The sequence below is a fragment of the Salinibacterium sp. dk2585 genome, from assembly GCF_008001035.1.
GTDB lineage: Bacteria > Actinomycetota > Actinomycetes > Actinomycetales > Microbacteriaceae > Homoserinimonas.
Genome location: NZ_CP042856.1, coordinates 394,314 through 620,743, shown reverse-complemented (window position 1 = coordinate 620,743; position 226,430 = coordinate 394,314). Strand labels below are relative to the sequence as shown.

The window sequence follows — 226,430 nt, the reverse complement described above, 5'->3', positions numbered from 1 at the left end:
CACCGGCGGCGAAGCCCTCAGCGTGGATGTACGCGATCTCCTTGAGCTTGAGCGCGCCCTCGAGCGCGACCGGGAAGCCCACGTGCCGGCCAAGGAACAGCACGGAACGCGTGTCGGCCATCCAGCCAGCCATCTGCTTGATGGTCTCGTGCTCCTCGAGCACGGTCGCCATCTTGTCGGGAAGCGCCTGGAGCTCCTCGACTGCGGAGGCGACCTCCTGCGCCGATAGGGTGCCGCGGGCCGTCGCGATGTGCAGCCCGAGCAGGTAGAGCGCGATCACCTGGGCGACGAAGGCCTTGGTCGATGCGACGGCCACCTCCGGGCCGGCGTGCGTGTAGATGACGGCGTCGGACTCACGCGGGATCGTCGCGCCCTGCGTGTTGCAGATCGACACCGTGCGCGCGCCGTTCTCGCTCGCGTACTTGACCGCCATGAGCGTGTCCATCGTCTCGCCCGACTGGCTGATCGAGACGACGAGCGTGTCAGGGGTGAGGATGGGGTCGCGGTAGCGGAACTCGTGCGCAAGCTCGACGTCCACGGGCACGCGGGCCCACTTCTCGATCGCGTACTTCGCGACCATGCCCGAGTAGTTCGCCGTGCCTGCGCCGACGATCACGATGCGGTCGATGGCGCGGAGCGCGTCGTCGCCGATGCCAGCGAGCTCGGCGATGTGCACCCCGTCCTCCGTCGCGCGGCCAAGGAGGGTCTTCGCGACAGCCTCGGGCTCCTCGCTGATCTCCTTCGCCATGAAGCTCGACCAGCCGCCCTTCTCCGAGGCGGAGGCATCCCAGGCGACCTCGAAGGTCTTGGCTTCGACTGCGTTGCCGTCGAAGTCGGTGACGGTGACACTGTCGGGAGTGATGATCGCGAGCTGGTCCTGACCGATCTCCATCGCGCGGTGCGTGTGCTCAACGAATGCCGCGACATCCGAGCCGAGGAAGTTCTCGCCATCGCCGAGCCCGATCACCAGGGGCGAGTTGCGGCGTGCGCCCACGACGACGCCCGGCTCGTCGACGTGCATGACGAGCAGCGTGAAGGCACCGTGGAGGCGCGCGACGACCTCGCGAAGCGCCTCGGCGAGGTTGCCCGTGCGGCGGTAGGCCCGTCCCACGAGGAGCGCCGCGACCTCACTGTCGGTCTCACTCAGGAACTCCGTCTCCGGGTCCTCGTCGAGCAGCTCCTGCTTGAGCTCGGCGAAGTTCTCGATGATGCCGTTGTGGATCAGGGCCAGGCGGCCGTCGTCGCCGAGGTGCGGATGCGCGTTCGAGTCAGTGGGACCGCCGTGCGTCGCCCAGCGGGTGTGGCCGATGCCCGTGGCACCATTCGCGACCGGCTGCGCGAGCAGCTCGTCGGCGAGCATCTGCAGCTTGCCCGCCTTCTTGCGGGTGTCAAGGGTGCCGTCTGCACCCAGCACCGCGATGCCGGCCGAGTCGTAGCCACGGTACTCAAGTCGACGGAGACCGCCCATCAGCACCTCGATGCTCTTGTCGGTTCCGACGTATCCCACGATTCCACACATGCGCCCGATTCTATGCCAGCGGTGCTGAACGAGAGTTCGCGCGCTCCGCGCGCGCTAGGCTTCTCAGCGATGTCCGACCCCACTACAGGCGCGCCAGGCAGCACGCCATTCGTCGAGATCGAGCGGGCCGCCTGGGCAGAACTCGCGCCAGCGACGAAGCTGCCGCTCTCCCAGGAGGAGATCGTTGGGCTCCGTGGCCTCGGCGACGCACTCGGCGTCGACGAGGTATCCGACGTCTACCTGCCGCTCAGCAGGCTCATCAACCTCTACGTCGTGGGCGCTCGCGAGCTGCACGCCGCGACGAGCGGCTTTCTCGGAGAACGCTCCCCTACAACACCCTTCGTGATCGGTGTCGCCGGTTCGGTCGCGGTGGGCAAGTCGACAATCGCCCGCCTCCTGCGAGTGCTTCTGGCCCGCTGGGAGTCGACGCCTCGCGTGGCACTCCTCACCACCGACGGGTTCCTGCATCCCAACGCCGAACTCGAGCGGCGGGGTCTCATGCAGCGCAAGGGATTCCCCGAGTCCTACGATCGCCGCAGCCTCCTGCGCTTCGTCACGCAGGTCAAGAGCGGCGTCGCCGAAGTGCGTGCCCCCGTCTACTCCCACCTCACCTACGACATCATCCCCGGGGCCGAGGTCGTCGTGCGGCGGCCCGACATCCTCATCGTCGAGGGGCTCAACGTGCTGCAGCCCCCGCAGCCCGGCCACACCCTCGCGCTCAGCGACCTCTTCGACTTCAGCATCTACGTGGATGCCCGCACGAACGACATCGCCCGCTGGTATGAAGAGCGCTTCCTCAAACTGCAGCGCGGGGCATTCGCCGATCCGGAGTCGTACTTCCACCGCTATGCGTCGCTCGACGAGCAGCAGGCGCGGGAGACAGCCTCAGGGATCTGGAACAGAATCAACCTGCCCAACCTGAGCGAGAACATCCTGCCGACACGCTCGCGCGCGACACTCGTGCTGCGCAAGGACGCCGATCACGCGGTGCAGAAGATACTGCTCCGCAAGATCTGAAGGCGGGTTCGGTAGCGCGGTTCGCTCGACGGCAATCGCGAAGACTCGCGCTAGTTCGCGAGTTGCTCGCGAACGACGGCAGCGAGTTCCTCAGCCGCCTGCTGCGCGGTCTCGTGATCGGCCGCCTCAACCATGACGCGCACCATCGGCTCCGTGCCGGAGGGGCGCAGGAGCACCCGGCCCGTTGAACCGAGGCGCTCCTCCCAGCCCGAGACAGCGGATGCGATGACGTCGTTGCCCTCGAGGGCAGTGCGGTCGACACCCTTCACATTGATCATGACCTGCGGGTACACGGTCATGACTGACGCGAGCTCCGCCAAGGACTTTCCGGTGCGAGTGACTTCGGCCGCCAGCTGGAGGCCCGTCAGGATGCCGTCGCCCGTCGTCGCGTGATCGCTCATGATGACGTGGCCGGACTGCTCGCCGCCCAGGTTGTACCCGTGCTCCTCCATTGCCTCAAGCACGTAGCGGTCGCCGACCGAGGTCAGCACCATCGAGATGCCGTTCTCCTCCATCGCCAGGCGCAGCCCAAGGTTGCTCATAACCGTGGCCACGAGCGTGTCGTGCTTGAGCAGGCCCCGCTCCTTGAGGGAGAGGGCGAGGATGGCCATGATCTGGTCGCCATCGACGATGGCGCCCGTGTGATCGACCGCGAGGCAGCGGTCCGCGTCGCCGTCGTGGGCGATGCCGAGGTCTGCCTCGTGGGCGACGACAGCCTCCGCGAGACGATCGATGTGGGTCGAACCGACACCGTCATTGATATTGAGGCCGTCGGGGTCGGCACCGATCACCGTGACGCGGGCACCGGCATCCGTGAACACCTGCGGCGAGACGCCGGATGCGGCGCCGTGAGCACAGTCGAGCACGATGTGCAGCCCGTCGAGCCGCGCGGGAAGCGTGGACAGGAGGTGCAGCACGTAGCGGTCCTCGGCGTCGGCGAAGCGACGGATGCGCCCCACCTCGACACCGGTCGGCGCAAGCTTGCGGCCCTTCTCATAGGCATCCGCAATGCGGTCCTCGACGATGTCTGGCAGCTTGACGCCACCCACCGCGAAGAGCTTGATGCCGTTGTCTTCGGCGGGATTGTGCGACGCCGAGATCATGACGCCGAAATCGGCTCGAATGTCCTCGATGAGGAATGCGGCAGCGGGCGTCGGGATGACCCCCGCGTCAAGCACGTCGACCCCCGAACTCGCGAACCCAGCGGCCACAGCGGCCGAGATGAATTCACCCGAGATTCGGGGGTCACGTGCCACCACCGCGACGGGACGACGGCCGGAAGCCCTGCGGCCGTCAGCGACTCGGCCCTTGCCGAGCACGACGGCCGCAGACTGTGCGATACCGAGAGCGAGTTCGACAGTCAGGTCGCGGTTAGCGAGACCCCGAACCCCGTCGGTACCGAACAGTCGAGCCATGCCTTTGTCCGTCGCCGGAACGGATTAGCGCTTGGAGAACTGCGACGCCTTGCGGGCCTTCTTGAGACCAGCCTTCTTGCGCTCGATGACGCGGGCGTCACGAGTGAGGAAGCCGGCCTTCTTGAGGGCGGGACGGTTGTTCTCACGGTCGATCTCGTTGAGCGAGCGGGCGATGGCGAGGCGGAGCGCACCGGCCTGGCCCGAGGGGCCACCGCCCGTGATCTTGGCCGTCACGTCGTAGCTGCCGAGGAGGTCAAGCACCTTGAACGGGTCGTTGATGAGCTGCTGGTGCAGCTTGTTGGGGAAGTAGTCCGCGAGCTCACGGCCGTTGACCGTGAAGCTGCCGCTGCCGGGGACGATGCGCACGCGGGCGATGGCCTGCTTGCGGCGGCCGACGGCTGCGCCAGCGACGTTGAGGATTGCACGGGGAGCCTTGGGAGCCTCCGACGCGGGGGTCTCGGTCGTGAAGCTCTCGGGAGCCTGCTCGATGGAGTCTGCGATCTTCGCCATAGTCTTCGAAATCCTTATTTCTTACGGCCGGCGCTACTGCGCGACCTGGCCGAGGGTGTAGGTCTTGGGCTGCTGGGCAGCGTGGGGGTGCTCCGGGCCCGAGTAGACCTTGAGCTTCGCGAGCTGGGCGCGACCGATCGAGTTCTTGGGGAGCATGCCGCGGATGGCCTTCTCAACCGCGCGCTCGGGGCGCGTCTCGAGGAGCTCCGCGTAGCTCGTGGCCTTGAGGCCGCCCGGGTAACCCGAGTGGCGGTAGGCCTTCTTCTGCGCGAGCTTGGAACCCGTCAGGGCGACCTTGTCTGCGTTGATGATGATGACGAAGTCACCCATGTCCATGTGGGGCGCGAAGGTCGGCTTGTGCTTGCCACGCAGGAGCGTCGCAGCGTGGCTGGCGAGGCGGCCCAGCACGACGTCGGTCGCGTCGATGACGAGCCATTCGCGCTTGACGTCAGCGGGCGTGGGAGAAAATGTGCGAGTCACAATAGTGCTGCTTTCTGATCGAGTGAGGTGTTCGTGAATCCCACTCCGGTGGCGGTTTTCACATCGATGACGTGAGAACAGGCCGGTGGAGGGCTCATGATCGGGCGTGGCGCACGAGACGCACACACCAAGGGGAAACTCTATCCCACGGGCATCCGTCGGTCAATTTCAGTTTCATCGCTCAGGGGTCGTTCATTGGCCCGATCGTCACGAGCCGAGACTCCTGAGTTGGCAAAGCGGGTGTCAGTCGAGCGGGTCGCGGCGGGCGCGCGTCTGCACGGCACGTGTGCCCAGCTCGTCATCGCTCGGGTAGCCGACCTCCACCAGCGTGAGTCCCTTCGCTGGCATGATCTTGAACTCGCTCCCGCGCACACGCTCCTCGAGGATCTCGCCGACCCTGGTCGCCGTGAGCGCCCCGCGCCCCGCCGAGACACAGGCGCCGACCAGCGAGCGCACCATGCTGTGGCAGAAGGCATCCGCCCGCACCTCCCCCACCAGCACGCCGTCGACATCGCGCCGCCACGAGAACTCCTGCAGGGTGCGCACGGTGGTCGCCCCCTCTTGCGGCGGGCGACAGTACGCGGCGAAGTCATGCAGGCCAAGAAGCTCGGCCGCCGCCTCATTCATGCGCGCCTCGTCGAGGGGCGCCGGGTACCAGACCGTGTTGTGGCGCAGGAGCGGGTTCCTCGGCACCGAGGAGTCTCCGACCCGATAGACGTAACGGCGCCACACGGGCGAGAACCGCGCGTCGAAGTCGGCGGGCGCGACGGTGCTGCGGAGCACGACGAAGTCACTGTCGAGGCCCGCGATGCCGTTGATGCGACGCGCCAGGGACTCCGGGCCGTCGGCCTCCGTGGCCCTGTTCGCCGCCGCCCCCTTCGAACCGGGCCTTCTCCTGAGCGAGAGGGCAGCCAGCTGTTCGGCCGTGAGGTCGACGTGGGCGACCTGGCCCGTTGCGTGCACGCCCGCATCCGTTCGGCCCGCAACGACCAGTCGGGGAACCGGAGGATGCCGCTTCAGGAGCACCTCGAGCGCCGCCTCGATCTCACCCTGCACCGTGCGCTGGCCGCGCTGCCTCGCCCAACCGCTGAAGCCCGAACCGTCGTAGGCAATGTCGAGACGGATGCGCGTGGTCGGCTCGCCGGCCTCCGTCGTCTGCGAATCCACAGGCCGAGTCTACGAGGCCCGGCTACCATCGATAGGCCATGACAGCGACACCCAGCACGACCGAGCCTGCCCTTCGCGGCACTCCGGCCGCCGGTCGCTTCACGGGCCTCGACGGGCTGCGCGCCGTCGCGGTGCTCGCCGTCATCGTCTACCACTTCATGCCCGTGGCACTCCCGGGTGGCTTTCTCGGCGTCGACATCTTCTTCGTCATCAGCGGCTTCCTGATCACCGCGCTGCTCCTGCGCGAACGAGAGCGGGACGGTCGCATCCACCTCGGGCGTTTCTGGCTTCGCCGCGCGCGACGGCTGCTCCCCGCGATCGGGCTGCTCGTCATCACCTGCGGCGGCATCGCGTGGCTGATCGGCGGAGACGTGCTCATCGGCCTCGGACTGCAGGTGCTCGGCGCGGCCACATTCAGCAGCAACTGGATCGCCGTCGCGGCAGGCCAGAGCTACTTCGACGACTCCACGCCCGAGCTCTTCAGGAACCTCTGGTCCCTCGCCGTCGAGGAGCAGTTCTACGTCGTCTGGCCGGCGTTACTGCTGGTGCTGCTGCTCGTGCCCGCGCGACGTCTTCGGATCGCCATCCTGCTTGCGCTCGCCGCTGCCTCCGCCCTCGGCATGGCGCTCACGGCTGACCCGGCGGGCGACGCGACCCGCGCCTACTTCGGCACCGACACGCACAGCTTCGGGCTCGCGCTGGGAGCCGCGCTCGCCTTCATCGCGCAGTCCAGGCCCGCCGGTCGCGCCGCGAAGGTCATCCAGGCGGCCGGTGTCACCTCACTCGGCCTCATCGTCGCCGCAGCCTTCGTGCTGCGTGACGACTCCGCGCTCACCTACCGCGGCGGTCTCGCCGTCGTCGCGGCACTCACTGCGCTCGTCATCCTTGCGGGAATCCAGCCCGCGTCACGCCTCGGTCGTGCGCTCGACATCCGGCCCCTCGCATGGATCGGTGAACGCTCCTACGGCCTCTACCTCTGGCACTGGCCCGCGCACGTGCTCACAGCCTCCGTCGTCACCGAGCTCGCCCCCGGCCCGGGCGCACCGTGGATCACGGCGGGAATCGCCCTCCTCGCGACGGTCATCGCCGCGCAGCTCTCCTACGCGCACCTTGAGCAACCGGTACGGAGGCTCGGCTTCCGCGGTGCGGCCCGAGCGGGGTGGCGTGCGCTGAGCGGATGGCGCGGCGCCGCCGTCGTCCCTGCAGGCACGGCAACCCGGCGCAGGGGCCGTGCCGTGGCGTTCGGTCTCGCAATCGCTTGCAGCATCGCCCTGACTGCTGGCACGATCGCGGGCATCGCGGCCGACCCCGGAACGGGTAGCGTGCAGCAGCAGATCCAGGCGGGCCAGGATGCGATCCGCGATGCCGCGACGCCGGCACCCCTTGCCCCCGGAGACGGCGGAGAGGGCGAAGCGGAGCCGCAGTCCGCGCCCGCGGAGATCCCGGGTGGCGACCAGATCACGGCGATCGGCGACTCCGTCATGCTCGCCTCAGCCGCTTCGATGCAGCAGGTGCTCCCCGGCATCGACATCGACGCCGCCGTCTCCCGGCAGTTCTCCAGCGCACCAGCACTCATCCGTGCGCATCTCGACGCGGGCACGCTGCGGCCCGTCGTGCTGCTCGGCCTCGGCACCAACGGCCCCGTCGACACTGAGACGCTCGCTGAAGTGCGCGAGCTGCTGGGCACCTCGCACCAGCTCGTGCTCGTCAACGTGCACGCGCCACGCTGGTGGACCGACGGGGTGAACTCGACACTCACCTCCTTCGCGCAGCAGTACCGCGATGTGGAACTCGCGAACTGGCGGGACTCCATCGCGCCCCAGCTGCGGCTCCTCGCGCGCGACCAGATCCACCCCGGTGATGCGGGCGGGCTCGTCTACGCTGCAGCCGTGCAGGATGCGCTGCAGCGCCTCGCCGAACTGCCGCCCGTCGTGGGACCACGCGACTACGGGCTCGCGCCGCAGCCGACCTAGGGCCGCCGGTCGGAGCCTGGCGCTGCAGGCGCGGAGCTCTCCAGCCGGGGGCCGCGGGCCCGCGGGCCCGGAATGACGAAGGCCCCGCTCGATGAGCGGGGCCTTCGTGAAGTACCTTGCGGAACTAGTTCTTCTGCTGGTTGCCCGAGCCCTCGGGGGCAGCGCCCTCGGGGGTACCGGCGGTCGCTTCGACGGCGGCCTCGTTGGTCGCCTCGACGGACGCCTCGTCGGCGGGAGCAGCGGTCTCCTCGACGGGGGTCTCGGTCGCGGGGGTCTCCTCCGTGACATCCGTCGTCTCGTCGGCCTGCTCGGCAGCGGGCTCCTCGACGGGCTTCTCAGCCTTGGCGGGCTTGTCGGCCTTGGGCTTCGGCTTGGCGTTGACGGGCTCAAGCACGAGCTCGATCTGCACCATCGACGCGTTGTCGCCCTTGCGGAAGCCGAGCTTCGTGATGCGGGTGTAGCCGCCCTCACGCTCAGCAACGAGCGGCGCGATCTCGGTGAAGAGTTCGTGCACGACGCTCTTGTCGCTGATCATTCCGAGAACACGACGGCGCGACGCGAGGTCTCCGCGCTTGGCGAACGTGATCATCCGCTCGGCGACGGGACGCAGGCGCTTGGCACGCATCTCGGTCGTCTTGATGCTCTTGTGCGTGAACAGCGACGCCGCGAGGTTGGCGAGCATGAGGCGCTCGTGCGCGGGTCCGCCGCCGAGGCGGGCACCCTTGGTGGGCTTAGGCATTTTCTAGATCTCCAGTATTCAAAAAAGGGCTGTCAAGCGAACGATCGGCGAGGTGCCGAGGCGACTAGTTGGCCTCGGGCTCGTCGTAGCCGCTGTAGAAGTGGGCACCGTCGAACCCGGGAACCGCGTCCTTCAGTGACAGGCCCATCTCGACGAGCTTGTCCTTGACCTCGTCCACCGACTTCTGGCCGAAGTTGCGGATGTTCATGAGCTGGGTCTCCGAAAGGGCGACCAGTTCACTCACGTTGTTGATGCCCTCGCGCTTGAGGCAGTTGTAGCTGCGCACAGACAGGTCGAGGTCTTCGATCGGCATGCTGAGCTCGGTCGACAGCACGGCGTCGACCGGCGCGGGGCCGATCTCGATGCCCTCAGCGGCCGAGTTGAGCTCGCGGGCGAGCCCGAAGAGCTCGGTCAGCGTGCGCCCGGCCGACGCGATGGCGTCGCGGGGGCTGATGGCGGGCTTCGTCTCCACGTCAACCACGAGGCGGTCGAAGTCGGTGCGCTCACCGGCACGCGTCGCCTCGACGCGGTAGGTGACCTTGAGCACGGGCGAGTAGATCGAGTCGATCGGAATCTGGCCGGCCTCGCTGAACTCGTTGCGGTTCTGCGTCGCCGAGACGTAGCCGCGGCCACGCTCGATCGTCAGCTCGAGCTCGAACTTCGCCTTGTCGTTGAGCGTGGCGATCAGCAGCTCAGGGTTGTGGATCTCCACGCCGGCGGGAGCCGAGATGTCGGCAGCCGTGACCTGGCCTGCACCCTGCTTGCGCAGGTAGGCGGTGATCGGCTCGTCGTGCTCGCTCGAGACCACGAGCTGCTTGATGTTGAGGATGATCTCGGTGACATCCTCCTTCACGCCCGCGACGGTGCTGAACTCGTGCAGCACGCCGTCGATGCGGATGCTCGTGACAGCAGCACCGGGGATCGACGAGAGGAGGGTGCGACGGAGGGAGTTTCCGAGGGTGTAGCCGAAGCCGGGCTCGAGCGGCTCGATCACGAAGCGTGAACGGAACTCGGAAATGTTCTCTTCGGAAAGAGTGGGGCGCTGTGCAATGAGCACGTGTATTCCTTTCGGCAAAGTGTCCGCTATTTGACACTGAGGCGTTAATAGGCGCTGCGGCGTTTCAACGGGTGGCTGGCCCGCCGGTGAAGCTTGTTGAGTTGTGGAAAGGCAGTGGGGCTGGGCAAGCGTTCAGGCCGGCCCAGCCCACAGACACGTTCTTAGACGCGACGACGCTTGGGCGGGCGGCATCCGTTGTGCGCCTGCGGCGTCACGTCGTTGATGCTGCCGACCTCGAGGCCAGCGGCCTGAAGCGAACGGATCGCCGTCTCACGACCCGATCCCGGTCCCTTCACGAACACGTCGACCTTCTTGACGCCGTGCTCCTGCGCCTGGCGGGCGGCCGACTCGGCCGACATCTGCGCGGCGTAGGGCGTCGACTTGCGCGAGCCCTTGAATCCGACGACGCCGGACGAGGACCAGCTGAGCACCGCACCCGTGGGGTCGGTGATCGTGACGATCGTGTTGTTGAAGGTCGACTTGATGTGGGCCTGACCCACGGCGACGTTCTTCTTCTCCTTGCGGCGCGGCTTGCGCGCTGCCGACTTCGGTGTAGCCAATGTCTTCTCCTAGAACCTTGTGTTGGGCGAAGCCGGAAGGCTTAGCGCGCCTTCTTCTTGCCGGCGACGGTGCGCTTCGGGCCCTTGCGGGTGCGAGCGTTCGTCTTCGTGCGCTGACCGTGAACGGGCAGGCCACGGCGGTGACGGATGCCCTGGTAGCTGCCGATCTCGACCTTGCGGCGGATGTCGGCGGCGACCTCGCGGCGGAGGTCACCCTCTACCTTGTAGTTGCCCTCGATGTAGTCACGAAGTGCGACGAGCTGGTCGTCGGTGAGGTCCTTGACGCGGATGTTGACATCGATACCGGTGGCCTCAAGCGCCTGAAGCGACTTGGTGCGGCCGACGCCGTAGATGTAGGTGAGTGCGACTTCAACGCGCTTGTCGCGCGGAATGTCTACGCCTGCTAGACGAGCCATGGTGGCTTCTCCTAATGAGTGGTGGAGGTCTGGAGCAGGACCTGTGCACCGGCCTCCAACCGGTGGTCTCCCCCGCGAGCGGGTTCTGGTGCTGCTCTTAGTGAATATTCAGTTGTGGGATCCGCTGGTTTCGACAGGCTCAACCGGCGGGCGCTGCTATTAGCCCTGGCGCTGCTTGTGACGCGGGTTCGACTTGCAGATGACCATCACGTTGCCGTGGCGACGGATGACCTTGCAGTGGTCACAGATGGGCTTGACGCTGGGGTTGACCTTCATGGTGATTCCTTGATCTCGCTGTCTTCGTACCCGCGGGATGCCGCGGGCCGTTACTTTCCAGCCGGATGCTGCACGAGCATCCGTTGTGCGTCACTACTTGTAGCGGTAGACGATCCGACCGCGGGTCAGGTCGTAGGGGCTCAGCTCCACGATCACGCGGTCCTCGGGGAGGATGCGGATGTAGTGCTGGCGCATCTTGCCCGAGATGTGGGCAAGCACCTTGTGACCGTTCGTCAGCTCAACGCGAAACATCGCGTTGGGCAGAGCCTCGATCACAGAGCCCTCGATTTCGATGACACCGTCTTTTTTGGCCATAGCCTCTTCGTCGCTAAAAGTATTGATTGCTGGTCATGCGGATTGTGGCGTAAGCCCCGCGTCAAACGCGGAAGTCGGGCACGCAGAAACGGCCCACAGACACCAAAGGTCAATCCTAGGTGATTACCGGGCGTTTCGCCAAGTCGGCGCTATACTCACGACCCGAGCTGCAGGCGACGGATGCCGCGGCTCACGGAATCGGCACGGGCATCACGCCGAGCGGCGCCAACGCTGCGGCACCGCCGTCATGCGCCGTCGTCACCCAGATGCCATTCGCATGCACGGCGACCGAGTGCTCCCAGTGGGCGGCGGCCGTGCCGTCCTCCGTCGCGATCGTCCAGTCGTCCTCGCGCACGAAGGTGTCGATGCCGCCGAGCGTGACCATGGGCTCGATTGCGACGCACAGCCCCGGCTTGACCGCCGGTCCCTTGTCGCGAACGCGGTAGTTGAACACCGTCGGCGCCTCGTGCATGGATCGGCCGATGCCGTGGCCCACATAGTCCTCGAGAATGCCGAAATCGCCCTGTGAGTCGATGTAGTCCTCGATTGCCGAGCCGACCTCGTTGAGGTGCTTCGCCCTGGCAAGCGCGGCGATGCCGTGCCAGAGGGAGGCCTCCGTGACATCCGAAAGCCGCTGTCGCTCGGCCACGAGCTCGGGACGGTTGGGGTCGGGGATCACGACCGTGATGGCCGAGTCGCCGTTCCATCCGTTGACCTGCGCGCCGCAGTCGATCGAGACGATGTCTCCCGGCTCCAGCACTCGGTCACCGGGGATCCCATGCACGACATCCTCGTTGACGGAGGAGCAGATCGTGTGGCGATAGCCCGGGACGAGGGCGAAGTTCGGCTCTCCGCCCCCGGCACGGATGACAGACTCGGCGATCGCGTCGAGTTCGATCGTCGTCACGCCGGGCACGATGCGTTCGCGAACGGCATCGAGCGCCCTCGCCGTCAGGACCCCGGGCACAACCATGCCCCGAAGGTCGGCTGCGCTCTTGTAGATGCCTTTGCGCACGTTACTGCACGGCGAGGGGACGGATGCCGCGGGAGGCAAGCCCGTCGAAGATGCGCTCCGTCACGACGTCGACCTCGCCGAGGCCATCGACCTCGACAAGCAGGTTGCGGGATCTGTACACGTCGATCAGCGGCCGCGTTTCGCGGGCGTAGACCTCCTGGCGGTGACGGATCGACTCCTCAGAGTCATCCGCGCGTCCCTGCTCGACGGCACGCTTGCGCAGGCGGGCAACGACCTCGTCCTGGTCGGCGACGAGCTGGATGACGGCGTCGAGCGAGTGGCCCTTGCCCTCGAGGAGTTCGTCGAGGTAGGCGACCTGGTCGAGCGTGCGGGGGTACCCGTCGAGCAGGAAGCCCTCACGGGCGTCGTCCTCCTCGATGCGGCTCGCGACGAGCGCATTGGTCAGTGAGTCGGGTACGTAGTCTCCCGCGTCAACGATCGCCTTGACCTCGACACCGAGCGGCGTCTGGCGAGCGATGTTGTCGCGGAAGATGTCGCCGGTCGAGATCGCCGGGATGCCGAAGCGAGCCGTGAGGCGCGCTGCCTGGGTTCCCTTGCCGGCACCGGGAGGGCCGACGATCAGGAGGCGGGCGTTGGAGTGCGCTGGGGTAAGCGTCATCGAAGCAGTCCTTCGTAGTGTCGCTGCTGCAGCTGGGAGTCGATCTGCTTGACCGTCTCGAGGCCGACCCCGACGATGATCAGGATGCTCGCGCCACCGAACGGGAAGTTCTGGTTGGCGCCCACAGTTGCGAGAGCGATGAGCGGGATGAGGGCGACGAGTCCGAGGTACAGCGAGCCCGGGAGGGTCACTCGGGTGAGCACGTAGTCGAGGTACTCGGCGGTGGGACGGCCGGCCCGGATCCCGGGAATGAAGCCGCCGTACTTCTTCATGTTGTCGGCAACTTCTTCGGGGTTGAAGGTGATTGCGACGTAAAAGTAGGTGAAACCGATGATGAGCAAGAAGTAGATCGCCATGTACAGCGGGTTGTCGCCCGAGGTCAGGTTGTCCTGGACCCAAGTGACCCACGGTGCGGGCAGTTCGCCGTTCGCCGGCTGGTTGAACTGCGCGACGAGCGCCGGCAGGTAGAGCAGCGACGAAGCGAAGATGACGGGGATGACGCCCGCCATGTTGACCTTGATGGGGATGTAGGTGTTGTTGCCGCCATAGGTGCGACGACCCACCATGCGCTTCGCGTACTGCACGGGGATGCGGCGCTGCGACTGCTCGACGAAGACGACGGCGCCCATGATCAGGATGCCCACGGCGATGACCATGAGGAAGGTCTCGAAGTTGCGGGCCACCGCGATGCTCCAGAGCGCCGCGGGGAAGGTCGCCGCGATCGAGACGAAGATCAGGAGCGACATGCCGTTGCCGATGCCGCGCTCGGTGATGAGCTCGCCCATCCACATGATGAGGCCGGTGCCAGCGGTCATCGTGATGACCATGAGGAGGATCGCGTACCACGCCTCATTGGTGATGAGCGACTGGCACTCGGGGGCACCGGTGGCGCCGAAGAGCGTGCCACTGCGCGCGACCGTGATGAGGGTGGTCGACTGCAGTACGCCGAGCGCGATCGTGAGGTAGCGCGTGTACTGCGTCAGGGTCGACTGGCCCGACTGGCCCTCCTTGTGGAGGGTCTCGAAGTGTGGGATGACGACGCGCAGCAGCTGCACGATGATCGACGCGGTGATGTAGGGCATGATGCCCAGCGCGAAGACCGAGAGTTGGAGGAGGGCGCCACCGCTGAAGAGGTTGACGAGCTCGTAGAGACCGGCAGGGCCGGTGTTGGCTGCGAGGCAGCTCTGCACGTTCGCGTAGTCCACGAACGGCGAGGGGATGAAGGATCCCAGCCGGAAGAGTGCAACGATGCCGAGCGTGAAGCCGATCTTGCGCCGCAGGTCAGGCGTGCGAAAAATGCGCGCGATAGCTCTGAACACGAAGCCTCCAGTTGTGCTTATGGGTGAGCCGGTCGGGTGGCCCCTTGAGCAGGGGCCACCCGAGTCGACTACTTGACGGAGCCGCCCGCTGCGACGATCTTCGACTCTGCCGAGCTGGAGACCTTGTCCACTGCAACGTTCAGCTTAACCGTAATGTCACCCTGCCCGAGAACCTTGACCTTCTCGTTCTTGCGCACGGCACCCTTCGCGACGAGGTCGCTGACGGTGACGTCTCCACCCTGGGGGTAGAGCTGCGCGAGCTTCTCAAGGTTCACGACCTGGTACTCGACGCGGAACGGGTTCTTGAACCCGCGCAGCTTCGGAGCACGCATGATGCTGTTGAGGTTGCCACCCTCGAGGCCGACGCGCACCTGGTAGCGGGCCTTGGTGCCCTTGGTGCCACGTCCGGCCGTCTTGCCCTTGGAGCCCTCACCGCGGCCGACGCGAGTCTTGGCAGTCTTGGACCCGGGGGCGGGACGGAGGTGGTGCATCTTCAGCACCTGCGGACGCGCCTCCTCGGCGGGGGCGGCAGCCTTCTTCGCAGGAGCCTTCTTGGCGGGCGCCTTCTCAGCGGCAGCGTCAGACGCTGCAGCCTTCGCCGGAGCCTTCTTGGCGGGAGCCTTGTCGGCAGCGGCCTTGGCAGGTGCCTTCTCAGCAGCCTTGGCGGGAGCCTTCTCAGCAGCAGCCTTCTTGGCCGGAGCCTTCTTGGCCGGAGCCTTGTCAGCGGCCTTCGCTGCGTCCTTCTTGGGGGCAGCCTTCTCGGCGGCCGGAGCCTTGGTCGAATCCGCCTTCGCGGTCGACTTCTTCTCTTCAGCCATTAGTCAATCTCCTCGACCTTCACCAGGTGAGCGACCTTGCGGACGTATCCGCGGTTCTGCGCATTGTCCTCACGGACGACAGTGTCGTTGATCCGCTTGAGGCCAAGGCTGCGAAGCGTGTCGCGCTGGTCCTGCTTCTCGCTAATTTTGGACTTGATCTGGGTTACCTTGAGGCGAGCCATCAGGCACCTGCCTTTGCTGACGTAGCTGCGGCCTTCGCCGAGGCTGCCTGGATACGGAGGATCTGCTCGGGCACGACATCCTCGATCGAGAGTCCACGGCGAGCTGCGACAGCGCTGGGCTCCTCGAGCTGCTTCAGCGCCGTGACGGTCGCGTGCACGATGTTGATCGTGTTCGACGAACCGAGCGACTTGCTGAGGACGTCGTGGATGCCGGCGCACTCGAGTACGGCGCGGACGGGACCGCCAGCGATAACACCGGTACCTGCCGCAGCGGGACGGAGGAGCACGACGCCTGCGGCGGCCTCACCCTGCACGGGGTGCGGGATCGATTTGCCGACGCGGGGGACGCGGAAGAAGTTCTTCTTCGCCTCCTCGACGCCCTTCGAGATCGCGGTCGGGACCTCGCGGGCCTTGCCGTAGCCGACACCGACGAGTCCGTTGCCGTCACCCACGACCACGAGGGCCGTGAAGCTGAAGCGACGGCCACCCTTGACGACCTTCGACACGCGGTTGATCGTGACGACGCGCTCCAGGAACTGGCTCTTGTCGGAGTCACGCGCACCGCGCTGCTGGTTGGGGTTGCGCTCGCGACCGCCACGGCGGGCCTCGCGAGGCTCATTGCGGTTGGACTCCGTGCCTGCGGCAGTCTCCACCGGCGCCTCGGCTACTTCAGCCACAGCCTGCTCCTTGTTCGTTGTGTTCTCAGTGCTCACAGGTTCAGCCCAGCCTCTCGAGCGCCGTCAGCGATCGCCGCGACACGTCCGGCGTAGCGGTTGCCGCCACGGTCGAAGACGACGTCAGCGACGCCAGCCTGCTTCGCACGCTCTGCGACGAGCTCGCCGACCTTGCGGGCCTTGGCGGTCTTGTCGCCGTCGAAGCTGCGGAGGTCTGCCTCCATGGTCGACGCAGAAGCGACCGTGTGGCCCTTGCTGTCGTCGACGACCTGGACGAAGACGTGACGCGCAGAGCGCGTGACGACGAGACGGGGACGTGCCTCCGTACCGACGATCTTCTTGCGAAGACGTGCGTGTCGACGGCTCTTTGCGGCCGACTTGCTCTTGCCTCGTGTTCCGAGAGCCATGGTTACTTACCAGCCTTTCCGGCCTTGCGGCGGACGACCTCGCCCGCATAGCGCACACCCTTGCCCTTGTAGGGCTCAGGCTTGCGAATCTTGCGAATGTTGGCGGCGACCTCACCGACCTGCTGCTTGTCGATACCGGCAACCGTGACCTTGTTGTTGCCCTCGACCGAGAAGGTGATGCCAGCAGGCGGGTCGACCGTGACGGGGTGCGAGAAGCCGAGGGCGAACTCGAGCGAGGAGCCCTTCTGCGCCACGCGGTAACCCGTACCCACGATCTCGAGGCCCTTGGTGTAGCCCTGCGTCACGCCGATGATGTTGTTGGCGATCAGCGTGCGGGTCAGGCCGTGGAGCGAACGCGACTCGCGCTCGTCGTCGGGACGGGTCACTACGACCTGGTTTTCCTCGACCTTGACCTCGATGGGGCTCGCAACGGAGAGCGAGAGCTCACCCTTGGGGCCCTTGACGATGACGGCCGAGTTCTCGACCTTGATGTCGACACCCGAGGGGATGTCGATCGGCAGACGTCCGATTCGTGACATGACGGATCACCACACGTAGGCGAGGACTTCCCCACCCACGCCCTTACTTGTTGCCTGGCGGTCCGTGAGGAGGCCAGAGGAGGTCGACAGGATGGCCACACCGAGTCCACCGAGAACACGGGGGATCTCAGTCGACTTCGCGTAGACCCGGAGACCGGGCTTGGAGACGCGCTTAATGCCAGCGATGGAGCGCTCGCGGTTGGGGCCGTACTTCAGCTCCAGGGTGAGGGTCTGCCCGACGCGGGCATCCTCGACCTTCCACCCGCTGATGTAGCCCTCCTTCTGGAGGATCTCTGCGATGTGGGTCTTGAGCTTGCTGCTCGGCATCGACACGGTGTCGTGGTGCGCCGAGTTGGCGTTACGCAGTCTGGTCAGCATGTCTGCGACCGGATCTGTCATTGTCATGTGTTTTTATTCCTTGTCTCGGCCGGTTTCGACATCCGTTACACGAATGCCGACCCTGCCGATCGTGCCGGAGGACGGATGCCCCCAGCGGTGTGGGGTGTTACTAGGCCTTTGCCTCGTCGGACTTGAACGGGAACCCGAGGGCCTTGAGGAGGGCGCGGCCCTCATCGTCGTTCTTCGCCGTCGTGACGATGGTGATGTCGAAGCCGCGAACGCGGTCGATCTTGTCCTGGTCGATCTCGTGGAACATCGACTGCTCGTTGAGACCGAAGGTGTAGTTGCCGTTGCCGTCGAACTGCTTGGGGCTCAGGCCGCGGAAGTCACGGATACGCGGAAGCGCAAGCGTGATGAGGCGGTCGAGGAACTCCCAGGCACGATCGCCGCGAAGCGTCACGTGGGCGCCGATGGGCTGGCCCTCGCGAAGCTTGAACTGCGCGATCGACTTGCGGGCGGCCGTGATCTGCGGCTTCTGGCCGGTGATCGCGATGAGGTCCTTGACCGCACCGTCGATGATCTTGCCGTCACGCGCAGCCTCACCGACGCCGGTGTTGACAACGATCTTCACGAGGCCGGGGACCTGGTGCGGGTTAGTGAACCCGAACTGCTCGGTCAGCTGCTTCGAGATCTCGCTGCGGTACTTGAGCTTGAGGCGGGGCTGGATTTTGCCAGCCACTGCGGTGTCAGTCATTACAGGTCCTTACCTGACTTCTTGGCGTAGCGCACGCGGACGGACTTGCCGTCTGCGTTCGTCTCCACACGGTGGCCGACGCGGGTCGGCTTCTTGGTTTCGGGGTCGACCAGCGCGACGTTCGAGATGTGAAGCGGAGCCTCGTGCGTCTCGATGCCGCCGGTCTTGGTGCCGCGCTGGGTCTGGCCGACGCGAACGTGCTTCGTGACGAGGTTCACACCCTCGACGACGACGCGGTTCTTCTCGACGATGACCTCGAGCACACGGCCCTGCTTGCCACGGTCTCCGCCGCGCGCCTGGGTGCGGCCCGTGATCACCTGGACGAGGTCGCCCTTCTTGATCTTCGCCATGACTAAATAACCTCCGGTGCCAGCGAGACGATCTTCATGAACTTCTTGTCACGAAGCTCACGACCGACCGGCCCGAAGATGCGGGTACCGCGGGGGTCCCCGTCAGCCTTCAGGATGACCGCTGCGTTCTCGTCGAACTTGATGTACGAGCCGTCGGGACGGCGCGTCTCCTTCTTGGTGCGAACGATGACCGCCTTGACGACGTCACCCTTCTTCACGTTGCCGCCGGGGATTGCATCCTTGACCGTCGCGACGATGACGTCGCCGAGGCCGGCATAGCGACGGCCGGAGCCGCCGAGGACGCGAATCGTGAGCAGCGTCTTGGCGCCCGTGTTGTCGGCGACCTTGACCCTTGATTCCTGCTGAAGCATGTGTCTGTGTCCTTAATTCCTAAGTAGACCGCGAAAGGGCTACTTGGCCTTCTCGAGGATCTCGACCAGGCGCCAGCGCTTGGTGGCGCTCAGCGGACGGGTCTCGCTGATAACGACGAGGTCGCCGATGCCGGCCGAGTTGGTCTCGTCGTGAACCTTGCGCTTCTCGGTGCGGCGGATGACCTTGCCGTAGAGCGGGTGCTTCACGCGGTCCTCGACCTCGACGACGATGGTCTTGTCCATCTTGTCGGAGACGACGTAGCCACGCTGCGTCTTGCGGTAGCCGCGGACGACGGCCGGGGCGGTCGCCTTCTCTTCTGCCTTAGCCATTACTTGGACTCCTCGGTCTTCTCGGCCTCGGGAGCCGCGTCAGCAGCATCCTTCTTCGCCTTGGTCTTCTTCTCTGCCTTGGCAGGAGCCTCAACCGGGGCGGGGGTGGCACGGATGCCCAGCTCGCGCTCACGGATGACCGTGTAGATGCGAGCGATGTCGCGCTTGACGGCGCGCAGGCGTCCGTGGCTCTCGAGCTGGCCCGTGGCCGACTGGAACCGCAGGTTGAAGAGCTCTTCCTTGGCCTTCTTGAGCTCGTCGACGAGTCGCTCGTCTTCGAATGTGTCGAGCTCGCTGCTTGCGAGCTCCTTGGAACCGATCGCCATTATGCGTCGCCCTCCTCGCGCTTGATGATGCGCGCCTTCAGTGGAAGCTTGTGGATTGCACGGGTGAGTGCCTCGCGGGCGAGCGTCTCGTTGACGCCAGCGACCTCGAAGAGCACGCGGCCCGGCTTGACGTTGGCGACCCACCACTCGGGCGAACCCTTACCGGAACCCATTCGAGTTTCGGCCGGCTTCTTGGTCAGCGGGCGGTCGGGGTAGATGTTGATCCACACCTTTCCACCACGCTTGATGTGACGGGTCATGGCGATACGAGCAGCCTCGATCTGGCGGTTCGTGACATACGCCGGCGTGATCGCCTGGATGCCGAACTCGCCGAAGGTCACCTTCGTGCCACCGGTGGCGTGACCGCTGCGGCTCGGGTGGTGCTGCTTGCGGAACTTGACCTTACGTGGGATCAACATTGTTATGCCTCAACTCCTGCTGCGACGGGCGCCTCAGCCTTGGGAGCAGCGCCGCGACGCGGACGGTCACGGTCACCGCGCTCGGGGCGCGACGACTTCTGGTTCGCCTGCTCGCGGGCGAGTTCCTTGTTGGTGATGTCACCCTTGTAGATCCACACCTTGACGCCGATGCGACCAAAGGTGGTGCGGGCCTCGTAGAAGCCGTAGTCGATGTTCGCGCGAAGCGTGTGCAGCGGCACACGACCCTCGCGGTAGAACTCCGAACGGCTCATCTCGGCGCCGCCAAGACGACCGGACACCTGGATGCGGACACCCTTGGCGCCGGCGCGCTGGGCACCCTGGAGGCCCTTGCGCATGGCGCGACGGAACGCGACACGGGCGCTGAGCTGCTCAGCGATGCCCTGGGCGACGAGCTGTGCCTCGGCCTCGGGGTTCTTGACCTCGAGGATGTTGAGCTGGATCTGCTTCTTCGTGAGCTTCTCGAGGTCGCCACGGATGCGCTCGGCCTCCGCGCCACGACGACCGATGACGATGCCCGGGCGTGCCGTGTGGATGTCCACGCGGACGCGGTCACGGGTGCGCTCGATCTCGATGCGGGCGACGCCGGCACGGTCGAGGCTCGTCTTCAGCATGTTGCGGATGCGAACGTCCTCAGCAACGTAGTCGCTGTAACGCTGGCCCGGCTTGGTGCTGTCGGCGAACCACCGCGACACGTGGTCAGTGGTGATTCCCAGACGGAAACCGTAGGGATTTACTTTCTGGCCCATTACTTCTTCCCTGCCTTCGCAGTCGTCTTCTTCGCGTCGGCCTCGTCAGGCGTGGCCAGCACAACGGTGATGTGGCTGGTGCGCTTGAGGACCTGGAACGCACGTCCCTGCGCACGCGGCTGGAACCGCTTGAGCGTGGTGCCCTCGTCGACGTAGGCCTGGCTGATGTACAGGTCCTGCTCGTCGAGGAAGCTGTTGCTGGCATCCGCCTTGACCCGTGCGTTAGCGATCGCCGAGGCGACCAGCTTGTACACGGGCTCGCTCGCACCCTGGGGGGCGAACTTGAGGATGGCCAGGGCCTCGTGGGCCTGCTTGCCGCGGATCATGTTGACGACACGACGAGCCTTCATAGGGGTCACGCGGATGTGTCGCACGCGGGCGATCGACTCCACCATTTCTCTACCTCCTTCACCACCGCGATTAGCGGCGGCGACCCTTCTTGTCGTCCTTCACGTGTCCACGGAAGGTGCGGGTGGGAGCAAACTCTCCGAGCTTGTGCCCAACCATGGTCTCGGTGACGAACACCGGGATGTGCTTGCGACCGTCGTGCACCGCGATCGTGTGGCCGAGCATGGCCGGCACGATCATTGAGCGGCGCGACCAGGTCTTGATCACGTTCTTGCTGTTGGCCTCGTTCTGCGCGGCGACCTTGCGGAAAAGGTGCTCGTCGACGAAGGGGCCCTTTTTAAGACTGCGTGGCATTTTCTACCCTTTGTTCCTTTTCCTGGGCTACTTGCGCTTCTTGCCGACGTTGCGGCGACGAACGATGAGCTTGTCGCTCTCGCGGTTGGGCTTGCGGGTGCGGCCCTCGGACTGGCCCCAGGGGCTGACCGGGTGACGACCACCGGAGGTCTTGCCCTCACCACCACCGTGCGGGTGATCGACGGGGTTCATCGCGACACCACGGACAGTCGGGCGGACGCCCTTCCAGCGCATACGGCCGGCCTTGCCCCAGTTGATATTCGACTGCTCGGCATTGCCGACCTCGCCGATCGTCGCGCGGCAGCGGGCATCCACGTTGCGAATCTCACCGGAGGGCATACGCAGCTGGGCGTAGGGGCCGTCCTTGGCGACGAGACGCACGGAGGAACCAGCCGAGCGGGCGATCTTCGCGCCGCCACCGGGCTTGAGCTCGATGGCGTGGATGACGGTACCCACGGGGATGTTCTTGAGCGGGAGGTTGTTGCCCGGCTTGATGTCAGCGCCGGCACCCGACTCGACGATGTCGCCCTGCTTCAGCTTCTCGGGCGCGATGATGTAGCGCTTCGTGCCGTCGAAGTAGTGCAGGAGCGCGATGCGCGCCGTGCGGTTGGGGTCGTACTCGATGTGCGCGACCTTGGCGTTGATGCCGTCCTTGTCATTGCGACGGAAGTCGATAACGCGGTACTGACGCTTGTGGCCACCACCGATGTGACGCGTGGTGATGCGTCCGGCATTGTTGCGGCCACCGGTCTTCGGCAGCGGACGGAGCAGCGACTTCTCGGGCGTCGAGCGGGTGATCTCAGCGAAGTCTGCGACCGAAGAACCGCGACGACCGGGGGTCGTGGGCTTGTACTTGCGAATTGCCATTGGTTATTCCTCTGCTCCCTAGCCGACAGCCGTGAAGATGTCGATGGAACCGGACTTGAGCGTCACGATCGCGCGCTTGGTGTTCTTGCGCTTGCCCATACCGAACTTGGTACGACGCGTCTTGCCCTGGCGGTTGAGCGTGTTGATGGACTCGACCTGCACGCCGAAGATCTTCTCGATCGCGAGCTTGATCTCGGTCTTGTTCGAGCGGGGGTCCACCTCGAAGGTGTACTTGCCCTGGTCGATCAGGCCGTAGCTCTTCTCAGAGACGACGGGCGCGATGATGACGTCGCGCGGGTCCTTGTATGTGGCGCTCATGCGCTCACCTCTTCCTTCTCGGCCTTGGGCGCGGTGAATGCGTCGAAGGCGCCCTTGGTGAAGACGATGTCATCGCTCACGAGCACGTCGTAGGCGTTGAGCTGGTCGTAGGGAAGCACGTGAACGGTCGGGATGTTCCGAACGCTCTTGTAGCTGATCTCGTCGCCGCGCTCGAGCACGATGAGCACGTGCTTGCTGGTGGCGATGTCGGCGAGAAGTGCCACGACCGACTTGGTCGAGGGCACGTCACCGAGGGCGAGGGACTCCACGACGTGAAGGCGACCACCGCGGGCGCGGTCGGAGAGCGCTCCGCGAAGCGCTGCAGCGATCATCTTCTTGGGGGTGCGCTGCGCGTAGTCGCGCGGCACCGGTCCGTGCACGATGCCACCACCGCGGTGCTGCGGCATGCGGATCGAGCCCTGACGGGCGCGGCCCGTGCCCTTCTGCTTGAAGGGCTTCGAGCCGGAACCCGAGACCTCGCCGCGACCCTTGGTCTTGTGCGTGCCCTGGCGGGCGGCGGCGCGCTGGGCGACGACGACCTGGTGGATGAGCGGAACGTTGGTCTGCACGTCGAACGTGTCAGCGGGAAGGTCGACCGTGCCGACCTTCTTGCCCTTCACGTCGATGACGTCGATTGCGGTAGCCATGAAGCTCAGGCTCCCTTCACTGCGTTGCGAACGAAAACGATGCGGCCACGAGCGCCGGGAACGGCACCCTTGACGAGCAGCAGGCCCTTCTCAGCGTCGACTGCCTGGACCGTGAGGCCCTGGACGGTCACGCGGTCGCCACCCATGCGGCCCGCCATGCGCATGCCCTTGAAGACACGGCTGGGGGTCGAGGAGGCGCCGATGGAGCCCGGCTTGCGGTGGTTGCGGTGCGCACCGTGCGACGCCGAGACACCGGCGAAGTTGTGGCGCTTCATGACACCGGCGAAGCCCTTGCCCTTGCTGGTGCCGACGACGTCGACCTTCTGGCCGGCCTCGAACATGTCGACCGTGAGCTCCTGGCCGAGCGAGTACTCGGAAGCGTCGGAGGTGCGGATCTCGGTGAGGTGGCGGCGCGGCGTGACGCCGGCCTTGTCGAAGTGACCGGTCGCGGGCTTGTTGGCCTTGCGCGGGTCGATCTGGCCGTAGGCGATCTGGACAGCCTCGTAGCCGTCAACCTCGGGGGTGCGGACCTGCGTCACGACGTTGGGCGTGATCTCGATGACGGTCACGGGAATGAGCTTGTTGTTCGCATCCCAGACCTGGGTCATGCCGAGCTTCTTGCCCAGCAGGCCCTTTCGGGTCGTAGTAGTAGCCATGGTGATCCTTACAGCTTGATCTCGATGTTGACGTCGGCCGGCAGGTCGAGACGCATGAGCGAGTCGACAGCCTTCGGAGTCGGGTCAATGATGTCGATCAGGCGCTTGTGAGTGCGCTTCTCGAAGTGCTCGCGCGCGTCCTTGTACTTGTGAGGAGAGCGGATCACGACGACCACGTTCTTCTCCGTAGGAAGGGGCACCGGCCCGACAACCGTCGCGCCCGCACGGGTCACCGTGTCGACGATCTTGCGCGCCGAGCTGTCGATGACCTCGTGGTCATACGACTTAAGTCGGATGCGGATCTTCTGTCCCGCCATGTCTGACTCTCTCTCTTTAGTACCAAGTGCGCTTGTTCCACGCACACGCTGCGGAGCACTTCTGCTGTCGCACCACTGTTTTCATGTCAAACGCCGTGGCTCTTGACCACGGCACCGTGTCGACTCCCGAGCTCAGGCGCAAGCCTTTGCGGGCACACGGGTATCCGCGTGTTCATCGAGTGTCGATTAAGCTTTGTCCTGCTACCCGCGGCCTAGATGCCCCCGGGGGGCGAATCTATGCACTGCCTGGCAGTGATCCCAGCCCCGGTCGATCGTGCACCGGGCGGAAATGTTGAACTAGAAGAGTTTGCCACATTCCCCACCCACCTGCAACCCGGGCGTGTCGCGCTGGCGCGATGCCCAAGGCATGCTCAGGAAAGCAACTCCAGCAGCTGTGATTCGGCGGAGTTCACACGTTCCGGGTCGATCGTCGCACCGCGTTCGAAACGGTCAATCACGCGCGGGTCGATGTAGCTCTTGCGGGCGATCGTGGGCGTATTCCCGAGCACTTCGGCCGCGGCATCCGCTGCTCGCTTGATTGCCCTGGCGCGCGCCCTGGCCGAGGCCTGCGGGCCAGACTGCGCGAGGCTGACCGCGGCAGCGATCGTGCCGTGGAGTGTGCGGAAGTCCTTCGCGGTGAAGTCGCCGCCCGTGCGGCGCCGCACGTCCGCGTTGATCTCCTCGGGCGAGAGCGGATGCCACGCCTCACCGTCGAACCAGGCGAGCAGTCGCTCGTCTCCCCCGCGGCGCTTGAGCACGCGGAGGAGCCGCGCGAGGTCTGGGTCCTGGATGGACGACGACCATTCGATGCCACCCTTGGCGGGAAACTCCAGCGTCACGACACCATCGGAAGCGACCCGGGCGTGCCTTCCCAGCAGCGTCGACAAGCCGTGGCTGCCATTGGCCTCGACGTACTGCTCGGAGCCGACTCGCAAGCTCCCCCGGTCGAGCATCCGGAAGGCGCCCGCCAGTACGCGCTCTCGCGAGGCGCCGTCCCCGCGGAGGTCCATCGTGACCTGTCGCCGCGCAGGACTGAGCGCGCCCGCGAGTTCCAGTGCGCGGTCGAACTTGACGCGGTCCTTCTGTTCGCGCCACTGCGGGTGGTACAGGTACTGGCGACGGCCTGCGGCATCCACCCCCGTCGCCTGGATGTGGCCGTTGGGATAGCGACAGATCCACACCTCGGTCCAGGCGGGAGGGATCGCGAGCTGCTCGATGCGCAGCCGGGTGGCGCCGTCGATCGGCAGGCCGGCGCTGTCGCGGTAAGAGAAGCCCTTGCCCCTGCGCCGACGCGTGATGCCGGAAGACGCGGTGTTCGAGCGGCGGAGGCGGGGCATGCCCCGAACGTACGCCAGTGACGCGAATGCGAACAGACGCCGAACATGCAGAAAGGCCCGCGACCGAAGTCGCGGGCCCTTCCGAGAGGTAACCGGAGTTACTTGACGATCTTCGTCACCTTGCCGGCGCCGACGGTGCGGCCACCCTCACGGATGGCGAAGCCGAGGCCCTCCTCCATGGCGATCGGCTGGATCAGCTCGACCGTCATGTCGGTGGTGTCGCCGGGCATGACCATCTCAGTGCCCTCGGGCAGCTGGATGACGCCGGTGACGTCGGTGGTGCGGAAGTAGAACTGCGGACGGTAGTTCGCGTAGAACGGGTTGTGACGGCCACCCTCATCCTTGGAGAGGATGTAGGCGGTGCCCTCGAACACGGTGTGCGGCGTAACCGAACCGGGCTTGACGACAACCTGACCGCGCTCAACGTCTTCGCGCTTGGTGCCGCGGAGAAGCAGACCACAGTTCTCGCCGGCCCAGGCCTCGTCGAGCTGCTTGTGGAACATCTCGATACCCGTGACCGTGGTCTTCTGCGTCGGGCGGATGCCGACGATCTCGACCTCGGAGTTGATCGCAAGCGTGCCACGCTCGGCGCGACCCGTCACGACGGTGCCACGACCGGTGATCGTGAAGACGTCCTCAATAGGCATGAGGAACGGCTTGTCACGGTCACGCTCGGGGTCGGGGATGTTGTCGTCAGCAGCCTGCATGAGGTCAACGATGGCCTGAGCCCACTTCTCGTCGCCCTCAAGCGCCTTCAGCGCCGAGACGCGGATGACGGGAGCGTTGTCTCCGTCGAAGCCCTGGCTGGAGAGAAGCTCGCGAACCTCGAGCTCAACGAGCTCCAGGATCTCCTCGTCCTCAACCATGTCGGACTTGTTGAGCGCGACCATGAGGTAGGGAACACCAACCTGACGGGCGAGCAGCACGTGCTCACGCGTCTGGGCCATGGGGCCGTCGGTGGCGGCGACCACGAGGATCGCGCCGTCCATCTGGGCCGCACCCGTGATCATGTTCTTGACGTAGTCGGCGTGGCCGGGGGCGTCAACGTGCGCGTAGTGGCGCTTGGGGGTCTCGTACTCGATGTGCGAGATGTTGATCGTGATGCCGCGCTGGCGCTCTTCCGGCGCCGAGTCAATCGACGCAAAGTCACGCTGCACGTTGGTCGCCGACGGGTACTTGTCAGCGAGAACCTTCGAGATCGCAGCCGACAGCGTGGTCTTGCCGTGGTCGACGTGACCGATCGTTCCGATGTTGACGTGCGGCTTGGTCCGCTCGAACTTGGCCTTAGCCACTATGGTCCTCCTCAGGACAATGGTGCAGGCATCCGAAAGCATCGGATGAGCTGCTGGGTGGAGTGTGTATTTATGTTACTCGGGGCGGGAGGCCCCTGCGAACTGGGGCTATTCGCCCTTGTTCTTCTGGACGATCTCGTCGGCAACAGCCTTCGGGACCTCCGCGTAGCTGTCGAAGGACATCGAGTACACCGCACGGCCGGAGGTCTTGGACCTCAGGTCGCCAACATACCCGAACATCTCTGACAGCGGTACCTTGGCCGAGACGACCTTGACACCAGTCGCGTCTTCCATGGACTGGATCTGGCCACGACGGGAGTTCAGGTCGCCGATGACGTCGCCCATGTACTCCTCGGGCGTACGCACCTCGACCGCCATGAGCGGCTCGAGCAGCACGGGGTTCGCCTTGCGAGCGGCCTCCTTGTAGGCCATCGAACCGGCGATCTTGAACGCCATCTCCGAGGAGTCGACGTCGTGGTAGGCACCGTCGAGGAGCGTCGCCTTGACGCCCACCGTCGGGAAGCCGGCAAGGATACCGGTCTGCATCGCATCCTGGATACCCGCGTCGATCGAAGGAATGTACTCGCGCGGAACGCGACCACCGGTGACCTTGTCGACGAACTCGTACGACGTCTCCGGGGTGACCTCGAGGGGCTCGAGCGCGATCTGCACCTTTGCGAACTGGCCGGAACCACCGGTCTGCTTCTTGTGGGTGTAGTCGTGCTTCTCAACCGTGCGGCGGATCGTCTCACGGTAGGCCACCTGGGGCTTGCCCACGTTGGCCTCGACCTTGAACTCGCGCTTCATGCGGTCGACGAGGATGTCGAGGTGGAGCTCGCCCATGCCCTTGATGACGGTCTGGCCGGTCTCGTAGTTGAGCTCGACGCGGAACGTCGGGTCTTCTTCAGCGAGCTTCTGGATGGCCGTGCCGAGCTTCTCCTGGTCAGCCTTCGTCTTGGGCTCGATGGCGACCTCGATGACGGGCTCGGGGAAGGTCATCGACTCGAGGACGACCTGGGCGTTCGGGTCACACAGCGTGTCACCCGTCGTCGTGTCCTTGAGGCCGATGACGGCGTAGATGTGGCCAGCGGTGACGCTGTCGACCGGCATCTCCTTGTTGGCGTGCATCTGGAAGATCTTTCCGATGCGCTCCTTCTTGCCCTTGGTGGAGTTGGCCACCGCGGAGCCGCTCACGATCGTGCCCGAGTAGACACGGATGTAGGTGAGGCGACCGAAGAAGGGGTGCACCGCAACCTTGAACGCGAGGGCAGCGAAGGGCTCGTCAGCGGACGGCTTGCGCTCGATGATCTTCTCTTCGTCGCGCGGGTCGTGGGCCTCGATGGCCGGCACGTCGAGCGGCGACGGAAGGTAGTCGACCACGGCGTCAAGCATGGGCTGCACGCCACGGTTCTTGAAGGCGGAGCCACAGAGCACGGGGTAGATCTCGCTCGCGACGGTGAGCTTGCGGATGGCGGCCTTGATCTCGGCGACCGTCAGCTCCTCGCCACCGAAGTACTTCTCCATGAGCTCGTCGCTGGTCTCTGCGACCGTCTCGAGCAGCTTGGTGCGGTACTCCTCAGCCTTCTCCTTGAGGTTCTCCGGGATCTCCTGCGTCTCGTAGGACGCACCCATGGTGACGTCACCCTTCGAGTCGCCGGCCCAGACGAGGGCCTTCATCTCGACGAGGTCGACAACGCCGACGAACTCGCTCTCCGAACCGATGGGGAGCTGCATGACGAGCGGCTTCGCGCCGAGGCGCTTGATGATCGTCTCGACCGTGAAGTAGAAGTCGGCGCCCAGCTTGTCCATCTTGTTGACGAAGCAGATGCGGGGAACGTCGTACTTGTCGGCCTGGCGCCACACCGTCTCGGACTGGGGCTCGACGCCCTCCTTGCCGTCGAACACGGCAACAGCACCGTCGAGCACGCGGAGCGAACGCTCGACCTCGACCGTGAAGTCGACGTGGCCGGGGGTGTCGATGATGTTGATCTGGTTCTTGTTCCAGAAGCACGTCACAGCAGCGGACGTGATGGTGATGCCACGCTCCTGCTCCTGCTCCATCCAGTCAGTCGTCGCGCCACCGTCGTGGGTCTCGCCGATCTTGTGGTTGACGCCCGTGTAGAACAGGATGCGCTCAGTCGTGGTGGTCTTGCCGGCATCGATGTGCGCCATGATGCCGATGTTGCGGACCTTGTTCAGGTCGGTGAGCACTTCCTGTGCCACGGTGGTCCTCCGAAGATTGGGGATTGAAAGAGAGGGTGTTGCGCGGGCCGAGCAGGGCGCCCGCGACCGCAACGAATCCAAGAGGATTGCGATACGGCGCCGGCGCGCCTACTCGATCCGCAGCGCTGGTTACCAGCGGTAGTGCGAGAACGCCTTGTTGGCCTCAGCCATCTTGTGCGTGTCCTCACGACGCTTCACAGCGGCACCGAGGCCGTTGGAGGCGTCGAGGATCTCGTTGGTGAGACGCTCGGTCATCGTCTTCTCACGACGGCCCTTGGCGTAGGTCGTGAGCCAGCGAAGCGCCAGGGTGTTGGCGCGGTGCGGCTTGACCTCGACGGGCACCTGGTAGGTGGAGCCACCGACGCGGCGGCTCTTGACCTCAAGCGTGGGGCGCACGTTGTCGAGCGCCTTCTTGAGCACCGTCACGGCATCCTGGCCGCTCTTGGTCTCAACCGCCGCGAGTGCGTCGTAGACGATGCGCTCAGCGAGCGACTTCTTGCCGTCGAGAAGGATCTTGTTGACGAGCTGGCTGACGATGGGGGCGCCGTAGACCGGGTCGATCGCTACGGGGCGCTTAGGAGCTGGTCCCTTGCGAGGCATTACTTCTTCTCCATCTTCGCGCCGTAGCGGCTGCGAGCCTGCTTGCGGTTCTTGACGGCCTGCGTGTCGAGGGCGCCGCGAACGATCTTGTAGCGAACACCGGGGAGGTCCTTCACACGACCACCGCGAACGAGCACCATCGAGTGCTCCTGCAGGTTGTGGCCCTCACCGGGAATGTACGCGGTGACCTCGGTGCCGTTGGAGAGCTTGACACGGGCGACCTTGCGAAGCGCCGAGTTCGGCTTCTTCGGGGTCGTCGTGTAGACACGCGTGCACACGCCGCGCTGCTGGGGGTTGGCCTTCAGGGCGGGAGCCTTGGTCTTGGTGACCTTCGGCGAGCGACCCTTCCGGACCAACTGCTGAATAGTTGGCACTTCTTACTCCTTGGATATCCTGCACGGTGACAGTTGTTGCTTGCATGCATCCGCTTCGTCCCGAAGCCCGGGAATCTTGCGGATGCTGGACCCATCGTTGATCGCAGGCTCTCGCCTGGTTTCGGTGGTGGGTATGCCGTGGGAGCCCGGCGCGACCGTGAGGCCACGCCCGTAACTCGATTCCGGTTGGTGCCAGTTCATGCGTTCCCCGACGCCCGTCATGCTTTTGGGCACAGGGGAGCGCACAGCAATGCGCACACCTAGACAAGGATAGTCGGCGCCGGATGCGCGGTCAAATGGTGCCGCGGGTCAGACGGGCGCTGGTGTCGATACGCTGGCGCTCGCTACTCAACCAGCGGCGACAGTGCCGTAACGAGTGCGGGACTCGGCGAGTTCGCGGTCGTAGGCGGCACGGGCCTCGGCATTGCGCGCTTTGAGCTTGCGGCCGCGAGCGGCGATCGCGAGACCGAACCAGATGGCGACCTCGCGGGCAACGACAACAGCGACGATGAGCGGGGCGCTCACGGCGAGCCGGAGGAACATCTCCTGGCCCTCGGCCGGCGTCAGCGCGACCGCGTTGCTGAGCAGCATGATGATGCCGATCGACGCGAAGTAGGTGACGGCCGCAATGACGAGGCTACCGAGCACCCAGGCCCACCAGCCGGCGCGGTTGATGAGGAGCACCGCGAGCACGAAGACCACCAAGAAGGTGATCGTCGGCACGAGGAAACCGCTCGACAGGAGGAAGCGGGGGATGTCGAAGGCACGATCGGCCGCGGCATAGGCGATCGCGGTGATGAGACTGTGCAGGAGGCCGAACGCGATGGTGCCCAGGACGGCGAAGAGGGTGCCGATCCCGCGGTTGCTGCGCTTCTTGGGCGGCGTCGGGGCCGTCACGTAGACCGTCTGAGGGGATGCCGGGGCAGAGCTCACGACCGGGTCGGACACGGGGTAGGCGGATGCTGCGGGCGCTTCGGACGCCGGCACGTACGCTCCTGAGGCCGGGCTGGGGGTCTCCGATGCGGCCGGCGGCGTCACTCCCTGCGGGAGCGGCGCAGCCTCCGCGGCAGCTGTCGGCTCGGAGTCATGCTTCGCCTCCGGCTCGTTCGCGTATGCGACCTGGGTCACGGTGGGGTCTGCGACGGGTTCGGCGCTCGACGGCTCCGTGCGTGCGTCGAAGAGCCCGGCAGAGGGCTCGGGCTCAACGAGGGGTTCGGGCTCAACGGCAGGAGCGCGGTCGCGGCTCTCCTCGGAGTACCCTGCAGTCGGCGTGCCGTAGGAGTCCCCAGTCTCGACAATCGGCTCCGCGAGCGGAGCTGGCTCCGCTGAACCGTCGGCATCGTCGCCGTCTGCGTCGTCCGCCGCTGCGATGCCGGGAGCCGCCGCATCCGCCTGCGTCGTCTCGACGTCCGTGGCGGGGGTGCCAGCGAGCTGGTCGGCGATGTCGGACTTGGGGTGCTTGTCGTCAGACGCGTTGCTCATGGGGGCTCCTCTTAGTCGGCACGCCGCAGCGGCGCGTCGCCCATGCTAGCAACGCCCCCGAACGCGGGACAGGAGGCGTGCCGCCAAACCCAGCAGCGATCACCTACTGCGTGATCGCTCCAGACTCGTCAGCCTGTTGCTCACCTTCGACGGCGACTTCTGCAGCCCCTCCTCCTACAGCCACGGGCTGCGAGAGCAGCGTGAACAGCTGAAGTTGAAGCGTGGCGTCCACCGCCGCGGCGGGGTCGGCCGGGTTGGCGGGGAATGCGAAGTTGTGCACCAGTCCGAAGCGCTGCGTCTCCTGGATTCGAGTGATCGCGTCGAAGACCCGAGCCGTCTCGCCCAATATGTTGATGTTCAGATCGACCACCACGAAGTTGTCAGTGCTCACGCTGCCCACTGCAGCAGCTACGTCCGGATGTAGCGCGTCGGACTCGACCGGCGCGACATACCGCTCGAGCGAAGGCTCCCCCACGAGGGTGATCGCCGTCCCTGTCGCGTCGCCGATCGCCTGCAACTCCCGCAGGTAGCTGGAGTAGGCGAGATCGTCGGGAACCGCGATGCTGAGCACAGCAAGGTCACGCTCGAGGTCCTCCATCCCCTCTGCGAGCGCCTGCAAGCGCCGGAGGGTTGCCTCGTGGCCGACATTGAGCGCCTCAGCCCGCTCGCGGTCATCATTCGCCGTCGATATCTCCGCAAGACGCGGGGAGATGGCAATGAACCAGGTGCCAGCAAGCAGCGCTGCGATGACCAGTACGGCGATGATCGTGCCGAAGTTTGACTTGTTCACTGCCCTGCTCCTTCAGTAGCTTCGCCCGCTGGCTCGGATCCGGGCGATTCGAAGTAGCGACGCTCGAAGCGCTCTTCACTGGCGGAGACCCCGACCTGAATGGTGTACCCGTCTTCCGACAAGGTGGCGCTGCCAGGAGTGTAGGCAACGACCCCCGGCACCTGCTCGAGGGCGTCGACCCAGTCGGCGATTGCGGCAAGGGATGGCAGCGTGGCATCGATTAGGACCCCGACGGTCGGCACGGCATAGAGAGGATCCGTCTCGACGGCAATCGCTTCAGTCGCGGAGTAGGAATCGGCGGTGACCCCCGTGACAACACCTCCCTCGGGCATCGTGGCCTGCAGCTCCGCAATAAAGTCGGCCCAACGGACGGCGTTTGCCGAGGCGACGAGGCGAGCATCCCGTATTGCCGCGACCCTGCTCTCCACCATTCGAGCCTCTGAGTACTGGTTTTGCGCCTGAATGAGCTCCCGCGTGCGGTCCTGCTCGGCGGTCAGCGCAACCTGAGCCGATAGAGCGAGAGCTGATACCCCGGCGTATGCGACGACGCATCCGGCCGCTACGACCACGATCAGCATGATCAGCGCACGAATCCTGCGGCGGAACTGTTTCTTCTCACGGATCTCCGGCGGGAGGAAGTCGATCCTGGGTTCGCCGCCGACGATGACGGCGTTGTCCTTCGCGCTCATGCCTTGCTCCCCAGGGCAAGTCCGAGCGCGACCGAGTAGCTGTCGGAGCGGCCGATGCCCGCCTCGGCAGACTTCGCGACCTTGACGCCGCTGAAGGAGTCGTTCGCGACAACCGCGACGCGCGTCAGTTCAAAGAGTGCGGCGGAGAAGCCCGGCAGCTGTGCCCCGCCACCCGTCAACACGATCCGCACGATCGGGTCGTTGGGGTGCGAGTTGACGAAGTAGTTGAGCGTGTTGCGGAGACCGTTGAGCAGCTGGCCGGTCGACTCGTAGATGACCTCGATCGCGGGACGGTGCTCGGGTGCGGCTCCCGCCGTAATGATGCCAAGGCGCCGCTTGACCTGCTCGGCGATGTCGTGCGCCATGTCGAGGCGCTGCACGAGCGCGGTCGTGATGTCGTCGCCGCCCGCGGGGATGATGCGCACGAACTGCGGGATGCCATTGGTCGCGATCACGACGTTGGTGGTCGTCGCGCCGATGTCGATGAGGGCCGTCGTGCCCTGCGAGTGCTCACCGCGAACATGCACGCGCGTGAGCGCGAAGGGAATGAGGTCGACCTCGACGGGGGCGAGTCCTGCGAGCTCCACCGCGTTGACATTGGCCATGACCGCGTCCTTGATCGCGGCGACGAGGAGGCCGTTGATGACGGGGCCATTCTCTCCGTCCGCCTCGGAGACGGGGTAGAAGTCGAGGAGGGCATCCGCAACCGGCACCGGCAGCATCTCCTGCACCTGGAACGGGAGGGACTCGCGGATGCGGGCCAGCGGCATCCGGGGCACCGTGAGGTCACGGGCGAGCACTCGCTGGTTGCCCATGCCGAGAGCGACCGACTTGCTCTTGAAGCCGCCCTCACTCCACAGGCGCTTGAGGCTCGCCGAGACGGTGTGCACTTCGAGCACGTCACCGCTGCGGGCGGCGCCCTCAGGCAGCGGCACCTCGTGAAATCGCTCGATCGTCGGGCGCGCGCCCGCAGGATCAAGCACCTCGACGGCGCGGATCGCATCGTTGCCGATGTCGACCCCCACTATGCGTTTGGCCATGGTTCAGCCCTTCCCCCCAATAACGCGTTCGGCCCTCAGGCGAGGCCGAACAGTGACAGATATGACCGCCACAGGATCTCCCCCATGAAGACCCCCACCCAGGCGCCCCCCAACATCCAGGGCCCGAATGGAATCCCACTCTTGCGGTTCACCCGCCTGAGCGCAAGCAAAACGATCGAAAAGAGACCCCCCAGAACGAAGGCCGCGAATGCGCCGACGAGGAGTGCTCCCCAGCCGATCCAGCCGAGGTAGAGCCCGAGCACGCCCGCGAGCTTGACGTCGCCGAGCCCCATGCCGCCGGGGTACGCGAGCGCCATCACGAGGTAGGCGACGAACATGGCTGTCATTGCGATGAGGGCGCGGATGATGGCATCCGGAGTGCCGGCGAGGACGGATGCGACGACCAGCAGCACTCCCCCGACGAGGTATGCCGGCAGCACGATGCGGTTGGGCAGCGTGTGGGTGTCGAGGTCGATGAAGGTCAGCGCGATCGAGATAGAGGCCAGGTAGAGAAACGCGACGAGCGCGACGAGCTGCGCCGGCATGGCCGTCGGCGAGACGGGGCCGAGCGGGCTGAGCACCCAGGCCGCGACAGCAGCGAAGACGACTCCTGTGAGCAACTCAACAGCGGGATAGCGCGGCGAGATCCTCTCACCGCAGTCGCGACAGCGCCCGCGCAAGAGCACCCACCCGAGCAGCGGCACGTTGTCTCGCCACCTGATCGGGTGACCGCACTTGGGGCAGGCACTGCCCTTCTCGCTCAGCGACTCGCGCCGCGGGACCCGCCAGATGACGACGTTGAGGAAGGAGCCGATGATGAGGCCCAGGATGCCGGCCAAGACGATCACGGTGGCCGCCACCGCGGGGTCAGCGGCCAACGTCAGCGCGATCATCGATAGGTACCATCCGGGTTGAACGCCGGCTGGACTTCGATCCACACATTGACACCGTATGTGGTCGTCACGGGAGAGAGAAACTTCGGCGGAGCCATATAGCGGAACCGGCCGTCGTAACGGTAGTCCTTGTCATAGCCGTTAGGGCCCGTATTACCGACCGGGCCTCGGAACTTTTGGGCGATGGCACCCCGCACTGTCAATACGCCTCGGTCGCCACCAACGTTGTAGTTCTGTACGGCAAAGGTGTGGCTCACTGAAAGGATGGCGGCGTCGATGCGCCTGTGGCTCCCAAGGAGGGGGGTGCCCGAGGAATATCGCATCGGGTTGTACACCCAGACGGCGTTGTTGCCGACGAGTCCGAGCATGTCGCGTTCGTCATTCTGATAGGTGAGGTCACCCGTTATGTAGATGTAGTTCTCTGCCGCGACTGTGACACCGCCGCCGCTCAACTGGCCCGAGATGAACACGTCGCCGTTACGACAACCGTAGGACGTGTCTGCGTCGGTTCCGCTCACGGGCGGCAGCTCATTGGTTCGGGGGTAACCCACCACATTCTGGGAATGGCCGAGGTTATTGGTCAGACGGTTGCCGCTGGTCGCGTGTTTGCACGCCGCGGGCTGCGACGGAGTGAACCAGCCACCCGCAACCGCAGGTGCGGTCGTATCCGTGGAGGAGGCGCCATTGGGGCCAGACAGCGGGGTGTTCTGCACATAGATGACGTTGTTCTCCGGCACGTCGAGAGTGACACCGTTGCGAAGTTGCGCCGGCGTACCGCATTGCGCCGACTGGCTATTGTCCCCCGTCGCGCCCGTGGCACCGCGGATGTTGGTGTACTTGGTCCAAGGCGACTTCACGTGCATCTTGCCACCGTTGAGGAACTCGATGCTCGTCGGGCCGGTGTAAAGGCAGCCGGGACGTGGCACGTCGTCCGGAACGTCGGTGCGAGTCTCTTGCTTGAGCTCGGAATTCGTCGGAGGCATGGGAATGCTGGGGCTGTAGACCGGCGCACCCTCCGTGAAGGTCGGAAGCGAACATCCGCTCGGCCGGTCGAAGCCACCTGATGGATTGCCCGTTGTGACGACACCTTCGAAGCGAGCGGCACAGATCAGCATCGTGTCGTTGGAGTGGAGCGGCCCCTTGATCTCATCGGAGTTGCCGAACTGGATGGTAGTGCAGCCCCGGGTCGAGCCTCCCGGCTTCCACTTGTGGATCACCGTGCACGATGGCGAAGCGGGTGAGTTGACCGACATGCCCCGAACGTCGGGATCTGACATTTCGTAGTCGGTGAAGTACAGGAAGTCGATGAACCCGGTCTGCCGCAGGTTCGCGACGATCGTCCTGGTCTGCTTGCCGACGGCGCCCGTGGCGCGCAGCTTCACGGTTCCGGTCGCGGCGTATTCGGCGTTGTCGACCTCGTAGCGGAAGCGGGCGTCGTCACTGCCCGGCACCGTCGCCCAGGCACCGGACTCGCCCAGGTCGAACGCCGGATTATGGGTCGCGGGGAGTTGGACGGTCGCCGTCGCCGAACCCGTCGGGTTACTGAACTCCGAACCCGGATTGCCGTACTTGACGTAGGACGGCTCATCGCTGATGCGGTTCTGGTACTCGTCGATCGCGGCATAGGCGGCCGCAAGCGCTGCGTTCCAGTCGGCGTCGTCGACGGACTTGCGCTGGCTTCCCAGCACCGTAGCGGTCGCGGCCACGACGAGCAACACCAGCACCGAGGTGACCCCGATGACGGTGACCATGGCAATACCTGCCTGCTCGCGGCGCAGGAGGCGAAGGCGGAACCTCAGAAGGCGGATCATAAGATTCCCAATCGCGAGACGCCCAGATTGGGCAGACCGACTCGATTGACGATCGTGACGGGCGCAGCGCGCTCCGTCTCGTCGGCCTGCACTTTCATGGTGACCTCGACGGCGACCACGCGCAGCTTCTCCGCTTCGGTCAGCGCTCCGGTGGCAGACAGGGGGACCTGCTCCTCCACCTTTGTGGTGTCGTTGATGCGGTAGTAGCTGAAGAGGGGCCGCTCGGCGGCCGTCGGGGCGATGATCTTGCGGGCGACCACCCGCTCGAACGACGGGGTGGCACTGAACGACCAGTAGGAGGGGTTGCCGGGCGTCGGATAGGCATCCCATCGAGTTTCGACGAGATCGCGAGTCGAAGGCTCGACAGCGAACCGCACCTTGACCGGCTTAGGCGTCGCCGCCGAGGTGTCGATGAACGCATGCAACGTCACGCTCTCGCGCTTCGCTTCCACGAAGACGGGAAGGGGCGTCGTCGAACTGGGCAGCGGCACGGTGGTGCCTGAACGGATGACTCGGGTCAGCTCGTTCATGCCGATCGCACCGATGTTCGCACTGTCGTTCGCAGCGGTGTCCTGTGTCATCGCGCGACTGAACGAGACAACCGTCGTGAGCACGAGGGTCATGAGGATCGCAAACAACGACATGGCGACAATGAGCTCGGGCATGCCCATCCCCCGCTCGCCTTGCGCGACGCGGAAACGCAGTGTCCGGAACGTCATGAGACCGGAACCCTCGGGTCGATCGTGACCACGTTGCCCTGCACCACACCATTTCCTACGAGCGCCATGCGCGCACCTGGGATCGCAGCACCACTGCTCGCGGTCGACGATGTGGTCGCCTCAAGGCTCCAACTCCCGTATGGAAGGATGAGCGTCGGACGCGCGTTGCTGGCCCGATCAAAACGGAGCACCTGTTGCACGCCACAGCCAGGGTGACCTTCCACCGACGACACGGTCGATCGCGCGATGATGTACCGGTTGACATCCTGAGTCATCCGAACGGCTCCTGCCGGCACCGTCACGTCACTGACCTCGCCGCCCAGCGCGGCGACAGGAGCGACGCGGCTACCGCTCGAAAGGCCTGCCGTCTCTGACCACTGGGCAGGGTCGGATGCTGCGCACTCGACCGCGTCTCCCGCGACCGGAGTGTAGCCATCCGCGAAGGCAGCGACTGTGATCGTGCGAGGGTTCGACGCCGATGTCGCAGTCGAACGGAACGGTTCACGCGTACTGAAAAGAGTCGTCGTGAGGTTGCGGGCCACAATCGCACCAGGCACGTCGTAGCGCACCCTGAGGTCGCCCGATTCGTCAAAGTTAAACGGTACGGTCGCGGCCTCACCCTTCTGGACGCCCGCCGTCTGCATCGGTGTGGACGAACTCAGCGGGTCGACGAAGTTGCGACCGGGCGGGCTTGACAGGCTCACGTTGTAGGTGGCCGGCGCAGCCTTCAGGAAGTAGGCGCACCCCTCAGCATCCGTCGTTGTGTTGAGAGTCGCCCCGCCCCCGCTGGGCACCGCTTTGACGGGAATGCCCGGCACACCCTCGCCACTCACAGCCGATGTGACCACGACGAGGACGGTGCTGAGGTCCGGGTCATTGATCCGTGCGCTCGGGTTGAGGAGGGTGTCGCTCTCGATGCTGCGGACCTCACCCGCGGTCTGCCATTCGACCTCGACCTTGATTTGCTTGTACCGGAGGGTGCCCCCGCCCGCGCCGCACGCTGAGAGTTCTTCGGCGGCATTCACCCAACTGGTGGTGCGGTGCACCGTGAAAGTGTCGTTGTTCAGCTCGACGACGCGGGTGGCGTTGTTGAGGGCAAAGATGTCGGTCGCGCTGCGTGCGAGGTCGATCTCCTGCGCCGCGAGGTTGCCGGCCACCTGCCGCACTCGAGAATCTCGGGTGATCGACAGCAGGGTCAGCATCGTGTGAAGGATCCCGGCGGAGATGATCATGAAGATCGACATCGCAACGACAACTTCCACAAGCGTGAAGCCGCCCTCGTGCCGCAGTTTCAGCCTGCCGCGAATTGCCTGGATCATCCTCACCCCCCGGTTGGATTGATACTGCTTGGTCACGTCCCCCTAGACGCGGATGCGGGCCGCCGCCGGAGCGACGGCCCGCAAACTCAACAAGCGGCCCCTGTTACGGGATGGTGGTCGGCGCGGTGTCCGTTTCGGTGATTGCGCCGGAATCGCTGTCGTAGACGTAGAACTCATCAAGCTGGTCGTGGGCACCAACCAGGACGAACCGAGTCGTGTTCGCGATTACCGTCACCTCGACGTCCTGAGTTGCGTTGAAGCCGTAGTCGTCCAACGTCGTTTCTGCCGTTCCAACCATGCTCGGGGCCCCCGTGCCAGTCGGCGCATAGCTTCCATTGTTGTCGACTGCGAACTGCTCAGCCGCGATGGCGGCGTTCTTGAGGTCTGACTCGACCTGCGACTTCCACGCCCCCTGGCGCTGGTTGAGGAACGCCGGGATGGCGATCGCGGCGAGGACGCCGATGATGAGGATGACGACGAGGAGCTCGATCAGGGTGAAGCCCTTCTCGCCGTCCTCGCGCTTCTTGGCGATTGCGTTGTTGATCGTGCTGATCATGATGATCTCTTCCTGTCTGTGATGACTTCGGACAGGTGGCCCCCCAAAACTTCAGACCCCCTGTCGATGATTGTTGCTGATTCCGTTCAACGAACGGAAGACCCCCAAACAGGCGAATGCTCAACAACTCGCCCCCAGTTATGGGGTCAGCTACTGGATCTGCTCAAAAATGCTGAAGATCGGCAGGTACAGCGCCACGATCATTCCGCCCACGACGACGCCGATGATGGCGATCATGAGCGGCTCGATGAGCGCCGTGAGCTGCTCCGCGGTTGCCTCGACCTCCTGGTCGTAGAAGTCCGCGATCTTGTTGAGCATGGTCTCGAGGGCGCCGGCATCCTCTCCGACGGCGATCATCTGCGTCACCATCGCCGGAAACACCGGCTCGAGCGCGAGCGGCCCTGACACCGACTTGCCGGAGCGCACCGAGTCGGAGACCTTCTTGAGCGCGTTCTCGATGACCGCGTTGCCGGATGCCTCCCCCACGATGTTGAGCGACTGGAGGATGGGCACACCCGCCCCCATCATGGTCGCGAAGTTTCGCGTGAAGCGGGCGATGGCCACCTTGGCGAAGAGCGGCCCGAAGACCGGGATCTTGAGCTTCAAGGGGTCGAGGAAGTTGCGCACCTTGTCGGTGTTCTTGTTCGCCCGCCACCAGAAGACGAAGATCACCGTGAGCACGAGCATGAGCGGCCCCGCCCACACCATGTTCTTCGACAGGATCACGAGGAACTGGGTCGGCAGGGGCAGGTCGCCGCCCAGGTCGGAGAACATCGTCTCGAAGACCGGCACGATGAAGATCAGCATGCCGATGACCGCCACGACCGCGATGCAGAGCACCGCGACCGGGTAGGTCAGCGCCGACTTGATCGTCGCGCGGAGCTTGACCTCGTTCTCGTAGTTCTCGGCGATCGACACGAGCGTGTCCTCGAGAAAGCCACCCGCCTCACCCGCGCGCACGAGGTTGATGAACAGCGGCGGAAAGTGCTTCGGATGCTTCGCCATCGCCGCCGACAGGGCGAAGCCGGCCTCGACATCCGCCTGCACGGTCGCAAGGGTTGACGCGAGCGTCTTGTTCTCCGTCTGCTCCGACAGGATCGTGAGCGTGCGGATGAGCGAGAGACCCGACGAGGTCATGGTCGCCATTTGGCGGGCCATGACCGCGAGGTCCTTGAGCCCGACGCCCTTCTGCATGCCGGGGATCGAGATCTCCTTCTGGAGCCCCGTTCCTGTCGCCGCCTCGCTGATGTCGATGGGCGTCACGTTCATGGCGCGCAGCTTGGCCATGACGGCGCCCTCGGATGCGCCCTCGAGGCGGCCCTTCACGACCTTGCCCGAGACATCCCGGCCCTTGTAAGCGAACTCCTTCGTCGCGGTGGCCATCAGCGCTGCACCGAGTAGGCGTCGCTGTAGTTGACGCCATCCGTCATGTTGGCGCCCAGTGCGCCCGTCGTCTCGACACGGGTCACGAGCCGTTTGAGCACCTCGAAGTCGTGCGCCTTCTCGACGGCGGCATCGAAGGTGATCTGGCCGCTGTTGACGAGGTCGGCAAGGTGCTGGTCCATCGTGTGCATGCCCGCCTCGCGGCCCGCCTGCATCGCCGAGTGCACCTGGTAGGTCTTGCCCTCACGAATGAGGTTCGCGACAGCGTGGGTCGCCATGAGCACCTCCGTCGCGACGACACGGCCCTTGCCGTTCGCCCGCTTGAGCAGCGTCTGGCAGACGACGCCCTGCAGGGTCGCCGCGAGCTGCGCGCGCACCTGGTTCTGCTGGTGCGGCGGGTAGACGTCGATGATGCGGTCGATCGTCTGCGGGGCATCCTGCGTGTGCAGCGTGGCGAAGACGAGGTGGCCCGTCTCGGCCGCCGTCAGCGCCACCGAAATAGTCTCCAGGTCACGAAGCTCGCCGACGAGGATGACATCGGGGTCCTGGCGCAGCACGTGCTTGAGCGCCGCCGCGAAGCTGTGCGTGTCATGGCCGACCTCGCGCTGGTTGACGAGCGACTTCTGGTTCTGGTGGAGGAACTCGATCGGGTCCTCCACCGTCATGATGTGGTCGGTGCGCGTCTTGTTGACGAGGTCGATAAGCGCTGCGAGCGTCGTCGACTTTCCCGAACCCGTCGGTCCCGTCACCAGCACGAGACCGCGCGCGAGCTTCGCGAAGGAGCCGATAGATTCCGGCACGCCGAGCGCCGAGAGAGGCTTGATCTCGGTCGGGATGAGACGGAACGCCGCGCCCATATTGTGCCGCTGCTGGTAGAGGTTCACGCGAAAACGCGCATTCTCCGAGAGCGTGTAGGCGAAGTCGAACTCGAGGTGCTCCTCGAAGATCTCCTTCTGCTTCTCAGTCAGGATGCTCCTGAGGGCCGCCGCGACCTTGTCCTGGCTCCACACGGGGGCGTCCTTGATGGGACGCAGGGCGCCATCGACGCGGATCATCGGCGGGGCACCGGCGGAGATGTGCAGGTCGGAGCCGCTCGTCAGCAGCACCTGCTGCAATGCCCCGTCGAGGTCAGGGTCGGCCTTGAGGTTCGGGTTACGGCGCGACACGAAGCCAGCGGGCACCGCCGCGGGCGCAGCGGTCGGCTCGGGCGCGGGCACGACGGCGGCAGACTCGACCGGCACCGGGCCGGGCAGCGTGTGCACATTCGACTCCGAGACGGGAGGACGAGGGGCGGATGCCGCAGGGCTCGGCTGCGCCGGGGCAGCTGCTGCCGGGGCGCCCGGCAAGGGAGCAGTAGGCGCAGTGGCGGGCGACGATGAGGCGGCGGCGGGCGGCACCATCGACGCGGTCGGAGCGGCCGCAGTCGGCTGAGGCGAGGTCGTCGTCTGGCCAGTAGGTGCCGCTGATGCCGACGCTGCAGGCGCCGGAGCGGCAGGCGCGGCAGGACGACTCACGGGCGGCTGCTGCGCCGCTGAGGACTGGGGAGCCGCAGGCGCCGCCGTTGGCTGCGAGGGAGGCGCACCCGATGCCGACGGCGCGGACGCTGCCTGGGCGACGGATGACGACGCACTCGCCGCGCGCGCCTCCGCCCTCGTGGCTGGTGCCCCACTGGGCGCGGCGGCGGGAACCGCGGGCGGCGGCGCAGAGGCGACAGCCCCCGGCACGGCCGCGGCACCCGGCTGGGCGGCCGTCCCAGCGGAGGGCGCCGGCATGCTCGACAGGGTGGCGGCTGACGCAGGCGCTGCCGCCATCGCTGGCGCACCCGCCATGGCGGGTTCCTTCGCGGGCGCAGGGACCGGGGCATCCGTCGGCGCGGGAAGGCTCTGGAGGAACTCGGCCATCGACTCGGGACGGTTCGTCGCGACAGTCGACGACGGCGCGGCAGACGACGGCGCGGCAGACGGCGGCGCGGCAGAGGGCAAGGGCGCGTCGAACTGCGGCACGAGGTTCACCGGCCCCGTCACGGGCTGGTAGCTCGATGGGAGGTACCCCGGCGGTTCGTACATCGGCTCCGAGTCGCCCGTGGGCGCTGCAGCCCCGTCGACCGAGGTCGAAAGGTCGTAGACCGGATCGTTCATGCGATTCCCCCTTGCTCACTGCCTCCGACGCATCCGCCGGCCTTGCTTCGCACTGCGGGTCGTCCCCCGCCCGCAGCGACACCGATCATGACGTCACACCACCACGCGGAGGATCTCTTCGACCGCCGTGTGACCCATGAGCGCCTTGGTCCAGCCGTCCTGCCGCAGGGTCGCCATGCCCTGCGAGACCGCCATCTTCGAAATCTCGATGCTGGATGCCCGTGCAACCGCGAGGCGCTCGATCTCCTCGGTCACGATCATGACCTCGTGGAGCGCGATGCGACCCCGGTATCCCGTGTTGGAGCAGTGCGTGCATCCGACGGGCTTGTAGAGCATGGGCGCCGGCTTGCTGGGATCGAGGTAGAAGCCAAGGCTCGCGAGGCCCTCGATCGTGCTCTGGTAGTGCTCCTTGCAGCGGTCGCAGAGCCGACGGGCAAGACGCTGGGCCACAACGGCCTCGAGCGCGGAGCCGACGAGGAAGGGCTCGATGTCCATCTCGATGAGACGCGTGACGGCGGCCGGCGCGCTATTGGTGTGGAGCGTCGACAGCACGAGGTGACCGGTGAGCGACGCCTCGATCGCGATCTGCGCCGTCTCCTTGTCGCGGATCTCACCGATCAGCACGACATCCGGGTCGGAACGAAGGATGCTTCGGAGCGCCGCGGCGAAGGTGAGGCCCGCCTTGACGTTGACCTGCACCTGGCTGATGCCCTCCATGCGGTACTCGACGGGGTCTTCGACCGTGATGACGTTGACCTCGGGCTTCGCGACCGCGTGGAGGGTCGTGTAGAGCGTGGTCGACTTGCCCGAACCGGTCGGGCCCGTCACGAGGATCATGCCGTTGGGCTTCACGAACGATGCGCGATACTTCGCCAGGTTGCCGTCGAGCATGTTGAGGTCGCTCAGGCTCAGCGTCGTCCCCGAGTTGTCGAGGATACGCATGACGACCTTCTCGCCCCACACCGTCGGCAGCGTCGCGACGCGGAGGTCGATCTGGCGGCCGCCGTGGTTGACCGAGATGCGACCATCCTGCGGCTTGCGACGCTCGGCGATGTCGATGTCGGCCATGATCTTGAGGCGCGAGATGACGCCGTTCTGGATGGCCTTGGGCGCCCGCTGCACCTCGTGCAGCACACCGTCGATGCGGTAGCGCACGCCCATGTCATGCTGGCCGGGCTCGATGTGGATATCGGATGCCTTGTCCTGGATTCCCTGCCCGATCAGCAGGTTCACGAAGCGCACAATGGGGGCGTCATCCTGGCCCGGCTCATTGTCGGCGAGTGCGAGTTCCTGCCCGCTGCTCTCCTCCTCGAGCACGGTCGTCAGCGAGTTGATCTCGTTGTCGGCGCGGTGGTAGCGGTCGATCGCGGCAAGCAGGTCGGTGCGCTCCGCCACGACGAGGTTCACCTGCATGCGCACTGCCGCGCGAACGTCGTCGATCGCGAAGACGTTGCCCGGGTCGACGACGGCGAGCGTCAGCGTGTTGCCGATGTTCGCGATTGGCAACACTTCGTGGCGGCGACAGATCGTCGCCGGCACCTGCGATACGGCCATCTTGTCGACCGGGTACTCCGTGAGTTCGACGAAGGGCAGGCCGTGCTGCGCTGCCCGCGCCGAGGCGTAGTCCTTGGCGGAGATCGTGCCGTCGGCGACAAGCTGGCGCACCATCTCGTCATCGCCCTTCCAGCCGTCGACGACATTGTCAAGCGCCTCTATCGGCATGACACCGCGAATGATCAGGATCTCGGTAAGAGATGACATGACAGCTGGACCCCCCTGCTTACTACCGCCCCCGGTAAGCTTCCGATCGCGCCGGTAGACACGATCGGTTCAGTCAAATTACCCTACGGACCGCCCAAGTGCCATACCCGCATCCGGGGACCACGTCACGGCAACACGCCGAAGAAGCTGAGGACACCACATCTAGTGGTTGAGTCGGCCATCGGCCCCTAGAAGGCTCCGGATGCTTCGGCCGATTCGCGGCGCTCAAGGCGGATGCGTGCCGCGAGCTCCCCAAAGGTCACATGCGCCTCGGCATACGACGGCACGCCAGCATCCAGCCGGTTGTCGCCCGTGAAGCGCTCGCTCGCCGCGAGCCGCACGCCATTCGTCGAGAAGAGATCGGTGACGACCCACGTGCCGTCGATGAGGTCGAGGCGCGCATGGGTCTTCGAGACGGAGAGGTCCGAGTCGCGCAGGGGCACGAGCTGGGCGCGCTCCACGCCGGCGGGCAGAACGGGGTTCCGGCCGACGATCACGGTGCGTTCCGTGAGTTCGATGCGCTGGCCCTGTGCCGTCTCGAGCTTCCAGACGGACGCCGCCGCAGTCGTCGCGCGAGCTGGCGCGGAGGGCTCGAACGGATGCGGCTCGGTCACCGTGATCTCGACACTCGCCGGCAGCGCACTGCCGCCCTCGCTTCGGCGCCAGCGCACGAGCAGCCACGCTGTGGTCCCGCTCGCGACCCCGACCGACAGCATGACCGCCGCGGCCGCGGCGCAAAGCACGACGGCCGCCGTCAGAACGGCGACAACGACAGGAGAATACATCCTCTGTATTGCATCAGACGCGAAGGCGCACGTCGATGGGGAGAACTCCCCTAGCTCCAGAGCGAACCAGTCGGCCGCGCTCCATCGTCTCCCCCTCGGCCGAGCGCCCCCGATTCTAGCGGCAGGCGCGGCGCAGGCGACAGGGCTGAAACGGCGAACGGCCCGCCACCGTGAGGTGACGGGCCGTTCGTTGCTGGGTCTCGATACAGCGCTGGCGCGCGTACTCAACCCGCGGGGTTCTAGTTGTATGTACCGGGCGTGAAGTCGCCGTCCGAGCTGAAGCTGTCGAAGTCGACGAAGCTCAGGTCGGCCTCGCTGAACGAGGAGTCGTCGGAGAAGATGCGGTTGGGGTACCGCTCCGCCTTCGCCTCCTCGGTCGCCTCGACCGAGACGTTGCGGTAGCGGGGAAGACCCGTACCTGCCGGGATCAGCTTTCCGATGATCACGTTCTCCTTGAGGCCGAGCAGCGGGTCGGACTTGCCGTCCATTGCCGCCTGCGTGAGCACACGCGTGGTCTCCTGGAACGACGCGGCCGACAGCCACGACTCGGTCGCGAGCGACGCCTTCGTGATACCCATGACCTCCTGGCGAGCCGAGGCGGTCTTGCGACCCTCCGTCAGCGCGGCACGGTTGAGCTCGTTGTACCGCGAACGGTCGACCAGCTCACCCGGGAGAAGGTCGGTGTCGCCGTGGTCGACGACCGTGACCTTGCGCAGCATCTGGCGCACGATAACCTCGATGTGCTTGTCGTGGATCGGCACACCCTGCGAGCGGTACACGCCCTGCACGCCGTCCACGAGGTGCTGCTGCACCGCGCGGACACCGCGAACGCGGAGCACCTCCTTGGGGTCAACCGCACCGACGTGCAGCTGCTGGCCGAGCTCGACGTGCTCGCCGTCCTCCACGAGGAGCGTGGCGCGCTTGAGCACGGGATAGGCAATCGGCTCGTCGCCGTTGTCGGGGGTCAGGATGAGCTTGCGGCTGCGATCCGTGTCCTCGATCGTGATCTTTCCGGCCGCCTCGGCGATCGGGGACGCACCCTTGGGGGTACGAGCCTCGAACAGCTCGGTGACGCGGGGCAGACCCTGCGTGATGTCATCAGCGGATGCAACACCACCGGTGTGGAAGGTACGCATCGTCAGCTGCGTGCCGGGCTCACCGATCGACTGGGCCGCGATGATACCGACGGCCTCACCGATGTCGACGAGCTTGCCGGTCGCGAGCGAACGGCCGTAGCAGACAGCACAGACACCCGCGGCGGACTCACACGTGAGCACGGAGCGCACCTTGGCGTGCGTGATGCCCGCCTCGATGAGGGTGTTGATGAGCACGTCACCGACATCGTCACCGGCCTTCGCCACGACGGTGCCGTTCGCGTCGACCGCATCCTCAGCGAGGCTGCGGGCGTAGAGCGAGTTCTCGACGTTCGCGTCGCGCACCAGCACGCCGTTGGCGTCGGGGGCGGCGATCACGAGGTCGAGGCCGCGCGAGGTGCCACAGTCGTCTTCACGGATGATGACGTCCTGCGAGACATCGACGAGACGACGCGTGAGGTAACCGGAGTCAGCCGTACGGAGTGCCGTGTCGGCGAGGCCCTTACGCGCACCGTGCGTCGCGATGAAGTACTCGGCGACCGAGAGGCCCTCACGGTAGCTCGAGAGGATCGGACGCGGGATGATCTCACCCTTCGGGTTCGACACCAGACCACGCATACCGGCGATCTGACGCACCTGCATCCAGTTACCACGAGCACCAGAGGTGACCATGCGGTTGATGTTGTTGTCAGACGGCATGTTCTCCTGCATCGCCGTCGCAACCTCAGCCGTGGCCTTGTTCCAGATCTCGATGAGCTCCTGACGACGCTCGGCGTCGGTCGTGAGGCCCTTCTCAAACTGGCTCTGCACCTTGGCGGCCTGCTTCTCGTAGCCCTCGATGATCGCGCGCTTCGTGGGCGGCGTGAGGATGTCCGAGAGCGCGACGGTCACGCCCGAGCGGGTCGCCCAGTAGAAACCGGCGTCCTTGATTCGGTCGAGCGTCGCCGCGACCTCCACCTTGGGGTAGCGCTCAGCGAGGTCGTTGACGATCGCGGAGAGCTGGCCCTTGTCGGCGAGAGCCTCGACCCAGGGGTAGTCCTCCGGCAGCGCCTCGTTGAAGAGGGCGCGACCGAGGGTCGTCTCCTTGAGCTCGGCACCGTTCTCGAACTTGTCGCCGATCAGACGGATGCGCACCTTCGAGTTGAGGTGCAGCGACTTCTGGTCGAACGCCAGGATCGCCTCAGCGACCGAGGAGAACGCACGGCCCTCGCCCTCGCCACCCTCGCGAATGGTCGTGAGGTGGTGCAGGCCGATGATCATGTCCTGCGTGGGCAGGGTGACCGGGCGGCCGTCCGAGGGCTTCAGGATGTTGTTCGAGGCGAGCATCAGGATGCGAGCCTCGGCCTGGGCCTCGACCGACAGCGGCAGGTGCACGGCCATCTGGTCACCGTCGAAGTCAGCGTTGAACGCGGCACAGACGAGCGGGTGGAGCTGGATGGCCTTGCCCTCGACCAGCTGGGGCTCGAAGGCCTGGATGCCGAGGCGGTGAAGCGTGGGTGCGCGGTTCAGCAGCACGGGACGCTCGCGGATGATCTCCTCGAGCACATCCCACACCTGCGGACGCGAACGCTCCACCATGCGCTTGGCGCTCTTGATGTTCTGCGCGTGGCTCAGGTCGATGAGGCGCTTGATGACGAAGGGCTTGAACAGCTCGAGCGCCATCTGCTTCGGAAGACCACACTGGTGCAGCTTGAGCTGCGGACCAACGATGATGACCGAACGGCCCGAGTAGTCGACGCGCTTGCCGAGCAGGTTCTGGCGGAAGCGACCCTGCTTTCCCTTGAGCATGTCGCTCAGGGACTTGAGGGCGCGGTTGCCGGTACCCGTGACGGGGCGACCACGACGACCGTTGTCGAACAGCGCGTCGACGGCCTCCTGCAGCATCCGCTTCTCGTTGTTGACGATGATCTCGGGGGCACCGAGGTCGAGCAGGCGACGGAGACGGTTGTTGCGGTTGATCACACGACGGTAGAGGTCGTTGAGGTCGGAGGTCGCGAAACGGCCACCGTCGAGCTGCACCATGGGGCGAAGCTCCGGCGGGATGACCGGAACGACATCGAGCACCATCGCGGCGGGCGAGTTGCCGGTCTGCAGGAACGAGTTGACGACCTTGAGGCGCTTGATGGCGCGGATCTTCTTCTGGCCCTTGCCGTTGGCGATCTGCTCGTGCAGCTCGTCGGACTCAGCCTGGAGGTCGAAGGTCTCGAGGCGCTTCTTGATCGCCTCGGCGCCCATGTGGGCCTCGAAGTAGATGCCGAAGCGGTCCTGCAGCTCGTGGAAGACACTGTCCTCAGGCTTCAGGTCGCCGACCTTGAGGGTGCGGAAGTCCTCCCACACGCGCTCGAGCTGGGCGATCTGCTCGTCGAAGGACTTGCGCGTCTGCGACATCTCCTTCTCGGCGCCGTCCTTGGTGCGGCGCTTGACATCCGCCTTCGCCCCCTCTTCTTCAAGAGCGGCGAGGTCGGTCTCAAGCTTCGCGAGTCGGTCGGCGATGCGCGAGTCGCGCTGCTTCTCGAGCTCGGCGATCTCCAGGCGGATCTCGTTCTCCAGGCCGGGCATGTCGTCGTGACGGCCCTGCTCGTCGACCGAGATCACCATGTAGGCGGCGAAGTAGATGACCTTCTCGAGGTCCTTCGGCGCCATGTCGAGCAGGTAGCCGAGGCGGCTCGGAACACCCTTGAAGTACCAGATGTGGGTGACGGGGGCGGCGAGCTCGATGTGGCCCATGCGCTCACGGCGCACAGACGACTTCGTGACCTCCACGCCACAGCGCTCACACACGATGCCCTTGAAGCGCACGCGCTTGTACTTGCCGCACGAGCACTCCCAGTCGCGGGAGGGTCCGAAGATCTGCTCACCGAAGAGGCCATCCTTCTCCGGCTTGAGCGTGCGGTAGTTGATCGTCTCCGGCTTCTTCACCTCACCGTGCGACCAACGACGGATGTCGTCAGCGGTCGCGAGGCCAATACGAAGCTCATCGAACGTGGTTACGTCGAGCAATTTTTCTCCTTGGAAATGAAACTTGTGTGTCGTAAAGGCCTGGGACTAGATCTCGTCGATCGACGAGTTCTCGAACCGGGAGGAAATGTTGATGCCGAGTTCCTCCGCAGCGCGGAACACCTCGTCGTCCGTGTCCCTGAGGCTCACGGCGGTACCGTCAGCCGAGAGCACCTCGACGTTCAGGCAGAGCGACTGCATTTCCTTGATAAGGACCTTGAAGCTCTCGGGGATGCCGGGCTCCTGGATGTTCTCGCCCTTGACGATCGCCTCGTACACCTTGACGCGGCCGAGGATGTCATCCGACTTGATCGTGAGGAGCTCCTGGAGCGCGTACGCGGCACCATAGGCCTCGAGGGCCCACACCTCCATCTCACCGAAGCGCTGTCCACCGAACTGCGCCTTACCACCGAGCGGCTGCTGGGTGATCATCGAGTACGGACCCGTCGAGCGCGCGTGGATCTTGTCATCGACAAGGTGGTGCAGCTTCAGGATGTACATGTAGCCGACCGAGATCGGGTCCGGGAAGGGCTCGCCGGAGCGACCGTCGAAGAGACGCGCCTTGCCGGAGGAACCGATGAGGCGGTCACCATCGCGGGTCGGGAACGTGGAGTCGAGCAGACCCTCGATCTCCTCCTCCGTCGCACCGTCGAACACGGGGGTCGCAACCTTGGTGCCGGGAGCAGCCGAGAAGGCCTCCTTGGGCAGCTTGGCCGCCCACTCCGGAATGCCTTCGACGTTCCAGCCCTGCTTGGCGATCCACCCGAGGTGGATCTCGAGCACCTGGCCGAAGTTCATTCGACCGGGCACGCCGAGCGGGTTGAGGATGATGTCGACGGGAGTGCCGTCTTCAAGGAACGGCATGTCCTCGACGGGCAGGATCTTGGAGATGACGCCCTTGTTGCCGTGGCGGCCTGCGAGCTTGTCACCGGCCGTGATCTTGCGCTTCTGGGCGATGTAGACGACAACACGCTGGTTGACGCCCGAGCCGAGCTCGTCGTCACCATCGAGAGCATCGAACACCTTCACGCCGATGATCGTGCCCTCTTCACCGTGAGGAACCTTGAGCGAGGTGTCGCGCACCTCGCGGCTCTTCTCGTTGAAGATGGCGCGCAGCAGGCGCTCCTCGGCGCTGAGCTCGGTCTCGCCCTTCGGCGTGACCTTGCCGACGAGGATGTCGCCGGGGCGAACCTCGGCACCGATGCGGATGATGCCACGCTCATCGAGGTCGGCCATGAGCTCGGGGCTCACGTTGGGGAGATCACGGGTGATCTCCTCCTTGCCGAGCTTGGTGTCGCGAGCGTCGACCTCGTACTCCTCGATGTGGATCGAGCTGAGCGTGTCGTCCTTCACCAGGTTCTGGCTGAGGATGATCGCGTCTTCGAAGTTGTGACCCTCCCAGGGCATGAATGCCACGAGGAGGTTCTTGCCGAGCGCGAGCTCGCCATCTTCTGTCGCGGGTCCATCGGCGATGACCTCGCCGACCTCGACGCGGTCGCCCGCGCTGACGATGACACGGTGGTTGTAGCTCGTGCCCTGGTTGGAGCGGTCGAACTTGCGGAGGTAGTAGTCCTGCGTGCCGCCCTCGTCGAGCTGCAGCGTGACGACATCGGCCGAGACCTCGGCAACGACTCCGGCCTTGTCGGCCGTGATCACGTCACCCGCGTCGATCGCGGCGTAGTTCTCCATACCGGTTCCGACGAACGGCGACTCGCTGCGCAGCAGCGGCACAGCCTGACGCTGCATGTTGGCGCCCATGAGCGCGCGGTTCGCGTCGTCGTGCTCGAGGAAGGGGATGAGCGACGTCGCGACCGACACCATCTGGCGCGGCGAGACATCCATGTAGGCGACCTCGTCGATCGGGATGAGGTCGACCTCGCCATCCTTCTTGCGGGAGAGCACGCGGTCTTCGACGAAGTGACCGTCGGCCTTCAGCGGCGCGTTGGCCTGGGCGACGTGGTACTCGTCTTCCTCGCTCGCGGTGAGGTAATCGATCTGGTCGGTCACCTTGCCGTTGACGACGCGACGGTACGGCGTCTCGATGAAACCGAAGGAGTTGATCCGCGCGAACGATGCGAGCGAACCGATCAGGCCGATGTTCGGGCCTTCCGGAGTCTCGATCGGGCACATGCGGCCGTAGTGCGAGGGGTGGACGTCACGAACCTCGACGCCGGCACGCTCACGGGAGAGACCACCCGGGCCCAGCGCCGAGAGACGACGCTTGTGGGTCAGGCCCGCGAGCGGGTTGTTCTGGTCCATGAACTGCGACAGCTGCGAGGTTCCGAAGAACTCCTTGATCGCGGCGACGACGGGGCGCACGTTGATCAGGGTCTGCGGCGTGATCGCCTCGATGTCCTGCGTGGTCATGCGCTCGCGAACGACGCGCTCCATGCGGGAGAGACCGGTGCGAACCTGGTTCTGGATGAGCTCGCCGACGGCGCGGATGCGACGGTTGCCGAAGTGGTCGATGTCGTCGACGTCGAGGCGGATGTCGACCTTCTTGCCGTCACGGATGCCGGGAAGGGTCGTGCGCTCGTCGTGGAGGGCCACGAGGTACTTGATGGTCGCGATGATGTCCTCGCGAGTCAGCACGGAGGAGCTGAGCGGCGCCTCGATACCGAGCTTGCGGTTGATCTTGTAGCGACCGACCTTGGCGAGATCGTAGCGCTTCGAGTTGAAGTAGAAGTTGTCGAGGAGCGCGCGAGCGGCCTCCGCGGCGACCTGCTCGCCCGGGCGCAGCTTGCGGTAGATGTCCTTGAGCGCCTCTTCCTTGGTGAGGATGTTGTCCTTCTCAAGGGTCGCCTCGATCGACGCGTAGCCCTTGAACTCCTCGAGGATCTCCTCGCTCGTCATGCCGAGGGCCTTCATGAAGACCGTCACCGACTGCTTGCGCTTGCGGTCGATGCGCACGCCGACCTGGTCGCGCTTGTCGATCTCGAACTCGAGCCATGCGCCGCGGCTCGGGATGATGCGCGCCGAGTAGAGGTCCTTGTCGGAGGTCTTCTCGGGCGAGCGGTCGAAGTAGACGCCCGGGCTGCGGACGAGCTGCGACACGACGACACGCTCGGTGCCGTTGATGACGAAGGTGCCCTTGGGGGTCATGAGCGGGAAGTCGCCCATGAACACCGTCTGGGTCTTGATCTCACCCGTGAGGTGGTTCATGAACTCGGCCTCGACGTAGAGGGGAGCCGAGTAGGTCTTGCCCTTCTCCTTGCACTCGTCGATCGAGTACTTCTTCTCCTCGAGGAACGGGTTCGTGAAGGAGAGCTGCATCGTCTCGCCGAGGTCTTCGATGGGGGAGATCTCCTCGAAGATCTCCTCGAGGCCGGTCAGCGACGGGAGGTCCTGGCGGCCGGAGGCAGCAGCCTCAGCGGCCCGCTCCTTCCACGCGTCGTTGCCGACGAGCCAGTCGAAGCTCTCAGTCTGGAGAGCGAGCAGATCCGGAACGGTGAGGTTGTCCGTGATCTTGGCGAAGGAGAGCCGAGAATGGTTGCGACCGTTCTTCGGCTGTCCCTTCTGTGATGAGTTCGTGGTGGATGCGTTGCGCGCAGCAGCCAAGGAAATAACCTCCGTGGCCCTCATGGGGCCAATACAGTCGGGCGTTGCCAGCCGGTGAGTGTTGTGTGCTTTGTTGGTGGAGTCGATCGTTCGAGAAGCGCACGCCAGAACCTACATTTGGGTTACCGGATCGAGGGATCCGATACGCACAGGCCGACCGCAATATGAAGGCAGAGCAATTCTGGGAGCGCAAAGGTCAACTATAGTTCGGCGCGACCCGCCTTGTCCAGTCGAATCTTGACCTGAATCCGGAATTGGACTATAAGGCCGGTTGAGTGGGGCCGCAGGGTCTCATCGAAGCGCGGTTTCGATACGCTCGCTCCTCAACCCGCGGATGGTGGAATGATGCGTGCATGGGCCACTCCGAGCATCCGTCGACCGTCCTCTCGCTGAGCGGCTACCGGGCCGTGATCGAGCCGGAGAAGTGGTTCGACGGCAGCTACACCCTCGTCGTCGACGGCACACCCCAGTCGAACGTGCACCTCGGCGACCCGAGCCGTCTCTTCTTCGAGTACGTGCAGCGCATCGGGCATGTCATCGACCAGCTGCCGGACGGCCCCATCACGGCGGTCCACCTCGGCGCCGGCGCGCTGACCATCCCCCGCTATGTCGAAGTGACCCGGCCAGGCTCGCGCCAACAGGTCATCGAACTCGAGAGCGACCTCGTCGACTTCGTGCGGGAGCACCTGCCCTGGCCAAAGCAGGCGTCGATCCGGGTGCGGCACGGCGATGCGCGCGCCGTGCTCGAGAAGCTGCCTGCCGGCTTGCGCGGCAGCGTCGCTCTCGTCGTCGTCGATGTCTTCGGCGGCTCGCGTACTCCAGCCCATGTGACGAGTGTCGAGTTCTACCGGTCTGTCGCCGCGCTCCTCGCGCCCGGCGGCATCGTCGCCGTCAACATCGCCGACGGGCCCGGCCTCGCCTTCGCGCGTGGGCAGGCCGCCACGCTCGGGATGGCGGTGGCGGATGTCGCGGCCCTCGCCGAGGCGCAGATCCTCAAGGGGCGCCGCTTCGGCAATGTCGTGCTCGTCGGCTCGACCTCCTCGCTGCCGATGGAGTGGATGCCGCGACTCCTCGCCGGCGGACCCCACCCCGCCAAGGTCGTGACCGGGCGCGAACTGCGGGACTGGATCGCCGGAGCACCCGTCGTGACCGACCAGACCGCGGTACCCTCCCCCACGCCAAACAAGAGCGTCTTCGGCGCGGGCTGAGCGCTTCGCGAAGTTGCCCTGCCCATACGCCCTGGGGCGCATTGGAACGAGCGAGAGTTTCGGCACGATGGTTCCGGGGGTAGCGTGCAGCGCATGGCGACACGGCACGCGCGAGCGGTAGCGGGCGGGGTGCTCGCGGCATCGCTCGTGCTCGCAGGGTGCGCCGAACCCGCGCCTGCCCCGACGCCGGCCCCGAGCAGCCCCAGCCCCTCGTTGAGCGCCGAGCCCAGCCTCGAGGGCCCCGTCGCACCGACGGGGGCGGCCACGGTGCTCGCGCAAGGCCTCAACGCGCCCTGGTCGGTCGTGCGCCTCGACGAGGAGACGGTGCCGGGCGGCTCGGCGCTCGTCAGCGAGCGTGACACGGCGAAGGTTCGCGAGCTCACGGCCGAGGGCGCACTCCGCGACGCGGGCACCGTGCCGGGGGTGTCACCCGGCGGGGAGGGCGGGTTGCTCGGCCTCGCCACACTGCGGCAGGGCGACACTGCGTGGCTCTATGCCTACCTCACGGCGGCATCCGACAACCGGATCGTGCGGATGCCACTCCTCGGGTCGGCAGGCTCACTCGAGTTGGGCACGGCGGAGGTGGTGCTCGCGGGCATCCCCAAGGCCGGCAACCACAACGGCGGGCGCATCGCATTCGGGCCGGACGGCATGCTCTACGCGACTGCAGGCGACGCGGGCCGACCAAACCTGGCGCGCGACCCGGCCTCGCTCGGCGGCAAGATCCTGCGCATGACCCCTGAGGGCGGCACGCCACCGGATGCGCCCTGGGGCTCCGTCGTGCACAGCATCGGCCACCGAAACCCGCAGGGCATCGCGTGGGGCGACGACGGCACCATGTACGCGAGCGAGTTCGGGCAGAACACCTGGGACGAGCTCAACATCATCGTCGCGGGCCAGGACTACGGCTGGCCCGTCGTCGAGGGCATCGCCGACACCGAGGGTTTCGTCAACCCGATCCGCCACTGGTCGACCGACGAGGCGAGCCCCTCGGGACTCGCCCACACGCACGACACCCTCTTGATGGCCGCCCTCCGCGGCGAGACCCTCTGGGGCATCGTCGTCGGACTCGAATCCGTGGATGCCGCTCCCTACTTCGCGGGAGAATATGGACGCCTGCGCGACGCCATTCCCGGACCTGACGGAACGCTCTGGGTGCTCACCAACAACACCGACGGGCGCGGCTCACCCCGCGAAGGCGATGACAAGCTGTTGCAGATCCAGCTTGCTGGCCAGCAGCCGGGATAACCTGAGACGAAACCGATCGGGGCAGCACGTGAGCATCATCCTGGGCTACGACCCAACCACCCTTCGCGAGAAGGTCGACCTGAACGGCGCCGCCGCGCGCCTTGAAGAACTCGGCGAACTGCGCAGTTCCTTCGCCCTCAACGAGAAGGTGGAACTGCTGCGCCTCGTCGGCCGCCTCGACGAGGCCTGGGAGCTCGCGAACCAGACCCTCCGCACCGCCCGCTTCTCGACCACCCGCGACGAGATCTGCATGGCGCGCATCCGTCGTGCCATGGTGCAGCGCGACCTCGGCAAGCTCGAGCCGGCCCTCGTGGAACTGAACTCCTGCGTCGATGAGGCGCGAGCGCACGAATGGGCCGAGATCGAGGCGCGGGCGCTGCTCGAGCGCGGCCGTGTGCAGTTCGAACTCGGCGAGTACAAGGCGGCCCTGATCGACTTCCGCGGCGCCGTCACGATCCGCGTGCGCATCGGCGCGAGTGCCGCCGACGTCGACAACGCCATGATGGCGACCGCGATCGCGGAGTCATATGTCGACGACCCGGCCGTGCAGCGCAGCCAAGGCGCCGACCCGAACCACTGAACCGCAGCATCCCGTGGCAGACCTGGCTCGAGTGCGCGTGTGGGCGAACGCCCTCATCGCCCTGCACCTCGACCCCTCGTGGACCTTCGACTTCGACCACGCGCGGCGCCGGGCCGGGCTGTGCAACTACAGCGACAAGCGCATCACGGTGTCACGCCACCTCGCAGGGATGTTCGAGGACGACGACATCCACCAGGTGCTGCTGCATGAGGTGGCCCACGCGATCGCGGGCCCCGGCACAGGCCACGGACCGAAGTGGAAGAAGGTGGCCGCCGAACTCGGCTACGTCGGCAAGACCACGCACGACGGCCCGACCGCCGACCACCTCGCCCCCTGGGTCGGACAGTGCCCCGGCGGGCACGTGTATTACCGACATCGTGAGCCGAAGCGCGTGCAGTCGTGCGGCAAGTGCGCGCGGGGGTTCAACCCCAGGCACGCGATCGCGTGGAGCCGCAAGGCGGGTTGAGGAGGCTTGCTCAGGCGAAGTCGCGGAGCACCGGGACATCCGTCGACGGAGTGAAGTCGGGCCGCACACCGCCCAGCTCGCGCGCTGACACCGACGCGCCGACCAAGTGCTTCACCGCCCGGCGCAGCCCCTCGTAGGCGGCGGATGCTGCGGCCGCCTCAGGTGAGTTGTGGTCGATTCCGACGGCGGTCAGGGCGTCGATGACGGCGCCCGCACCGAGGAGGTCCTCGACGGCGAACCGCAGTTCCCCGTCGCGCGAGGCGCCGGCGGCGACCACCGCGATGCGGAAGCGGTCGCCGCGCTCCGCCTGCTTGGCGATGACCCAGTCGGCGACGGCGGCCGCGTTGGCGATGCCTCCCGCGACGACGGCGGCCGCGACATCCGGAACCTCGCTCTCGCCGAGCTCATCGACCCAGACGATCGCGTCCGCACCATCGACGATCGCCGCCGCGCCCGTGTGGCCCCAGTCGAAACGGACCTGGTAGGAGTGCTGGGAATCGGGGCGGGAAGCGGCGTCATTCACCCGGGAATCGTATCGCCCAGGCTCGCACTGCTATGGTGGTGTTACTTGCGAACGCGTTTCACGTGTTCCCTGCGTCGTAGAACGCATCACTCACCACACCTGGTTGACATCTTCTTACGGCGAACGGATGTGGCCATCGCCACCTTCGCCCATTGTCCCGGTCTCCTCAGCGCGGTGCGCTGGCCACACTCGGGCCTGCATGAAAGAAACACTTTGACTGACATCACCTTCGGCGCGCTCGGCGTGCCCGCAGCCCTCGTCACCGCCCTCGAGAAGGTCGGCAAGACGACGGCGTTCCCCATCCAGGTCGACACGCTCCCCGACACGCTGGCGGGTCGCGACGTGCTCGGCCGCGGCAAGACCGGCTCGGGCAAGACGCTCGCCTTCTCCATCCCCATGGTCGCGCGCCTCGGCGGTGACCTCGCCGGCGGCAAGCGCCGTCCGGGCCGTCCGCTCGGACTCGTGCTCGCCCCCACCCGCGAGCTCGCAACGCAGATCAGCGCCGTCATCGACCCGCTCGCCGAGGCCTACGGGCTGAAGACGACCACGATCTTCGGTGGCGTTTCGCAGCAGCGCCAGGTCGCCGCGCTCAAGGCCGGCGTCGACATCGTCGTGGCCTGCCCTGGTCGTCTCGAGGACCTCATGAAGCAGGGATTCGTCTCGCTCGACGCCGTCGAGATCACGGTGCTCGACGAGGCCGACCACATGGCCGACCTCGGCTTCCTGCCCGTCGTCACGCGCATCCTCGACAAGACCCCCCAGAACGGCCAGCGCCTGCTCTTCAGCGCGACGCTCGACAACGGCGTGGACAAGCTCGTCAGGCGCTTCCTCCACAACGAGGTGCTCCACTCGGTCGACGAGGCCACCTCGCACGTCGCCGACATGACCCACCACCTCTTCGAGGTCGACAGCGCCGAGGCGAAGACCGCCCTCGTGCGCACCCTCGCCTCGGGCACCGGCCGTCGCATCCTCTTCATGCGCACCAAGCACCACGCCAAGAAGCTCGCCAAGCAGCTCACCGAGTCGGGCATCCCGGCCGTCGATCTGCACGGCAACCTCTCGCAGCCCGCGCGTGACCGCAACCTCGCGGCCTTCAGCGATGGCAGCGCCAAGGTGCTTGTGGCCACGGATGTCGCGGCTCGCGGCGTGCACGTCGACAACGTCGAACTCGTCATCCACGTCGACCCGCCCGCCGAGCACAAGGCCTACCTGCACCGCAGTGGTCGCACCGCCCGCGCCGGCGAGTCTGGTGACGTCGTGACGCTCATGACGCCCGCGCAGAAGAAGGACACGCTCGCGCTGCTGCGCAAGGCGGCCATCGACGTGCAGGCGCAGCGTGTGACATCCGAGTCCCCCGCCGTTGTCTCGCTCGTCGGCGAGGTCGCGGCATACGTCAAGCCCGTGCCGCGCCAGGAGCAGCCCCAGGGTGGCGGACGCTCGCAGGGCGCCAACGCGCAGCGCAAGCGTGCCGCCCGCTCCGAGGGCACCGGCGCACCCCGCCGCGACCGTTCGGGACGCCCCGCCGCCGCCAGCGGCAGCGACTCGACGCGTTCGGGACGTCCCGCCCGCGCCGGTTCAACGGATGCCGCACGCAGTGGGGCTCGCAGCGGCCAGGGCCGCCCGGCCCGCGCCGGCTCGGGCTCCGCGTCGCACGCGCCGCGCACCCGCAGCACCACGAGCTACAGCACCTCGACGCCGTCCGCCGCAGCTGGTGGCCAGCGCCGCGCCGGACGCCGGGCACAGGGCTAACACCGCTTGACAGGAGGGGCGGATGCGACGGAGTGCCGTTGCATCCGCCCCTTCTGTGCGCGGCGGCTGCGGTGTCTGATGCACTTTTGGCTGCGACACGGGCCGGAGACTGAGGACACACCGGATGCCGCCGGGAAAGTGCATCAGAAACCGCGCGTCCCAGCCCCGGATCGCGCCGGGGCGACGGCCGATTTCGCGTGGGGCGCCGCGCGTCCTAGGCTCTCGGGCATGAGCACCAACGAAGTTGCCGAAGTACTGATCCGTCCCGTCCGCGATTCCGATGTCGAAGACCTCGGACGCGTGCACGCCACCTGCTGGCACGAGACCTACGACACTCTCATCAGCAAGGCCGCGCTCGAGAATCTCTCGCCGCGCCGCATGGCCGAGCTGTGGTCTCGCATGGCGACGAGGGGCGAGGAATACAACCAGTTCGCCGCCCTCGTCGACGGCGAGATCGTGGGATTCGTCGGCTCGGGCCCGGCCCGCGACGAGAACCCGCCCCGCGAGCGCGAGCTCTACTTCATCTACCTGCTCGCGAAATACCAGGGCACCGGCATCGGGCAGAAGCTCTTCGACGCCGCCTGCGGCTCGAACCCCGGCTACCTGTGGGTCGCGAAAGACAACCCGCGCGCGCACGCCTTCTACAAGCGGAACGGCATGGTGCTCGACGGCGCGGAAGAGGTGCACCAGCTGCTCGGCGAAGACCTCGTCGAGGTGCGCTTCGTGCGGTAGTCGCCTAGGGGAGCACTCCCACGTGGGCGAGCGCCGCGCGCATGAGCGTCGCACGCCCGCCCTCCATCTCGTCGGCGACGATGTAGCTCGTCGCCTCCTCGGGCGTCATCCACGTGATCTCGAGGGCGTCCTGCCGCGGCTCACACGTTCCCGTGATGGGCACAACGTAGGCGAGCGAGACGGCGTGCTGCCGGTCATCCGTGTACGGGCTTATGCCCGGCATGGGAAAGTACTCGGCGACCGTGAAGGGCACGGGGCTCGCGGGCAGCTGCGGGAACGCCATCGGCCCGAGGTCCTTTTCGAGATGGCGGAACAGCGCCTCCCGCACGGTCTCGCCGTACATGACGCGGCCGGAGACGAGTGTGCGCGTCATCTCCCCCGTGACGGATGCCCGCAGCAGCACGCCGACCTGCGTCACGATCCCGAGTGGGTCGACTCTCACCGGCACCGCCTCGACATAGAGGATCGGCATCCGCCGTCGCAGTTCGAGCATCTCGACATCGGAGAGCCACGCATTGCCAGGGTCGGGGGTTCCGGTTGAGCTCATGCTTCATTCTGTCCCACTGCAAGGGGCGAAACTGTCAGTGGTGTCGGCGAGGATGAATGACATGGGTTCCGCCCTCGACCTCTTCAGCCCTGCCACGCGCGGCTGGTTCGAGGGTGCCTTCACGGCGCCGACCGCCGTGCAGGATGGCGCGTGGCGGGCCATTTCGGGCGGCGGGCACGCGCTCGTGGTCGCGCCGACCGGCTCCGGCAAGACGCTGGCCGCGTTCCTCTGGGCGATCGATCGACTCGCGGCCGAGGCATCCGCAGACCGCGCGCCGGGCACGCGCGTGCTCTATATCTCGCCACTCAAGGCGCTCGGCGTCGACGTGGAACGCAACCTGCGCTCGCCGCTCGTCGGCATCACGCGCACGGCGACAATGCTCGGGATGCCTGAGCCCGCGGTCAGCGTCGGCGTGCGCTCTGGAGACACGCTGCCAGCTGAACGGCGAGCCCTGCAGAAGTCGCCGCCCGAGATCCTCATCACGACACCGGAATCGCTCTACCTGATGCTGACCTCCTCGGCACGGGAGACGCTGCGCACGGTCGACACCGTGATCGTCGACGAGATCCACGCCGTCGCGGCGACCAAACGTGGCGCCCACCTTGCGGTCTCCCTCGAACGACTCGACTCCCAGCTGGAGAAGCCGGCACAGCGAATCGGCCTCTCGGCGACCGTGCGCCCCCGCGAGGAGATCGCGCGCTTCCTCGCGGGTTCGGCACCCGTCTCGATCATTGCGCCCGAGGCGGCGAAGCGCTTCGACCTCGCGGTGAGCGTGCCCGTCGACGACATGACCGAGCTCGGCTCCGCGCCCGTGCGGGAGGGTGCGACGGCGAGCGCGGCGCCCCAGGCATCCATCTGGCCGCATGTGGAGGAGGAGATCGTCGACCGCATCCTGGAGTGTCGGTCAACGATCGTGTTCGCGAACTCGCGGCGGCTCGCTGAGCGCCTGACCGCGCGGTTGAACGAGATCTATGAGGAGCGGCTGTGGGGAGATGCCGAAACCTCCTTCGCAGGCTCAGTCGGCGCTGGCGTCGCGCCGTCGCTGCGCGCCGGCCGTAGCTCCAGCGCGCCAGCGCAGATGATGGGGGCCTCGGGACAGACGGGTGGTTCCCAGGGATTGCTCGCGATGGCGCACCATGGCTCCGTCTCGAAGGAGCGCCGAGCCATGATCGAAGACGAGCTCAAGTCGGGCCGCCTGCGCTGCGTCGTCGCGACCTCCTCGCTCGAGCTCGGCATCGACATGGGGGCGGTCGACCTCGTGATCCAGGTCGAGGCACCTCCCTCCGTGGCATCCGGCCTCCAGCGCATCGGGCGCGCCGGCCACGGCGTCGGCGAGGTGTCGCGCGGCATCCTGTTCCCCAAGCACAGGGCTGACCTGCTGCACTCCGCCGTGGCAACCGAGCGGATGACGCAGGGCCTCATCGAGCAGATCGCCGTTCCGCAGAACCCCCTCGACATCCTCGCGCAGCAGACCGTCGCCGCCGTGGCCCTTGAGCAACTCGATGTGGAGGAGTGGTTCGACACAGTGCGACGCAGCGCCCCCTTCGCCTCGCTGCCTCGCAGCGCCTACGACGCGACCCTCGACCTGCTGAGCGGGCGCTATCCCTCCGACGAATTCGCGGAGCTGCGACCCCGCATCGTCTGGGACCGGGTCAAGGGCACGATCACGGGCCGGCCGGGCGCGCAACGGCTCGCAGTCATGTCGGGAGGCACGATCCCCGACCGCGGCCTCTTCGGCGTCTTCATGGTCGGCGACGAGGGCGGTGGCAGGCGCGTCGGCGAGCTCGACGAGGAGATGGTCTATGAATCGCGCGTGGGCGATGTCTTCGCGCTCGGGGCGACGAGTTGGCGCATCGAGGACATCACACACGACCGGGTCGTCGTCTCCCCCGCCTTCGGGCAACCGGGGAGGGTTCCCTTCTGGAAGGGCGATGGCCTGGGGAGGCCCGCGGAGCTCGGCCGCGCGATCGGCGAGTTTACGCGACAGCTCTCAGCCGGGCGCGAGGAGGCCATGAGGGAGCGCCTCGCCGAGGTGGGTCTCGACGAGCGCGCCGTCAACAACCTCATCGCCTTCGTGCGCGAGCAGAAGGAGACGACGGGCCACGTGCCGACCGACCGCACGCTCGTCGTCGAACGGTTCCGCGACGAACTCGGCGACTGGCGGCTCGTGCTGCACTCTCCCTTCGGCATGCCGGTGCACGCCCCCTGGGCGCTGGCGGTGAGCGCGCGCATCCGCGACACCCTCGGCATCGACGGTGGTGCCATGGCCGCCGATGACGGCATCGTCGTGCGCATCCCCGATACGGATGCTCCCCCGCCCGGTGCCGACCTCTTCGCCTTCGACCCGCACGAGCTGGGCGACATCGTGACGCGGGAGGTGGGCGGTTCCGCGCTCTTCGCCTCGCGCTTCAGGGAGTGCGCCGCCCGCGCCCTGCTCCTGCCCCGCTACAACCCCGCCCGGCGCTCGCCGCTGTGGCAGCAGCGGCAGCGGGCCGCCCAGCTGCTCTCGGTCGCGGCGAAGTACCCGACCTTCCCCATCGTGCTCGAGACAGTGCGCGAGGTGCTGCAGGATGTCTACGACCTCCCCGCGCTCACGGAGCTCGTCAGCGAAGTCGAGGCACGCAGCATCCGCATCGTGGAGGTGGAGACGAACTCAGCGTCGCCCTTCGCGCGCTCACTCCTCTTCGGCTATGTGGGCGCGTTCATGTACGAAGGGGATGCCCCGCTCGCCGAGCGACGAGCCGCCGCACTCTCGCTCGACTCGGCCCTGCTGGGCGAACTGCTCGGCCGCGCCGAGTTGCGCGAGCTGCTCGATGCGGACGTCATCGAGCAGACCGAACGGGAACTGCAGCGACTCGCCCCCGAGCGGCAGGCGAAGGATCTCGAGGGCGCGGTCGACCTGCTGCGGATGCTCGGACCCATGACTCTCGACGAACTGCAGGAGCGCACGGCCTCGCCCGTGCAGGAGGTCGAACTGCGGGAGCTCGAGCGCAGCAATCGGCTCCTCGCGGTCTCCATGGCGGGGTCGACGCGCTGGGCCGTCGTCGAGGACGCGGCCCGCCTGAGGGACGCGCTTGGTACGCCGCTGCCGGTCGGCATCCCCGAGGCGTTCCTCGAATCGGTCGAGGACCCGGTCGGTGACCTCGTGAGCCGCTACGCCCGCACCCACGCGCCGTTCACAGTGGTGGAGTGCGCCGCTCGGCTCGGGCTGGGCACGGCCGTCGTCTCGGAAGCGCTCCGTCGGCTGGAACTGCAGCGACGGGTCGTCGAGGGCGAGTTCCGCCCTGGCAGCAGCGGTGCGGAGTGGTGCGACGCCGAGGTGCTGCGGCGCCTGCGTAGCCGCTCGCTCGCCGCGCTGCGACAGGAGGTCGAGCCGGTCGACGGGCCCACGCTCGCGCGCTTCCTCACGTCATGGCAGCACATCGATGCCCCTCTCAAGGGCGTCGACGGCGTTGCCCAGGTGATCGAGCAGCTCGCTGGCGTTCCCATCCCCGCCTCTGCCCTCGAGACCCTCGTTCTGCCCGCGCGAGTGCGCGACTATTCCCCCGCCATGCTCGACGAGCTGACCGCGACGGGCGAGGTCGCGTGGACGGGCGTCGGCTCGCTCGGCTCCTCCGACGGCTGGGTCGCCCTGCACCTCGCCGAGACCATGCCCTTCACCGTTGCCGAGGCGGGAACGCACGACGAGAGCGAACTCCACACGGGCATCCTCGACGCACTCGCGGGTGGTGGCGCCTACTTCTTCCGCCAACTCACGGATGCCGTTGGCACCGCCCTGGGGTCGGCCGTCGCCGACGACAAGGCGATGTCGACGGCACTGTGGGACCTCGTGTGGGCGGGACTCGTGACGAACGACACGCTCGCCCCGTTGCGCTCCTACGCGGGCGGCCCCGCACGCCGGCCCTCGCCGCGCACGCGGTCGTTCCGCGGTCGTGCGCGGCTCACGATGCCGAGCCAGTCCGGTGGCCCCAACGTCTCGGGCCGCTGGTCGCTCGTGCGCCGTGCCGGGGGTGACGACACGACGGTGCGCGGGGTCGCCGTCGCGGAGGCGCTTCTCGAGCGGCACGGGATCGTGACCCGCGGCGCAGTCATGAGCGAGGGCATCCGCGGAGGGTTCTCGCTCGCCTACAAGGTGCTCAGCCGCTTCGAGGAGAGCGGCCGGGCACGCCGCGGCTACTTCGTGGAGGGCCTCGGCGCGGCCCAGTTCGCGACCGGGCCGACGATCGACCGCCTGCGCAGCTTCGCCGTTGACCCGGATGCCGCTCCCCGGCTTCAAGCGGTCCCCCTCGCCGCGACGGACCCGGCCAACCCTTACGGCGCCGCGCTCCCCTGGCCCGCGCATGAGGGATCGCATCGACCCGGGCGCAAGGCCGGGGCGCTCGTCGTGCTGGTCGACGGGGCACTCGTGCTCTACGTCGAGAAGGGCGGCAAGAGCACCCTCCTCTTCGACGACGAACCCGCCGTCGTCGACGCGGCGGCCGCGGGTCTCGTCGCGGCCGTGCGGGCAAGCGGTCGACGCACGCGCGTCGAACGGGTCAACGGCGAGTTCGTCGTCGGGACGCCCCTCGGCGATGCCCTCACGACAGCAGGGTTCGGCGTCACACCGCAGGGGTTGAGCCTGCGTGCCTGAGGGAGACACCGTCTACCTGACCGCCAAGAACCTCAACGAGGCACTGGCCGGTCGGATGCTCGAGAGCTGTGACATCCGCGTCCCCGCGTTCGCGACGGTCGACCTGAGTGGCAACACGATCGACTCCGTCGTCCCCCGCGGCAAGCACCTGCTGGCTCGCATCGGGGACCACAGCATCCACACCCATCTCAAGATGGAGGGCGCCTGGCACCTCTACAGCCACGGCACCAAGTGGAAGCGCCCCGCCTACCAGGCGCGCGTCATCCTGGGCACTGAGGAGCGTCTCGCCGTCGGCTTCGAGCTGGGACTGGTCGAGGTCATCCGGCGAGACGAGGAGGAAGCGGCACTCGCCTTCCTCGGCCCTGACCTGCTCGGTGGCGACTGGGACGCCGAGGAGGCGCTCCGCCGCGTGCTCGAGCGACCCGATCGTCCCGTGTTCTACGCGCTGCTCGACCAGAGGAACCTCGCTGGGCTCGGCAACGAGTACGTCAATGAGATCTGCTTCCTGCGCGGCATCCTGCCAACGACCCCGGTCACGGAAGTTCGGCAGCCGGAGCAGCTGATCGACCTGTCCTATCGACTGATCCACGCCAATAAGGACCGCACGGAACGCATCACGACGGGGCGGATGCGAGGGGCGAAGGCTTGGGTCTACGGACGCACGGGGCGCCCCTGCCTGCGCTGCGGCACCCCCATCCGCAGCGCTGATTTCGAGTCGCCCGGAGAGCACCCGCGCCGGAGTCACTGGTGCCCAAACTGCCAGCGCTGAGCCGCCAGGCGCCGAGTCCTGGATGGGTAAGCGCCGGTGTTAGTGTGGCGTGGAAACGGCGTCGCACGCCGTGCCGCACCGACCCTCTCTCGAAAGGCGCGCCTGCATGAGTTACATCAAGTCCGCGGCGTTGGAGGAGACGGGATTCGTGATCCTCGACCGCTACGAGCAGGCGAACGACCCGAAGGAATGGCTCGACCTCGAGTACGTCGAGTGGAAGTCATCGGGCGACACCCGGTTCGCGCCCCTCACGAGTGCGAAGGGTGAGATCGAGGTCAACGGCTTCTGGAACCACATGCCCCCGCGCACCGACAAGGACGGTGTCTGGATCGCTTCGCAGGTCGAGAAGGCCCCCACGCTTGCCCGTCGGGCGCAGGAGCCCGGGGCGAACGTGGGGCGCTGCCGTGTGATCGAGCTCAAGCCGACGGAGTATGCGGAGGCTCTCTACAACCTCCACCAGGACGACAACAACCGCCTCAATCCTGATGGCAACGGTTGGATCGTGCGGGGCTTCTTCAACCTGAGCGACGACGCGGATTCCTATCTGATCCTGCGTGAGGAACGCTACGACCCCGACACCGAGGTGCGGATCCCGCTGCCGGCCGGCGCCCAGATCATCGTCGACACGCAGCGCTTCTGGCACGCCGTGTGGCATCCGGGGCCCGAGAACCGCTACTGCCTCATCACGTCGTGGGAGTCCGGACCCCAGCTCGACGCCTATATCGAGAAGTGGCACGGCACGAGCGAGCACACGAGCGCTCCGCTCGACCCCGAGTTGGCCGTGAATGCCGAGAACGAGGTGCAGCGTCGCCTCGCCGAGCGTGCCGCCGCTCTCGCGGAGCGGGGGTCAGGCGGTGCTCGCGAAGCGGCACGCGGCGCCTGGGGCGCGTCCGACGCCTAGCAGAGGCTTATTCCGCGGCCGGGGTGTGATCCTTGATGAGCCCCTCGGCCATGAGCTTGGCCCGCGCACCGGCGCCGCGGTCACCCATCGTGGCCGTGATGATGCTGCCCTTCATGAGGATCTGCAATGAATGGGCGAACTCGTCGAGCTCGACGAGCCCGGCACGTTCTGCGATCCCGCGGATGGTCGAGCGCACCGTATTGAGGTGGGCGATGCTCGCCTTGCCGAGCGGATGCTCCGGCCCCATCTCGAGCAGCACCTTGACGAAGGAGTCACCCTCGAAGTCCTCGCTCGCGAACCACTCGTCGAAGATGTCGAAGATCGCGAGGAGCTGGTCGTCGGGCTTGTCTGAGCGCTTCGCCGCCTCGGCAACGATGAGTTCGGAGGTCCACACCTGCTCGCGCCGGTTGAGGAACGCCTCGGCCAGCTGGTCTTTCGAACTGAAGTGACGGTAGAAGGTCGCGATCGCGACCTTCGAACGACTGATGATCTCGTCGACGCTCACATCGCGGATGCCACGACGAGAGAAGAGGTCGTACGCGGCTTCGAGGATGCGCTCGCGTGCGCCCTGCTTCGGTGTGTCTGTCATGGCCCGCCCCATCCTATCCACATAGGAACGTTCTCTCTACTCGCGTACCGGTCCGTCCACTGCCCCCCGAACGAGGCTAGAGACTTCGTTCTCATCATAGTGAACGTTCTCTATGAATTTGGACTTGACAGAACGCTCTCTCTCCCCCCTATATAGGTATAGAGAGATCGTTCTCATGAGAGGAATCGTTCTCTCGCAGATTGCATCGACAGGAGAGGGACAACGTGAACAAGACTGCCGCCTCAGCTGCAGCACAAATCCCGCACGCCGAAGCAGTTCGTCGGCCTGCTGCCATCGACGCGCGGGTTTCAGATGACGCCGTGCGGGACTACCTGCAGGGCATTGCCGCCATCCCGCTGCTCCTCCCCGAGGAGGAGCCGGAACTGGCCCGCACCATTGAAGCGGGCGTCCTCGCCCGCGAACAGCTCGACGCAGGTGTCGACGACGCAAAGCTGGCTCGCGAGTACCGCCAGCTCGTGCAGGACGGCGAAGCCGCCTACCGCCACTTCGTGCGGGCGAACCTGCGCCTCGTGGTCAGTGTCGCGAAGAACTACCTGGGCCACGGGGTGCCTTTCATGGACCTCATCCAGGAGGGCAACATCGGCCTCGACCGCGCGGTCAAGAAGTTCGACTACGCGAAGGGCTACAAGTTCTCCACCTACGCCACGTGGTGGATCCGGCAGTCGATCAGCCGCTGCATCGCCGACTCGTCGCGGCTCATCCGCATCCCCGTGCACGCGGCCGAGAAGGTTGTGACGGTGCGCAAGCTCTACCGCGAACTCGAAGCCGAGTCGGGGCGCCGCCCCACGATCGAGGAGATCGCCGCCGAGACCGGATTCGCACCGGAGAAGGTGCAGATGTACCTCGATGTCGACCGCGACCCCGTGAGCATCCACACGCCCGTCGGCGACGAACAGGACACCGTGCTCGGTGACCTCATCGAGGATGACCAGCACGCGCCGGTCATCGACATCGTGAGCACGGGCATCCGCCACGAACTCCTGCACAAGTGCATCGCGACCCTGCCGGAGCGCGACGCCAAGGTGCTGAAGCTCCGCTTCGGCATCGACGGTGACGCGCCAATGACCTTCGACCAGGTGGGCGCTGTCTTCGGCATCTCGCGCGAGCGGGTTCGCCAGATCGAGCAGCGGGCACTGCGCGCCCTTCGTGCGCGCGAGTTCAGGGGTGCACTGGCAGACGCTTAAGAGATCCCCGCGGTGGAGATTCGGGTCTCCGCCGCTTCTCCGGCAGGGTGCTGTTCGGGTCAGCACCCCGCCTCTCAAAGGCCCCGGGACCATCGGTCCCGGGGCCTTCTTCGTGCCTCTTAGGCGATGGCGGCGCGGCGGACGAAGCCGAGCGTTGCGACGGCACCCACGAGCGCAACAGCGGCGACGCCCACAAGGGCCGTCGCAAGGTTCCATTCCGCGGCCAGCATCCCGAGCAGTACGGGGCTCAGGGTCGCGCCCATTGCTTTCGCGATCGACTCCGCGGCGGCCGCGCTGCCCCTGATCCCCGGGTACCACGACACAATGACGGCGGGGCTGAGCGGCATGAGCATGCCCGTCAGCACTCCCAGCACGACGAGAGCGGGCACCTGTGCCACGAGAAGCTGCGATGACACGGATGCCGCATAGGCGATGCAGGCGAGCGGCAGCAGCCAGTACACCCGAGCAAGCAACTCCGTCGCGGTGAAGCGCCCCAAGCTCAGCTGGTTGAGGCTGCTGCCGATGAATACGCCGAAGGGGATGAGCACCGCCAAGCCGATGCGCTGCACGAGCGACGGATCGAGATCAGCGAGGATGAGACTGACCCCATAGTGGCCACCCTGGATAATCCATCCGACCCCCGCAGCGCCGAGCAGCAAGCAGAGGGTCGATGGACTCCGCGCTGTGAGAGCGGCCTCACGCACAAGCGCCCGCAACCGCATCCCGAACGAGCCCGTGACGACGATGGACCGCAACGGTGAGTGGTCGGGCATGCGGCGCATCAGGGCCGGCGTGATGCACAGGATGCCCATGCCGTAGAGCGCGACGACGCTGAAGTAGAGCCACGGCAGGGAGAGACCGGCGGCGAGGGCACCGATCGCGAGGCCACTCGCGGCCCCGAAGCTGTTGAAGGTCTGAAGGTTGGAGAAACCACGGTCGCGCGCCCTGGGGTCGTCGCTATGCGCATCCGCCACCAGGATCGAGGCACACAGCATGAGCACGCTCGTGCTGACCCCCGTGAGTATCCGCCCGGCCATGAGCACGGCAACGTTCGGCACCACGATGAGCGTGAGCGAAACCGCGACGTTGACGGCAACCGCCCACGGCAGCACCTTCCGTGCCGGAATGAGGTCGAACAGTGGACCGAAGACGAGCGTGGCGACTGCTGCGGCCGCGTTATAGACCCCAATCGTGAGGCCGACGAGGGCGAGGTCTGCTCCCAGCTGTAGGCCGAGCACGACAGCCACGGGGATGTACCCCAGCTGGGAGAGTGGGGTCAGGAGCACGAGCAGCCCGGGCAGTGGACCCAGCGGATGCCCATGCCGGAGTCGGGGCCTCACGATCCCTCCCCTATGACGGCGACCCGTTCCGGCTCCAGGCCGATGCGCACGACGTCGGTGCGCTGCCGGCCTGAGTAGCTCAGCACAATGTCTCCCGCTGGTGCCCGCACAATCGTCTCGATGAGCAGCAGGGGGGTGCCCACTTGCACCTCGAGCACCTCAGCTGCCGAGGCATCCGCCGCGATCGCCGAGATCGTTCGGGAGGCGCGAAGGCCAGCGTGCCCGAATCGCCCCTCGAGGACTTCGAAGATGTCTCCGTTCGCGTCTGCTGGCTCGAAGACATCATTCCCCCGCAAGGGCACGTGATAGGTGCGCAGCGAGCCCGGTTTGCCGTTGTAGGAGAAGACTCGCTCGAAGATCGCCAGCCTCTCTGCCTCCGGGTCAAACTCTGCCCGCATGGCGGCGGGAATCGTCGTCGTCACCCGCCATCCCACGAGGCGCTCCCAGCGCAGGGCTCCGCCGCCACGCACGACCAGCGAGTCGACGAGGTGATCGGTGCGCCAGCGCGAAGGATCGGTCATGACGTAGGTGCCCACGCCCACGGTTCGGTCGATCAGTCGCTCATCCGCCAGCATCTGGAGGGCGATCCGGGCGGCGTTGCGCGAGCAGTGGAACTGCCGCGCCACCTGCTCATCGGAGGGCAGCCGTTCGTCTTTCTCGAGCGAGTCGACCACGTATTCCGCGAGCAGGTCGCGAAGACGGCGCGCCTCATCCTGCCGCCGGTGCTGCCCGAGGTCGAGGATACGGTCACCCGCCAGGACGCGGGCGACTCGCTGGGGGGCATCCGCCTGCTGCGCCCCAGCGCTCTCGTCTGTCGCAAACATCGCCTAGGCGAAGGCTGGCACGCCGAGGGTGTCGCGCAGCGTCGTGCCCTCGTAGCTCGTGCGGAACCTGCCCCGCCTCTGCAGCTCAGGAATCAGCAGGCCGACGACATCGATGAGGTCGCGCGGCGTCACCTGAGGGTGGGCGATCATGAAGCCACCGCGACTACCGGAGGCCTCGTAGGACTCCTCGAGATAGTCGGCCACCTCCTCAGCGCTGCCCGCGATCGTGTGATCGTAGCCCGTCGCGGTGCGCCAGGCGCTGTCGATCAGCTCATCAGGCGTCATCTCGTAGCCCTCGCCGTATTCGGCGATGAGATCCCGGAAGGTCACAGGGCTCGCATTCTTGGCAATGACCTCCTGCGTGAGTTCAGCGAGGGTGAACCTCGATGGAAGCTGGGAGAAATCGAGGCCGGAGTTGTGCGACATCTGGGCTGCCGCCGCCTCCCGCGGCAGGAGGCCCTGCAGCTGGTCCTTGCGCGCCTTGGCATCGGCACTCGACTGGCCGACGATGAGCTGCAAGTCCCACAGGATGCCGACCTTCTCGGGGTCCCGGCCCGACTCGACGAGCGCCGCGTCGAGCGCGCGTCGGTGCTCAGCCCTGTGCTGGTTCTTGAACGCACCGCCGAAGATCACATCGGCGAAACGGGACGAGGCCTGGATGCCCCGGGGGGAGCCGCCGGCCTGGATGAGCACGGGCGCCTGCTGCGGGCTGGGAACCGTGTTGAGTGGGCCCTTCACCTTGAAGAACTCACCGTCGTGGTTGATGGGAGCGACGAGGGAGGGGTCGGCCACGTGGCCACTTTCGCGGTCCCACTGGTAGGCATCCCGGCCAACGCTCCTCCACAGCGCGGTGCACACCTCGACGAACTCTTCCATGCGCCGGTAGCGGGCGTCATGGTCCATGAGTTCGTCGAAGCCGTAGTTCGCGGCATCCGCCCCACGGCTCGAGGTGACGATGTTGAAGGCCATCCGCCCTTTCGTGATGTGGTCGAGCGAGTTGAGCAGGCGAGCCACATAGAAGGGAGGCAGGAAGGTCGACGAGTAGGTGAGGCCGAAGCCGATGTTGCTTGTCTCCTGCGCGAGAGCCGCGATGAAGGGCGACATGTCCTGGCGTGGGCTGCCGATCCCCCAGCGCACTGCCGCGTCGATTGAGTTCTCGTAGGTCGAGGGGATGCCGGTCCCGTCGCCGAAGAAGATCATGTCCATGCAGCCGCGCTCTGCAGCGAGGGCGAGCTCCTTGTAGACGCGCAGGTCGGGGAAGTTGTAGCCGACCCAGGAGCCCGGGAGCCGCCAGCGGCCCTGGTGGTGGGAGAAGGAAAGGTCGAGCGCGAGGCTCATCTGGTAAGGCATCGTGACTCTTTCTGGTGCTGCCGCCTACGCCGCGATCGCGACGTCGACGTGATCGAGGAGAGGCATGACTTCGGCGCCGAAACGCTCGATTCCCTCGATGAAGTCGTCGAAGGTGAGCATGATGCCGGCTGTCCCGCTGACCGCGGCGAGCCGGTTGAGGTGGTTCGCGATGGTCTGCGGCGAGCCGACGACGGGTGCGCCGCCGCCGTAGAAGGGATTGTTCTTGGCCTGCGCCACCTTCTCCGCGATGGCCGCGCTCGATCCCTCAGTCGACGTGTCGTTGGAATACTCGCGATACATACCCTCGAGCGCTCCTGCGTCGGCACCCTTCGCATAGAGCTCGACCTTGCGCGCGGCATCCGCGTCGGTGTCGCCGATGATCAACATCGAGGAAGCGAAGGACTGCGGGTTCCTGCCCGTGCCAGCCGACTCCCGCATGAGCGCCGAGTGGGATTCCTCGACCTGCTCTGGCGTGGAACCCGCGCCGAAGTGGAAGTCGGCGTACTCGGCGATGAAGCGGCGCCCGCGTGGCGAGGCACCGGCGGAGATGATGTCGATGCGTCCCTTCGGCTTGGGCAGCACCTCACAGTCCTCGACCGCGAAGTGCTCCCCCTTGAAGGTGACGCGTCCTTCCGCCCACGATTCCTTGAGGATGTGCGTGAACTCGCTCAGGTAGTCGTAGCGGTAGCCGTAGTAGTCGTCGCCCGGCCACGCGCCCATCTGGGCGTATTCGCTCCGGTTCCACCCGGCCACGAGATTGAGGCCGAAACGCCCACCCGAGACGTCGTCGACCATCGCCGCCATCTTCGCGGCGACGACGGGGTGGTAGGTGAGTGGCGAGATCGTGGCGTAGAGCTTGATGCGCTCCGTCACGGGCGCGAGCGCCGCCATGAGGGTGAAAGGGTCGATCGTGTGGTCCCAGTGCTGGGTGGTACCCCCGAAGCCGCGGTACTTGAGCATCGCGAGGGCGAAGCCGAAGTCGTACTTCTCGGCGCGCTGCACGATCTCGCGGTTGAGCTCGTAGCTCGGCATGTATTGGGGTGACGACTCGGACAGGATCCATCCGTTGTTGCCGACTGGCAGGAAAACTCCGTAACTGACCATGGTGCTGCCTTCTCTCGGTGGGATCTCGGGTTCAGTGGGTGTCGAAGACGTGCTGGTAGCGGGCCACCGCCGCCTTGATCGCGTCGACCTCCTCCGCCGTCGGGTTGTCGGGGTCGACGGGCACCGGGAGGGAGCCGAACTTGAGGAGGCAGGCCATCAGGAGCATCCGGGCCTTGTGCGCCATGAGGTTGCTGCCCGCGATGACGAGGCCACCCTGGGTCGCCGAGCGGAAGGCGAAGCCTCCCCCTCCCCGCCCGACAGCGACCACGGGCATCCCCCGGAAGAGCGCCTTGCGCAGCGCCGCCGCGAGCGACTCGTAGACACCGCCGTAGGGTGCCGAGCCCTCCGCCACGAAGCCCGCGAGGGCATGGTCGCGGAGGTTCTTCTCGATGCGGGCCAGTACCTCCACCTCGCTGTCCGCGCAGTCGCTGAAGTCGTCCTGGCCATAGTTGACGTACTTCGCGACGGTCACCTTCGGCATCGCCGAGGCGAGCAGCGCCCCCGTATCGTCCTTGACCGCAACCTCGACCGCGGCGAGCGATTCACCCTTGAGCATCGTGCCCACGACCCGATCGGGCAGGCGCGCCAGCGTGAGATCCGAGGAGTGCGTGTGCTTGGCGACCGGCACGAAGGTCAGCACCGGGTCTTCGACCGTGTTGCCGACGACACCGCCCGTGCCGCCCATCGCGACATAGCCACCGGGCCGCGCATCGGCCTTGACGACCTCCCGCGCCGTGAAGACCTGGCCGTTCTGGATCATGACTGCGCCGACGCGATCGAGGCCGTCGCCGTCAGCCCAGACCCTGGAGCTGATGTAGGCGGCCGACTGCACGAGGTTGTGATCGCCGTCGTTGCCGAGCACACCGTGCCCATACTGCGAGCAGTTGCCGACGATCGGAACTGTCGAGTCGGTGAGGAGTCCAAGCCAGTAGACGGTCTCCTCCGTCGTGGGGCTTCCCTCCAACCAGATCGCACCGTCATACTCACCTGTCGCGAGTGTCTGCGACACCACGTTCGTGAGCTTCGCGAGCGTCGAGATCGCCGGCTCCTGGCGCATGGGCATGTAGGGGAAGAAGTCCTCACCGAGCACCTCCGGCTCGATGGGACCCTCGCCCTTGTCGGTGCGCTCATGCTCCGGCTGGCCCTGCGTGTAACCCCCTGAGGGGGCGGCGCGCACGAACTCGTAGTCAGCGAGGCGGCTCATCTGGTTGTTGTGACCAGAGCCGTCGACTGCGTAGCGGTCGATCTCTGCGACGATTCGCGAGGCATCCGGATAGAAGAGCTGGCGAGCCTGCCCATCAACGGAGATCTGGGAGTCCCAGGCCGAGCCGTCTGCCTGACGTGCCGCATAAGGGAGCATGTACGGGCCGTGACCGGGTTCCAGGGTCACCCGGTAGACGGGCTTGCCCCCTGCGACGGACTCAGTGGTGAACTCACCGGATACCGGGTCGATGTATCCGTCGACGTCTCCGTAGAGCCCCTTGGCATCTCCCTCGAGCGGATGCGCGGAGTACGCCTCCACGTAGGCGGTGACGGGCGCGGCGAGCAGCTGCGAACGCACCGTGTCGTAGGAGCCTGCCGCGACGACGGGTGCGAGGCCGCGCTCATTGCGCACGGATGGGCTCGTCACGAGGGCGGGGCTGTTCTGGATCGTTGCGCGTGGCCCCGAAAAGATGACGATCTTGGGCTTGCGTGGTGTCGACATGCTGTCTCCCTGGGGTTGAGTCGGTGTCACTGGAAGTCGAGGGTCAGGATGCCGTCGGCCAGCTCGTCGAAGCCGAGGTTCTCCGCCCCGACGAGGGGGATGAGCACCTCTGCCATCGCCTCGAGCGCTGCCTGGGACTCCTCCGTGAACTCTGAGCGCAGGGCGACTCGGCTCATCTCTCGGAGCTCCGCGATGACCGCGTCATCCGTGATGCCCATGTCGGCCGCCTTGTCGGCCCACACCTGGTCGTCGTCCATGAGGATCTGGTACGCCTCGCGGTACGCGGCGACGAAGGCCTCGACGTTCTCGGGGTTCTCCTCGATGTAGCTGTCGCGGAAGCCGTAGACGAGGTAGGGCACCTCTGCGGGCAGGCCGATGCCCGTCGCCATCTCCTCGAGGGTCGCGATGACGGTGTAGTCGCCCGACGCCGTCATCGATGGGGTCATGTCGTTGTACATCTGGGTCGCGTCGAGTTCACCCTGCCCGATCAGCCCCTGGAGCAGGGCCGGCGAGGGCGACTCCTGCAGGGTGACGGCGGACTCGAGGTCGATGCCGAACTCCTGCTCGGCATAGGCGGAGAGGATGAACCAGTCCGACGAGGTCTTGCCCATGATGCCGAGGCGCTTGCCGTCGAGGTCGCCGATGTCCTCCACGCCAGAGTCCTTCGACGCCACGACCGTGTTGACCCAGCTCGTGAAAGGGGCGACAGCGGTCGTGTCGACTCCGGCGGCCTTGAGGTTGGTGAGCACATTCCACGAGGTCGTCATCGCGTCACCCTCGCCCGTGCGATAGACGGTCTGGGCATCGTTGGTGTCGACGATCTTCAGCTCGAAGCCGTACTTCTCGTCAAGACCCATGTGCTCGATGACATAGGCAGGAAAGGCCTGCGTGCCGCTGGGGCTGACGAGCAGTTCGACGACTCCCCCGTTGCCGATCGCGTCATCGCCGGTGGGGCCGGCCGCCACTTCGGGCGCGGAGCATGCAGTGAGGAGGAGTGCGCTGAATCCGAGGGCGACAAAGCCCTTGGCTGTGGACGTGGTGGTCATGTGTGCCTCAGTTCTCTCGTGGTGGTGCTCTCGTGGTGGAGTGGTGCTCGTTCCTGGTGTTTCGGAGTGGGATTCGGATGCTGCGGAACTCAGTCGGGGCTGTCACCGATGACGGTCACGAGGCGCTGGACGACCTCGCGGCTCGCCTCGAACACCTCGGCGCTCTCGTTGGACCGCGGGCGCTCGAGCCAACCGAGGCCGATCTCGTCGGCGAATGTGCTCTCGGGGCCGCGCTTCATGATGAGGATGCGGTCGGCGAGGTAGGTGGCCTCGAAGGAGTTGTGGGTGACGAACACGACGGTCGTGCGATGCTGCGCCCAGATCTCGAGCAGTTCCGTGCGGAGTCGACGGGCGGAGAGCTCGTCGAGGGCGCTGAAGGGCTCGTCCATGTAGAGCACTTCGGGTTCGATGCTGAAGGCGCGGGCGATGGAGGTGCGCTGCTGCATTCCACCCGACAGCTGGCCCGGGTAGAGGTGCTTGAACTGGAGCATCCCGACCATGGCGAGGTAGTGGTCGACTCGCTCCGCCCATTCCTGCTGCGGGTAGCCGGCCGCCTTGAGTGCGAACTCCAGGTTGCCCTGCACCGTGCGCCACGGCAGCAGGCGGGCCTCTTGGAAGATGTAGGCGCTGCGCACTCCCCCGATCCGGGGATCCGTCACGTCGATGCCGTGCACGCGGGCCTCACCCTGGAAGTCGGTGTCGAGGCCCGAGAGGATGTTGAGGAAGGTGGACTTGCCACAGCCGGAGGGTCCCAGGATGCAGACGAACTCGCCCTCGGCTGCGGTGAAGCTCGCCTCCTTGAGCACGATGCGGCGAGGTTCCCCGCGCCGGCCGGGGTATGACTTCTCGATACCGAGGCACTCGATCGCGGCACTCGGAGGGGCGGCGCGGACGGCGTCGGGGAGCGTGGGGGTGGAGACCGTCTGTACGACTGCTGACTGGAACACGGTGGGCATCCTTACTGTCGTTGGTGTCGCGGGGATGGGTCAGGACTTGCTGGGCGATCGCCGCCAGTGGAAGAGCTTGTGCTCGATGAATCCGAAGATGCCCATCTCGATGACGAGCATGATGATGAGGAACCCGATCGCGTACGCGAGTACCTGCGTCATGTTGAACAACATGTAGTAGTGCTGCACCTGGTAGCCGACGCCGTCGCTGCGGCCCAGCAGCTCGATGAAGAGGATCATCTTCCACACCAGGCCGAGCCCGAAGCGCGCGGAGGCGAGGAGCGTTGGGGCGAGCTGCGGCAGCACCACCGAGCGAATGATCGTGAAGCGCGAGTTGCGGAACGCCTTGGCCATGTCGATCAGCCGGCTGTCGATGCTCTTGACGCCCTCCCAGACGTTGACGGTCAGCATCGGGATCGTGACGAGTGCTGCGGCGACGATCGTGCCGGTCTCGTTCATGCCGACCGTCATGAACACGACGATGATCGTGACAAGTGCGGGGATTGTCATGCCGATGACGAGCCAGGAGTCGAAGAACTTCTCGATGCGCGAGTTCATCCCCATGAGCACGCCGAGCACGCTCGCGACAATCATCGCGACGCAGAATGCGCCGACCACACGACCGAGGGTCACGACCAGATGGGGCCAAATGTCGCCGTTCGCCATGATCTTGATGAGCTGCTCGACGACCAGGACGGGCCCCGGGAGCACGGTCGACGGCAGGAGCATGGATCCGAGCATCCAGAGCAGCAGCAGGGTGATGACCGAGGCCGTTCGGGTGAGGTGGTCGCCGCTGAGCCTGCGCAGGAGTGAGGGACGGTCGGAGGCGCCGCCACCCGTGGGTGCGTGAGCGCCCGTCGCAGGGGCCGCGGTGCCGGTGGTCACGAGAGGTTGGGTCACTGTCGCTCCGATCTGCATCAGTTCGTCAACGCAAGGATCGAGCGGCGCTGCTCGGTCGACGCTCCGTCGACTGGCTCGAAGCTATCCAGCGTCTGTTTCCCTGCCATTGCGGAGTTGTGACGGATTGCTGCGCCATCGAACTCCGGTAACGCAGGCCCGTGTACACGGGGTGCGCCGCGATTGCGCCACTCAGCGCCGACGCGTCGAGAGCGGAACGAGCTTCACTACAATCTCCAGCGACTCCGAAAAACCGACCGGCCGGTAGGCCATTTGCCGCGGCACGAAAGGACGTTCCATGGAGAGCGACGAACTCACCGACATCCTCCAGACCGTGCGCGGGTTCGTGCGCGAGCAGGTGGTCCCCCGCGAGGAGGAGATCGAGGAGCTCGACGCGATCCCCGACGAGCTGCGGCGCGAGGCCGCCGAGATGGGACTCTTCGGCTTCTCGCTCCCCGAGGAGTACGGGGGCCTGGGCCTCAGCATGCACGAGGAGGTGCAGCTCGCCTTCGAGCTTGGCTACACGACCCCGGCGTTCCGCTCCATGTTCGGCACCAACAACGGCATCGCCGGCCAGGTGCTCGTCAACTACGGCACGGCGGAGCAGAAGGCCAAGTGGTTGCCGAGGCTCGCGTCCGGCGAGACGATTGCCTGCTTCGCCCTCACCGAGGCTGAGGCAGGCTCCGACCCGAGCGGGATGCGCACGACCGCCGTGCGCGAGGGCGACGAATACGTCATCTCGGGCTCGAAGCGCTTCATCACCAACGCGGACCTCTCGCAGGTGCTCGTCGTCTTCGCCCGCACCGACGCATCCGCCAAGGGCTCCGCCGGCATCTCCGCCTTCCTTGTCGACGCGGATGCCGCGGGCGTGACGATCGGACCGCACGACAAGAAGATGGGCCAGGAAGGCACCTGGACCTCCGAACTCTTCTTCGACGGTGTGCGCGTGGGGCTCGATCGGCTCGTGGGCGGAGCGGAGGAGGTCGGGTTCAAGGCCGCCATGGCGTCACTCGCGAAGGGCCGCCTCCACATCGCCGCGATCTGTGTCGGACAGGCGCAGCGCATCCTCGACGAGTCCGTTGCCTATGCCGCCGAGGCCAAGCAGGGCGGCACGTCGATCGGAACCTTCCAGCTCGTGCAGGCCATGCTCGCCGAGTCGTACGCCGAACTGCTCGCCGCACGCGAGATGGTGCTTGGCGTCGCCCGCCGCTACGACACGGGTGAGGACCGCAAGCTTGGCCCGTCGTCAGCCAAGCTCTTCGCAAGCGAGATGCTCGGCCGTGTCGCCGACCGCGGCGTGCAGGTGCACGGCGGGCTCGGTTACATGCGCACCGTGCCGGTCGAGCGTTTCTACCGCGCGGCCCGCCTCTTCCGCATCTACGAGGGCACGAGCGAGGTGCAGAAGCTCGTGATCGCGCGGCAGCTGCTCGCGGCCGCGAAAGAGTCCTCTAGCCCTTCGGTCATGCGCGCGATGGGGAAGCCCCAAGCAGCTCGCTGAGGCGAGCTGCCGCGGTCGCCAGAGCCTCGACCGCTGCAGGGAGTGAAGCGTCACTGATGCGCGCCGCAGGTCCCGAGATCGAGACGGCCGTCGGCACGGGCGCGCCCGGCACGGCCACCGCGATGCACCGCACGCCAACCTCCTGCTCTCCGTCGTCGATCGTGAAGCCCCGGCGCCGCGACGCACGGAGGTCTGTGAGGAGCGCCGACTCGGTCGTGAGGGTCGAGTCGGTGAAGCGCGGCATCCCCGTGCGCCGCACGAGCTCCGTGACCCGCTGCTGCGGCAGCGTCGCGAGGATCGCCTTGCCGACCCCGCTCGCGTGGGGCAGCACGCGCCGTCCCGCCTCCGTGAACATGCGCATGTGGTGGCGGGATGCCCGCTGCGCCACGTATGCCACCAGGTCTCCGTCGAGCACGGCGAGGTTCGCGGTCTCCTCGGTTGCTCGCTCGAGTTCCTCGAGCACGGGCCCCGCGATGACGGCAGCCTGGGGAGTCGCCCGGCTTCCCAAGGTGATGAGCGCGGGGCCGAGGGCGTAGCGACGGTCGTCCGTCTGGCGGGCATAGCCGAGCGAGGTGAGCGTGGCGAGGAGCCGGTGCGTCGTCGAGGGGGCGAGCTCGGCGCGGGACGCGACATCCGCCACCGTCGCATCGCCGGGTGCATCGGCGAGCGCTTCGAGCACCCGGAACGCCCGCACGACCGACTGGACTCCGCTGGGCTCCTGCGGCACGACCCACCCCATTCCACATCATGGAACGGATGCCCCATTCCTACGACTCGAAGCCTAGGGTAACCAGCACCACCACCGAGCCACGAAAAGGAGACGCATGAGCGCCTACGTCACGAGGAGCGACCTTTCGGTTGCGCCGCAGATCGCCGAGTTCGCCGAGGAGACGCTCGCGTCGTTCGGGCGGGACAGCGGGGCGTTCTGGGAGGGCGTGAGCCGAATCATCCGGGACCTGACCCCCATCAACGAGCAGCTGCTGCGCGTGCGCGACGAACTGCAGGCGCAGATCGACGAGTACCACCGCGCGAACCCCGGGCGGCCGAACGCGGCGGAGTACCGCGCATTCCTCGAGGAGATCGGTTACCTGCAGCCCGAACCCGCCTCGGTGCAGGTCACGACCCAGAACGTCGACCCCGAGATCGCGAGCATCGCCGGGCCGCAACTGGTCGTGCCACTGCTCAACGCCCGCTTCGCGATCAACGCCGCCAACGCGCGCTGGGGCTCCTACTACGACGCGCTCTACGGCACGGATGCGATCAGCACGGAGGGCGAACTGGCCCCCGGCAAGGGATACAACGAGGCACGCGGCGCCCAGGTGATCGCCCGCGGCCGCGAGCTGCTCGACCTCGTCGCGCCGCTCGCGGAGGGTTCGCACGCGCAGGCGACCGCCTACCGCGTCGAAGGCGAACGCCTGGTGGTCGAGCTCGACGGCACCAGCTCGACGACGGATGCCTTCGCCGGCTACGTGGGCGAGGCATCCGCCCCGTCCCGCGTGCTGCTGAAGCACAACGGCCTGCACATCGAAATCGTCATCGACCGCGACGGCACCATTGGCTCGACGGATGCCGCGGGCGTGCAGGACATCGTGCTCGAATCCGCCATCACGACGATCATGGACCTCGAGGATTCCGTCGCCGCTGTCGACGCGGAGGACAAGTCGCTCGGCTACCGCAACTGGCGCGGACTCATGGACCGCACCCTCTCGGAGGAGGTCAGCAAGGGCGGCAGCTCCTTCACCCGCGTGCTTGCGGAGGACCGCGAGTACACGACCCCGAGTGGCGGCACGCTCACCCTCCCCGGCCGCTCGACGCTCTTCATCCGCAACGTCGGCCACCTCATGCGCACCGACGCGGTGAAGGATGCCGCAGGCAATGAAGTCTTCGAGGGAATCCTCGACGCCATCATGACGGCGCTCGGCTCGCTTGCCGACCTCGAGGGCGATAAAGCGGGCGGCAACTCCCGCGCGGGATCGATGTACATCGTGAAGCCCAAGATGCACGGGCCCGACGAGGTCGCGTTCGCCGTGCGCCTCTTCGGCGCCGTCGAGGAGTTGCTCGGCCTGCCGGCCCGCACGCTCAAGGTCGGCATCATGGACGAGGAGCGCCGCACCTCGGCCAACCTCGCGGGCTGCATCGCCGCGGCATCCGATCGGGTCGTCTTCATCAACACGGGCTTCCTTGACCGCACGGGCGACGAGATTCACACCTCCATGCAGGCGGGACCGCTCGCACCCAAGAGCACCATGCGCGCGCAGCCGTTCATGAAGGTCTACGAGGCGCGCAACGTCGGCATCGGTGTCGACACGGGGCTCGACGGCCGCGGTCAGATCGGCAAGGGCATGTGGGCGATGCCCGACCTCATGGCCGACATGCTCGAGCAGAAGGGTGCGCACGTTGAAGCCGGGGCCTCCACCGCCTGGGTGCCCTCCCCCACCGCCGCGACCCTGCACGCGACGCACTACCACCGCATCGACGCCTTCGCCGCTCGGGCGGCGCTGCCGAAGGTCGGCGCCGACAGCCTCGACGTGCTGCTGCAGGTGCCGCTTGCGAGCGAGGGCGAACTCACGCCCGAGGTCGTGCAGAACGAGGTCGACAACAACGTGCAATCGATCCTCGGCTACGTGGTGCGCTGGATCGACCAGGGCGTCGGATGCTCGAAGGTGCCCGACATCCACGGCGTCGCCCTCATGGAGGACCGCGCGACCCTCCGCATCTCGAGCCAGCTGCTCGCCAACTGGCTCACGCACGGGCTCATCACGGAAGCCCAGATCGACGAGGCGATTGACAAGTACTCGATCGTCGTCGACGAGCAGAACGCGGGCGACCCCTTCTATGAGGAGCTGACGAAGAACTCCGCCAACAACATCGCGCGGGAGGCCGCGCGTCGGCTCATCGTCGAGGGCGCCTCGCAGCCGAGCGGCTACACGGAGCCGATCCTGCACGAGCTGCGTCGCCGCAAGAAGGCCGCAAACCTCGTCTGAGCACGATGTGGGAGGGGCCCGGCTCGTGTGAGCCTGGCCCCTCCTCGTTGCTGCGCCTACTTCGGCAGCCGCAGGATCGGTTTGATCACCTCGCCCGACTTGGAGTCGGCGAGCGCCTGCTCGATCTGGTCGAACTCGTAATACCTGACCAGCTTGTCGAAGGGGAACCGGCCCTGCTTGAAGAGCTCGACGAGCGCCGGGATGAGCTGGCCGGAGCGCCCTCCGCCGCCGAGCACACCGACGACCCTTTTGCCCCACAGCGTGGAGAGGTGGTCGAGGGAGAAGCGCGCCCCTGCGGGGGCACCGCCGATGAGCACGAGGGTGCCGAGCATCCCCACCGTGTCGGCCATCTTCTCGATGACGGGAATGACGCCCGTGCAGTCGTAGGCGAAGTCGACCGTCGACCCGGTGATCGTTGCGACCTCCTCGACGAGGTCGTTGTCGCGGGAGTTGATCGTGTGGGTCGCGCCGAACTCGCGGGCCATCGCAAGACGGTTGTCGTGCACGTCGGCCGCGATGATCGTCGTGGCGCCCGTGTTCGTGGCCGCCATGATCGCGGCGAGGCCGACCGCACCGACGCCCACGATGAGCAGCGAATCGCCGAGCCGTGGCCGCGTTTCGTTGAGCACGGCACCGGCGCCCGTGCCGAGCCCACACGCGAGCGGCCCCAAGAGCTCGACCGGGGTGTCGCCGGGCACCTTGACCAGCGCATCCGCCCTCGTCAACGAGTAGGTGGCGAACGACGACTGGCCGAAGAAGTGACCGCTGAGCGTCTGGCCATCGCGGCTGTAGGCACTCGTGCCCGCCTGCTCGCCCTTGAAGCGTCGCCCGGACACGAGCGCGTCACCCGTGCGCAGGCAGTAGCGAGGCTCACCGTCGAGGCAGTTGCGGCACTCGCCACACGAGGGCCAGCCGATGATGACCTTGTCGCCGACGGCGACCTGCGTGACCCCCTCGCCGACCTGCTCCACGACGCCAGCACCCTCGTGGCCGAGAATCGCAGGAAAGGTGACTCCCATGTCGCCCTCGCGGGAGATCAGGTCGGTGTGGCAGACCCCCACGGCGGCGATGCGCACGAGCGCCTCACCCCTGCCGGGTGCCTCAAGCTCGACCTCCTGCTGCTCGAACGGTGCGTCCTGCTCTTCAACAACCAGTGCCTGGATCTTCATGCCGCCACGGTGCCACCGCGCGCCTGAGCATTCAACGATTTGCACGGGGCTCACAGGTCGAGCGGTATCCGCGCACCGGATGTTCACCTCGCATTCATTCGAAGTCTGGCGGTCTCGTAATTCGTCGTCTCCTGCACCTGCTTGTCTCTCCCGCGTCTGCTTCCCCTCCCGAAAGGCACAGCCATGAACATCCGCCCCCTCGCGAGCCTCGGCGCCATCACCCTCGTCGGCACCCTTGCGCTCACCGGCTGCACGGCCGGAGCATCCGCCGACGAATCGGCCGGGGTCATCCGCATCGCCACACTCCCTGCTGGCGACGACCCAACCGCCGTCAATCCCATCGAAGCCCTCGGCGACCTCATCGAGGCCGAGACCGGCATGGAGGTCGAGATCATCGACGCCCCCGACTACCTCGGGGTCGTCGAGGCCGTGCGGGCCGACCACGTCGACATCGCCCTCATGAGCGCCTTCCCGAGCGCCCTCGCCGTCAACACGGGCGAGGTGGATGCCCTCATGACCTGGCCGGGCTCGCCCGACCCGGTCTCGAAGTGTTACGTGCTCGCCGACTCCCCCATCCAGTCGGTCAAGGAGCTGGAGGGCAAGACGGTCGCCTTCGCCGACCCCGGCTCAAGCTCGGGCTTCTTCATGCCCGTGCACCTGCTCGACAGCGTGGGTCTCGAGCGCGACGCCGACTACGACGCGCTCTTCACGGGCGGCCACGACCGCAGCGCGATCGCCGTCAAGGAGGGCCAGGTCGACGCGGCTTGCACCGCCACCATGCTGACGAAGATGCTCGGCACCGACTTCTTCCCCTTCGAGGAGGGCGACATCCGCTTCATCGGCGAAAGCATCCCGATGGATGTCAGCATGGCGGTCATCGCGAGCCAGGCGATGAGCGACGCGAAGCGCGACGCCCTGCTCGAGGCGCTGCCCAAGGTCTTCGTCGAGAAGAACAAGGATTCACTCGGTGTCTATGCCGAGGCCGGCATCATCGGGGTTGACCCCATCCTCACGCCGGGCCGCGAGGCATTCCAGTCCCTCGTCGACGTGGCCGCCGTCGCCGGCGTCGACATCTCGGACCTCAAGTGATGACGGCCGACACCACGGTGGTGCCTGCGCGTGAACTCGCGCAGGCACCCGCCACGACCGCCGAACTCCGCGCCATGCTGCCGCTCGTGCAGGTGCGCGACCTGAAGGTCGAGTACAACGCGGCGGACGGGCTCGTGCTCGACGGGGTCGACCTCGACCTGTTCCCCGGCGAGCTGGTCGCCCTGCTCGGCTCCTCCGGTTCCGGCAAGTCCACCCTCATGCGCACGCTCACCGGGTTCGCGCCCATCACGAGCGGCACGGTGCGGGCGGCCGGTTACGACGTCGCGAACCTGCGACGCGGCGAGCTCCGCAGCCTGCGAGCATCCGCCGGCCAGGTCTTTCAGCAGTTCAACCTGATCGGCCGCCTCAGCGTGCTGACGAACGTGCTGACCGGCGGGCTGCACCACGCAGGGCCGTACAACCTCGTCGGTGGATTCCGCAGTGAGCAGCGCAAGCGCGCACTCGAACTGCTCGACCGGGTCGGCATCGCCCACAAGGCCCGGGATGAGGCGCGCTCCCTCTCCGGCGGGCAGCAGCAGCGGGTCGCCATCGCGCGGGCGCTCATGCAGCAACCGAAGCTGATCCTCGCCGACGAGCCCGTCGCATCCCTCGACCCGAAGCTCTCTGACTCGGTGCTCGAACTGCTGCGCTCGATCGCGCGCGAGGACGGCATCCCGGTGCTGGTGAGCCTGCACGTGCTGCCGCTCGCCCTGCGCCACAGCGACCGCATCGTGGGCTTGCAGCACGGGCGGATGCTCGTGTCGGCGCCGACCGAAGGCATCGACCCGCGCAGCCTCGACATGCTCTACGACGGGGAGGACGCGGGCCATGACGACGACGCTTGAGCCGAAGAAGTCACAGAAGGAGCTCGACCCCGCGGCCCGGCGACGGCTGGAGCAGGCCTTCGCGGTGCCGCGCGCCCGCTTCATGCTCGGCGGCGTGCTGGCGGTCGTGCTTCTCCTCTGGTCGTTCCAGGGGGTCGGCTTCAACTTCGCGAAGCTCGGCGAGGGCACCGTCAACATGGGGGCGTTCCTCGCGCGGCTGTTCCCGCCGGACTTCTCCAGGGTGGGCCTCATCGTCGAGCTGCTGATCGAGACGGTGCAGATGGCGATCGTCGGCACCGTGCTGGGCTCGGTGCTCTCCCTCTTCATCGCCTTCGCCGCGGCGTCCACGCTCTCGCCGAAGTGGATCTACTACCCGGCACGGTGGACCATGAACGTGATCCGCGCGGTGCCCGACCTCGTGTTTGCGCTCATGTTCGTCTCCGCCGTCGGGCTGGGACCCTTCGCGGGCATCCTCGCCATGACGCTCGGGTCGCTCGGCTCGATCGGCAAGATCTACGCGGAGGCGATGGAGTCGGTCGACACGGGGCCGATGGTCGCGATGCGATCCGTAGGGGCGTCACACCGACAGGTCATCCAGTACGGCGTGCTGCCGCAGGCCGCACCACTCCTCGTCTCCTACACGCTGCTGCTCTTCGAAGGGAACGTGCGGGGCGCGACAATCCTCGGCCTGGTGGGCGCCGGAGGCATCGGCCTCGAACTCACCACCGCAATGAGAATGTACGACTACGGCCACCTCAGCGCGATCATCATCTGCATCATCCTCGTGGTGACGGTGATCGACCAGGGCAGCGCCTTCATCCGCAGGAGGATCACATGAGCACCATCATCGACACAGTCCTGAGCCGGCCAGCGAACCTGCGCGACCTCGGGGGCTTCCCGGTCGCCGGTGGCGTGATCGCGGAAGGGTTCGCGATCCGCAGCGACGATCTCGCGACGGTCACCCCCGAGTTCGCGAGCGAACTGGTCGAGGGCGGGCTGGGCGCGATCATCGACCTCCGCTCCTCCGACGAGTTCGGCGCGACAGGTCGCGGCCCCTTCGGCGAGCAGCCCGTCACCTACCATCACGTGCCGCTCATGCGCAGCATCAGCGCCGCGAGCATGCCCGCCTTCGAACCGGGCACCATCCCGCCCATGGGCGAGCTCTACCCGCTCATCTTCGAACGGGCCGCGGGACAACTCGTCGCGGCCCTCGGCATCATGGCGTACTCGACGGGCGCGGTCGCCTTCCACTGCGCGGCCGGTCGCGACCGCACCGGGGTGCTCGCGGCATCCCTCCTCCTCGCCCTCGGTGCGAGCGATGACGTCATCGTGGCCGACTACGAGCTCACCCACGCCAACATGGCCGGCGTCGGCGAGCGCACACGGGCGAACCTCGGTGCCGTCATGAAGAAGCTCGGATATGACACGGATGTCGCGGCTCGCGCCGCCGCGATCGACTTCAGTGCCGACCGGGCCATGGAGGTCACCCTCCGCACGCTTCGCGAGCGCCACGGCGACCCGCTCACCCCCCTCCGCGCCGCGGGACTCAGCGGGGGGCTCGTCGCGCGCCTGCGGGAGCGCGCCGGGGTGGCGTGAACATGCGATGACCGCGACGGATTTCTCGGCCGGGGTGGAGCGCCGCCCCGGCCGTCCCCGCGATGAAGGTCTTGCACCGCGCATCCTCGACGCCGTCGTCGCCCTGATCGATGAGGGTGCCGAGGTCACGACCCGCGCCGTGGTGGCGCGCAGCGGGGTCAGCAAGGCGGCCATCTACCGCCGCTGGCCGAGCCTGGTCGCCCTCACTGCCGAGGCGCTGGACCGCGGGCGTCGCCCCCTCGACGAACGGCTGCTCGGCACCGCGAAGGACGCGATACGCATCAGCTACGGGATGGACGCCGCCGACCTCGTCGGCGACTACCCGGAATCGCGGATGCGGCGGCGCCTGCAACTCGGCCTCGCTGACTCCGAACTCCAAAGGACCTACTGGCAGGCCCACGCAGCCCGTCGCCGCATCCCCATGGCTGCCGTGCTGACGCGGGCGATCGAGTCGGGTGAGTTGCGGGCGGACACCGACACCGAGGCCGTGCTCGACATCCTTTCGGGCACCTACTACTACCAACTCGTCGTGCGGGGCGAGTCACCGAGCGAACCGTCGACGCTCGCGCGGTGCCGAGCAGCGGTGGACGTCGTCTGGCGCGGCATCGCGACGGAGCCGGGGGCCCTGTGGCCTGGCGGGTGATCTGCTCCACCGCCGACGGCGTCCCTTGCGGATTTTGGGTATTCCTCTAAGTTCGTCCCCCTCATTGCCGCCGTTCGATTGACCTTCGCCTTGTCACATGGCGGCTCGCGTGCCTGGAATACGCCAGACTGTCTCTCTGGGGCCGGATCCGGATCTCAGGCGATGAGCACCGGACCCCCAGTTCCCGAAACAAGCCCGTGGCTGAGCTGTCCTGGCTCGCGCCTGCCCTTGCGCGCGCCTGGACGGATCTGCCGCTGGCCGCACGTACGGCGCCGGTACGAATCGCGGCGCCGCGGTGATTTCAGAGAGGAAGTTACATGGCACGCATCGGTATTGTCACCGAGCGCGACAAGGAAACGAGGGTCTCGGCGACGCCGCAGACGGTTCCCAAGTTGATCCAGCTCGGCTACGAGGTCGTCGTGGAATCGGGAGCTGGCGCGTCAGCGTCATTCGCCGACTCGGCGTACGTCGCGGCGGGAGCGCAGGTCGTCGACCGCGCCACCGCCTGGGCCTCAGAGATCGTGTTGAAGGTCGAGGCGCCGACGACTGATGAGGTCGCGCTGCTCGCCGATGAAGCCACGCTCATCGGCCTGCTTGCGCCTGGGCTCCGCCCCGAGATTCGCGAGTCGCTCGAGACCCGCGGCATCACGGCCCTCGCCATGGACGCAGTACCCCGCATCTCGCGCGCCCAGTCGATGGACGTGCTGTCGTCGATGGCGAACATCTCCGGCTACCGTGCCGTCGTCGAGGCGGCCCACGAGTTCGGCTGGTTCTTCACCGGCCAGGTGACGGCGGCAGGCAAGGTTCCGCCCGCCAAGGTGCTCGTCGCCGGCGCCGGTGTCGCCGGTCTTGCCGCGATCGGCGCCGCCTCGAGCCTCGGCGCGATCGTGCGCGCGACCGACCCGCGCCCGGAGGTCGCCGACCAGGTCAAGTCCATCGGCGGCGAATACCTCAAGGTCGAGGTCGAGGTGGAGCAGTCCACCGACGGCTACGCCAAGGCCACGAGCGAGGACTACGACCGACGTGCCGCGGAGATCTATTCCGAGCAGGCGGCCGAGGTCGACATCATCATCACGACTGCCCAGATCCCCGGGCGTCCTGCGCCGCGGCTGATCACGGCGGCGGATGTCGCGACCATGAGACCGGGCAGCGTGATCGTCGACATGGCGGCAGGCTCCGGCGGCAATGTCGAGGGTTCGGTCGCCGGCGAGCGCGTCGTCACGGACAACGGCGTGATCATCCTCGGATACACCGACCTGGCGGGGCGCCTTCCCGCGCAGGCCTCGCAGCTCTACGGCACCAACCTGCTCAACCTGCTGAAGCTCCTCACCCCTGGCAAGGACGGCCAGCTGACGATCGACTTCGAGGACATCGTGCAGCGCTCCGTCACGGTGGTGCGCAACGGTGAGGGCACCTGGCCTCCGCCCCCCGCGCAGGTCTCGGCTGCACCGACGAAGGCCCCTGAGGTCGCCGTCGCGCCGGCCAAGGAGAAGAAGGCGATGTCGGCGGGCGCGAAGTACACGCTCTACGGCCTGGGCATCGCCCTCCTGTTCTTCGTGGTCGCGGTCGCGCCCGAGCCGCTGCCCCAGCACTTCACGGTGCTGGCACTGTCGGTCGTCGTCGGCTTCTACGTCATCGGCAAGGTCGCACACGCCCTCCACACCCCGCTCATGAGCGTGACGAACGCGATCTCGGGCATCATCATCGTCGGCGCGATCCTGCAGCTCGGTTCCGAGAACCTCGTCGTGCAGATCCTCGCCGGCATCGCGGTGCTCCTGGCCAGCATCAACGTGTTCGGTGGCTTCGCTGTGACCCGTCGAATGCTCAGCATGTTCTCGAAGGGAGCCCAGCAGTGAGCGCCACCACGATCGCGGGGGCGGCGTACCTGATCGCCGCACTGTTGTTCATCCTCAGCCTCGCTGGGCTGAGCAAGCACGAGACGGCCCGTCGCGGCGTCACGTTCGGTATCGCCGGTATGGCGATCGCCCTCATCGCCACCGGCGTCATCGCGGTGCAGAATGCCTGGGACAGCCCCTCGGGGATGCTCGGCCTTGCCATCCTCGTCGGCGTCATGGTCGTCGGTGCCGCCATCGGCCTCTGGCGGGCACGCGTCGTCGAGATGACGGGCATGCCCGAGCTCATCGCGCTGCTGCACTCCTTCGTGGGTGCCGCTGCCGTGCTCGTCGGCTGGAACGGCGCGCTCGACGCACCCCACCTCGAGGGCGCACTGAAGGACATCCACCACGCCGAGGTCTTCATCGGTGTGTTCATCGGTGGCGTGACGTTGACGGGCTCGATCGTGGCGTTCCTCAAGCTGTCGGCACGCATGTCGTCGAAGCCGCTCGTGCTGCCGGGCAAGAACTTCCTCAACCTGGGCGCTCTTGTCGCGTTCGTCGCGCTGACGGTCTGGTACGTCATCACCCCCGAGATGTGGCTCCTCGTCACGGTCACGGTGCTGGCACTGCTCCTCGGATGGCACCTGGTCGCTTCGATCGGTGGCGGCGACATGCCCGTCGTCGTCTCGATGCTGAACAGCTACTCCGGTTGGGCTGCGGCCGCCGCCGGCTTCCTGCTCTCGAACGACCTGCTCATCGTCACGGGTGCGCTCGTGGGCTCCTCGGGTGCCTACCTGTCGTACATCATGTGCAAGGCGATGAACCGCTCCTTCATCTCCGTCATCGCGGGGGGCTTCGGCATCGAAGCACCCGCCAAGGGCGGAGACGAAGACCAGGGCGAGCACCGCGAGATCGACGCTGAGGCGACGGCCGAGCTGCTGGCCGGTGCCTCCAGCGTCGTCATCACTCCGGGCTACGGCATGGCCGTCGCGCAGGCGCAGTACCCGGTGGCGGAACTCGCGAGCCGCCTGCGTGAGCGTGGTGTCGAAGTGCGCTTCGGTATCCACCCGGTCGCCGGTCGTCTGCCTGGGCACATGAACGTGCTGCTGGCAGAGGCGAAGGTGCCGTATGACATCGTCCTCGAAATGGACGAGATCAACGACGAGCTCGCAGAGACCGACGTCGTGCTCGTGATCGGCGCCAACGACACCGTCAACCCCGCCGCTGCGGAAGACCCCAGCTCCCCCATCGCCGGCATGCCGGTGCTGCGGGCGTGGGAAGCACGCAACGTCATCGTGTTCAAGCGGTCCATGGCATCCGGTTACGCCGGCGTGCAGAACCCGCTGTTCTTCCGCGAGAACACGCAGATGCTGTTCGGTGACGCCAAGGAGCGCGTGGAGGACATCCTCCGCACCCTCTGACGCACCCATCGCACACCGGCGGGCAGGTCACGACCACACGGTCGGGCCTGCCCGCCGGTGTTTCTGGGCAGCATTGCAAGAGCACGGACAAAACGACAAAGGCCCCGATTCCCAGTTCACTGGGATTCGGGGCCTTCGGATTTGGCGGTGACGGTGGGATTTGAACCCACGGTAGCTTTCACTACACAACTTTTCGAGAGTTGCACCTTCGGCCGCTCGGACACGTCACCGGGATCGATTGTAGTACACGGAGAGACCGTGTCCCGTCGCGTGGCGTCCGCTCCCTTCTCAGCAAATGGTTCGTACGATCCCAGCATGAAGCTCACCAGAATTGCGATCGGGGCGGGGGCGACCGCGCTCTTCGCCGCGACCGGCGCCCTCGCCACGACGCTCGTGCAACAGCGACGAATGCGCGGGATGGAAACCCTGGCGCAGACCCTCCCCGTGCACTCGAAATGGTGGCGGGAGCATGCCAAACGCGAGGGCGAGCTGCTCTACGTCGTGCTCGGCGACTCGGCAGCGCAGGGCATCGGGGCGAGCAAGCCCAACCGCGGCTACGTCGGCGCGATTATGAATGAGCTCGCGGAAACGACGGGGCGCAGCATCCGTGTGGTCAATCTGAGCATCGCGGGCGCTCGGTTGCGCGAGGCCCTCGAGCTACAGCTGCCCGCAATGCGCCGACTTGGCCCGCCCGACTTCGTGACCGTGGGAATCGGGGCCAACGACATCGGCAGCTACGACCGGGAGCGCTTCGAGCGCGAGATCGAGGAGCTGTATTCGGCGATGCCGCCTCACACCATCGTGGGCGACATCCCGAGCTTCTACATCGGGGCGGGGGAGCGGCGGGTGCGCGAGGCCAACGCCATCCTGCACGAGACCGCACGCCGACACGGGCTTGTCGTCGCGCCCGTCTACAGCGAAACCCGGCGACTTGGCGTGCTGCGCTACGCGCTCAATCAGGTTGCCGCAGACTTCTTCCACCCCAATGACCGGGGGTACAAGGCGTGGGCACGGGCGTTCTTGCCCCTCGTGCGCGAGGTGGCTCGGGGCTTGCGGGTCCGGCCGGTGGAGACCAGCGGTGCGGAGGCTTCGGGCTCAGGCGCTCCCGGGCCAGGCGCTCCCGCCCAGTGATGCGGATGCTGCGCCCAGTGACGCGGATGCTGCGCTAGCGAGCCTGCTCCGCGGCGTGCGCGCACGATCCACAGCGACCCGCGAGGGTGCTCTGCTCGAGCGCGAGACCGAAGCCCGTCGCCGCCTCCACGGTTCGCTCGACGCTCTGGAACACCTCGAGGGGAAGCACGACGACCTGCCCGCAGTGCACACAGTGACCATGCAGGTGGGCGCGACCGGCGCCGGGCGCGGCCAGGTGGTAGCGCATGGCACCCCCCGGTGACGGGGCTCGGGACACGATTCCCGTCTCGGTCAGGAGTTCCAGCGTGCGGTAGACCGTGGCCCGGTGCACATCGCCGCCTTCGAGGATGTCGGTGACCTCCTCCGCCGTCAGATGATCGGGCCGCGAGGCGAGCGCACCCAGGACTGCACGCCTCGGCGCGGTGACACGCTGGCCGAGCATCCGCAGCGCGGCGATCGCGGCGCGCAGGTCCTCGGCCGTAGCTCCCGCGTGCATTGCCGCGTGCTCGTGGGGTGCGTCGGAGACCGGCATGGGGGTCATAGTGCCATGTTCCACTCGGAACACTCCGGGCGTCTGAGTGGCGCCTGGGCATCGGTGTCGCTCAGGACCAACGGCCCTTCAGCGCCCCCGCTGCTGCGATAATTTCGCAGCTATGACCGCCCGGGCCGGACTCTCGCAGTACGACCCGACTCGCGCGACGGGATTCCGCAGTTGCTGTTCCAACCCGAGGATGCGGACAGGGCAAACACCGTGAGAGAACTCAGCGCACATGTCTGAGTCCGCAGCGCAGCGCAGGATGACGCGGTACTGGAGCGCGCGGGCGCTGGCGTACGACGAGAGCCAGACCCGGCGACAACGCCTTCCCGGTGCACTGGAGGTGTGGCGTGGCGTCTGGGATGCGTCGTTGCCTCCTGCACCCGCAGAGGTGCTCGATCTCGGCACCGGCAGCGGCAACGTCGCGCATCTGCTGGCCAGTCTGGGTCATCGTGTCGTGGGGATAGACCTCGCGCAAGGGATGCTCGCTCAAGCACGAGCGAAGAAAGCCTTCGGATCGCCCGCGCCGCGTTTCCGGTGTGGGGACGCCGTCTCCCCGCCCTTCGCGGCGGGCGCCTTTGATGCCCTGACCTGCCGGTACCTGCTGTGGACGCTTCGCGACCCCGGACGCGCCTTCGCTGCCTGGCTTCGCCTCCTGCGACCCGGCGGGGTGCTCGTTGCCGTCGACTCCTGCTGGTACCCGTCCGGGATCGCGGCCAGCGATGCCGGGCACGGGCCCGAGCCGGATGGGGAGTTTGCCGCCGCCTATGACCCGGAGGCTGTGCAGCATCTTCCGTTCGCCGAGGCACCGGATTTCACCGGGGTGACCGAGCTGCTCCGCCATACCGGTTTCGCCGAGGTCGAAACGGCACCCCTGCCGTCGGTACTGGCGCTCGACGAGCGACACGGTGTGGCCCCGGGGCATCCGATACAGATGCAGTACCGGATCACGGCCCGCCGCCCCTGAGCACGGTGCCTCCCTCGCGTGACGGTGGTCGCGCCTACGCTGGAGGCATGGCCCGCGCTACCACCAACTTCCGCTGCACCGAGTGCGGCTGGACCACCCCCAAATGGGCCGGGCGCTGCGGCGAGTGCCAGGCGTGGGGAACCATCGTCGAGACGGGGGAACAGACCGGGATCGTGCGTGCCGTCAAAGCCGTTGCCGTGAGCGACGATCGCGCCGCGAAGCCGATCACGTCGATCACGGCCCCTGACGTCGAACACTGGCCCAGCGGCATCCGCGAGTTCGACCGCGTGCTCGGCGGGGGCATCGTGCCCGGCGCGACCATCCTGCTGAGCGGCGAACCCGGCGTCGGCAAGTCAACGCTCCTGCTCGAGGTCGCCTCGAAGGCGGCACAGGGCGGGCAGCGTGTGCTCTACGTCTCCGCCGAGGAGTCCGTCAACCAGGTGCGGATGCGCGCGCAACGCACCGACGCTCTCCACGACAATCTCTACCTCGCAGCCGAGACCGACCTCGCGACCATCATCGGGCAGGTCGACCAGGTGCAGCCGGAGCTGCTGATCGTTGACTCCGTGCAGACCGTCTCCTCCTCATTGAACGACGGCCTCGCAGGGCAGCCGGGGCAGGTGCGCGAGGTCGCGTCCACCCTGATCCGTGTCGCCAAGGATCGCGGGCTCCCCCTCCTCCTCGTGGGGCACGTCACCAAGGACGGCACGATCGCCGGCCCGCGCGTGCTCGAACACCTTGTCGACGTCGTGTGCCAGTTCGAGGGCGACCGACAGACGGCGCTCCGATTCATCCGCGCCCACAAGAACCGCTTCGGCCCAACGGATGAGGTCGGGTGCTTCGAGATGACCGGCGACGGAATCGCCGAGGTCGCCGACCCCAGCGGCCTCTTCATGAGCCGCGGCAGCGCTCCCGTGAGCGGCACCTGCGTCACCATCTCCGTCGAAGGGCGCCGCGCCCTCCCCGTCGAGGTGCAGGCCCTCATCGTCAAGAGCTCGGCACCGCAACCTCGACGCGTCACCAACGGGGTCGACTCCTCCCGCGTCGCCATGTTGCTCGCCGTGCTCGAACGCCGCGCCGGCATGAAGCTCAGCGAGAACGACGTCTACGTCTCCACCGTCGGCGGCATCCGACTCACCGAGCCCGGCGCCGACCTCGCGATTGCCCTCGCCATTGCGAGCGCCTACAGCGACAAGTCGTTCCCCGGCACACTCGCCGCCGTCGGCGAGATCAGCTTGGCCGGCGAGATCCGCCCCGTCTCCCACGCCAAGCAGCGCGCCTCCGAAGCTCGGCGGCTGGGCTTCACCACCCTCGTCGACAGCAGCAGTGCCCACCTCCGCGACGCCATGCGCACCGCATTCGCCACGGCGGAGACCGTGCAAGCCGACGTGCCTCAGTTCTGAGACCGCGGCACCCCACCAAGACAAGTTCGCCCGCCAGGTAACAGGGCGCTCTCCGCCGCGGACGGCTCGGGACCTTGGTCCCTGTTCGCGCCTGAAGGTCGCAGCTACCGTCAGCCAGACCGTGCTGAGCAATGGGCACACCCCCCGTGTGCCGCGGCGAACCTGGAAGGTCCCCATGAGCGACAAGTCTGAAAACCCGACTCGGCCCTCGCGAGCGCAGAACGGACTGCGCGCCGCACTCGCAACCGTTGCCGCCGCCGCATTCGTGCTGATGTCACTGACCCCCGCGCACGCGAGGCTCGACGACGAGACGCCGGCAGGTGAGGCGGCCATCGGCGCCAACACTGAGATCCGCGTATCCGGCCTCGGTGCCGGACTCACCGTCTCGGGAGGTTTGCCGCCAACCGTGATCGTGCAGGACCCGACGGCGCCATACCCCGCCGCACCGCCGCCAGGCTACGCGCCCCAGTCCAGCTTCGCCGGCGTCATCGAGACGCAATCGATCGACGACCCCTCACTCACGGGCGAGATGTACTGCATCAATATCCGCGTTCCCACCTACGTTGACACGGGCTACGAATCGGGCAGCTGGGAGGAATCGGCGGTACCGAACATCGGCTACGTCACGTACATCCTCAACAACTACTACCCCACGGTGGCCGCTCCCGCCGGCCTGACCGTGAACCAGCAGGCCGCAGCCACCCAAGCGGCCATCTGGTACTTCACCGACGGTTTCGTGTTGACCGGCCCGCCGCCCGTGCGCAACGCTGCCGCCGCGATCATCGCCGCCGCGCAGGCGAACGGTCCCGTCGTCGAGCCTCCCGCACCGCAAGTGGACATCACCCCAACATCCGCCGAGGCTGCTGAGGGCACGGCAGCTGGCCCGTACGTCGTCACGGCCGAGGGCGCCACAACGATCACCGTGAGCGTTCCCGCGGGCTACACAATGTACAGCGACGCTGCGGCCACGACCCCGATCGCCAATCCCAGTTCGGTGGCCCCTGGCACATCCATATGGATAACCGGACCGGGGGTGACTGCACCAGAAACGGTACTGAGTGCGCGAGCAGCCGTCACGGTGCAGCGCGGCAACGTCTACCTGTACGACGGAAATACTCCGGGCAGGCCCGATGCGCAACGGCTCATCCTCGCGGACACGGCCGAGCTCGAAGCGGTCGCCTCGGCGACGACGGAGTTCTTCGCGGTCGGTGACCTCACGGTCAATAAGGAGTTCACGGGAGGTGCCGTCGGAGAGCAGGGTGCCATCCAACTCGCGATCGATTGTGGGGAGGGGTACACCTTCACCGCGGATATCCCTGCGGCAACCAGCACCACGCAGACCTTCACGTACCCCGGTATCCCTGCGGGCAACACCTGCACGGTCACCGAGCCGACCACGGGAGCCACGGCGCAGGTCCTAGTGACGACCAACGCGCCACAGGGCGTTGTGATGGCTGACGAAGGCTCAGCGGTCACCATCATCAACCAGGTCGAGTTCGCACCGGGATCACTGTCCCTGGTGAAGGCGATCGCGGGAGGTGGAGCCGGCTCACAGGATGCCATATCTGTGAGCGTCACCTGTGTGAGCGGTCTGACGGACGTCTTTGTCATCCCGGCTGGCTCGGCAGCCGGCGAGTACACCCGGTCATACCCGGGACTGCCCGCCGGCGACGAGTGCACGGTGGCCGAGCTGGCATCCGGCGAGAACACCGTGGTTACGGTGACCTCGGACGCCCCGGTCACGGTGACGATCGCTCCCGGCGCCGCCGCCGAGGCGAGGGTGACGAACACCGTTGAGTTCCGGCCGGGGTCGCTTGATCTCACAAAGCTGGTTGACGGCGCTGCCGCCGGTTCCCAGTCGGACATCGTGGTCGGCATCACCTGCGACAACGGGCTGGACGAGACCTTCACCATCCCAGCAGGCTCGCAAGCGGGCGAGTACACGCAAAGCTACGAGGAGATCCCGGCGGGCACCGTATGCACGGTGACGGAGCTGGAATCGGGGTCGAACAGCGTGGTGGAGGTCGTTGGCGGCCAAACCGTCAGTGTGACGATCGAGCCAGCAGCGGCCTCTGCAGTTGAGCTGAGCAACACCGTGACGTTCCGCCCCGGTGGGTTGAACGTCGTGAAGGTGATCACCGGCGCGGCTGCCGGACTGCAGTCCGCCATCTCTCTCGAGGTGACGTGTGACAACGGTCTCGCCGAGACCGTCGACATTCCCGCAGGGGCTGCAGCTGGCGAATACGTCGAGAGCTTCAGCGATCTGCCCGCGGGCACCGAGTGCACCGTGACGGAACTCGAGTCTGGCGCCAATAGTTCGGTCAGCGTCACAACGGAGGCTCCCGTCACCGTGACCATCGCGCCGGGTGAGATAGCGGATGCGACGCTCACGAACACGGTAGTCAGCATCGGGACGGCCGCTGGGCGACTACTCGCGGTCACGGGCGGAAATGCCTCTCTCGCAACGCTCCTCGGCGGCGCCGGATTCCTCGGCATCGGGCTACTGCTGGTGCTGACCGCACTCTGGGCAGGACGACGCAGGACGACGTAGACGCCACATCGTGAGGCCCCATGTCGCCACCGTGTGAACAGCAGCGACATGGGGCCCTCCCTTCTTCACAGAGAACCCGCCCCGTGCATCCGCCGCCGCCGGAGATCAGCCTCCCCGGCGAGACCAGCTTGCGTCTGCCACGCCAACAGCGCTCATCCGAAGCTCGCCGCCTCGGCTTCACCACCCTCGTCGACAGCAACAGCGCCCACTTCCCCGACGCCATGCGCACCGCGTTCGCCACGGCGGAGACCATGCAAGCCGACGTTCCGCAGTTCTAGCGCCGTCGCGCCCCAAGCCGAACGCTGCCGCGTGCAGCAAACCCGCGCCCCGGGCGGTAGGGCCCTCTCACGGGACCTTCGTCCCTGTCTGCCGTGAATGGCTCTCTGTACGTTCGGCTCACGGCTCGGCTGTATGACTCGGGAAAAGCTCCCGAGTTGGCGCTCGAGTTGGTCGTCGAAACCGGAAGGTCACGTCATCGCCATGAAAGCCCGCGCCGCTGCTCCTCGTTCCCGGCCCCGCCCCCGCCCACGCTGGGGACGCGGCGGCTCCCTCACGGTTGTCGCCTCCCTCGTGGCCGCCTTCTTCGTGCTCACGTCGCTGAGCCCCGCCCAAGCACGCCTTGACAACGATGTGCCTCGAAACGCGCCGCGGACGACCACAGGTACCGAGATCGTAGTCACGGGTCAAGGATCGGGCCTGACGGTCACGGGAGCTCTGCCCCCCACCGTGATCGTGCAAAACCCGACGGCGCCCTACCCCGCTGCGCCGCCCCCTGGCTATGTCGCGGAGACGGCCTTCGCCGGGGTGATCAACACCGAGTCGGTGGAAGACTTCACCTTGACCGCTGAGATGTACTGCATCAACCTTCGGGTGCCCACGTACGTCGACACGGGCTACGAGTCGGCGACCTGGGCCGAGTCCAACGTTCCCAACATCGGTTACGTCACGTACATCCTCAATAACTACCACCCGACGGTCGCCGCCCCGGCAGGACTCAACGTCAACCAGCGGGCCGCGGCCGTGCAAGCGGCGATCTGGTACTTCACGGACGGCTTCGTGCTCGGGCCGACCATGCCCCCCGCCGTGCGCGCGGCCACCGCGGCCATCATCGCGGCCGCTCAGACAAACGGTCCCGTGACGGAGCCCCCCGCCCCGGAGGTGAACATTACGCCGGAGTCCGTCGCAGCGGCAGAAGGCACCGCGGCAGGCCCCTACGTCGTCTCCGCCGCGGGCGCTACCGAAATCACCGTCAGCGTGCCGGCTGGCTACACCATGTATACGGACGCGGCGGCGACGACCCCGCTCAGTAATCCCGGCACCGTCGCCCCGGGGACGTCCATCTGGATCACCGGGCCAAGAGTGACGGGGGTGGAGACTGTCTTGAATGCGAGAGCCGCGGTGACGGTGCAGCGGGGCAACGTCTACCTCTATGACGGCAATACCACCGGGCTCACCGACGCGCAGCGACTGATCCTCGCCGACACGACCGAACTCGAGGCAGTCGCCACGGCCACCACTGAGTTCTACGCGGTCGGCGATCTCACCGTCAACAAGGCCTTCGCGGGAGGCGCCGTCGGGCAACAGGGGGCCATCCAGCTGGCGATCGACTGCGGGGAGGGCTACACCTTCACTGCAGACATCCCGGCAGGCACCAGCACGACCCAAACCTTCCCGTTCGCCGGCATACCCGCAGGCAACACCTGCACCGTGACGGAGCCCACGACGGGGGCGACGACCGCCGTCCTGGTGACGACCGACGCGCCCCAGGAGGTCGTGATGGCGGATGAAGGGGCTGTCGTGACGGTGACGAACACCGTCGAATTCGCCCCCGGGTCGCTCAACCTGTTCAAGGTCATCAGCGGCGGCGGGGCCGGAGCCCAGGACGAAATCTCGGTATCCATCAGTTGTGTCAGCGGCTTGGAGGACACCTTCGTCATTCCGGCTGGCTCTGCTGCCGGCGAGTACACCCAGTCCTACGCCGATCTCCCCGCAGGCGACGAGTGCACCGTGGCGGAGCTCGAATCAGGGGAGAACACCGTCGTCGAGGTGACGACGGATGCTCCGGTCACCGTGACCATCTCCCCGGGCGAGGCGGTCGAGGCCCGGGTGGGCAACACTGTGGAATTCCGGCCGGGCTCGCTCAACCTCAGCAAGAGCATCGGGGGCGCCGCCGCGGGATCCCAGTCCGAGATCTCCGTGAGCATCGTCTGCGACAGCGGGCTGGACGAGACCTTTGTGATCCCCGCGGGCTCGGCGGCCGGCGAGTACACCGAGACCTATGAGGAGATCCCGGCGGGATCCGTCTGCACCATCACGGAACTCGCCTCGGGCGAAAACAGCGTCGTGGAGGTGGTCGCGAGCGAGCCGCTCGTCGTGACGATCGAGCCGGCGACGGCCGCTGCCGCCGATCTGAGCAACACCGTGACATTCCGGCCGGGTGCACTGAACGTGGTCAAGGTGATCACCGGATCGGCAGCGGGCCTGCAGTCCGCAATCTCGGTCGCCGTGAGTTGCGACAACGGCCTGAGCGAGACATTCGACATCCCCGCGGGGGCTGCCGCCGGCCGCTATATGGAGACCTTCGCCGAGCTGCCCGCGGGCACGGAATGCACCGTGACGGAACTCGAGTCTGGCGCCAATAGTTCCGTCAGCGTCACAACGGAGGCTCCCGTCACCGTGACCATCGCGCCGGGTGAGATAGCGGATGCGACGCTCACGAACACGGTAGTCAGCATCGGGACGGCTGCTGGGCGACTACTCGCGGTCACGGGCGGAAATGCCTCTCTCGCAACGCTCCTCGGCAGTGCCGGATTCCTCGGCATCGGGCTACTGCTGGTGCTGACCGCACTCTGGGCAGGACGACGCAGGACGACGTAGGCGCCACATCGTGAGGCCCCATGTCGCCACCGTGTGAACAGCAGCGACATGGGGCCTCCGCTCTTCACAGCGGAACCGCCCCTCGCATCCGCCGCCGCCGCCGAGATCAGCCTCCGCGGTGAGATCCGCTTGCGTCTGCTCCGCGAAGAGCGCGCCTTCGGAACGCGCGGCCTCGGCTTCGCTACCCTCATCGACAGCAGCAATGCCCACCTGCGCGACGCCATGCGCACCGCCTTCGCCACCCCCGAAGCCGTGCAAGCCGACGCGCCCCAGCTCTGTCGAAAGGCGACCGTGAGCGCAGTACTCCCCCTCCGCGGCCAGGCTGCCCTCATCACGGGCGCCTCCCGACGGCGCGGCATCGGCTATGCCGTCGCCGTCAAGCTCGCGTCACTCGGCGCCAGCATCGTCATCCACCACCACCGCCAACACGACCTCACCCAGCCGTGGGGCGGTGACGACCTCGACGCCGTGCGCGAGGGCATCCGCGCCCACCTCAGCCCGGGCGCGCAGTTCACCGACGTCGCCGCCGACCTCAGCGCGGCCGACTCGATCGGCACCGTCATCGACGCGGGCGAGGCGCTCACAGGCGCCCTCGACATCCTCGTCTGTAACCACGCGAAGAGCGGCGACGACGGCAGCATCCTCGACATGAGCCCAGAGCGCCTCGACGCCCATTGGGACGTCAACGCACGCGCCACACTCCTCCTCACCGCGGAGTTCGCCAGGCGCAAGACACCCGACACCGGGGAAACACGGCGGCCGGGCGAACGCATTGTGGGCGCGAAGCCCTACGCGGCGCCGCGCGGCCACGTGTTCTGGATGACCTCCGGCCAACTCCACGGGCCCATGCGCGGCGAAGTCGCCTACGCCACCAGCAAAGCCGCCCTCGCCGGAATCACCCCCACGGTCGCCGCCGAACTGCTCGAACTCGGCATCATCCTCAACACGATCAACCCCGGGCCGGTGAACACCGGGTACATGGACCCCGAGACGACAGACCGACCCCTCGACGGCCTCAACGACTGGGTCGCGTCGACCCCTTTCGGACGCGTCGGGAGGCCCCAGGATCCCGCCGAGCTCATCGGCTGGCTGGCGACATCCGCCGGCAGCTGGGTGGTCGGGCAGGTGCTCACGAGTGACGGTGGCTTCAGCCTCGGCTGAGTCCTCCCCTCACCGTCGAGGCGCGTCCGCCACCAGCATCATGCGGGCGATGCCACCAAACAGGGCCGCCAGCAGCACCAGTATCCCGGCCACAATGACCGGACCCGCAGACCAGCCGAGCATCGACGCGACCGCCCCGCCAAAGATCACACTGCACCCGAACGCGGTCCACACCGTCATGCGCGCGCCCTCCCGATACAGGCGTTGCGCATTCTCCTCCGTCACCGGCACCGGATAGTTGAACACCCGCGGAAACCGCGACAGCGCCACCAGGCCCGCGCTCATCGCCAACCACACGCCGGCCAACACGAGCACATTCCAGCGCGGGCCCCACGCATCCGCCTCACCCGTGAAGCCGAAATGCGTCGGCACCACCTCCGGCAAGGAGCCATACACGGCGAGCAGCACGGCAGCCCCCACCGCAGGCATTCCCACCGAAAGCCACCGCAGCGCCCTCGTCACTGGCCCCGACACGAACTCCGCCGGTGGGCGCTCGCGAGGCCAGCCCGCAGGACGCCGCCGACCGCGATCCCGTCCCGCGCCGAGCCGTGCCCACCCATGCCGACCGCCCTCCTTCGCCACGTTCGACCCTATGTCGAATGCGGCACGCCCGCAGATTCCGACACCCGCAGACTCTGGCAGAGCCGTCGCTGCCGCCATAAGCTCGTTCACCCGACGAAAGGGCTGCTGATGCGCACAGTCATGTATTCAATGGGCATGTCCCTCGACGGCTACATCGTCGGCCCAGATGGCGGGATCGACTGGTCGGTGCCGAGTGACGAAGTCTTCCAGCACTCCATCGACGAGATCAAAGGCGTCGACGTGCACCTTATGGGGCGACGACTCTACGAGACGATGCTCTACTGGGAGCAGCCCGAGCGGCAGGCCTCGTTCACCGCCGCCGAACACGAATGGGCGAGCCTGTGGAATCCGTTGCCGAAGGTCGTGTTCTCCAGGACCCTCGCCACCGTTGAGGGCAACGCCCGGCTCGCCACTGATGGCCTGGCCCAGGAGATCGAGCGACTCCGCAACGAACCCGGTGATGGCGACATCGGGATCGGCGGCGCCACCCTCGCCACCCAAGCTGCGAACCTCGGGCTCATCGACGAGTACCGCATCATGATCCATCCTGTGCTCGTCGGCGGAGGCATCCCGCTGTTCGCCAACGACCGGAGACAGGTCGACCTCGATCTCCTCGACTCCCGCCGTTTCGACTCCGGCGTCATGTTCCTGCACTACCGCGTGAACAGTTCTTCATAGATCCCGCACGCTCACCGAGTGGCCAGACTTTCGGCCAAGGGAGACCGGATAGCCGAAAGTTTGGCCAGTCACCGTCTTTGGACATGGCGGATGCAGGGGCGTAACCGCCACTTTCGTCAGCCGATTCGCGATCGCGCGCCATTGCGGGCGACCCTAGCGATCAGTCGGCGACAGCCCTAACGCCAGCCGAGTCCCGGCGCCACGTGCGTCACGACCGAGTCGAGGAGTCGCGCATTGAACTCGACGCCCAACTGGTTGGGGACGGTGATGAGCAGGGTGTCGGCGTCGGCGACGGCCGCGTCATCCGCGAGCTGTTCGATGAGCTCGTCTGGCTCACCGATGTAACTGCGCCCGAAGGTCGCCTGCAGCCCGTCGATGACGCCGACCTGGTCGCGCGCCTCAGCCTGGGCGCGGAGTCCGAAGTAGTGGCGGTCTTCCTCAGTGACGAGCGGGATGATGCTGCGGCTCACCGAGACGCGCGGCTCGCGCTCATGCCCCGCCCCAGCCCACGCTGAGCGGTAGGCGGCGATCTGCTCCGCCTGGAGGTCACCGAGGGATGCCGCCTCCCCGAAGACGAGCGTCGAGCTCATGAGATTCATGCCCTGCTCGGCCGCCCACACGGCGGTGTCGAGGCCACCGGAACCCCACCAGATGCGGTCGGGCAGCCCCGGCGACAGGGGGTCGATCGCGAGCGGGCGCGAGACGCCCGTCATGGCCGGGTCGGACATGACGACACCCTCGCCGCGAATCGCGGCAAGGAAGAGCGCGGCCTTGTCGCGCGGCATCCCGTCGTCGGGGTAGCCGAAGGCGCGCCACCCGTGCTGGGCGGGTTCGGGTGAGCCACGGCTGATGCCGAGCTGCAGCCGGCCGTCGCTGATGAGGTCGGTGATGGCCGCCTCCTCCGCGAAGTAGAGCGGATTCTCATAGCGCATGTCGATGACGCCCGTGCCGAGTTCGATGCGGGAGGTGCGTGCCGCCATCGCGGCGAGCAGCGGCATGGGCGATGCGTGCTGCGGGGCAAAGTGGTGCACGCGCACGAAGGCGCCATCCGCACCCACTTCCTCGGCGGCGACCGCGAGCTCGACGGCCTGCTGGTAGGCATCCCGTGCCGTGCGCACGAGCGAGCCTGGCACGTCCTGGTAGTGGCCGAAGGAGAGGAACCCGATGCGCTTCACACCGGATGCAACAGCCGCGGGCCGCTCGAATTCCTAGAGCAGGCGGAAGGGCTTTTTGGCCGACTCGAGTTCGCCCAGCCGCACCTGCAGGTGGTAGGTCACGTCGCCTGCTGGCACGGGCTGCGTACTCGCGTCACAGGGCAGCGAACGCGTGCGGTCCCAGGAGAGTGCTGTGGTCGACTGGGGCTCGTTGGGGGCGAGGGTCACCATGATCGCCTCCGACTCGGCCTGGCAATCGCTCGAGGTCCAGTAGGCCTCGGCGCCACTGCCAACCTCGAAGACCTGCTTGCTGGGCGTCACGTCGAGGATGCACGGCACGGTGCCGATGTTGGTCAGGCGCATCGTCAACTGCGGCAGCTCGCCGCCCGCGTATGCGTCCTTGTCGGTGAGCGCCTCAATCGTGAGGTTCTGCGTCTTGCAGGTTCCGTCGTCCGCGGTCTCATCCTCCGCGTTGGCGACGTCGCGTTCGTCGGATGCGTCGGCCTCGGTCTCCTGCGAGGAGCTGGAGGTCTCGTCCTCGCTCGAGGGGGTGCTGGCATCCGCCCCCGGCCGCACGACGATCAACACGATGACGACGATGACCGCGACAAGGCCGAGCAGCACCATGAGGCGCCGCCGCCAGTACACCTGCGGTGGCTGCGGCCCAACCGGATTCCGGAGCGTCGACATGCGACCAGCGTAACTAGAGGGTCTTCAGCATCCGGGTATTGCCGAGCGTGTTGGGCTTCACACGCGAAAGGTCGAGGAACTCGGCGACACCCTCATCGGGCGAACGGAGCAGTTCCGCGTAGAGCTCGGGGTCGATCGGCTGCTCCCCCATCGGCTCGAAACCGTGCCGTCCGAAGAAGTCGACCTCGAAGGTCAGGCAGAAGAGCCGACTGAGCCCGAGCTCCCGTGCCTGCTCCTCGAGCGAGTCGAGGATGGCGTGCCCGACACCACGGCCCAGCCACTCGGATGCCACTGCCAGGGTACGCACCTCGCCGAGGTCTTCCCACATCACGTGGAGAGCGCCGCATCCGATGACCCGCTCGTCGGCGTCGACCGCGACGCGGAACTCCTGCAGGCTCTCGAACAGCACGACAAGCTCCTTGCCGAGCAGGATGCGCTGGTGCACGAGCGGCTCAACGAGCTTCTGGATCTGCCGCACGTCACTCGTATGGGCGGGGCGCACGGTGAATGCGGGGGCGGCGGAGGTCACGTTTCGATGCTACTGCGGCTGCGGGGCGCCTTCTCGCGCACCGGCTGCGGTTTCTGATACTGAATCGCGGCGACGCGCCGTTCGGCGGCGTCGCCACACCGGGGGCCCGTGCAGAAGTGCCTCAACAGCCGCGCGAGGCGAAGCCAGAATGCAAGAAGCCCGCCCCGCGGGATGCAGGACGGGCTTCTTGAGGAGCGCGAGCTAGCTGATGATGGTGCCCTCAATCGCGCCGGCGGTGGCCGCCTCGACGGGCTCGCGGCCCGGCTGGCGCGTCGTCGTGAAGACGTAGCCGCCATCGACGTAGTCGACGTGCACGTGGTCCCCGGCGTTGAGCTCACCCTGGAGGATGCGCTCGCTCAGCCGGTCCTCGATCTCGGACTGCATCGCGCGACGCAGCGGACGCGCACCGAGCGTCGGGTCGAAGCCGACCTTGATGAGCTGGGCCTTCGCCGCGGGCGTGAGCTCGACGGTCATGTCGCGGTCGAGCATCCGCTCGCCGAGGCGCTTCACGAAGAGGTCGACGATCTGCAGGAGCTCGTCCTGGTTGAGCTGCGGGAAGACGATGGTCTCATCGACACGGTTGAGGAACTCCGGCTTGAAGTTCTTCTTCAGCTCCTCCACGACCTTCGCCTTCATTCCGGCGTAGTCCTGGGCGGCGTCACCCTCGATCGTGAAGCCCACGGGGCCACCCGTGATGTCCTTCGTGCCGAGGTTGGTCGTCATGATGATGACCGTGTTCTTGAAGTCGACCACGCGGCCCTGGCCATCCGTCAGGCGCCCCTCTTCGAGGATCTGGAGGAGCGAGTTGAAGATGTCGGGGTGCGCTTTCTCGATCTCGTCGAAGAGCACGACGGAGAACGGCTTGCGGCGCACCTTCTCGGTGAGCTGGCCGCCCTCCTCGAAGCCCACGAAGCCGGGAGGGGCACCGAAGAGGCGAGAGACGGTGTGCTTCTCGCCGTACTCCGACATGTCGAGCGAGATGAGTGCGTCTTCGTCGTCGAACAGGAACTCGGCGAGCGCCTTGGCAAGCTCCGTCTTTCCGACACCCGTGGGGCCGGCGAAGATGAAGGAACCAGAGGGACGCTTCGGGTCCTTGAGCCCGGCACGCGTACGACGGATCGTCTTGGAGAGGGCCGAGATAGCCTGCTCCTGGCCGATGACGCGCTGGTGCAGCGCCTTCTCCATGAAGACGAGACGCGCGGTCTCCTCCTCCGTGAGCTTGAAGACGGGGATGCCGGTCGCCGCGGCGAGAACCTCGGCGATGATGCCCTCGTCGACGATTCCGGTCGAGCCGGCCTCGCCGCTCTTCCACTGCTTCTCAAGACGCAGACGCTCACCGAGGAGCTTCTTCTCCTCGTCGCGCAGCGATGCGGCCTTCTCGAAGTCCTGGTCCTCGATCGCGGCTTCCTTGCGCTTGCGCACATCGGCGATCTTGTCGTCGAACTCGCGCAGCTCGGGCGGCGACGAGAGGATCGAGAGACGCAGGCGGGCGCCGGCCTCGTCAATCAGGTCGATGGCCTTGTCGGGGAGGAAGCGGTCTTGCACGTAGCGGTCGGCGAGGTTCGCCGCGGAGACGAGCGCGCCATCCGTGATCGACACCTTGTGGAACGACTCGTACTTGTCGCGGAGCCCCTTGAGGATGTTGATCGTGTGGGGCAGGTTCGGCTCCTCGACCCGCACGGGCTGGAAGCGGCGCTCGAGCGCGGCATCCTTCTCGAAGTGCTTGCGGTACTCGTCGAGCGTCGTGGCGCCGATGGTCTGCAGCTCGCCGCGGGCGAGGAGGGGCTTCAGGATGCTCGCGGCGTCGATTGCACCCTCGGCAGCGCCTGCACCGACGAGCGTGTGGATCTCGTCGATGAAGGTGATGATGTCGCCGCGCGTGCGGATCTCCTTGGTGACCTTCTTGAGGCGCTCCTCGAAGTCACCGCGGTAGCGGCTGCCCGCAATGAGCGAGCCGAGGTCGAGCGTGTAGAGCTGCTTGTCCTTCAGCGTCTCGGGCACGTCGCCGCGCACGATGGCCTGGGCGAGGCCCTCGACGACGGCGGTCTTGCCGACGCCGGGCTCACCGATCAGCACGGGGTTGTTCTTGGAGCGGCGGGAGAGGATCTGCATGACCCGCTCCATCTCCTTCTCGCGCCCGATGACTGGGTCGAGCTTGCCGTCGCGCGCAGCCTGCGTGAGGTTGCGCCCGAACTGGTCGAGGATCTGCGAGCCGCCCTGCGCTGCCGGCTGGTCGTTGCCGCCGACCTGCACCTGCTCCTTGCCCTGGTAGCCGGAGAGGAGCTGGATGACCTGCTGGCGCACCTTGTTGAGGTCGGCGCCGAGCTTGACGAGCACCTGCGCGGCGACACCCTCGCCCTCACGGATGAGGCCGAGGAGGATGTGCTCCGTGCCGATGTAGTTGTGGCCGAGCTGGAGCGCCTCGCGCAGCGAGAGCTCAAGCACCTTCTTGGCGCGCGGCGTGAAGGGGATGTGGCCGGTCGGCTGCTGCTGGCCCTGGCCGATGATGTCCTGCACCTGCTCGCGCACGGAGTCGAGCGAGATGTCGAGCGACTCGAGGGCCTTGGCGGCGACGCCTTCACCCTCGTGGATGAGGCCGAGCAGGATGTGCTCGGTGCCGATGTAGTTGTGGTTGAGCATCTTGGCCTCTTCCTGGGCCAGGACGACAACGCGACGAGCACGGTCGGTAAATCTCTCGAACATTCTCTAACTCCTCTGGCATCGGGGCAGGTGTGGATGCCGGTACATCGAGGGTAACGAGCCAACCCCGTGGATACTGCCCGTGTTCGCCCTGGGCGTGACGCGGTTTTGCGGAGCACGACGCTTGCGTTACATATCGATATTCGTTAGGTTATCGATATTCATTGGCATCGATAATCGATATGGAACGATAATGACGGCGACCCCGGTACTACACATCAGAAAGGGACGAGGCCTCGAGAAGGTCGTCCTCGGATTCATCACGGGAGGAGCGGCTGCCATCGCGGTAACCGAGGCCGTCTTCTTAGTACGGCGGAGAATTGTGAGTCTGGCAGATGGCTCCACGACCACCGTCTCGGGGATGACCCTGGTCGATACGCCCGCCACCGGTGTCGTCGACGCATCCCCCCTCATTACCTCTGCCGAGTACGAGAGCGTCAGCATCACGGTCGAGTCGATCCCCGTCGAGGCACGGGGCTTCCTGATCGCGGCGGCGATCCTGAGCTCGCTCCTAGTGATCGGCATCTGTGCCGTCGTCGCGTGGTTGTGCGTGCGGGTGTTCGTCGGCCGACCATTCGTGCGCTCCGCAACGTGGGGCATCGGGGTGGCGTCGATTCTCGTCATACTCGCGGGCCTCGGAACCCCCTTTCTCACGGGCCTGGCGCACGCGGAGATCGTGGAGAGCCTGAACCTCGAGGAGGCGGGGCTGCCCCTCTTCATGGTCGACATCGACATGGCGCCCCTCGGCTGGGGCCTCGCCCTCGCCGTCGTGGCGGGCGCATTCGAAATCGGACAGCGCATGCAGCGCGACACGGAAGGACTCATCTGATGAGCAAGAGTTTCTGGACCCGCGAGAGCACCGACCTCTGGACCACCATCGCGGCTGGGGCGATCGCGGCCGTCATTGTCATCGTTGTCACCGTGCTGCGGATGCTCGACCTCTTCAGCGTCGATGGCATCGCGGCACGGGTGCCGATTCCGGATGGCCTCGGTGCGGAGTTGCCGCTGGGCGGCAACCCCGTCGAATCCGTCGTCTTCGAGGCGCAGATCACGTCGCAGGACCTCGCCCGCGCGACTGTCGATTCCCTCGCGGCGGCGATCATAATCCCCGCGCTCGCCTACCTCGCGGTCATCGGCTGCGCGATCGCGTTCTGCATCAACCTCATGCGGGGCCGGTCGTTCACCCGCGGCAACACCCGTCTCGTCTTCGCGACCGCGTTGATCGTGCTGTTGGGCGCCCTGTTCACCCAGTGGGCGACCATCATGGGAGCAAACGGCACCTATGCCGCCCTGGGAGCGGAGTTCGATGGGCAGTCCGCCGTCATGGACGACTTCTGGCCGGCGTACCTCGCCGCGATGGGGATCGCTGCGGTGGCCATCGCGTTCCGCCGGGGCGAGCGCCTGCAGCGCGACACGGAAGGCCTCGTCTGATGGCCCCCGCCGAAGACGAAGAGACAGGCATCCACTGCAGGCTTGATGAGCTGCTCGAGCAGAGGGGGATGACGCTGACGCGGCTGAGTGAACTCGTCGGCGTGAGCGTCGTGAACCTCTCGGTGCTGAAGAACGACAGGGCACGCGCCATCCGCTTCTCGACCCTCACCGCCATCTGCCGGGCCCTCGACTGCACGGTCGGTGACTTGCTCGTCGTCGACCCCTGACCGGCGCGTGCCCGCCGGGGTAACGTCGAATGGGCACGGCATCCGACGATGGGAGCGGCGATATGCCCGACGACGACGTGAACAGCCAGGGAGGCGACGACCTCGACGCCACCAAACCACTGCCGAAGGCTGAGCAGGCGGGAGAACCGGGCACTGAGGTCTACGGCGCACCGGATGACGGCGGGGCGCGCGAGATCGGCACGCCGGCAGCAACTCCGGCCGACGATGCGGCCGAGACGACTCGGCTCGAGGCCATCGAGAACGGTGGGGGCGGCCACAACGCCCCACTGTCGGGCGGAGCAACGGCCCCCGTTGCGTCACACGTGCCCATCGCGACCGCTTCTGCCGCGACAGGTGGCGGCGGCGGGCTTCCCCCGACCCCGCCAGGCGGCGACGACCGGCGCGGCTTCCCGTGGCCGTGGATCATTGTCGGCATCGTGCTGCTCGCCCTCATCGCGATCGGCGTCGCCTTCGCATTCGCCAACAGCGGGGCGGATGACTCGGAGCCCTCACACTCGCCCAAGCCGCGGCCCAGTGTCTCCGTGACACCACCGCCGTCGCCCAGTGTCGACGAGGAGCCGGGCGAAGCACCCGTCGAGACTCCCACCGAGGCGCCGGTCGAACCGGCACCGCCGGCACCGCCGGCACCGCCGGCACCGCCGGCACCCGAGCCGGAGCCAGCCCCATCCACCCCGGCGCCGACTCCTACGGACCCGACACCGACGGACACCCCGGCGCCGGCACCCACAGAGACGCCGGAGGCTCCCGCGACATAGGCTCCTGTCATGTCCGACCTCGACGAACGCCCCACGGAACTGCTCTGCGTCTCAGTCCCCGGCGGCGACGGCACGATCGAACTGTTGGAGCCACGCGACGTTCCCCTCGGCGGACCGCGGGCCATGACGGTGCGCCGCACGCTCCCCCAGCGAGGACGTTCGCTTATCGGCGCGTGGTGCTTCCTCGACCACTACGGCCCCGACGATGTCAACGAGAGCGGCGGGATGGTCGTGCCACCGCATCCGCACACGGGACTCCAGACCGTGAGCTGGCTCTTCGCGGGCGAGATCGAGCATCGCGACTCCAGCGGCGGCCGCGCGACAGTGCGACCCGGTGAGCTCAACCTCATGACGGCGGGTCGGGGCATCCAGCACTCAGAGGTCTCGCTCGGGGCGCGACCCTCAGCGCCGAACCCGACGGATGCCTCGGTCGACACCGGCAACGTCGGCGGCCAGACGACGGGCGGCGGGGCATCCGGAAGCAACGTGCTCCACGGCGTGCAGCTGTGGACCGCGCTGCCCGACCCGCACCGTCACACCGAACCGTTCTTCGAGCACACCGTGCCGCCCGTCGTCGAGCACGAGGGCGCCCAGGTGAGCGTCTTCATCGGCAGCCTGCTGGGACAGGTCTCGGATGCCACAGCCTTCAGCCCGCTCGTCGGCGCGCAGATCGACCTGCCGCCCGACACCGAGATCCTCGTGCCGGTCGACCCCGCGTTCGAGCACGGGGTGCTGCTCGACACGGGCGCCGTCACGGTCGATGATGTCGCGATCGAGCCGGACCACCTCGCCTACCGGTCCCCCGGCGCGTCGGTGATCGCACTCGCATCCGGTAACGCGGGCGCGCGCCTCATCCTGATCGGTGGCGAACCGCTCGGCGAGGAGATCGTCATGTGGTGGAACTTCATCGGCCGCACGCACGAGGAGGTCGTCGCCTACCGCGAGGAATGGCAGCGCGACGTCATCGGGGGCGCGAATGCCGAAGGGCGCTTCGGGAACACCGTCTACGACGGACCGTCGCTGCCAGCCCCACCGATGCCGACCGTGCGGCTGCGCTCGCGCGGCTGAACCGCTACTGCCGCGCGCCGAGCGGTGTGACGGCGTAGTTGACGATGGTGCCGGATGTCTCGGGCGTCACCGTCACGAGCACGTTGAGCCCTGCACCCGTGAACGCGCCCAGGCTGCGCTCCCCTGTCTCGGTCGCGAAGGAGGCCGTGAAGCCGGCGCCAACGAGTCGCTCGCGTGCCTGAGCGAAAGCGTCGGCGACCGTCGCTTCCGTCTGCACCCCGACGATCCAGTTGCCCTCACCCTGCACCGTCGCGCTGCCGGCGTGCACGACCGTGCCGTCGATGAGCTGGACCCCCGCGGGAAAGTCGGCGGGCAGCTCGTTGCTCGCCTCGACATCGACACCCGTGACACCCTCGAAGGCGCCCTCAAGGTTGCCCTCGATGCTCTCCCTTGCGCTCTCGATCGCCCCGTCGACGCTCTGCTGCACGGTCGACTCGATGAGCGAGCATCCGGCGAGGAGGACGGCCGCGAGCACTGCTGCCAGCGCGGCAGAGAGTGGCCTGCGCACGGTCAGTCCTTGACGGGAAGCCCGAGCTTGGCGCGCTCCTCGGCCTCGATCGTGGCGTAGACCTTCCGCTCCGTGCGGTCGGCGCGCAGGATCGAGCGGATCACGAACCAGAAGACGAGACCCAGCAGGATGGTCGGCGTCACCGAGAAGACGGCGTTCGCCCAGAAGTTCTCAAGCACGGCGACAGTCTACGTTGCGGATGCTTGGAGTCACCCGCCGAGGATGCCGACGAGGCCGGTGATGACGAAGTAGATGCCGACGATGCCGATGATGAACCAGAGGCCGACGCGCGCCGGCGGCACCTTCTTGTGTGGCTTCTTGGGTTCGGACATCACGTCACCGGCTCACTTCACGAGGGGGAACAGGATCGTTTCGCGGATGCCGAGCCCCGTGATGACCATGAGCAGGCGGTCGATGCCCATGCCCATTCCGCCCGACGGCGGCATGCCGTGCTCGAGCGCCCGCAGGAACTCCTCGTCGAGGCGCATCGCCTCGGGGTCGCCGCGGCCGGCGAGCTTCGCCTGCTCGACGAAACGCTCGCGCTGGATGACGGGGTCGACGAGCTCCGAGTAGCCGGTCGCGAGCTCGAAGCCGCGGATGTAGAGGTCCCACTTCTCGACGACGCCCTCGATCGAGCGGTGGTCGCGCACGAGGGGTGAGGTGTCGACGGGAAAGTCCATGACGAAGGTCGGCCGCGTGAGCCCACCCTTGACGTAGTGCTCCCAGAGTTCCTCGACGAGCTTGCCGTGCGTGGGGTGGTCGACCTCGATCTCGAGCGTGGCGGCGTGGGCGGCGAGCTCCTCGACTGGCGTCTGGGGCGTGACCGAGAGTCCGGATGCCTCGTTGAGCGAGTCATACATCGAGACGCGGTCCCACTCACCGCCGAGGTCATACTCGGTGCCGTCGGCCCAGGTGACGACGTGCCCGCCGGCGACGGCGAGCGCAGCATCCTGGATCAGCTGCTGCGTGAGGTCCGCCATCTGGTGGTAGTCACCGTAGGCCTGGTAGGCCTCCAGCATCGCGAACTCGGGGCTGTGGGTGGAGTCGGCGCCCTCGTTGCGGAAGTTGCGGTTGATCTCGAAGACCCGCTCGAGGCCCCCAACGACGGCGCGCTTGAGGAACAGCTCGGGCGCGATGCGCAGGTACAGCTCGGTGTCGAAGGCGTTCGAGTGGGTGACGAAGGGACGAGCGGATGCCCCACCGTGCTGCGTCTGCAGCATGGGCGTCTCGACCTCGAGGTAGCCGTGGCCCTTGAAGGTCTCGCGAAGCGAGGCGTTGACGGTTGCGCGGGCGACGACCGTCTTGCGGGCCTGCTCGCGAACGATGAGGTCGAGGTAGCGCTGGCGCACGCGCGTCTCCTCGTTGAGTTCGCTGTGCATGTTCGGGAGGGGGCGCACGGCCTTGGCGGCGACCTTCCACTCCTCGACCATGATGCTGAGCTCGCCGCGGCGGCTCGAGATGACCTCGCCCGAGACGAAGAGGTGGTCGCCGAGGTCGACGAGTTCCTTCCAGAGAGCGAGCGAATCCTCGCCCACGGATGCGAGCGACACCATGGCCTGAATGCGCGAGCCGTCGCCCGCCTGCAGCGATGCGAAGCAGAGCTTGCCGGTGTTGCGGAGGTGCACGATGCGGCCCGCGAGCCCGACCTTCTCGCCCGTCTGTGCGTCGGGCTCCAGGTCGGGGAACTGCGCCCGCACGGCCGGGATCGTCGTCGTGATGGGGAGGGCGACCGGGTACGCCTCGACGCCCGTCTCGATGAGCCGCTCGCGCTTGGCGAGACGCACCTGGGTCTGCTCGGAGGCCTCGCGTTCGAGTTCCTCGTGGGTCAGGGCAGGTGCAGTCGTCTCAGTCACGCATCAAGCTTACGGCGTGCCCGCGAGCCGGGCGGCGGCGGGGCTCGACTTGCATCAGGATACCCCCGGGGGTATCTTTGGCAGCATGTCACAGCAGAGAATCGTCATCGTCGGGGGCGTCGCCGGCGGAATGAGCTGCGCCGCCCGAGCCCGCCGCCTCGACGAGAACGCCGAGATCGTCGTGCTCGAACGCGGCGACGAGGTGTCGTTCGCGAACTGCGGCCTCCCCTACTACGTGGGCGGCGAGATCGAGAGTCGCGATGCCCTCCTCGTGCAGACCCCGGAGAGCCTGCGCGCGGCGCTTGGCCTCGACGTGCGCGTGCGCCATGACGTCATCGCCCTCGACACGGAGGCACGCCAGGTCACCGTCCGCACCGCCGAGGGCACCAGCACGATCGACTACGACGCCCTCGTGCTCTCTCCCGGCGCCCGCGCCGTGCGTCCGCCACTGCCGGGGCTCGATTCCCCCCGCGTGCGCACCCTCCGCACGGTCGGCGACGCCATCAGTCTCCGCGAGCGCGTCGAGGCAGGCGCGAAGCGTGCCGTCGTACTGGGCGCCGGATTCATCGGGGTGGAAGCCGCCGAAGCGCTGCGCATGCAGGGCCTTGAGGTCGACGTCATCGAACTCGCCCCGCACATCCTGCCGCCGCTCGAGGCGGAACTCGCCTCGCTCATCCGTGACGAGATGGCCAGGGGCGGAATCACCGTGCGCGAGGGAGTCGGCGCCGAGAGCGTCGAACCCGGCGACGCCCACGACACCGTCGTGCTGAGCGACGGTGCCCGCATCCCCGCCGACATCATCGTGCTCTCCGTCGGCGTGCGCCCCGACACCGAAGCGTTCGAGGCAGCCGGCCTCGAGGTCGAGCGGGGCGCGATCGTCGTCGACGAGCACGGTCGCACCTCCGCGCCCGGAGTGTGGGCCGTCGGAGACGCCGTCGTCAGCACCGACGCCGTCACGGGCATCCGTCGCCCCGTCGCCCTCGCGGGCCCGGCCAATCGCGCCGGACGCCTCGTCGCCGACGACATCCTGCGGCCAGGCGCCGCGCGCCCCATCCCCGCGCCGCTCGGCACGGCCATCGTGCGCATGGGCGAACTCACCGCCGCCATGACGGGCGCCAACCGCTCCTCGCTTGAGCAGGCCGGCATCGAGTTCGAGACGCTGCACCTGCACCCCAACCAGCACGCCGGCTACTTCCCCGGCGCCCAGCAGGTGCACCTCATCGTGCACTTCGCCCCCGGCGACGGACGACTGCTCGGCGCCCAGGCCGTTGGCGCCGACGGAGTCGACAAGCGCATCGATGTGCTCGCGACCGCGCTCCGGGCAGGAATGGCGGTCGACGACCTCATCGACCTCGACCTGTCATACTCGCCCCCCTACGGGCAGGCAAAAGACCCCGTGAATCTTGCGGGCATGGCGGGCGAGAACCTCCTCAACGGCACCCTGTCGCTCTGGCATGCCGCGGAGCTTGAGTCGGTGACATCCGAGGCCCTCGTGCTCGACGTGCGTTCCCGCGCGGAGTTCGCGAGCGGCCACATCCCCGGCTCGCTCAACACCCCCCACACCGAACTGCGCGATCGGATGCAGGAGGTGCGAGACGCTGCCGCCGGCCGGCCCGTGCGCGCCCTGTGTGCCTCCGGCGTGCGCTCCAACATCGCGCACCGCCAGCTCGTGCAGGCCGGGCTCGACTCCGCCACCCTCTCGGGCGGCATCCTCACCCTCAAGGCGGCGCTGCCTCACGGCGGCCGCGACATCCTCACGACGCAAGGAGCCGAATCATGACGAGCCAGCAGGCGATCGATGCCGCCACAGCGCAGAAGAAGATCGTGAACCGCCTCAAGCGAGCGCAGGGTCAGCTCGGTGCGCTCATCGTCGCGATGGAAGACGGAGCGCCCTGCAAAGACGTCGTGACGCAGCTCGCCGCGGTCTCGAGCGCCCTCGACCGTGCCGGATTCGCGATCGTCTCGTCAGCGCTGCGCGAATGCCTGAGCCCCGACAGCCACGAAGACGACGACCGCAAGATGACCCCCGAAGAGCTCGAGAAGCTCTTCTTGATGCTCGCCTGAGCAGCACCACACGAAGGAGAAGCAACACAATGTGTTCAGCAGTCACCTGCCGCCGATGCGGAAAGACCACGTGGGCCGGCTGCGGCCAGCACGTGGACCAGGTCATGCGAAACGTCCCACGGGCGCAGCAGTGCCAGGGTCACGAGAACGAGCCCTCGACGGGATTCTTCGCGCGCATCTTCGGACGCTAGGCCCCGTCAGCAGCTGGGCGGCTCGCCGAACGTGACCGCCCGGTTGTCGATGAGCCGGGTCGTGCCGAAGCGTGCCGCAACGATCGCGAGCGCCTCACCGCGGAACTCGTCGGGCACGGGGGTGAAGGTCTCCGGGTTCACGATATCCAGGTAGTCGACGGACGCGTGCGGCTCCGCCTCGAGCACCTCGAGACCCGCGGCGATCGCCGTCGAAGCCCTCCCCCCGCGGAACCCTGCGGCGACATCGGCCACGGCGGCGAGCGCCCCCGAGAGCGACAGGGCGGCCGCGGCATCCGTCTGCGACAGGTACTGGTTGCGGCTCGAGAGGGCGAGCCCGCCCTCCTCACGCACGATCGGCGCGACGTCGATGCGTACGGGCAGGTCGAGGTCGTCGACCATCTGCTTGACGAGGAAGACCTGCTGCGCGTCTTTCTGACCGAAGACCGCGACGTCGGGCTGCACGATGTTGAAGAGCTTCGCGACGACCGTCAGGGTGCCGTCGAAGTGCCCTGGCCGCACGGCACCCTCGAAGCGCGACGCGACCGGCCCCGCCTTGACGCGAGTGGCAGTCGGCCCGTGCGGGTACATCTCCTCGACGGTGGGGGCGAAGACGAGGGCGTCCCCGAGCGGCTCAAGCTTCGCGATATCCGCGTCGAGCGTGCGCGGGTACTTGCCGAAGTCCTCGCCCTCGGCAAACTGCAGCGGGTTGACGAAGATCGACACCACCACGAAGTCGCCGAGGGATGCCGCGCGCTCAACGAGCGACAGATGACCCGAGTGCAGCGCGCCCATCGTCGGTACGAAGGCGACCGTGCGGCCCGCGGCGCGGGCGGATGCGACACGCTCGCGCACCTGCGCGATGTGATGCACGACGTCGATGGTCATTCCTCGTCTCCGTTCCTCGGGGTGGGGTCGTCAGTGTCAAGGTCGTTGAGCGTGTTGTACCTGTCACGGGCCCGGTCACTGTTGACGCTGCGGTCGACCTCGTCGGCCAGCATGTCGCGGTGGGCGAGTTCCTCACTCGCGAGCGCATTCTCGACGGCGGAGCGCACGAGCGGCGTCAGCACGGCGCCGGGGACCTCGACGCCGATCTCGCCGAGGATGCGCATCGCCTGGCCGATGATGGCGGTCGAGAAGGTCGTCGCCGTTGCCAGGGCCTCCGCGTAGGCAGCACGACTGCCCTCAGGGATCACGACGGGCTCGGCGCCCATCTCCACGACGAGCGCCTGCCCGATGGGCAGCACGGGAGCGGGCGCCGTGACAGCGCAGAATGCCTCGCGCAGACGATAGAGGTCGATGCTCGTGCCCGTGAAGGCGAGCGCCGGATGCACCGCGAGGGGAATCGCGCCAGCCTGCATCGCAGGCGCCAGCACCGAGGTGCCGAAGCCGGGCGCCGTGTGCAGCACGAGCTGGCCCGGCTGCCACGTGCCCGTCGCGGCGAGGCCAGCGACGAGGCCCTCGAGTTCGGAGTCCGGCACCGCGAGGATCACGAGCTCGCTGCGCTCGACAACCGTCGGCACGTCGAGGATGGGCACGCCAGGCAGCATCGCCTCGGCACGGTCGAAGCTATCGTTCGACACGGCCGTGATGCCCGTGATGGCGTGGCCGGCCGCGGCGAGGGCCGCCCCCAGGACAGGCCCGACGCGGCCCGCGCCGATGATGCCGACGCCGAGGCGACCAGCGCGCTCCGAAACACTCACTCGCGGAGATCCTGCTCGGGTCGAGGAGCAGCCGGCGCAGCGGGAGGAACGGATGCCTCGGGCTCAGCCGCCTCCGTCACGAGCACCTCGGGCGCCCCGAGCTCGTCGCTCGCCTCGGCCCACCGGTGCGAGCGGTCGCGAGCCGCGGCATCCACAAGTCGGTGGCTCGTGTCGGCGAAGAACTCCATCGCCTTGTCGACGTCGATGGCGCCGAGGCTTGCCGTGATGGGGCCCATCACGGTGTGGAGGTGAACGGTCGCGAGCCTCGCCATGCGCCCGACCGGCCCCTGCTGGATCGCGGCGCTCTGCACGCGCGGCGCAGGCACGATCACGAGTTCGCGCCAGATCGCGCCGCGGCGCAGAAAGAATGCGTCGGGCGTGACCGCGAAGCCGTTGCGGCGCCACGAGAACCAGCGCAGCCAAGCCGCGCGCTTAGGCGAATTCTCATAGCCGTCGCCAGTCTCACCGTGGGGCGCGAGGCCCGTGACGATCAGGGCCCTTGCGGCGTCGTCGAGATCGGGGAGGAGCAGGCGCAGCACATTCATGACGTCGGCCTCGTCACCGACCGGGAGGATCGTGGTGTTCGCGATTCCCCCAGAGACGCTCTGTGCGGTCGCATGGCTCGCGCGATTGACCTTGATCTCCCACCACCCGGCGAAACGCCACAGGATCGGCTGGTCAACCGCGATCGAGTGGATGCGCCCGGGTGGCAGGGTCTCGTTCGTGGTCGAGAGCAGGCCGTAGCCGATGCGCACGCCGTCGCGCGTGCCGGCGATCGAGTACCGGAGGGATCGCGTGAAGCGCTGCAGCCAGAAACTGCCGAAACCGATCAACGCGGGGATGACACCGAAGAGGATGCTGAGCTCACCCGTGATCGCAATCGCAACGATCGAGCCGATGATGACCGCGATCAGCACGAAGGTCGACATGCTGAGCAGCATGGAACCGATCAGGCGCCCGATGCCGATGCGCACGATCGACTCCGGCGGGGCATCGTTGTCGCTGATCTCGGGTGCAAGGAACTCCTGCACGCGTGCGTCGATGAAGCGCTCGACGCCCGCCGTCTGTGCCTGCGCAGCGGCTCGCCCCTCACGAGTGCCGGATGCGAGGCGCAGGATCTCGCGGCGCAGCTCGTTGGCATCGGAAGACCCAAGGTAGGCGAGCTGCACGTTGGCGTCCTGCCCCGCTTGGCTGATCTCGAGCTTCGAGGCCCCGAAGAGGCGCGGGATGAAGGGGCGTCCGATGTTGATGCCCTGGATGCGGTCGAGGGGCGCTCGCCGGTGGGTGCGGAAGATGATGCCGGAGCGCACCTCGACGACCTCGTCGGTGACGCGGAAGGTGTGCATGCGCCACGAGATGTAGAAGCCGATGATGAGCACGACGAGGAGCCCCGCGACGGCAAGCAGCGCCCAGCCGAGGAAGCCATTCTCGAGCACGAGGTCGACGGGGTCGTCACCCTCCGTGTACCCGGGCAGGAAGAGGTCGATGACTCGCTCCCGCAGGTTCGCGACGACGACGCCGAGGATCGCGATGAGCGCGATGCCCCCCTTGAAGAGTGGCGACGCCCGGTGCAGGCGGTGCCACTCGCCGTCGGCGAGCCCCGTCTGCACGATCGGGGCGACCTCGGGGGCAATGGCAGCAGCCTCGCTCGGGGCCGGCCCCGAGGCATCCGGAACTGGCTGCATCGGGATGTCGCTCACAGTCCCGCCCGGCGGCTCTCGGCCAGCTCGACGAGGCGGTCACGCAGCTGCTCGGCCTCGCTCTCGGGAAGGCCCGGGATCACGACGGCGGATGCCGCTGCCGCCGTCACGAACTTGAGCTCACTGAGCCCGAGCCAACGCTGGATGGGACCGCGGTTGATGTCGACCAGCTGCATGCGGCCGTAGGGGACGGCGACGATGCGGCGGAACATGATGCCGCGCCGCACGATGAGGTCGTCATCGCGCAGCTGGTAGCCGTACGCGCGCACCTGGCGTGCCGTGAAGATCGTGCTCAGCACGAACATGACGGCGGCGGCGATGGCCACCCAGAGGGTCCAGGTCTCGTCGACGAAATACCGCAGCACGAGGGCTCCCGCGGTGATCGCACCCCACCAGATGATGTTGCTCACGACCTCGGCCCAGACGTAGCGCGGGGAGACGCGCCGCCATTCGATGCCGGGAGGGTCGAGGAGAGTGGACATTGCTGTTCCGATCCGTGTGTTGGGGCTGCCGTGCAACGCCGCGGGACGGCCCGGGCGAGTACGCGACCGAGCCTATCCGGCGCCCGGCGGGCGCTGCGACCCTCTCGCAGGCTAGTCCGAGCGACGGATGCCGCGGCTCACGTCACGCGCGGCCGTGTGCCGGTCACGTGGCCGCGCCGGCCGCCTGCTGTTCATCGTCAGAAGGCGGTGGGATGCGGCACATGCCCTCGGCGACGAGGCCGCCCGCGAGCAGCACGAGGCCGCCGATCGCCGTGCCGACCGAGTATCCGACGACGCCGAGGGCCGGCACCGTGCGGCTCAGCAGGAAGACGACGGAGCCGATCGCCGCGCCCGCGAGGAGCGCGCCGGAGAGGGCGCTCGACTTCGCGAGCACGAGCACCCGGAGCGCGTAGAAGGGGTCGACGCGCTTGCGCTTGCCCTTGACGGCGCGGCGCACCGGCAGGGCGAGCACGACGACAATGACGCCCAGAGCGATGAGCACGATCGAGAGCGTGACGGGTGGCGTGATGCCGGCGCGGCCCGACATCGCGAGCCCCTGCTGGGCGAGGAACCCGACGGCCGCACCGATCGCGATGAGCAGGAGCACGAGGGCCGGTGTGGTGCGCTTCATGACTCCCCCACCGGGCGGGCAAGCAGCGGCGCGGCCGCTATGGGCTTCACGCCGCCCACGGGCATCCGGGCGAGCAGGTCTTGCACGCGGCCGAAGCCGGGGAGCGAGGCATCCGGGTCGGCCTGCAGCCACGGCGCGAGCACGAAGTCGCGTTCGTGCGCCCGCGGGTGCGGCAGCGTCAATCTCGCGGTCGAGAGCGTGAGCTCGCCATAGGCGATGAGGTCGAGATCGAGGGTGCGGTCGCCCCAACGCACCTCGCGCACGCGGCCGTGCTCGTCTTCGATCTCATTGAGGCGGTCGAGCAGCACCAGGGGGGCGAGCGGGGTCTCCGCGATCACGATCGCGTTGAGGTAGGAGGGGGCCGACTCATCGACCCCCTCGAGGGTCAGCGCGGGCGTCTCGAACAGCTCGGATGCCCCAACGAGGTGTACGCCGCTCGTCGCCGCAACGTCGAGCACTGCCGAGCGGAGGGTGCCCTCACGGTCGCCAAGGTTGCTGCCGAGGGCGATGACCGCCCGCTCGCGATGCGCGTCGAGGTGGCTCACGAGCGCCACCGGGTGATCGTGACCGACACGTCGTCGAAGGGCACCTCGATCGGCGCGGAGGGCTTGTGCAGGGTCACCCGCACGGCCTCGGCGACCTCGTGCGCAAGCACCGTGTCGGCGATCCGTTGCGCGACGGTCTCGATGAGGTCGACCGGGTCCCTCTCGACGGATGCGACAATCTCATTCGCGAGTTCGCCGTAGTGGATCGTGCGGCCGAGGTCGTCGCTCCCGGCCGACACGGAGAGGTCGAGCCAGACAGTGACGTCGATCACGAAGACCTGGCCGTCGCGACGCTCGTGCTCGAAGACGCCGTGGTGCGCGCTCGCACGGAGTCCCGTCAGGGTGATGTGATCGCGCTCCGTGAGCGGCATCGGCGCGGTCATCGCGGCTGCCGGAACGATGAGCGGGCGCGGTGGGGCATGGGCGGCTGCTCGCTCTCGACGGCAGCCCAGGCGTCGAGGAGCAGACGCGTCGAGGCGACATCGTGCACGCGCACGGCCCAGGCGCCGGCCTCCGCCGCGAGCGCGCTCGTGACGGCCGTGGCCCGGTCTCGCTGCTTCGGCCCCGCATCCGCCTCGAGCAGGCTCGAGAGGAAGCGCTTGCGCGAGGTGCCGACGAGCACGCGCGAACCGAGGGACTGGAACCGCCGCAGGTGCACGAGCACCTCCCAGGTGTGCTCAGCCCGCTTGGCGAAGCCGAGGCCCGGGTCGACGATGATGCGTTCGGGTGCGATTCCCGTGACGATGAGTTCTGCGAGGCGCAGTTCGAGTTCCGCGTGCACCTCCGAGACGACATCCGAGTAGACGGCCTGACCGTCCATGCCCGAACTCGGGCCACGCCAGTGCATCGCGACGAAGTCCACGTCGAGGTCGGCGACGGTGCGTGCCATGTCCGGATCTGCGAGTCCGCCGGAGACATCGTTGATGATCTCGACCCCGAGACCAGCGGTCACGGCCGCCGTCGCCGCGTTCATGGTGTCGACTGAGACGCGGATGCCACGACCCGCGAGTTCCCGCACAACCGGCAGGATGCGCCGCTGCTCCTCCTCGACGCTCACCCGCCCAGCGCCCGGCTTGGTAGTCTCGCCGCCGACGTCGATGATGTCGGCGCCCGCGGCAACCAGCTCCACCGCGTGGGCGATCGCCGCCTCGGTGCGGGCGAAATCGCCACCGTCGCTGAAGGAATCCGGCGTGACGTTGAGCACGCCCATGATGAGGGGAGAGTCAGGCATGAGGGCCTCCTGCGTCGTCACCTGCCGCCGCTGCACCGCCCACGAGGGCGAGCACGGCGGCCTTCTGCCCACTGTCGGCGAGCTCCCCCCGGCTCGCGAGCGTTACGGTCGTGCTGCCGACCTGCCTCGTGCCGCGAGTCGAGACACAGTCCTGGCGCGCATCGAGCACGACCAGCACGCCCCGTGCGTCGAGCGCGTCGCTAAGGGCATCCGCGATCTCGTCGGTCAGCCGCTCCTGCAACTGGGGCCGTGACGCAAGGGTGTCGACCACCCGCGGCAGTGCGCCCAGCCCGACGACGCGGCGCCCAGGCAGGTAGGCGATGTGGGCGAGGCCGACGAAGGGCAGCAGGTGGTGCTCACACATCGAGCGGAACGCGATGTCGCGCATGATCACGAGCCCACCCTCGCGCCCGTCCTCGAGGTCGATGAGGTCGCCGAGGTGCACGGCGGGGTCGACGCCCATGCCGGAGAAGTACTCCGCGTAAGACTCGGCGACACGGCGCGGTGTCTCGGCCAGGCGCGAGGCATCCGCGCCGATGGCCGCGAGCAACTCCGAGACGGCGGCCTCGATGCGAGGCCGGTCAACGGATGCCCGGGACGCGGCGCTCCCGCCCGGCACCCCAGCGCTGCTCTCGTGCACGGGTGCCTCCCCTATGCGGTCGCGATGCCCGGCGAAGTGCGGGGACCGCTGCTCGGCTTGGGCTCCGGCGTCGAGTCGACACCGCCATCGACGATACCGGCGTCGATGGGTGCCTTCTCGGGCAGCGGCACCGGCGGCCGCTCATCGACCGGTCGCTTGTCGCTCGAGAGCCACTGGGGGCGCGGCGGCAGCTTCTTGATGTCCTTGAAGATCTCGGCGATCTGATTCTGGTCGAGGGTCTCCTTCTCGAGCAGCTCCGTCGCGAGGCGGTCGAGGATGTCGCGGTTGACCGTCAGCAGTTCGTAGGCCTCATCGTGGGCTGCCTCGATGAGTTGGCGCACCTCACTGTCGACCTGCTCCGAGAGCTTCTCGGAGAAGTCACGGGTGGAACCCATGTCGCGACCGTAGAACTCGCCGCCGCTCGAGCTGAGCTTGACCGAGCCGACCGCGGCGCTCATGCCGTAATCGGTCACCATCTTGCGGGCCGTCGATGTCGCCTTCTCGATGTCGTTCGAGGCCCCCGTCGTCGGGTCGTGGAAGACGATCTCCTCGGCGACACGACCGCCCATCGCGTAGGCGAGCTGGTCGAGCAGCTCGTTGCGGCTCACCGAGTAGCGGTCCTCGATCGGCATGACCATCGTGTAACCGAGGGCGCGACCGCGCGGCAGGATCGTGATCTTCGTCACAGGGTCGGTGTGGTTCAGTCCCGCTGCGACGAGGGCGTGGCCGCCCTCGTGATAGGCGGTGATGAGCTTCTCCTGGTCGCGCATGACGCGGGTGCGGCGCTGGGGGCCCGCCATGACGCGGTCGACCGCCTCGTCGAGCGCGCGGTCGTCGATCAGCTGCGCGTGCGAGCGGGCCGTCAGCAGGGCCGCCTCATTGAGCACGTTGGCGAGGTCGGCACCCGTGAAGCCGGGCGTCTTGCGCGCGAGCACCTCAAGGTCAACGCCCTCCGCGAGGGGCTTGCCCTTCGCGTGCACCTGCAGGATGCGCAGGCGACCGTTCTTGTCGGGTGCGTCGACGGCGATCTGTCGGTCGAAGCGGCCGGGGCGAAGGAGGGCCGGGTCGAGGATGTCGGGACGGTTCGTCGCCGCGATCAGGATGACGTTGGTTTTGACGTCGAAGCCGTCCATCTCCACGAGGAGCTGGTTGAGGGTCTGCTCGCGCTCATCGTGCCCACCGCCCATGCCGGAGCCGCGGTGCCGACCGACCGCGTCGATCTCGTCGACGAAGATGATGGCCGGCGCGTTCTCCTTGGCCTCCTTGAAGAGGTCGCGCACGCGGCTCGCGCCGACACCGACGAACATCTCGACGAAGTCAGAACCAGAGATCGAGTAGAAGGGCACATTCGCCTCTCCCGCGACAGCGCGGGCGAGGAGCGTCTTGCCCGTGCCGGGAGGGCCATAGAGGAGCACGCCCTTGGGAATGCGCGCGCCGACCGCCTGGAACCGTGACGGGTCGGTGAGGAACTCCTTGATCTCGTGCAGCTCCTCGATCGCTTCATCCGCCCCAGCGACGTCGTCGAACGAGACCTTGGGCGTCTCCTTCGACATGAGCTTGGCGCGGCTCTTGCCGAACTGCATGACCTTGCCGCCGCCGCCCTGCATGCGGGAGAGGAGGAACCAGAAGATGAGGCCGATGATGAGGAACGGGATGATGAACCCGAGCATCGAAGTCCAGAAGTTGCCGAGGTCGACCTCGTCATCGAAGCTCTCAAGCGCGGAATCATTGACGGCGGTGATGACCTCTTCGCCGCGCGGGAGCGCGTAGTAGAACTGCACCTGGGCGCCGCCGAGTTCTTCATCGGCCTCCTTCAGCACGAGGTCGACGCGCTGCTGGCCGTCGACCACCGTCGCCGTCTTGACCTTGTCGTCGGCGAGGAGTTCAAGCCCCTGCTGCGTGCTGATCTCGCGGAACCCACCTGAGTTGCCAAGCAGGCCGAAGCCGATGGCGACGATGATCAGGGCCGCCGCGACATAGATGAACGGACCGCGCAGGAACTTCTTCAGATTCATAGTTCTGCAAGGCTACCGTGCGCCTCCTATGCGCCCGCCCGGTGTTTGCTGGGGGCGTAACGGGGGTAGCGGCCTAGCTGTAGACGTGCGGTGCGAGCACGCCGATGTCGCGCAAGTTGCGGTACTTCTCGGCGTAGTCGAGGCCGTAGCCGACCACGAACTCGTTGGGGATCTCGAACCCCACGTAGCGCACGTCGACCTGCACCTTCGCGGCTTCCGGCTTGCGCAGGAGCGCGCAGATCTCGACCGACTCGGCCCCACGGCTCTCGAGGTTCGCACGCAGCCAGGAGAGCGTCAGCCCAGAGTCGATGATGTCCTCGACGATGAGCACCTTGCGGCCGCTCAGGTCGGTGTCGAGATCCTTGAGGATGCGCACGACGCCGGATGACTTCGTGCCGGAGCCGTAGGACGACACCGCCATCCAGTCCATCTCGATTGGCAGCTTCAGCTCGCGCGCGAGATCTGCCATGACCATGACCGCGCCCCTCAGCACGCCGACCAGGAGCACCTTCTCGCCCGCGTAGTCGGCCTCGATGCGGCGGCTGAGTTCGGCGATCTTGTCGTGGATCTCCTGCTGCGTAATGAGCACCTTGGTCAGGTCGGCTTCGATCTCGTGCGATTCCATCGCGTGCTCCCTATTGGCCCCGGGGGTCGTTCTCGTCGGTATGTTCTGCGGTGCCAGCGCCCTCGGCGGCCCGAGCGGCCGCGCTGAAGAAGATGCGCGCGCCTCTGCGTTCAACCCTAACGCCCGGCACATGCAGCTCGCCCTGCCCCTTCCAGTCGCTGACGAGTCGCGCAACCTCGAGCGTGTGGGTGCGGCTGAGCCAGACGCCGAACTCCGCCGAGACGACAAGACGGATGAGCCGGTGCCGCAGCGCGGGCGGGTTCGCCTCGAGCGCCCGCACCGGCAACGAGAGCCCCGCTTCGGCGTGCTCGGCGAGTTCCTCGATCTGTTCCTCGGCGAAGTGATCGAGGGCATCCGCGTCTTCCCTCAGCTGCTCGGCGCTGCGTGCGAGTGCCTGCGCGATGCCCGGGCCGAGCTCGCGTTCAAGCACGGGCAGCACGGCACGCCGCGCCCGCACCCGCGCGTATGCCGGATCGGCGTTGTGGGGATCGTTCCACGGTTCGAGGTCCGCGTCGGTGCAGGCCTGCTCGGTCTCGGCGCGCGTGATGCCGAGCAGTGGTCGCAGCACCGCGACGTCCTCGCTCGTGCCCGAGTGGGGTTCGCGCGCATCAGCATTCGGTCCCATCGCGAGCGTGCCGCGCGCTGCCATGCCCGCGAGGCTGCGGGCGCCGGCGCCGCGCGCGAGCCCCAGCAGCACGGTCTCCGCCTGGTCGTCGAGCGTGTGCCCGAGCAGGAGAGCGGATGCCCCGTGCTCGCCCACCGTCGCCGCGAACGCCCCATACCTGGCCTCCCTCGCGGCCGCCTCCGGGCTGCCGTGCGCCGCGACCTCGACCCGCCGCACGACGACGGGGTCGAGCCCGAGCTGCTCTGCCGTGCGGGCGGCCTGCGCCGCGACATCCGCCGATCCGTGCTGCAGGCCGTGGTCGACGATGATCGCGCCCGCACGCAGGCCCGCTCGCGGCGCCTCGAAGGCGGTCGCGGCCGCGAGCGCGAGTGAGTCGGCACCACCGCTGAGCCCGACGAGCACGAGCGCATCGGCCGGAACGCCGTCGAGGCACTCGCGCACCGCCCGCCGGGTGTCAGCGATCGCCGGGGTCAGTCGGGGGCGTCGAGCGTGCATCCAGTAACGTTATTGCAGCATTCGCCGAACCGAGGAGCAGGAGCCGCATGCCCGACTATGACGTGATCATCGAGGTGCCGAAGGGCAGCCGCAACAAGTACGAGATCGACCACAAGACCGGTCGCGTCGTGCTCGACCGCGTGCTGTACACGCCCATGTCGTACCCGACCGACTACGGCTTCTTCGAGAACACCCTTGCCGACGACGGCGACCCCGTCGACGTGCTCGTGCTTGGCGAGTACCCGCTGTTCCCCGGCATCCAGATGCGCGTGCGCGTCGTCGGCGTCTTCAAGATGACGGATGACGGCGGCAGCGACGCCAAGATCCTCGCGGTCGCGGCCAAGGACCCGCGCTGGGACCACATCCAGGATGTGAACGACATCCCCGAGTACAAGCGCATGGAGATCGAGCACTTCTTCGAGCACTACAAGGACCTCGAGCCCGGCAAGTGGGTCAAGACCGAGGGCTGGGGTGACGTCAACGAGGCTGAGGCCATCGTGCAGGCCGGCTACGCCGCCTACGTCCCCGAAGACCATTGACCCCTCGCTGAGACGACATAAAAACACCCTCCCCGAGCCGGGGAGGGTGTTTTTATGTCGTCTCAGCGGTGGTTAGACGCCGACTCCGCGGGCCCGGAGGTACGGGACGGGGTCGACCGTTGAGCCGCCAACGCGGATCTCGAAGTGGAGGTGGCAGCCCGTGGAGATACCGGTCGTGCCGACGTAGGCGATGACCTGGCCCGCGTTGACCCACTGGCCGTAGCCGACCGCGATGCCACCGGGGCGGATGTGGGCGTAGGCCGACTGCGAACCATCGCTGTGGTTGATCTTGACGTAGTTGCCATAGCCGCCCGTCATGCCGGCGAAGACCACCGTGCCGGCGGATGCCGCATAGATGGGGGCGCCACAGCCGGGGGCGAAGTCGACACCGCCGTGCAGGGTGCTGGCACCGTTGGTCGGCGGAACGCGCCATCCGTAGGAGCTCGAGATGTAGCCGCCTGACGGGCGCACCCAGCCCGACTGGCTCGGGGCCGTCGGGGTCGAGGGGCTTGGCCGGTTCTTGGCAGCCTCGGCGGCGGCCGCTGCGGCTGCGGCCTGGCGGCGCGCTTCCTCTGCCGCGCGCTGCCGCGCTTCCTCGGCCAGCCGGATCTGCTCGCCGATCGCGAAGTCAGCCTCGGTCGCGGCGCGATTCTCGCGCAGCACACTCAGCTGTGCCTCGAGCCGTTCGCGGTTGCCCGCCTGCTCCTGGAGTGCAGCATTGGCGGCATCCGCTGCCTGCTGCGCCTCGATCATGGCGGTCTCGGCTTTGGCCGCGAGTCCCGCGAGGGCCTCCTCGGCGACCTTGGCCTGGTCGCTCAGCGCCTGTGCCGCGTTCTCGTCCTGCTTCGCCTTCGCGAAGATCCCGCTCGACTGCTCGCCGACCTTGGTGGCCCGTCCCAGCTGGCCGAGCAGGTCATCCGAGTCGGTGAAGAGCAGCTGCGCCGTGAGGTCCCCGCCGCCGGCGCGCTGCAGTCGAGCCGCGAGCTGGCCAGCCTTCGTCATCGACTCGTCGGCCGCGGCCTTGGCCTCGACGACCTGCTGCTCGAGGGTCGCGAACCGGTAGGCGGCCTCGTCGTATGCCTGCTGGGCGGCGATGAACTCGTCACCCTTTGCCATCGCCTCAGCCTCGGTTGAGGCGACGTTGGCCTCAAGTTGGGCGAGCAGTCGCTCAAGGCGGGCGATCTCGTTCTTCTTGGACGACTCGCTCGAACGGGCGGCAAGCACGTCCTGCCAGCTCGGGTAGTCGGCGGCGTGGGCGGCCTGCGTGGCCTGGCCCGTGAGTCCGCCGGTGAGCAGCACTCCAAGGACTGCGAGGGTCGCGACAAGCGACCGCGATCGACGCGTCTTGGTGGTGTGCTGCTTCATGTGTCCCCGTATCCCGGCCTCGGCAATCACAGTGGAATCCCCCGTCACACTGTTAACACAAGTAACAATAACAACTCGCGGCCCAATGGCAATAGCTTCTCACTGAACGGGAGAATGAGGCATCCGCCCCACTGACTGTCGGATGCCGCGGGGCGGCGGTTAGCGGCAGGGGCTAGATACTGACGCCCTGGCTGCGGAGGAAGGCGACCGGATCGGTCGTTCCGCCGCCCGGACGCACCTCGAAGTGAAGGTGGCACCCGGTCGAGGTGCCTGTCGTGCCGACGTGCGCGATGAGCTGGCCCGGGCCGACGCTCTGGCCGACACCCACTCGCAGTCCGCCCGCGACGATGTGCCCGTAGGCGGTCGCGAGGCCATTGCCGTGGTTGATGCGCACGTAGTAGCCGTAGCCGCCGTTCCAGCCCGCGTACTCGACCGTGCCGGCGTGGGCCGCGAAGATCGGCGCGCCGCAACCGGGCGCCAGGTCGACGCCGCCGTGGAGCGTGCTCGCGCCGCGCTTCGGGGGCACGCGCCATCCATAGCTGCTCGAGATGAAGCCACCGGACGGTCGAGCCCAGCCTGTCGCCGAAACGACGCCCGCCGAACCCTCACCCCAGAGCGCCTTGATGCCGGCCGTATACTCGGCCTCGGTCGCGATGCGGTTCTCCTTGAGGGAGGCGAGCTGCGCCTGCAGGCGAGCCCTATTCTCCTGCTCCTCCTCGAGGGCCGCGGCCGCAGCATCCGCCGCCTTCTGGGCGATCTCCATCTTCTCCTGGGCGACCGCCGCCAGCTCCTCGAGCGCAGCCTTCGCGAGATTCGCCTGGTCGGTCAGCGACTGGGCCGTGTTCTCGTCCTGCTTCGCCTTCGCGAATACGCCGCTCGACTGCTCGTTGACCTTCGAGGCCATGCCTAACTGGTTCAGCAGGTTCGCCGTGTTGCCCTCGCCGAAGAGGAGGGTCGCCGTGATGTCGGGGCCGCCGACGCGCTGGGTGCGGGCGGCGAGCTGGCCCGCCTGCAGCATCGACGCATCCGCCACCACTCGGGCCGCATCGGCCTGGGCCTGCAGCTGCTGGGCGCGGTAGGCGGCCTCGTCGTAGGCCTGCTGGGCAACGAAGTACTCGTCGCCGCGCTTCACGGCGGTCGCCTGCTTCGCCTTGACATCGGCCTGCAGCGCCTTCAGCAGCGCCTCGATGCGCGCAACCTCGGCCACCTTCGCCGCCTCGTTGTCTCGGGCCGCGAGAACGTCGTCCCAGCTGGGATAGTCGGCAGCCACGGCCGACAGCGGGCGGGGGTCGCCCACAACGGCGCCCGTCACCGCGACCGCCGCGGCAACAGCGACAGCCAGGACGAGGCGGAGCCGGGACATCCGGGGCCGAACGCTTGCCGTCGCCATGCTTCCTCGACTCCTGCTGTGAGATCAGGCGGGGCCCCCAAAGCGGCGCACCCCGGTGGCGCACAGGCGGGATGCTGCGCACCGAATGCCCCGAATCTAGCCCGCCGAAGCGCGCCCAATGGGGAGCAACGCGCACTTTCTCGGAGAGTCCACTGCCCACCCCCAGACGGGCGCAAAATGAAAACGGATGCTCAGTTTGGCAAAACGCCCCGGCATCCGTATGCTTGTCGTTCGGTAGCTACGAAGGATGTTTCTTCACGGCCCCATCGTTTAGTGGCCTAGGACACCGCCCTTTCACGGCGGCAGCACGGGTTCGAATCCCGTTGGGGTCACCACAACACAACATAGTTTCATAGCTTGGCCCTGTAGCGCAGTTGGTTAGCGCGCCGCCCTGTCACGGCGGAGGTCGCCGGTTCAAGTCCGGTCAGGGTCGCAAGGCACGGTACACTCTCGCCAGTGTTCCGTGCCTTCTTCATCTGGTTTCGCACCAGGTGCGGCTCTGTAGCTCAGTTGGTAGAGCGTTCGACTGAAAATCGAAAGGTCACCGGATCGACGCCGGTCGGAGCCACTGGACCCTCACCTAGCTTCTACATGGTGGGGGTTCTTTTCGTTAAGCGGACAAAGGCGACGCCAACACTAGAGTGGCCGGATGAACAACGTATTCCTTCAGGCGAACATCGTGGGGTTCATCTTCGCCTTCGTTGTGATCGCCATCTCGTTGCTCGTTTTTTGGGCGATCATCCGAGGGGCCGTGCTTTCTGCCTTGCGGCAGTATCGCGCGGAGGCACCTCGCACTCGCACCGAACTCACGGAGTGACCGGCTCCTTCTCCTTTCCTGTGACGGCGCACAACAGCAGCCACCCCGGCCTCATCTGGGGCGTCAAGGAGAGCTTCGTGCGCTACGCGAGTGGAACCGGCGGCGACGTCCGGGTGTCGGAGGGTGCGACATCCGCCGACGGGCTCGTGCATTTTCCCCTCGTCGACCAGTCGGACTTCGAACTCGCAACCGCCCGCGGCACGATCCGTTTCGGCGGGAACGTGCGTTTCTCAGGGCACTCCGGGGCGCTCGACCTCACGCTCGCCGAGCCGTGGCTCGAATCGGATGAACGCGGCGCCCCTCTTCAACGGGGTCTACGGCACGGGTGAGCGCTTCGATGCGCTGACGCTGCGGGTCTGGGATCGGTAGTTCGGGTTTCGATACGGCCCTGGCGGGCCTATTCAACCGGCGGAAAGGACCCTGGCGACCCACTCAATCTGCGGGGCTACTCACCCCGCGGGGCGGAGCATCGGGAGGTGCGGAATGCCGTCCTCGATGTACTCGGCGCCGTCGACCGCGAAGCCGAAGCGGGCGTACCAGTCGGCGAGGTGACTCTGTGCATCGAGACGGATGGCCGCGGTGCCGCAGCGAGCAATGGCATCCGTCATCAGGCGGGCTGATAGGCCCAGCCCCCGGGCCGACGGCGCGGTAGCAACCCGGCCGATGCGCATGCCCTCGGGATCCGTGAGCAGGCGGAGCGTCGAGAGCACCTCACCGTCGCGCTCGGCCCAGAACTGCACCGTGCCAGGCTCAAGGTCTCGGCCGTCGATGTCGTCGTAGGCGGCCTCCTGCTCGACCACGAAGACGGCGCTGCGGAGCCACAGGATGCGGTAGAGCACTTCGGCCGGGAGGTCTCGGGTGGGCGCGGAGTGGAAGGTCACGGGCATCCGTCGATCATCGCATCCGCCGGCGAGGATCGGCGCGACCCCTCTCGCCACAGCGATGCGGCCGTGTGTGCGTGATGCGCCTCCCCGGCTGCGCGCATCGCGCACGAACGGACGCATCGCCGTGAAGGACAGCGCACGAAGGGACGGATGTCACACTTTCGCGACCCGCGGTGTCTGACCTTGTGAACGACCACCACAAGGAGGACACCATGGCCCGCGACGGGGGCGGACTGCGTCGCGCGGCCCTGCGGCCCATTGCGGGTGCGGAGAAGGTGCTGCGCTTCGGCCTCGGCGTCATGCAGAACCCGGATGCCCCCGTCGAGCTGCGCATCGGCGAGCTCAACGGCCGCGCTGCCCTCATCGCCGTGGGCGCGCACGGGGTCGACACCGTGGCGACGTTCCTGCTCGACGGCGGACTCATCACCGAGGTCTATGTGGTGCGCAACCCCGAGAAGCTCCGCCACGTCGCGATCAGCTGAGCCACTCCCGCTCGAACTGCTGGGCGGGCATGGGGCGGGGTGAGGCCGGACCGGAGGACGAGGGGGCACCCTCCGGCCCGACCGGCTCAGTGCTCCTCAGGGAGGAGAGCCCGCACCTGCCGCATGATCTCGGTGAACTCATCCGAGAGCGGGTCGCGCGGGTAGGAGAGCGGCACGGCCACCTCGGTGGGAGCACCGGCCGTGCCGTGGCTGAGCGCGATCACGCGGTCACCGAGATACACGGCCTCTTCCAGGCTGTGGGTGATGAACAGCACGGTGCTTTCCGTCTCGCGCCGGATGCGCGTGAGCTCCTTGTGCATGATGCCCCGCTGGATTGCATCCAAGGCACCGAAGGGCTCGTCCATGAGCAGGATGGACGGTTCGAGCGCGAGTGCCCTCGCGATCGAGACCCGCTGCTGCATGCCGCCCGAGAGGCGATAGACCTCGCGGTCGGCAACATGGCCGAGGCCGACGATGTCGAGGTACTGCTGCGCTCGCGCAAGTCGCTCTTTCTTGCGCATGCCCCGGATCCGAAGGCCGACGGCGACGTTCTCGAGGGTGGTGAGCCAGGGCAGGAGCGCGTAGTCCTGGAAGACGACGGCACGATCGGGGCCTGGACCCTTAACCGGCTTCCCCGCGACGGTGACGGTGCCCGAGTTGGGCTTGTCGAAGCCGGCGAGGATGTTGAGCAGGGTGGACTTGCCGCAGCCGGAGGGCCCGATGATCACGACGCATTCGCCGCGCTGCACCTCGAGGTCGAGGCCGCGGAGCACCTGGTTCTCTGTGCCGTCACTGGAGGGGAACGTGCGCACGATCTCGGCGCACGTGACGATTGCGTCAGCCATTCTGGATGCTCGTCTCTCTGTGCCACTTGAGCACGCTGTTCTGGACGATCACGACGAGGCGGTCGGAGAGGAACCCGAGCAGGCCGAGGGTGATCATGGCGGAGATGATGACGTCGTAGCGGCCCATGGAGTAGGCGTCCATGAGGGTGTAGCCGATGCCGGCCCGCACCGAGAGCATCTCGGCGACGACGACGAGCACCCAGGAGAGGCCGACGCTGAGGCGGATGCCGATGAAGATATTGGGCAACGAGGCCGGCACGACGAAGTGGCGCAGCAGTTGGAAAGTATTGGATCCGAGCATCCGCCCCACCCGGGTGAGGGAGCCGGTGACGCCGCGGATGCCTTCCATCGTGTTGAGGAAGATGGGGAAGAAGGCGCCGAGCGCGATGAGGAACACGGCCCCCTGGAAACCAAACCCGAAGAACACGAGCGTGAGGGGTACCCACGCGGTGCTGGGGATCGGCCGGAGCATCTGCACGAAGGGGTCCACCAGCTCGCCGAAGGGGCGGAAGTAGCCGGCGAGCACCCCGAGCACGACGCCGAGGACGAGGGCGACGGAGAAGCCGAGCAGCACACGGCCACCACTGGCGCCGATCGCCTCGATCCAGGTTCCGTCGTACGGACCGCTGCCCGTGCCGAAGATCCAGGTGCCGAATGCTTCGACAACCTTCCACGGCGCGGGGAGGGAGGTGCGGGGTATGAGTTCGAGAATCGAGCTGAGCGACCACACCGCCACGAGGGCGATGGGAAGGACGCTTCCGAGGAGCAAGCGTCTCGCGAGACCGGGTTTCATGTGGTGCACCTTCTGTCAGCGGCCCGTACGAACGGGAACGGGGTTACTTTGTGGCGGCCTGCACGAAGGACTCGTCGACGTAGTCGTCGACCTCGTCAGTCAGGTCACGCTCGAGGTGGCCGAGCTCGAAGAAGAGCTTGGCGAACACCTTGGTCTCTTCCACGCCGAGGCCGAGCTCGTAGCGGTTGTTGGCGAGCGCCATCTCGGCGGTCTCACGGTCGATGCCCATGAGTTCCATGCCGACCTCGATGTTGAGCTCCTCGTCGGATGCGAGCGCGGCGGAGGCCTTGGCGATCGTGTCGACGAAGGCCTGCACTGCCTCGGGGTTCTCTTCGGCCCAGGTGCCGTTGGCGACGAAGATCGTGTTGATGTCGCCGGCTTCCGTGTCGTACGGCGTCGCGAAGAGCTCGGCGTAGCCACCGACCTGCATGAGGGTCGCGAAGGTCTCCATCGTGAAGGCGCCATCGAACTCGCCGAGGCGGATGCCTTCGCCGTGCTGCGAGAAGTCGGTCACGTTGATGAGTTCGATCGACTTCTCGACGTCGATGCCGTGGTGCTCGAACGTCGCGATGGCGAGGGCCTCGTTGATCGAGCCGCGGGATGCCGCGATCTTGAGCTTGCGCTCCTCCAGGAGCTCCTTCAGCGCATCCCAGTCACCGTTCTCGATGCCGAGCTCGCTGCTGAGCATGATGCCCGAGTTGCCGCGGGTGTTGCCCGAGATCTGGAGCAGGTCCTGGCCCTGCTCGATGCCGCGCAGCAGGTGCACGGGGGTGAGCATGCCGATGTTGATCTGGTTGCTGTTGAGCGCGGTCTGCACGTCGACGGCGGTCTTGAAGAGTTCGGACTGCAGCTCGATCGGCTCATCCTCGGCAACCGTCTCGGCGTGGTACGCCGCGAGGTCGGCGGTGGACTTGAGCCAGCCGAAGACGACGGTGGGGTTGGCATCCGCCGAGTCGTCGGCTTCGGTGCTGGGCGCGCAGGCGACGAGCGTGAGCGCGACGGCGGTGCCGAGCGCCGCGGCGATTGCCTTGCGGAACCGTGGTGTTCTCAATGTGTCTCCAATATGTGGTGCTCGCAGGGAGCGGGGTGGGGGTTTAGGCCGCGTCAGGTCGGTAGATGATGACCTTCATCGGGGTGGGGTTGTGGTTGTTGGTGACGGCTCGCTCCGAAGGGCACGCCGAGGCGGAGACGATGATGCGCCGCTCCGCGACGAGCTCGAAGATGTCGCCCGGCTCACTCGGCGAGGGGTAGAGCCGGGTCGTGCCATCGTGGTCGTGCTCGAGCTTGAGGAAGGCGGTGAAGCATCCCTCTTCGAGGTCGTCGGGGGTCATGCCGTAGTCCGCCATGGCGGCGACGAGGTTCTGCTTGCAGTTGGGACTGCCCTCGATGCCGTAGCGGAGTTCGTTGACCGCGTCGGAGCAGTAGCCGCCGTCGGCTGCCGCGACACCGCGGGTGTCGAGCCCCACGGTCGCGAGCTTCTGGCCCTGCTTGGCGTAGATCGTGACCCCGGTCGTGAGCTTGTTGGTGCCGCCGGCGAGGATGGTGTTGCTCATGGATGCGACGTTCTTGATGTTGTCGGCGTCGTAGAGCATCACATCCATGACCTGCTGGCCTGCGACGTTGACGATGCGGATGACGTCACCAGCCTCGACGACGCGGGCGCGGAGGAAGCCGCGAGCGGGCACGAGCACGTCGTGGAGGATCTCGCCGGGCACGTCGGCGCTGCCGAAGTCCTTGAGCTCGTCATCCCATGCGACATGCTCTCCGGGCTTCCAGTAGGTCTTGAGGTCAGGCTTCATCTTGGGCTCCATCACGATCGTTTTGTGCTGTGGCTCAAGTCAAGCGAGCGCCGTATTTCGGCAAAGTTTCGCGCGCCGGGCTGAGGCAATTTGTGTCCGGTATCTCAGACACACCCTAGAATCGGGGGGACGAGAGGGGCAGATCATCGATTCGAAGGCTCCCGCGGCGAGCGCGACCCTGGCGATCCTGCGTCTCATGTCGCGCTTCCAGCGCCCCATTGGTGCTCGCCTCATCGTGGACGAGTTGGGCCTGCCCCGTTCGACCGTCTACCAGCTGCTCAAGATCCTCGTCGACGAGGGCTTCCTCGTGCGCCTCGATGGCACCCACCGCTATGCGCTCGGCATCGCCTCGTTCGAAATCGGTGCTGCGTTCTCCTACCATCAGCCCCTCACCCGCCAGGGCCGACAGGTGTTGAACGAGATCGTGCGACACACCGGCTACAGCGCGCACACCTGTGTGCTTCACGGGCGCGACGTGCTCTACATCGATGAGGTGCGTGACCCGTCCCAACCTCCCCTCGTCACAGAGGTGGGAGTGCGGCTCCCCTCACACCTGACCGCGAGTGGGCGCTCGATCCTTGCCGAGCTGCCGAGAAGTCAGGTTCGGGCGCTCTACCCCGACCGCAACGCCTTCACGACCCGCCACGGCACCGGGCCCGCGGGCCCGGCGGCGCTCGCGCGCACGCTCGACCGGGTGCGCAAACTCGGGTTCGGGTTCGTCGATGACGACGTGACGCCGGGCATGTCTTCCGTCGCGAGCATCGTGCGTGATCCCTACGGTCACCCCATCGCGAGCATTGCCCTCACGTTTGCCACGAGTGAGGTGGACCGCGCCGAGGATGCATCGGAGGAGGCGGGCCTCGATCGCCGTCGGCGTCTCGCGAGCCTCACAGCGCAGGGCGCGCTCGAACTCGAGGAGCGCCTGTATGGGCGGCGCCGCTGAGCGCGCAGCTGTCGCCCTCAGCGCGCCCGGAGTTCCACCTGGGCTATCGCCAGCGGGCCGTCCCCCGACAGCGCGACGGTCTCCGACGGAGGGATGACGAGGGCGTCGAGGGCCTCCATGCAACCGAGCGGATGCACCCGCACCGGGCCATCGAGGGCGACCACGACCACCCACTGGGCGGGGCTTGTGCGCACGAGGGCTTCGCCCTGAAGTTGCATGACCGAGAGCGCGCCCCGGCAACGTCGGCGGTCCACCATGAGGTTGAGGTCACGCGAGGGGGCGTGCACCTCACGGGCCGCGACATCCGCCTCGCCGGTGAAAGTGACCGTCGAATGACGTTCGATGAGGCGCCGCGTGCCATCGATATCGAGTTCCAGGCCCGGTTCGTCGAGCGGCACGAGCCAGCGGTCAACGTGGCGGAAGGGGGAGAACTCGGAATCCTGCGCGATCGTGGCAATGCTCACTCGCCAGGCGAAATCACTCAGGCCCGCCCCCTCCGGGCCCGCCGCAACCTCGCTCGTCAGCCCTTCACCGTTTCGCCACGGCGTCGCCACACGGTCACCGGCGCGGACGAGACCGAGTCCGCTCACGACCCGAGCGGTGTGGTCTCGGCGACGCGCTCGCCATCGGCCCACACGGCCGCCGTCAACGGCACACCCGGCCGATACGCAAGATGAGAGATGGAAGGTGCCTCAAGCACCTGGAGGTCGGCCCGGCCCCCAACCTTGATCATCCCCACGGCGTCGGGGCTGCCTGCAAGGCCCAGGGCCTCGGCGCCGCCGCGGGTCGCGGCCCACACCGCCTCCTCGATCGAAAGGTGCATCTGCAGCACCGCGGTGGCCACGCAGAACTGCATGGAGGTCGTGTAGGACGTGCCCGGGTTGCAGTTGCTCGCAATCGCCACCGTGGCCCCCGCGTCGATGAGCGCTCGAGCGGGAGCGAGGGGCTCGCGGGTGGAAAGGTCACAGGCCGGCAGGACGGTCGCAACCGTGCCGGAGTCGGCAAGCGCCGCGATGTCGTCATGGCTGAGCGCATTGCAGTGGTCAACACTCGCCGCCCCCAGCTCGACCGCGAGGGCGACGCCCCCGGAATGGCCGAGCTGGTTGCCGTGCACGCGCAGGCCCAGCCCGGCGCGGCGACCCGCCTCGAGCACCTCCCGGCTCTGCTCCACGTCGAAGGCACCACCCTCGCAGAAGACGTCGATGAAGCTCACCCAGGGCAGCACGGCATCGAGCATGGGGCCGGTCACGAGATCGAGGTACGCGCGCGCATCCATCTCCTGGGGCACGACGTGTGCCCCGAGGAAGGTCACGACATCGGCACCCTCGGCGGCGATGCGGGCGCAGCGGGCCTCGGTCTCGACATCGAGGCCGTAGCCCGTCTTCGTCTCCAGGGAGGTCGTGCCCTGGCGGAGCGCTTCCCGCCGGAGCCGGGCAAGCGTGTCGGCGAGCTGCGCCTCGCTCGCGGCGCGCGTCGCCGCCACGGTCGTTGCGATGCCACCCGCCGCATACCGTTGGCCCGCCATGCGCGCCTCGAACTCGGCGGATCGGTCGCCGGCGAACACCATGTGCGTGTGCGAGTCGACCCAGCCGGGCAGCATGGCCCGGCCGCCGACGGAGAGCGACTGGTCGGCGTCGGGTGCCCCAGCGGCGGGGCCGATCCAGGCCACCCGCCCGCGATCGACGACGATGGCGGCATCACGGATGCGGCCAAGCTCGGGATCATTCGTTGTGAGTTCACCGATGTCGGTGATGAGCTGTGAGCCAGTCATGGTGCATCCTCCGATGGCGTTTCGATCGCGGCGGGTTCATCGAGGCGGCGCAGGCCCCGGGAGAGGAGCGAGACCGGGTCCGCGCTTGTCTCTGCGCTGAGGACGAGGCGCCCCCTGTCGGCCACGATCTCGCCCCCAACAATGACGCGCATGACATCCGAGGCGGTCGCGGAGAGGGCAAGCTGTGCCGATTCCGACCCGATCGTGCGCACCGAATTCCCATCGAGTTCGACGAGGTCGCAGTGCGCACCTTCCCGCAGCCCGCCTTGCAGGCCGAGCGCGCCGTATCCGGCGACCGAGAGCGCGTCGAGGAGTACGGCGGGGGTGAAGCGCCCGCGCAGGCCAGAGGCGAGGCGCTCCCCCGCCTCGAGCCCGCGCGCCTCAAGCAGCGGGTCGACGACGGCGTTCTGGTCTGACCCCAGCGCGATCGTCGCCCCCGCGCCGGCGAGGCGCAACGCTGGGCCGATGCCATCGCCCAGGTCGGCTTCGGTCGTTGGACACATGACGACCGTGACGCCCGCCTCGCCGAGCATCCGCACGTCGTTATCGCTCAGGTGGGTCGCATGCACGACGCTGAGCCGCGGCGACAACGCGTCCAACTGCGCCAGCAGGCCCGTAGGGGTAACGCCGTGTTCGCGCAGGCAGTCGGCATTCTCCTGCGGCTGCTCCGAGAGGTGGATGTGCAGGGGCACGTCTGCGGGCACCGAGCGCACGATCTCGGCGATGGCATCACGGGGCACCCCCCGCACGGAGTGGATGGCGGCGCCCAGCACGACCCCATCGGGCAGTGCGTCTCGCAGTCGCCACCAGCGCGCGAGCCACGCGTCAGCCGAGCCGTCGGTGAACGCGAACTGGGCGGGGGCGAGCGGCTGGCCGATGCCGCCCGCGAGGTAGCAGGTGTCGAGGAGCGTGAGCCGGATGCCGACGCGGCTCGCCGCCTCAGCGAGGGCCAGCTCCATGGCATGGGGGCGGGGCCATCCCGAGCCATCGGGCCGGTGGTGCACGTAGTGGAACTCACCGACCGCCGTCCACCCGCTCGTGAGCATCTCGCCGAACACCCCGAGCGCGAGCTCGTGGTAGGTCTCGGGGTCGAGGCGCGCGGCAGCCGCGTACATGCTGTCGCGCCACCGCCAGAAGTCGCCGCCCTTGTCGTGCGTGCGGCCCCGCAGCGCACGGTGGAAGGCGTGCGAGTGTGCATTGCCGGCCCCCGGCATCACGAGGCCCAGCCTCGCGTCACCCTCGCGCGGCGGCGTGCCGCGTTCGATCGCAGCGATCCGGCCGTCGGCACTCGAGTGGATCCGCACGTCTGGCACCGCAACACCGTCGATGAGCGCGGTCTGGCAGTGCAGGATCACAGAAGCCCCCGCAGGATTGCCTCAAGGGCGCGGACCCCGGCGATGCAGTCATCGAGCGTCGCGTGCTCCTCTGGCGAGTGGGACACCCCGCTCGGGTTGCGCACGAAGACCATCGCTGTGGGCACGCGCGAGGCGAGCACGCCCGCATCGTGGCCGGCCCCGGTCGGCAGCACGGGCACTCCCCCGAGCCCCGCGACGAGACGGTCGCGGAGGGCGGTGTCGAACGACACCCGCCCGCTCCAGGATTCCTCGGCAATGCTGACGAGACAGTCCTCCGCGGCTGCGGCTTCCGTGGCCAGTTCGGTGATCTCGCCGACAAGCGCGCGGATGTCGGAGTCCTCCTGGCTGCGGGCGTCCAGCCACACGGAGACCCGCGAGGGGATCACGTTGGTCCCGCCCGGCACCGCTTCCATGCGCCCCACTGTTGCACGGTCGTCTGCGCGGGCGGCCGCGGCATCCCGTATCGCGACGATGGAGCGTGCGGCGGCGACCATCGGGTCGCGGCGATCACGCATCCGAGTCGCGCCCGCATGGTTCCCCTCCCCCGCGAAGTCGAGCCGCCAGCGACCATGGGCCAGGATGCTCGAGGCCACCGCGAGCGGACTGTCGAGGTCGATCAGGCCACGGCCCTGTTCCACGTGGAGTTCGATGAAGAGTCCAATGCGCCCCATTGCGTCGCGATCAACCCCGAGGTGGCGGGAGGGAACGCCGTTCGCGTCGGCGGCCTCCGCGAAGCTGACACCGTCGGCATCCACGAGGGAGCGCGCCCGGTCGGCCGAGATCGCACCCGTCATGAGGCGGGAGCCGAGGCAGGCCACGCCGAAGCGGGACCCCTCCTCCTCAGCGAAGACGATGACGGCGCACGGTCGGCTCGGGACGAACCCCTCCACCTTGAGCATCGCGATGGCGTCGAGCGCACTGACGACGCCGAGCGGCCCGTCGAACTCACCGCCGCCCGGCACGGAGTCGAGGTGGCTGCCGACGACGACCGCGTCTGCGCCCCGCGCACCCCACCACGCCCAGAGGTTGCCGTTGCGATCGACCTCGACATCAAGTCCGAGCTCGGCGGCGCGCTCCATGAACCAGGCGCGCAGTTCGAGCTCGGCACCCTGCCAGACGTGACGGGAGTACCCGCCGCGACGGGCGTCCCTGCCGACCTCGACGATGTCGTCGAGGCCAGCGAGGCGACCGTGGGCAACAGCCGGTGCGGCGAGGTTCGTCATTCGGTCTCCCACATGGGCACACGCAGGCCCCGCTCGCGTGCGACCTCCGAGGCGCGTTCGTAGCCCGCGTCGACGTGGCGCATGACACCGGTACCGGGGTCATTGACGAGCACCCGTTCGATCTTCTCCGCAGCCAGGGGGGTGCCATCAGCGACGAGCACCTGCCCAGCGTGGATTGAACGGCCGATCCCGACACCACCGCCGTGGTGGAGCGAAACCCAGGTGGCTCCCGACGCCGTGTTCAGCAGCGCGTTGAGGAGCGGCCAATCGGCGATCGCATCCGAGCCATCAGCCATGCCCTCGGTCTCGCGGTAGGGCGAGGCGACGGAGCCGGAGTCGAGGTGGTCACGGCCGATCACGATGGGGGCGCTCAGCTCCCCAGAGGCCACCATCTCGTTGAACTTGAGACCAGCGAGGTGGCGCTCCTTGTAGCCGAGCCAGCAGATGCGTGCCGGAAGCCCCTCGAAGTGCACCTTCTCGCTCGCGCCCGTGATCCACCTGCGCAGCTTCTCATCCTCGGGAAAGAGTTCGAGGATCGCTCGGTCGGTGGCCGCAATGTCGGCGGGGTCACCCGAGAGCGCCACCCAGCGGAATGGCCCCTTGCCCTCCGCGAACAACGGACGGATGTAGGCAGGCACGAAACCAGGGAACTCGAAGGAGCGCGGGTACCCGCCGAGCAACGCCTCTGCACGAATGGAGTTGCCGTAGTCGAAGACCTCAGCGCCGGCATCCTGGAACTCGACCATCGCCTTGACCTGCTTGGCCATCGTGCGGCGGGATGCCTCGGTGAAGGCCTCCGGGTCGGCCTCGGCCTTGGCGTGCCACTCGTCGAGGGCGACTCCCTCGGGTAGGTAGCTGAGCGGGTCGTGCGCCGAGGTCTGGTCGGTGACGATGTCGACTGGCACCTCGCGGGCCAGGATCTCGGCAAACACGGTCGCCGCATTGCCGACGAGCCCCACGGAGAGGGCGCGACGCTCGGCCTTCGCGGCGAGCACACGGGCGAGCGCATCGTCGAGGTCGTGGGTCATCTCGTCGAGATAACCGTGCTCGACGCGGCGGCGAAGGCGCGCGGGATCGACGTCGACAATCAACACGGCACCGTCGTTCATGGTGACGGCGAGCGGCTGTGCGCCGCCCATGCCTCCCGCACCGCCCGTCAGCGTGAGCGTGCCAGCGAGGCTGCCCCCGAAGCGCTTGTCGGCGACGGCGGCGAAGCACTCGTAGGTGCCCTGAAGGATGCCCTGGGTGCCGATGTAGATCCACGAACCCGCCGTCATCTGGCCGTACATCGTCAGCCCCGCCTGCTCGAGGCGGCGGAACTCGGGCCAGCTCGCCCAGTCGCCGACGAGGTTCGAGTTGGCGATGAGCACGCGCGGCGACCACTCGTGGGTGCGGAACACCCCGACGGGCTTGCCCGACTGCACGAGGAGCGTCTCATCTGCCTCAAGCGTCTCGAGGGTGCGCACGATGGCGTCGTAGGCCTCCCAGTTGCGCGCCGCCTTGCCGGTGCCCCCGTAGACGACAAGCTCCTCGGGACGCTCGGCCACCTCGGGGTCGAGGTTGTTCATGAGCATGCGAAGGGGCGCTTCGGTTGCCCAGGACTTCGCGGTGAGCTGCTGGCCTCGCGCGGCACGCACGGGACGGGGAAGGTGCTGGTTCACGATCGGTTCCTCGATGTCTGGTTGGGGATGGTCAGGAGAGTTCTGCGACGGTGGCGGCGGCCTCGAGCACGGCACCGCCGCGCACGGCCTCGACGACGAGTTCGATCTCGGGCGAGAGGTGGCGGTCGCTGCCGGGGCCGTCGACCGTCTCCCTCACCTTCGCGAGCACGGCCCCCGTGGCCGGCCCGGGAAGGAGGGGCGCGCGCAGGTCGAGCGCACGGGCGGCCGTCATGACCTCGATCGCGATGACCCGGCTGAGGCCATCGACCGCGGTGCGCAGCTTGCGAGCCGCGGCCCAGCCCATCGACACGTGGTCCTCCTGCATCGCCGAGGAGGGGATCGAATCGACGGATGCCGGCACCGCGAGTCGCTTGAGCTCGGAGACGATCCCCGCCGCCGTGTACTGGGCGATCATCAGCCCGGAGTCGACGCCGGCATCATGCGCGAGGAAGGCCGGGAGGCCCTGGCTCCTCGCCGGGTCGAGCATCCGGTCGGTGCGACGTTCGGACATGCTGGCGACATCCGCGACCGCAATCGCAAGGAAGTCGAGCACGTAGGCGACGGGGGCGCCGTGGAAGTTGCCGTTGGACTCGACCCGCCCGTCGGGGGTCACGACGGGGTTGTCGACGGCAGAGGCGAGCTCGCGGCCCGCGATGAGGTCGGCGTGGGCGAGGGTGTCGCGGGCAGCGCCGTGCACCTGGGGTGCGCATCGCAACGAGTAGGCGTCCTGCACGCGAGTGCAGTCCTCACCGCGATGGCTCGCCACGATCGGCGAGTCCGCCAGGAGTCGGGACAGGTTGCCGGCGGAGACACCCTGGCCCACCTGCGGCCGCAGGGCCGAGAGGTCATCGGCGAAGACCGCGTCGGTGCCGAGGAGCGCCTCAACGCTCATGGCCGCGGCGACATCCGCGCTGCTGAGCAGCATCCGCAGGTCGTCGATCGCGAGGGCAAGCATCCCGAGCATGCCGTCGGTGCCGTTGATGAGGGCGAGCCCCTCCTTCTCGGCGAGCACGACGGGGGTGATGCCCGCCGCGGCGAGGGCCTCAGCGGCAGGCATGACGACCCCCTTGCGATCACGCACCGTTCCCTCGCCCATGACCGCGAGGGCGCAGTGCGAGAGCGGGGCGAGGTCGCCCGAGCATCCCAGCGAGCCGTACTCCCGCACGATGGGGGTGATGCCGGCGTTGAGGATGCCCACGTAGACATCAGCTGTCTCGATCCGCACGCCCGTGCGCCCGGTGAGGAGGGTCGAGAGACGCAGCAGCATGAGGGCGCGAATCACTTCGCGTTCCACCTCTGGGCCAGACCCGGCAGCGTGGGAACGCACGAGGCTCTGCTGGAGCTGGGTGCGCCGGTCACTCGCGATGTAGGTGTTCGCGAGCGCACCGAACCCCGTCGAGATGCCGTAGTGCGGCGTCGGGTCGCTTGCGAGGCCGTCGATGATCTCGCGGCTCGCAGAGACCGCCGTGCGCGCCATATCGCTGATCACGACGCGGGCGTCGTGTCGAGCGACCGCGACGACCTCCTCGATCGTGACCGGCCCGACGCCGACGCTCACTGCTGCGGGGATGGCTCGTGTGTTCATGTCTCAATCTCACGACACAGCGGTGTCGTTCACGGGCTCGTGAACGCACCTGCTGTCTCAGATATGAGACAGTCAGAAGGCGCAAGACGATCGCGAGGAGACCCCATGCCGAACCTGAGCGACCCTTCACCCGCCGCGCGCCAGACACTCGAGATCCTCACCCACCTCTCCGCCCAGCGAGGCCCCGTCGCCGCGTCGAGCATCGCGCACACGCTGGCCATCCCCCGTTCCACCGTGTACCGGCTTCTCGGCGTGCTCGAGGCCGCCGGTTTCGTGATCCACTTCCCTGAGGCACGCCGCTACGGGATCGGCCTCGCGGCATTCGAGATCAGCTCTGGCTTCTCCCGCCAGGAGCCCCTCACGAGGCTCGGCGGTCCCGTGCTCGCGACGCTCGTCGACCACCTGGGCGAGAGTGCCCACCTCGCCGTCCTCCACGGGCGCGACGTCATCTACCTCGTCGAGGAGCGGGCACCCCGGCGCCCTTCGCTCGTGACCGACGTGGGCGTGCGTCTGCCCAGTCACCTCACCGCGAGCGGACGCGCGCTGCTCGCAACCCTGCCCAAGGCCCAGCTCCGCGCCCTGTTCCCGGATGCGAGCGCCTTCGCCCAGCGCGCCGACCACTCCGTCAACAGCTATTCAAAGCTCACACGGATGCTCGATGACACCCGCACCCGCGGCTACGCAACGGAAGAGGAGGACATCACCCCCGGGCTCGCATCTGTCGCGGTTGCGGCACTCGACCACAGCGGATGGCCCGCCGCGAGCATCGCCGTCACCTTCGCGGCAGACATGCCTCGCGAGCGCTGGCACGAGATCGCTGACGAGGCAAGCAGGGCCGCAACGGAGCTCTCCCGTCGCATCCGGGGCCGGGCACCGAGCGCAACGCGACCGGAGAGGGGCCCGGCGGGGACGCGCCCGATCAGCTGAGCCACTCCCGCTCGAACTGCTCGGCCGGCATGGGGCGCGCCAGGTGGTACCCCTGGGCCCTGTCGCATCCGAGCATCCGCAGCACCTCGTACTGCTCCGCGTCCTCGACACCCTCCGCCACGACGCGCAGCCCGAGGCCCCGGGCGAAACCGATGACGCCCGCGACGATGGAGCGGCCGGCGGCGGTGACGCCCGAGACGAAGGACCGGTCGATCTTGAGTTCGCCGACGGGCAGGTTGCTCAGCTGGGTGAGCGAAGAGAAGCCGGTGCCGAAGTCGTCGATCGAGATCACAAAGCCGAGCTCGCGCAGCCGATGCAGCTGCGCCTGGGGCACGCTGCGGTCGGAGACCAGTCTCGTCTCGGTCACCTCGAGCGTCAGTCGATCGTTGGGGAGCCCGTTCGTGCTGACGGTGCGCACGACCCGGTCTGAGAAGGTGGGGTCTTCGAGTTGGTGCACGGCCACATTGACCGACATCTCGAGCGGATGCCCGGATGCCGCCCAGCGCGCCGCATCCGTGCATGCGGTCTCGAACACGAAGTGGCCGATCTCGCGGATCGAGCCGTTGTACTCGGCGAGGGGGATGAAGCGCACTGGGCTGACCTGGCCCAATCGCGGGTGGTTCCACCGCACGAGGGCCTCGACCCCCACGAGTGCTCCATCATGCAGCCTGACCTGCGGCTGGTAGTAGACCTCGATCTCACCGTTGCGCACGGCCGAGCGCAGGTCGGAGTCAAGCCCCGCATCCTCGGGATCCTCGCGCTTCTGGCCTGCCCGGTAGGCGAGGCGTTGCGCGGTCAGGTCGGCGCGGGCGAGGGAGATGAGCCTCTGGGCGACGGTGGGGCCGAAAGCCTCGACGGCCTCGGCCGGGGACCGCGCAACGTCGGCGCTCACGGCTCCGCCGACCGCGAGCCCCGCATGGACGGTGTCGTCGCCCACGGCAAAGGGGGCGAGGAAGGCGTCGAGGAGCCGACTCACCGTGGCCTCGAGATCCTCGGGGCGGGCTCGAATCACGATCACGAAGTCGTCGCCGCCCAGGCGTGCTACGAAGCCCTCATCGCCGATCGTGCTGACCAGTCGCGCGGCGATCTCTCGCAGCACCGAGTCCACGACGGCCGTCGGATAGGTCTCCCTGATGGCGGTGAACCGGTTGACATCGCAGGCCAGCACGACAACGCCGTCGCCACCGTGTTCCGCCAACTCGGCCATCCGTTCGGTGATGTGCTCCTCAAGCATCCGTCGGTTGGGTAGCCCTGTGAGGGCATCGTGTGTCATCGACCAGTCGATCGCCTCTCGAAGCCGGCTGTGGCCGAGGGCGACACCCGCGAGTCCGGCGATGGCCATCATCCGCTCGTGCAGTGTGTCGTTGAGGGTCGTGGGTGGCGGCGTGCTCGCCCAGTGGCCGCCGATGATGCCGAGGAAGCGCCCCCCGATCTGGACGGGGGTCAGGCCGAGCGCTTCGAAGTCAAAGGTCTCCATGAGCTCGCGCGCCCACGCCGAACTCGAACGGTGGAGGAGCACCGGCATGCCGGAGTCCATCAGCTCGGCAAGGTCGGGGCTCTCGGCACGCGTGCTCTCCCAGGCACGCACCATCTCCGCCGCCGCGCCGCCCCAGCCGCTCAGCCCAGCCATGACGAACCGTGCCGAGTTGTCGTCCCAGAAAAGCACCACCGAGCGGTCCGAACCCCAGAGGGCGGGCACGGCATCCGCGATGACCTGCGCAACCTGGCTGCCCGTTGTCGCGCGGCTGAGCTCCCGGGAGACCCGCAGCATCATCGCCGCCGTCTCCTGTCCGCGCTCGGCAAGCGTGCGGTCGGCCACGAAGTCGGTGATATCCCGCTGCACACTCACGAAGTGCGTCGCGACGCCGCCCCGCCGCACGGGCGCGATCGAGAGGCCGTTCCAATAGGGCGTGCCATCCCTGCGGTAGTTGAGCACCTCGCCGATGAAGGTCTCCTCCGACTGGATGGCGGCCCGCATCGCCTCGATCAGCTCGGGCTGCGTCTCGGGTCCCTGCAGCAGCGCGCAGGTCTTGCCGACAAGTTCCGCGCGGTCATAGCCCGTCATGCGGCACACCGCATCGTTGACCGCGACGATGCGCTCCTCGGCGTCGGTCACGAGCACGCCCTCGTGGATCGACCCGACGATCATCTCGCGAAGCTCCGGATCGTTCCCGATGGAGAAGGCCCACTCGCCCACCCCGGTCGGCCGCTCCATCAAGAGCCCCCGACAAGCGGGACTGCCGGGAAGACGTGCTCGACCGTGAGCGGCGCGATGACAGCATCACCCGTGTCGGCGGGGTCGAACCAGCGCACCTCAGCGATCTCGGCCGCTGCCGCGACGGGGGCGTCGGTCACGAGCGTGAAGACCTCGCAGTCGACCATCCAGCCCGGCTCATTTGCCGCCGCGGAGGAGAACCGACCGAGAGGCGTGAGCGAGTCGGGGTCGACCTCGAGCGTCAGTTCCTCGGCGAGCTCCCTCACGACGGCGTCGCGCGCCGTCTCGCCCGGCTCGATCTTGCCTCCCGGCTGCATGAAGGCGTTCGTGCCCTGCTTGCGCACGAGCAGTGCCCTGCCCCGGCTGTCGAGCACGAGCGCAGCCGCGAGGGTGAAGACGCCGCCCGTCACTGGAAGGCCTCGACCGCGTTGATGATGACCGGGCCCAGCACCATGATGAAGAGCACGGGCATGAGGCAGAGCATGAGCGGGAAGGTGATCTTGACAGGAATCTTCATCGCCTGCTCCTCCAGCCGCTGCCGTCGCCGCATCCGCACTTCATCCGACTGTATGCGCAGCACTGTGGAGATCGGCACCCCGTAGGCGTCGGCCTGGATGACGGCGCGCACGAAGCGATCGAGGTCGGGCAGCTGCACCCGGTCGGCGAGCGCACGGTACGCCTCCCGGCGCGTGACGCCCAGTTGCATCGCCTGGAGCGTGCGGCCCAGCTCCTCCGCGAGCGGGCCGCGCCCGTTGTGCACGATGCGCGCGAGGGCGGCTTCGAAGCCCAGGCCCGCCTCGACCGCGATCGTGAGTTGGTCGAGCGTGTCGGCGAGCGCGGCGTCGATCGCCTTGCGCCGGTCCCCCGCCCGACCGGTGAGGTAGATCTCCGGGCCGAACCAACCCAGCACGACGAGCGCAATTGCGAGCAGCCAGCCGATCGGCGATGCCGTGCCGACGCCGATCAGCACGCCGAGGACGAGGCCGAGCGCGGCGAGCACGACCTTGCGCTGCAGCATCCGCTCGACCTGCTCGGCAGGACGCCCCGCCGCGTCGACGAGCCGAGTGATGCGGCCGACGGATGCCGCGGGCATGAGCCTGCGGACCCCGCCGCGGGAGGCCCCCTGGGTCGCCCCCTTCGTGGCAGGGCCCGCCGCCGCCTCCGCCGCTCCGCGGGAGAGGTTGCCGCGGGCGTGTGCGTGTGCGTCGGGGACCAGCAGCAGCCACCCGAGCGCGAGCACGCCGAGCACGAGCACGGCCATGCCGAGCATCAGCATGGGCGACCTCCCCCGTCTGCGATCACAGCGGCATCGCCACCAGTCGTCGGATCCAGATGCCGCCGATCAGCAGGAGCACGGCCGAGATCCCGAGCAGCGCCCAGCCGATCGGTGACGAGATCATGGGCGCGAGGAAGCCAGGGTTGATGAGGCTCAACAGGAGCGGCACGACGAGCGGCAGCGCCATGAGCACCCAGGCGGAGAGCCTGCCGTCGGCGCTCAGCGACTGGATCTGGCGTCGCATCTGGTTGCGGTCCCGCAGCGTCTCAGAGACCTGGTCGAGCACCTCCGCGAGGTTGCCGCCGACTTCGCGGTGGATGTCAACGGCCTGGCTGACCCATTCGAAGTCGGTGCTGTGCATCCGCTGGGCGATGTTGTCGAGGGCGTGACCCAGGTCGCTGCCGACTCGCACCTCGTTGACGGCTCGCACGAACTCGCGCGCGGTTGGCTGGGCGGCCTCCTCCGCGACCGTGTCGAGCGCCTTGAGCAGGCTGTTGCCCGCGCGGAGCGAGCTCGCGAGCAGTTGGAGCGTGTCGGTGAGCTGGTCTTCGAAGCGGCGACGGATGCTGTCGGCCTTCAAGCGCAGCGCGAAGGGCGTGCCCAACGGCAGCACCAGCACGGCGAGCACCCCGAGCAGCGGCACCGTGAGTCCGCCGAGGATGACGCCGGCGGCGATGCTCACCGCGAGGGTGCGCAGCACGACGCGACCGGGCGTGACGCCACCACCTGCCAGTTCGATGTCCGCCGAGAGCGACCCGCGGTATCCACGCGGGAGCATGGCCGCCACAGCACGCTCGAGGGCGGCGATCGCGCCGGGTTCGGCTGCGGCATCCGGATCGTCGGTCGCGGGCGAACGGTGGATGCGCGGCGGGAGGATGACGCCGATGACGAGCACCAGCAGGCCGATGCCGAGGAGCAGGGCTCCGAGCACGAGCTCCATCAGCGACCCGCCCCGGGGGCGCCGCTCGGCGGGATGAACGCGTCAGCCGGCACGGTGATGCCGAGTTCCTGGAAGCGGTCGGCAAAGGCGGGGCGCAGGCCGCTCGGGCGCACGGTGCCGAGGAAGCGCCCGTTGGGGTCGACGCCCGCGGCGTGGTCGAACTCGAAGGCATCCTGCAGCTGGATGCGATCGCCCTCCATGCCGACGACCTCCGTCACGTTCGTCACGCGGCGGGTTCCGTCGCGCAGGCGCGTGATCTGCACGATGACGTCGATCGACGAGGCGATCTGGTCGCGGATGGCGCGCAGCGGAAGGTCGAGGCCACCCATGAGCACCATCGTCTCGAGGCGCGAGAGGGCATCCCGCGGCGAGTTGGCGTGCAGGGTCGAGATGCTGCCGTCGTGGCCCGTGTTCATGGCCTGCAGCATGTCGAGGCTCTCCCCGCCGCGCACCTCACCGACGATGATGCGATCGGGACGCATTCGGAGGGAGTTGCGCACGAGGTCACGGATGCTGATCTCGCCGCGGCCCTCGATGTTGGCCGGGCGGCTCTCGAGCCGCACGACGTGGGGCTGCTGCAGCTGCAACTCAACGGCGTCCTCGATCGTGACGATGCGCTCGTCTTCGGGGATGAACGACGAGAGCACGTTGAGGAGCGTCGTCTTGCCCGTGCCGGTTCCGCCCGAGACGAGGATGTTGAGGCGCGCCTTGACGCACGCGTCGAGCACGGTCGCGAGCTGCGGCGTGAGGGTGCCGAAGTGCACGAGGTCCTCGGCCTGGAAGGGGTCACGCGAGAACTTGCGGATTGTGAGGGTCGAGCCGTCGACCGCGAGCGGCGGGATGATCGCGTTGACACGCGAGCCGTCCTCGAGGCGGGCATCGACGAGCGGCGACGATTCGTCAATGCGCCGACCAACGCGCAGCACGATGCGCTCGATGATGTTGCGCAGGTGCTGCTCTGACGCGAAGCGCACGCGGCTCCGTTCGAGGTGACCGGAACGCTCGATGTAGATCTGGTTGGGCCCGTTGACCATGATCTCGGTCACCTCGTCGTCGTCGAGGAACCGCTGCAGCGGGCCGAAGCCCAACACATCGTCGATGACCTCCTGGCTGAGGCGCGTGCGCTCCTCGGTCGTGAGGGGCAGCTCCTCCGCCGCGACGATCGTCGCAAGCTCGCGCCGCACGAGTTCGTGCAACTGCTGCTGCGTGAGGGTCGTGTCGGTCAGGCGGGAGCCGAGGTTGGCGAAGAGCGCCTGCGTCGCGCGCGCCTTGAGCTTGCCGAGGGCTTCCCTTGGCGGCGGGAGCGCGCCCGTGCGCTCGGCCGCCGGCTGGGGAGCGGGCGCCTGCTCGGCCCTGCGCGCGGCGGCAAGGCGATCGGCGAGGCTCATTGCTGGGCTCCCCGACGCGTGCGGATCAGCTCGACGAGCTGGCGGAGCGGCTTCACGATCCGTCCCCGGCGAGCGGACTGCACGAGCGGCACTCCCTCATTCGTCGAGAGCCGCACCGAGCGATGCGCGGGAATCACGACGTCGGCCGACCTGCCGAGCGTGCTCTCGGCATCCGCCACGACGAGGCCGGCGCGCGCATCGGCATTGTTGATGACGAGGTGCTCGCGCTTCGCCCGCAGGCCGAGTTCCGTCAGCACGTCGAACTCCTTGCGGAGGCCCCGGATGCTCGGCACGTCGAGTCCGCAGACATAGACGGTGTCGGTGGCCTGCTCCAGCGCGGCCAGCGTGTGCTCCGACAGCCCGGGGACGGTGTCGACGACGACATAGCGGTACTCGTGCGCGAGCTGGCCGAGCAGGTGGGAGACGTGTTCCGCCGTGATGCCGCTCGCGCCCTCAGGGGTCTCGGGCGCACAGACCGCGAAGAGTCCGCTCTCGTGCTCGGCAAGGAAGGTCTTGAGCACCATCGTGTCGTTGCGCGCGGGGCCGAAGACGGCATCCTGCAGCCAGCGGTCGGGCGTGAGGCGCAGCGCGTTCGCGACGTCGCCGAACTCGATGTCGAGGTCGACGATGACGGTCGAGCGGGGCTCCGCCGTCGCGAGGCCGACCGCGAGGTTCGTCGCGATGGTCGTCTTGCCGCTGCCGCCCTTCGACGAGACGACGACGATGAGCTGGGATGCGGGCTCCTCCCCCGCGTGTGCCGTGCTCTCCTCGAGGAGGGCGGCGCTGAGCCGCTCGCGGGCAGAATCCCGAGCACTCGCAATCGTCTCGGTCCACACCTCGGACGCTTCGGCCGGGTCGAGGATGTCGCGGATGCCCGCGCGCATCGCCGCACGGAGGGTCGCCGCATCCGCCCCACTCACGAGCAGGAGCGCGGCGCCGGGCCAGTGCGTCGCGATGCGGTCGGCAAGCACGAAGGAGCCGGCGACGGCGTCGGGGCCAAGGATGACGGTGTCGGGGTGCTTGCCCCGGATGGGCGCCGTGATGCGCGCGCCACCGTCGGCCTCCGCGTCAGCGAGGGCCCAGGCCTCGAGTTCCGTCGCCTCTTCGCCGAGTGCCTCCGAGACACGGGCGTGCAGCGCGGTGTCGTCGCTGACGACCAGGTAGTGCTTCACTGTGCCAGCCCCTCGCGCGTCAGCTCTCCCGAGACCGTGTCGTCGAGCTCCTCCGGCTGTTCCGTGAGCCAAACGCTGCCGTACTCGAGCGAATAGACGATGCTGCGCGCCTGCTCCGCGGTGACGGCGAGCGTCACGGTCACGTTTTCGGTGACCTCCGCGCCGTCATCCGACACGCCACCCTGCACCCGCAGCACCTGCACGCCGTCGAGCAGCAGTTGCGTCGAAGGCAGTCCATCCGCCGTGGCGATCGAGACGAACACTCCGACGAGGTCGCCGGCCTGCACCGTGCCCCCCGCCGCGCGTTGGGTCGGCAGCGAGAAGCTCAGCTGCTGCGTGCCCTCCGGAACGGATGCGTCGCTCTCGTCCGCCGCGACGAAGCGCGCGTCGAAGACCTGCTCCCCCGGCAGCAGGTCGGCGGATGCGACGCGGTCGCCGAGCTGCTCCACCGACGACACGGTGCCCTCAGCGACCGAGAGGGCCGGCAGCTCCTGCACCGCGACGCTCGTGCCGAGGTCCGCGGCGACCGTGCCTGCCGGCACGAACTCCGTCACCACCAGCACCGGGCGAAGCTCGACCCCTTCGAGGGCGCGCTGTTCCGCGTTCGAGGCGTAGATGAAGACGAGGATCGCCCCCGCGACGGCGAGGAGCGCCGCGACGACGACGGCGATGACACGGTTCTTGAACATGTGCTGTGATCAACCAATCAGTCTTGCGGAGCCGGGCACTGTCGTGCCGCCGGTAGATGTGACGATATCGGGGTGGTTGGGGTTCCACGGGAGGAACCGGCCGACGATGCGGGAGCTGTTGACCTGGGTCACTTCGAAGATGGCAAACTCGCTGACCCGGTAGCTGTTGAAGATCAGGATGCCGCTCGGGTCGTCCCAGAGGGCGACGATGACGGGCGAGGAGGGCACGCTGCAGGAGGAGAAGAGGCGGATGTCGGCACGCACGCGCTCACCCATCGTGACCCTCTCCGTGCCGCAACTGAACAGGCCGCCGATGTAGACGGCCTCCCTGGGCCACGCAATGACGTTCCCGTAGCAGACGGACGAGCTCGAGAGCCCGTAGGTGATCGGTTGCACCGTCAGCTCGGTGCGCTTCTGGCAGCCCTCGAGCGCGATCGGGTAGACGTTGGCGCGAGAGACGGTTCCCGCACTCGTGACGGAGGGGGTCCAGGCCGCCGTCGCCTCAGCCTCGAGGTCGGCACCGATGAGCCCAAGCGTGTGCATGAGCGAGAAGCTCACGGAGCCCTCGGCGGTCACCGTGACCCGCCGCGACGTGGTGTCGAGCGTCGCGGACGCTGCGCTGGCCTCGTTCTGGGTGGCCAGTGCGAGGCCCGTGCCGTTGGCGCGGCACTGGGCCGTGTTGCCGGAACTGCAGTCGTTCGCGATCGCGAGGGCCGCGGCATCCGCTGCGACCTGCAACTGGCTGCGCTTGGCCTCCACGCCGCCGTAGTCGACCACGAAACCGAGCATGCCCAGCATGAGCACGCTGAGGATCGCGACCATGACGGCCGTCGCACCCCGCTCGTCGCTCCGGAGGTTGAGCAGCACCCTTAGCCGTCGCCGCGCCCACGCCGCGAGGGACCGCTCGTAGCCGCTCATGCCCCGCACCTCATGACGGCCTTGCCGCTGAGCTCGATACCCCCAGTGAACATCCCGCTGATCGAGTTCAGCCGGTAGTTCACGATCGTGACCGTCACGTTGGTGCCGGGTGCACAACTCGCAGGCGAGACGGAGACGTTCTCCGCGGTGAGCGCGGGCGAGAGCGACGGCGCAGCGGCGACCGCCGTCGACTTCGCCTGGGCCAGCGGCGCACCCAGCGCCGCCGCCCGGGCGCCCTCGCGCGCGGACGCCGTCACCTGGATCTGCGCGTTGTAGATGAGCCCGAACTCAACGATCGCAAAGATCACCATCAGGAGCACCGGCACCACGAGCGCGAACTCGACCGCGACCGCGCCGCGCTCATCGCCTCGCATCCCTCGCATGCATTCCTCCCGGGGAATACGCGAACGACCCGGCCGACGCCGGCCGGGTCGTCGCATGATCTGACTACGGGGTGGGCTTGGTGCTGCCCACGCTGCCGGGAAGGATCCCCGTGAAGAAGGTGGACAGCTGGTCGCCGAAGGCCCAGAGCGCCGCAGCGACAACAACAACGATGACGCCGATCAGGATCGCGTACTCGACGGCGCTCGCGCCGCGCTCTTCGCGACCGAGACGGTCGTTCACGAAGCCCTGCAGGGTGATGAGGAACTTGGTCATGTGAGACTCCAATCGGTGGTGCAACCCGGCCGACCCCCGACGGGCCCCGTTGGCTTTGCGTCCCCGAATCTCTCCGGGTTTGCCTTTGCTGTTCTCTGGGTCTGCAATGTCTGCAGTAGTCAAAGATTAGGCCGGGGCGTTTCCTTTCTGAGAGAAAAACGGGGTACAACTGCGCCGCGATATACCCCGAATTCGGGGGGCAGTCGGCCGAAACGCCCACATGCGGGGGACATTTCACCACCAAAGCGGGGGCCATCGCGGGCTATATGCCTATAGCGGCATCCGCCGCCCGAACCCCGTCTGCAACGATCCCACTCGGCTTTCAGCCAGCGCTGCCATCCTGTGCGCCATGACCACCCCGGTCTTCACGGTCGGCCATTCGACCAGGAGCCTCGAAGAGTTCGTGGCACTCGTGCGCGCCCACGGGGTGACGCTCGTCGCAGACATCCGCACCGTGCCCAAGTCGCGCCGTAACCCGCAGTACTGGGAGGACTCCATGCGAGTGACGCTGCCGGAGCAGGGCATGGGCTACACGCGAATCGCTGGCCTCGGGGGGCTCCGCAAGGCCCGCGCGAACTCGCCGAACGGCGCATGGCGCAACCTCTCGTTCCGCGGTTACGCCGACTACATGCAGACTCGAGACTTCGAAGCCGCCCTCGAGGAGCTCCTCGCGCTCACCGACGAACACACCGTCGCGATCATGTGCGCGGAAGCCGTACCGTGGCGGTGCCACCGCTCGCTCGTGGGCGACGCACTCCTCGCCCGCAGCATCCGCGTCGCCGACATCATGACCCCCGCCAACGCCCGCGAAGAGACGCTGACGTCGTTCGCGGTCGTCGACGGCACGACCGTGACCTACCCGGCCAGCGAACACTCAGGCGATGCGGGGACTGTGGAGCCATGACAGCCACCAGGGGAAAAGATCTCGCACGACAGATCACGGTCGCGGTGAGCGCGCTCCTCGCGCTCGTCGGCGGTTTCATCGGTTCCGGCGCAGCAGGAGGAACACAGATAGCGGATGCCGCGGACGGAGCCCTGCAGACCGACACGAGCACGATCGCCCCGGGAGGGCCGGCCTTCGCGATCTGGTCGGTCATCTACCTCGGCCTGGCGGCATACGCGGTTTGGCAGTGTTTGCCCGGCCAGCGTGAAGCGGCGCGCCATCGGCGACTCGGCTACCCCATCGCGGCAAGCATGCTGCTCAATGCGGCCTGGATCCTCAGCGTGCAGGCGGGCAGCGTCTTCCTCAGCGTCGTCGCGATCATCGCACTCCTCGTGGTGCTCGTGATCGCCTTCCTCATCGCCGTCGACACCCCATCCGATGGACCCGTCGACGCCGTCGTGACGGATGGCACGGTCGGGCTCTACCTCGGTTGGGTCAGCGTCGCGACGATCGTCAACATCGCGGCGTGGCTCGCCGACATGGGCTTCGACGGAGGACCCCTCTCACCCGACGCGTGGGGCGTCGTGCTCGCGCTCGCGGCCGGCGTGGTCGGCTGCGGCTACGCTCTTCGCTCGAGCGGACGTGTGGCCCCCACCCTCTCCCTCTGCTGGGGTCTCGCATGGGTCGCTTTCGAGCGCATCACGGGCGAGCCCGAGAGCATGCCCACAGCGATCGCTGCCATCGTCGCGGTCGTGGCCGTCGCCGCGGTGACGGCGCTCACGCGCGTGCGCTCCGTCGCCACCGCCGCTCGCCGCGAACCGCTCAGCACCTAGGCTCGAACGACGCCCACGAAACGAAACGAGGACAGCATGGCAACCATCGATCTGACGGCCGCAGACTTTGAGAAGACCGTCACGGAGCCCGGCATCACGCTGGTTGACTTCTGGGCCGACTGGTGCGGCCCCTGCAAGCAGTTCGCCCCCGTCTACGAGAGCGCGAGCGAGCAGCACGCGGATGTCACCTTCGCCAAGGTCGACACGGAGGCAGAGCAGGCGCTCGCGGGTGCCGCCAACATCACGTCGATCCCGACGCTCATGGCATTCCGCGACGGCGTGCTCGTCTTCTCGCAGCCGGGTGCCCTGCCCGCTCCCGCGCTCGAGGAAGTCATCACCGCGGTTAAGGGCCTCGACATGGATCACGTCTGGGCGCAGGTTCGCGCACAGCAGGAGGCCGAAGGCAACGCCTGACCCTTCCTAATTCAGGAACTCGAGTTTGAACTCCTGAGTTGGGAGAGTGAACTCCTGAGTTCGGAGAGTGAACTCCTGAGTTGGGAGCGTTAGCTCCTGAGGCGGAAGAGGTCAGAGCTGGGTGCCGCTCACCGCGAAGGTGTCGCACGCGTTCGCGCCCCGCTCGTAGCCGCTCGTGAACCACCGCTGCCGCTGCTCGCTCGAGCCGTGCGTCCAGTTGTGCGGCGTGACCTGCCCCTGCATCGTCTCCTGGATGTGGTCGTCCCCAATGACGGATGCCGCGTCCAGGGCCTGCGCAACCTGCTCGCGCGTAAGCGGCTCGAGGAACGCGGTGCCGTACTCGTCCTGCGTAGTCGCGGCAGCCCCCGCCCACGCCCCCGCGTAGCAGTCCGCCTGCAGCTCGAGGCGCACCGAATCGGATGTCGGTCCGGCGTCACCGCGCTGAATCTGCCCCATGGTGCCGGTGACGTTCTGGATGTGGTGACCCCACTCGTGCGCGATGACGTACATCTCGGCGAGGGGCCCACCCTCGGCTCCGAAGGTCGACTGCAGTTCGTTGTAGAACGACAGGTCGAGGTACACGGTCTCGTCGGCGGGACAGTAGAACGGGCCGACGGCACTCGTCGCGCCGCCGCATCCGGTGTTCGTCTGGGCCTCGAAGAAGACGTAGCCCGGCGGGCGATAGTCCTCGCCGAGTTCGTCCTCCCAGTAGGCCTCGATCGACTGCGCGGCGAAGTCTGCGCGGCACTCGGTGCTCTCGTTGGCATCCGCGCCCGTCTCACAGTCCTCGACGACGCCCACGGGACCCGACGACGCCTGGCCCTGCCCGAGGAGGCCACTGACGTCCACCCCGGTGAACTGCGCGATCAGGAAGACAGCGATCAGGCCGACGATTCCACCACCACCGGCGATCGCCGCGCCGCGCCCTCGTTTGCTGGCCCGGGACCCTCCACTCCGCGCGTTGTCATTGAAGGTCATAGGGCTGACGGTACCCCCGCAAGCGATTCCCACCCATTGAAATATCACCCCCGAAAGGGGGGGTACGGACCTGTCGGTGACCGAGCTACTGTGAGCGAATCATTCACTCCCCCTTTCCGGGGGGCACGTGAATGGGGGCCACAGTTCCCGCTCGCCGCCCCAAACCACGCACTACCCGTCCTCCCCCGAGGAGAACCGCAGTCCCAGGAGTCCGATGTCGGGCCGGTCGCCGGCCAGCACCATGACATCGGACCCTCAATCGTTGTTCCCGCAGCGATGGCCGCACGGCGACCGCCCAGCTTGACCCGAATATCGCGTCGCTTCCCACGGTGACGCGAAACCCCGTCGCAGCCCCGCTGCACCCGTACAGCGCCGGCGCGCACAGCGCCGCGCTGCTGACAGTGCCTGTTCGCCGTTGTTCCTGCGGCGTTGCTGCGCTGTGCCCTGCGCCCCCGTAGCGATCTGCGCCAACGACGTCCTGATCGTCGTACCCGCCTCTGCCCGCGGGTGCCCCCACCTGTGCTTGCCATGCCTGCAGGAGGACTTCCCGATGACCCATTCAGGAGTGAGCCTCGGAACCCCGAGACGACAGCTCTCTGCCCACCCACGCAATGCGCTGCGACTCGTCGAGCCCTTCGCATCCAATGCACCCACAGCGGAATCAGGACCCGCGTGGGCACGCCGCTACCAACAGCGCCTCCTCCTGAGCGACACGCTCATCATCTGCCTCGCGGTCAGCGGGCCCTTCATCGCCTGGAGCGCCCAGTCGTCATGGAGCTCGGCCGAGATCGCGGCGAACTGGCTGATCGCAGCTGGGATCGCCCTGCTGTGGTTCACGGTGCTCAGCATCTTCCGCACGCGTGACTGCCGCGTCCTGAGCGTCGGAGTCACCGAATACAAGCGGGTTGTGAGCGCGAGCACTCTCGTGATGGGACTCCTTGCGATGACATTCGTTGTCGCGGGCGTCGGCCCGATCGCCCCGCCGTTCCTCGTCGCCTTCCCTCTGGGCCTCGTCGCGCTCGTGCTTGGTCGCTGGTCGTGGCGCAAGTGGCTCATCAGTCGCGGACGTGAGGGGCACTGTCTCTCGAGGGTCCTCGTGGTCGGCAGCCGAAGTGATGTGGCCTATGTCGCGAAGCAGATCGAGCGGGCGTCGACTGCCGCATACGCCGTCGTTGGCGCCGTCGTCGACGCCTCCGGGTCCGAACCTCTCCCCGCGCAGCTCGGCGGGCTCCCCATGAGCACCGACCTCGACTCTGTGGCCGCTACGGCGGCCGAACTGGGCGCCGACTCGGTCGTGGTCGCCGGACCGCCGCCCGGTCGGCCCGACTTCATCCGTGACCTCTCCTGGCAGCTCGAGGGCACCGCCACCGACCTAGTGCTCGCAACGAACCTCGCGAATGTCGCGGGCCCCCGCATCCACCTGCGCCCCATGGAGGGCCTGCCCCTCATCCACGTGGAGATCCCGCAGTTCGAGGGCGGCCGTCACGTGCTCAAGCGAGCGTTCGATGTCGCGGTCTCGGGAGTCGCGCTCCTCGTGCTCGCCCCCGTCTTCGCCGTCATCGCCCTCGCCGTGCGGCTCGATAGTCCCGGGCCGGCGCTCTTCTCGCAGGAGCGCGTGGGCCGCGACGGCCGCCGGTTCACGATGTGGAAGTTCCGCACGATGGTGACGAGCGCGAGCGATGACCTCACGGGGCTCCTCGACCACAACGAGGGCAAGGGCGTGCTCTTCAAGATGCGCAACGACCCGCGCGTGACGCGGGTGGGCCGGATGCTGCGGCGCCACTCCCTCGACGAGCTCCCGCAGCTCTGGAACATCCTCGTCGGCGACATGAGCGTCGTCGGCCCGCGCCCGCCCCTGCCACGCGAGGTCGAGAACTACGAGGACCACGTGCACAGGCGGCTCTACATCCGCCCCGGTCTCACGGGCATGTGGCAGATCAACGGGCGCTCCGACCTCAGCTGGGAGGAGAGCGTCAAGCTCGACCTCTATTACGTCGAGAACTGGTCGCTCGTCGGCGACATCGTCATCATGTGGCGCACCCTCCGCCAGGTGAGCCACCCGGTCGGGGCCTACTGATGAACGCACCGCACATCTCCCCGCCCCGTCTTTCCTTCGCGATGATCGGCACCCGGGGCGTGCCCGCCGCGTATGGCGGCTTCGAGACGGCGGTTGAGGAGATCGGCGCACGACTGGTCGAGGCCGGACACGAGGTCACGGTCTACTGCAGGAACGCGGATGCCTCGCTCCGGCGTCACCGCGGCATGAACCTGGTGCACCTTCCCGCCGTCAAGGTCAAGGTGGGCGAGACGCTGAGCCACACCGCACTCTCGGTCGCCCACGCGACCTTCCGACGACGCCCGGATGTCGCGTTCGTCTTCAATGCCGCGAACGCGCCCTTCGTGCCCTGGCTCCGTGCACTCGGCATCCCGACCGCCGTGCACGTCGATGGGCTGGAGTGGAAGCGCGCCAAGTGGAACGGCCTCGGCCGCCGCTACTACCGGCTCGTCGAGCGGCTCGCGGTCGCTTGGGCCGACGCCTTGATTGCGGATGCCCGTGGTATCGCCGACTACTACGCCGCGAACTTCGGCGCACCGACCGAGCTGCTCACCTATGGGGCCACGGTGCAGGACGATGCCGGGCACGACCGCATCCGCCCACTCGGCCTGGAACCCAAGCGCTACCACCTCGTCGTAGCCCGCTTCGAGCCCGAGAATCATGTCGGCGTCATCGTCGATGCCTACCACCGGAGTTCGGCGGCACTGCCCCTCGTGGTCGTGGGTAGCGCCCCGTACGCGGCGGCGTACACACAGAGGATTCGCCAGGTCGCGGAGTCGGATGCTCGCATCCGGCTGCTCGGCGGCGTCTACGACCAGTTGCAGCTCGATGAGCTGTACGCAAACGCCCTCGCCTATGTCCATGGACATTCGGTCGGGGGTACCAACCCGTCGCTGTTGCGCGCCATGGGAGGTGGGACTTCCGTGCTCGCGTACGACATCGATTTCAATCGGGAGGTGCTCGGTGAGGAGGCTGCCTACTTCGGTTCAGCCTCAGCACTGTCGCGCCATTTCGATGACGTTGAGAGTGAGCCCGAACGCCACGTGGCGCTCGGGCGGCGCCTTCAGCGACGGGCCCAACGTCTCTACAACTGGGACGCCGTGAGTCGTGGCTACGAAGACCTGGGGCTTCGCCTCGCCTCCGGCTACACGATTCGCGCCTCTTCCCCGCTCCGTGCACCGCGTCCCTCCCATTCGATCCCGAGGTTGCCATGATCACCATGCCCCGCTCCTCCGCCGCCAGGTCTCGCGTGGTTGCGATGGCCCTCGCGTTCGTGCTGGCGGCGGGCGTGCTCGTGCACGCAAGTCCGGCCCTCGCCGACTCGGCGCCGGCGGATCCCGCCGTCTCGCCGACGGTCACGGCTGACGGCCTGCCGACGACTCAGATCAATGGGGTCGCATGGTCGCAGGTCATCGTCGGCAACACCGTCTATGTGGGCGGCGACTTCACGGCGGCGCGACCGGCGGGGGCGGCCCCCGGCACGAACGAGGTGCCACGCACGCACCTGCTCGCCTACAACCTCACGACGGGCGCACTCATCAGCGGCTTCAACCCGACACTCAACGGCCAGGTGCTCGCGCTGACGGCATCGCCAGACGGCTCGCGCATCTACGCGGTCGGCGACTTCACCAACGTGAATGGCACTGGCCTTTCCCGGGCCGCCGCCTTCGACACCGCGACAGGCGCACTCGTCATGTCGTGGCGCCCGATCCTCGGCAGCCAGGGCCGAGCCGTCCACGCGACCGATTCCACCGTCTACGTCGGCGGCAACTTCACGACCGTCAACGGCGTGCCCCGCAACCGCATCGCGGCCGTAAGCGCGGCCGATGGTTCCACGCTTGACTTCAACCCGAACGCCGAAAGCGCGGTCAATGCCATCACGCTCACGAAGGACGGCTCCAAGGTCGTCGTTGGTGGCAAGTTCGCCGCGCTCGGCGGCGTCGCCATCCGCGGGCTTGCGGCCGTGCATCCGATCACTGGTGCGGTGCTGCCGTGGGCCATCAACAACACGATCTATGCCTCCGGCTCCAACGCCGCCTTCACGAGCCTCTCTGCGACGGATGATGCGGTGTACGGCACCGCGTGGGCGTGGGGGCGCAACGACGGCAACCTCGAGGGCAGTTTCTCGGCGAACCCTGCGACGGGTGAAATCGTCTGGCTCAACGACTGCCACGGCGACACGCACTCGGTCTACCCCGTTGGTGAGGTTGTCTACTCGGTGGGCCACGCGCACTACTGCGGCAACATCGGCGGCTTCCCGCAGACGGAGCCCTGGACCTTCTACCGAGCCATCGCGACCACGAAGGCCGCCACGGGCACCATCACGCGTGACCCGCACGGCTACTTCAACTTCGAGGGACACCCGCGACCGAGCCTCCTGCACTGGTACCCGAGCATCAACGCTGGTTCCTTTACGGGCCAGAACCAGGGACCATGGCACATCACCGGCAGCGGCAACTACATCGTGCAGGGTGGCGAGTTCACGACCGTGAACGGCGTCGCCCAGCAGGGCCTCGTGCGCTTCGCGGCGCCGAGTGTCGCACCAAACACTGTCGGCCCGCAGTCCAACGTGGGGCTCACCCCCAACGTGATCTCGTTCAAGGCCGGTGAGGTGAGGGTCTCGTGGCAGGCGACCCACGACCGTGACAACGAGAACATCCGCTACGAGGTGACACGAGACGGCGCCGTCGTGCACACGGTCACGCAGCCCTCCAACGAGTGGACCCGGCCCGTCATGACCTTCACCGACAAGGGCCTCACCCCGGGTGCGCGACACCTCTATCGAGTGCACTCCTACGATCCCTTCGGCAACTGGGCGAGCAGGGCTGCGATCTGGGTGGATGTCGCGACGGACGACGTCGGCAACGACTACACGCAGGCGGTGCTGGAGGACGCGCCGCTTTCCTACTGGCCGCTCGATGAGGACTCGGGCACGACCGCATATGACCACGCCGGCGCGCAGGACCTGACCCTTGCGGCGGGCGCCGCGAGGGGTGCGGAAGGCATCATCAGCGAGAGCGCCGGGATCGACCTGAGCGGCACATCGAATGGCTTCGGCAGCACGCAGTCCGCCGTGCCCGCACCGTCGACCTTCACCCTCGAAGCATGGGTCAAGACGACCTCGAACAGCGGCGGCAAGATCATCGGCTTCGGCGACCGGGCCACCGGCAACTCGGGCTCCTATGACCGGCACATCTACATGGACAACTCCGGCCGTGTCTGGTTCGGGGTGCACCCGGGCGGAGTTCGCACGGTCAACTCGAGCCAGTCGTTCAATGACGGGCAGTGGCACCACATCACGGCGTCGCTGGGCGCCAACGGCATGCGCCTGCACATCGACGGGATGCTCGTTGCCACTCGTGACGATGTCACGAGTGGGCAGGAGTTCAATGGAGTGTGGCGGGTCGGCGGCGACAACCTCGGCGGCTGGCCCTCGGACCCATCGAGCGACTACCTCAACGGCGACATCGATGAGGTCGCGGTCTACCCCGCGGTGCTCACCCGACAGCAGGTCGTGAGCCACTTCGTCGCGGCGGGGAACGCCTCTCCCCTGCCCGCCGCCCCAGCCGACGCCTACGGCCAGTCGGTCTACAACGACGATCCGACGCTCTACTGGCGTCTCGCCGATGACACAGCAACGACGGCGGCCGACTCGGGCATGCAGAACACCCCCGGTACGTACTCGGGCAGCGCGACGCTCGGCCAGCCCGGCGCGCTCGCCGACGGCGACGACGAGGCGGTGGGCTTCACGGGCAACACCGTGATCGGCAGCAACAAGTCGTTCGCTAACCCCCGCACCTACTCCCTCGAAGCGTGGTTCCAGACTTCAACGGAAACGGGCGGCAAGATCATCGGCTTCGGTGACCAGCGCAACGGCCTGTCGAGCAACTACGACCGCCACCTCTATATGCAGGATGACGGCCACCTCGTCTTCGGCACGTGGACGGGATCCGCCAACACCATCACGACGCCGAACCCCTACAACGACGGTGCGTGGCACTACGCGGTCGCCACGCAGTCGAGTGCGGGCATGCAGCTGTACATCGACGGCGCACTCGTGGGCACGCATCCGCAGACCCAGGCGCAGGACTACACGGGCCACTGGAAGATCGGAGGCGACAACACCTGGGGTTCGTCGAGCCCCTACTTCTCGGGCCTCCTCGACGAGGTCGCCGTCTACTCGACGACCCTCGACGGCCCCACGGTCGCTGCCCGATACGCCCTTGGCACGACGGGAGCACCGCCGAACGCCGCTCCTGCGGCCGCCTTCACCGAGGCCGTGTCGAACCTCGACGTGAGCGTCGATGCCTCGGCGTCCTCCGACAGCGATGGCACGATCGCCGGATACGTGTGGGACTTCGGCGACGGCAACACTGCCACGGGAGTAACCGCTTCGCACAGTTACGCAGAGGCGGGCAGCTACACCGTGACCCTCACGGTGACCGATAACGGCGGCGCGAGCAACTCGACGAGTAAGACGGTCGAGGCGACCGAGCCACCGGAGCCGCCCGTGGGCATCGCGGCCGACAGCTTCACGCGCACTTCGTCCTCCGGGTGGGGCACCGCCGATCTGGGCGGGGAGTGGAGCACAGTCGGTGCCGCGTCTCGCTACACGGTGTCGGGCAGCGCCGGGCTGATGACGGTGGCCGCTGGCCAGACGCTCCGGGCGTCGCTCCCGGGCGCCACCTCGGATGATGTCGACCTCCGGCTGCGCTTCTCGACCGACAAGGCACTCACGGGGGGCGGTGAGTACCTCTCGGCGATCGGCCGACAGGTGGGCTCGCTCGACTACCGCGCACGTGTGCGGCTGCTCGCAAGCGGTGACGTGCTGCTGCAACTCACCCAGGGCGGCACGACGCTGCAGTCGCTCACCGTGCCCGGCCTGACCCACACGGCGGATGCCGCGTACAACCTGCGCCTGCAGGTGACGGGCACGTCACCGACGACGATCCAGGCGAAGCTCTGGCCAGCATCCGCAGCTGAACCTGCCGCGTGGCAGACGAGCGTGACGAGCTCGACGGCCGGACTGCAGACGGCGGGCAACATCGCGCTCGAGAGTTTCGTCTCAGGTTCCGCGACCAACGGTCCGATCACGACGCGCTTCGATGACCTGCTTGTGACCCCGACGACGGCGCCGCCGCCGCCGGGCAATGTGGCGCCCGTCGCGGCCTTCAGCACCTCGACGGCGGAGCTGACCGCGAGCTTCGACGGCACGGGCTCCGCCGACAGCGACGGCACGATCACGACCTGGACCTGGAACTTTGGTGACGGGCAGAGCGGCACCGGGCCCACTGTGACACATCCCTACGCCGCGGCGGGCACCTACACCGTGACCCTCACTGTGACGGACAACGAGGGAGCCACCGCGAGCATCACGCATCCCGTCTCGGTCTCAGCACCCCCGCCGGAGGGTGCGGACCTCGCGGCGGACGCCTTCGAACGCAGCGTCTCGGCCGGATGGGGCAGCGCCGAACCCGGTGGGGCCTGGACGCTGCTCGGCGCGCCATCCAACTACTCGGTCGAGGGCGGGGCCGGCGTCATGGCGACCCCGGCGGGCAGTACGCGCCGCGCCACCCTCCCCGCCGTGAGTTCGACATCGACAGACGTGCGAGCCGCGTTCTCGATCGATCGAGCGCTGACCGGCGGAGGCGCCTACGTCTCTGTGATCGGGCGGCAGTCCGCCGAGAATGACTACCGTGCGCGCATCCGGCTGCTCGCCACCGGCCAGGTCATCCTGCAGCTCGTCGAGGGCGGCACGGTCTTGCAGACTCGCACCCTCCCCGGATTCACCTATGCGCCGGGAGAACAACTCCAGGTGCACCTCCAGGTGTTCGGGACAGCGCCGACGACGATCAGGGCTTCGCTGTGGAAGACCGGGCAACCCGAGCCCTCCGCGTGGGAGCTCACCGCGACAAGCACCACGGGCACCCTCCAGGCTGCGGGTCCACTCGGCCTCGAGTCCTACCTGACTGCTTCAGCGACCAACGGGCCAACGCTCGTGCGTTTCGACGACCTCGTTGTGGGTGAAGTGACGTGAGCATGACACGTCGCCACAGGCACGGGGATGCTGACCCCGGCGTCGTGCTCATGGCGCATCCGGGCGGGGAGCTCTATGGTTCAGACCGCATGTTCCTCGAGAGCGTGCAGGCGATGACCGATGCGGGTGCGCGCGTATGGGTCGCGCTGTCATCGGCGGGGCCCCTCGCCGCCATGCTGCGCGACCGTGGCGCCGACGCGACGATCTGCCGCAGCCCCGTGCTCCGCAAGAGCGCGCTGAGTCCGCGCGGCTTCCTGCGTCTCGTTGCCTGCACCTTCGGTGGCATCGTCGACGGTTGGCACCTTCTCTCACGCGTGAAGCCCGACCGTGTCTACGTCAGCACGGTGACGGTGCCCCTGTGGATCGTGCTTGCACGACTGCGGGGCATTCCCGTGCTCTGCCACGTGCACGAAGCCGAGGCATCCGCCCCCGCAGTGGTGCGCGCCGCCATCGCCGCACCGCTGCTCCTCGCAGAGAACGTCATCGCGAACAGCCGGTTCAGCGTCGCAGTGCTCGGGCGCTCCTTCCGGTCGATCGCTCGCCGTGCCGTCCTCGTGCACAACGGGGTGCCGGGCCCGGTCGAGCGGATGCCAGCACGGGAGCAACTCGACGGAATCCTCCGCATTGCCTATGTGGGCAGGCTCTCGCCGCGGAAGGGCGTCGATGTGGTCGTGGATGCTGTAGGGCAGTTGGCCGCGAGAGGCGTTCGGGCACGGCTCGATGTCATAGGGACGGTCTTCGCTGGTTACGAGTGGTACGAGCAGGAACTCCGCGAGCGGGCGGAACGCCTGGGCGCTGACGACGCAGTGCGCTTCCACGGCTTCGTCCCCTCCGTATGGGCACTCGTCGCCGAGAGCGACGTCGTCGTGGTGCCCTCGCGACACGACGAGCCCTTCGGCAACACGGCCGTCGAGGCGCTCCTCTGCGGGCGTCCCGTCATCGCGAGCGGCACGAGCGGCCTTCTCGAGGCCACGGCGGGTTTCGCGGCCGCACGCACGGTCACACCCGGCGACCCGGTTGCCCTCGCCGACGCGCTGGAATCCGTCAGCATGGACTGGGCACAGCTCCGCGAAGCGGCGTGGCGCGACGTCGGTCTTGTCGACCGCCGACACGACCCCGCGCTCTACCGTCAGACGATCGCCGACCTGATGCTGTCGATGCAGCCGCGGCACGGCCGCCGGGCCCCCGTCTCGCCCGCCTCGCCCGCCTTCAGCGAGGGGAGGGCGATGTGACTGCGAACACCCTCCTCGTGACGGTCGCCGTGCTCACCTACCGGCGCCCCGATGACCTCGCGGAGCTCCTCCCGCAGCTGTGTGAGCAGGCAGAGGCCTCTCGCGATGATGTGAAGGTCCTCGTCGTCGACAACGATGCACTCGCCGGTGCCCGCGAACTCTGCGAACAATTCGCGCCCCGGAGTGTGCACTACCTCCACGAACCTACGCCGGGGATCTCATCAGCCCGAAACAGGGCCTTGGACGCGAGCGTCGGGGATGACGTGCTCGTCTACATCGATGATGATGAGCGTCCGCTCGACGGCTGGCTCGAGAGCATGCTGGTCCTCTATCGCGAGCGCCGGCCAGCCGGTGTCGTGGGGCCCGTCATCTCTCGCTTCGATGGAGAGCCGGAGCCGTTCGTCGCCGCGGGGCGATTCTTCGACCGTCGACGGCTCCCCACGGGCACCGCGGTCGATGTGGCGGCGACCAACAACCTGTTACTCGATTTGCGCCAGGTGGGGGCACTCCGCTTCGACCCCGAGTTCGGCCTGTCCGGAGGGTCGGACACGCTCTTCACGCGCCAGCTGGTCGCGAGGGGTGGCCAACTGCTCTGGTGCGACGAGGCGATCGTGGTTGACGTTGTGCCCGCAGCGCGACTCACACGCAGCTGGGTGCTGCGCCGGGCGTTCCGCAGCGGCAACTCCTGGAGCCGCACGAGCATCCGGCTCGCACGCACGCCCCTGCACCGCGCATTGACCCGCCTGGACCTGAGCTCGCGCGGGCTTGCCCGAGTCATCTCAGGAGCAGGACTTCGCGCCATCGGCGCCCTCACCCGAACGGGCCATCTGCAGGCGAAGGGACTGCGACGATTGCAGCGAGGTGGCGGGATGCTGACCGGAGCGTGGGGGCACGTCTACTCGGAGTACGGGCGATGAGCACGCTTCGCGAGGGCACGACGATAGGCGGCAACGTGGGCCTCGCCCAGGAGCAGCCACGATCGACGCGACAGGTCTGGGGCGCCGGCGGGGGTGCCTGCCGCGAGCGCCTCGCTGAGTGTCTCCCCCGTGAGTTCCCCTTGATAGCGTCGCACCCACGCCTCGCCTACCTCCTCCGCGATGGCCGCGGTCGCCGGGTTGTCGGGCACAAGCACGGGGCGCCCCAAGGAGAGGGCAAGGAGCATGGCCCCCGAATTGTGCAGGTCTCGGTACGGCAGCGCCACGAGGCTCGCCTCGCCGAACTCTCGTATGAGCTGGTCGTCGTCCGCGTATCCGAAGGTGAGCTGGATGCGCTCGTCGCCATCGGCGATGGACCTGAGCTCCTCGGCAAGGGCGGCAGGATCGGGGCGGCCGACGATGTGGAGGCTCGCCGCGGCATCCGGCACAGTCGTGAACGACCTGGCGAGTGCCGGCACGTTCTTATAAGCACGGATGAGCCCGAAGAACAGGAGTCGACCTTCCCGCGGCGTCGGGAGTTCCCGGCTCGCATACCAGTCCGCGTAGTGGCCGTGGGGGATCACGACCCGCTCGGCGGCGGCGGCAATCGGCGTCGTGTCGTTGAGCAGCACCCAGACATCGGTGGCACGGTCGAGTCGCGCGAGGATGAACTCCACGAGGCGGCCGCGGCCCTCATGTGGCCGCACATTGTGCGCGGTGCGCACGAGCGCTCCACGCCCGAGCCGGAGGCGCAGCTCGAGCGCGAGGCAGAGCGCAGCACCGACAAGGGTGCGGAGTCGGCTCTCACGCACGAAGAGAAGCTCGGGCCAGTGCACGTGGAGCACATCCCAGCGCCCGAGGATCGCGCGCGGCCACGAGAAGAGGCGCACGTCAGCCGAGCGCTTCAGCGCTTGCACGAGTTGCACCAGGTAGGGGTTGGTGGTGTCGCGAAGCTCCCGCACGGACTGCAGCACGATGAGGCGCCGCCCGGCGCGTGCTGTTCCTGCCATGCTGGGCCCTCCCGCCTTTCGTCACGGGCTCGAGTGGCCTCACATTACCGGCGGGAGGCGCGCTTGTGAACGATCCTCGCAGGCTGCTCGGGATGTTCCGGCCCGGCATCATCGCCTACAACGGCTACGACTCCGGGCTCGGTAACCGGGTGCGCGTCGTGCTCGGTGCGCAGAGCCTCGCCAGCCTCGAAGGTCGAGCCTTCGCCTACGTGTGGCCGACGGGGAAGCTCTTCGGGCCCCGCTTCTCCGAGCTCTGGGATTTCTCCGCCCCTGTCGTGCCTCGCGCCTTCTCGCGCGGCATCGCCCCCCTCTTCCCCTACGTCGACGAGACGCTCGAGTGGCTCGACGACGCGACGCGGCGGCAGCCGCTCTGGCAGATTCGCACGGGGAGCCCCATTCGGCTCCCCGCTGAAGCAGAGTCATGGCAGGAGCGCTTTCGCGCCCTGCGACCTACGGCACAGATCGCCGATCGGGTCGAGCGGATCTTCGACGAGCAGCTCCGCGGCCGGCCCTATATCGGCGTCATGATCCGAGCACACTCGGTTTCGCACGCGAAGACCCTGCAGGCCTCCCCCGTCGAGTGGTTCCTTGCGCGCCTGCGCGAGATCCGGCGCAGCGACCCAGACGCACTGTTCTTCGTCTCCTGTGACACTCCCGATGTCCAGTCGGCCGTGCTCGAGGCCGTGCCGGGGTGCGTGGCACAACACGACAAGGGACCCTACAACTCCACGGAGGGCGTGCTGTCGTCGATCGTGGACCTGTATCTGCTCGCGGCATCCGGATACCTCATCGGGCCCCACTTCTCGAGCTTCGTGCATCTTGCCGAACATCTCGCAGGTGACCAGCTCACGTTCGAGACCGCCCTCGACGGGTGCCACGGGCCCGTCGACTATCACCGCGTCGGGCTCGTCGCAGACCCGCTGCGGCCCGTCATCCGCGAGCAGATGAGGAGCCTCCAATGAGCCGCCTCGCGCTGCCTGTTTTCGTCGTCTGGCTCATCGCCGTCTGCTTCGTGCCGTACTGGATCGGCGTCGAGGTCGGCGTGGGATGGTCAGCTGCGACGATCGCCGCGCTCGCCGTCGCCGCGGTGCTGCTGCCCTTGCGCGAGATAGAGCCGGGACTCGTCGACCTTGCGGTCGCGTTTGTCGTGCTCGCCTACGTGTTCGCGGTGGTGATCGGCGACGCGAGCCTTTCTGCCGGGGTCGTGCTGATCACGCAATGGTGTCTCGGGTACCTTGCCGGGCGCGCCATCATGGCCCACTTCAGGGCACCAACAGTGAGCCTCCTCATCACCCTGGCTGTGGCCGCGGTGGCGCTCCTCGCGATCGTCGAGTTCATGACGGGCACGAATGTGTTCGTGCTGTGGGAGTCCGACAACCCCCTGTACTCGACCTGGGGCGACGTGCAGGAACGCGGCGGCGTCTCTAGGGTGGAAGGCGCGTTCGGCCATTCGCTGGCCCTCGGCGGGGCGCTCTCACTCGCGATTCCGTTCGCGCTCTCCGCACCGCTTCCCGGCTGGCAGCGGGCACTCATCGCGCTCACGCTATTGACGGGCGTCACACTGACCTTCAGCCGCACAGCCATGGTGTGCGCAATCGTCGCCGTGCTCTTCTCGGTGCTCCTCCAGAGCGGGGTGGGCACGCGCCGCCAGCGAGTCACGTTCCTGACGGGCGCATCCGTCGTCGGCGTCGTCGCGTTCCCCCTCATCGGCCGCGTGTTCGAGGCGGCGGGCGACGAGGCAGACAACAGCGCCGCGTACCGGGGCGAGTTGTTCTCCCTCCTCCCCCACATGCAACTGATCGGGCAATCCCCGGCCTTCCAGCGCACGCCCGACGGCAAGGCCTACTTCGGAACCTTCAGGTCGATCGACAGCGCAATCATCCTGACCGGCCTCACCTACGGACTCGTGCCGCTCCTGCTGCTCGGCGCCGTGCTCTTCGCGGGGGTCGTGCTGCTCGTGCGGGGTGAAGCCTCCGCGGGCACCGTTGCGGTGGTCGCACAGATTCCTGCGCTGGCGACGGTCGCGTTCATCACCCAGTACACGATCCTCTTCTGGTGTGTCGTCGGCGCCGCCGTGACGGGCCAGCAACTCCTCAGGGCGGTTCCCGCCGCCGCATTCGAACCATCCCTGCGTCGCACAGCACCTTCCCTCCATCCCACCTCCCGCCTCACGAAATCAGGTACGTCATGACCCACTCACCTGCAGCGGTTGACCGCCCGGCCACGCCGCCCGCTCGATCCCCACAGCCCCGCTTCGCCCTGCGCAGGATGCTGCGGCAGTCCTGGCTCGTCGCCGCAGGTGCGGTGCTCGGAGTCGTCGCCGCCATGGCATTCACATCGGCCGCCACTCCCGAATACACTTCCAGGGCGAGCCTCCAACTCTCACTCGCCTACAGTTCCTCGGCGACCGACATCAACCAGGGCGCCGCATACACCCGCTCCGAGATGCTGTCGTACGCGGAGCTCGCCACCTCGACGACGATCCTCCAGCCCGTCGTGAGGGAACTCGGCCTCACCATCTCCCCGGCGGCCCTCGCCGGGCGACTCGCCGTGACGACTCCACCGAACACCTCAGTGCTGCATATCGCGGCGACCGACACCTCACCGCGCGCCGCAGCATCCATCGCAAACGCGGTCGCTGGCAGCCTCTCGAGCTACGCCGTGGCCCACTCGCCGGCAGACGATGAGCTCGGCCCGCTCCTTACGGTGACGACCATCGCATCCGCGTCGCCACCAAGCTCACCTTCGAGTCCGCGCCTGCAGGTGAACCTTGCGGCTGGTCTCCTTCTCGGCCTTCTGGCCGGCGTGCTGGCGGCAATGGTGAGGCTGCGTGCCGACACCAGGCTACGCACGGTTGCCGACATCGCAGCCCTCACGGATGCGCCCGTGCTGGGCACACTCGCGCGGCGGCGCCCAGATCATGCATCCCAAGGAGTCCGACTCCTTGCCGCAGCGTTGCGTCACTCGCTTGCAAGCGATCCGAGCGCGGCACTCATCGTCACGCCGGCCGCACGCCGAGCCGAGGTGTCGGGCCTCACCGATGAGCTCGCTTCGACCCTGACGGCCATCGGCCTGCCTGCAGCAGCCATGGTGGGCGACCTCGGCCATCGGGGCACGCAGGCGCACACCCCGGACGACGCGCCCGCGCTGGAGTCCTTCCGAGCGGGGCTCTCGAAACGACAGGAGGAGGTCGACACCGTGCTCGTGTCGGCCCCGTCGATCGCCGCCTCGGCCGACGCCGCCATCCTCGGCGCTTTCGCCTCGGGCGCCCTCGTGGTCGTGCATGCGGGAGCCGTCAGGGCGGAGCACCTGCACGCAGCGCTCCAGCAACTCTCAGCCGCAGGTCTCCCGACGCGGGGCATCATCCTCGACGAGGCCCGTATGTCGTCTGCCGGCACCAGCGAACACGGCCACTCGAGGGCGGGGCTCGCGGCTCGTCTGCGCGCAAGGATGTCGACGCCGCGCGCTAAGGGCGGAAAAGCACCCGTCCAGAGCCTGCAGCGTGGCTGAACTCGAGGCGGTACGAATCGTGTTGGTCCTCAGGGACGGAAAAGATGTAGGTGCCGCGCGCGGTCCCGGCCGGCGCGAGCTCGCCCCCGAGCGGGTCAGCGCTCTCGTCGTTGAGCAGCGGCGAAGCCGGCGTCGTGTCGTCTCCGTAGTAAAGGTTCACGCTCGCGCCATCAAGCGAGATCGGATTGCCGGAGCCGTTGGTGACGACCAGCACGAAGCGCAGGGCTGGACCGCTCGTCTCCCCGACGCCGCGTCCTTCCGCCGCGAAAGGGACGACATCCGTGACCTCCGCCGTGACACCGGCACCGAGCTCCACCTGCTCACCGACGGGCACTTCCTCCGCGGCGTCGTCCGCGGGAGGGGTGCCGCCGTCAGCATCCCGTTCCACGGGCGTCGAACTCGGGGTGGCGGATGGGGTGCTACTCGCGCCCGGCGTCTGCATCCCGGGGGTCTCCCTGCCCTCCTCCTGACCGACGGCGAGATACAGCGCAACGAGGCCGAGCCCAAGCACGATCGCTGCGGCAGCCGCTATCGCAAAGAGCAGTCGGCGCCGCGCGCCATCCGGCCGCGTCTCTTCTGCGGGCTTGGTGTCGGCCATGTGGGACCTCCCAGCGTCGAGGGCGAAGCAGCATCATGCCGGGCGCCCGAGCGTCGTCATCTCTCGGAACCACTTGACGAGGGCCGCAATCAGGAACAGCGCGGTCGCCGCCGCGATGAAGGTGTACAACGCGAGGAACACCGGCATTGCCCCGAGAAACAGGAACGACAGGCACAGCACCCCGTAGTCCATGGGCAGCACGAGCACGGCGCGGAGCCACGACGGACGCCCCGGCCCATCCGTTGCGAGCGAGGCGGCACCGTGCTGGCGCCGCAGCTGCTCGGTGAGGATCATCGCGAAGAAGAGGACGGCAGAGACGACGGCCGACAGGATCGGCACGAGCAGCCACCAGCGCTCAACCGCGTCGAAGCGGTAGAAGCCCACGGCGAGCGCGAGGGGCATCGCGGAGACCTTCGTGGCGTCGACGACGTGGTCGAGCCATTCCCCCGCCGGGCTGCTGACCCCTCGCAGCCTCGCCACCTGGCCGTCGGCGGAGTCGAAGGCGTAGCCCAGCAGGAGCAGGAGCGCGACGCAGATTCCCACGCCGACGCCGGGTGGCACGAGGGCCAGGATCGCGATGCCGACGAAAGTGAAGACGGCACTGATGCCTGTGATCGCGTTGGGGCTGAGCCCAAGGGAATGGCATACCGCGGCGAGCACGCGCCCGATTCGCCGGTTGACGTAGCGCGAGTAGGCGGGGGCGCTCCGAGCGGCCGGCTTCTGCGCGGCACGAAGCCGGCCGAGGGCATCCGAGTAACTCTCGCGCGTGGTCATGGTGACTCAGTGTCGTGCATGCACTCTCGCCTCCACAAGAGGCGGTTTGCAAGCCCGGCCCGCTCGCGAGTGGAGGGCTGAGCCATGCGAATCCTTGTGCTCTGGGCAGACGAGAAGTCGAGCAACCTCGGCGTGCGCGCACTCGCAGTAGGCACGACGGCACTCGCCCAGCGTGTGTGGCCTGGCGCAGAGACGACCTTCCTCAGCTTCGGGATGCGGCGGCCAGAGTTCCCCCTCGGAACCTTCGGCTCGATGGCACGCGAGTGGGTCACCGGCCGAAGGGGCATGCGGCGCTGGCTCGCGAGTTTCGACCTTGCCATCGACACGAGGGCGGGCGACAGCTTCTCCGACAGCTACGGCCTCCGGCGCATGGGCATCATGTCGGCCGTCGCGGAAAGCACTCGGCTCTCCGGCACGCCAGTCATACTCGGGCCGCAGACCATCGGCCCGTTCACGACGAGGCGAGGGCGGATGCTCGGCTGCCAGTCCCTCCGCACCGCGCGAGCCGTCATCGCCCGCGACTCGGCGAGCGAACACTATGCGAGGCAGCATGGCCGCTCGGTCGATGCCCGCAGCAGCGATGTCGTCTTCGCGTTGCCGAGCCGCCCTCGCACCGGCGAGCGAGACGTGCTCCTCAATGTGTCAGGCCTGCTCTGGGAGGAGAACCCCCACGTCGATGCAGCCGCCTACCGCACGAAGGTTCGTGACCTGATCGAAGGGATGCTCGCCGAGGGTCGCGAGGTCAGCCTCCTCGCCCATGTGCTCGACTCCGACGCAGCCGACAACGACGTGCCGGTGGCACGGATGCTCGGCGCCGAGTGGGGCCTGCCTGTGGTCGTGCCGTCGGGACTCGACGATGTGCGCGGGGTCGTGGCATCCTCTCGGCTCGTTGTCGCGTCGCGCATGCACGCGTGCCTCAATGCGCTGTCGGTCGGCACGCCGGCGATCCCGCTCGCGTACTCGCGCAAGTTCGCTCCCCTGCTCGCTGACCTGCAGTGGGATGCGACGGTCGACCTCCGCACGGAGCCGGACCCGGCCTCCGCGGTCGTGCGCCTGATGCGCGAGGTCGACCTTGAGGCGAACGCCTCCGCGGTCGCTGAGCGCGCGAGGGCCAGCTTCGCCGAGGCCGAGCTCGCGCTTGGGAGGGCACTATGAAGACCTTGGATGGGGCCGTGGCTGCCGTCGTCGCGTCGGGCAACTGCTCCGGATGCGGGGCCTGCACCCTGCTTGATGACGGCCTGCGGATGCACCTCAACGAGTACGGCTACGCGCGACCGACCAGGGTTGCCGGCACGCGCGGTTCGCGCGGCGACGCCGCGGCGTTCCGCAAGCTGTGCCCCGGGGTCGGTGTCGCGGCGGCCCGCCCGTCGGGGTCTCGTCGCCACCCGACGATGGGCCCCCATCTCGGAGTCTGGACGGTCCACGCGAGCGACGCGGAGGTTCGCCGCCGCGGCAGCAGTGGGGGAGCGATCACGGCCATCACGACCTGGCTCCTCGAGCGGGGCGAGGCGGCGAAGGTGATCGGTGCGTCCGCTGACGCGGTTGAGCCGCGTCGCACCGTGAGCGTGACACTCCAGTCGAAGGAGGAGGTGCTCGCGGCGGCGGGATCGCGCTACGCGCCGACCTCCAATGCGAGCGTGGGGGCAGTGCGGGATGCGGGCGCAGCGGTCGTGGGTAAGCCGTGCGAGGTTGCGGCGTTGCGCGCCCTGGCTTCCGTGACTCCCGGGCAGCACGCTCCCCTGCTCATCTCGTTCTTCTGCGCCGGCACACCGAGCCAGCATGCCACCGAGAAGCTGCTCGAGTTCCTCGGGATGCCGCCTCTCACGCCCCTGCGGGAGCTCTGGTACCGAGGTCGAGGCTGGCCGGGTCGGTTCACCGCCATCGCTACGGACGGGCGCACCGTGAGCACGGACTACGACGACTCCTGGGGCGCCCACCTCGGCCCCACCGCGCAGTGGCGCTGCAAGCTGTGCCCCGATGGGGTGGGCGAGAGCGCTGACCTCGTCGCGGCTGACTTCTGGCACACCGATGACCGTGGATACCCCGTCTTCACCGAGAGCGAGGGGGTCAGCGCGCTCGTGGCTCGCACCGCGCGCGGGCTCGACGTAGTCGAGCGGGCGATCGCGGCGGGAGTCATCGTGGCGGCACCCCTCCACATCGACCGGCTCGCCGCCGTGCAGCCCCTCCAGCGACGTCGCCGCCAACTCCTCTTCGCTCGGCTCCTCGGCGCTCGCCTCGCCGGCCGCACCGTGCCGCGCTATCGCGGCTTCGGCCTCCTCCGGCTCGCCCTGCACCGGCCAATGCAGGCCGTGCGGACCGCGCGCGGAACCTACCGCAGGGCGCGCGAAACCGGGGTGACCCCGTGACCGCCCGCGACACGGCGTCGCCCGGGCTCGGCCGCAGGGCGGCCCGCGGAGCCACCGTCACCGTCAGCGGCCAGATCCTGCGCATTCTGGTGCAGATGGCATCCGTCGCGGTGCTCGCGAGGCTGCTCGCGCCCGCCGACTACGGCCTCGTCGCCATGGTCGCAGCAGTCATCGGAATCGGCTCGATCCTGCGAGACTTCGGGCTCTCCTCCGCCGCGATCCAGTCGCGCGACCTCAGCAGGGCCCAACGCGACACGCTCTGGTGGGTCAACACCGGCATCGGGGTCGCACTGACCGGGGTCGTGTTCCTTGCGGCACCGCTCGTCGCGGCCCTCTACGACCAAGCGCTGCTCGAGCCCATCACGCGCGTGCTCGCGGTGACCTTCGCGATCAACGGGATGGCGGCCCAGTGGCGCGCTGACCTCGTTCGGCGCCTGCGCTTTGTCCCGCTCGCGATCATCGAGGTGGTGGTTCCCACGGTGGCGCTGGCTGGGGCGATCGTGACCGCGATGCTTGGCTGGGGCTATTGGGCGCTCGTGGCGCAGCAGATCGTGCAGGCGCTCGCCTTCGTCGTACTGTTCGCCGCGATGGCCGGGTGGGTCCCGCGGCTCCCCCGCCGAGGGACGCCCATGCGCGGGCTCCTTCGCTTCGGCTGGAACCTCTCGGCAACCCAACTCATCAACTACGTGGGCAACAACCTCGACTCCGTCATCATCGGCGTGCGATTCGGTGCCGTGGATCTCGGCGTCTACAACCGCGGTTACCAGCTCCTGATGGTGCCGCTGAGCCAGCTGCGCACGCCTTCGACGACCGTCGCCCTCCCTGTGTTGAGTCGGCTCGAGCACGACAACGGTCGCTTCGGCGAGTTCCTCCTGCGGGGCCAGCTCGCCCTCTCATGGACACTCATCGCCGGCCTCAGCGTTATCGTCGGCGCGGCCGATCCACTGACACTCGTGTTCCTTGGCGAGCCGTGGATGGCGGCAGCTCCCGTACTCCGGCTCCTCGCCGTCGCGGGCATCCTGCAGACCCTCTCATACGTCGGCTACTGGGTCTACCTGTCACGCGCTCTCACGGGGGAGCTCCTGCGCTACTCGCTCGTGAGCACGGGCATCCGCATCGCATGCATCGTGCTCGGCTCGCAGTGGGGCGTCATCGGGGTCGCGGCGGGCTTCGCGCTCGCTCCAGCCATCGCCTGGCCCATCTCGCTGTGGTGGCTCTCGCGGGTCACCGTGATCCCCACGCGCCGACTCTTCGCCTCGGCACTTCGTTCGCTGGCCCTCGCGGCGCTGTCGGCGAGCGCCGCGGGCTTCGCCGTCTGGGGAACGCAGGATCTCGGCGTGGCGGCGGGGCTTGCCGCCGCCACTGCCGCTGCGGTCGGCGTCTACTCGCTGAGTGCACTGCTGATCCCGCGCGTGCGACGCGACCTGGTGGAGGTCATCGCGATCTTCCGGATGCTTCCCAAGGCAAGGAGCACAGCATGAACGCTCGCCTTGGCATCATCGTCGTGAACTTCGGCTCACACTCGTTGCTCGACGAGAACTTCGGCACGCTCGACCTCGACCGGCTCAACGCCGTGCTCATCGTGGTCGACAACTTCAGCAGCACGGAGGAACGGCGGGCCATCACGGCCCTCGCGAGGATCCACGGTTGGCACCTTGAGGGTGGGCCGAACGTCGGCTTCGGCGCCGGCGTCAACCATGGCGTCGCACGGGCCCGCGACCTCGGATGCGATGCCTTCATCGCCATCAACCCCGACGCGCGGGCGGATGTCGCGGCGCTCGCAGCCCTCGCAGAGCACGCCCGACAGCATCCCTTGGCCCTCGTGGCTCCCACCATCACGGGCACGGACGGCGGCCACTGGTTCGCGGGTGGCACCGTGCTCGTGCGCGGGGGCCGCACCACGACGGCGCCCGGCACCGACAGTTCGGAGCCGGGCGGGTGGCTCACCGGTGCCTGCCTCGCCTTCAGCGACCAGCTATGGCAGGCGACGGGCGGTTTCGATGACCGGTATTTCCTCTACTGGGAAGACGTCGATCTCTCCTGGCGCTGCGTCGCCGCTGGGGGACACCTCATCGTGCGCCCCGACATCCGCATCACCCACAGCATCGGGGGCACCCAGCTGGCCGCGGGCACGGCGAAGTCGGCGACCTATTACTACTACAACTGCCGCAACCGCCTGCTCTTCGCTGCCAGCCATCTCTCCAAAGCCGATGCGTTGCGCTGGCTCTTGCTCAGTCCCGATTATGCGCGGCGCGTGATGCTGCGCGGCGGCAAGAGACAGTTCCTCCACAACCCGTGGCGCCCGGTGTGGGCCAGCGCTCGCGGCTCGCTCGCGGGGATTCGCGCACTGTTGGCATCAGGGGGTGCGCGGGCCACAGGGCGCAGAGACAGCCGCGACCGGGTCTCAGCTGGGTGGCTTGTGGCGGTTGCGACCCTCGTGCTGACGGGGACGCTTGCGCCCGTAATCGCCAGGGCACTCGACAGCAGGGGGGCGCCGCAGCCTACGTCCGAGAGGGTTGCTCCGAGCCCCTCGGCGCCCTCGCCCGCACCTGCCCCGGCCGCGCCTGCTCCGGCAGCACCGGGGCCGGGCAATACGGGGGTGCCGACCGGGATCGCCCTCAGCCGCTTCGATGGAGACCTCGTCATCACCAGCCCGGGCGCCGTGATCGACTCCCTCGACATCCACGGCTTCGTCCGCGTCGAGGCACCGGATGTCATCATCCGCAACACCATCATCCGCGGGCGTGAGGCCGCAAGCAGCGCGATACTCCTCTTCGCGGGCAGCCCGGCGGCCAAGGGACTGCTCGTGCACGACAGCGAGCTCGTTGCCTCGCACCCCTCCCCGATCGTTGGCGGCGTGTACGGCTACGGCTTCACCCTGCGCAGAGTCGAGATCCAACGTGTCGTCGACTCCGTGCACATCTTCGGCGACAACGTGCTCATCGAGGAGTCCTGGCTCCACGACAACCTTCACTTCACCCACGACCCCGCGTGGAACGGCGGGCCCAGTCACGACGACAGCGTGCAGGTGCAGTCAGGCAGCGACATCGTCATCCGCGGCAACACCATCAGCGGCGCTTACAACGCGGCGCTCCAGATCACGCAGGACCGGGGCGTGACCTCCCACGTGACGTTCTCCGACAACAGGGTCTCTGGGGGCGGGTGCACGGTCAACGTGGCCGAGAAGGGTCGCGGCCCCATCGCGGGACTCAACATCACAGGCAACTCGTTCGGCGCCTCGCGGCTCGGATGCACAATGCTCCTCCCGCCCAGCACCGAGGCACATATAGCCGACAACACCACCACCGACGGCAGCACAGTGAGGATCGACCGACGTGCCCAATAGACGAATCAAGAGGCTCCTCCAGCTGCGCCGCCGCGATGCGGAGATGTCATCGCTCGTGCTCGCGGGCAAGCTGCCATCGCATCGCCTGCGGGTTGCGGCCATCCGAGCATGGGGAGGCTCCGTGCATCCGGATGCCACGATCTACCACGGCTTCGAGATCCGCGGCGCAGCGCACTTGACAGTGGGAGCGCGCAGTTCTATCGGCAACGGTGCGATCCTCGACGCGCGTGCCGGAATCACGATCGGTAACGACGTGAACCTCTCGACGGGCGTGCATATCTGGACGGGCCAACACGATCCGCAGAGCGAGGACTTCGCCTACGAGAGCGCCCCCGTTGTCATCCACGACCGGGCGTGGTTGAGCACCCGCGTCACAGTCTTGCCGGGTGTGACGATCGGGGAAGGAGCGATCGTCGCCGCGGGGGCCGTCGTGGCTCATGACGTGGAGGCCTTCACCATGGTCGGCGGCGTGCCCGCCAAGCCGATCGGATCGCGTCGGCGCGGCCTGCGCTATCGCCTGCCCGTGAGCCGACTCAAGCCGTGGTGGTGGTGACGATGAACCGACCCTTCGCCGATGGCCTGCGCGTGGGATACGCAGCGGGCGCCTTCGACCTCTTCCATATCGGGCACCTCAACATCCTGCGACGGGCGCGATCTGAGTGCGACTTCCTCATCGCGGGCGTCGTCTCCGACGAGATGCTTGAGCGGAGCAAGGGGGCGCGGCCCGTCGTGCCACTCGCGGAGCGTCTCGAGATCGTGCGAAGCGTGCGATATGTCGATGACGCCGTCGCAGAGGTGGTGCCCGACAAGCTCGAAACCTGGCGGGCCGTCGGATTCACCCACTTCTTCAAGGGCGACGACTGGAGGGGCACAGAGCGCGGGATCCTCCTGGAGCAGCAGTTCCGGGCCGTCGGGGTCGAGGTGGTCTACTTTCCCTATACGGGCGGCACCTCGAGCACGCGGCTCCGCCGAGCACTCGATCTGCTCGAGGGCGCTCGGTCGCCGGCGGCAAAGGTCGAGCTGGAGGGTGCCGAGTAACGCCCGCGCCGGCTTAGCGTGCCTGCTGCAGGATGTCGCGTGCGATGTCCTGCCCGCCTCGCCCGAATCGCGAGTAACGACCCGTCATCGCTTCGCCCATCACCGGCAGCAACCTGAGCACCCTGGTGCGGGGAAGCGTCTGCCGGATGCGGTCGTGTGCCAGCTTGTCGGCCGCCGCCTTCGCAGCGGAGTCAGATACATGCCCCTCCGTAGCGAGACGCTGTAGCCGCTCTTGCAGGACTGCGGCGCGCTCGACGAGGCGCGCGTTCCGGGCCTCGCGCGGCGTGATGAGGCGCGCGAGGCGGCCGGAGAGGCCGCGCTGCTGCACGCCGATCTGGTTGCCGCTGTGCTGACGGTAGTCCAGCAGCTGTTCCTCGACGAAGTGGGTGCCGCCCGTGACCGCGGCAACGATCGCGAGCCACTCGTCGTGCACCCAGCCCGGCGCGACGGGGAGCGCCCGGTCGAGTAGCGTGCGCCGCAGCACGACCGTGGCGCCGGTCACAAGGCTTCGGCGCAGGAGCGTGTCGAAGCTCTGACCGGCCGTCAGTTCCCGACGCTCGCGGGCACTGATCCGTTGTGTTGCTGCGAGGCCGTCCCCGAAAGGGATGCCGTCCGATCGCACGAGTCGCGCGTCGGAGTGCACGAGGAGCAGCTCGGGCCGCTCCTCGAAGACGGCCGCTACATGCTCGAGCCGGTCGAGCCGCCACACGTCGTCCTGGTCGCAAAGTGCGACGAGGTCGCCCGTGCACTGCCGCAGGGCCTGCTCGAAGTTACGCACGACTCCGAGCGCGGGGCTGTTGCGCAGCACCGTCAGGGCGGGGCGATCCCCCTCATGGCGCTCTATCTCCTCCGTGACGATGCGCACAGTGTCGTCGCTCGACGCATCGTCGGAGAGCACGATCTCGGCTACAGGCACTGTCTGTGCCAGGATGCTCGCCACCTGGGCGCGAACGAAGGCAGCGCCGTTGTGGGTGCAGAGTGCAACGCTGACGCGGAGGACCATCCGCTGATTCTGCCGCGCCGCATGGCCACCCGCCAAGGAGTAGACGGATGTTTCGTCCCTCGTCCCCTTGACTGGTGCGGATGCGGATGCGGATGCCTCGGAGTGAGCACTCATAAAAGGTCCGTATTCTTACGTTCGCGTTCAGCGCATGTAGACCTGCAGCGTTCTCCCGACGCACTTCCCCTTCATTCCTTCCTCAAGCGGAAACGGCACTTCCTTGTCTAGAACCACGCCCCGCCACACCCCCAAGCGGGGACTCAACATCGTCCTCGCCACCCTCATCGCGGTCACGGGCGCCACCATGGCCACCGGCGCGGCGCCCGCCGCATCCGCCGCGACCATCGGCCCCACAACCACGCCCAACGCCGACAACACCGGCGTCCCCGCCGGCACTAAGCTCAAGGTCCACTACGGTGACCTCGTCATCAAGACACCTGGTGCCGTCATCGACGGTCTCGACATCCGCGGATTCGTTCGCGTCGACGCAGCCAACGTGACCATCAAGAACTCGATCATCCGCGGCACCGACCGCAAGGAGATGGCGATCCTGATCCATGCGGGCACCGACGCCTCCAATGGCCTCGTGGTGCGCAACGTCGACCTGAAGCCGAGCACCCCCACGCCCCACATCAACGGCGTCTACGGCTACGGCTTCACGCTCGACCGCGTCGACATCAGCAATGTGATCGACTCCGTGCACATCTTCGGCGACAACGTGACCATCGCGAACTCGTACCTGCACGACAACCTGCACTACGCGAACGATCCCGGCTGGAACGGTCACAGTCACGATGACAGCATCCAGCTCCAGAAGGGCAAGAACATCCAGATCGTGAACAACAGCATCAGCGGCTCGTACAACGCCGCCCTGATGGTCACGCAGGATCAGGGCATCGTCTCCGACGTGCGCCTCAGCAACAACGTCGTCAGCGGCGGCGGCTGCACCGTCAATGTTGCAGAGAAGAAGAAGGGTGCCGTCAAGGGGCTCAAGATCGCCAACAACATCTTCGGCGACTCGCGTTTCGGCTGCTCCATGCTGATTCCGCCGACGACCGACGTCTACCAGAAGAACAACGTGAAGGCCGACGGCTCCACGCTGCGCGTCGACCGCCGCCAGCAGTAAGCCCGCGCAGCAGCGAAAGGACCGCCCGACTCGGGCGGCCCTTTTCTCGCTCACACAGACCCCCCTTTCGGGGGGTTCTCAGGTTTCCTCCGTATCGTACGTCGCGCTCGAGCACCCCGATCGCTCGGCGACCACGGCACCACACACCCGACCGCCCCGCGAACCCGACGGAGAGCTCACGCCATGGCCCCATCCACTCGCGCCCGTTGGCGCGCCATACTCACCCTCGTGCTGAGCTGCGCGCTCCTGTCGACAGGCGCCACGTTAGGCACATCCATGCTGACGAGCGAAGTCAGCACGACTCCGGCTGCCCCGTCTGCCGAAGCCGTGGCCGACGCGGAACCCGAGACCGCCGGGGACACCGCACCTGACGCGGCGAAGGGTCCCACGACGGATCCCGACCGTGATCCGGCTCCGCGTCCGGCGCCGGTGCGCCCTGACAACGGCGACACCACCCCGTCTCCCGCACCCGTGACCACGCCCGCACCTGCACCTGCACCTGCACCTGCACCTGCACCCGCGCCAGCTCCCTCCCCTGCGGTGCCTCCCGCTCCACAGCCTGCCCCAGCGGAGTCTGCCCCCGCGGAGCCGAATACCGCCACCCCAGTGGCGAAGCCCGCCAGCCCTGCAGGGACGCCCAGCGCAGCTGGCAGCGTCGGCGCACGCTCTGTCGGGGTGCCCGCGGGCACCCAGCTCAAGGTGCACTCGGGTGACCTCACCATCACGACGGCGGGTGCGGTGATCGACGGGCTGGATATCCGAGGCTTCGTGCGCGTCGAGGCCCCCAACGTCACGATCAAGAACACGATCATCCGGGGCCGCGCATCCGACAGCACCTCGATCCTCCTCTACGCCGGCAGCGGCACCTCTTCGGGGCTGCGGGTGATCGATAGCCAGCTTGCCCCGACCCACAAGACCATTCGCACCAACGGCGTCTATGGTTTCGGCTTCTCGCTCACCCGAGTCGACATCCGTGACGTAATCGACTCCGTCCACATATTCGGCGACAACGTGACGATCACCAACTCCCACCTGCACAACAACCTGCACTACGCGAACGACCCGGGCCACGGCGGAGGGCCGAGCCACGATGACAACGTGCAAATCCAAACGGGCCGTAACATCCGAATCGAGGGCAGCACGCTGAGCGGCGCTTACAACGCCGCCGTGCAGATCACGCAGGACCGTGGTCGCGTCGGCAACGTCACGATCAAGGGCAACCACATTTCCGGTGGCGGATGCTCCATCAACGTTGCCGAGAAGGGCAAGGGCGCCATCGCGGGCCTCACGATCGAGCGCAACGTCTTCGGCAAGTCGCGCTTCAACTGCAACATGCTCGTGCCGCCGACGACGATGCTCGTGAACGTCGCCAATTCCAGTCTCGAGGGCGCTCTCACGCTCAACCGTCGAGCCCAGTAGGAGACGACTCAGCGCAGCATGGGCCCCGCGGCGGGCGCGATCGTCTCGACGCGCAGGCTCTGCACGCGCGGCGGCCGCTCAGGGGTCAGCTGGATGTGGGCCCTGACGGCCCCCGTGTGGCCCGGCATCGACCACGACAGTTGGGACGGGGCGACGGATGCCTCGTCGCGCGCCGGCGCGCCGGTGAGACCGCCGACGGCACGAAGTGCAGCCGCGAGGGCGTCCCGGCGCTGCGGATAGGGCATGTCGAGTTCGACGTTGGGCGTGAAGAGCTGGCGCGCCGCATCGTCGCTCCAGTCGGCGAGGAGCGCGGTGACGGCGGCCTGCGCCTCGCGCGTCTCGGGCCACAGCTGCTCGAGCAGGAACCCGGTGCGGGAGGGGCGCGTGCGCTCGAGGAGCAGGTCGAACGCCCGCGTCGTCGCGAGCGGCACGCGTGAGAAGGTCGCGTTCTCGAAGGCCACGACGCCGAGCCCCAGTTCGGTCGACCAGCGCATGTGGGCCGAGCATCCGGGGTACCCGCCCGAATGCGATGCGACGGGGCCTTGGCTTTCGTAGTGCTCGACGAAGAGCCCCAGCCCGTAGCCCATCGGATGCGCGGAGCGGCCCGGCACGATGCGCTGCCCCTGCTGCATCTCACGCCGACTGGCCCGACTGAGCACGCGCTCGTCGCTGCCCGCCGGGTCGAAGGCATCCGCGAGCCATCCCGCCCACCGGGCGAGGTCGTTGACCGTGCTGAACAGCCCGCCGATAGGCGAGAAGGCGCCTGGGCCCGAGAAGGGCACGTAATCCCATGTGCCGTCGAGGTGACGTGCGCCCTGGGCTGCCTCGTCGCCCGTGTAGCGGTCGAACTCGAAGGCGGTGCGGTGGAGTTCGAGCGGCTCGATGAATCGCTCGCGCACGAAGGCGCGGTAGCCACTGCCAGACACGGTTTCGATGGCGCGGCCGAGGAGGGCGTAGCCGAGGTTGGAGTAGCTGAAGGTCGTGCCGGGAATCGTATCGAAGGAGAGTCCGGCGGCGAGCAGCGCGTTCAGCTCCTCCCTCGTCATGGACTCCTGGCGGTCGCCCCAGGGGTCGTCGGTCGGCAGCCCGCCCGACATGGTCAGCAGCATGCGAAGCGTGATGGCGGGCGAGTCTGCGCTGGGGAGCACGACATCCGCGAACTCGGGAACGTGCGCGCTGATGGGGTCATCGAGCCCGAGCTGGCCCTCGTCACGCAGCGCGAGCAGGGCAGCTGCGGTGAAGCTCTTGGTGCAGGAGGCGATGCGGTAGGCGGTGTCAGGGCCGGGCGTCGCGCCGCTCCGCAGCGCACCGGCCGAGCCGCTGTGCACGAGCCCACCGCGGTCGAAGACGCCCCAGGCTGCGCTCGGCGAGGCACCGCCTGCCTGCTGGCGCGTGAATACGCGGTCGACCTCGGCGAGCGCCTCGGGAGTGATGCCGTTCATGGTCGTTCCCTTCATGCTGCCGCGACGACGGCGAGCACCTGTTCGCCGTAGGTGTCGAGTTTCTTCTGCCCGACTCCGCTCAGCCTGGAGAGACCGGCGAGCGTTTCGGGTCGAGCCGTGGCGATCGCTCGCAGCGTTGCGTCTCCGAAGACGACATACGCGGGCACGCCCTGCTCTTTCGCTGTCGCCGCACGCCACGCGCGCAGCGCCTCGAAGAGCTCCAGCTGAATGGGCTCGAGGTCCGCCAGAACGGCGCGAGTCTTGGGTGCCCGCCGAGCGGCTCGTTCCGGCTCGGTGCGGAGGGAGACGGGGCGGGTGCCAGAGAGCACGGAGGCCGAAGCATCCGTCAGCGCCAGGATGCCGTAGTCGCCCTGCGTCGCGAGCAGGCCCTGGGCGAGCAGCTGCCGAACGACACCGCGCCACTGCTGGTCACTGAGGTCAGCCCCGATGCCCCAGGTGGCGAGCTGTTCATGGCCGTGCTGCCGGGTGCGCGGGGTCTCCTTGCCGCGGAGGATGTCGATGATCTGGCCGGCGCCGAAGGTCTGGTTGCGTTCGCGCTGCAGGCGCACGATAGTCGAGAGGAGCTTTTGGGCTGGAATCGTGCCGTCCCACGACTCCGGCGGCGTGATGCAGGTGTCGCAGTTGCCGCAGGGCTCGCTCGGCTGTCCGAAGTAGGCGAGCAGTTGCATCCGTCGACACTCGACCGTCTCGCAGAGGGCCAGCATGGCGTCGAGGTGGGCGCTCAGGCGACGGCGGTGCGCGAGGTCGCCCTCTGATTGGTCGATCATCCGCCGCTGCTGCACGACATCCTGCAGGCCATAGGCGAGCCAGGCGGTCGAGGGCAGTCCGTCGCGACCCGCACGGCCGGTCTCCTGGTAGTAGCCCTCAACCGACTTGGGCAGGTCGAGATGGGCGACGAAACGCACGTCCGGCTTGTCGATGCCCATGCCGAAGGCGATCGTGGCAACCATGACGAGGCCGTCCTCGCGCAGGAAGCGCGCCTGGTTCGCGGCCCGCACCTCCGCCGGGAGGCCGGCGTGGTACGGCAGCGCGGGGATGCCGTTGGCGACGAGCAGCTCAGCGGTCTTCTCGACCGAGGCGCGCGAAAGGCAGTAGACGATGCCCGCGGCATCCGGATGCTCGCTACGAATCAGGTCGAGCAGCTGCTTGGCGGGCTGCTCCTTGGGCACGATGCGGTACTGGATGTTGGGGCGGTCGAAGCTCGCCACGAAGTGCCGGGCGTCGTCCAGCTGCAGGCGGTGGGCGATCTCGGCGTGGGTCTGCCGTGTCGCCGTTGCCGTGAGGGCGATGCGGGGGATGTTCGGCCAGCGCTCGTGCAGCATCGACAGCCGCAGGTAGTCAGGGCGGAAGTCGTGCCCCCACTGCGCGACACAGTGCGCCTCGTCGATTGCGAAGAGCGCGATCGGAGCGCGATCGAAGAGAGCGACGGTCGACTCGAGCGCGAGCCGTTCGGGCGCAAGATAGAGGAGGTCGACCTCGCCCGCGACGAAGGCAGCTTCGACCCGGCGGCGCTCGTCGAGGCTCTGCGTCGAATTGAGGAACTCGGCCCGCACCCCGTTGGCTGCGAGGGCATCCACCTGGTCCTGCATGAGCGCGATGAGCGGCGAGATGACAACCCCTGTGCCCTCACGGACGAGCGCGGGCACCTGGTAGCAGAGGGACTTGCCGCCTCCCGTCGGCATGAGCACGAGGGCATCGCCGCCGTCGACGACGTGACGGATGATCTCCGCCTGGTCGCCGCGGAACGACTCGTAGCCGAAGACACGGCCAAGCACCTCGAGGGCGGCGTCGGGTGAACTCACCTGGGTCATGCGTTCAAGGCTAGCTGTGCCATCCGACGACTGCGCCTACGCTCTGGACAAGCGGCCGCGCCCGAGCCTGTGCAGGATCTGCGGGTTGAGTAGCGCGCAATCGCTGGCGCGATTGCTCCCAAGCGATTCGCGCTACTCAACCCGCGGGGAGACCTTGTAGACGAGGCGCGCGAACTGGCCGTACTTCTCGGCGCTCGTGAGGCGCAGCCGGTCGGACTCGATACGGCGGGGGAACACCGGCGCCCCGCCCGTGAGCGCGACTGGTGCGACCGAGAGCGCGATCTCGTCGAGCACTCCAGCGTCGAGGAACTGCCCCGCAAGGTCGCCGCCTCCGACGACCCAGATGTCGCCGCCCGCTGCGATCCCCAGCAGCTCCGGCAGCAGCTCCGTGATCGCACCCGAGCGGAATCGCACGTCAGCCCCCTCTGGCACGGGCAACTCCCGCGTCGTCATGACGTAGACGGGCCGATCACCGTGGAATTCGGCCCACTTCTCCGGATGCTCGATCACTGCATCGTGGCTCAGGATCCACTCGTACGTGGTCGAGCCCTCCACCAGCACAGCGGCACCGGAGGGGAAGAGCCCCTCATCCGGGTGGTCCCCGCCCTCCACCGCGAAGAGCCAGTCGAGCGAGTTCTGCTCATCGGCGATGAAGCCGTTGATCGTCGTGGCGGTGTCGAAGAGGATGCGTCCCTTGGTCTCCATGCGCCGACGTTACTGCGCACAGCCGACATCCGCCCCTCGAAGAAGGGAGGCAGTCGCGCTACTTCTTCTTCGCCGCCTTCTCCTTCTTGCGCAGGTCCTTCTCGTGCACGGGAGCGTTGCCCGAGGCACGGAGCTTCACGTAGTAGTTGCGTGCCTCGTCCTGACGCTCCTGCTCGGCGCCCGACGCGATCTTCGCGCGCAGGTGCACCTGCTTGAAGCCGAAGGCGTCGACGAGGTCCTGCGCGTGGGGGCGGAGCCGCGCAAGCAGCCGGTCGATGTACGCCGTGACGGCCTGCGCGCGCTGCGGCGAGAGACGGCCGTTCATGAGGTACCAGGCGAGGTGCTTCTCGATCAGCCCCAGGCCGAAGACATCGTGCAGCCACGTGAGCACCTGACGGGTGCCTGCATCCTCGAGCTTCTCGACCGCGGTCGTGAAGGCTTCCCACTGCAGCAGCTCGGCGTGCGCGCGAGCCGCCTCGATGAGCGCGTTCTGGTGCTGGTTGAAGAGCGCCTGCGCCTCGGCCGGCGGAAGCTTGGATGCCGGACGCAGCTTCTGCGCGACCTCCGCCACCATGGTCTCGACCCGGTCGGTGAGCAGTTCGCGCTGCACGTCGGTGTCGCGCACCTCGGTCACGGCACGCCGGGTCGAGCCGAGGTCCTTCACGCGCTGGCCGAGCGTCCGCAGGCCGAAGTGATAGACCCGCTCGGCCGCCTGGCCGACGGCGTACTTGGCCAGGGTGCCGGCATCCGCCCCCTTGAACTGGGCGGCGTAGTCACCCAGCAGGCGCTTGGCCACCAGCTGGAGCAGCACCGTGTTGTCACCCTCGAAGGTGGCGTAGATGTCGAGGTCGCTGCGCAGGCCGGTGAGGCGGTTCTCGGCGAGGTACCCGGCACCACCCGTAGCCTCGCGGGCCTCCTGCAGGATGTCGAGTGCGTTCCAGGTGGAGAGCGACTTGAGGGCGGCCGCGAGGGTTTCGAGATCTTCCCGCGCCTCCGGGGTGTCGCCCTTGCCGCTGAACACCTGGTCGAACTGCACCAGCAGCTCGTCATGAGCGAAGTACTGCGCGTAGGCCGTCGCGAGGCGCGTCAGCAGGCGGCGCTGGTGACGACCGTAGTCGAGCAGCACCTGCTCCTCGCCGTCGCCGCCCGCGAACTGGCGGCGCTGGTTGGCGTAGGTGACCGCGATCGTGAGGGCCATACCGGATGCGGTGGTCGCCGCACCATCGAGCGAGACGCGACCCTGCACCAGCGTGCCGAGCATCGTGAAGAAGCGGCGGCCGGGGCTCTCGATCGGCGACGTGTAAGTGCCGTCGGCCGCGACATCCCCGTAGCGGTTCAGCAGGTTGGTGCGCGGAATGCGCACATCCGTGAAGTGCAGGCGGCCGTTGTCGATGCCGTTCAGGCCGCCCTTGTAGCCGTCGTCCTCGCCGCCGATGCCGGGCAGGAACTCGCCGTCCTCGCCGCGCACCGGCACGTAGAAGGCGTGCACACCGTGGTTGACGCCCTTCGTGATGAGCTGGGCGAAGACGACGGCCGCGATGCCGTGCTTGGCGGCGTTGCCGAGGTAGTCCTTCCAGGCGCCGCGGAAGGGGGTGTTGATGACCCACTCCTCGGTCTGCTCGTCGTAGGTCGCCGTCGTGCCGACCGAGTCGACATCCGAACCGTGGCCCGTCTCCGTCATGGCGTAGATGCCCGGCACCTCCATCGTCATGATGCCCGGGAGGAAGGTGCGGTGGTGGTACTCGGTGCCCAGGTGGAGCACGGCCGCACCGAAGAGACCCCACTGCACGCCGGCTTTGATCTGCATCGACGGGTCACCCAAGACGAGGTCTTCGAACGACGCGATGTTGCCGCCGTGGTTCTCTTTGCCACCCAGCGACTTCGGGAACGCCTTCAGCACCCGGCCACTGTCGGCGAGCGCCTTCAGCTGCCCGAGGGCCCGCTCACGGTGGTCCTCCTTGGTGAGGTTGTCGATGCGGTGGAACTGCGGGTCCTCCATCGCGGCACGCGACTCGATGCGCTCCTCCGCCCACGTGCCGAGCAGCAGGCGCCCGAGCTTCTCGACATCGACGGATGCCGTCTCCGAGCTGTTGTCGAGTTGCTCATCAACGTGGCGCTCGAGCTCGGCCTCATCCTTGACTGCGGGCGGGACTGCAGACGTGCTGTTGGCGATGTCGACCATGACGTGGACCTCCTGGAACCGTGGGGCGTGCGTTTCTCCACGCTATGCACGACCACGGGGGAGGTGAATTCTGCGGTTCCCGCCCTCCAAAGGCGGGCGGCGGCATCCCGTGCCCCGCTGTGGGAGCTCTACAAACTCACAGGGTGTTTACGGTTGCGCATCGACAAGGGGCTCTGGAGCAACGTCACGCGTGCGCGCCTCACCGCGACGCTCGTGCAGCCGCACGACCCACCAGCCATACACGCCCAGCGTCACGGCCGTCACGGCGACACCGATGGGGCTGCCCTCCGTCGACGAGGTGTCCATGAGGCCGACCGCCCCCAGGATGAAGATGAGCCCGTTGTTGATCACGTGCGCCACGATTGCCGCCTCAAGGCCGCCCGTGCGCCACGTAATCCAGCCCGCGAAGACGGCGAAGACGGCGACGTCGAGCGAACCCCACACGTCATAGATGTGACCCGCAACGAAGAGCGGCACGGGCAGCAGGATCGCCCATGCCGGATGCTTCAGCCACGTGCCGATCGTCTGCATGAGGTAACCGCGGAACACGTACTCCTCCGCCGTCGCCTGCACCGGCACGAGCAGCAGTGTGAACGCGATCAGCAGCGCCGAGTCGGCACCCCACTCCGGCATTGCCACCGGTTCACCGAAGACGAGCGGCAGCACGAAGACGTAAACGGCGAAGACGACGAGGAACACCGCGAGCGCCGGAAGGGCGAGCCGAAGCATCCACCCCCAGCGCAGACGCCCGACGACCGACGAGAGCAGGCCGACGGGGCGTGGGCCCATGATGAGCGTCGCGAGAATGATCGCGGGCAGCATGAGGGCCACGGATGCGAGAGCGAACGCCAGCATCCAGGGGTCAGACATGTCGATCGTGCCCTCATTGATGAGGCGCTCGAATGCGCTGCCCGGCTCCGCCGCGAAGAACGCGTAGATCACCACAGGCACCGCGATGACCACCGTGAAGATGATGTAGATGGCGAGGGCAATGAGCCCCGTGACGAGCGGCTTCCACCAGCTCGAGCGCGGCCAGGACTTGGGGAGGCGGTGGTAGTCGTAGGTCACGGGTCGATCCTACGGGGGGCCGATGTTGCGGAGTCCAGTCGGGCACCCCACCGCGCCGCGAGTCGGCCCGAGGCCCCGCCGCGCGCATTTCTGTGCGCGACGCTGAAGTTTAGGCGTGCGCGCGGCGCACAGAAGTGCGCGCGCCTACTCCACAGCGCCGCCGACGCGGCCAGGCTCCACAGGACGACCGCTTCCCCCACCCCCGCGCGCGACCCGAACGCAACACTCACCTCATGGACTCAGGCCGAAGCATCCCGAGCATCATGCTCAACCGCAACGCGCTCGCGACCGGCTCCGCGAACCTGCTGCGCAGCGGAATCCGATCGGGTGCGTATGTGCGCGTGCGACCCGGCGCCTACGTCGCACGGGAAGACCGCGAAGGGGCGAGCGACGATGAGCTGTACCGACAGCGAACACTCGCGGCTGCGGCATCCGCTCGGCGCCCACTCGTGTTCTCGCACGACTCGGCCGCGAACATGTGGGGCCTGCCGTGCGTCGGCGAGTGGCCGCCCAGAGTGCACGTGCTGGCGCCACGCGACACCGGCGGGCGCTCACACGGGGACATCCACCGTCACTGCCTCGGAGACGACCCGCATGCTGTCGTGATCGACGGGGTCAGAGTGACGTCGCTCGCGCGCACAATCGTGGATGTCGCCTGCACGTCAACCTTCATGCGCGCCGTCGCCATGATCGACAGTGGTCTCCGGATGCCACGCAGCGGCGAGACCCGCTGGAACCTCGGCCGCGCACACACCACCAAAGACGAGCTTCGGGTCCTCCTCAACAGGATGCTGCCGTACCCCGGGTCAGCAAAGGCATTCAGGGCAATCGAGTTCGGCGACGGGCTCAGCGGCTCGGCGCTCGAATCAGTCAGCCGAGTGCAGATACATCTGCTTGGTGTCCCCAAGCCAGAACTCCAAGTGGCCTTCTCCGACGAAGACGGACACATCGGCGATGCCGACTTCTATTGGCAGCACCTCGACCTCATCGGCGAAAGCGACGGGAGAACGAAGTACGCCGGCCGGGAGGCGTCGCCCTCGGGCAAGAGCGCCGAGCAAGTTCTGTGGGAAGAGAAGCAACGCGAGGACCGGATGCGTGCCGTGACGAGCGGATTCATGCGGTGGGACTGGAACACCGCGATCTCCCGGCACCGCTTCGCCGCCAAGATGCGCAAGCACGGCCTGCTACCGGGGTGACAGGGCCGCGGGCGGTGTTCTGGGTGCGGGGCTCAACGGTTTTTGCGGGGCGCGCACCTTTGTGCGCGGCGCGCATGTCTGAACAGGCGCGTGCCGCACAAATGTGCGCGCGGCAGTCACTGGGGCCTGGGCATCCGCGTAGCCTCAGCTTGCGGGGTGCGCTGGCTCTGCCTGCCAGAGGGCCAGGTAGTTGCGCTCGGCCTCGGTGAGGGGGCGGCTCACGCCCGCAGCATCCATCACCACCATCGTCGCGCGCGACTCGACGACCACACGATCATTCTGCGTCGCGGTGAAGAGCATCTCGTACGACTTGGTGCCGATGCGCCCAATCGTGATGGTGACGTCGAAATCGGGACCGCACTCCACCTGGCGGCGATAGTCGATGGTGAGGGATGCCACGATCTGCCCCCGCTCGAAGGTGTCGATTCCGTCGTTCGCGACCGCGCTGCGGCGCCACGCCAGGCGGGACTCCTCCAGGAGGGTCGCGATGCGGGCGTGGTTGACGTGGCCGTTGAGGTCGAGGTCAGACCAGCGGATGGGCACGGTGATGGTGGAGCTCCGAGACATCCCCTGATCGTAGTGAATGGGCCGCCTTCACAATTCAGGAGCTCCTGAGTTGGGAAAGGGATCTCCTGAGTTGGGAAAGGGATCTCCTGAGTTGGGAAAGCTAGATCGAGTAACTGCCGCTGTCGTCGAAGAACTGGGCGTCGAACTCGTGCACGGGCTTGGGCACCTTGGGCACGGCGGGGCTGCCGACCAGCACGGTGCGGGGCGGGGCATCCGTCAACACGACGGAGTGCGCGCCGACGACGCAGCCATCGCCCAGGGTGATGGGTCCGAGCACGGCGGCGCCCGCCCCCACCGTGACGTTGTTGCCGAGGGTCGGATGCCGCTTCGCCCGCCTTGAGGACCGCCCGCCCAGGGTGACCCCGTGATAGAGCATGACGTCGTCGCCGATCTCGGCTGTCTCGCCGATCACGACACCCATGCCGTGGTCGATGAAGAAGCGGCGGCCGATCGTCGCCCCCGGGTGGATCTCGACGCCCGTAATGAAGCGCGCGAACTGCGACACGGCGCGGCCCAGGAAATAGCGACGCCAGCGCCACAGGCGATTGGCGACGCGGTACCACCAGATCGCGTGCACACCCGAGTACAGCCAGAACACCTCCGCGTTGCTGCGGGCGGCGGGGTCGCGCAGGCGCGCGGTCGCGAGGTCCTCCCGGATGCGGGAGAAGACGCTCACGCGGCATCCCTCACAAGCGCGACGCTGGACCCGGGCACGGCGCTCAGGTTCCGGGAGCCTGAGCGCGAAACGGGGCGAGCATCCCGCCGAAAAGCGAGCGCGGCGTGAGCGCAGGCACGACGCCGAGGGGCGAGCGCGGGGGCGGATGCCTCACCCTGCGCCCGCGCGAAAGGCCGGGCCCGCAGCATCCGGGACCCGGCCTCGCGTGTGACGCCTGGTGTCGGCACTTAGTCCTGCAGGTGCTCGAAGAGCACCGTCGAGAGGTAGCGCTCTCCAAAGTCGGGAACCACGACGACGATCGTCTTGCCCGCGTTCTCGGGGCGCTTCGCGACCTGCACGGCGGCGCTCACGGCGGCACCGGAGGAGATGCCGACGAAGATGCCCTCCTCTGCGGCGAGGCGGCGGGCGAAGTCGAGTGACTCGTCGAGGGTCACGTCGATGACCTCGTCGTAGATCTCACGGTTGAGCACGTCGGGCACGAAGTTGGCGCCGAGGCCCTGGATCTTGTGGGGGCCAGCCTTGCCCTCCGTGAGCAACGGCGAGTCGACGGGCTCGACGGCGACGACCTTCAGCTCTGGCTTGCGCTCTTTGAGCAGGCCACCGGCACCCGTGATGGTGCCGCCCGTGCCGATGCCCGAGACGAGGATGTCGATGCCACCCTCGGTGTCGGCCCAGATCTCCTCACCGGTCGTCTTGCGGTGGATCTGCGCGTTGGCCTGGTTGCCGAACTGGTCGGCCCACACCGAGTTCGGGGTGTTGGCGACGATCTCCTGCGCCTTCGCGACCGCGCCCTTCATCCCTTCCGAACCGGGGGTGAGGATGATCTCTGCACCGAAGGCGCGGATGACGCCGCGGCGCTCCTTCGACATCGTCTCCGGCATCGTGATGATGACCTTGTAACCACGTGCCGCACCCACCATGGCGAGAGCGATGCCAGTGTTGCCGCTGGTCCCCTCGACGATCGTCCCACCGGGCTTGAGGGCTCCGGATGCCTCGGCGGCATCGATGATCGCAGCACCGATGCGGTCCTTGACGCTGTTGGCGGGGTTGTAGAACTCGAGCTTGGCGAGCACGGTCGCCTCCGCACCATCCGTCACCCGGTTGAGGCGCACGAGAGGGGTGTTGCCGATGAGGTCGGTGACGTTGTCGTAGATGCGTGCCATGTGAGCTGCTTCCGTCGAGGGGGTGGGTAGGTAATCACCATAACTTTGCATGCTGTGCAGCGGCAAAAGGTTACGGACTGAGCTGCGCGGGCTTGGGAAGCGCGGTAGGCAGACAAGTGACCCCCGGGGCCGAGGCCCCGGGGGTCGCTTCCGTCATTTCCTTACTCGGTGCCCGGGCGGCGGCTCAGGCCCACCACCGCGGCTCCCAGTGCGAGCAGGCCCGCTCCGAGCAGGCCCAGGGAGCCCGCCTCGGCACCCGTGATCGGGAGACCCCCGCCGGCACCCGTGCCCGCCACTGCGAGGTAGGTGAAGGCCGCAGCAGCCGAGTCACCGGACGGCGCGAGCACCACGACGTCGACCACGCCGGGAGCACCCGCCGGAGTCGTCGCGAGGATGCGCCCGTCGGTCACGACCGTGAACTCCTCGGCGGGTACCCCGCCGATGGTCACACCCGTGGCACCGCCCAGGTTTGCACCATCGATCGTGACCACGGTGCCGCCAGACTCGGGACCCTCGGTCGGGCTGAGACTCCAGATGATCGCGTCATCCGTGTACTCGTAGCTCTCCTCGACGGTGGCGGCGCCGCAGTCACCGGCGCCGACGACCACGACGTCGACCGTGCCACTCGTGCCGGCCGGAACGACGGCCGTGATGACCGTGTCGCTGACGACCGTGAACTCGGCCGCCGGCACCCCGCCGAATGTCACAGCGGTCGCACCCGTGAAGCAGGCGCCCACGATCGTGACGGTGTTGCCGCCATCCTCAGGGCCGACGCCAGGGTCGACAGCATTGATCGACATCACCGCGAAGTACGTGAAGCCGAGCGGCGCGCTCGGGCCCGCCTCGTTGAGCACGACGACCGTCGCGACGCCGGCCGCGTTCGCGGGCGACACCGCCGTGAGCTCCGTGTCACTGACGATCGTGACGTCGGTCGCGGGCATTCCAGCGAACGTCACTCCCGTCACCCCATCACCGGCCTCGAAGCCGGCACCCGTGATCGTGACCGTCGTGCCGCCCGTCTCGGGGCCGCGATCAGGCGCGATCGACGTGACCGTCGCGGCGCCAGGGGCCAGGTACACGAACTCGGCGGGTGCCGAGTCGGCGACCGGATGCTCGACCACGACCTCCACGACACCCTCGCCCTCGGGCGTGGTCACCGTCACGGTCGAGTCGTCGACGACCTCAAAGTCGGTGCCCGGAACGCCATCGAAGGTGACGTCCGTGGCATCCGTGAAGCCCTCACCGATGATCGTGACCTCGGTGCCGCCGTCCACAGGACCTGAGTCGGGGGTCACCGAGGTGATCGACGGCACGTTGACGTACGTGAAGTCGACGGGGTCGGAGCTGCCTCCGGGACCCGTCACGACGACGTCCGCGACGCCGGGAGCCCCCGCGGGCGAGGTCGCCGTAATCGTCTCGTCGTCCACGACGACGAATGCGGTCGCGGGCACACCATCGAAGGCGACGGAGGTGGCAGCCGTGAAGTCGGTGCCCGTCAGGGTCACCTCGGTGCCGCCCGTCTCGGGACCCTCCTCGGGGGCGATCGCCGTGATCACGGGCTCGTCCAGGTACTCGTAGGCGTCAGGCAGCGTGCCCGGGCCGCAGTCGCCGGTGCCCACCACGACGACATCCACGACGCCGGGGGCACCCGCAGGCACCTCGGCCGTGATCGTCGTATCACTCACGACCTCGAAGTCGGGCGAGGAGACGCCAGCGAAGGTGACATCCGTCGCACCTGTGAAGCAGTCACCGATGATCGTGACGACGTTGCCGCCGTCCTCGGGACCAGTGCCGGGCGTGACCGTGTCGACCGAGGTCACTGCGAAGTACTCGAAGTCGAGCGGGCCAGATGCACCCACGTCATTCGTCAGCACGACACCCGCGTCGCCCGGCGTGCCAGCGGGCGAGACCGCCGTCACCTCCGTGTCGCTCACGACATCCACATCCGTTGCGGGAACGCCGTTGAAGGTCACCGCCGTGACCTCCGCCAGGTCAGTGCCCGAGATTGTCACCGGGGTGCCACCCGTCTCAGGGCCGCGGTCGGGCGTGATGCCCGTGACCGCGGGAGCCCCCGGAGCGACGTAGGTGAAGTCGAGCGGGGCCGAACCAGCGACCGGATGCTCGACCACAACGTCGACCGTGCCGGCACCCGCGGGCGTGGTCGCCGTGATCGTCCCGTCATCGACGACCGTCACGTCGATCGCCGGAACACCGTCGAAGGTCACGTCGGTGGCGCCCGTGAAGCCCTCACCCGTCAGCGTGACGGGCGTGCCCCCTGCCTCAGGACCGAAGCGCGGATCGATGTCGGTGATGCCGGGGACGTTCAGGTACGTGAACGTCGCGGGGAGTGACCCACCGAGTGGTTCCGTCACCACGACATCTACCGGGCCCGGCGCGTGGGCGGGAGTCGTCACCGTGATCGTCGTGGGGTTGACGACGGCGAAGCCGGTGCCGGGGATTCCGTCGAAGGTCACGCCCGTGGCATCCGCGAAGTCCGTGCCGGTCATCGTCACGACCGTGCCACCCGTCTCGGGACCCTCATCTGGTGCGATGGCGGTGATGGTCGGAAGCACGGGAGCGCGGACCGTCGCCGAGGCCAGATTGACCTCCGCAAGCGTGCCGAGGATCGGCAGCACCGACACCGTCGCGGCACGCTGCGTGAAGGTGTCGGGCGTGACGAACGCGCCCTCCGCCGTGAACTCACCCGGCGTCTCCTGCACGTTGGCCGTGATCGAGACCAGCTGGCTCACGAGGCCGACGACAGGGCCGAGCGCCGTCACCGCGGTCGCGACGGCAGGCTCGAAGAGACCATCTCCGATGCCGACGCCCGTGATGGCCGCGCCCAGGGGGCCGACGATCGCGGGAAGGAAGGTGCCCGTCAGGTATCCGAGCACGGGACCCGTCACGTCGCCGATCGGCACAAGGTCGCCAAGCGCCGTCGACTCATCGAGGACATCCGGCGCCTCAGAGCCTGCCACGCCGAGGAAGTCCCCGACCGTGCCCGCGAGCGTCACATCGAGGGCGACGACATCCTCACCGAACGCGGCGACCGTGCCCGTGATCGCGATGTCGAGCACCTGGGCGTTGAGCGTTTCCTGCGTCGTGGTCACGAGGGCCGCGGGTAGCTGGCTCAGCGCCGAGGTGATGGCGCCGCCAGGAGCGACGAGCCCGGCCAGGACGGCGGAGTCGATGAGCTCGGTGTTGGGCGCGAGGTCGTTCAGCGTGCCGCCTGGCGCACCGAGCAAGGTTGCCAGGTCGAGCGTGATCGTGCCCGCCGCGACGTTGATCGTGGCTGCGCCGTCAGCCGAGACCAGCGGGGGAAGGCTCGAGACCGCCGCCGAGAGGTCGGTGTCGAGTGTTGCATTCAGGGCGAGGCCGTCGATGTCGACGAGGCCGCCGAGCGCAAGCTCGAGGATGGCATCCAGGCCGCCGCCGAGGTCGAGCCCGTCGAGCGCCGTGTCGAGGGCGCCGCCCTCCGCAGCGATCGCGTCGACCAGGGTCGACACCTCGGCAAGGTCGCCCTCGAGTTCGCCCACCAGTGCGCCGAGCGCCGGACTCGTGAGCACCAGGTCGCCACCCGCGATCTGGTAGTCGCTTGTCAGTACGCCACCCGAATTGGTGGCCGTACCAGAGACCGCTCCCAGTTCGACCCTGAGGTCGTCGATCAGGCCGTCGGCCGCGGGGACGCCCCCGAGCAGGGCGCCGAGATCCACGAAGGCGTTGTCCTGCACACCGCTGCCGCCGACGTCGATGGTGCCGTCGCTCAGCACCGCACCCGAGGCCGCGCTTGCGACCGTCGGCGTCGTCGACGCGTACTGCTGCAGGGCGCCGACACCCACCACACCATCGGTGCCGAGCAGCGAGACACCGCCGATCTCGATGCCCACGGCGTCGAGCACCGTGAGGTCAAGCGGCGCCGTCTCCGCGCCGGGCTGGCTCGGGCTCGCCGTATACGCCGGGGCCAACGACGCGACGCCGTTGAGGTTGACCGCCCCTCCCCCGCTCAGCACGCGACCCTCCGCCTCTGTCGTGTCGGTCGCGAGCGCGTATCCCGGTGGCACTGCCCCCAGCAGCAGAAGGGCCGCCACGCCCGTTGCGGCGGCGCCCTTCGTGAGTAACGGCGACCTCAGTCGCCCGGAAGATCGAGAACGTGTGTGCATCCGTGCAGCTCCTCTTTCGTGGACTGGCCAGGCCGCTGACGTCCCCGAATGACCTCAGCGTCAACCCTGCGTGTGCGCTCAAGGTATACATGCACAGGGCATATATACAAGGGGCGAGTGCTGAAAACTGTACAGAACGTTGCTTCTACCTGGGGCCTGACGTAGGTTGAAAAAGTGACCCCCGCCCCACACCGCGGAACACCGCAACGAAGCGCGCCGGCCGCCGCTGCCCAGACGCTGGGCGAGCGAATCCGCGACATCCGTGCCCGCGACCGCCTGACGAGAACGGATGTCGCGGACGCGAGTGGGCTCAGCCCCGAGCAGCTGCAACAGATCGAAGCGGGCCTCGTCGACATCGAGTTCAAGGTGCTCATCCGACTCGCTTACGCGTTGCGCACCGACCCGGGAATACTCATCGGTGGAGTCACCCACGACCACTAGGCGCGATCCTCTAGAGTGCATTCATGGCTGCACCCGACGCGGCACCTGAACCGGCGCCCGAGCCCCCGACCTCCGCGGCACGCCCGCGCTCGGGCCGTTCGAGCGCGACCGAGACGCTCGGCGAGCGGGTGCGGCAATTGAGGCTCGCCCTCGGCGCCAGCCAGGAGACCATCGCCGAACTCGCCGGCGTGCACTGGACCCTCATCGGCCAGGTCGAGCGCGGCCAGCGCAACCTCACCCTGCACAATCTCATCCGCCTCGCCGCCGCGCTTGACACGGATCCCGGTGTGCTCGTCGCCGGCATCACGCCCGACGACCTGCCAGAGGAGCGCAAGCGCGAGTCGAAGGCGGATGCCATCCGCCGCGAGCGCGAGTCCCGCTAGGGGCTACACGCTCCGCGAACGGCGCAGCGCGACACGGCGATGGCCGGCCCCCCCACGGGAAGCCGGCCACTGCCGGGGTTTCGATGCGGCTGGGTTTCGATACGCTTCGCTACTCAACCCACGGGTCAGCCGAAGAGCCACTCCAGGAGGTCGGCGAGCTCGGCAAGGGCGTCCTCGATCGCCGCCGCGATGGCACCGAAGATGCCGCGCGGCGCGGGCTTCACCTCGCGCTCACCCGAGGTGGCCGAGCCATCGCTGTAGCCCTCCGCGCTGGCCGTGACAGTGACGCTCAGGTCGCTGCTGGCATCCGCCGCCACGATCCGGTAGCGCTCACTCGTCGCGCCCTGGATGGGCTCGCCGTCGCGGTTCCACTGGTAGCTGAACTCAACACCGGGCACGCTCCAGCGACCCTCGTTGACACTGACCGTCTTGCCGACTCGCACAGCCCCCGTGACGCGGGGCTCCTTGAGTGACTCGATGGCCTCCTCGGCCGGGTCGTCCGCGAGCTCGATCGGCACCGCGACGCTCGTGCCGACCTCCGGCACCGACACGACGAGCGACTGGGCTCCGGAGAGTCCGGCCGGGATCGTGATGGTGACGGATGCCCGGCCCTGCTCGTCGGTCGTGTCAACGATCGTCGCGTCGATAGGCGCGGTGGCGAGCACCTCCCCGTCGAGCGACACCTCGACCGTGGCATCCGCGGGCCCGCCCTGGCTGAAGATCAGGGAACTCAGGTCGAGGGTGACCTGCTCGCCGGCCGCATAGGGGCCGGGGGCGGAGAAAGCGACGCCGACGGCGCGCTGCTCGTAGTCGACCCCGATGAGCTCGTTCTGCTCGAAGTAGTCGACCATCGCCTGCAGGTCGATGCGACCAGAGTCTGCCGTGTCGGTGCCCTCGGCAAGGGTGGCGAAGTTGTCGCCGCCGGCCGCAAGGAAGGAGTTCGCCACGACCCGGTAGCTGGCAGCCGGGTCGAGCGGCTCGCCGTTGAGGGTGATCGACGTGACGCGCTCACCCTGCGCTGCCGTCGGGTCGTAACTGTAGACGAGCCCAGCCGAGACACCGAGCTTGAGGAACGGGCGCGCGGCACCCTCCGGCTGCCACTGCTCCTCGAGCACCTGGCGGATCTGCTCACCCGTGAGGGTCAGTGTCGTCAGGGTGTTGGCGAAGGGCTGCACGGCTGCGGCCTCCGCGTAGGTGACGTTGCCGTCTGGGTCACCCTCGCCGCTCGACTCATAGACGAGATCGGCGCGCAGGCCGCCCGGGTTCATGAAGGCGATCTCGGCACCCAGCTCTGTCGCGGCCCACAGCTGCACGTCGGCGACGAAGTTGCCGAGGGTGGACTCGCCACCCCGGTTCTCGGAACCGCTCGACTGCACTGCGCGGGTCAGCGACTCCTCAATCTGCCCAACGCTGACCGAACCGAGCTCGTCGGCGATGGCCTCAGCCTCGGCGACAATCGCCGCAACCTCGGGGTCGGGCTCGAAGCCGGTGAGCGGCAGCACCTCGGCAGTGAACTCGATGACCTCGCCGGTCTCCGGGGCGACCGTGAGGTCGAAGTGGCCGAAGTTCTCGCCGTACTGGCCGGAGCCGACGACGAGACGCGGGCGGTCCATGCCCTCGACCTCAATCTCGTGGTCGTAGACGAGGTGCGTGTGGCCGGCAACGATGGCGTCGACCTCGGGGCTGAGGTCGGTGACGATCTGACCGAAGTCCGAGTCATCCGTCGACGCGGTGATGTCGACCGAAGCCGCACCCTCGTGCACAAGGAGCACGAGCACGTCGGCTTCACCATTGCCGTCATCGCCATCCGTGAGGTCGCCGGCGACCCGGTTTACCTCACTGATGATGGGGCGCACCTCGAGGGTGTCGATGCCGCTGGGGCTCACGAGCTCCGGCAGGTCCTCCGTCATGGCGCCGATGTAGCCGACACGCACGCCGTCGAACTCCTGCACGAAGAACTCCTCGTAGGCGGGCTCGCCTGTCGCGGTGTCGTAGAGGTTCGCCGCGAGGTACGGCCAGTCGACCGCGGGGAGCACCCGGTCGTCGACGTCGGCGCGCCCCTGGTCGAACTCGTGGTTGCCCAGGGCACTCACGTCGAGGCCGATCTCGCCCAGCACATCGATCGTCGGCTGGTCCTGCTGGATGAAGGAGTCGAAGGTCGAGGCGCCGATGTTGTCACCGCCGCTCACGAAGGAGGTGTTGGGGTTCTGCGCGCGGAAGGCGTTGACCATGCCACCTAGCTGGGCCGCCGCCCCGAGACGACCATGGAAGTCACTGATCGAGAGGATGTCGATCTCGACGGGGGCAAGCTCAGCGCTGACGCCCACGGTGATGGGGTCGTGGTCGCTCGACCGGTAGACCGTGCCCACCTCGGCGGCGCCGAAGGAGTAGCCACGGTCGGACCATTCGGGAGCGTTGATCGACCAGACACCCGCGCCCGTCACATACTCAGCGAGCGACGGGGTGGCGAGGATGTGGTCGAGCGATCCGAGCTCGCCATCGAAGGTATAGGTGTACTGGCCGTCGGTGCGCGCCGCGACGAGGTCGACATAGCCGGCGCCCGTGAGCACCTGGATGGGGTCTTCCTCCGAGTAGGCGTTGAAGTCACCGATCAGGAAGACGTCCTCGGACTTCTCCGGGTCGGCGGCGATGCCATCGACGATCGCCGCGAGGCGCTCAGACATCGCCACGCGCTCCGCAGTGAACTGGCCTTGTCCGTCGGCGGGCTCCTCACCGTCGCCCCCCTTCGACTTGAAGTGGTTCGCGATGACCGTGAAGACCTTGCCGGTGTCGACCGACTCGAAGGTCTGCGAGACCGGCTTACGCGCGATGTCCCACACGGGGTCGAGGTCAGTGAAGGAGTCACCGACCGGGGTGACCGCTGCCGGCTGGTAGATGATCGCGTTGGAAATGAAGTCGGTGGTCGCAGGGTCCGCAAGCGCTGCGGGCGTGCGCACGTAATCCCACGTTCCCGCGCCGGCAGCGGCGTTCAGCCCGCCGACCAGATCGGCGAGCGCCTCGTCGAGCGGTTCGCCCAGCTTGACCGAGTTCTCAATCTCCTGCAGTGCAACGACCTCGGCACCGAGCCCGTTGATCGCCGCGACGATCTTGCCCTTCTGGATCTCGAAGGCTTCCGCCGTGTTCGCGCCACGGGCATCCGAGTTCTCGGAGCGCAGCGTCGTGAAGTAGTTGTAGACGTTGAAACTGCCGACCTGGAAGTCGCCGCCCACCGCGGGCGCCTCAGCGGGCCGCAGGTTCGTGCTCGTGAAGGTGGGCTTCGCCTCCGCCGGGCTGGCGTCGGTCAGCGGCGTCGTCGGCTGCAGGCGCCAGTCGTCGAAGCCGTAGGAGAGGATGAACGACTGCCCGAAGTTCACGGTGTCGCCATTGCGCACCACCTCGCCTGCCGTGAAGTAGGGCTGGTCACCCTGGTGGGCGTTGTTGTTCACCTGAATGCTGTAGCCATCGTCGAGCAGGATGCGGTTGGCCCTGTTGGCGGCGGCGACCGCGTCTGCGGCGGGCCCGGCATCCGTGGCCTCGGTGCTCTTGACGGCGAGCTCACCGACATTGAGCCAGAGCGTGCCGTAGTTGTAGAGCTGGTGGCTCGAGCTGACGAGGTAGTCCCCCGTGGGAGCGACCAGTTGGCTCTCATAGGCCTCGCGCGCATCGCCGACGACCGTGTCGGGGAGCGGCGTCGCCTCTGGCACGCCGGCGCCCGCTTCGACAAGCTCGGTTGCGGCCGCCGAGGTCGCGCTGACCTGGGTGAGCCCGAAGTACTCACTGACGGGGCCCGTCACCCGCACGAGATCCCCGATCGCGACCGCCGGGTTCGCGTTAGAGAGGAAGACGAAGATTCCGTCGGAGACGCCGGGGGTAGCATCCGTCGCTCCACCGGAGCCCTGGGTCTGGATGACCATGCCACGGTAGCCGGATGCGCCGCGATAGTCGGCCGTGACGACACCCTCGACCGTGACGGGCTGGCCGACCAGTGGGCTGCTCGCCCCCGCGCCCTGTACCTCGGCGATCGAGTGCGTGACCTCGGCGGCGGTGGCGCTCGTCGCTCCCAGGCCGGAGAAGAGCAGTGTGAGTGCGCTGGCGGATGCGAGGGCCGCGAGCCGGCCCCTCCGTGCTGAGCGATGCGTGGGGGCCGAATCGGCGGGCTTCTGCATGTGTGCGTCTCCATGTCACGCGCGTCACGACGGTGGGACGCGCAAGCTCTCTCCCCCCGTATGGGGGTTCCCCGAGTGGGGGACAAGGTGACGCTAACGCAGGGCATGGACGTGGACAAGTGCTCATATGTTGCGTCACGGAGAGTTCACCCGGGCGACACGTGTATCGCCGACGCGGGCACGTGAGTGGCCAAACTTTGCGCCAAGGGAGCCATGGATCCCGAAACTCTGGCCACTCAGGAGACGGGGCGAAGGGCACGCGCTGGACCACTAACGTTGTGCCGTGCTCACAGTGCTCATCGGACTCGCCGGCGCACTGTTCTATGGCTCCGCCGACTTCCTCGGCGGACTCGCCTCACGACGCATCAGCAGCATCCGCGCGACCGCGATCGCGGGCTTCGTCGGGCTCGTCGCGCTGTGCCTCGCCCTTCCCGTCATCGGCGGGAGGTGGTCATTCGAGGCTGTGCTCTTCGGGGCACTCTCGGGCGTCACGGGCGCTCTCGGCCTCGTGCTGCTGTACGCATGCCTGGCGATCGGGCCCATGAGCATCCTCTCGCCGACGACCGCGCTCATGTCGGCCGTCGTCCCCATGTCGGTCGGCCTCGCGGGCGGCGAACGCCTCGCCCCCATCGGCTATGCCGCGCTCGGACTCGCGCTCGTCGCGGTCGTGCTCGTCGGTTTCGTGCCGGAGAAGGATGCCGTGCGGCCCAGCCTTCGGGCGGTCGCCATGGCCGTCGCATCCGGGACCCTCATCGGCATGTTCCTCGTCTTGATCGACCTCACGCCGGACGACTCCGGCCTCGTGCCTCTCGTCGCCAACCGTGCCACCAACACGGTGCTGCTCTTCAGCGCGGTCATCGTGCTCGCCCTCATCGCTCGGCGACGGATGCAACGGGCAGACGCCCCCATCACCGACCCCTCCGACGTGGTCGCCGCAGCCCACTCACGTCACCCATGGAAAGCCGGACTCCTCTTTGCAGCCTCGTGCGGCGTGCTCGACGCGACGGCCAACACGCTCCTCCTCGTGGGACTCCGGCTCGGCGACCTCAGCGTCATGGCTGTGCTGACCGCGATGTACCCGGCGGGCACGATCATCCTCGCGGCGATCGTGCTGCGGGAGCGGCTCACGCGCGCGCAGTGGGTGGGGCTGGCGCTGGCGGTCGCGGCGGCGGGCATGCTGTCAGTCGCGTAGAGCGGCTTGCAGGAAAGATCGGCCCGTCACGAGGGCACCGGAACGACGAAGGCGCCCCACCCTGTCGGATGAGGCGCCTTCGCGTTGGGGTTTCGATACAGCCCTGGCGGGCTTACTCAACCCGCGGGAGCAGTTACAGCCCGGCGAGCTGGTCGAGCAGCTCATCGCCCGGCGCGACGTGGTGCATGGTCGCGTCGATCTCCGCGCGACCCAGCAGCTCATCGATGCGGCGCTGGCGGTTGCGGGTCGTCAGCGTGACGACCGTTCCGACCTTGCCGGCACGACCGGTGCGGCCGGCGCGGTGCAGGTACGTCTTGTACTCGTCGGGTGCGTCGGCCTGGATCACGAGCGAGATGTCGTCGACGTGGATGCCGCGGGCCGCGACATCCGTCGCCACCAGCACGTTCACGCGACCGCTGGTGAGCAGCTGCAGGTTGCGCGTGCGCCGGCCCTGGTTGAGGTCGCCGTGCAGCGAGGTCGCGGGGATGCCGGCGTCCTCGAGCATGTCGGCGAGTTCCTCCGCGAAGGCGCGGGTGCGGGCGAAGACGAGCTTCTTGCCCTCGCCGCCCGCGAGCTGCTCGATGACGGCACGCTTGTCGCGCTGCTCGATGAGGAGCACCTTGTGGTCGATCGTGCTCGACGCCTGGTCTTCGCCAGCGACCTCGTGCACGGCCGGGTCGACGAGGAACTCGTTGACCAGCTGGGCAACACCCTTGTCGAGGGTCGCGGAGAAGAGGAGCTTCTGCCCGCCATCCATCGTCTCGCGCAGGATGCGCTGCACAGGCTCGAGGAAGCCGAGGTCGCACATGTGGTCGGCCTCGTCGAGGACAGTGACCTTGACCTCGCTGAGGTCGAGGCGGCCCTGGTCGACGAGGTCTTCCACGCGGCCGGGCGTCGCGATGACGATGTCGACACCGCGCTGGAGCGACATGACCTGCTTGTGCTGCGGCACGCCGCCCACGATCGTGGTCGTGAAGAGGCCGACGCTGCGCGCGATGGGCTGCACCGTGCGGTCGATCTGCATCGCGAGCTCACGGGTGGGGGCGAGGATGAGGGCGCGGGGCTTGCGGCCCGGCTTGCGACCCTTGCCGCCGTTGTTCTCCATGAGGCGCTCCACGAGAGGCGCGCCGAAGGCGATCGTCTTGCCGGAGCCGGTCTTGCCGCGGCCGAGCACGTCACGACCCGCGAGCACGTCGGGGATCGTCGCCGCCTGGATCGGGAAGGGAGCCTCGGCGCCCATCGCCGCGAGCTGGCGCGTGATGTTGTCGCCGATGCCGAGGTCACCGAAGGTCTTGCCCTCGACCTCGCCGGCCGTCACGACCTTGGCCTCGAGCTTCTCGAGCACGACATCGTCGTGCGGGGTGAAGGAGCGGGTCTCGCGCTTCGGGTAGAGGTCGCTGTCGCGACGCGGCGGGCGCTCATCGTAGGAGCGGCGCGGGGCGCGGTCGTCGACGTCACGACGCGGTGCACGGTCGCTGAAGTCACGACGCGGCGCACGGTCGTCGAAGTCACGACGCGGCGCGCGGTCGTCGAACGAGCGCTTGGGGCGGTCGTCGAAGCTGCGCTGCGGACGGTCACCGTACGCGGGGCGCTCGCCGCGGTTGTATGCGGGGCGCTCGCCACGGGTCGGCCGGTCGCCGTAGGAGGGACGCTCACTGCGCGGCGCGCGGTCGTCGAAGTCACGACGGGGGGCGCGGTCGTCGAAGGAACGCTTGGGGCGGTCATCCGAGTTGCGCTGCGGGCGGTCGTAGGAGCCGCGCTGCGGACGGTCGCCGTAGGACGGACGCTCAGTGCGGTCGCCGTAGGACGGACGCTCGGTGCGGTTCGGACGGTCACCGTACGAGGGACGCTCACCACGAGCCGGACGGTCGCCGTACGAGGGACGCTCGCTGCGGTTCTCGCCGCGGTTGTAGGCGGGTCGCTCGCCGCGAGCCGGGCGGTCGTTGTAGCTGGGACGCTCGGTGCGACCGTAGGAGGGGCGCTCGGTGCGCTGGGCGCGGTCACCGTAGGGTGCGCGGCCCGTTGTGGGGCGCTCCTCGCGGGGCGTCCAGTCGGGGCGGCGGTCGCCGGAAGGGCGGCGGTCGCCGGTGCGGGCGGCACGATCATCCGCTGTCCACCGCTTCTTCGGCGCGGCGGCGGCGGGGGCGTCAGCCTTGTAACCGCGGTGTCCAGGGCTGCGGCTACCGGCCTTGGAGCCGGATGCGCTGCGCGCGCCGAACTTGGCGCCGCCGGTGCGGGGCGCAGAGAGTTTCTTTGAATTGGGCATGGTGCTTTCCGGGTTGTACTCAATGCATGGCAGGGCACAGCACCTTTAGCTGTACTACTGAGGAAACCCGGGCAATCTTTGGCCAGGACCGTTCACATACGTGATTTTTCCGAGGACACCATGGAGTAGATGGTGTGTGGAAACCGGCCCGAAAGACTTACAAACCCATACGCGAGAACTCGCGCTGTCTAGAGCCGACCCATCTACGGTACAGGAGCGAAGCCGGAAAAGCGAGGATAGCCTTGAGGTTAGCTCCACCCTCCTGAAGACAAGGCACGCACCATCTCCCCCATCGACGTCGCCCTCGCGGCGCTGCCCATCGCGCTTGTCGCGACCCTGCTGGCCTTCCGACTCAAGCCGATCCCGGTCGTGCTCGGCGCCCTCGCGGTGACCCTCGCGCTGTCGTTCCGGTTCCCCCTGACGACGGATGCCCTTGCCTCCGGCCTCGACCGGCTCGTGCCCGTCTTGGTTGCGGTGTCGCTCATCATCCTCGGTGGCGTGCTCCTCAACGAGACCCTCGCGGTCGCGGGGGCGCAGACCCGCATCGGCTCGTGGTTGCGGGCGGCGGCACGGGACCATGACCGCTCGGTGCTGCTCATCGGCCTCGCGGTCGCGCCCCTCGGCGAGTCGCTCATCGGCTGGGGCATCGGCATCGTGATCGCGGTTCCGCTCCTCGTCCAGTTGGGCCTCTCGGCGACGAAGGCGGCCACGATCGCCCTCCTCGGCATGGTCATCTCGCCGTGGGGTTCGCTCGGCCCCGGCCTGCTCGTCTCGGCAGGGCTTGGCGGGGAAACCCTCCGCGATGTCGGCACGTGGGCCGCGATCTTCAGCCTTCCCGTGCTGCTCGTGATGGGTGCCGCGGTCGCGATCGTGGGCTCCGGATGGCGCGCGGCCGTGCGCCGCTCGGGCGAACTCCTCGCGATGGTCGCCATCATGTGGGTCGTGCTGACGGCCACCAACCTCTGGGTGAGCGTTCCCCTCGGCGGTGTGCTCAGCGCCCTCGCCGGTGCCCTGTGGCTCCTCCTCTGCGCGCGCATCGGTGGCGGACGGTTCCCCCGCATGGACCGCGCGACCGCGCGCTCTCTCCTCCCCTACGGGGTACTCGTCACGGGACTGCTGGGCATGACCGCCCTCACCTCCTTCGTACCCCTGGGCGCGGCATCGGGAGTGCTCGCGAGCCCCGCACTGTGGCTCGTCATCACGGCGGCGGTCACTCCCCTGCTGCTCGGTCTCGACCGGGCGACCACCCGCGTCGGGTTCGGCAAGGGGATGCGCACCTTCTGGCCGCTCTGGTTCGTGACCGTGCTCTTCATCACCTTCGGTGCACTGCTCGCCGCGAACGGCATGGCCGCAGCGCTGTCGGAGGGTGCCGCGATGCTCGGACCGGGCTTCCTCTTCGTCGTGCCGCTGCTCGGTTTCATCGGCGGCTACGCGACGACCTCCAACACAGCCGTCGCCTCGATGTTCTCGGCGGGCGTCGCCCACGTCGCGACCGCCCTCGACGCCTCGCCCATCGTTGCGCTTGGCGCGCAGAACGCTGCGGTGGGGCCCGCGGTGGGGGCCTCGCCTCCCCGCATCGCCCTCGCCGCCGCCATGGCCGACGACAACCGCCCCGAGGGAACCCCCGCTGCCGACGTGCGCTACGCCGCCCTCGTGCTGCTCGCAGCCAACGGAATCATCCTCGCGATCCTCACGCCGGTTGCGGTCCTGCTGGCGCAGTGAGCCTGCGCCCCGAACGGGTGTGCGGCGACCGCTCGCGCGTCACGTAGAGTATCCGCACAATGCACCGAACCCGACGGCGCGCACGCCACACGACCGCGCTTAGCGCCGCCCTCATGGTGCCCGCCATGCTCGGCCTCGCGGCGTGCACCCCCGCCGCAGATGCCGCGCTCGCACCGGCATCCGTCGTCGACACGGTCCCCATCTACGCCGACGTGATGGTCACCGCCGACGTGCCCTACCCCGCCGGCGATGGCGGCACGCAACTCCTCGACGTCTGTCACCTTGCGGATGTCACCGCCAGCACGATCAACAACGGCCCCCGCCGTGCGCTCGTGCTCGTGCACGGCGGCAGCTGGCGTGAGGGCGACAAAGCCTCGACCTGGTGGCGCAGCACCTGCGAATGGCTCGCATCGGAGGGCTTCGTCGTCTTCAACCTGAACTACCGGCTCGCGCCGCAGCATCCATACCCCGCCGCCATCAGTGATGTGCGCGCCGCCGTCGAGTGGGTGCGGCAGCCCGCACAGGTCGCGGCCTACGGCTACGACCCGGCACTCATCGGCGCCGTCGGCGGCTCAGCCGGCGGCAACCTCGTGTCGCTGCTCGGCACCGCGGGCGAAGGGCCATGGGACATCGGATCGCGCGTCGCCGCCGTCGTCGAGCTCAGTGCCCCCACCGACCTGACCCGCGACGGCCTCGACCTGGGCGCGCTGCCTGAGGGCTTCGACCGCATCCAGCTCGAATACCTCGGATGCTCGAGCTACCGTTCCTGCGCCGTCGCTGCCGAGGCCTCACCCCAGTCACACGCCGACCAGACGGACCCGCCCTTCTTCATCGCCCACTCGGTCGACGAGTACATCCCGATCGGGCACGCACACTCGCTCGCGGATGCGCTCACCGAGGCGGGCGCGCCCGTCACGCTCGTCGAGGTACCGGGCATCGCCCACTCGATCGCACTGCTCGGCACGAGCGAAGCGACGCCCCTGCGGGAGGAGATCGTCGAATTCCTGCGCGACGAGCTCCCCTGATCCGCAAGATCTCCAGAAGCGCAGATCATGCGTGTACCTTCCGGAGTTCTGAACGCTACGGGGTGGGGACTTCTCTCGTGTCGCCCTCCGCGACCAGCTTCGCGTCGGCACGCTTCTGCTCGCGGCGCTCCTTCGCCCCCTCGACGAGGTAGTAGAGCGACGGCAGCACGACGAGCGTGAGCACCGTCGACGAGACGAGCCCGCCGATCACGACGATCGCGAGCGGCTGCGAGATGAAGCCGCCGTGACCAGTGAGGCCGATGCCGAGCGGGAGCAGGGCGAAGATCGTCGCGAGCGCCGTCATGAGGATCGGGCGGAGTCGTCGGCTCGATCCCTTCACGACCGCGTCGTAGGCCGTCATGCCCTTGGCCCGGTACTGGTTGACGAGGTCGACCAACACGATCGCGTTCGTGACGACGATGCCGATGAGCATGAGCACGCCGATGAGCGACGGCACGCCGAGCGGGATGCCCGTCACGACCTGCAGCGCGATCGCGCCCGTTGCTGCGAACGGCACCGACACGAGCAGCAGCAGCGGCTGCCGCATGCTCTTGAAGGTCGCCACCATGACGACGTAGACGATCAGGATGGCGACGAGCAGCGCGATGCCGAGCTGCCGGAAGGCGTCGCTCTGCTGCGCCGTGACACCGCCGAGTTCCGCCTCCGCGCCGGCGGGCAGGTCGAGCGCGTCGATCGCCGCCTGGATCTCGGCCGAGGCGGTTCCCACGTCATCGCCGTTGGGCGTGACGCTCACCGTCGCGGAGCGGACCCCCTTGATGGTCGTGACGCTCGCCGGCCCGTCGACCTCCTCGACGGAGGCGATCGAGTCGAGGCGCACGAGGCCATCCGCACTCGGGATGCGGAACGCCCGCAGCTCGGCCAGCGTCTCGGGCGCCGTCTCGTTCTCGATGTAGATCGAGAGTGACTTGTCGTCGATCACGACCGTGCCGACGGAACGGGGCAGCATCGCCTGGGACACGATCCCGCCCACCGCGATCTCGCTGAGGCCGATCGCGGCGGCCGCCTCACGGTCAACGATGACGCCGATGTAGGGCTGGGAGACGGACAGGTTGCTGCTGGCCTCAGCCGTGACATCCAGGCTGCGCACCTCCTCGAGCACGGCCTGGGCCGCCTCCTCGAGCGCGGCTCGGCCGGGCGCCTCGATGTCGATGTCGATATCGGTCGATGCGAAGCCCGAGCCGGCCGTCGCCAGCGAAACCTCGCCGACCTCGTCGAGTTCCGCGATGGCCGCCCGCACGTCGGACTGCACGCGCTCCTGGTCGGCATCCGGATCGGTCGTGATGGAGAAGGTCGCGTCGCCGCCCCCACCGAAGGCCCCGAGGATCGAGCCGCCGGAGGAGCCGAGCGAGAGCTGCACCGTCTCGACGCCGTCGACGCCGCGAAGGGCTTCCTCCACCGCGCCGGCCGCCTCATCCTGTGCCTCCAGGCTCGAGCCGAGCGGGAGGGTCTGCGTCACCGTGAGGGTGTTCTGGCCGCTGTCGCCGATGAAGTTGGTCTTCATGAACGGCAGCATCGCGACCGTGAGCAGCAGCACGAGCACGGCGGCACCGATCGTGATCGCGGGGCGCTTGAGCGTGTAGTGGATGACCGGAAGGTAGGCCTTCTGCAGTCGTGAGGGCTTCTCGCGCTCCTCGGCGTCCGCGGCCGCTGCCTCGCGCCGGGCGCGACGCGACGGCACGGGAGTGCCCGGGTTGAGGGCCTGGAGCGCCGCCGTGCTGGTGTCGACGTACTCGACGGCGGGCGGGGCATCCGTCGGCGCAGCATCCGCCGATGCAACGCCCGACTTCGCCGCCTTCTTGCGCTCCTTGCGCTCGCGGCGGGCCGCCTCACTCTCGTTGCCGAGGAACCAGTACGCGAGCACCGGCACGATCGTGAGCGAGACGAAGAGCGACGCGGCGAGCGCGATCGTCACCGTGAGGGCGAAGGGCCGGAACAACTCACCCGTGATGTCGCCGACGAGTGCCAGCGGCAGGAACACCGCAACGGTCGTCACCGTCGCTGAGGTCACCGCGACGGCGACCTCCTTGACGGCCGTCTGGATCGCCTCGAGCTTGCCCTCGCCGAGGCCGATGTGCCGCTTGATGTTCTCGATCACGACGATCGAGTCGTCGACGACGCGACCGATCGAGATCGTGAGGGCTCCGAGGGTGATGATGTTGAGCGTGTAGCCCGAGGCCTGCATGCCGATGAAAGTGATGAGCACGGATGCCGGGATCGAGATCGCGGTGACGAGGGTCGACCTGATCGACATCAGGAAGACGAGGATCACGATCACGGCGAAGATGAGGCCGAGCAGGCCCTCGGTCGTGAGGCTCTCGATCGACTGCTGGATGAACGGCGCCTGGTCGAAGACGACCGTGAACTCGGTGCCCTCGCCGATCGCCGCCTCGAGCTCGGGAATGGCCTCCTGCACGGCCTCCGAGACCGCAACGGTGTTGCCCGCGGGCGTCTTCGTGACGGCGATCGTGAGCGCCGGTTCGCCATTGACGCGCGAGATGCCCTCGACGGGATTGTCGGTGATCGCGACATCCGCGACGTCGGCGATCGTGAGGGGTGCGCCGGCGGGGTCGAGCACTCCGGAGAGAGGGAGCGCGGAGATCTGGTCGACCGAGTTGATGCGGGAGCCGGCCTGCACCGAGAGTGTCGACTCGCCCTCCGTGATCTCACCCGCAGGCAGGAGCGTGCCATTGGCCTCGAGCGCATCCGTGATGTCAGCGTTGCTGGCGCCGGCCGCGGCGAGCGCCGCCGGGTCGGGGGTGATGGTGACGCGCTGGCCGACCGTGCCGAGCAGGCTCGCCTCGCGCACGCCCTCCAAGGCCTGGATGTCGGTCAAGGTCGAGGCCTCGAGCGCGACGCTGAGGTCGCGCACATCCAGGTCACTCGTCACGGCGATCTGGATGACGGGCAGGTCGTCGACCGAACCAGAGATGACCTGCGGATCGATGTCTTCTGGCAGGGTCGAGGAAATGCGGTTGATTGCCTGCGTGACCTTCTGCTCCGCCGTCGCCAGGTCGGTGCCGTATTCGAAGGATGCCGAGATGATCGAGATGTTGGTGCGGGATGTCGCGGTCGTGCCCTCAAGGCCCGCGACCCCCTGGATCGCAATCTCGATTGGGGTGCTGACGTCTTCGTTCACGACCTCGGGCGCCGCGCCGGGGTAGGCGGTGATGACGGCGAGCTGCGGGAAGGAGATCGACGGGATCAGTTCCTGCTTGAGGCTCGTCAGCGAGATCGTGCCAAAAATGCCCACCACAATCGTGACGAGGGCGATCAGGGCCCGATTACGCAGGCTGAAGACGGAAAGCAGGTGCACGGGCACTCTCCCTGGGTGGCGACGGACGTTCAGTATTTCAGGTCTGCGCCGCCACTCGCTGACATGTGCGCACAATGGGGTGTGCCTTTCAGAATCAGCATGCTCCGCCGCGTGCTCCAGCTCGCTGTGGGGCTGCTGCTCTTCGGGCTTAGCCTCTCCCTCATGCTGCGCGCCGCCGTGGGCGTGCCGCCCTGGGACGTCTTCACGCAGGGCCTAGTGAACGTCTTCGGCCTCCCGTTCGGGGTGTTCACGGTCATCATCAGCGTCGCGCTCCTCCTCCTGTGGATTCCGCTTCGCCAGAGGCCGGGCATCGGCACGGTCGCCAATGCACTGCTCGTCGGGCCGTTCATCGAGCTGGGCCTGTGGCTGTTTCCCTCACCCGACGAACTGTGGGTGCGCGTCGTGTACTTCGCCGTGGGGCTCGTGCTCAACGGATTCGCCACGGGCCTCTACGTTGGCGCGCGCTTCGGACCCGGCCCCCGCGACGGGCTCATGACGGGCCTGCACCGTGTCACGGGCCGGCCCATCTGGATGGTCCGCACGGGCATCGAGGCGGTCGTGCTGGCGATCGGGTGGATGCTGGGGGGCAACGTCGGCGTCGGGACCCTCGCCTTCGCCCTCCTCATCGGGCCACTCGTCGGCTTCTTCATGCCGAAGCTACTCGTGCCGGGCGGGCCGCTGCCGACGCCGACCGTCGAGGATGACCCGACCGGCCCGCGCGCCCGCTGAGCGCTCCCCGTGGGTTGAGCAGGGAGCGCCAGCGAACGTATCGATACGCTGCGCTACTCAACCCGTCCTCTTCGAGCGCTGCGCTGCTCATCCCGCCTATACGACGACGGAGAGCTCGTCCACTGGGGCGGGCACGTCGTGCGCGAGCGAGCGCCACGCGCGGTCGAGCGCGTCGACCGCAGCATCCATCTCCTCTGGCGTGTAGCCGAAGGGGATGCGCAGGTGCCGCTCGAAGGCACCGTCGATCCCAAAGCGCGGGCCCGCCGTGATGAGCAGGCCCTCCGCGCGGGCGGCAAGTGTCAGTTGGGAACTGACTGGGGCTCCAAGGTTGACCCACGTGGTCAGCCCGCCCGCGACATCCGGAACGGACCACTGCGGGAACCGCGCCCGCAGTAACCCCACGAGATGGTCACGGCCCGTGCGGAGCTGGCGCCGCCGCGTCTCGATGATGCGATCGTGATCGGCCAGCAGGTGCAGCACGACCAGCTGCTCGATGATTGGCGTTCCGAGGTCGCCGGCGTGCCGGTTGCGGAACAGTCGTTGGATGAGCGGGGCCTCAGCTCGGATCCAGCCGATGCGGATGCCACCCCAGACCGTCTTGCCGACCGAACCGACCGTGATCGCCTCACCGAAGGCCGCAAACGGGGCGACGGGTTCGATGTCGTCGATCACGAGCTCGGCCATCGTCTCGTCGATGAGCAACTGCGTGCCATGCTGCGCGGCAAGGCGGGCGACCCGCTCCCGCTGCTCCGGCGGCATCGTGCGGCCCGTCGGGTTGTGGAAGTCCGGCATCAGGTAGCCCATCGCCGGGCTGCTGCGGCGGATCGCCTGCTCGAGGGCGGGTTCGTCCCATCCGTCCTCCACAGTGACGCTCACCGGCAGGATTCGCGCCCCCGCACCGCGCATTGCCTCGAAGGCGTGCGGGTACGTGGGAACCTCGATGACCGCGCTGTCGCCCCGCCCGATCAGGGTGCGGGCCAGCAGGGCAATCGCATGCTGCGCCCCGATCGTCACCATGATCTGCTCGGCGGATGTCGCGAGCCCGCGCCTGCGGTACTGCTCGGCAATCGCCTCCCGCAGTGGCGGGATGCCGATGAGGTCGTAGCCGTGCTCGCCGAGGTAGCGGGGCAGGTCTTCGATCGCGTGGGACGCGGCATCCGCGATCCCGGAGATCGCCGGCATGGCCGCCTTGGTGAAATCGAAGAGCGCGCTTTCGCCCTGCTCCGACATGAGCGGGCCGCGCCCGGGGAGGCGCGCAATGCTGCCCGAGCCCCGCACGCTCTCGAGGTAGCCCGCCTCGCGCACCTCGGAGTACGCCGCTGTCACGGTCGTGCGGCTGATGCCGAGGTGCTGTGCCAGGTCGCGCTCGGCAGGCAGGCGGGTGCCCGAGACGACGCGGCCATCGAGCATGAGCAGGCGGATGCGGTCGGCGAGCGAGGCATACGCTGGCATGCTCGAAGAGCGCCAATCGCCGAGAAGCGAGGCCAAAGCTCGGGCTGTAAGGGAAGCCATGAGGCCACACTACTCATATTGGCCTCTTGAGTTAAGGCCACTCAGCCAATTGGATACCGGTATGACTCGCCGCATTGTCCAGCTGCTCCTCGGCCTCTTCTTCTACGGCATCGCCATCGCGATGATGCTGCGGGCCGGCCTCGGGGCGACGCCGTGGGACGTGCTCTCGCAGGGCACCTCCGGCCAGACGGGCATCCAATTCGGCCTCGTGACGGTGCTCATCTCGGGCGTCGTGCTCCTGCTCTGGATCCCGATCCGCCAGAAGCCCGGCATCGGCACCGTGCTCAACGCCGTGCTCGTCGGCCCCTCCGCCGACCTCGGCCTGCTCATGATTGCGACGCCCGAGCAGCTGTGGGCGCAGGTGCTCCTCTTCGCGGGCGGCCTGTGCCTCCTCGCCCTGGCTACCGGCCTCTACATCGGGGCCCGCTTCGGCCCCGGCCCGCGCGACGGACTCATGACCGGCATTCACGCCCGCACCGGATGGCCCATCTGGGCGGTGCGCACGGGACTCGAGGGCAGCGTGCTCCTCATCGGCTGGCTGCTCGGCGGCGTCGTCGGCTTCGGCACGCTCGCCTTCGCCCTCCTCATCGGGCCCATGGTCGGCGTCACGATCCCGCTCCTCACGGCGCCGGAACGGCGAGCGGATGCCACGGGGCCCTCCTCCCCGCAACCTCACGCCGAGGCCCCCGTCGACACCGCCGGCATCCCGAACACTGCCGTGCTCGCTGAGCGCATCGCCGACGGCGCGGCGCCGGTCATCGACCCGACCCCGACCAGCCCGACACCGTTAGGAGCGCCGTCATGATCGCATCCGCCCTCACCCTTGCGCTGGCCCTCGCGGCGATCGCCGCCTGGAGCGCGATTGCGACCTTGGAGACGGTCGCGCGAGACGGCTACGGCCGCCTGCCGAATCTCGCGGTCGTGTACTCCCCGCTGCCGTAGCTTCCTCGATTCTCGCGGCTCCCCCACTCCCGCACTCCCCCACTCCCCCACTCCCCCACTCCCCCGCTCCCCCACTCCCCTCCGCGAGTGGCCAAACATTCGGTCACCCACGGAGGGGAAGGCAAAAGTTTGGCCACTCACGCAGGGCGGGTATCTCGTGCCTCGTGCCTTCTCTTGTGAGTGGCCAAAGTTTCGCCCACCGAGCGCGCGGAAGCCGAAAGTTTGGCCACTCGCCAAGCCCGCGTCATTCGCGCAGGCGGCCACTGATCATGTCGACGCCCCTCCACAGGGCGAGCGCTCAGCACGCCTCCACGGAAGCGTCGGTCAGACACGGTGCGGGCGCGAAGATCCGCTCAGACTCTCTGGATGCCTCGACCCGTCCCGCTGCCCTCGCGGCTCGTTGGCCAGGCGTTCACACCGAGCGACCAACGCGCCGCGGGTCTGACTTACGCGAGATTGCACGGTTCCGACGTGCAGCGCCTGTTTTATGGGGTTCGCTCCGTCGCGCTCGACACGTCCACGACGCTCGGGCGATGCCAGGCTCTGTCACCGAGGCTGCGCGCTGGCGACTTCTTCAGCCACTCGACCGCCGCCGCCCTGCACGGGATTCCGCTCCCCCTGGTGCTGCAACGCGCACCTGGCCTCCACGTATCGACACGCGCACCCGGCAATCGCATCCGGACTACTGGCGTCGTCGGCCATCGCCCGAAGAGAAGCATCACGATATCGCGCCCCGGCGGTGTGCCCGCATCCGATCCGGTATCGACGTGGCTCGACCTCGCCACCGAGCTGACGATCGACGAACTCATCGCCGCCAGCGACTTCCTGGTCTCCGGTCGCGTCATCAAAGTTCCTGGACGCCGCAACGAGTGGATGCGGAACCCACCCCTCGCGACCATCGAGCAGCTGCGCGCGGCGTTCGATCACAATCCAGGCATCCGGGGCAGCCGTCTCCTGCGGGAGGCACTCTGCAACACCCGCGTCGGGGTCGATTCTCCGCGCGAGACGAAGTTGCGGATGCTACTTGTGCGGTCCGGTCTGCCAGAACCGGTCATCAACGGGGTCGTGAGGGATGCCACGGGCCGCAAGGTCGGAACGCCAGACCTCAAGTACGACCAAGCCAGGACGGTGCTCGAGTACGAAGGCGACGACCACCGTACCGACAAGCTGCGGTTTCGAAGCGATATCGCGCGTCGCGAGCGCTTCGAAGACGCAGGGTGGCGGGTCAAACGTGTGACGGCGGAGGATCTGGACGAGCGCCCATTCGAGTTCGTAGTCGGTGTGCACAGACTCCTGCGTGCGCGGGGGATGCAACTCCCACCACTCGGACCGGAAGCGCGCGCTGCCGCATTCGCGTGCCGAAACGCGCGCCCGTGATTGGTCGCCGGCTCGAGTGGCCAAAGTTTCGCCCACCGAGCGCGGGGAAGGTGAAACTTTGGCCACTCACCGGGCGTGCAGGCACCCAGGTACGACAACGGGTCACGGGAGGCGGGACGCGTATACCTCCATCGCGTCGCGCACGTAGGCCGCGCCATCTGGCCCGCCGTAGTTCGCGCCGAAGCGGGGATCGTCCACGTACATCTGCCCGAGCCCGCGGATCGCCTCCGCCGTGACCGGGCGCCCCTGCCAGCCGATCGCGATCCACTCGACCTGTCTCGCGGTGATCTCCTGCGCGACGTCGCCGTCGGCCGGCTCGCCTGCCGCGAGGGCTGAGGCGTAGTCGGCCTGGATCTGCTTCTGCCGTTGCATGAATGCCGACCTGTCGGCATCCGTCAGCGTCTTCCACCAGCGGTCGCCGGACGCATATGCCTCGGCCCCCCAGCGCTGTGAGACCTCCTCCTTGTATTGCGTGTGATCGAATCCGTCGAACATCTCGTCTGCCATGAGTGGCTCGCCTTCTCTCAGTTTCGTGATGGTCTTCTCGACTGCGGCGATCTGCCGGTCGAGGCGCTGCTGCTCGTCGCGCAGCAGCTGCAGGTGGGTCGCGAGGGCTGTGGGGGCGGATGTCTCGCGCTTGAGCACCTCGGCGATTGCGGGCAGCCCGAGGCCGAGTTCGCGCAGCAGCAGGATGCGCTGCAGGCGGGTGAGGGCGGCGGCGTCGTAGTAGCGGTAACCGTTGGTGCCGACGCGGCTCGGCGTGAGCAGCCCGATGTCTGCGTAGTGCCGCAAGGTGCGGCTGGTTGTGCCCGCGAGCGAGGCAACCTGCTGTATCGACCAATCCATGTCGACGACGCTAGAGCTTGACGCAACGTCAATGTCAAGAAACTCGTATTGCGCTCGGGGCAAACGCGATATAGCGTGAGTTTTGCAAACGCGATATAACTCGACTCGAGGAGACACCATGGCACGCGAGAAATGGATGCTGGAAGGCCCGAAGACCATCGACTTCGACAGCATCCACACCCTGAAGGTCGGCCTGATCGGTGGCCAGGTCGACATCGTGGCGCACGACGAGCCGGGCGCCCGTGTCGAGGTGCACTCCGTCTCCGGCAAGCCGCTCAAGGTCTCGCTCGACGAGGGCGTGCTTGAGATCGACCACCCACAGCTCGCCTGGGACAACTTCCTGCAAGTGTTCTCCTTCTTCAAGAACGAGGCGACCGCCGAGGTGAGCATCATGGTCCCCCGCTCGATCGCCCTCAAGTTCGGTGTGGTGACGGCGAGCGCCCTCATCAGCGGCCTCGACTTCAGCCGCAAGACGGGCCGGGACGCCGTCGCGCGCATCAGCACCGTTTCCGGCGAGGTCGTGATCGACCGCGTGATCGGCGAGCTCGACCTCAACTCGGTGTCCGGTGAGATCGCCGTGCGCGAGCACACCGGCGACATCTCGGCCAACACGGTCAGCGGCGAGCTCATGGCGAGCGGCAACATCTCCCGCGTCTCGCACGACAGCGTCTCGGGCGACGTCTTCCTCGACCTCGCGGGAACGCCAGACCGCGTCAAGGTCAACACCGTGTCGGGAGACGTGTCGATGCGGCTCGCGCCCGGCGTCGCGGCGTCGTACAAGATCTCCACGGCATCCGGTCGCGTGCAGCTCAACGACTCCAGCGTCTCGATCGTGCACGGTACCTACAACGGAAGCTTCGGCGAGCTCTCGGGCAAGTGGCTCGAGTTCAGCGTCAACTCGGTGACGGGCGACGTCACGGTCCATCACGCGGTGGCGGCACAGTGACCCCCGTCTTTGGCCACGGCCACTTGCGCCTCTACCTGCTGAGCCTGCTCTCGGAGCGACCCATGCACGGCTACGAACTCATGCAGGCGCTCAGCGATCGCTTCGGTGGCACCTACATCCCGAGCGCTGGCACGATCTACCCCCGCCTGTCGAAGCTCGGCGAGGAAGGACTCGTCAGCCGCGAGGCCGACGGCCGCAAGACCGTGTACTCGATCACGGATGCCGGCATCGCCGAACTCGCCGCCCGCCAGGCTGAACTCGACGAGATCGAGCGCGGCGTCACGACGACCGTGCGCAGCCTCGCCGACGAGGTGCGGGCCAGCGTCTCGGATGCCATGCGCACACTGCGCGCCGACCTCGCGGCGGTCGCGGGCGAGACCTCCGCGCCGGAGCGCAAGGCGCGCGAAGACACGGTGACGGATGCCCCGCCTCCCGCCACGCAGGACGCGACCGTCGACGAGCCCGAGCCGCAAGCCGAGGCCATGCCCGATCGCGAGTCGGACGCCGAGCCCGACGCCCGCGCCTTCAGCCGGCGCGAAATGGCCAGGGTCGAGCAGGTGCTCGCCGACTTCAGGAACGAATTGCGAGTGGAGCTGCGGTCCCGTGCGGGCCGGGACATCCTGCCGAGGGGAACCGCTGCCCGCCTCGAAGCCGAACTTAGCGAGGTCCGCGCGCGGATCCTCGGGTGAGGCGACACCCAGTGCTAGCCAGCGAAGTCGACGGGGATCAACACGTCCTGCACACGGTCGCCCAGCGCCGTGTGATCGTTGCGGGTCGTGACGGCGCAGTCGTCCACCCGGCAGTCGACGCCCTCTCCGACGGGTGACGGCACCTCGAGGTAGGCGGTGAAGGTGCCGCTCTCGCGGTCGTCGTAGCCCCGGGCTCCGAAGAGTCGCCACGCCCAGTCGTCGTTGATCCAGTTGCTGGGGGCGAACTGCACGCTGCCCTCGACCTGTTCCTCCCCCTCCGTGGAGGGAACACCACCGAGGCACGGTCCCGGCTTCTCGCCGGCATCCGGAATCCTGCAGATCGCCACATAGATGCCGTGGCCCGCGTCGAACCCCGAGCCACTCACGACGAGCCGGTCGCCCTCGCGCAGTGCGGAGGTGGCGAGGTCGCCGCCGGGCTCGGCGGGGTGGAGGTCGATCGTGCGGGTGCGGCCGTCGTCACCGACCGCCGTGGCATCCAGCGGCCACTCCTCCTCGCTCTCGACGAGGTGCGAGCCGCCCTGGTCCTGGTGGGTGAGCACCGGCACGAGCAGCACGGCGATGAAGGCGAGCGCGAGCACGACGACGCCGAGCACCGCCCACAACCAGACCTTGCGCGTGTTCCCCACGCCCGAATCCTATGGCTCGCTGGGAGTGTGCGCCCGCTGGGAGCGAAGTCGACTGCCGCGTGGCACGGTTTCGGCAGCGTGAGCGACGAAAGGAAGCAACGATGCGACACCTCTCTCTCGCCGGTGCGGCACTCCTCGCTGTGCTGCTGGCCGGCTGCACCTCCACGGTCGGCCCGGAGGAGTCTCCCCAGAATGATGACTCGACGCCGCCGGCCTCGGCGCCGGCCGAGCTCGACTGCTCGGGGCTCACGACCGAGCACCTGCAGGACGTCTTCGGCGTCGAGCTGCGCGGACCCGACGAGGAGTCGGACAGCTCCGACGACGACGGCGTCGAGCGCACGGTGCACGGATGCGACTGGGAGTCCGTTGACGGCAAGCTCGACATCGACTTCGACTACTCGGCCGCAGCGGACTTCGCGGGCGGAACGGTCGAGTGCGTCGAGCCGTCGGGTGCCGGCGACACCGTCACAGCAGTCGACGACATCGGCGAACAGGCGTGGTGGGTCACGGATGACGACAACGATGTGAGCGGCGAGCTGCGCGTGTGCACGGGCGATGCCCTGGCAGAGCTCGACGTCGATGCGGATGACAACACCACGATGACGCGCGACGAGTTGCGCGACATGGCGGTGGAGGCGCTGCGCGCCGTCGTTGCCTGAGTGGGGCGGCGGTCACGCCCGTGACATCACGGGCAGGCCCCGGCCGGAGCGTGCCTGAGATCGGGGAGATACACGTTCCCGCGGGTCTTGGAGGTGCACTTGCCCGATCTCAGCAGCGGGCGCGGAGGCGTCAGGACTCAGCGAGTTGGCGCATGACCTGGCGCGCGATCGTGCGGCCTGCACGGTTCGCCCCGATCGTCGAGGCCTGCGGGCCGTAGCCGGCGAAGAAGATGCGCGGGTCCTTCCACGAGGAGCCGTTGCCGACCGTGACGCCGCCCTCCTTCTCCCGAAGCTTGAGCGGCGCGAGGTGGCGAAGTTCGGGGCGGAAGCCTGTCGCCCAGAGGATCACATCGGCCTCGACGAAGTCGCCGTCGTCCCAGCGCACGCCGCCGGGCTCGATGCTTGAGAACATGGGCTTGGGAACCAGCAGCCCGCGATCGATCGCGGACTGGATGCGACGCGTGCGGGGCACACCCGTGCCGCTCACGACACTCGGCAAGGCGCGACCTTCGCGAGCCGCGGCATCCTGCACCGCGACGGCGTGCCGCCTGTCCTCCAGGTTGAGTTCACCCTCCTCGCGGAACTCAAGCCCGCGCCGGCTGACCCAGGTGAGGGCGGATGCCACGTGCTCGAGCTCCAGCATGAAGCCGATCGCCGACGTGCCGCCGCCGACCACGACGACCCGTTTGCCAGCGAAGTCCGCCGCCGCGCGGTAGGTGGTCGTGTCGACCTGTTCGCCTGCGAAGGAGTCGCGGCCGGGATACCACGGACGGAACGGCGAACCCCAGGTGCCGGTCGCGTTGACGAGCACCTGCGTCTCGACCTCGTGCGGCCCCGCGGCATCCGTGTATTCGACGACGAGGTCGATGCCACGGTTGAACACCCGGCGCACGGTCGCGGGTCGCACGACCTGCAGCTCGTAGTGCTGCTCGTAGACCGCGTAGTACTCGGCGACGACCTCGCGGGCTGGTCGCTGCCGATCGGCGGTCTCGAAGCTGAGGCCGAGCTCGTCGAGCCCGGGCAGGTCGTTGATGCGGTGGGCGGTGCCGATCTTGAGGGCTTCCCACCGGTCCTGCCAGGCGCCACCCGTGCCGGGCCCGCGGTCGAGCACGACGAATCCGGGGCCGACCTCCAGGCCGAGGCGCTGCAGGTAGTACGACACCGAGAGGCCCGCCTGACCGGCGCCGACGACGACAACGGAGGTTCGGGAGGGCACGGCGGTCACGCGGCAAGGCTATCGGCTGAGCCTGTGCGCGCGCTTGTCACAGGCTGCACGGCTCTTGCCCCGGCGCATCCTGCTCTTCCCACGTGCGGCTACCGCGCCAGGTATCGCATGGCGGCGATCACACGGCGATGGTCGTCGGGCGCCACGCGAGGATGCCCGCGCCGAGGTACACAAGCACGACAAGCACGTAGAGCGCCATCGCGCCTCGAGCGTCTGCCTCCGTATCGATGAGGAGCAGTGTCGGCGCAAGGAGCACACCGAGCGCAGCGATCACGACGAGCGCGACTCGCAGCGACCGTACGGCAGGCGAGGGCCGCACGCCCCGTTGTTCCCCCATGCGGCCAGAATACTGGCGCGATGGTCGCTCACCTCGCCCGTCGAGCCCGCCGGGGGCCGGGCATCGGCATGCTAAACTCGGAACTTAGTTTTTGTAGTTCCTTGTTGGTCAATCCCGAGCATCAGTCACAGGCGTCGGGCTGGAATCGTAAGGGGGTCAAGCCCATGGGGCGCGGCCGTCAAAAAGCAAAGCACACCAAGGTCGCCCGGGAGTTGAAGTACTTCAGCCCGGAGACGAACTACGACGCGCTCGCACGCGAGCTGACCAGCGCCGAGAAGCAGGCGATCGACGAGGAGCGCCTCGAAGAAGACCTGCAGAAGTGGCCCGAGTTCGCGGGCGACGACACGGAGCGCCGCTCCTAGCGAGTCTGAGCGTGTAGGCCGGGGCCGGGCATTGTCCGAGCCCCGGCTTTCCGTATGCTCGCACGCTGCGGGGCCACTTAACCCGCCTAGTTGCTGAATGCACCCACGAGGCGCACGGCACCGCCGTCGACACCCTTCGCACCCTGTTCGAAGCCCTCGAAGTCGCGCGCCGCGGTCGAGACCTCGCCGGCGACCCACGACGGGATGCCCGCCGCGGTGATGAAGTCGATGACGGATGCTGCGGCATCCGCCTTCACGACGGCGAACATGCCCACACCCAGGTTCCAGGTGCCCTCGGTCTCGCCGAGGCTGAGCCCGCCGATCTCGGCGAGGGTGCGGAACACCGGCTGCGGCGACCACGAGGACCGGTCGACCTCAACCCACGCACCCTGCGGCAGCACGCGTGCGAGGTTCGCGGCGATACCGCCGCCCGTCACGTGGCTGAGCGCGTGCACCGCGCCGGGGTGGGCCGCGAGAAGTTCGACGAGCGGGCCCGTGTAGAGGCGGGTCGGCTCGAGCAGCACCTCACCGACCATGCCGCCGAGGTCATCCGAGTGGTCAGTGAAGCCCATGTCGGCGCTCGCGAGGATGTGGCGCACGAGCGAGTAGCCGTTGCTGTGGAAGCCGGACGACTCCATGCCGATCACGATGTCGCCGTGCTCGACACGCTGCGGGCCGAGCAGGTCCTCCGCCTCGACCGCGCCGACCGCGGCACCCGCGACGTCGTAGTCGTCGACGCCGAGGAGCCCCGGATGCTCGGCCGTCTCGCCGCCCACGAGCGCCGTACCCGTCGCGGCGCAGGCCTTCGCGACGCCCTCGACAATCGCCGCGATGCGGTGGGGGAACACCTTGCCGCACGCGATGTAGTCGGTCATGAACATGGGCTTTGCGCCCACGACGATGATGTCGTCGACGACCATGCCCACGAGGTCCTGCCCGATGGTGTCGTGCTTGTCGATGGCCTGCGCGATCGCGACCTTGGTGCCGACACCGTCGGTGCTCGTCGCGAGCAGGGGCTTCTTGTAGGCCGTGAGGAACGACACGTCGAAGAGCCCGGCGAAGCCGCCCACGCCCCCGATCACCTGGGGCCCGTGAGTGGCGGCGACGGCCGACTTCATGAGTTCGACCGCGAGGTCTCCGGCAGCGGTGTCGACGCCAGCGGCGGCGTAGCTGTCTGACATGGGACCCCTTTCAGGGCGTGACGAGGCGGTCGTGCGACATGGGAGAATAGACCCACCATCAACTCTACGGTCTGGAGTCTGCACCGAATGTGCGGCATTGTCGGCATCGTCTCGAATGAACCCGCGAACCAACTCGTCTACGACGCACTCCTCCTGCTGCAGCATCGCGGGCAGGACTCGACTGGCATCGTCACCGCCGACGGCGCCATGTTCCACATGCATAGGGCCAAGGGCCAGGTGCGGGAGGCGTTCCGCACCCGCGACATGCGGGCCCTCCTCGGCACGATGGGGCTCGGCCACGTGCGCTACGCCACCAAGGGCGAGGCGAGCAATGAGCAGGAGTCGCAGCCGTTCTACGTCAATGCGCCCTACGGCATCATGCTCGTGCACAACGGCAACCTCACCAACACGCGTGAGCTGACCGACGAGCTCTTCCGCATCGACCGGCGTCACCTCAACACGACCTCAGACACCGAGCTCCTCGTCAACGTGCTGGCGCACGAACTGCAGGAGCAGGTCAGCGGCGCAGATCTCGACCCCGACCAGCTCTTCAACGCTGTCAGCCGCGTGCACGAGAGGGTCGAGGGCTCCTACGCCGCGATCGCACTTGTCGCCGGGCACGGGCTGCTCGCATTCCGCGACCCCTTCGGCATCCGCCCGCTCGTGCTGGGGCGCCGCGCTGCCGGACTCGTCGGCACAGAGTGGGTCGTGGCATCCGAATCGCTCGTGCTCGAGAGCGGCGGCTACGAGATCGTGCGCGAAGTCGCTCCGGGGGAGGCGATCTTCATCGGCCTCGACGGCTCGATGACTTCGCGCCAGTGTGCACCCAACCCGCGCCTCGTGCCCTGCTCCTTCGAGTACGTCTACCTCGCGCGGCCCGACTCGATCATGAACGGCATCTCGGTCTACGAGGCCCGCCTTCGCATGGGCAACCGCCTTGCCGACACGATCGCGAAGCACACCCCAATGGGCGACATCGACGTCGTCATGCCGATTCCCGACTCTTCGCGCCCCGCAGCCATGCAGGTCGCCCAGAAGCTGGGCGTCGAATACCGCGAGGGCTTCTACAAGAACCGCTACGTTGGCCGCACCTTCATCATGCCGGGACAGGCGCAGCGCAAGAAGAGCGTCAAGCAGAAGCTCAACGCGATGGGCACGGAGTTCCGTGGCAAGAACATCCTGATCGTCGATGACTCGATCGTGCGCGGCACGACCTCGAAGGAGATCGTCGAGATGGCTCGCCAGGCGGGTGCCAACAAGGTGACCTTCACCTCTGCCGCGCCGCCCGTGCGCTACCCGCACGTCTACGGCATCAACATGCCGTCACGCCATGAGCTCGTTGCCCACGGCCGCAAGATCCCCGAAATCGGCATGGAGCTCGGCGCCGACAACCTCATCTACCAGGAGGTCGAAGACCTCCAGGCGGCAATCCTTGAGGGCTCGAATGTCACGTCCCTCGAAATGAGCTGCTTCACGGGTGAGTACGTGACCGGCACCGTCAGCGAGGAGTACCTGCGCTGGGTGGAGCAGACCCAGCTCAGTTAGCGCCGGGGGTGTCGCCTTCGTCGCGCACCGACTCGTGGTCCACCGTGACCGTGCGGGCGCGGCGGCGGGAGCGAGCATCGAGGATGAGGGCGACGAGCGCGCCGAGCACGAGCCCCGCCGGGATGAAGTACACGCACAGGTAGCCAAAGGTCGCCGCGAAACCCACGAGCGGGTCGACTGGGAACGCCGCCGTCGCCACGAGCGCCACGAGGAGACCGAGCAGCGCGCCCAGCAGCAGGAACACCGGCACCTTGGGGGCGCGGCGGATGCTGACCTGCTGTGCGTCGGCCGGGGGCTGGTTCATGTCGCTCATGCCTCCATTCTCCCGCATGCGACCCGGGAGGGACACAGGGAGGGCCCGACGACTCAGACCTCAGGCGCGGGCGGCGGGGTGTCGGCGAGCGCCTCGCGGTCCCACTTGATGGGCAGGAGGTCCGAGAGGTCGGCGCGGGCACCCGACGCGGAGACCCGGCCGGCCGCAAGCGCGTCAGCCCACGTGAGGCTGCCGATCGCGAGGGCGATCCAGGTTGCGGCATCCGT

Annotated in this window: 215 protein-coding genes, 4 tRNA genes and 1 riboswitch (2 of these 220 cut by a window edge); of the genes, 81 read left to right on the top strand and 138 right to left on the bottom strand. The window is 67.8% G+C overall.

The annotated features are described in order from the left end of the window. Positions 1-1,519: the 5' portion of a glutamine--fructose-6-phosphate transaminase (isomerizing) gene (glmS, locus tag FVA74_RS02935; RefSeq protein ID WP_147720291.1), read on the bottom strand. The gene continues 338 nt to the left of window position 1, outside the view; only the first 1,519 of its 1,857 coding nucleotides appear in the window; the start codon lies at positions 1,517-1,519; the stop codon falls past the left edge of the window. Positions 1,520-1,588: 69 nt separating this feature from the next. On the opposite strand from glmS, the gene coaA reads away from it, so the two are divergent. After that, on the top strand, positions 1,589-2,536 hold the full coding sequence (coaA, locus tag FVA74_RS02930) for a type I pantothenate kinase (protein WP_147720290.1): 948 nt from the start codon (positions 1,589-1,591) through the stop codon (positions 2,534-2,536). A gap of 50 nt (positions 2,537-2,586) precedes the next feature. Here coaA and glmM read toward each other — a convergent pair whose 3' ends face one another. The 4 genes from glmM to truA form a co-directional block, all read right to left on the bottom strand. Continuing rightward, the gene (gene glmM, locus FVA74_RS02925) at positions 2,587-3,951 is read right to left on the bottom strand and encodes a phosphoglucosamine mutase (protein ID WP_147720289.1); all 1,365 of its coding nucleotides are present in this window, start codon (positions 3,949-3,951) and stop codon (positions 2,587-2,589) included. A gap of 24 nt (positions 3,952-3,975) precedes the next feature. Continuing rightward, positions 3,976-4,461 (bottom strand): 30S ribosomal protein S9, encoded by a 486-nt coding sequence (gene rpsI / locus FVA74_RS02920; RefSeq protein ID WP_147720288.1) that lies wholly within the window; start codon positions 4,459-4,461, stop codon positions 3,976-3,978. Positions 4,462-4,494: 33 nt separating this feature from the next. Further along, positions 4,495-4,941, bottom strand: coding sequence for a 50S ribosomal protein L13 (rplM, locus tag FVA74_RS02915; protein ID WP_147720287.1), 447 nt, complete (start codon positions 4,939-4,941; stop codon positions 4,495-4,497). 243 nt (positions 4,942-5,184) lie between these two features. Next, the gene (gene truA, locus FVA74_RS02910) at positions 5,185-6,108 is read right to left on the bottom strand and encodes a tRNA pseudouridine(38-40) synthase TruA (RefSeq protein WP_147720286.1); all 924 of its coding nucleotides are present in this window, start codon (positions 6,106-6,108) and stop codon (positions 5,185-5,187) included. 38 nt (positions 6,109-6,146) lie between these two features. Between truA and FVA74_RS02905 the strand changes: the two genes are divergently transcribed. Then, entirely contained in the window at positions 6,147-8,081 is a 1,935-nt protein-coding gene (locus FVA74_RS02905) for an acyltransferase family protein (RefSeq protein WP_147720285.1), read from the top strand. Positions 8,082-8,205: 124 nt separating this feature from the next. Here the strand turns inward: FVA74_RS02905 and rplQ are convergent, their stop codons facing one another. From rplQ to FVA74_RS02680, 45 genes are all read right to left on the bottom strand, one after another. Next, positions 8,206-8,820 (bottom strand): 50S ribosomal protein L17, encoded by a 615-nt coding sequence (gene rplQ, locus FVA74_RS02900; RefSeq protein ID WP_147720284.1) that lies wholly within the window; start codon positions 8,818-8,820, stop codon positions 8,206-8,208. Between the two features lie 64 nt (positions 8,821-8,884). Beyond that, positions 8,885-9,877: a DNA-directed RNA polymerase subunit alpha gene (locus FVA74_RS02895; protein WP_147720283.1), complete on the bottom strand. Its 993-nt coding sequence runs from the start codon at positions 9,875-9,877 to the stop codon at positions 8,885-8,887. 161 nt (positions 9,878-10,038) lie between these two features. Then, positions 10,039-10,437, bottom strand: a complete 399-nt coding sequence (gene rpsK, locus FVA74_RS02890) for a 30S ribosomal protein S11 (RefSeq protein ID WP_108517781.1) — start codon at positions 10,435-10,437, stop codon at positions 10,039-10,041. A 41-nt stretch (positions 10,438-10,478) separates the two neighbouring features. Continuing rightward, positions 10,479-10,853, bottom strand: a complete 375-nt coding sequence (rpsM, locus tag FVA74_RS02885) for a 30S ribosomal protein S13 (protein ID WP_108517783.1) — start codon at positions 10,851-10,853, stop codon at positions 10,479-10,481. Between the two features lie 159 nt (positions 10,854-11,012). Then, positions 11,013-11,129 (bottom strand): 50S ribosomal protein L36, encoded by a 117-nt coding sequence (gene rpmJ, locus FVA74_RS02880; RefSeq protein WP_022893853.1) that lies wholly within the window; start codon positions 11,127-11,129, stop codon positions 11,013-11,015. Positions 11,130-11,222: 93 nt separating this feature from the next. Then, entirely contained in the window at positions 11,223-11,444 is a 222-nt protein-coding gene (gene infA, locus FVA74_RS02875) for a translation initiation factor IF-1 (RefSeq protein ID WP_011186713.1), read from the bottom strand. A 190-nt stretch (positions 11,445-11,634) separates the two neighbouring features. Next, a complete protein-coding gene (gene map, locus FVA74_RS02870; protein WP_255471422.1) occupies positions 11,635-12,459 on the bottom strand; it encodes a type I methionyl aminopeptidase in 825 nt (274 codons plus the stop codon). Between the two features lies 1 nt (position 12,460). Next, positions 12,461-13,078, bottom strand: a complete 618-nt coding sequence (locus FVA74_RS02865; protein ID WP_147720281.1) for an adenylate kinase — start codon at positions 13,076-13,078, stop codon at positions 12,461-12,463. Beyond that, positions 13,075-14,397: a preprotein translocase subunit SecY gene (gene secY / locus FVA74_RS02860; RefSeq protein WP_147720280.1), complete on the bottom strand. Its 1,323-nt coding sequence runs from the start codon at positions 14,395-14,397 to the stop codon at positions 13,075-13,077. The genes FVA74_RS02865 and secY overlap by 4 nt, the downstream gene beginning before the upstream one ends. 68 nt (positions 14,398-14,465) lie before the next feature. Further along, a complete protein-coding gene (gene rplO, locus FVA74_RS02855; protein ID WP_147720279.1) occupies positions 14,466-15,215 on the bottom strand; it encodes a 50S ribosomal protein L15 in 750 nt (249 codons plus the stop codon). Further along, positions 15,215-15,397 carry a 50S ribosomal protein L30 gene (gene rpmD, locus FVA74_RS02850; RefSeq protein WP_187266457.1) on the bottom strand — a complete coding sequence of 61 codons (183 nt, stop codon included), beginning with the start codon at positions 15,395-15,397 and terminating at the stop codon, positions 15,215-15,217. The genes rplO and rpmD overlap by 1 nt, the downstream gene beginning before the upstream one ends. Next, a complete protein-coding gene (gene rpsE, locus FVA74_RS02845) occupies positions 15,397-16,110 on the bottom strand; it encodes a 30S ribosomal protein S5 (RefSeq protein WP_147720278.1) in 714 nt (237 codons plus the stop codon). Before rpsE ends, rpmD begins: the two co-directional genes overlap by 1 nt. Next, positions 16,107-16,478 carry a 50S ribosomal protein L18 gene (gene rplR, locus FVA74_RS02840; protein WP_147720277.1) on the bottom strand — a complete coding sequence of 124 codons (372 nt, stop codon included), beginning with the start codon at positions 16,476-16,478 and terminating at the stop codon, positions 16,107-16,109. Before rplR ends, rpsE begins: the two co-directional genes overlap by 4 nt. Before the next feature lie 2 nt (positions 16,479-16,480). Further along, on the bottom strand, positions 16,481-17,017 hold the full coding sequence (rplF, locus tag FVA74_RS02835; RefSeq protein WP_147720276.1) for a 50S ribosomal protein L6: 537 nt from the start codon (positions 17,015-17,017) through the stop codon (positions 16,481-16,483). Positions 17,018-17,023: 6 nt separating this feature from the next. Then, on the bottom strand, positions 17,024-17,422 hold the full coding sequence (rpsH, locus tag FVA74_RS02830) for a 30S ribosomal protein S8 (protein WP_147720275.1): 399 nt from the start codon (positions 17,420-17,422) through the stop codon (positions 17,024-17,026). A 103-nt stretch (positions 17,423-17,525) separates the two neighbouring features. After that, the gene (gene rplE, locus FVA74_RS02825) at positions 17,526-18,110 is read right to left on the bottom strand and encodes a 50S ribosomal protein L5 (protein ID WP_147720274.1); all 585 of its coding nucleotides are present in this window, start codon (positions 18,108-18,110) and stop codon (positions 17,526-17,528) included. After that, a complete protein-coding gene (gene rplX, locus FVA74_RS02820; RefSeq protein WP_147720273.1) occupies positions 18,110-18,460 on the bottom strand; it encodes a 50S ribosomal protein L24 in 351 nt (116 codons plus the stop codon). Before rplX ends, rplE begins: the two co-directional genes overlap by 1 nt. A gap of 2 nt (positions 18,461-18,462) precedes the next feature. Continuing rightward, positions 18,463-18,831, bottom strand: coding sequence for a 50S ribosomal protein L14 (gene rplN, locus FVA74_RS02815; RefSeq protein WP_147720272.1), 369 nt, complete (start codon positions 18,829-18,831; stop codon positions 18,463-18,465). A 39-nt stretch (positions 18,832-18,870) separates the two neighbouring features. Continuing rightward, a complete protein-coding gene (gene rpsQ, locus FVA74_RS02810; protein WP_147720271.1) occupies positions 18,871-19,161 on the bottom strand; it encodes a 30S ribosomal protein S17 in 291 nt (96 codons plus the stop codon). After that, the gene (gene rpmC / locus FVA74_RS02805; RefSeq protein ID WP_147720270.1) at positions 19,161-19,487 is read right to left on the bottom strand and encodes a 50S ribosomal protein L29; all 327 of its coding nucleotides are present in this window, start codon (positions 19,485-19,487) and stop codon (positions 19,161-19,163) included. The genes rpsQ and rpmC overlap by 1 nt, the downstream gene beginning before the upstream one ends. Then, a complete protein-coding gene (gene rplP / locus FVA74_RS02800) occupies positions 19,487-19,906 on the bottom strand; it encodes a 50S ribosomal protein L16 (protein WP_147720269.1) in 420 nt (139 codons plus the stop codon). The genes rpmC and rplP overlap by 1 nt, the downstream gene beginning before the upstream one ends. Positions 19,907-19,908: 2 nt before the next feature. Next, positions 19,909-20,673: a 30S ribosomal protein S3 gene (gene rpsC, locus FVA74_RS02795; RefSeq protein WP_147720268.1), complete on the bottom strand. Its 765-nt coding sequence runs from the start codon at positions 20,671-20,673 to the stop codon at positions 19,909-19,911. Then, positions 20,673-21,068 carry a 50S ribosomal protein L22 gene (rplV, locus tag FVA74_RS02790; protein WP_147720267.1) on the bottom strand — a complete coding sequence of 132 codons (396 nt, stop codon included), beginning with the start codon at positions 21,066-21,068 and terminating at the stop codon, positions 20,673-20,675. Before rplV ends, rpsC begins: the two co-directional genes overlap by 1 nt. A 25-nt stretch (positions 21,069-21,093) precedes the next feature. Further along, positions 21,094-21,375 carry a 30S ribosomal protein S19 gene (rpsS, locus tag FVA74_RS02785; protein ID WP_147720266.1) on the bottom strand — a complete coding sequence of 94 codons (282 nt, stop codon included), beginning with the start codon at positions 21,373-21,375 and terminating at the stop codon, positions 21,094-21,096. 27 nt (positions 21,376-21,402) lie between these two features. Continuing rightward, the gene (gene rplB / locus FVA74_RS02780) at positions 21,403-22,242 is read right to left on the bottom strand and encodes a 50S ribosomal protein L2 (RefSeq protein WP_147720265.1); all 840 of its coding nucleotides are present in this window, start codon (positions 22,240-22,242) and stop codon (positions 21,403-21,405) included. An 18-nt stretch (positions 22,243-22,260) separates the two neighbouring features. Beyond that, the gene (gene rplW, locus FVA74_RS02775; protein WP_147720264.1) at positions 22,261-22,560 is read right to left on the bottom strand and encodes a 50S ribosomal protein L23; all 300 of its coding nucleotides are present in this window, start codon (positions 22,558-22,560) and stop codon (positions 22,261-22,263) included. Next, entirely contained in the window at positions 22,557-23,207 is a 651-nt protein-coding gene (rplD, locus tag FVA74_RS02770) for a 50S ribosomal protein L4 (protein ID WP_147720263.1), read from the bottom strand. Before rplD ends, rplW begins: the two co-directional genes overlap by 4 nt. Before the next feature lie 5 nt (positions 23,208-23,212). Then, entirely contained in the window at positions 23,213-23,863 is a 651-nt protein-coding gene (gene rplC / locus FVA74_RS02765) for a 50S ribosomal protein L3 (protein ID WP_147720262.1), read from the bottom strand. Between the two features lie 8 nt (positions 23,864-23,871). Further along, a complete protein-coding gene (gene rpsJ / locus FVA74_RS02760) occupies positions 23,872-24,180 on the bottom strand; it encodes a 30S ribosomal protein S10 (RefSeq protein ID WP_147720261.1) in 309 nt (102 codons plus the stop codon). A gap of 371 nt (positions 24,181-24,551) precedes the next feature. After that, on the bottom strand, positions 24,552-25,517 hold the full coding sequence (locus tag FVA74_RS02755; RefSeq protein ID WP_147720260.1) for a DNA topoisomerase IB: 966 nt from the start codon (positions 25,515-25,517) through the stop codon (positions 24,552-24,554). A 98-nt stretch (positions 25,518-25,615) separates the two neighbouring features. Beyond that, on the bottom strand, positions 25,616-26,809 hold the full coding sequence (tuf, locus tag FVA74_RS02750; protein ID WP_147720259.1) for an elongation factor Tu: 1,194 nt from the start codon (positions 26,807-26,809) through the stop codon (positions 25,616-25,618). A gap of 108 nt (positions 26,810-26,917) precedes the next feature. After that, positions 26,918-29,032, bottom strand: a complete 2,115-nt coding sequence (fusA, locus tag FVA74_RS02745) for an elongation factor G (protein WP_147720258.1) — start codon at positions 29,030-29,032, stop codon at positions 26,918-26,920. 129 nt (positions 29,033-29,161) lie between these two features. After that, on the bottom strand, positions 29,162-29,632 hold the full coding sequence (gene rpsG / locus FVA74_RS02740; protein ID WP_147720257.1) for a 30S ribosomal protein S7: 471 nt from the start codon (positions 29,630-29,632) through the stop codon (positions 29,162-29,164). After that, complete coding sequence (gene rpsL, locus FVA74_RS02735; protein ID WP_055787040.1) at positions 29,632-30,006, bottom strand: 30S ribosomal protein S12; 375 nt, start codon at positions 30,004-30,006, stop codon at positions 29,632-29,634. Before rpsL ends, rpsG begins: the two co-directional genes overlap by 1 nt. 348 nt (positions 30,007-30,354) lie before the next feature. Beyond that, the gene (locus FVA74_RS02730) at positions 30,355-31,488 is read right to left on the bottom strand and encodes a hypothetical protein (protein ID WP_147720256.1); all 1,134 of its coding nucleotides are present in this window, start codon (positions 31,486-31,488) and stop codon (positions 30,355-30,357) included. Positions 31,489-31,591: 103 nt separating this feature from the next. Continuing rightward, positions 31,592-32,278, bottom strand: coding sequence for a hypothetical protein (locus tag FVA74_RS02725; RefSeq protein WP_147720255.1), 687 nt, complete (start codon positions 32,276-32,278; stop codon positions 31,592-31,594). Beyond that, positions 32,275-32,967, bottom strand: a complete 693-nt coding sequence (locus tag FVA74_RS02720; protein WP_147720254.1) for a hypothetical protein — start codon at positions 32,965-32,967, stop codon at positions 32,275-32,277. The genes FVA74_RS02725 and FVA74_RS02720 overlap by 4 nt, the downstream gene beginning before the upstream one ends. Next, on the bottom strand, positions 32,964-34,007 hold the full coding sequence (pilM, locus tag FVA74_RS02715; protein ID WP_147720253.1) for a type IV pilus assembly protein PilM: 1,044 nt from the start codon (positions 34,005-34,007) through the stop codon (positions 32,964-32,966). Before pilM ends, FVA74_RS02720 begins: the two co-directional genes overlap by 4 nt. Before the next feature lie 35 nt (positions 34,008-34,042). Beyond that, complete coding sequence (locus FVA74_RS02710; protein WP_147720252.1) at positions 34,043-34,900, bottom strand: A24 family peptidase; 858 nt, start codon at positions 34,898-34,900, stop codon at positions 34,043-34,045. Then, the gene (locus tag FVA74_RS02705; RefSeq protein ID WP_240792284.1) at positions 34,897-36,651 is read right to left on the bottom strand and encodes a hypothetical protein; all 1,755 of its coding nucleotides are present in this window, start codon (positions 36,649-36,651) and stop codon (positions 34,897-34,899) included. The genes FVA74_RS02710 and FVA74_RS02705 overlap by 4 nt, the downstream gene beginning before the upstream one ends. Before the next feature lie 56 nt (positions 36,652-36,707). Then, entirely contained in the window at positions 36,708-37,430 is a 723-nt protein-coding gene (locus tag FVA74_RS02700; RefSeq protein ID WP_147720250.1) for a PilW family protein, read from the bottom strand. Then, positions 37,427-38,749, bottom strand: a complete 1,323-nt coding sequence (locus tag FVA74_RS02695; RefSeq protein WP_147720249.1) for a prepilin-type N-terminal cleavage/methylation domain-containing protein — start codon at positions 38,747-38,749, stop codon at positions 37,427-37,429. Before FVA74_RS02695 ends, FVA74_RS02700 begins: the two co-directional genes overlap by 4 nt. A gap of 103 nt (positions 38,750-38,852) precedes the next feature. Next, positions 38,853-39,305 carry a type IV pilin protein gene (locus FVA74_RS13885; RefSeq protein WP_147720248.1) on the bottom strand — a complete coding sequence of 151 codons (453 nt, stop codon included), beginning with the start codon at positions 39,303-39,305 and terminating at the stop codon, positions 38,853-38,855. Positions 39,306-39,455: 150 nt separating this feature from the next. Then, on the bottom strand, positions 39,456-40,688 hold the full coding sequence (locus FVA74_RS02685) for a type II secretion system F family protein (RefSeq protein ID WP_147720247.1): 1,233 nt from the start codon (positions 40,686-40,688) through the stop codon (positions 39,456-39,458). Then, positions 40,688-41,950: a type IV pilus twitching motility protein PilT gene (locus FVA74_RS02680; RefSeq protein ID WP_304610601.1), complete on the bottom strand. Its 1,263-nt coding sequence runs from the start codon at positions 41,948-41,950 to the stop codon at positions 40,688-40,690. Before FVA74_RS02680 ends, FVA74_RS02685 begins: the two co-directional genes overlap by 1 nt. Between FVA74_RS02680 and FVA74_RS13535 the strand changes: the two genes are divergently transcribed. Together FVA74_RS13535 and FVA74_RS02675 are read left to right on the top strand one after the other, a co-directional pair. Then, positions 41,943-42,119, top strand: a complete 177-nt coding sequence (locus tag FVA74_RS13535; protein WP_168220033.1) for a hypothetical protein — start codon at positions 41,943-41,945, stop codon at positions 42,117-42,119. The genes FVA74_RS02680 and FVA74_RS13535 overlap by 8 nt on opposite strands. A 222-nt stretch (positions 42,120-42,341) precedes the next feature. After that, a complete protein-coding gene (locus tag FVA74_RS02675; RefSeq protein WP_147720246.1) occupies positions 42,342-42,722 on the top strand; it encodes a hypothetical protein in 381 nt (126 codons plus the stop codon). Positions 42,723-42,919: 197 nt separating this feature from the next. Here FVA74_RS02675 and FVA74_RS02670 read toward each other — a convergent pair whose 3' ends face one another. The 4 genes from FVA74_RS02670 to rpoB form a co-directional block, all read right to left on the bottom strand. Next, positions 42,920-44,587: a GspE/PulE family protein gene (locus FVA74_RS02670; protein WP_147720245.1), complete on the bottom strand. Its 1,668-nt coding sequence runs from the start codon at positions 44,585-44,587 to the stop codon at positions 42,920-42,922. Positions 44,588-44,775: 188 nt separating this feature from the next. Continuing rightward, positions 44,776-45,372, bottom strand: a complete 597-nt coding sequence (locus FVA74_RS02665; RefSeq protein WP_147720244.1) for an FHA domain-containing protein — start codon at positions 45,370-45,372, stop codon at positions 44,776-44,778. 239 nt (positions 45,373-45,611) lie between these two features. Continuing rightward, positions 45,612-49,466, bottom strand: coding sequence for a DNA-directed RNA polymerase subunit beta' (gene rpoC, locus FVA74_RS02660; protein ID WP_147720243.1), 3,855 nt, complete (start codon positions 49,464-49,466; stop codon positions 45,612-45,614). Positions 49,467-49,511: 45 nt separating this feature from the next. Then, a complete protein-coding gene (rpoB, locus tag FVA74_RS02655; RefSeq protein ID WP_147720242.1) occupies positions 49,512-53,021 on the bottom strand; it encodes a DNA-directed RNA polymerase subunit beta in 3,510 nt (1,169 codons plus the stop codon). Positions 53,022-53,374: 353 nt separating this feature from the next. Here rpoB and FVA74_RS02650 point away from each other — a divergent pair, with 353 nt between their 5' ends. The 4 genes from FVA74_RS02650 (at position 53,375) to FVA74_RS02635 (ending at position 56,523) form a co-directional block, all read left to right on the top strand. After that, positions 53,375-54,229, top strand: a complete 855-nt coding sequence (locus FVA74_RS02650) for a spermidine synthase (protein ID WP_147720241.1) — start codon at positions 53,375-53,377, stop codon at positions 54,227-54,229. A 93-nt stretch (positions 54,230-54,322) separates the two neighbouring features. Continuing rightward, complete coding sequence (locus tag FVA74_RS02645) at positions 54,323-55,477, top strand: sorbosone dehydrogenase family protein (RefSeq protein ID WP_147720240.1); 1,155 nt, start codon at positions 54,323-54,325, stop codon at positions 55,475-55,477. A gap of 28 nt (positions 55,478-55,505) precedes the next feature. Then, a complete protein-coding gene (locus tag FVA74_RS02640; protein WP_240792283.1) occupies positions 55,506-56,057 on the top strand; it encodes a hypothetical protein in 552 nt (183 codons plus the stop codon). A 13-nt stretch (positions 56,058-56,070) separates the two neighbouring features. After that, positions 56,071-56,523, top strand: coding sequence for a SprT-like domain-containing protein (locus FVA74_RS02635; RefSeq protein WP_147720239.1), 453 nt, complete (start codon positions 56,071-56,073; stop codon positions 56,521-56,523). Between the two features lie 10 nt (positions 56,524-56,533). On the opposite strand, the gene FVA74_RS02630 is transcribed toward FVA74_RS02635, so the two are convergent. Beyond that, entirely contained in the window at positions 56,534-57,046 is a 513-nt protein-coding gene (locus FVA74_RS02630; protein ID WP_147720238.1) for a 2-phosphosulfolactate phosphatase, read from the bottom strand. 213 nt (positions 57,047-57,259) lie between these two features. On the opposite strand from FVA74_RS02630, the gene FVA74_RS02625 reads away from it, so the two are divergent. Next, on the top strand, positions 57,260-58,795 hold the full coding sequence (locus tag FVA74_RS02625; RefSeq protein WP_147720237.1) for a DEAD/DEAH box helicase: 1,536 nt from the start codon (positions 57,260-57,262) through the stop codon (positions 58,793-58,795). A gap of 228 nt (positions 58,796-59,023) precedes the next feature. Continuing rightward, positions 59,024-59,527: a GNAT family N-acetyltransferase gene (locus tag FVA74_RS02620; RefSeq protein WP_147720236.1), complete on the top strand. Its 504-nt coding sequence runs from the start codon at positions 59,024-59,026 to the stop codon at positions 59,525-59,527. Positions 59,528-59,531: 4 nt separating this feature from the next. On the opposite strand, the gene FVA74_RS02615 is transcribed toward FVA74_RS02620, so the two are convergent. Next, positions 59,532-60,074: an NUDIX hydrolase family protein gene (locus FVA74_RS02615; protein WP_147720235.1), complete on the bottom strand. Its 543-nt coding sequence runs from the start codon at positions 60,072-60,074 to the stop codon at positions 59,532-59,534. 61 nt (positions 60,075-60,135) lie between these two features. On the opposite strand from FVA74_RS02615, the gene FVA74_RS02610 reads away from it, so the two are divergent. From FVA74_RS02610 to FVA74_RS02600, 3 genes are all read left to right on the top strand, one after another. Next, positions 60,136-64,704 (top strand): ATP-dependent helicase, encoded by a 4,569-nt coding sequence (locus tag FVA74_RS02610; RefSeq protein WP_147720234.1) that lies wholly within the window; start codon positions 60,136-60,138, stop codon positions 64,702-64,704. Next, positions 64,697-65,473, top strand: a complete 777-nt coding sequence (locus FVA74_RS02605) for a DNA-formamidopyrimidine glycosylase family protein (protein ID WP_147720233.1) — start codon at positions 64,697-64,699, stop codon at positions 65,471-65,473. Before FVA74_RS02610 ends, FVA74_RS02605 begins: the two co-directional genes overlap by 8 nt. Positions 65,474-65,579: 106 nt before the next feature. Further along, on the top strand, positions 65,580-66,374 hold the full coding sequence (locus tag FVA74_RS02600; protein ID WP_147720232.1) for a hypothetical protein: 795 nt from the start codon (positions 65,580-65,582) through the stop codon (positions 66,372-66,374). Positions 66,375-66,381: 7 nt separating this feature from the next. Here FVA74_RS02600 and FVA74_RS02595 read toward each other — a convergent pair whose 3' ends face one another. Continuing rightward, positions 66,382-66,963 carry a TetR/AcrR family transcriptional regulator gene (locus FVA74_RS02595; RefSeq protein WP_147720231.1) on the bottom strand — a complete coding sequence of 194 codons (582 nt, stop codon included), beginning with the start codon at positions 66,961-66,963 and terminating at the stop codon, positions 66,382-66,384. A 224-nt stretch (positions 66,964-67,187) separates the two neighbouring features. On the opposite strand from FVA74_RS02595, the gene FVA74_RS02590 reads away from it, so the two are divergent. Next, positions 67,188-68,168, top strand: coding sequence for an RNA polymerase sigma factor RpoD/SigA (locus FVA74_RS02590; protein ID WP_168220032.1), 981 nt, complete (start codon positions 67,188-67,190; stop codon positions 68,166-68,168). Between the two features lie 119 nt (positions 68,169-68,287). On the opposite strand, the gene FVA74_RS02585 is transcribed toward FVA74_RS02590, so the two are convergent. The 8 genes from FVA74_RS02585 to FVA74_RS02550 all read right to left on the bottom strand — a co-directional run bounded on the left by FVA74_RS02585 (position 68,288) and on the right by FVA74_RS02550 (position 77,384). Continuing rightward, on the bottom strand, positions 68,288-69,508 hold the full coding sequence (locus tag FVA74_RS02585) for an MFS transporter (protein WP_168220031.1): 1,221 nt from the start codon (positions 69,506-69,508) through the stop codon (positions 68,288-68,290). After that, complete coding sequence (locus FVA74_RS02580) at positions 69,505-70,332, bottom strand: GntR family transcriptional regulator (protein ID WP_147720228.1); 828 nt, start codon at positions 70,330-70,332, stop codon at positions 69,505-69,507. Before FVA74_RS02580 ends, FVA74_RS02585 begins: the two co-directional genes overlap by 4 nt. A 3-nt stretch (positions 70,333-70,335) precedes the next feature. Further along, the gene (locus FVA74_RS02575; protein WP_147720227.1) at positions 70,336-71,682 is read right to left on the bottom strand and encodes an NtaA/DmoA family FMN-dependent monooxygenase; all 1,347 of its coding nucleotides are present in this window, start codon (positions 71,680-71,682) and stop codon (positions 70,336-70,338) included. A 24-nt stretch (positions 71,683-71,706) separates the two neighbouring features. Further along, positions 71,707-72,786, bottom strand: a complete 1,080-nt coding sequence (locus FVA74_RS02570; protein WP_147720226.1) for an LLM class flavin-dependent oxidoreductase — start codon at positions 72,784-72,786, stop codon at positions 71,707-71,709. A 31-nt stretch (positions 72,787-72,817) separates the two neighbouring features. Continuing rightward, positions 72,818-74,491 carry an asparaginase domain-containing protein gene (locus tag FVA74_RS02565; protein WP_147720225.1) on the bottom strand — a complete coding sequence of 558 codons (1,674 nt, stop codon included), beginning with the start codon at positions 74,489-74,491 and terminating at the stop codon, positions 72,818-72,820. A gap of 26 nt (positions 74,492-74,517) precedes the next feature. Beyond that, positions 74,518-75,537, bottom strand: a complete 1,020-nt coding sequence (locus FVA74_RS02560) for an ABC transporter substrate-binding protein (protein WP_147720224.1) — start codon at positions 75,535-75,537, stop codon at positions 74,518-74,520. An 89-nt stretch (positions 75,538-75,626) separates the two neighbouring features. Beyond that, on the bottom strand, positions 75,627-76,484 hold the full coding sequence (locus tag FVA74_RS02555) for an ABC transporter ATP-binding protein (RefSeq protein WP_168220030.1): 858 nt from the start codon (positions 76,482-76,484) through the stop codon (positions 75,627-75,629). 39 nt (positions 76,485-76,523) lie between these two features. After that, the gene (locus FVA74_RS02550; RefSeq protein WP_168220029.1) at positions 76,524-77,384 is read right to left on the bottom strand and encodes an ABC transporter permease; all 861 of its coding nucleotides are present in this window, start codon (positions 77,382-77,384) and stop codon (positions 76,524-76,526) included. A gap of 295 nt (positions 77,385-77,679) precedes the next feature. On the opposite strand from FVA74_RS02550, the gene FVA74_RS02545 reads away from it, so the two are divergent. Next, complete coding sequence (locus FVA74_RS02545; RefSeq protein ID WP_147720221.1) at positions 77,680-78,879, top strand: acyl-CoA dehydrogenase family protein; 1,200 nt, start codon at positions 77,680-77,682, stop codon at positions 78,877-78,879. On the opposite strand, the gene FVA74_RS02540 is transcribed toward FVA74_RS02545, so the two are convergent. Next, a complete protein-coding gene (locus FVA74_RS02540) occupies positions 78,842-79,618 on the bottom strand; it encodes an IclR family transcriptional regulator (protein ID WP_147720220.1) in 777 nt (258 codons plus the stop codon). The two genes, FVA74_RS02545 and FVA74_RS02540, sit on opposite strands and share 38 nt — an antisense overlap. An 85-nt stretch (positions 79,619-79,703) precedes the next feature. Here FVA74_RS02540 and FVA74_RS02535 point away from each other — a divergent pair, with 85 nt between their 5' ends. After that, entirely contained in the window at positions 79,704-81,863 is a 2,160-nt protein-coding gene (locus tag FVA74_RS02535) for a malate synthase G (RefSeq protein WP_147720219.1), read from the top strand. Between the two features lie 56 nt (positions 81,864-81,919). Here FVA74_RS02535 and FVA74_RS02530 read toward each other — a convergent pair whose 3' ends face one another. After that, positions 81,920-83,032 (bottom strand): NAD(P)-dependent alcohol dehydrogenase, encoded by a 1,113-nt coding sequence (locus FVA74_RS02530; protein WP_147720218.1) that lies wholly within the window; start codon positions 83,030-83,032, stop codon positions 81,920-81,922. Between the two features lie 183 nt (positions 83,033-83,215). Between FVA74_RS02530 and phnD the strand changes: the two genes are divergently transcribed. The 7 genes from phnD to pntB all read left to right on the top strand — a co-directional run bounded on the left by phnD (position 83,216) and on the right by pntB (position 90,440). Next, on the top strand, positions 83,216-84,121 hold the full coding sequence (phnD, locus tag FVA74_RS02525; RefSeq protein WP_147720217.1) for a phosphate/phosphite/phosphonate ABC transporter substrate-binding protein: 906 nt from the start codon (positions 83,216-83,218) through the stop codon (positions 84,119-84,121). Beyond that, a complete protein-coding gene (locus FVA74_RS02520; RefSeq protein WP_147720216.1) occupies positions 84,121-84,966 on the top strand; it encodes a phosphonate ABC transporter ATP-binding protein in 846 nt (281 codons plus the stop codon). The genes phnD and FVA74_RS02520 overlap by 1 nt, the downstream gene beginning before the upstream one ends. Then, complete coding sequence (gene phnE / locus FVA74_RS02515) at positions 84,950-85,783, top strand: phosphonate ABC transporter, permease protein PhnE (protein ID WP_147720215.1); 834 nt, start codon at positions 84,950-84,952, stop codon at positions 85,781-85,783. The genes FVA74_RS02520 and phnE overlap by 17 nt, the downstream gene beginning before the upstream one ends. Then, a complete protein-coding gene (locus FVA74_RS02510) occupies positions 85,780-86,541 on the top strand; it encodes a tyrosine-protein phosphatase (RefSeq protein WP_147720214.1) in 762 nt (253 codons plus the stop codon). Before phnE ends, FVA74_RS02510 begins: the two co-directional genes overlap by 4 nt. A gap of 7 nt (positions 86,542-86,548) precedes the next feature. Further along, positions 86,549-87,184, top strand: a complete 636-nt coding sequence (locus FVA74_RS02505; protein WP_147720213.1) for a TetR/AcrR family transcriptional regulator — start codon at positions 86,549-86,551, stop codon at positions 87,182-87,184. Positions 87,185-87,501: 317 nt separating this feature from the next. Then, positions 87,502-89,040, top strand: a complete 1,539-nt coding sequence (locus FVA74_RS02500) for a Re/Si-specific NAD(P)(+) transhydrogenase subunit alpha (RefSeq protein WP_147720212.1) — start codon at positions 87,502-87,504, stop codon at positions 89,038-89,040. Then, the gene (pntB, locus tag FVA74_RS02495) at positions 89,037-90,440 is read left to right on the top strand and encodes a Re/Si-specific NAD(P)(+) transhydrogenase subunit beta (protein WP_147720211.1); all 1,404 of its coding nucleotides are present in this window, start codon (positions 89,037-89,039) and stop codon (positions 90,438-90,440) included. The genes FVA74_RS02500 and pntB overlap by 4 nt, the downstream gene beginning before the upstream one ends. A 142-nt stretch (positions 90,441-90,582) precedes the next feature. On the opposite strand, the gene FVA74_RS02490 is transcribed toward pntB, so the two are convergent. After that, positions 90,583-90,670, bottom strand: a tRNA-Ser gene (locus FVA74_RS02490). 85 nt (positions 90,671-90,755) lie between these two features. Between FVA74_RS02490 and FVA74_RS02485 the strand changes: the two genes are divergently transcribed. Further along, positions 90,756-91,571, top strand: a complete 816-nt coding sequence (locus FVA74_RS02485; RefSeq protein WP_147720210.1) for an SGNH/GDSL hydrolase family protein — start codon at positions 90,756-90,758, stop codon at positions 91,569-91,571. A gap of 34 nt (positions 91,572-91,605) precedes the next feature. Here FVA74_RS02485 and FVA74_RS02480 read toward each other — a convergent pair whose 3' ends face one another. Next, positions 91,606-92,112 (bottom strand): Fur family transcriptional regulator, encoded by a 507-nt coding sequence (locus FVA74_RS02480; RefSeq protein ID WP_147720209.1) that lies wholly within the window; start codon positions 92,110-92,112, stop codon positions 91,606-91,608. Between the two features lie 229 nt (positions 92,113-92,341). Between FVA74_RS02480 and FVA74_RS02475 the strand changes: the two genes are divergently transcribed. The 6 genes from FVA74_RS02475 (at position 92,342) to FVA74_RS02455 (ending at position 101,065) form a co-directional block, all read left to right on the top strand. After that, positions 92,342-93,073 carry a class I SAM-dependent methyltransferase gene (locus FVA74_RS02475; protein ID WP_147720208.1) on the top strand — a complete coding sequence of 244 codons (732 nt, stop codon included), beginning with the start codon at positions 92,342-92,344 and terminating at the stop codon, positions 93,071-93,073. 47 nt (positions 93,074-93,120) lie between these two features. After that, entirely contained in the window at positions 93,121-94,476 is a 1,356-nt protein-coding gene (gene radA / locus FVA74_RS02470) for a DNA repair protein RadA (RefSeq protein ID WP_147720207.1), read from the top strand. A 175-nt stretch (positions 94,477-94,651) separates the two neighbouring features. Continuing rightward, positions 94,652-97,027: a thioester domain-containing protein gene (locus tag FVA74_RS02465; protein WP_147720206.1), complete on the top strand. Its 2,376-nt coding sequence runs from the start codon at positions 94,652-94,654 to the stop codon at positions 97,025-97,027. Positions 97,028-97,155: 128 nt separating this feature from the next. Then, complete coding sequence (locus FVA74_RS13530; RefSeq protein ID WP_168220028.1) at positions 97,156-97,305, top strand: hypothetical protein; 150 nt, start codon at positions 97,156-97,158, stop codon at positions 97,303-97,305. Positions 97,306-97,753: 448 nt separating this feature from the next. Continuing rightward, complete coding sequence (locus FVA74_RS02460; RefSeq protein WP_147720205.1) at positions 97,754-99,904, top strand: thioester domain-containing protein; 2,151 nt, start codon at positions 97,754-97,756, stop codon at positions 99,902-99,904. A gap of 48 nt (positions 99,905-99,952) precedes the next feature. Continuing rightward, a complete protein-coding gene (locus FVA74_RS02455; RefSeq protein ID WP_370454479.1) occupies positions 99,953-101,065 on the top strand; it encodes an SDR family oxidoreductase in 1,113 nt (370 codons plus the stop codon). Between the two features lie 9 nt (positions 101,066-101,074). Here FVA74_RS02455 and FVA74_RS13525 read toward each other — a convergent pair whose 3' ends face one another. Beyond that, on the bottom strand, positions 101,075-101,473 hold the full coding sequence (locus FVA74_RS13525) for a DUF1648 domain-containing protein (RefSeq protein WP_168220027.1): 399 nt from the start codon (positions 101,471-101,473) through the stop codon (positions 101,075-101,077). On the opposite strand from FVA74_RS13525, the gene FVA74_RS13880 reads away from it, so the two are divergent. Beyond that, complete coding sequence (locus tag FVA74_RS13880) at positions 101,426-102,325, top strand: dihydrofolate reductase family protein (RefSeq protein ID WP_370512090.1); 900 nt, start codon at positions 101,426-101,428, stop codon at positions 102,323-102,325. The two genes, FVA74_RS13525 and FVA74_RS13880, sit on opposite strands and share 48 nt — an antisense overlap. Before the next feature lie 176 nt (positions 102,326-102,501). On the opposite strand, the gene FVA74_RS02440 is transcribed toward FVA74_RS13880, so the two are convergent. From FVA74_RS02440 to FVA74_RS02425, 4 genes are all read right to left on the bottom strand, one after another. Then, a complete protein-coding gene (locus tag FVA74_RS02440) occupies positions 102,502-103,500 on the bottom strand; it encodes an LLM class flavin-dependent oxidoreductase (protein WP_147720202.1) in 999 nt (332 codons plus the stop codon). Positions 103,501-103,533: 33 nt separating this feature from the next. Further along, entirely contained in the window at positions 103,534-104,169 is a 636-nt protein-coding gene (locus tag FVA74_RS02435) for a hypothetical protein (RefSeq protein ID WP_147720201.1), read from the bottom strand. A 13-nt stretch (positions 104,170-104,182) separates the two neighbouring features. Then, complete coding sequence (locus FVA74_RS02430) at positions 104,183-104,698, bottom strand: amino-acid N-acetyltransferase (RefSeq protein WP_147720200.1); 516 nt, start codon at positions 104,696-104,698, stop codon at positions 104,183-104,185. 201 nt (positions 104,699-104,899) lie between these two features. After that, positions 104,900-107,401: an ATP-dependent Clp protease ATP-binding subunit gene (locus tag FVA74_RS02425; protein ID WP_147720199.1), complete on the bottom strand. Its 2,502-nt coding sequence runs from the start codon at positions 107,399-107,401 to the stop codon at positions 104,900-104,902. Between the two features lie 358 nt (positions 107,402-107,759). On the opposite strand from FVA74_RS02425, the gene FVA74_RS02420 reads away from it, so the two are divergent. The 5 genes from FVA74_RS02420 (at position 107,760) to FVA74_RS02400 (ending at position 110,900) form a co-directional block, all read left to right on the top strand. Then, positions 107,760-108,227, top strand: a complete 468-nt coding sequence (locus FVA74_RS02420) for a hypothetical protein (protein WP_147720198.1) — start codon at positions 107,760-107,762, stop codon at positions 108,225-108,227. Further along, positions 108,227-108,829 carry a hypothetical protein gene (locus FVA74_RS02415; RefSeq protein ID WP_147720197.1) on the top strand — a complete coding sequence of 201 codons (603 nt, stop codon included), beginning with the start codon at positions 108,227-108,229 and terminating at the stop codon, positions 108,827-108,829. The genes FVA74_RS02420 and FVA74_RS02415 overlap by 1 nt, the downstream gene beginning before the upstream one ends. After that, a complete protein-coding gene (locus tag FVA74_RS02410; RefSeq protein WP_147720196.1) occupies positions 108,829-109,056 on the top strand; it encodes a helix-turn-helix transcriptional regulator in 228 nt (75 codons plus the stop codon). Before FVA74_RS02415 ends, FVA74_RS02410 begins: the two co-directional genes overlap by 1 nt. Positions 109,057-109,118: 62 nt before the next feature. Beyond that, positions 109,119-109,832, top strand: coding sequence for a hypothetical protein (locus FVA74_RS02405; protein WP_147720195.1), 714 nt, complete (start codon positions 109,119-109,121; stop codon positions 109,830-109,832). Positions 109,833-109,841: 9 nt separating this feature from the next. Then, a complete protein-coding gene (locus FVA74_RS02400; RefSeq protein WP_147720194.1) occupies positions 109,842-110,900 on the top strand; it encodes a pirin family protein in 1,059 nt (352 codons plus the stop codon). Positions 110,901-110,904: 4 nt separating this feature from the next. On the opposite strand, the gene FVA74_RS02395 is transcribed toward FVA74_RS02400, so the two are convergent. Genes FVA74_RS02395 through lysS form a run of 4 tightly spaced genes read right to left on the bottom strand, consistent with a single transcriptional unit; the run spans position 110,905 to position 113,261 of the window. Beyond that, the gene (locus FVA74_RS02395; protein WP_147720193.1) at positions 110,905-111,408 is read right to left on the bottom strand and encodes a hypothetical protein; all 504 of its coding nucleotides are present in this window, start codon (positions 111,406-111,408) and stop codon (positions 110,905-110,907) included. Positions 111,409-111,410: 2 nt separating this feature from the next. Continuing rightward, the gene (locus FVA74_RS13520) at positions 111,411-111,587 is read right to left on the bottom strand and encodes a hypothetical protein (RefSeq protein WP_168220026.1); all 177 of its coding nucleotides are present in this window, start codon (positions 111,585-111,587) and stop codon (positions 111,411-111,413) included. 30 nt (positions 111,588-111,617) lie between these two features. Further along, positions 111,618-111,740 (bottom strand): hypothetical protein, encoded by a 123-nt coding sequence (locus tag FVA74_RS13800; RefSeq protein WP_255471417.1) that lies wholly within the window; start codon positions 111,738-111,740, stop codon positions 111,618-111,620. A gap of 12 nt (positions 111,741-111,752) precedes the next feature. Then, positions 111,753-113,261, bottom strand: a complete 1,509-nt coding sequence (gene lysS, locus FVA74_RS02390; RefSeq protein WP_147720192.1) for a lysine--tRNA ligase — start codon at positions 113,259-113,261, stop codon at positions 111,753-111,755. 85 nt (positions 113,262-113,346) lie between these two features. Here lysS and FVA74_RS02385 point away from each other — a divergent pair, with 85 nt between their 5' ends. Further along, positions 113,347-115,041, top strand: a complete 1,695-nt coding sequence (locus FVA74_RS02385; protein WP_147720191.1) for an FAD-dependent oxidoreductase — start codon at positions 113,347-113,349, stop codon at positions 115,039-115,041. Next, positions 115,038-115,325: a metal-sensitive transcriptional regulator gene (locus FVA74_RS02380; protein ID WP_147720190.1), complete on the top strand. Its 288-nt coding sequence runs from the start codon at positions 115,038-115,040 to the stop codon at positions 115,323-115,325. The genes FVA74_RS02385 and FVA74_RS02380 overlap by 4 nt, the downstream gene beginning before the upstream one ends. 197 nt (positions 115,326-115,522) lie before the next feature. Here the strand turns inward: FVA74_RS02380 and panC are convergent, their stop codons facing one another. The 12 genes from panC to tilS form a co-directional block, all read right to left on the bottom strand. After that, the gene (panC, locus tag FVA74_RS02375; protein WP_147720189.1) at positions 115,523-116,401 is read right to left on the bottom strand and encodes a pantoate--beta-alanine ligase; all 879 of its coding nucleotides are present in this window, start codon (positions 116,399-116,401) and stop codon (positions 115,523-115,525) included. Beyond that, the gene (locus FVA74_RS02370; RefSeq protein ID WP_147720188.1) at positions 116,398-117,216 is read right to left on the bottom strand and encodes a Rossmann-like and DUF2520 domain-containing protein; all 819 of its coding nucleotides are present in this window, start codon (positions 117,214-117,216) and stop codon (positions 116,398-116,400) included. Before FVA74_RS02370 ends, panC begins: the two co-directional genes overlap by 4 nt. Further along, positions 117,213-118,916, bottom strand: coding sequence for a PH domain-containing protein (locus tag FVA74_RS02365; RefSeq protein WP_147720187.1), 1,704 nt, complete (start codon positions 118,914-118,916; stop codon positions 117,213-117,215). Before FVA74_RS02365 ends, FVA74_RS02370 begins: the two co-directional genes overlap by 4 nt. Continuing rightward, positions 118,913-119,398, bottom strand: a complete 486-nt coding sequence (locus FVA74_RS02360; RefSeq protein WP_147720186.1) for a PH domain-containing protein — start codon at positions 119,396-119,398, stop codon at positions 118,913-118,915. Before FVA74_RS02360 ends, FVA74_RS02365 begins: the two co-directional genes overlap by 4 nt. Positions 119,399-119,561: 163 nt before the next feature. Continuing rightward, entirely contained in the window at positions 119,562-120,029 is a 468-nt protein-coding gene (locus FVA74_RS02355) for a DUF3180 domain-containing protein (protein ID WP_147720185.1), read from the bottom strand. Next, complete coding sequence (gene folK / locus FVA74_RS02350; RefSeq protein ID WP_240792282.1) at positions 120,026-120,583, bottom strand: 2-amino-4-hydroxy-6-hydroxymethyldihydropteridine diphosphokinase; 558 nt, start codon at positions 120,581-120,583, stop codon at positions 120,026-120,028. The genes FVA74_RS02355 and folK overlap by 4 nt, the downstream gene beginning before the upstream one ends. Continuing rightward, on the bottom strand, positions 120,571-120,957 hold the full coding sequence (gene folB, locus FVA74_RS02345) for a dihydroneopterin aldolase (protein WP_147720184.1): 387 nt from the start codon (positions 120,955-120,957) through the stop codon (positions 120,571-120,573). The genes folK and folB overlap by 13 nt, the downstream gene beginning before the upstream one ends. Then, positions 120,954-121,805, bottom strand: a complete 852-nt coding sequence (folP, locus tag FVA74_RS02340) for a dihydropteroate synthase (protein WP_240792281.1) — start codon at positions 121,803-121,805, stop codon at positions 120,954-120,956. The genes folB and folP overlap by 4 nt, the downstream gene beginning before the upstream one ends. Continuing rightward, positions 121,798-122,445: a GTP cyclohydrolase I gene (gene folE, locus FVA74_RS02335; protein ID WP_240792280.1), complete on the bottom strand. Its 648-nt coding sequence runs from the start codon at positions 122,443-122,445 to the stop codon at positions 121,798-121,800. The genes folP and folE overlap by 8 nt, the downstream gene beginning before the upstream one ends. Before the next feature lie 11 nt (positions 122,446-122,456). Further along, positions 122,457-124,460: an ATP-dependent zinc metalloprotease FtsH gene (gene ftsH, locus FVA74_RS02330; protein WP_147720183.1), complete on the bottom strand. Its 2,004-nt coding sequence runs from the start codon at positions 124,458-124,460 to the stop codon at positions 122,457-122,459. 73 nt (positions 124,461-124,533) lie between these two features. After that, complete coding sequence (gene hpt, locus FVA74_RS02325; protein WP_147720182.1) at positions 124,534-125,085, bottom strand: hypoxanthine phosphoribosyltransferase; 552 nt, start codon at positions 125,083-125,085, stop codon at positions 124,534-124,536. Between the two features lie 10 nt (positions 125,086-125,095). Beyond that, the gene (gene tilS, locus FVA74_RS02320; protein WP_147720181.1) at positions 125,096-126,205 is read right to left on the bottom strand and encodes a tRNA lysidine(34) synthetase TilS; all 1,110 of its coding nucleotides are present in this window, start codon (positions 126,203-126,205) and stop codon (positions 125,096-125,098) included. Positions 126,206-126,252: 47 nt separating this feature from the next. Here tilS and ppa point away from each other — a divergent pair, with 47 nt between their 5' ends. Continuing rightward, positions 126,253-126,744 (top strand): inorganic diphosphatase, encoded by a 492-nt coding sequence (gene ppa, locus FVA74_RS02315; protein WP_147720180.1) that lies wholly within the window; start codon positions 126,253-126,255, stop codon positions 126,742-126,744. Positions 126,745-126,816: 72 nt separating this feature from the next. On the opposite strand, the gene FVA74_RS02310 is transcribed toward ppa, so the two are convergent. After that, positions 126,817-128,109 (bottom strand): M23 family metallopeptidase, encoded by a 1,293-nt coding sequence (locus FVA74_RS02310; protein ID WP_147720179.1) that lies wholly within the window; start codon positions 128,107-128,109, stop codon positions 126,817-126,819. A gap of 172 nt (positions 128,110-128,281) precedes the next feature. Continuing rightward, the gene (locus FVA74_RS02305) at positions 128,282-129,472 is read right to left on the bottom strand and encodes a peptidoglycan DD-metalloendopeptidase family protein (protein WP_168220025.1); all 1,191 of its coding nucleotides are present in this window, start codon (positions 129,470-129,472) and stop codon (positions 128,282-128,284) included. A gap of 286 nt (positions 129,473-129,758) precedes the next feature. Between FVA74_RS02305 and FVA74_RS02300 the strand changes: the two genes are divergently transcribed. The 5 genes from FVA74_RS02300 to FVA74_RS13510 all read left to right on the top strand — a co-directional run bounded on the left by FVA74_RS02300 (position 129,759) and on the right by FVA74_RS13510 (position 130,645). Further along, positions 129,759-129,834, top strand: a tRNA-Glu gene (locus FVA74_RS02300). Positions 129,835-129,858: 24 nt separating this feature from the next. Next, positions 129,859-129,932, top strand: a tRNA-Asp gene (locus FVA74_RS02295). Between the two features lie 62 nt (positions 129,933-129,994). Then, a tRNA-Phe gene (locus FVA74_RS02290) sits at positions 129,995-130,067 on the top strand. An 81-nt stretch (positions 130,068-130,148) separates the two neighbouring features. Then, a complete protein-coding gene (locus FVA74_RS13515) occupies positions 130,149-130,316 on the top strand; it encodes a hypothetical protein (RefSeq protein WP_168220024.1) in 168 nt (55 codons plus the stop codon). Then, a complete protein-coding gene (locus FVA74_RS13510) occupies positions 130,313-130,645 on the top strand; it encodes an HtaA domain-containing protein (protein ID WP_168220023.1) in 333 nt (110 codons plus the stop codon). Before FVA74_RS13515 ends, FVA74_RS13510 begins: the two co-directional genes overlap by 4 nt. A gap of 120 nt (positions 130,646-130,765) precedes the next feature. Here FVA74_RS13510 and FVA74_RS02280 read toward each other — a convergent pair whose 3' ends face one another. Beyond that, a complete protein-coding gene (locus tag FVA74_RS02280) occupies positions 130,766-131,203 on the bottom strand; it encodes a GNAT family N-acetyltransferase (protein WP_147720176.1) in 438 nt (145 codons plus the stop codon). A gap of 209 nt (positions 131,204-131,412) precedes the next feature. Between FVA74_RS02280 and FVA74_RS02275 the strand changes: the two genes are divergently transcribed. Then, positions 131,413-131,682 (top strand): hypothetical protein, encoded by a 270-nt coding sequence (locus FVA74_RS02275; RefSeq protein ID WP_147720175.1) that lies wholly within the window; start codon positions 131,413-131,415, stop codon positions 131,680-131,682. Between the two features lie 86 nt (positions 131,683-131,768). On the opposite strand, the gene FVA74_RS02270 is transcribed toward FVA74_RS02275, so the two are convergent. From FVA74_RS02270 to FVA74_RS02255, 4 genes are read right to left on the bottom strand one after another with little or no spacing between them, the layout of a single operon-like run. Beyond that, positions 131,769-132,527 carry an ABC transporter ATP-binding protein gene (locus FVA74_RS02270; protein WP_147720174.1) on the bottom strand — a complete coding sequence of 253 codons (759 nt, stop codon included), beginning with the start codon at positions 132,525-132,527 and terminating at the stop codon, positions 131,769-131,771. Beyond that, on the bottom strand, positions 132,520-133,320 hold the full coding sequence (locus FVA74_RS02265) for an ABC transporter permease (RefSeq protein ID WP_147720173.1): 801 nt from the start codon (positions 133,318-133,320) through the stop codon (positions 132,520-132,522). The genes FVA74_RS02270 and FVA74_RS02265 overlap by 8 nt, the downstream gene beginning before the upstream one ends. A gap of 43 nt (positions 133,321-133,363) precedes the next feature. After that, positions 133,364-134,371 (bottom strand): ABC transporter substrate-binding protein, encoded by a 1,008-nt coding sequence (locus tag FVA74_RS02260; protein WP_168220022.1) that lies wholly within the window; start codon positions 134,369-134,371, stop codon positions 133,364-133,366. A 43-nt stretch (positions 134,372-134,414) separates the two neighbouring features. Next, positions 134,415-135,131: an urea carboxylase-associated family protein gene (locus FVA74_RS02255; RefSeq protein ID WP_147720171.1), complete on the bottom strand. Its 717-nt coding sequence runs from the start codon at positions 135,129-135,131 to the stop codon at positions 134,415-134,417. A 76-nt stretch (positions 135,132-135,207) separates the two neighbouring features. Here FVA74_RS02255 and FVA74_RS02250 point away from each other — a divergent pair, with 76 nt between their 5' ends. Further along, positions 135,208-136,062 carry an IclR family transcriptional regulator gene (locus FVA74_RS02250; RefSeq protein WP_370454494.1) on the top strand — a complete coding sequence of 285 codons (855 nt, stop codon included), beginning with the start codon at positions 135,208-135,210 and terminating at the stop codon, positions 136,060-136,062. Positions 136,063-136,079: 17 nt separating this feature from the next. Here the strand turns inward: FVA74_RS02250 and FVA74_RS02245 are convergent, their stop codons facing one another. From FVA74_RS02245 to hutH, 6 genes are read right to left on the bottom strand one after another with little or no spacing between them, the layout of a single operon-like run. Then, positions 136,080-136,652, bottom strand: coding sequence for a HutD family protein (locus FVA74_RS02245; protein ID WP_168220021.1), 573 nt, complete (start codon positions 136,650-136,652; stop codon positions 136,080-136,082). Next, the gene (hutI, locus tag FVA74_RS02240) at positions 136,649-137,833 is read right to left on the bottom strand and encodes an imidazolonepropionase (protein ID WP_147720168.1); all 1,185 of its coding nucleotides are present in this window, start codon (positions 137,831-137,833) and stop codon (positions 136,649-136,651) included. The genes FVA74_RS02245 and hutI overlap by 4 nt, the downstream gene beginning before the upstream one ends. Beyond that, entirely contained in the window at positions 137,830-139,188 is a 1,359-nt protein-coding gene (locus FVA74_RS02235) for a formimidoylglutamate deiminase (RefSeq protein WP_240792279.1), read from the bottom strand. The genes hutI and FVA74_RS02235 overlap by 4 nt, the downstream gene beginning before the upstream one ends. After that, the gene (locus tag FVA74_RS02230; protein ID WP_147720167.1) at positions 139,185-140,411 is read right to left on the bottom strand and encodes an allantoate amidohydrolase; all 1,227 of its coding nucleotides are present in this window, start codon (positions 140,409-140,411) and stop codon (positions 139,185-139,187) included. The genes FVA74_RS02235 and FVA74_RS02230 overlap by 4 nt, the downstream gene beginning before the upstream one ends. Further along, the gene (hutU, locus tag FVA74_RS02225; RefSeq protein ID WP_147720166.1) at positions 140,408-142,072 is read right to left on the bottom strand and encodes a urocanate hydratase; all 1,665 of its coding nucleotides are present in this window, start codon (positions 142,070-142,072) and stop codon (positions 140,408-140,410) included. The genes FVA74_RS02230 and hutU overlap by 4 nt, the downstream gene beginning before the upstream one ends. A gap of 31 nt (positions 142,073-142,103) precedes the next feature. Next, positions 142,104-143,657, bottom strand: a complete 1,554-nt coding sequence (gene hutH, locus FVA74_RS02220; protein ID WP_147720165.1) for a histidine ammonia-lyase — start codon at positions 143,655-143,657, stop codon at positions 142,104-142,106. A 105-nt stretch (positions 143,658-143,762) separates the two neighbouring features. Between hutH and FVA74_RS02215 the strand changes: the two genes are divergently transcribed. Beyond that, complete coding sequence (locus FVA74_RS02215; RefSeq protein WP_147720164.1) at positions 143,763-144,584, top strand: IclR family transcriptional regulator; 822 nt, start codon at positions 143,763-143,765, stop codon at positions 144,582-144,584. On the opposite strand, the gene FVA74_RS02210 is transcribed toward FVA74_RS02215, so the two are convergent. The 10 genes from FVA74_RS02210 to FVA74_RS02165 form a co-directional block, all read right to left on the bottom strand. Further along, complete coding sequence (locus FVA74_RS02210; RefSeq protein WP_147720163.1) at positions 144,577-146,799, bottom strand: EAL domain-containing protein; 2,223 nt, start codon at positions 146,797-146,799, stop codon at positions 144,577-144,579. The two genes, FVA74_RS02215 and FVA74_RS02210, sit on opposite strands and share 8 nt — an antisense overlap. Further along, positions 146,799-147,209 carry an NUDIX domain-containing protein gene (locus tag FVA74_RS02205; RefSeq protein ID WP_147720162.1) on the bottom strand — a complete coding sequence of 137 codons (411 nt, stop codon included), beginning with the start codon at positions 147,207-147,209 and terminating at the stop codon, positions 146,799-146,801. The genes FVA74_RS02210 and FVA74_RS02205 overlap by 1 nt, the downstream gene beginning before the upstream one ends. Next, positions 147,206-148,075 carry a type II secretion system F family protein gene (locus FVA74_RS02200; protein WP_147720161.1) on the bottom strand — a complete coding sequence of 290 codons (870 nt, stop codon included), beginning with the start codon at positions 148,073-148,075 and terminating at the stop codon, positions 147,206-147,208. The genes FVA74_RS02205 and FVA74_RS02200 overlap by 4 nt, the downstream gene beginning before the upstream one ends. 22 nt (positions 148,076-148,097) lie before the next feature. After that, positions 148,098-149,015 carry a type II secretion system F family protein gene (locus FVA74_RS02195; protein WP_147720160.1) on the bottom strand — a complete coding sequence of 306 codons (918 nt, stop codon included), beginning with the start codon at positions 149,013-149,015 and terminating at the stop codon, positions 148,098-148,100. Further along, positions 149,015-150,403 carry a CpaF family protein gene (locus tag FVA74_RS02190; protein WP_147720159.1) on the bottom strand — a complete coding sequence of 463 codons (1,389 nt, stop codon included), beginning with the start codon at positions 150,401-150,403 and terminating at the stop codon, positions 149,015-149,017. The genes FVA74_RS02195 and FVA74_RS02190 overlap by 1 nt, the downstream gene beginning before the upstream one ends. Then, a complete protein-coding gene (locus tag FVA74_RS02185; protein ID WP_147720158.1) occupies positions 150,400-151,575 on the bottom strand; it encodes an AAA family ATPase in 1,176 nt (391 codons plus the stop codon). The genes FVA74_RS02190 and FVA74_RS02185 overlap by 4 nt, the downstream gene beginning before the upstream one ends. Further along, positions 151,572-152,264, bottom strand: coding sequence for a Flp pilus assembly protein CpaB (gene cpaB / locus FVA74_RS02180; RefSeq protein ID WP_147720157.1), 693 nt, complete (start codon positions 152,262-152,264; stop codon positions 151,572-151,574). Before cpaB ends, FVA74_RS02185 begins: the two co-directional genes overlap by 4 nt. A 9-nt stretch (positions 152,265-152,273) precedes the next feature. Beyond that, complete coding sequence (locus FVA74_RS02175; protein WP_147720156.1) at positions 152,274-153,182, bottom strand: pilus assembly protein TadG-related protein; 909 nt, start codon at positions 153,180-153,182, stop codon at positions 152,274-152,276. Next, a complete protein-coding gene (locus FVA74_RS02170; protein WP_147720155.1) occupies positions 153,179-153,565 on the bottom strand; it encodes a TadE/TadG family type IV pilus assembly protein in 387 nt (128 codons plus the stop codon). The genes FVA74_RS02175 and FVA74_RS02170 overlap by 4 nt, the downstream gene beginning before the upstream one ends. 64 nt (positions 153,566-153,629) lie before the next feature. Continuing rightward, complete coding sequence (locus FVA74_RS02165) at positions 153,630-153,839, bottom strand: Flp family type IVb pilin (protein ID WP_147720154.1); 210 nt, start codon at positions 153,837-153,839, stop codon at positions 153,630-153,632. Positions 153,840-153,855: 16 nt separating this feature from the next. Next, a riboswitch (cyclic di-GMP riboswitch) is annotated at positions 153,856-153,933 on the bottom strand. Between the two features lie 255 nt (positions 153,934-154,188). On the opposite strand from FVA74_RS02165, the gene FVA74_RS02160 reads away from it, so the two are divergent. From FVA74_RS02160 to trxA, 3 genes are read left to right on the top strand one after another with little or no spacing between them, the layout of a single operon-like run. After that, the gene (locus tag FVA74_RS02160) at positions 154,189-154,743 is read left to right on the top strand and encodes a DUF488 family protein (protein ID WP_147720153.1); all 555 of its coding nucleotides are present in this window, start codon (positions 154,189-154,191) and stop codon (positions 154,741-154,743) included. After that, a complete protein-coding gene (locus FVA74_RS02155; RefSeq protein ID WP_147720152.1) occupies positions 154,740-155,555 on the top strand; it encodes a TspO/MBR family protein in 816 nt (271 codons plus the stop codon). Before FVA74_RS02160 ends, FVA74_RS02155 begins: the two co-directional genes overlap by 4 nt. Positions 155,556-155,591: 36 nt before the next feature. Continuing rightward, positions 155,592-155,969, top strand: coding sequence for a thioredoxin (gene trxA / locus FVA74_RS02150; protein ID WP_147720151.1), 378 nt, complete (start codon positions 155,592-155,594; stop codon positions 155,967-155,969). Between the two features lie 111 nt (positions 155,970-156,080). On the opposite strand, the gene FVA74_RS02145 is transcribed toward trxA, so the two are convergent. Further along, positions 156,081-156,947: a neutral zinc metallopeptidase gene (locus FVA74_RS02145; protein WP_147720150.1), complete on the bottom strand. Its 867-nt coding sequence runs from the start codon at positions 156,945-156,947 to the stop codon at positions 156,081-156,083. 550 nt (positions 156,948-157,497) lie between these two features. Here FVA74_RS02145 and FVA74_RS02140 point away from each other — a divergent pair. The 5 genes from FVA74_RS02140 to FVA74_RS02120 are packed head-to-tail and all read left to right on the top strand — an operon-like array spanning position 157,498 to position 167,189. Then, entirely contained in the window at positions 157,498-159,024 is a 1,527-nt protein-coding gene (locus FVA74_RS02140) for a sugar transferase (RefSeq protein ID WP_147720149.1), read from the top strand. Beyond that, positions 159,024-160,217, top strand: a complete 1,194-nt coding sequence (locus tag FVA74_RS02135; protein WP_147720148.1) for a glycosyltransferase — start codon at positions 159,024-159,026, stop codon at positions 160,215-160,217. The genes FVA74_RS02140 and FVA74_RS02135 overlap by 1 nt, the downstream gene beginning before the upstream one ends. Then, a complete protein-coding gene (locus tag FVA74_RS02130) occupies positions 160,214-165,040 on the top strand; it encodes a PKD domain-containing protein (RefSeq protein ID WP_240792278.1) in 4,827 nt (1,608 codons plus the stop codon). The genes FVA74_RS02135 and FVA74_RS02130 overlap by 4 nt, the downstream gene beginning before the upstream one ends. 2 nt (positions 165,041-165,042) lie before the next feature. Then, on the top strand, positions 165,043-166,272 hold the full coding sequence (locus FVA74_RS02125; protein ID WP_147723018.1) for a glycosyltransferase family 4 protein: 1,230 nt from the start codon (positions 165,043-165,045) through the stop codon (positions 166,270-166,272). Next, the gene (locus tag FVA74_RS02120; protein WP_240792277.1) at positions 166,269-167,189 is read left to right on the top strand and encodes a glycosyltransferase family 2 protein; all 921 of its coding nucleotides are present in this window, start codon (positions 166,269-166,271) and stop codon (positions 167,187-167,189) included. The genes FVA74_RS02125 and FVA74_RS02120 overlap by 4 nt, the downstream gene beginning before the upstream one ends. On the opposite strand, the gene FVA74_RS02115 is transcribed toward FVA74_RS02120, so the two are convergent. Beyond that, positions 167,168-168,196 (bottom strand): glycosyltransferase, encoded by a 1,029-nt coding sequence (locus FVA74_RS02115; RefSeq protein WP_147720147.1) that lies wholly within the window; start codon positions 168,194-168,196, stop codon positions 167,168-167,170. The genes FVA74_RS02120 and FVA74_RS02115 overlap by 22 nt on opposite strands. Positions 168,197-168,261: 65 nt before the next feature. On the opposite strand from FVA74_RS02115, the gene FVA74_RS02110 reads away from it, so the two are divergent. The 3 genes from FVA74_RS02110 to FVA74_RS02100 are packed head-to-tail and all read left to right on the top strand — an operon-like array spanning position 168,262 to position 171,706. After that, on the top strand, positions 168,262-169,158 hold the full coding sequence (locus FVA74_RS02110) for a hypothetical protein (protein ID WP_147720146.1): 897 nt from the start codon (positions 168,262-168,264) through the stop codon (positions 169,156-169,158). Then, positions 169,155-170,387, top strand: a complete 1,233-nt coding sequence (locus FVA74_RS02105; RefSeq protein WP_147720145.1) for a hypothetical protein — start codon at positions 169,155-169,157, stop codon at positions 170,385-170,387. Before FVA74_RS02110 ends, FVA74_RS02105 begins: the two co-directional genes overlap by 4 nt. Next, positions 170,384-171,706: a YveK family protein gene (locus FVA74_RS02100; RefSeq protein WP_147720144.1), complete on the top strand. Its 1,323-nt coding sequence runs from the start codon at positions 170,384-170,386 to the stop codon at positions 171,704-171,706. The genes FVA74_RS02105 and FVA74_RS02100 overlap by 4 nt, the downstream gene beginning before the upstream one ends. On the opposite strand, the gene FVA74_RS02095 is transcribed toward FVA74_RS02100, so the two are convergent. Together FVA74_RS02095 and FVA74_RS02090 are read right to left on the bottom strand one after the other, a co-directional pair. Further along, positions 171,663-172,304, bottom strand: coding sequence for a DUF4352 domain-containing protein (locus tag FVA74_RS02095; RefSeq protein WP_147720143.1), 642 nt, complete (start codon positions 172,302-172,304; stop codon positions 171,663-171,665). The genes FVA74_RS02100 and FVA74_RS02095 overlap by 44 nt on opposite strands. A gap of 33 nt (positions 172,305-172,337) precedes the next feature. Next, the gene (locus FVA74_RS02090; RefSeq protein WP_147720142.1) at positions 172,338-173,078 is read right to left on the bottom strand and encodes a CDP-alcohol phosphatidyltransferase family protein; all 741 of its coding nucleotides are present in this window, start codon (positions 173,076-173,078) and stop codon (positions 172,338-172,340) included. 84 nt (positions 173,079-173,162) lie between these two features. On the opposite strand from FVA74_RS02090, the gene FVA74_RS02085 reads away from it, so the two are divergent. From FVA74_RS02085 to FVA74_RS02060, 6 genes are read left to right on the top strand one after another with little or no spacing between them, the layout of a single operon-like run. Continuing rightward, on the top strand, positions 173,163-174,233 hold the full coding sequence (locus tag FVA74_RS02085) for a polysaccharide pyruvyl transferase family protein (protein ID WP_147720141.1): 1,071 nt from the start codon (positions 173,163-173,165) through the stop codon (positions 174,231-174,233). Continuing rightward, complete coding sequence (locus tag FVA74_RS02080) at positions 174,230-175,444, top strand: Coenzyme F420 hydrogenase/dehydrogenase, beta subunit C-terminal domain (protein WP_147720140.1); 1,215 nt, start codon at positions 174,230-174,232, stop codon at positions 175,442-175,444. Before FVA74_RS02085 ends, FVA74_RS02080 begins: the two co-directional genes overlap by 4 nt. Beyond that, a complete protein-coding gene (locus FVA74_RS02075) occupies positions 175,441-176,925 on the top strand; it encodes a lipopolysaccharide biosynthesis protein (RefSeq protein ID WP_147720139.1) in 1,485 nt (494 codons plus the stop codon). Before FVA74_RS02080 ends, FVA74_RS02075 begins: the two co-directional genes overlap by 4 nt. Further along, entirely contained in the window at positions 176,922-178,790 is a 1,869-nt protein-coding gene (locus FVA74_RS02070; protein WP_168220020.1) for a glycosyltransferase family 2 protein, read from the top strand. Before FVA74_RS02075 ends, FVA74_RS02070 begins: the two co-directional genes overlap by 4 nt. Continuing rightward, positions 178,780-179,343, top strand: coding sequence for a DapH/DapD/GlmU-related protein (locus FVA74_RS02065; RefSeq protein WP_240792276.1), 564 nt, complete (start codon positions 178,780-178,782; stop codon positions 179,341-179,343). The genes FVA74_RS02070 and FVA74_RS02065 overlap by 11 nt, the downstream gene beginning before the upstream one ends. A gap of 2 nt (positions 179,344-179,345) precedes the next feature. Continuing rightward, positions 179,346-179,828, top strand: coding sequence for an adenylyltransferase/cytidyltransferase family protein (locus FVA74_RS02060; protein WP_147720137.1), 483 nt, complete (start codon positions 179,346-179,348; stop codon positions 179,826-179,828). A 13-nt stretch (positions 179,829-179,841) separates the two neighbouring features. Here FVA74_RS02060 and FVA74_RS02055 read toward each other — a convergent pair whose 3' ends face one another. Then, a complete protein-coding gene (locus tag FVA74_RS02055) occupies positions 179,842-180,945 on the bottom strand; it encodes a glycosyltransferase family 2 protein (protein ID WP_240792275.1) in 1,104 nt (367 codons plus the stop codon). A gap of 103 nt (positions 180,946-181,048) precedes the next feature. Here FVA74_RS02055 and FVA74_RS02050 point away from each other — a divergent pair, with 103 nt between their 5' ends. Together FVA74_RS02050 and FVA74_RS13505 are read left to right on the top strand one after the other, a co-directional pair. Further along, entirely contained in the window at positions 181,049-181,954 is a 906-nt protein-coding gene (locus FVA74_RS02050) for a right-handed parallel beta-helix repeat-containing protein (RefSeq protein WP_147720136.1), read from the top strand. 606 nt (positions 181,955-182,560) lie between these two features. Next, positions 182,561-183,373, top strand: coding sequence for a hypothetical protein (locus tag FVA74_RS13505; RefSeq protein WP_168220019.1), 813 nt, complete (start codon positions 182,561-182,563; stop codon positions 183,371-183,373). 8 nt (positions 183,374-183,381) lie between these two features. Here FVA74_RS13505 and FVA74_RS02040 read toward each other — a convergent pair whose 3' ends face one another. From FVA74_RS02040 to FVA74_RS02020, 5 genes are all read right to left on the bottom strand, one after another. Continuing rightward, positions 183,382-184,815: a serine hydrolase gene (locus FVA74_RS02040; RefSeq protein ID WP_168220018.1), complete on the bottom strand. Its 1,434-nt coding sequence runs from the start codon at positions 184,813-184,815 to the stop codon at positions 183,382-183,384. Between the two features lie 11 nt (positions 184,816-184,826). Further along, the gene (recQ, locus tag FVA74_RS02035; RefSeq protein WP_147720134.1) at positions 184,827-186,647 is read right to left on the bottom strand and encodes a DNA helicase RecQ; all 1,821 of its coding nucleotides are present in this window, start codon (positions 186,645-186,647) and stop codon (positions 184,827-184,829) included. A 132-nt stretch (positions 186,648-186,779) separates the two neighbouring features. Then, a complete protein-coding gene (locus FVA74_RS02030) occupies positions 186,780-187,352 on the bottom strand; it encodes a dihydrofolate reductase family protein (protein WP_147720133.1) in 573 nt (190 codons plus the stop codon). A gap of 58 nt (positions 187,353-187,410) precedes the next feature. Next, a complete protein-coding gene (locus FVA74_RS02025) occupies positions 187,411-189,534 on the bottom strand; it encodes an acyl-CoA dehydrogenase (protein ID WP_147720132.1) in 2,124 nt (707 codons plus the stop codon). Positions 189,535-189,681: 147 nt separating this feature from the next. Further along, positions 189,682-190,602, bottom strand: a complete 921-nt coding sequence (locus FVA74_RS02020; protein ID WP_147720131.1) for a CPBP family intramembrane glutamic endopeptidase — start codon at positions 190,600-190,602, stop codon at positions 189,682-189,684. 233 nt (positions 190,603-190,835) lie between these two features. Between FVA74_RS02020 and FVA74_RS02015 the strand changes: the two genes are divergently transcribed. Next, positions 190,836-191,798 carry a hypothetical protein gene (locus FVA74_RS02015; protein WP_147720130.1) on the top strand — a complete coding sequence of 321 codons (963 nt, stop codon included), beginning with the start codon at positions 190,836-190,838 and terminating at the stop codon, positions 191,796-191,798. Between the two features lie 144 nt (positions 191,799-191,942). On the opposite strand, the gene FVA74_RS02010 is transcribed toward FVA74_RS02015, so the two are convergent. The 4 genes from FVA74_RS02010 to FVA74_RS01995 form a co-directional block, all read right to left on the bottom strand. After that, entirely contained in the window at positions 191,943-192,365 is a 423-nt protein-coding gene (locus FVA74_RS02010; protein ID WP_147720129.1) for a thioesterase family protein, read from the bottom strand. A 100-nt stretch (positions 192,366-192,465) separates the two neighbouring features. Further along, the gene (gene epsC, locus FVA74_RS02005; protein ID WP_147720128.1) at positions 192,466-193,041 is read right to left on the bottom strand and encodes a serine O-acetyltransferase EpsC; all 576 of its coding nucleotides are present in this window, start codon (positions 193,039-193,041) and stop codon (positions 192,466-192,468) included. A 227-nt stretch (positions 193,042-193,268) separates the two neighbouring features. Beyond that, positions 193,269-194,204 (bottom strand): cysteine synthase A, encoded by a 936-nt coding sequence (gene cysK, locus FVA74_RS02000; RefSeq protein WP_147720127.1) that lies wholly within the window; start codon positions 194,202-194,204, stop codon positions 193,269-193,271. Positions 194,205-194,365: 161 nt separating this feature from the next. Continuing rightward, positions 194,366-198,364, bottom strand: a complete 3,999-nt coding sequence (locus FVA74_RS01995) for an IPT/TIG domain-containing protein (protein ID WP_147720126.1) — start codon at positions 198,362-198,364, stop codon at positions 194,366-194,368. A gap of 174 nt (positions 198,365-198,538) precedes the next feature. Between FVA74_RS01995 and FVA74_RS01990 the strand changes: the two genes are divergently transcribed. Further along, positions 198,539-198,805: a helix-turn-helix transcriptional regulator gene (locus FVA74_RS01990; protein ID WP_147720125.1), complete on the top strand. Its 267-nt coding sequence runs from the start codon at positions 198,539-198,541 to the stop codon at positions 198,803-198,805. Between the two features lie 23 nt (positions 198,806-198,828). Then, entirely contained in the window at positions 198,829-199,188 is a 360-nt protein-coding gene (locus FVA74_RS01985; RefSeq protein ID WP_147720124.1) for a helix-turn-helix domain-containing protein, read from the top strand. 125 nt (positions 199,189-199,313) lie between these two features. On the opposite strand, the gene FVA74_RS01980 is transcribed toward FVA74_RS01985, so the two are convergent. Next, positions 199,314-203,354: an ExeM/NucH family extracellular endonuclease gene (locus tag FVA74_RS01980; protein ID WP_147720123.1), complete on the bottom strand. Its 4,041-nt coding sequence runs from the start codon at positions 203,352-203,354 to the stop codon at positions 199,314-199,316. 283 nt (positions 203,355-203,637) lie between these two features. Here FVA74_RS01980 and FVA74_RS01975 point away from each other — a divergent pair, with 283 nt between their 5' ends. Next, the gene (locus FVA74_RS01975; protein ID WP_147720122.1) at positions 203,638-204,546 is read left to right on the top strand and encodes an EamA family transporter; all 909 of its coding nucleotides are present in this window, start codon (positions 203,638-203,640) and stop codon (positions 204,544-204,546) included. Between the two features lie 133 nt (positions 204,547-204,679). Here FVA74_RS01975 and FVA74_RS01970 read toward each other — a convergent pair whose 3' ends face one another. Continuing rightward, positions 204,680-206,812 (bottom strand): DEAD/DEAH box helicase, encoded by a 2,133-nt coding sequence (locus FVA74_RS01970; protein ID WP_147720121.1) that lies wholly within the window; start codon positions 206,810-206,812, stop codon positions 204,680-204,682. A 282-nt stretch (positions 206,813-207,094) separates the two neighbouring features. Between FVA74_RS01970 and FVA74_RS01965 the strand changes: the two genes are divergently transcribed. Both FVA74_RS01965 and FVA74_RS01960 read left to right on the top strand, forming a co-directional pair. Beyond that, positions 207,095-208,534, top strand: a complete 1,440-nt coding sequence (locus tag FVA74_RS01965) for an L-lactate permease (RefSeq protein ID WP_370454493.1) — start codon at positions 207,095-207,097, stop codon at positions 208,532-208,534. A gap of 59 nt (positions 208,535-208,593) precedes the next feature. Then, positions 208,594-209,559, top strand: a complete 966-nt coding sequence (locus tag FVA74_RS01960; RefSeq protein WP_147720119.1) for an alpha/beta hydrolase — start codon at positions 208,594-208,596, stop codon at positions 209,557-209,559. Between the two features lie 55 nt (positions 209,560-209,614). Here FVA74_RS01960 and FVA74_RS01955 read toward each other — a convergent pair whose 3' ends face one another. Beyond that, positions 209,615-212,893, bottom strand: a complete 3,279-nt coding sequence (locus FVA74_RS01955) for an efflux RND transporter permease subunit (protein WP_147720118.1) — start codon at positions 212,891-212,893, stop codon at positions 209,615-209,617. A 99-nt stretch (positions 212,894-212,992) separates the two neighbouring features. On the opposite strand from FVA74_RS01955, the gene FVA74_RS01950 reads away from it, so the two are divergent. Further along, positions 212,993-213,622: a YitT family protein gene (locus FVA74_RS01950; protein ID WP_147720117.1), complete on the top strand. Its 630-nt coding sequence runs from the start codon at positions 212,993-212,995 to the stop codon at positions 213,620-213,622. Positions 213,623-213,718: 96 nt separating this feature from the next. On the opposite strand, the gene FVA74_RS01945 is transcribed toward FVA74_RS01950, so the two are convergent. Beyond that, on the bottom strand, positions 213,719-215,074 hold the full coding sequence (locus FVA74_RS01945; RefSeq protein WP_240792274.1) for a PLP-dependent aminotransferase family protein: 1,356 nt from the start codon (positions 215,072-215,074) through the stop codon (positions 213,719-213,721). Between the two features lie 121 nt (positions 215,075-215,195). On the opposite strand from FVA74_RS01945, the gene FVA74_RS01940 reads away from it, so the two are divergent. From FVA74_RS01940 to FVA74_RS01935, 3 genes are all read left to right on the top strand, one after another. Continuing rightward, complete coding sequence (locus tag FVA74_RS01940) at positions 215,196-215,939, top strand: YitT family protein (RefSeq protein WP_370454475.1); 744 nt, start codon at positions 215,196-215,198, stop codon at positions 215,937-215,939. Continuing rightward, on the top strand, positions 215,936-216,076 hold the full coding sequence (locus FVA74_RS13500; protein WP_168220017.1) for a hypothetical protein: 141 nt from the start codon (positions 215,936-215,938) through the stop codon (positions 216,074-216,076). Before FVA74_RS01940 ends, FVA74_RS13500 begins: the two co-directional genes overlap by 4 nt. A 366-nt stretch (positions 216,077-216,442) precedes the next feature. Further along, positions 216,443-217,453 carry a hypothetical protein gene (locus tag FVA74_RS01935; protein WP_147720115.1) on the top strand — a complete coding sequence of 337 codons (1,011 nt, stop codon included), beginning with the start codon at positions 216,443-216,445 and terminating at the stop codon, positions 217,451-217,453. A gap of 102 nt (positions 217,454-217,555) precedes the next feature. On the opposite strand, the gene FVA74_RS01930 is transcribed toward FVA74_RS01935, so the two are convergent. Further along, positions 217,556-218,299, bottom strand: coding sequence for a MerR family transcriptional regulator (locus tag FVA74_RS01930; protein WP_147720114.1), 744 nt, complete (start codon positions 218,297-218,299; stop codon positions 217,556-217,558). A gap of 118 nt (positions 218,300-218,417) precedes the next feature. Here FVA74_RS01930 and FVA74_RS01925 point away from each other — a divergent pair, with 118 nt between their 5' ends. After that, complete coding sequence (locus FVA74_RS01925) at positions 218,418-219,245, top strand: DUF4097 family beta strand repeat-containing protein (RefSeq protein WP_147720113.1); 828 nt, start codon at positions 218,418-218,420, stop codon at positions 219,243-219,245. Further along, the gene (locus FVA74_RS01920; protein ID WP_147720112.1) at positions 219,242-219,934 is read left to right on the top strand and encodes a PadR family transcriptional regulator; all 693 of its coding nucleotides are present in this window, start codon (positions 219,242-219,244) and stop codon (positions 219,932-219,934) included. Before FVA74_RS01925 ends, FVA74_RS01920 begins: the two co-directional genes overlap by 4 nt. A 14-nt stretch (positions 219,935-219,948) precedes the next feature. Here the strand turns inward: FVA74_RS01920 and FVA74_RS01915 are convergent, their stop codons facing one another. Next, positions 219,949-220,581 carry a hypothetical protein gene (locus FVA74_RS01915; RefSeq protein WP_147720111.1) on the bottom strand — a complete coding sequence of 211 codons (633 nt, stop codon included), beginning with the start codon at positions 220,579-220,581 and terminating at the stop codon, positions 219,949-219,951. A gap of 101 nt (positions 220,582-220,682) precedes the next feature. Between FVA74_RS01915 and FVA74_RS01910 the strand changes: the two genes are divergently transcribed. Continuing rightward, positions 220,683-221,240 carry a hypothetical protein gene (locus tag FVA74_RS01910; RefSeq protein WP_147720110.1) on the top strand — a complete coding sequence of 186 codons (558 nt, stop codon included), beginning with the start codon at positions 220,683-220,685 and terminating at the stop codon, positions 221,238-221,240. 130 nt (positions 221,241-221,370) lie between these two features. On the opposite strand, the gene FVA74_RS01905 is transcribed toward FVA74_RS01910, so the two are convergent. Continuing rightward, positions 221,371-222,465, bottom strand: coding sequence for an NAD(P)-binding domain-containing protein (locus FVA74_RS01905; protein ID WP_147720109.1), 1,095 nt, complete (start codon positions 222,463-222,465; stop codon positions 221,371-221,373). A gap of 118 nt (positions 222,466-222,583) precedes the next feature. Then, entirely contained in the window at positions 222,584-222,802 is a 219-nt protein-coding gene (locus FVA74_RS01900; RefSeq protein ID WP_147720108.1) for a hypothetical protein, read from the bottom strand. A gap of 164 nt (positions 222,803-222,966) precedes the next feature. Here FVA74_RS01900 and FVA74_RS01895 point away from each other — a divergent pair, with 164 nt between their 5' ends. After that, positions 222,967-223,164 carry a DUF3073 domain-containing protein gene (locus tag FVA74_RS01895; RefSeq protein ID WP_147720107.1) on the top strand — a complete coding sequence of 66 codons (198 nt, stop codon included), beginning with the start codon at positions 222,967-222,969 and terminating at the stop codon, positions 223,162-223,164. Between the two features lie 86 nt (positions 223,165-223,250). Here the strand turns inward: FVA74_RS01895 and purM are convergent, their stop codons facing one another. Continuing rightward, positions 223,251-224,345 (bottom strand): phosphoribosylformylglycinamidine cyclo-ligase, encoded by a 1,095-nt coding sequence (gene purM / locus FVA74_RS01890; protein ID WP_147720106.1) that lies wholly within the window; start codon positions 224,343-224,345, stop codon positions 223,251-223,253. 87 nt (positions 224,346-224,432) lie between these two features. Here purM and purF point away from each other — a divergent pair, with 87 nt between their 5' ends. Next, positions 224,433-225,890, top strand: a complete 1,458-nt coding sequence (gene purF, locus FVA74_RS01885; protein ID WP_147720105.1) for an amidophosphoribosyltransferase — start codon at positions 224,433-224,435, stop codon at positions 225,888-225,890. On the opposite strand, the gene FVA74_RS01880 is transcribed toward purF, so the two are convergent. Further along, a complete protein-coding gene (locus FVA74_RS01880; RefSeq protein ID WP_240792273.1) occupies positions 225,883-226,203 on the bottom strand; it encodes a hypothetical protein in 321 nt (106 codons plus the stop codon). The two genes, purF and FVA74_RS01880, sit on opposite strands and share 8 nt — an antisense overlap. A 53-nt stretch (positions 226,204-226,256) precedes the next feature. Continuing rightward, positions 226,257-226,430, bottom strand: partial view of a sterol carrier family protein gene (locus FVA74_RS01875; protein WP_147720104.1) — the end only. 228 nt of this gene lie beyond the right edge of the window; 174 of the gene's 402 nt are visible here — the last part of the coding sequence; its start codon lies beyond the right edge, outside the window; it ends in the stop codon at positions 226,257-226,259.

What these genes read in the sequence shown, in the direction of transcription:
- coaA (WP_147720290.1), top strand. Translation starts at nt 1,589, where the DNA reads ATGTCCGACCCCACTACAGGCGCGCCAGGCAGCACGCCATTCGTCGAG.
- glmM (WP_147720289.1), bottom strand. Translation starts at nt 3,951, where the DNA reads ATGGCTCGACTGTTCGGTACCGACGGGGTTCGGGGTCTCGCTAACCGC.
- rpsI (WP_147720288.1), bottom strand. Translation starts at nt 4,461, where the DNA reads ATGGCGAAGATCGCAGACTCCATCGAGCAGGCTCCCGAGAGCTTCACG.
- FVA74_RS02905 (WP_147720285.1), top strand. Translation starts at nt 6,147, where the DNA reads ATGACAGCGACACCCAGCACGACCGAGCCTGCCCTTCGCGGCACTCCG.
- rplQ (WP_147720284.1), bottom strand. Translation starts at nt 8,820, where the DNA reads ATGCCTAAGCCCACCAAGGGTGCCCGCCTCGGCGGCGGACCCGCGCAC.
- rpsM (WP_108517783.1), bottom strand. Translation starts at nt 10,853, where the DNA reads ATGGCTCGTCTAGCAGGCGTAGACATTCCGCGCGACAAGCGCGTTGAA.
- rpmJ (WP_022893853.1), bottom strand. Translation starts at nt 11,129, where the DNA reads ATGAAGGTCAACCCCAGCGTCAAGCCCATCTGTGACCACTGCAAGGTC.
- infA (WP_011186713.1), bottom strand. Translation starts at nt 11,444, where the DNA reads ATGGCCAAAAAAGACGGTGTCATCGAAATCGAGGGCTCTGTGATCGAG.
- FVA74_RS02865 (WP_147720281.1), bottom strand. Translation starts at nt 13,078, where the DNA reads ATGACGCTTACCCCAGCGCACTCCAACGCCCGCCTCCTGATCGTCGGC.
- rplO (WP_147720279.1), bottom strand. Translation starts at nt 15,215, where the DNA reads ATGGCTGAAGAGAAGAAGTCGACCGCGAAGGCGGATTCGACCAAGGCT.
- rpmD (WP_187266457.1), bottom strand. Translation starts at nt 15,397, where the DNA reads ATGGCTCGCCTCAAGGTAACCCAGATCAAGTCCAAAATTAGCGAGAAG.
- rplR (WP_147720277.1), bottom strand. Translation starts at nt 16,478, where the DNA reads ATGGCTCTCGGAACACGAGGCAAGAGCAAGTCGGCCGCAAAGAGCCGT.
- rplF (WP_147720276.1), bottom strand. Translation starts at nt 17,017, where the DNA reads ATGTCACGAATCGGACGTCTGCCGATCGACATCCCCTCGGGTGTCGAC.
- rpsH (WP_147720275.1), bottom strand. Translation starts at nt 17,422, where the DNA reads ATGACAATGACAGATCCGGTCGCAGACATGCTGACCAGACTGCGTAAC.
- rplE (WP_147720274.1), bottom strand. Translation starts at nt 18,110, where the DNA reads ATGACTGACACCGCAGTGGCTGGCAAAATCCAGCCCCGCCTCAAGCTC.
- rplX (WP_147720273.1), bottom strand. Translation starts at nt 18,460, where the DNA reads ATGGCGAAGATCAAGAAGGGCGACCTCGTCCAGGTGATCACGGGCCGC.
- rplN (WP_147720272.1), bottom strand. Translation starts at nt 18,831, where the DNA reads ATGCTTCAGCAGGAATCAAGGGTCAAGGTCGCCGACAACACGGGCGCC.
- rpsQ (WP_147720271.1), bottom strand. Translation starts at nt 19,161, where the DNA reads ATGGCTAAGGCAGAAGAGAAGGCGACCGCCCCGGCCGTCGTCCGCGGC.
- rpmC (WP_147720270.1), bottom strand. Translation starts at nt 19,487, where the DNA reads ATGGCGATCGGTTCCAAGGAGCTCGCAAGCAGCGAGCTCGACACATTC.
- rplP (WP_147720269.1), bottom strand. Translation starts at nt 19,906, where the DNA reads ATGTTGATCCCACGTAAGGTCAAGTTCCGCAAGCAGCACCACCCGAGC.
- rpsC (WP_147720268.1), bottom strand. Translation starts at nt 20,673, where the DNA reads ATGGGCCAGAAAGTAAATCCCTACGGTTTCCGTCTGGGAATCACCACT.
- rplV (WP_147720267.1), bottom strand. Translation starts at nt 21,068, where the DNA reads ATGGTGGAGTCGATCGCCCGCGTGCGACACATCCGCGTGACCCCTATG.
- rpsS (WP_147720266.1), bottom strand. Translation starts at nt 21,375, where the DNA reads ATGCCACGCAGTCTTAAAAAGGGCCCCTTCGTCGACGAGCACCTTTTC.
- rplB (WP_147720265.1), bottom strand. Translation starts at nt 22,242, where the DNA reads ATGGCAATTCGCAAGTACAAGCCCACGACCCCCGGTCGTCGCGGTTCT.
- rplW (WP_147720264.1), bottom strand. Translation starts at nt 22,560, where the DNA reads ATGAGCGCCACATACAAGGACCCGCGCGACGTCATCATCGCGCCCGTC.
- rplD (WP_147720263.1), bottom strand. Translation starts at nt 23,207, where the DNA reads ATGGCTACCGCAATCGACGTCATCGACGTGAAGGGCAAGAAGGTCGGC.
- rplC (WP_147720262.1), bottom strand. Translation starts at nt 23,863, where the DNA reads ATGGCTACTACTACGACCCGAAAGGGCCTGCTGGGCAAGAAGCTCGGC.
- rpsJ (WP_147720261.1), bottom strand. Translation starts at nt 24,180, where the DNA reads ATGGCGGGACAGAAGATCCGCATCCGACTTAAGTCGTATGACCACGAG.
- FVA74_RS02755 (WP_147720260.1), bottom strand. Translation starts at nt 25,517, where the DNA reads ATGCCCCGCCTCCGCCGCTCGAACACCGCGTCTTCCGGCATCACGCGT.
- rpsG (WP_147720257.1), bottom strand. Translation starts at nt 29,632, where the DNA reads ATGCCTCGCAAGGGACCAGCTCCTAAGCGCCCCGTAGCGATCGACCCG.
- FVA74_RS02730 (WP_147720256.1), bottom strand. Translation starts at nt 31,488, where the DNA reads ATGAGCAACGCGTCTGACGACAAGCACCCCAAGTCCGACATCGCCGAC.
- FVA74_RS02720 (WP_147720254.1), bottom strand. Translation starts at nt 32,967, where the DNA reads ATGAGCGCGAAGGACAACGCCGTCATCGTCGGCGGCGAACCCAGGATC.
- pilM (WP_147720253.1), bottom strand. Translation starts at nt 34,007, where the DNA reads ATGGCCAAACGCATAGTGGGGGTCGACATCGGCAACGATGCGATCCGC.
- FVA74_RS02710 (WP_147720252.1), bottom strand. Translation starts at nt 34,900, where the DNA reads ATGATCGCGCTGACGTTGGCCGCTGACCCCGCGGTGGCGGCCACCGTG.
- FVA74_RS02705 (WP_240792284.1), bottom strand. Translation starts at nt 36,651, where the DNA reads ATGGTCACCGTCATCGGGGTCACCTCGGTGCTGGTGTTGCTCGTCGTG.
- FVA74_RS02700 (WP_147720250.1), bottom strand. Translation starts at nt 37,430, where the DNA reads ATGACGTTCCGGACACTGCGTTTCCGCGTCGCGCAAGGCGAGCGGGGG.
- FVA74_RS02695 (WP_147720249.1), bottom strand. Translation starts at nt 38,749, where the DNA reads ATGATCCAGGCAATTCGCGGCAGGCTGAAACTGCGGCACGAGGGCGGC.
- FVA74_RS13885 (WP_147720248.1), bottom strand. Translation starts at nt 39,305, where the DNA reads ATGATCAGCACGATCAACAACGCAATCGCCAAGAAGCGCGAGGACGGC.
- FVA74_RS02685 (WP_147720247.1), bottom strand. Translation starts at nt 40,688, where the DNA reads ATGGCCACCGCGACGAAGGAGTTCGCTTACAAGGGCCGGGATGTCTCG.
- FVA74_RS02670 (WP_147720245.1), bottom strand. Translation starts at nt 44,587, where the DNA reads ATGTCATCTCTTACCGAGATCCTGATCATTCGCGGTGTCATGCCGATA.
- FVA74_RS02665 (WP_147720244.1), bottom strand. Translation starts at nt 45,372, where the DNA reads ATGTATTCTCCTGTCGTTGTCGCCGTTCTGACGGCGGCCGTCGTGCTT.
- FVA74_RS02650 (WP_147720241.1), top strand. Translation starts at nt 53,375, where the DNA reads ATGGGCCACTCCGAGCATCCGTCGACCGTCCTCTCGCTGAGCGGCTAC.
- FVA74_RS02645 (WP_147720240.1), top strand. Translation starts at nt 54,323, where the DNA reads ATGGCGACACGGCACGCGCGAGCGGTAGCGGGCGGGGTGCTCGCGGCA.
- FVA74_RS02620 (WP_147720236.1), top strand. Translation starts at nt 59,024, where the DNA reads ATGAGCACCAACGAAGTTGCCGAAGTACTGATCCGTCCCGTCCGCGAT.
- FVA74_RS02615 (WP_147720235.1), bottom strand. Translation starts at nt 60,074, where the DNA reads ATGAGCTCAACCGGAACCCCCGACCCTGGCAATGCGTGGCTCTCCGAT.
- FVA74_RS02610 (WP_147720234.1), top strand. Translation starts at nt 60,136, where the DNA reads ATGGGTTCCGCCCTCGACCTCTTCAGCCCTGCCACGCGCGGCTGGTTC.
- FVA74_RS02600 (WP_147720232.1), top strand. Translation starts at nt 65,580, where the DNA reads ATGAGTTACATCAAGTCCGCGGCGTTGGAGGAGACGGGATTCGTGATC.
- FVA74_RS02595 (WP_147720231.1), bottom strand. Translation starts at nt 66,963, where the DNA reads ATGACAGACACACCGAAGCAGGGCGCACGCGAGCGCATCCTCGAAGCC.
- FVA74_RS02580 (WP_147720228.1), bottom strand. Translation starts at nt 70,332, where the DNA reads ATGTTTGCGACAGACGAGAGCGCTGGGGCGCAGCAGGCGGATGCCCCC.
- FVA74_RS02575 (WP_147720227.1), bottom strand. Translation starts at nt 71,682, where the DNA reads ATGCCTTACCAGATGAGCCTCGCGCTCGACCTTTCCTTCTCCCACCAC.
- FVA74_RS02570 (WP_147720226.1), bottom strand. Translation starts at nt 72,786, where the DNA reads ATGGTCAGTTACGGAGTTTTCCTGCCAGTCGGCAACAACGGATGGATC.
- FVA74_RS02565 (WP_147720225.1), bottom strand. Translation starts at nt 74,491, where the DNA reads ATGTCGACACCACGCAAGCCCAAGATCGTCATCTTTTCGGGGCCACGC.
- FVA74_RS02560 (WP_147720224.1), bottom strand. Translation starts at nt 75,537, where the DNA reads ATGACCACCACGTCCACAGCCAAGGGCTTTGTCGCCCTCGGATTCAGC.
- FVA74_RS02545 (WP_147720221.1), top strand. Translation starts at nt 77,680, where the DNA reads ATGGAGAGCGACGAACTCACCGACATCCTCCAGACCGTGCGCGGGTTC.
- FVA74_RS02540 (WP_147720220.1), bottom strand. Translation starts at nt 79,618, where the DNA reads ATGGGGTGGGTCGTGCCGCAGGAGCCCAGCGGAGTCCAGTCGGTCGTG.
- FVA74_RS02535 (WP_147720219.1), top strand. Translation starts at nt 79,704, where the DNA reads ATGAGCGCCTACGTCACGAGGAGCGACCTTTCGGTTGCGCCGCAGATC.
- FVA74_RS02530 (WP_147720218.1), bottom strand. Translation starts at nt 83,032, where the DNA reads ATGAAGATCCAGGCACTGGTTGTTGAAGAGCAGGACGCACCGTTCGAG.
- phnD (WP_147720217.1), top strand. Translation starts at nt 83,216, where the DNA reads ATGAACATCCGCCCCCTCGCGAGCCTCGGCGCCATCACCCTCGTCGGC.
- FVA74_RS02520 (WP_147720216.1), top strand. Translation starts at nt 84,121, where the DNA reads ATGACGGCCGACACCACGGTGGTGCCTGCGCGTGAACTCGCGCAGGCA.
- phnE (WP_147720215.1), top strand. Translation starts at nt 84,950, where the DNA reads ATGACGACGACGCTTGAGCCGAAGAAGTCACAGAAGGAGCTCGACCCC.
- FVA74_RS02510 (WP_147720214.1), top strand. Translation starts at nt 85,780, where the DNA reads ATGAGCACCATCATCGACACAGTCCTGAGCCGGCCAGCGAACCTGCGC.
- FVA74_RS02505 (WP_147720213.1), top strand. Translation starts at nt 86,549, where the DNA reads ATGACCGCGACGGATTTCTCGGCCGGGGTGGAGCGCCGCCCCGGCCGT.
- FVA74_RS02500 (WP_147720212.1), top strand. Translation starts at nt 87,502, where the DNA reads ATGGCACGCATCGGTATTGTCACCGAGCGCGACAAGGAAACGAGGGTC.
- FVA74_RS02485 (WP_147720210.1), top strand. Translation starts at nt 90,756, where the DNA reads ATGAAGCTCACCAGAATTGCGATCGGGGCGGGGGCGACCGCGCTCTTC.
- FVA74_RS02480 (WP_147720209.1), bottom strand. Translation starts at nt 92,112, where the DNA reads ATGACCCCCATGCCGGTCTCCGACGCACCCCACGAGCACGCGGCAATG.
- FVA74_RS02475 (WP_147720208.1), top strand. Translation starts at nt 92,342, where the DNA reads ATGTCTGAGTCCGCAGCGCAGCGCAGGATGACGCGGTACTGGAGCGCG.
- radA (WP_147720207.1), top strand. Translation starts at nt 93,121, where the DNA reads ATGGCCCGCGCTACCACCAACTTCCGCTGCACCGAGTGCGGCTGGACC.
- FVA74_RS02465 (WP_147720206.1), top strand. Translation starts at nt 94,652, where the DNA reads ATGAGCGACAAGTCTGAAAACCCGACTCGGCCCTCGCGAGCGCAGAAC.
- FVA74_RS02455 (WP_370454479.1), top strand. Translation starts at nt 99,953, where the DNA reads ATGGGGCCTCCGCTCTTCACAGCGGAACCGCCCCTCGCATCCGCCGCC.
- FVA74_RS13880 (WP_370512090.1), top strand. Translation starts at nt 101,426, where the DNA reads ATGCGTCGGCACCACCTCCGGCAAGGAGCCATACACGGCGAGCAGCAC.
- FVA74_RS02435 (WP_147720201.1), bottom strand. Translation starts at nt 104,169, where the DNA reads ATGTCGACGCTCCGGAATCCGGTTGGGCCGCAGCCACCGCAGGTGTAC.
- FVA74_RS02425 (WP_147720199.1), bottom strand. Translation starts at nt 107,401, where the DNA reads ATGTTCGAGAGATTTACCGACCGTGCTCGTCGCGTTGTCGTCCTGGCC.
- FVA74_RS02420 (WP_147720198.1), top strand. Translation starts at nt 107,760, where the DNA reads ATGACCCTGGTCGATACGCCCGCCACCGGTGTCGTCGACGCATCCCCC.
- FVA74_RS02415 (WP_147720197.1), top strand. Translation starts at nt 108,227, where the DNA reads ATGAGCAAGAGTTTCTGGACCCGCGAGAGCACCGACCTCTGGACCACC.
- FVA74_RS02410 (WP_147720196.1), top strand. Translation starts at nt 108,829, where the DNA reads ATGGCCCCCGCCGAAGACGAAGAGACAGGCATCCACTGCAGGCTTGAT.
- FVA74_RS02405 (WP_147720195.1), top strand. Translation starts at nt 109,119, where the DNA reads ATGCCCGACGACGACGTGAACAGCCAGGGAGGCGACGACCTCGACGCC.
- FVA74_RS02400 (WP_147720194.1), top strand. Translation starts at nt 109,842, where the DNA reads ATGTCCGACCTCGACGAACGCCCCACGGAACTGCTCTGCGTCTCAGTC.
- FVA74_RS13800 (WP_255471417.1), bottom strand. Translation starts at nt 111,740, where the DNA reads ATGTCCGAACCCAAGAAGCCACACAAGAAGGTGCCGCCGGCGCGCGTC.
- FVA74_RS02385 (WP_147720191.1), top strand. Translation starts at nt 113,347, where the DNA reads ATGTCACAGCAGAGAATCGTCATCGTCGGGGGCGTCGCCGGCGGAATG.
- FVA74_RS02380 (WP_147720190.1), top strand. Translation starts at nt 115,038, where the DNA reads ATGACGAGCCAGCAGGCGATCGATGCCGCCACAGCGCAGAAGAAGATC.
- panC (WP_147720189.1), bottom strand. Translation starts at nt 116,401, where the DNA reads ATGACCATCGACGTCGTGCATCACATCGCGCAGGTGCGCGAGCGTGTC.
- FVA74_RS02360 (WP_147720186.1), bottom strand. Translation starts at nt 119,398, where the DNA reads ATGTCCACTCTCCTCGACCCTCCCGGCATCGAATGGCGGCGCGTCTCC.
- FVA74_RS02355 (WP_147720185.1), bottom strand. Translation starts at nt 120,029, where the DNA reads ATGAAGCGCACCACACCGGCCCTCGTGCTCCTGCTCATCGCGATCGGT.
- folB (WP_147720184.1), bottom strand. Translation starts at nt 120,957, where the DNA reads ATGACCGCGCCGATGCCGCTCACGGAGCGCGATCACATCACCCTGACG.
- folP (WP_240792281.1), bottom strand. Translation starts at nt 121,805, where the DNA reads ATGCCTGACTCTCCCCTCATCATGGGCGTGCTCAACGTCACGCCGGAT.
- ftsH (WP_147720183.1), bottom strand. Translation starts at nt 124,460, where the DNA reads ATGAATCTGAAGAAGTTCCTGCGCGGTCCGTTCATCTATGTCGCGGCG.
- hpt (WP_147720182.1), bottom strand. Translation starts at nt 125,085, where the DNA reads ATGGAATCGCACGAGATCGAAGCCGACCTGACCAAGGTGCTCATTACG.
- tilS (WP_147720181.1), bottom strand. Translation starts at nt 126,205, where the DNA reads ATGCACGCTCGACGCCCCCGACTGACCCCGGCGATCGCTGACACCCGG.
- ppa (WP_147720180.1), top strand. Translation starts at nt 126,253, where the DNA reads ATGCCCGACTATGACGTGATCATCGAGGTGCCGAAGGGCAGCCGCAAC.
- FVA74_RS02310 (WP_147720179.1), bottom strand. Translation starts at nt 128,109, where the DNA reads ATGAAGCAGCACACCACCAAGACGCGTCGATCGCGGTCGCTTGTCGCG.
- FVA74_RS02305 (WP_168220025.1), bottom strand. Translation starts at nt 129,472, where the DNA reads ATGTCCCGGCTCCGCCTCGTCCTGGCTGTCGCTGTTGCCGCGGCGGTC.
- FVA74_RS13515 (WP_168220024.1), top strand. Translation starts at nt 130,149, where the DNA reads ATGAACAACGTATTCCTTCAGGCGAACATCGTGGGGTTCATCTTCGCC.
- FVA74_RS02280 (WP_147720176.1), bottom strand. Translation starts at nt 131,203, where the DNA reads ATGCCCGTGACCTTCCACTCCGCGCCCACCCGAGACCTCCCGGCCGAA.
- FVA74_RS02275 (WP_147720175.1), top strand. Translation starts at nt 131,413, where the DNA reads ATGGCCCGCGACGGGGGCGGACTGCGTCGCGCGGCCCTGCGGCCCATT.
- FVA74_RS02270 (WP_147720174.1), bottom strand. Translation starts at nt 132,527, where the DNA reads ATGGCTGACGCAATCGTCACGTGCGCCGAGATCGTGCGCACGTTCCCC.
- FVA74_RS02265 (WP_147720173.1), bottom strand. Translation starts at nt 133,320, where the DNA reads ATGAAACCCGGTCTCGCGAGACGCTTGCTCCTCGGAAGCGTCCTTCCC.
- FVA74_RS02255 (WP_147720171.1), bottom strand. Translation starts at nt 135,131, where the DNA reads ATGGAGCCCAAGATGAAGCCTGACCTCAAGACCTACTGGAAGCCCGGA.
- hutI (WP_147720168.1), bottom strand. Translation starts at nt 137,833, where the DNA reads ATGACTGGCTCACAGCTCATCACCGACATCGGTGAACTCACAACGAAT.
- FVA74_RS02230 (WP_147720167.1), bottom strand. Translation starts at nt 140,411, where the DNA reads ATGACGAACCTCGCCGCACCGGCTGTTGCCCACGGTCGCCTCGCTGGC.
- hutH (WP_147720165.1), bottom strand. Translation starts at nt 143,657, where the DNA reads ATGAACACACGAGCCATCCCCGCAGCAGTGAGCGTCGGCGTCGGGCCG.
- FVA74_RS02215 (WP_147720164.1), top strand. Translation starts at nt 143,763, where the DNA reads ATGCCGAACCTGAGCGACCCTTCACCCGCCGCGCGCCAGACACTCGAG.
- FVA74_RS02210 (WP_147720163.1), bottom strand. Translation starts at nt 146,799, where the DNA reads ATGGAGCGGCCGACCGGGGTGGGCGAGTGGGCCTTCTCCATCGGGAAC.
- FVA74_RS02200 (WP_147720161.1), bottom strand. Translation starts at nt 148,075, where the DNA reads ATGCTGATGCTCGGCATGGCCGTGCTCGTGCTCGGCGTGCTCGCGCTC.
- FVA74_RS02195 (WP_147720160.1), bottom strand. Translation starts at nt 149,015, where the DNA reads ATGGAGCTCGTGCTCGGAGCCCTGCTCCTCGGCATCGGCCTGCTGGTG.
- FVA74_RS02190 (WP_147720159.1), bottom strand. Translation starts at nt 150,403, where the DNA reads ATGAGCCTCGCCGATCGCCTTGCCGCCGCGCGCAGGGCCGAGCAGGCG.
- cpaB (WP_147720157.1), bottom strand. Translation starts at nt 152,264, where the DNA reads ATGTTCAAGAACCGTGTCATCGCCGTCGTCGTCGCGGCGCTCCTCGCC.
- FVA74_RS02175 (WP_147720156.1), bottom strand. Translation starts at nt 153,182, where the DNA reads ATGAGCGGCTACGAGCGGTCCCTCGCGGCGTGGGCGCGGCGACGGCTA.
- FVA74_RS02170 (WP_147720155.1), bottom strand. Translation starts at nt 153,565, where the DNA reads ATGCGAGGGATGCGAGGCGATGAGCGCGGCGCGGTCGCGGTCGAGTTC.
- FVA74_RS02165 (WP_147720154.1), bottom strand. Translation starts at nt 153,839, where the DNA reads ATGACCAAGTTCCTCATCACCCTGCAGGGCTTCGTGAACGACCGTCTC.
- FVA74_RS02160 (WP_147720153.1), top strand. Translation starts at nt 154,189, where the DNA reads ATGACCACCCCGGTCTTCACGGTCGGCCATTCGACCAGGAGCCTCGAA.
- FVA74_RS02155 (WP_147720152.1), top strand. Translation starts at nt 154,740, where the DNA reads ATGACAGCCACCAGGGGAAAAGATCTCGCACGACAGATCACGGTCGCG.
- trxA (WP_147720151.1), top strand. Translation starts at nt 155,592, where the DNA reads ATGGCAACCATCGATCTGACGGCCGCAGACTTTGAGAAGACCGTCACG.
- FVA74_RS02145 (WP_147720150.1), bottom strand. Translation starts at nt 156,947, where the DNA reads ATGACCTTCAATGACAACGCGCGGAGTGGAGGGTCCCGGGCCAGCAAA.
- FVA74_RS02140 (WP_147720149.1), top strand. Translation starts at nt 157,498, where the DNA reads ATGACCCATTCAGGAGTGAGCCTCGGAACCCCGAGACGACAGCTCTCT.
- FVA74_RS02135 (WP_147720148.1), top strand. Translation starts at nt 159,024, where the DNA reads ATGAACGCACCGCACATCTCCCCGCCCCGTCTTTCCTTCGCGATGATC.
- FVA74_RS02130 (WP_240792278.1), top strand. Translation starts at nt 160,214, where the DNA reads ATGATCACCATGCCCCGCTCCTCCGCCGCCAGGTCTCGCGTGGTTGCG.
- FVA74_RS02125 (WP_147723018.1), top strand. Translation starts at nt 165,043, where the DNA reads ATGACACGTCGCCACAGGCACGGGGATGCTGACCCCGGCGTCGTGCTC.
- FVA74_RS02115 (WP_147720147.1), bottom strand. Translation starts at nt 168,196, where the DNA reads ATGGCAGGAACAGCACGCGCCGGGCGGCGCCTCATCGTGCTGCAGTCC.
- FVA74_RS02105 (WP_147720145.1), top strand. Translation starts at nt 169,155, where the DNA reads ATGAGCCGCCTCGCGCTGCCTGTTTTCGTCGTCTGGCTCATCGCCGTC.
- FVA74_RS02100 (WP_147720144.1), top strand. Translation starts at nt 170,384, where the DNA reads ATGACCCACTCACCTGCAGCGGTTGACCGCCCGGCCACGCCGCCCGCT.
- FVA74_RS02095 (WP_147720143.1), bottom strand. Translation starts at nt 172,304, where the DNA reads ATGGCCGACACCAAGCCCGCAGAAGAGACGCGGCCGGATGGCGCGCGG.
- FVA74_RS02090 (WP_147720142.1), bottom strand. Translation starts at nt 173,078, where the DNA reads ATGACCACGCGCGAGAGTTACTCGGATGCCCTCGGCCGGCTTCGTGCC.
- FVA74_RS02085 (WP_147720141.1), top strand. Translation starts at nt 173,163, where the DNA reads ATGCGAATCCTTGTGCTCTGGGCAGACGAGAAGTCGAGCAACCTCGGC.
- FVA74_RS02080 (WP_147720140.1), top strand. Translation starts at nt 174,230, where the DNA reads ATGAAGACCTTGGATGGGGCCGTGGCTGCCGTCGTCGCGTCGGGCAAC.
- FVA74_RS02070 (WP_168220020.1), top strand. Translation starts at nt 176,922, where the DNA reads ATGAACGCTCGCCTTGGCATCATCGTCGTGAACTTCGGCTCACACTCG.
- FVA74_RS02060 (WP_147720137.1), top strand. Translation starts at nt 179,346, where the DNA reads ATGAACCGACCCTTCGCCGATGGCCTGCGCGTGGGATACGCAGCGGGC.
- FVA74_RS02055 (WP_240792275.1), bottom strand. Translation starts at nt 180,945, where the DNA reads ATGAGTGCTCACTCCGAGGCATCCGCATCCGCATCCGCACCAGTCAAG.
- FVA74_RS02040 (WP_168220018.1), bottom strand. Translation starts at nt 184,815, where the DNA reads ATGAACGGCATCACTCCCGAGGCGCTCGCCGAGGTCGACCGCGTATTC.
- recQ (WP_147720134.1), bottom strand. Translation starts at nt 186,647, where the DNA reads ATGACCCAGGTGAGTTCACCCGACGCCGCCCTCGAGGTGCTTGGCCGT.
- FVA74_RS02030 (WP_147720133.1), bottom strand. Translation starts at nt 187,352, where the DNA reads ATGGAGACCAAGGGACGCATCCTCTTCGACACCGCCACGACGATCAAC.
- FVA74_RS02025 (WP_147720132.1), bottom strand. Translation starts at nt 189,534, where the DNA reads ATGGTCGACATCGCCAACAGCACGTCTGCAGTCCCGCCCGCAGTCAAG.
- FVA74_RS02015 (WP_147720130.1), top strand. Translation starts at nt 190,836, where the DNA reads ATGGACTCAGGCCGAAGCATCCCGAGCATCATGCTCAACCGCAACGCG.
- FVA74_RS02010 (WP_147720129.1), bottom strand. Translation starts at nt 192,365, where the DNA reads ATGTCTCGGAGCTCCACCATCACCGTGCCCATCCGCTGGTCTGACCTC.
- cysK (WP_147720127.1), bottom strand. Translation starts at nt 194,204, where the DNA reads ATGGCACGCATCTACGACAACGTCACCGACCTCATCGGCAACACCCCT.
- FVA74_RS01995 (WP_147720126.1), bottom strand. Translation starts at nt 198,364, where the DNA reads ATGCACACACGTTCTCGATCTTCCGGGCGACTGAGGTCGCCGTTACTC.
- FVA74_RS01985 (WP_147720124.1), top strand. Translation starts at nt 198,829, where the DNA reads ATGGCTGCACCCGACGCGGCACCTGAACCGGCGCCCGAGCCCCCGACC.
- FVA74_RS01980 (WP_147720123.1), bottom strand. Translation starts at nt 203,354, where the DNA reads ATGCAGAAGCCCGCCGATTCGGCCCCCACGCATCGCTCAGCACGGAGG.
- FVA74_RS01970 (WP_147720121.1), bottom strand. Translation starts at nt 206,812, where the DNA reads ATGCCCAATTCAAAGAAACTCTCTGCGCCCCGCACCGGCGGCGCCAAG.
- FVA74_RS01960 (WP_147720119.1), top strand. Translation starts at nt 208,594, where the DNA reads ATGCACCGAACCCGACGGCGCGCACGCCACACGACCGCGCTTAGCGCC.
- FVA74_RS01950 (WP_147720117.1), top strand. Translation starts at nt 212,993, where the DNA reads ATGCTCCGCCGCGTGCTCCAGCTCGCTGTGGGGCTGCTGCTCTTCGGG.
- FVA74_RS01945 (WP_240792274.1), bottom strand. Translation starts at nt 215,074, where the DNA reads ATGCCAGCGTATGCCTCGCTCGCCGACCGCATCCGCCTGCTCATGCTC.
- FVA74_RS01940 (WP_370454475.1), top strand. Translation starts at nt 215,196, where the DNA reads ATGACTCGCCGCATTGTCCAGCTGCTCCTCGGCCTCTTCTTCTACGGC.
- FVA74_RS13500 (WP_168220017.1), top strand. Translation starts at nt 215,936, where the DNA reads ATGATCGCATCCGCCCTCACCCTTGCGCTGGCCCTCGCGGCGATCGCC.
- FVA74_RS01935 (WP_147720115.1), top strand. Translation starts at nt 216,443, where the DNA reads ATGCCTCGACCCGTCCCGCTGCCCTCGCGGCTCGTTGGCCAGGCGTTC.
- FVA74_RS01930 (WP_147720114.1), bottom strand. Translation starts at nt 218,299, where the DNA reads ATGGATTGGTCGATACAGCAGGTTGCCTCGCTCGCGGGCACAACCAGC.
- FVA74_RS01925 (WP_147720113.1), top strand. Translation starts at nt 218,418, where the DNA reads ATGGCACGCGAGAAATGGATGCTGGAAGGCCCGAAGACCATCGACTTC.
- FVA74_RS01910 (WP_147720110.1), top strand. Translation starts at nt 220,683, where the DNA reads ATGCGACACCTCTCTCTCGCCGGTGCGGCACTCCTCGCTGTGCTGCTG.
- FVA74_RS01900 (WP_147720108.1), bottom strand. Translation starts at nt 222,802, where the DNA reads ATGGGGGAACAACGGGGCGTGCGGCCCTCGCCTGCCGTACGGTCGCTG.
- FVA74_RS01895 (WP_147720107.1), top strand. Translation starts at nt 222,967, where the DNA reads ATGGGGCGCGGCCGTCAAAAAGCAAAGCACACCAAGGTCGCCCGGGAG.
- purM (WP_147720106.1), bottom strand. Translation starts at nt 224,345, where the DNA reads ATGTCAGACAGCTACGCCGCCGCTGGCGTCGACACCGCTGCCGGAGAC.
- purF (WP_147720105.1), top strand. Translation starts at nt 224,433, where the DNA reads ATGTGCGGCATTGTCGGCATCGTCTCGAATGAACCCGCGAACCAACTC.
- FVA74_RS01880 (WP_240792273.1), bottom strand. Translation starts at nt 226,203, where the DNA reads ATGAGCGACATGAACCAGCCCCCGGCCGACGCACAGCAGGTCAGCATC.